Consider the following 230,686-nt stretch of genomic DNA (forward strand, 5'->3'; position numbering starts at 1 on the left):
GGTCACCACGGCCCGCTTTCCTTCCAACTCGTCGGCGAACTTCTCCGTCTTTTCGGTAAGGCGACCTCGGCTCACTCCGGGTTCCGCCCCCTTCCTGCCTCAACAGGCCTGTCCGCGCAACGGATCGGTAAGGAACATCAGCTCTCCGGATACTTCTCGGAACAGGAGCTTCACTCCGGCCGACCGCGGTGACGCGGAATCACGAGGACCACTATCAACGGCCTTCTCCCATACGGTCAAGCTGAAAATTTCGATGCACCGGATCGCATCATGCGATGCAATTCGGAATGACCTGTGCGAGCTGGACATCGCTATGGGCAAGGTCGATAATCATGCGCTACCGGTGTGCCGCAGCAACAATTTCCGCACAACCGGGGAATACCTCGTCAAGGGCGGACCCACGCTGCCCGATGGACCAGCGCGGGGCAGTGGGACGCGTGGGGGAATCAGGTGCACACGGGACGTCCGTGTAAGCAGTGCCGACACATCTGGAGGAACAATGGCCAGCCTGGACGAGCCGTTCACCGTGGGAGACCTCACGGTCCCCAACCGGATCGTGATGGCCCCGATGACCAGGATGCAGTCCCCCGGCGGCGTGCCGGGCCCGGACGTGGCGGAGTACTACGCCCGCCGGGCGGCCCACCAGGTCGGACTGATCATCACGGAGGGCACCTACATCAACCGGGCGGCCGCCGGCGCGTACGAGAACGTGCCCCACTTCTACGGCGAGCAGCCCCTGGCCGGCTGGGCCCATGTGGTGCGGCGGGTGCACCAGGCCGGTGGCAGGATCATTCCTCAGCTGTGGCACACGGGGGTCGTGCGCTTCGGGACAGAGCCATCCGCGGAAGGCCCGTCCGGGCTCGGACTGGACGGCGCCGCGGCCGGGCATGCCATGACCCAGCGGGACATCGACGACACGGTGGCCGCCTTCGCGGAGGCCGCCGCAGCCGCAGAGCGGCTCGGGTTCGACGGCGTGGAGCTGCACGGCGCGCACGGCTACCTGATCGACGACTTCCTGTGGAGCGCCACCAACCGGCGTACCGACCGCTACGGCGGAGACCCGGCCTCCCGCGCCCGTTTCGGTGCCGAGATCGTGCAGGCGATCCGCGCGGCCGTCAGCCCGGGGTTCCCGGTCCTCTTCCGGCTCTCCCAGTGGAAGGTCAACCAGTACGGGGCCCGCATCGCGGAGAGCCCGGACGAACTGGCGCAGTTGCTGGCGCCGCTGACCGAGGCCGGTGTCGACGCGTTCCACGCCTCCACCCGCCGCTACTGGCTGCCCGAGTTCGACGGCAGCCCGCTCAATCTGGCCGGCTGGGTGCGCAAGCTCAGTGGCAAGGCCACGGTGACGGTCGGCTCCGTCGGCCTGGACCAGCAGTACGGTGTGGGCGACTTCGCCCAGGGCTTCACCGAGCAGGCCGGCCTGACCGGCATCGAGGAGCTGGTGGCCCGCCTGAAGCGCGACGAGTTCGACCTCGTCGCCGTGGGCAGGACGCTGCTGGCCAACCCGGACTGGGCGGCGAAGGCGCTGCGCGGTGAGTTGGGCCGGACCGTCCCCTACGACCCGGCCGTGCTCAAGACCCTGGCCTGACGGCCACCCGTCCGCTCCCCCTGTGCGGGGGGTCGCCAGGAGGGAGCCGGCAGTTCATGAACTGCCGGCCGCATCCGCGGAACGCCCGTATCACGCAATCGAATGCACTTCGCCGCTGATCGAAACCGCGGAGCCCAGCACTTCCAGGAAAGCTCTGCCCCGGCTGCTGAGGTTCAGATCGGGCATCATCGCCACGCCGAGGGACGAAGGAGGCACTTCTCCCGCGATCTCGACCGGTCGGACTTTCCCGCCGTCCAAAGTCCTGGCATGGGCGGCGCGTTGATACATCAACGCGAACCCGGAACCCGCGGCCACCAGTCCGCGCATCGTCTCCGGACTCGTCGTCGTGATCACTTGTGGCATACGGACGCCCGCAGTGGCGAACATCGTCTCGAAATGGTGGAGAACAGCTGGAACGTTCAGGGTGACGAGCGGTCGAGCGGCCAGCTCGTCCAGACCGATCGAGCCGGTCATGCCGATCGGGTCGTCATCCGCCAGCAGGGCATGAACAGGGAGCTGGACCAGAGGGTGGAACCTGGCTCCGCCCGACAGGAAGTCGTACGTCACAGCCAATTCGCACCGGCCGTCCCGCAGCAGCTCCAACAGCCGTTCCGATGCCTCATGAACGTTCAACTGCAGGGCCGTGTACCGCTCGGCGGCGATCCGGCAGACCAGGGGCAGCAGGAAGGGGGCGATCGAGAAGAAGATGCCGACGTCCAGCCGGCCGGCCGTGTGGCCTGCCAGGGCGTCGCCCTGGGCCTTGAGGTTTCTGGCCTGCCCCAGCAGCGCGCGCGCCTCCCTCAGCAGGTGACGGCCGCTCGGGGTCAGGGTGACACCGCGGGCGTGATGACGGAGAAGCAGTTGCACACCGAGTTGGCGTTCCAGCCTCATCACAGCGGAGGAGACCGTCGACTGCGAGGCGCACAGCTTCTCTGCCGCCTCCGATATGTTGCCGAGCTCGGCGGATACCACGAAGTACCGCAATTGCGTCAGGCTGAAGCCCAGTCGATCGCTCATCGCGCCCACCCGGAGAGCTTCTGATGCGTGGCCCGTTCCGGCCGGGTACGCGATTTCGCCTGGGCGTCGGGACGCACGCACGGGCCGGCCGAATGATTCATGATGCCTCTTCTGCGTTTCGTGGTGGTCAGGGCGTGGGGAGCCGGATTCCTGCCGAGCGGGTCGCATCTCGTTCTCAGAACTGCTGCCGGGAGGCGCAGTGTTCGCGGAGCCACCCGTGAACGGCGAGTGCGGTCGGCTCCGCGTACTCCTCAAGCATGGAGAAGTGGTCCCCCGCCACCTCCGTCCGTCGGTGATCCAGCGGCCAGCCGGCGCGCGCGTCGTCGCCGAGCAGTTCGAGCAGGGTCTTGTCCTCCGCGGCGCTCACCAGGAGGGTCGGGGTGGTCACGGGCAGCGGGCGCCAGCCTTCGAGCAACTGCGCATACCACGCCATCGCCGTGAGCTGATCGTCGAGGACGGGCAGTTGGGGGAACCGGTCGATCAGCCGTCGCGTGAGCACCGACATTCCCTGGATCATGGCGGTTCCGGCCGACTGGAGGGTATCGAGCAGCACCAGAGCGGCGGGCGGAGCACCGGCCTTCTCCAGGTGTCGTACCAGCTCGTGGGCGGGCCACCCTCCGGAGGAGTAGGCGGCGAGCGCGAACGGCCGGCCATCGAACCGTCGGAGCAGCGTCCCGGCCAGCCGGTCCGCAGCCGCTTCCAGGCTCACCGGAAGCGGCTCACCGGCGCCGTAACCGGGGACGGAGACCGTCCACACCTCGCGGCGGCCACGGAGTGCGGCTGCGAACTTCACGTACTGGTGGGCCCCGGTGGGGGCGATGAGGGAAGGCAGGCAGACCAGGGCCGGTTCCTGATCGCCGTCCGACAACCGCAGGGTTTCCGGCTCCGGCCCCGCTCCGGTCGCGGAGGACGGCCGGAGCCGGGCGGCGATCGACAGCAGGTCACCGGCCTGCTCCGGGGTGCCCGTCCGCACCGCCGCGCGGAAGAGCGCGGCGATGGGCTGTGCCGGCGCCGTGGCGGGATGCGCGGACGACTCCGGCGGCCCGAACGCGGTGCCGGGGGCAGGTGTTTCCGCTGCCGCGGGGTTCAGGCGTGCCAGGAGGGCGTCCACCCGGGGGCCGCCGGCCGCCATGAAGTGGTCGGTGAGTTCCTCGACGGACTCGGCGTCGAAGAGCAGGGTGGACGGAACCTCTCCGAGGTCCTCACGCAGCGCGGTGGTGAGCTGGAGGACGAGGATGGAGTCCATCCCGTAGTCGCTGAGCGGCGCGGAGAGCGCGATCCTGTCCGGCGGAATACCGAGGGTCTGCGCGGCCTGGTCCCTGAGGTATCCGGCCATGGCGCCGGCCCGGTTCTCCGCGTCGGCGCCGGAGGCACCGGCTGTCCCGCCGCCGGCCGGGGGCCGTGCCGGGGCGGGGCGGGGGCGCGGGGGTGCGGTGGCCTCCGCCGGGGGCTCCGGGAGCGCTCGCGGAGCAGCGGTTTCGCGGTGCGACGGCGGGGCCACTGCCTGCCGGACGATCCCGTCGCTCTCCGCGGCGATGATCTGCTGCCCGAGCTCAAGTGTCCGGGGCAGCACGGGGACGACGGAGGAGAAGCCTTCGCTGACCAGCACCTCCCGCCAGTTCGCGGCCGACAGCGCGGGCGAACCGGGTACCCGCAGCGCGTGGTCCTCGAAGAGCCACCAGCCCTCCAGGAGTCCGAACGTGAGGTGGCTGGAGACGTCGAACGCCGCCAGTTCGTTCAGCAGGAGCCACCCCCCGTCGCGCAGCGCCGCCTTCGCGTTGCGGATGGTGTTCCGGGTGTCGCGCGTCGCGTGCAGCACGTTGGCGGCGATGACCAGGTCGTAGCTCCCGCTCTCCACCCCCTGCCCGGCGAGCGGCTGTTCCGCGTCGAAGCGGGCGTAGGCGAGGTACGGAACCTCCGGTCCGTACTCGGTCCTGGCGTGGTTCAGGAACGCCTTCGAGAGGTCGGTGTACGTGTAGGTCTCGATGTGGTCCTGGAACGGGCGCAGCGCGGCGAACATCCCGGCGCTCGTGCCGCCGGTACCCGCGCCGATCTCCAGGATGCGCAGGCGCGCGGACGGATCCAGGCGCAGCCGCTCCGCGACGATGGCGGCTGCGGTGTCCGTCATGGCGCGGTTGTACATGTCGGCCACGCGGTTGTTGCGGTACGTGCCTTCGACGAGCGCGACGGAACCGCGCGGGAACAGGATGTCGGTGGGCCTGGTCCTGCCGGTGAGGATGTCCGGCAGCTTCCTGAGTGTGGCATCGAGCAGAGCGAGTTCTGCTGCCTTGTCCGGATCCGTGGACCACTGGGCGCGGCGCTCGTCCCACTCTCTGTCGAGGACGTCCAGCGGCGGGGCCGACGGCGGCACGATGCGGAGCGCGTGGTCGAGCCAGATGTCGTACCGCTCCAGGATTCCGGCACGCCGGCGCAGCCGGGCGATGTCGCCGTGGGTCGGCGGAGTGCCGGGGTCGCGCAGGGCGCCGAGCGCTGCCAGGTGTCCGTGGACCATGCGCGCGAGGAGCGGATCGCGTTCGCTCCGGCGCCATGCTGCGATCGCGCGCATCGCCTCCCATGCGGACGGCTCCCTGGTGGCTGCCACGACGGCGGCGGGCGTGATGCGGGACCGCGCCCTTCCGTGGACCGTGAGCCGCGTCGCCACGTCGATGCCCGCGATGGCTTCGGGCTTCTGCACCTTGATGAAGCTCAGTTGAGGCTGCGGCCCGCTGAGCAGCGTGTCGAGTGCCTCCATCGCCTCGGGCGGCTCGATCGAGAGGAGGCCCCAGCGTGCCATGCGTTCCCGGTGGAGTGCGGTCGAGGCGCTGCCGACGCTCCCCCACCACCCCCAGTTCATCACCTTCACCGGGCAGTCCCGGTGCCGGGCGAGGAATGGGGCGTAGGCGTCGCTGAAGGTGCATCCGGCTGCGTAGTTGCTCTGCCCCGCAGCGGTCGTGAACGACTGGACGGACGAGAAGAAGAGGACGAAGTCCAGGGTCTCGTCCGCGAAGACCTCTGCCATGGCCACGCTGACGTCGATCTTGGCGGTCAGGCAGGAGCGCAGCGTCGCTTCGTCCATGCGCGCCAGGCTCTGGTCCCGCAGGACGAGCGCCGCCTGGACGACGCCGTGGATCCGCGGATGGTGCCGCCCGACCTCCTCGTAGGCGGCACGCAGCGACGCGGGGTCCGCAGCGTCGGCGGAGAGGTAGCGCACACTGCCGCGTCCGGTGCAGGTGCTGAGTTTCGCTTCGATCGACGCGTCCTGCGGGCGCCGCCCGATCCAGATCACGTGGGCGCCGTAGCGCTGGACGACATGCCGGGTCCATACGGTGCCGAGCCCGCCGGCACCTCCGATCACGACATAGACGCCGCCTTCCCGGTACGCGTCCCGCTGTACGGTCCCGGGCCGGCACGGAGCCCAGCGCCGGACCAGCCACTGGCCCGCGCGGCGCACCAGGGTGTCGCTCTCCGGGCGGTCCGGGAGTGCCGCCAGGTCCTCGGGCAGGTCGGCAGTGTCGAGGTCCGTGCGGCGGACCGACCAGTTCGCGTACTCCTGCCCGAGCGACCCGAAGAGGCCGTGCAGCCCGGCGTGGGCAGGTGCCGTCGGCTCGGTGTCGTAGGTGGCCAGGGCGCTGCGCGTCACCAGGGTCACGGTGAGCGGACGTGCGTCGTGTCCGGTGCGGACGAGGGCCTTGATCATGCGGAAGGCCGCGATGACGCCGTCCTCCTGGGCCGCGGTGAAGCCGGCGGCGTCGGTCGGCAGGAGCGCCCCCTGGTCCTCCGGCGCCGCACCGGGCGCGATCCAGAGAAGGTGGCCGACCGGCGTCAGGTCCCGGAGCCGGGACGTGATCTCGTCCGTCGACGCACCCGGCGCGAGGTCCCACATCGTGGCCCGCGGGTACTGGCGGGCGAGTGCGGACCGCTGCCCGCTGCTCCCTCCCACCACGAGGACCTGCTCCGTGGGCGGCAGGGCGGCGGCGCCGGAGGTGCGCTCGGACACGGGCTCCCAGACCGGTGCGAACAGTGCGGGTGCCGTTTCCTTCGCCCGGCGCGAGGTGTAGCCGGTCATCCGGACACAGACCTCCCCGTCGCCGTCGACGAGATCCACGTCGAGCCGGCTCAGCGCGGTCGCCGGCTCCGCGCCGTCCGCGACACGGACGACGGCCCACATCGAGGCCGTGCAGGGGGCGAAGAGTTCGAACCGGTCGAGCGCGAACGGCACCACGGTCTCCACGGAGGCCCCGCCGTCGGCGAGTTGCAGCGCGATCGAGGACTGGATGGCCGAATCCAGCAGCGCCGGGGGCAGGACGTACCCGGCCTCTGCGGGGTCGGTCTCCGCCGGCAGGTCGAGCCGTGCCAGGACGGTGCCGGTACCGACGTGTGCCTCGCGGACAGCGCGGAGAGAAGGCCCGTGGACGATGCCCATCGCCGCGAGCGCCGCACGGACGCGTTCCGCGGATACGGCTGTCACGCACCTCGCACGGAGCGACGCAAGGTCGACGCGGTCGGGACGGGTCGTGCCGGAGGGCGCGATGCGCCCGGTGGAGAACACGACCGGAGCGGTGTCCCGACCGGTCTTCGAGGCGATCTCGAAGGTGAGTTCTTCGCCCTCCGCCGGCCGTACCAGGACATCGACGCTCAGGGGCGCGCCGTCGAAGGCGACCGGCCGTACCCAGGTCATGTCGCGTATCAGCAGGGGCGTTTTCGCCCCGGTGCCCCACACGCGCGCCGCCGCCTCCCGTGCCATTTCGAGGTGGGCGGCGCCCGGCAGGACCCGCTGCCCGCGCACCGTGTGATCGCGGAGGACGGCTTCGTCGCCCTTGAACACCGTCGAGGCCCGCAGTGTGCCGGGAGCGCCCTCCACCACCGACGACCGGTGGATCAGCGGATGGTCCGGGACCGGCCGGCTCAGGGTGGTGACAGGCAGAGGTGACAAGGGCGGCGGCCCGGCCCAGTGGCTCTCTCCGGCGAACGGGTAGGTCGGCAGCGGGACCCGGAGATGGGCCTCTCCTGCGAACGCTGCCCCGTAGTCCAGGTCGACCCCCTGTGCGAAGTACCCGGCGAGGGCGGTGAGGTTCGCGCGGTACGTGGCGGTATCCGTGTCGGAACCCGTCGGGTGTGCGCAGCGGTGCAGGCATGCCTCGCCATGGCTCTTCTCCGTGCCCGCACCCGTGGCGCCCTTGCGCGCCGGCACCGCACGGCCGGTGAACGCCCTTGCTCCGTCGAGCCCTTCGCCGAGGATCCGGAGCAGCTCCGTGCGGTCCGCCGCCACGCAGGCGAACCTGTGGGCGAACCGGTCCCTGCCGACGGCGAGCGTGTAGGCGAGGTCGCCCAGGTCCGGGAGGTCCGCGCGACGGCAGTGCTCCGCCAGCCGGGCCATCTGCTGAACCAGCTGTTCACGTGAGTGCGCGGAGAGGACCACGAGATACGCGGGACGTGGTGTACGAGCGCGGGCACGGGCAGTGGGAGGCGCCTCCTCGATGACGAGGTGCGCGTTGGTGCCGCTCGCGCCGAAGGAGCTGACCGCGCCGCGGCGCGGTCCGCCGTCGGCCGGTGCCTCCCAACAGTGGCTGCGCGTACTCAGGTAGAAGGGGCTGTCTTCGAGACCGACGGCGGGGTTCGGCTTCTCGAAGTGGAGTGAGGCCGGGATCTGCTGGTGCCGCATCGAGAGGAGGATCTTGAACACCCCCGCGACTCCTGCTGCGAACTGGGTGTGCCCGAGGTTCGTCTTGACCGAACCCAGCGCGCAGTAGCCGGTCTTCTCCGTCCCGGCCCGGAACGCGCGGCTGAGCGCCGAGAATTCGATGGGATCGCCGAGCGGGGTGCCCGTGCCGTGCGCCTCCACGAGGCGGATGGACTCGACGTCGATGCCGAAGGACTCGTAGGTGTCGCGGAGCAGACGCTCCTGCGAGACGGAACTGGGCGCCGTGATGCCGTTGGTCGCCCCGTCGTGGTTACTGCCGGTGGCACGGATCACGCCGTGGATGTGGTCCCCGTCGGCGACGGCGTCGTCGAGCCGCTTGAGGACCAGGACACCGACGCCCTCGCCCGGTACGAAGCCGTCGGCGCGGTGGTCGAAGGTGTGGCAGCGTCCCGTGGCGGAGAGCATTCCGGCGCCGCCGGCCAACTCGTAGAGGCGGGGCGTCGACTGGACGAAGACACCGCCCGCCAGCGCCATCTCCGTCTCGCCCGACCAGAGTCCCCGGCACGCCAGGTCGATCGCGACGAGCGAGCTGGAGCAGGAGGTGTCGACCGCCAGCGCGGGACCCTTCAGATCGAGGAAGTAGGAGACGCGGGCCGGGATGAGGGACGCCATGTTCCCCCAGAACGCCTGGGCGGGCGCGTCGTCCCCGACGACCTCCTGGTAGTCGCCCTTGTAGCAGCCCACGTACACGCCACAGCGGGTCTCGCCCAGCTGCCGGCCGGCGTACCCCGCGTCCTCCAGCGCCTTCCACGCCTCCTCCAGGAGCAGGCGCTGCTGGGGATCCATGGCGGCGGCCTCGACACCCGAGATGCCGAAGAACAGCGGGTCGAACCGGTCGATCCCGTGGAGGAATCCGCCCTGTGTGCAGCGCGCGGAGCCGTCGGCGCCGGTGTCCGCGAGATCCCAGCGGGTCGCTTCCGTGATGAGGTCGTCGCCGTTCGCGAGATGCGTCCAGAGGTCGTCCAGGCTGTCGGATCCGGGGAACCGTCCGCTCATCCCGACGATGGCGATCGGCGCGTGGGCCGCGGGCCGGTCCGCGCGAAGGGTGTCGGGCGTGGTCCGCGGACGTGTCTCGGTGGCGGCCGGCTCCGGGGCGGCGGCGTCGATGTCGGCGTACTCCGCGAGCAGGTGCGCGACGAGACGGTCGGCGGAGCTGTGGTCGAAGACGACTCCGGTCGACAGGTCGAGCCGGAGGGTCTCGTTCAGCAGATGGACGAGACGGACCGCGAGGATGGAGTCGAGCCCGTAGTCGGCGAACGCGAGCCCGCCGTCGACCTCGTCCGGCGGCATGACCAGTACGTCCGCGATCGTCGCGCGTACGGTGCGGGCGACCCGTTCCTCACGTGTGACATCGAGTGCGGCGTCGGACGTGAAGTCGTGCGCGGGGTCCGACGCGGCGTCGGGCGTGACGTGCGGCCCGGCCTTTTCGGACTGCGGCGCGGCCTTTTCGGGCTGCGGTGCGGCGGTGGCCGGAGCCGCACCGGGCGCCGTCTCCCGGACCGGCTCCAGGTCCCCGATCCAGAAGCGGTCCCGCGCGAACGGGTACGTCGGCAGGGATATCCGGCGGGGCGACGCAGCTCGGTGCGTCCGCCGCCAGTCCAGCTCCACTCCGTCCACCCAGAGCGCGGCCAGCTTGTCGAGCTTCCCCTTCCGGACCCAGCGGTCGACCAGGAGTTCCCGGAGGTCGTCGTCGGCCGAGATCTCGGCGACGACGCCCAGGCCTTGCCCGGCGCTGCCCCGATGGAGACCAGGGGTACCCGCCCCGTCCCCGCTCTCCGCGTAACCGCGCAGTACCCGCAGGAGCTCGGGCAGTGAGGCGACGGTCACCGCCAGGCGCTCCTTCATCGCCTCACGTCCGACCTGGAGGGTGAAGGCGAGATCCGCCAGGCCGACCGCTCCCCGCGCCGTCTCCGCGCGTTCGAGGAACGCCACCAGACGCGCGGCGGAGTGCCGCAACCGCTCCGGTGTCCGCGCGGAGAGGACGACGAGCTGCTCGCCCTCACCGGACGCCGGCCGGTCCGGGACGGGGTCCGGCACGTACTCCTCAAGGATCACATGGGCGTTCGAGCCGCCTGCCCCGAAGGAGGAGACCGCCGCGATCCGTGGTGTCTGCGACTCCCACGGTGCGAGCGTCCGCTGGACGAAGAACGGCGTCTCCTCGAACCTGATGCCGGGGTTCAACTCCTCCGCGTGCAGGCTCGGTACGAGCGTGCGGTGCCGGAGCTGCAGTACGGCCTTGGTCACCCCGGCGATCCCCGCGGCGGCCTCCAGATGTCCGATCGCCGACTTCACGGAGCCGATCGCGCAGAACTGCCGCTCGTCCGTGGACCCTTCGAAGGCGAGCGAGAGACCCTGCACCTCGATCGGGTCGCCCAGTTCCGTGCCCGTGCCGTGCGCCTCGACGTAGCTCACCTCCCGCGCCGGAACCCCGGCCCGGGTCAGCGCGTCGCGGATCAGTTCCGCCTGGGCGGTCGGGCTCGGCACCGTATAGCCGTGGGACCGCCCGCCGTGGTTGATGCTCGTCCCGCGGACCACCGCGAGGACCTGGTCACCGTCCGCGAGAGCGCGCGCAAGGGGTTTCAGCAGTACGGCGCCCACACCCTCGCCGGGCACGAACCCGTCACCACCGCTGCCGAAGCTCCGCACCCGGGCCTGCGAGGACAGCATGGTGGAGCGGCACAACTCGACGTAGTCGGAAGGGTGCAGATACAGGTTCACCCCGCCCGCGACGGCCAGCTCGCAGGAGCCCCGGCGCAGGTGCTCGCAGGCTTCGTGGATCGCCGTGAGCGAGGAGGAGCACATCGTGTCGATCGTCAGGCTGGGGCCACGGAGGTCGAGGGCGTACGAGGTACGGGCGCTGAGCGAGGCGAAGGAGAGCGAGGGCACGACCGTTTCACCGGTCGGCAGCCGGGCCGCGCCGTGCCGTGCGTGGCCGGACTTGGTCACACCGGCGAAGACACCCACGCGCCGCTGATGGCGTCGGGCCAGCTCCTCGCGGGTGTAACCCGCGTCTTCGATCACCTCCCAGGAGGCCTGGAGGAAGAGGCGTTCCTGCGGGTCCATCGCGTAGGCGTCACGCGGTGCGATCCGGAAGAAGTGCGGATCGAACGCGTCGAAGTCCCGCAGGAATCCTCCCCACTTGCTGTAGCTGCGCCCGGTGGCGACGGCTGTGGCGCGGTCCGGCTCGTAGAAGCCGTCCAGCGGCCACCGGTCGGGCGGGATCTCCGTGATGGAGTCGCGTCCCGCGGTGAGGTTCGCCCAGAACTCGTCGGTGTTCTCGGCCTGCGGATAGCGCCCGCTCATCCCGATGATCGCGATGGCGTCGTCCGGCGGGGTCGGGCCGGGAGCAGCGGCGGTCCGGGGTGTGTGGCGCGCCGCCGGTACCTGGACCGCGGCGCGCTCGCCGGGAGTGGGTGGGGTGGGTGTCCCGGCGAGTTTTCCGGCGACGGCGCGCAGCGTGGGGAATTCGTAGAAGAGCGTCGTCGGGACCTCGCCGTACACGGAGGACAGCTCCCTGTTGAGTTGCACGACCATGACCGAGTCGAGGGCCAGGTCATCGAGCGGCCGGTCGGCGTCGATGTCGTGGAGGGGGACCTTCGTGACCCGGGCGAAGATTTCCACGACCGACCGGAGTGTCTCCCGGTCCGGCCGCCCGTCGGCCGTCTCCGATGCAGCCGTCTCCGATGCGGGTGGGGCAGCGGCGGGAGGGGCAGCGGCGGGCGGGGGCACGGATGCGGGCTCGGCCGTCTCGCCGTGGTGCACCCAGATCTGGTCCTCGCCGGCCTCGCCCGACCGCCAGGCGTTCAGGAGGGCTTCGAGTCCTTCGTCCGACTCCATCGGCACGAGACCGCGGGTGCGCCGGAGGTACGCGCGGGTCGCGTCGTCGACCGCCATTCCGCCGTCCTTCCAGAGCGGCCACGCGATGGCGACCGTACGCCCGGACCGCTCGCCCGCCGCGACGCGCGTGTTGCGGCGGGCGGCGTACTCGCCGAGAAAGCCGTTGGCCGTGGCGTAGTCGGACTGACCGGGATTTCCGGTGACTGCCGCTCCGGACGAGAAGACGAGGAAGGACTCGATGGGCATGTGCGCCGTGGCCCGGTCCAGGTGCACCACGCCGTCGACCTTCGGGGCGAGGACCTTGTCCCACTCCTCTGCCGTCTTGTTCGTGAGGTACGCGTCGTGGATCACGCCTGCGGCGTGCACGATCCCGTGGATCGGGCCGGACTCCTCACCGACGCGCGCGACGAGGTGGCGTACCTCCTCCCAGCGGGAGACGTCCGCGACGGCGTACCGGGCCACCGCACCGGCTTCCCGCAGCTCGGCGAGCAGTTGGGCGGTCCGGGCATCCGGTGCCGAGCGTCCGACGAGGACGAGCGTCGGGCGTACGGCGTCCCGTGCGATCCGGCGGGCGATGACGGCGCCGATGCCGCCGGCGCCTCCGGTGATCAGGTACACACCTCCCGAGCGCCAGGGCGTGCCCGTACTGTCGGCAGCCACGGGCACCCAGGTCCGCACCGCGCGCTCCGTGCCCCGGTGGAGAACGAGAGCGTCGTCCGCGTGTCCGGCGTTCTCCTGGACGATCGCCGCGATGCCGGCCGCGTCGCGCTCGCCGTCCAGAGCGAGGACCTGCCCGGCGATGTGCGGGGATTCGAGCGCCGTCGTGCGCAGAAGTCCCGCGAGCGCCGGCCCGGCCGCATCGTCACCGTCCGCCGGTGTCACGACCTGTACGAGGGTGGCGCCGTCGTGCGCCTGCCCGGCGAGCACCCGGACGATCTCGAAGACCTGACGTGAGAGGTCGGTGAAGCGGGTCTCCGGGCGCCGCTTGTCGGTCGTGACGGTGTGGCAGTGCACACCCGGCAGGCGGCGTTCCACGCTGTCCCGCACGGCCGCCGGCACCCCGCAGAGGATCACGACATGACGTGTGTACGGGGTCCGGCCGGCCAGGTCCCGCGACGCGGGCTTCGGCGTCCAGCGGGGCGCGAACAGCGTCGTACCGACCGAAGGGCGTTGCGCAGCAGCGCTGTTGGCCTTCTCAGCACTGCCGGGGAGCCAGTACCTGTCGCGTGCGAACGGGTACGTGGGCAGGTGCGCGCGCCTCGGCAGAGCCGAACCGGTAGCCCCGTACAGCCGCCGCCAGTCGACCTCCTCCCCTCCGCTCCAACGCGCGACCGCGTCGGCGAGGCCGTCCTGCGCCGGCCGGGCGCCGCGCTGCGGGCCGCTCGCCGGGCCGCTCGCCGGGCCGCTCGCCGGGCCGCTCGCCGGGCCGCTCGCCGGGCCGCTGATGAACTCCCTTAGTTTCTCGCCGAGTTCCCGGTGGGAGGAGACGACCCAGCCGACCCGTTCAGCCATGGCTTCGCGTCCGGTCTGGAGCGTCCACCCGATGGAACGGAGCGGGGCGGGACGGGGTGTGTCCTCCAGGTAGGCGAGCAGGTTCTGCGCCCGCTCGCGCAGTTGCTGCGCCGTACGCGCGGAGAGGGGTACGGCGACCGGGCTCCCGGGGTCGTCCGCGTCCTGTGCCGGACCCGTGTCCGCGCCCTGCTCCGGGTACTCCTCGATGACGACGTGGCAGTTGGCGCCGCCGAATCCGAAGCTGCTGACGCCCGCCCGCCGCGGCGCGAGGTCACCGTCACGGTCGCGGGGCCGCTCCCACGGTTCGTTGGCGCGCACGATGCGGAACGGGCTGCCATCGAGCTGGATGTAGGGGTTGATCCGGTCGCAGTGCAGGCTCTGCGGGAGGGTGCCGTGTTCCATCGCGAGGACCATCTTGAGCAGCCCGGCGATACCTGCGGCGGCTTCCAGATGACCGATGTTGGTCTTCACGGAGCCGAGACCGCAGGTGGCAGGGGTGTCGCTGCCCAACTTCCGGAACGCGGTCTGCAGCGCCCGCACCTCGACGGGGTCGCCCAGGGCCGTGCCGGTTCCGTGGGCCTCCACATAGCCGATCGTGCGGGGGTCGATGCCGCCCATCGCCCGCACCACGAGGTCCGCCTGCGCGGTACCGTTCGGCGCCGTGAGGGAGTTCGCCCGTCCGCCGTGGTTCTCCGCGGTCCCGACGATCACGGCGAGGATCGCGTCGCCGTCGCGCTCCGCGTCGGCGAGGGGCTTCAGTACGACGGCGCCGACGCCCTCGCCGCGTACGTATCCGTTCGCGTCGCTCGCGAAGGTCTTGCAGCGTCCGTCCGGACTCAGCATGCCGGCCCGCCCGGCGCTGACGAAGGTGTCGACACTGAGCAGGAGGTTCACCCCGCCCGCTACCGCGGCGTCGCACGCCCCGGAGCGGATGGCCTCCACGGCCCGGTGGACGGCGACGAGCGAGCTGGAGCAGGCCGTGTCGACGGGCTGGCTCGGGCCGTGGATGTCGAGTACGTACGAGATGCGGTTGGCGAGCATGGAGTGGGCGTTGCCCGTGGAGGTGAAAGCGTCCGGCGGGGCGCCGTGGGCGGCGAGCAGGGTCGCGTAGTCGGTCCCGGAGACACCGAAGAACAGCCCGGTGTCCGCCGGCAGGCCGGACGGGGCGTAGCCGCTGTGCTCGATCGCGTTCCAGACCGTCTGGAGCGCCAGCCGGTGCTGGGGGTCCATCAGCTCGGCCTCGCGCGGCAGGATGCGGAAGAAGGCGGCGTCGAACGCGTCGACGTCGTCGAGGACGCCCGCATGGTGCGGGAACTCGGCTGCTTCCGCGATTCGCGCGTAGGCCGCGTCGTAGCGGTCGAGGGGGAAGGCCGTGACGTTGTCGGTCCCGGCGGCCAGGTTCGCCCAGTACGCGTCCAGGTCGGGTGAGCCGGGGAATCGGCCCGCGGCTCCGATGACGGCCACCGGCAGGGGCGAGTCCGCCGGCGCCGGGCGGTGTGCGCCGGCCGGCACGGTGTCAGGAGCCCCGGTCGTCGCTCCAGCGTTTCCAGTCGTCTCTCCGGGGGACCGGTTCCCAGGAATCGGGGCGGGCTCCCCGGCGGGGTCCGGCGGGAGGGAGCGTTCGTACGCCGCGCGCAGCGGGCCTTCGTGCTCTGCGAACAGGTGCCTGCCCAGCGAGTCGAACGTATTGCGATCGAAGAAGACCGCAGGGGTCAGATCGATACCGAACCGCTCGCGCACCTGCTTCGAGAGGGCGACGAGCGAGATCGAGTCGAAGCCGAAGGCGTCGAAGCCGGTACGGGCGTCGAGTTCGCTCCGCTCGAACTTGAGAATGCCGCCCGCCATCTCACGCAGCTCGTCCACGGCGAAGGAGATGACGCCGTCGCTGTCCTCCCCCGGTGTCCCCCGGTCCGCTGCTTCGGCTCCGTCCACCGCTCGTGCGCTCACATCCGGGTCCTTTCGCGGTCCTTCGTCGTCGCCGCACCACATGTCGGAGAGCACACCGACCACCTGGCCGTGCCGGTCCAGCAGGCCGACGGACCCGCCGAGGCCTTCTCCGTCGGCAGTCACGTCGAGGACGACGTACGCGACCGGGAGGCCCCCACCGCTCCCGGCGGTGAAGAGCCGGATCTCGTCGATCCGGTGGGGCGCGGTCCGTGCCCAGTCCGGTGAGCCCTGCCGCTTCGCTTCGGACTGGAGGCCCTGAGCGATGGCGGCGAGGACGTGCGGAGCGAGGGTGACATGCGGCTTCACATGGTCCCGCTGGAGTTCGGGGGTGCCGACCTTGAGCACCAATCGCCCGTCGCGCAGCCGGAATGCGCTCTCTGTGCCGCTGAATTCCGGCACGTATCCGATTCCGCCCTCCGCGAGTCCCGCGAGGAATTCCGCCGGGGCGAGCAGCTCTGCCCGGTCGGGCGCCAGCACATCGGCCGCGATTCCCGCGAAGTCGGCCGAGCGGAGGTGGCCGGACAGCGGCGTACGGTCGTCCTCGCCAGCAGGCACGTCGAACGACGCTACGGGCGTCCGGGTCCCCGCCGCGTCCTGAGCGAACACGAGTCCGGAGGCCCGCTTCCCGTCGGAGGCGTCGAAGACCGTCACCAGGCGGGCGGCGGTCGTCCAGCTGACCGGGCCCAGGAGGCGGAGCCGGCGCACGACCGACCCGTCGGCGAATCCGGAGACCTTCGTGGCGGCGATCGCCAGGTCGATGGCGAACGTCGGGACCACACCGCGCTTCTTGTCCTGCCGCTCCCCCGAGGTGCAGCCGTAGTCGAGGAGATCGTCCAGGTGCACGTCGAGCACGTACCGCAGCCCGTCTGCGTCCGACTCGTTCCGGCCGAGGAACGGGTGGAGCTTGTCGCGCAGCGCGAGCGGCGCGATCACGGACGGCGCGCCCTCCTCCGGGGTGACCCAGCAGCGCACGCGCTCGAAGGGGTACGCGGGGAGAGGGACCCGCCGGGGCGTGCGTGCTCCCCCGTCGGCGCCGCGCCAGTCGACGCTCCGGCCGCCCACCCAGGTGGTCGCGAGCTTCCGTACGCCCTCGGTCCGCGGGCCACCGGGCGCGAGCGCCGCACCGAGGTCCCGGTCCCCCGCCAGATAGCGGTCGACGGCGGCGACGGCTTCCCCCGTGGTCCTGGCGAGGAACGCCCAGCGGTGCGGGAGTTCGTTCTTGCCGACGCGGAGTGTGAACGCGATCGCCGCGGGGTCCGGCTCTGCTCCGGCGGCCAGGTAGTCGCGGAATCGGGTGAGCCATGTTTCCAGGACCGATTCGTTCATCGCGGAGAACACGAAGAGTTCCTCGCGCCCGTCCTGTGCGCCGTACGGATCGCGGTCGGGTTGCGGGTACTCCTCCAGGATGATGTGCGAGTTCATCCCGCCCGCGCCGATCGAAGTGATTCCCGCCCGGCGGGGATGGGTGATCCGGCGTCCCTCCACCGTGGTCACCGCGGGTTCCCATGAGGCGAGCTGCCGCTGAAGCCGGAACGGTGTACGGGAGAAGTCGATGTCCGGATTGGTCACCGAACTGTGCAGCGAGGGTGCGAGTTTCCCCTTCTGGAACTGGAGGACGACCTTGGCGATACCGATCATTCCGGCAGCGTGCAGCAGGTGTCCCAGGTTCGACTTGACGGAGCCGATCGCGCAGAACTCGGTGTCCTGCGTGTACTTCTGAAAGGCCGTGGTCAGGGCCTTCACTTCGATCGGGTCGCCCAGCGACGTCCCGGAGCCGTGTGCTTCCACGTAGCTGATGGTCCGCGGATCGACTCCCGCGTCGTCGATCGCCTTCTCGATCGCCCGCGCCTGCATACGGGGGCTGGGGACGGTGAACCCGTTGCGCACCCCCGCGTTGGCGAGGGCCGTTCCCTTGATGACGGCGTACACGTGGTCGCCGTCGCGCTCGGCCTCGACGAGCGGCTTGAGGACGAGGGCGCCGACACCCTCCCCGAGAATGGTCCCGTCCGCGCCCAGGCCGAAGCTCCGGATCACATCGGAGGTCGCCGTCGTGAAGTGCTCCTGTGACGAGCTGATGAGGTTGTACGGGTGGAGGAGCAGGTTCACCCCGCCCGCGACCGCCATCCGGCATTCCCCGGCCCGGAGCATCTGCACGGCCTGGTGCACGCAGGTCGAGGAGCCGGAGCACATCGTGTCCACGAAGATCGAGGGACCGGTGAATCCGTAGAAGTACGAGAGCATGTTGGGCAGCGTCGCCGTGTAGCTGCCGCTTGCCGGGGAACCGCGCGTCAGACCGTTCTGGAATCCGTACAGGCCGTAGTGGTTGCTCATGGAACCGGCGAGTACGCCGACATCTCCGTCGTACTGCCGCTGGATCGTCTCGCGCGAGTATCCGGCGTCTTCGAGCGCCTCTACGCCCGTCTGCAGGAACAGGCGGACCTCGGGCGACATGTTCTCCGCATCGCGTTTGGAGATGCGGAAGTAGCGGGGGTCGAACGTCTCGATGTCCCGGAGGAAGGTTCCGGTGCGGATGGAGCTCTTGCCGAGGACGCTGCGGTCGCGGCTGTAGACCGCGTCGTGGTCCCAGCGCTCGCGGGGTACTTCACGGAACTCGTGACGGCCTTCGCCGAGCACGGCCCAGAGTTCGCCGAGGGTGTCGGCTCCGGGGTAGGTCCCGGAGATGCCGATGATCGCGATGTCGTGGTGGTCGTCGCGCGGCCCGGGTGCGGCGGACCGGTCATGGGCGGCGGGCGTGCTGCGGGTGTCAGGAGCCGACGGTGCGGGTGCGACGGGGGCAGGCGCGTCGTCCTTGCCGGCCGCGTCGTTCTTCCCGGCTGCGTCGTTCTTGCCGGCCGGAACGACTGCGGCCGGAACGGCTGCGGGCGGCGGGTCTCCGGCGCTGGTGATCGCGCGCAGCTTGTCACGGTGTTCCGCGACGAGGTGACCTGCGACACCCTCGATGGTCGTGTACTCGAAGAAGATCGTCTTGGACAGCGGGCCGAGGAACACTTCGAGCGACGCGGTCGTCTCCAGGATGGCGAGCGAGTCGATCCCGTAATCGACGAGGTTGACCGTCTCGTCCAGCGTCAGCGGGTCGCGGTGCAGCACCCCGCCCACGATGCGGCGCAGCAGAGCCGTCGTACGCTCCGTCAGGTCTTCCTCCGTGATGGAGGCGACGGGCTCCACGGGTGTGGTGTCCACGGGTACGGCACGGGGTGCTACCGGGGGCGGGGCGGCGGCCGTGAGCGTCGCGGCGGCGCCGTACGCCACCACGGTGTGGGCGGGGCCGTCGCGCAGTACGCCGCCGAGTACCCGGAGACCGTCCTCCGTCGGGAGGGGCTCCCAGCCCCGGTCCCGGAGCATCGCCTCCCGCGTCACGGCGTCCATGGACATCCCGCCGTCGGCCCACAGCGGCCAGCTGACGGCCGACGTCCTGCCGCTCCGCTCGCCGATGTCCACCAGCGCGCGGCGATGGTGGACGAAGGCGTCCAGGAAGGCGTTGGCCGCCGCGTAGTCGGACTGCCCGGAGCTGCCGAACACGCCCGCCACCGAGGAGAAGGCTACGAAGAAGTCGAGCGCGAGGCCTCGCGTGGCGGCGTCGAGGTTGAGTACGCCGTCGACCTTCGGCTCCAGCACCGCCAGGACGTCCGAGGGGTCCTTGGTGTAGAGGTACGCGTCGCGGAGGACGCCCGCCGCGTGGACGATGCCGTCGATCGCTCCGTGGTCCCGTGTGATGGTGCGTACCGCACGGTCCACGTCGTCCTTCGCACCCACGTCGACGGGGAGGTAGTGGGCCGCGACCCCCGCTTCCCGCAGCACGCGCAGGGCCGTCCCGCTCGCGGCTCCGGGCGCCGACCGGCCGCTCAGGACGACGACGACGCCCGCACACCGCCCGAAGTACCGTGCGACATGCAGCCCCAGGCCGCCGAGGCCGCCCGTGATCCAGTAGACCCCGCCCTCCTTCAGCGGCGGGATCTCCGCTCCTTCGCCCAGGCGCAATTCCACGGGCCGTGCCGCGTGACGGGTGCCGTCGGCCCCGTAACGGATCTCGCAGTCGGCCGACCGGTCGGCCGCCTCGGCCCGCAGGATGTCCGCGATCCGCTCCGGTGATGCGGTGTCGAGTTCCGCGACGCGTACGACACGGCCCGTGACGCGGGGGTTCTCCAGGACGACGGTCCTGAACAGACCGGTGAGCGGCGCGTGGTAGTGCCGTGGCAACCGGTCGTCCGCCAGGACGACGAACCGGTGCGGCCCCTGGGGCTTCGACCTCACCAGCTCCGCGGCGTGCCGGAAGGCCAGGTCCACCACGGCCTCGACACCGTCGGCGACACGACCGGGCGCGACATCGGGAAGGGGGGTGACGGTGAAGCCGGTCGTGTCTTCCACGACGGTGGCGTGTACGGCGGCTCGTCCGCCGAGGTACCCGCGCACGGACGGGAAGGCCGTTGCCCGGTCCTCCGGTACGTCGAGGGGCGTCCGCACCCAGGGAACGGCGGCGGTGACGATGTCCGCGCCGGTCCCGCGTCCGGACTTCGCCCCGTGCGTCCGCTGGACCAGCCCGCGCAGGCTGACACGCACCACGCCCGCGGAGTCGCAGAGATCGATGTCGAACACGTCGAGCGTGCTGTGTCCTTCGCGGCGCCGTACCCACGCCCATGTCTCCGACACACAGGCGCCGTAGACCGTGAGTTCCTCGAACGCGAAGGGCAGTGCCGGGCCGTCGGCCGGCTCACGCGATGTCTCCGCCAGGAGCACGAGCGAGGACTGGAGCGCGGCGTCGAGCACGCTCGGGGGCAGGACGTATCCGGCGTCCGCCGCCTCACCGGCAGCGGGCTTCCCGATACGGGCGATCAGCTCCCGTGTCCCCAGCCGGAGCTCCTCGATCCCGCGCATGGCCGGTCCGTACTCCAGCCCTCGGTCGCGGAACGCCGCGTACACGTCCACCGGGCTGCGCTCCCCGGGGCAGGCCGCCAGCAGCGCGGCGAGATCGACTCGGTCCGGCTCCCGCGACCCGTCGGCCTCGACAACTCCCGAGCTGTGGACGACGGCCGGGTCCGTGCCGGTGGAGACCTCGAAGGCGAGGGCGCCGCCGTCCTGCGGGGTGAGCCGGACACTGGCCTCGACCGGCGCGTCCCGTACGACGAGCGGACGCGGCCATGCGACGTTGCGGAGCCGGACGACCGCCGGCTCCGCCGCGTCGGGCCCCATCGCACGCACGGCCGCGGCACGGACCATCTCGACGTGAGCCGCCGCCGGCAGCACGCGGGCACCGCCCACCACGTGCGAGGCGAGAAACGGCTCCTCTCCGGTGAACGTCGAGCTGTACCGGTGACCGGCGGGACCAGAGGTATCAGAGTGAACGAGTGGGTGTGCGGCGGTAGTTGCGTGCACTACCGACGGCGTCGTGCCTGCCTCGACGCCCTGCTGCGGAACGCTGAACCAGTGCCGTTCGCGGGCGAAGGGATACCCGGGCAGCCGCACCCGCCGTGGGCGTGGCCGGGGTGCGCCGTGACCGGGCTGATCCGCCCAGTCCAGCGCCCCGCCCTGTACCCAGCGTGTCCCTGCCGCCCTCAGCGCCGCGATCTCCTCCGTTGCGCCCCGTGCTGTCCCGCCCAGGTGGAGTTCGCCCTCCGCGCGGGCGCCGTCCATGAACTCCCTTAGCAACAGTTCGAGTTCGGCTCGGTCCGCGACAGCGAACACGACCCGGACGGGCATGGGCTCACGGCCGACCCGCAGGGTGTACGCGATGTCGGCGAGCGCCTGCGAGGGGTGCTCGCGCAGGTGGGTGAGCAGGTTGCCCGCGACTGCGCGCAGCCGGTCCGGCGTCTTCGCGGAGAGCGGCAGGAACTGCGGGCCCCGGACCGGCGCGTCCTGCGCCCCTGCACCGGCTTCACCGGCTTCATCGGTGAGATGTTCCTCAAGCACGACATGCGCGTTCGTGCCACCGAATCCGAACGAACTCACCCCGGCCCGCCGTGGCCGGATCCTTCCGTCCGTTCCCGGGGTCGGCGCGGGCCAGGGCTGGGTGTCGCGGATGACGTGGAACGGGCTGTCCTCGAGCTTGATGAGCCTGTTCTGATTCTGGAAGTTGACGTTCGCGGGCAGCATCCGGAGTGCCAGCGAGCTGATCACCTTGGCGATGCCGGCAACCCCGGCGGCACCTTCGAGATGTCCGATATTGGTTTTGACGGAGCCGATTCCGCAGCTCGCCGGTTGGGCGACGGTGCCCTGTGCCGCGTGCAGGTTCCGGAAGGCTCCCTTCAGAGCCATGATCTCGATCGGGTCGCCGACGGGTGTTCCGGGGCCGTGCGCTTCGATATAGGTAACGGATTCCGGCCGGATTCCGGCGCGGGTGTAAAGTCCCTCGATCAGATTCGCCTGTGCTGTCGGATTGGTGACGGTGAGGGAATTCGTCCGGCCACCGTGGTTCGTGGCGGCTCCCTTGATGACCGCGTGAATGGGATCGCCGTCCGCGACGGCCCGTGCGAGGGGCTTCAGGAGGAGCACTGCTCCGCCTTCACCGCGGACGTAGCCGTCGGCACTCTGGTCGAAGGCGCTCGCACGACCGGTGCGGGACAACATGCTCGCCTGGCTGAACGCGACGAAGTGCTTCGGCGACCAGATCAGGTTGACTCCGCCGGCCAGGGCGACACCGCACTCGCCGTTGCACAGCGCGCGTACCGCTTCGTGCACCGACACGAGCGAACTCGAACATGCCGTGTCATTGGTGATACTCGGGCCCTGCAAGTCGAAATAGTAGGAGATCCGGTTCGCAATGATCGAGTAGGCCGTTCCGGTGGGGAAATAGACGTCCGTCCTTGCTCCTTCACGTTCCATCATTTCCGCGTAGTCCGCATGGCAGACGCCCATGAAGACACCCGTTTCCGTACCGGCGAGAGCGCTCGCCGCATAGCCGGCGTTCTCGATCGCCCGCCAGGCGAGTTCGAGTGCCATGCGCTGCTGGGGGTCCATGGTCTCGGCCTCGCGCGGCGATATGTTGAAGAACTCGGCATCGAAGCAGTCGGCATGTTCGACGAAGCCTCCCCAGATGCTGTTCGTCTTCTGGGCCCCGCGCCTCGGATCGCCGAAATAGCGGTCCTTCGACCAGCGTTCCGGCGGAACTTCCGAGATGAGCGACCGGCCCGCGACGAGATGTCCGCCGAGCTCTTCCAGTGTTTCCGCGCCGGGGAACCGCAGAGCGAGCCCGATGATCGCGACATCATCCGTCGCGGGCGCCGGTTCGAACGTACTCATCGGGTTCCTCCTGCAGAGGGGACGTCGTGACCGGGCTGCTTCGATCCCCGTGCTTTCCGCTGATCAATGATGGTGTCCACCTTGAAGTCAGCCTGCTCGGCCGAGTGCTCGGGCATTCCCTGTCCGAGCACGAACTGCTGGTTGAGGACCGCGGTCGAGAGCAGGTAGACGAAGGCCTGGTCCTCCTTCGTACTGATCTCACCGGTAGGCGTGGCCATGATCTTCTTGACGAGCTTCCGGGCGAACACCGGATCGACGCATCCGATCTTCTCCAACTCCGCTTCTGAGAGGAGGAGTTCCAGGTAGTCGGGCCGCTGTTCCTTGAAGACGGCCGCTCCCGGCGCACGGTACGGCTGCTTCCGCCGAGTGAGACTCGATTCAGGCAGCTCACCCCAGAACGCTTTCTTGAGGATGGCCTTCTCGTCGAAACCGTCGTCGAAGCGCAGATTGACGGACGCCGCCGTGCGAACGACCGCGGGGTCGAGGAACGGGCACCGGTTCTCGACCCCGTGGGCGAGGCTCATGCGCTCCCCCTGGGTGGAGAGGAGATAGCCGGGCAGCAGCGTCTTGAATTCGAGCCACTGTGCCTTACGGACCGGGCTCAGCGCCGCGTAGCCGGGCGTCGCGTCCGTCAAGGCTATGAGGTCCGCGAACGGTTCATCACGTCGCCTCAGCAGACGTGCGGCGAAACGGCCGTTCTGGTAGCGGAGTTCGTGGGAGAAGAGACCAGGCAGCCGTTCTACGGCGAACTGCTCGAAGAGGCCCTTCAGCCGCGCCCGGTTCGCGGGGCCGAAGTGGCTCAGCTCCGGGTGGAGGCTGCCGAGCCTGCCCATCCGCTCGTCGTCCGACAGTTCGCTCCATGAAGCGCGCAGTAGCGTCTCGCGGAAGAGTGAGTACCCGAGGAACGCCTCATCGGCACCCTCACCGCTGAGAATCACTTTGATTCCGGCGTCCCGCGCGTGGCGGGACAGGAGAAACATGGGGACGAACGCGGCGCGGAACGAGGGCACTTCCGCGTGATACACGGCAGACGGAAAGTTCGCGGCGATATCGGCACTCGACACGGCAATGGACGAGTGACGGGTCCCGAGGTGCGAGGCAACGATCTGCTGACTGCTCGACTCGTCGAATACCGCGTCGTCGAACTCCACGGAGAACGTGCGGACCTCGTGCGAGGAGAGGTCGGTCGTCAGCTTGGTCACGATGGAGGAGTCGAGGCCGCCGCTCAGATAGACACCGACCTCGACGTCACTCCTCAGCCGCATCTCGACGCTCTCACGGAGGGCGTCACGGACCAGTGCGGCGGCTTCCCGTTCAGAACCGGTGAACGGCGGTACGTCGAGTTCGAGCTCCGCGTAGTCGTTCAGGACCGCCCGCCCGCCTCGGACGGTCAGGTAACTCCCCATCGGGAGCTGGCGGATGTGCTGGAAGGGGGTCCGGTCGGGCAACGGCGTCCATACCGCGAAGGTGGAGGCGAGTTCGCGGGGGTCGAGCTCGAAACGGAACCCCGGGAACGCACGGAACGCCTTCATCTCGGAGGCGAAGAGGAATTCTCCGTTCCTGCCCCCCTGGGCTCCGCAGCCCTCACGGTCGACGTAGAAGAGCGGCCTCTTGCCGTATCTGTCACGTGCCAGGAACAGGTCTCCCGACCTCACGTCCCGGATCGCGACCGCGAACGCGCCGTTGAATCGGGGCAGACACGCGGGCCCCCATTGGGCCCATGCCTGCAGGAATACCTCTGTGTCGGAGCGAGTACGGAACCGGCGGCCGAGCCCTCGCAGTTCCTCGCGCAGTTCGATGTGGTTGTACAACTCGCCGTTGAAGCAGATCCAGTAGCGTTCCGTCGGGTCGGCCATCGGCTGGGCGCCCATGGCGAGGTCGACCACAGACAGCCGTGCTGTGCCCATGGCGATGCCGTCGTCCAGGTAGTAGCCCGCCTCGTCCGGCCCACGGTGACGGATGAGCGACAGCATCGAGGTCATGACCTCCGGCGTGGCCCCGGCGTGGAGCGAGGGCGCGACGAAGCCTGCGATTCCGCACATGCGGGGTCTCCTTGCTCAGTGATCGTCGCGGTCTCGGTGGCCGTCGTGCTCAGCGAGCTTCTTCGCCACGAAGGCATCGATGGCCTCCAGCGAAGAGAAGATGTTCTTCAGGAATTCCTCGTCCGTCAGCTGAAGCGAGAAATCCCTTTCAAGAGCGCTCAGGAGCTGAATGTATCCGAAAGAATCCATCACCCCCGCCTTGAAAAGATCGGTCTCAGCGGTCAGTTCACCGTCGAACTCCACGAGGAACTGGTCCTCGATGAGCCTCTGTATGTGCTGCTTCCTGTCCATGTCTCACACCCCGCTCTTACTGAGGGCGTTCCGGGCGCCGGCCTTCGCGATGCTGTTCACCATACGGAGAAGGGAGTTGCCACCTATCTCCTCGTACTCAAGACCGGGATCGAGGGCAAGGAGGTACCGGACACTGTCGACCCATCGCACCGGCTCCACGAGCTGTCTGCTCAGCATCTCCGGTATCGCACCCCGCTCGTAAGGCCGCCCCGTCACATTGGAGATCACGGTCGTTCTGGGCTCCGCGAACGTGAACTCCCGGAGGAAACTTTCGAATTCGGAGCGGACAGGCTGCATATGGCGGGAGTGGAAGGCGGCGCTGACCCGCAGCGAGGCGAAGCGGATGCCCCGCGCCTTCAGGGAGGCGTGGGCGGCACGCAGTGCGCTGTCGCTGCCGGCGATCACGACCTGGGCGTCGGTGTTGTAGGCCGCCACGTCCACCCCCTCGACGCCGTCCTCCCGCAACACGTCCAGCAGGCGCGGAGCGGGGGTGTTCATGACCGCGCTCATCCCGCCGCCCGACGCCGCCGCCATGAGTTCGCCGCGCTTCTTGACGAGCCGCAGACCTGTCTCGAAGTCGAAGACCCCGGCCGCCAGGAGCGCGTTGTACTCCCCCAGACTGTGCCCGAGGCAGTAGTCGGCAAGCGGGCCCTCGCGGCGCTCACGCTCGAAAGTGGACAACGCGTTGACGGTGAACAGGGCAGGCTGTGTGCACTCCGTCCGCGAGAGCACGTCGTCCTGATTGTCACGGCAGCGGGATACGAGGTCGTACCCCAGGAGGTCGCAGGCGAATCGCGTCATGCCCGGATAGCGGCCGAAAACATCTGCACCCATCCCCCGGAACTGCGCTCCTTGCCCAGGGAAGAAAATCGCGAACACCGTGATGCCTCCATGGTCTGCGCCGGTGGTTGGCCCACGCCACGCGGCGATGTCGGTTCCGCACATGCTGTGTCACCCCCCTTGCGGTCCACTGGCCGGAATACTGATGACCCGACTCGATCTCTTGTCCGGATCCTTGCCTGTCGGCTGCCGTTCGCTTGCCGGTTCCATCGGCATACAAAGAGAAGCGCATTGCCAATTCCGTGATCGTTTATTGGCCATTCATCAGCCGAATCACCTGACAGAACACCCATTGTTCTAGGATCAATTCGCCGGAGAAGTCTCCAGCGTGAGAACGAATGGGGCCGAAGATGTCTGCACGTCAGGCTCAGAGCGCACCACTGCCTCAACCGTCGGCCGTCCACTCCGGACCGGCGCTGCAGGTCCTGGGGCCCATGTCGGCCCAGTACGGAGGGCACGACGTCCCACTCGGCCCGCCACGTCGCAGGGCGCTGCTCGCCCTCCTGCTGATCAGGCTGGGCCGGGTCGTCCCCACCACCGTGCTCGTCGAGGAGTTGTGGCGGGAAGAACCGCCCCGGCGGGCCGTCGCCACCCTGCAGAGCCATATCTCCCACCTGCGCCGGGCACTGGCGCCCGCGGCCGGCCCCGACCGGTCGGCGGTCCTCCGCTACCGGGCCCCCGGGTACGTCCTCGATCTGCCTCCGGAGCAGGTGGACGTCCACCAGTTCGAGCAACTCTTCTCCGCAGGACGCCGTTTCCTCGCCCGCCAGGATCCCGTTGCCGCCCGCGACCGGCTCACCCGGGCGCTCGAACTGTGGCGCGGCTCCCCGTATGCGGAGTTTGTCACTCACCAGCCGCTCGCCGACGAGAGCACCCGGCTGGAACAGGTCCGGCTCACCGCACTGGAGGCCTCCGCGGAGGCCGGTCTCGTCCTGGGCAGGACCGCGGAGGTGGTCACGGAACTGGAACGCGAGGTGCGTCAACACCCCTCCCGGGAGCGCCTGGTGGGCCATCTGATGACCGCGCTGTTCCGGTCGGGCCGTCAGGCCGAGGCGCTGGAGGTGTACGAATGGACCCGCAGCTATCTGGTCGAGGAGTACGGCGTGGACACGACGGCCGAACTCCAGCGGCTGCACACCGCTCTGCTCCGTCAGGAACTCGGTGAGCAGCGGTCACACACCGTGCTGAGTGACGATTTGCTGACCAGGGCCACCGAATTCCCCAGGCCCGTCCGGACCGTGCTGTCCGGCGGAGCGGAGCGGGTGGCAGAGGCGTCTCCCGTGGCCGGGAAGACCGCCATGCGCAGTGTGGGGAAGCCGCAGGAGCCGGGCCGTACGGCACCGGCCACGTCCATGGCCCCCGGGCTCCCGCCCTTCGAACCCGTGCTGCCCCCGCCGTTGACAGGCCGGGAGCGGGAGTTGCGGCGCCTGGTCGCCGCAACGGCCGGTGCGGCGACGGGTCGTGGACGTCTTGCCTGCGTGTTCGGCTCGTCCGGGCTGGGCAAGTCCCATCTCATGATGGAGCTCGTCCAGCGCCTCCAGAGTATCGACGAGGGCATCGAGACGATCCGGAGCAGCTGCTTCTCCGGTGAGGGAGTCCCGCCGTACTGGCTGTGGACCCAGGTGCTGCGCCGGCTCTCGGCGGCGCGCCCCGACGCCTTCGAGGCCGCTGCAGCGCCGTTCGGCTCACTGCTCGCCTCTCTGCTGCCCGGACCGCAGGCCGGGACGGGTGCCAGGAGCGGCCTGGACCCCGACGGCTCGCAGAGCCCCTTCCGCACGCACGACGCGCTCTGCGAAGTACTGCTCGCGCTGGCCGCGCAGCGTCCGCTGGTGCTGCTGCTGGAGGACGTGCACTGGGCGGATGCCGTCTCCCTGGATCTGCTCCGGCTGCTGGCCGCCCGCCGCCAGGGGCATCCCCTCAGCATCGTGCTGACGGGCTGGGACCTGGAGGCCTGGCCCGATGCCTCGCGGTTCCGGGTGATGACCGAGATACTCAAGGGCCCGGACGCAGAGATCCTGCGGCTCGCCGGTCTGGCCCGCACGGACGTCGCCACGCTGGTCGACGCGCACGCGGGACCGGGCGTCGACGAGCGGGTCATCGACGCACTGCACCGCCAGAGCACGGGCAGTCCGTACTTCGTCCTGCAGATGCTCTCCCTTCTCTGCGACGCCAGGGACCTGCGCGAGCCCGGCGCCACGGACGAAATCCTCACCCTGATAGTGACGTGCACGCGCAAGGTACTGCGCCAGGAGTTCGCCATGCTGCCGGAACCGCTCCTGCGGCTCCTCCGGCTGTGCGCGGTCGTCGCACCCGATATCGACCTGGATACGGTCTGCCGTGCTACCGGCTGCAATTCGGCCATCGCCATCGTGGAGTCGGCCATCCGGTACGGCCTGCTCGCCCCTGACCGGCAGCGCGCCGGACGGCTCCGCCTCGTCCCTCTGCAGGCTCAGGAGGTACTCATCGGCGAGCTGAAGGACGAGGAGCGCCAACGACTGCACGCCCGGTACGCCGATGCCCTGTCCCCGCACGGCCAGGTCGGCAGCGATCCGGAGGACATCGATCGTGTCGCTCACCACGCCTGGCTCGCCAGGGACGTCATGCCCGCGGAGCGGGTGCTGCCCTGGCTTCTGCGCGCGGCCGAGAACGCGGAACTGCGCCTGGCCTCCGAGGACCGCGAGATGTGGCTGCGCCGCGCGGTCGGCACGGCCGGTTCACTGCCCGACGGCACGACCGCCCGCGATCTGGAGCAGCGGCTCCACCTGGAGCTGGGCCATGTGCTGGGCCAGGTACGCGGATTCGGTGACGTGGAGGCAGAGGAGGAGATCGCCCGGGGACACGCCCCGCGTACGACGCCTCATACGCCGGACGACCCGGCGGTCCTGTCGATGCTGGCCATGTCGCTTCTCGTCCGCGGCTGTTACGACGAGTCACGGCAGCTGTCCGGCCTGCTGAGGAACATCGCGGAGCGTACCGACGGCCCGACGGCCCGGCTCGGCGCGGCGTACGGCGAGGGTATGACGCTGTTCGTCCACGGGCACCTGCCCGATGCGCTCGAAGAACTGGAACGCGGCGCGGAACTGGCGGAGCGCCTCGCCTGTGAGGGCCGATTACCGGACGCGATCTACCGGTCCGACCCACGTGTCTACTTCCGCTGCTACTGCGTCTTCGCCCGCTGGTTGCTGAACGACCGCGCGGCGGCGGCGGAACAGCGCCGGCGCCTGCTGCGGCTGACGAGGTACGACAGCAGGCCGTGGGACCGGGCGCAGGCTCTCTACGTCGACGCGGTCGTGGCCGCTTGGGAAGGCGACGTGGAGACAGCGCTGACGTCCGGGACCGAGGGCGTCGGGCTGGCCGCCGAGCACGGGCTGTACTACTGGAAGGCGATGCTCCATCTGCCGCTGGGCTGGGCCCTCACGTACACCGGCCACCTGGAGGGGATCTCCGACATGCGCAACTCGCTGGCCGAACTGCGGCGGTCCAGAACGAACATACGTCTTCCGCTGCATCTGGGGCTGCTGGCCCAGGCCCAGCACCACGCCGGACAGCGGGAGGACGCCGTGGACACCCTGCGCACCATGGTCGCGGTGGTCGAGCACCGGCGCGAGTACGTGTACCTCAACTCCGCGCTGCCTGCCACGCACCTGCTGCACGAGCTTCTGGGCCCGGAGCCGGCAGAACCGGTACTGCCGGACTGAGCGGTGCTCCGCGCCACTGCCCGGTCCGGCTCGAAGAGGAGCCCGGCCGCGGGCCCGCTGCACCACTCGGAGAGGCAGCCGCCCGCTGCGGCCCGGCCAGTCGGCCACCCCGCCGGCCGGATCGAGTACGCGCGTCCCCACGGAGGCCCGAGCGCCGGCTACGCGTCGCGCCTCTGCAGCAGCAGGCCGCCGGCCAGCAGCGCGGCCGTGGCCCACGCGGCGAGCACGCCCAGGCCGTCCCACGGGCCGATGGGCATACCGGGCAGATCTACGGTGGCCTGGACCGCGAGTCCGGCGGTCATGGGCGCGATACACGGTCACGGTGACCATCAGCCGTCTGCGCCGCAAACTTGGCGACCCTCCGGTCATCGCCACCACACCCGGCGTGGGGTATCGGATCATCGACCCGGCTGCCCCACCCGGCTGAGCGGCTAACGGTCACTTGCCGAATCGCCGTTCACGGTTCGCGTACGAGCGAAGTGCGCGCAGGAAGTCCACATGGCGGAACGCCGGCCAGAAGCAGTCCACCCAGTGCATCTCGGCGTACGCGGACTGCCAGAGCAGGAAACCGGACAGCCGCTGTTCCCCGGAGGTTCGGATGATGAAGTCGGTGTGGTCGGCCGTTGGCGAGTACAGATGCCTGGAGATGTCCTCGATCTCGAACCGTTCGACCAGCTCGGCAGGGTCCCCACCGGCAGCGATGTGTTCCTCGAAGGCGCTCTTCACCGCATCGACGATCTCCCGTCGGCCGCCGTAACCGACCGCGACATCCACCTTGAGTCCGCCGCGCCCCACAGTCGCGGCGGTGGCCTCCTTGAGTACTCGGGCACTTTCACCAGGAAGCATGTCGAGCGAGCCGATCACCTGGACCTCCCAGGGACGACCTGCGGCCGTGATGTCCCGGACGGTCTCTTCGATGATCTCCAACAGCGGGCCGAGTTGTTCGGCAGGGCGCCCGAGGTTGTCGTCGGAAAGCATGAAGAGGGTCACGTGCTCGATTCCGTCGGCAGTGCACCACCCCAGGAACTCGGTCGTCTTGGCGCCGCCCGCCCGGTACCCCTCCCGCACGTCCGCGTGGCCCGCCTTCCGAGCCCAGCGCCGATTGCCGTCGAGCATGATTCCGACGTGCTGCGGGCGTGGCAGCCCAGCCAGAGTGGCGGCCAGTCGGCGCTCGTACACCGCCTCTATCGGCCGTCGGAGAAATAGCGGGAGCAGCCTCATGAACGATCTCCATCGCGTTGTGGTTACGCTCCGCGGACCTTACCAGGGGCTCTTCGGTGAGGTCCGCGAGCATCCTGAACAGCACTGCCACACGGGATACTTGGCCAGGAGAAAGCGCCGCGGTGGGCCTGTTCCGCAGGGAGATACATCAGTTCGGGGAAGAAGCCGACGACTCGGGGAAGTGCCGGACGCTCCGGGCCCGGGAGCACTCAGAATTGGCGAATCGTCAGGAAAGTGCCTCGGTCCGCGTGTTCGCACCCGCCCGCACGTTCTGCCGCGAATCCCTCGCCCCAGCTCCCGGCTTCGGCAGCGCGAGAGCGAGGAAGAGCGCAATCACCGAGGCTCCGCAGGCGATGAGGAAGGCGATCCGCATGCCCCCGTCGCTGTAGAAGTCGTAACCCCCCTCCACGGCCGCGATATGCCCGTTCAGTACGGCGAAGGCGACAGCCGGCAGAAGGGCGGCCAGGGTGCTCTGGAACACCTGGACCATGCTCGACATCGACGCCTGGAGCTCGGAGGGCACCGCATCGATGACGAGGTTCGGTGCGGCGGCGTACGAGACTCCGAGGCCGAGCCCCTCGATCAGTGCCCACACCATCAAGGGCCCCTGGGCGTCGTGCCGGAGAGCGGTGAGCGCGGTGCCCACGACCAGCAGGGCATGACCGGTGATCATCAGGTTGCGCGGAGCGGTCCTGCGCATGGCCCGCCCCACGAGATACCCGCCGACCACGGCTCCGGCCGCGACCGGCACCTGGAACAGGGCGTACCCCTTGGCATCGACACCGAAGCCGTACCCCAGGCCGAGGGCGAGCGGCGACATGCACATCGTCGGCAGCAAGGCATTGAACACACCGGTGTTCGCCGACGCCAGACCGGCGGTGAGCGCGGTGAGGACCATCGGCCGACGCTTGAAGAATCGGATATCGATGAGCGGGTTCCGGCTGCGGAGGGCGGAGACGATCCACACACCGATCAGCACCGCTCCACCCGCCAGGACCCAGACTGTCGGTGCCGCACCCCATCCCCATTCGGGGCCGAAGCTGACGCCGATCAGCAGACACGCCAGGCCCGCGCCGAGCTGCAACGCACCGCGGAGATCCAGCCGGGAGCGGTTGCGTACGGGACTCTCGTCCGTGGTCAGCGCCAGCGGCGCGAGCAGCACGGCGGGCACGAGGGCGAAGAACCAGAACACGCCGCGGAAACCCCAGTTGCCCATCAGCCAGCCGGTGATCCAGGGCGCGGGGATGTTGATGAGGCCCATCCCCGCCGTCATGAGTGAGACCGCCATCGGCAGGATCCTGGACGGATACACGTCACGCATCAGGGAGTACCCGAGGAAGGTGCAGGGCACGAGCAGCCCCTGCAGCGCCCGGCCGGCGATGACGACCCCGAAGTTCGGCGCCAGCGCCGTCAGCAACGCCCCGAGTGTGGCTCCGGCGACGGCGAGCACCAGCACCAGGCGCTTGCCGTACGTGTCGGCGAGCTTCCCGGCGATCGGACTGACCACCGCGCCGACCAGGAGGAACGCGGTGAGCAGCCAAGCGCTCTGGTGGGTCGCGTAGTGCGCGCTGATCTCTGACCGCGCCGTCGACGTCATCTGGTAGTTGGCGGCTATGAGCTCCTGGACGCCGACGATCGAGGCGAAGGAGAGAACGAGGCGGGGCGTCCAGCCACCACCGGTTGCTGGAGGACGTGCGGCGCCATTCTTCACCATGCGGACGGTTCCTCTCGAACGCACCAAACAATCGTTTGTTTGAGTCGAGGGTCAGCTAACATCCTCACGCCGGGCAGGGTCAACGGAAATGATCGTCAGTCGGACGAGGAGTTCGCGTCGTCCGTGCCTCACGAACCCGGCGACCGGCGGCGCTCACGCCGAAGACGGTGCCGCTCGGCGCACCGGGCGGCCCAACGGGCACATTCGGTGCCGAGTCCCAGCAGCAGAACGAGCAGGACTGCCGCGGCCATCACCATCCGGGTGGTCGCGGTCACCAGCAGATCCGCCCAGTAGAACCCGACACCGATTGCGCCGAAACCGGCAGTCGCGACAGCCAGGACCAGGCAGAAGCGGGCCGTTGGAGCGGCGGTGCGCTGCTCCGCGGCCCACTGTTTGAGGCTCTCCGCGAACCAGTACCCGGCAAGGAGCAGCACATCGAGCATCGTGATCCAGGCCGCCACGAAGATGTCCAGGACCCAAGAGAGCATGAGCGCATCGTCCTGCGGCGCCCTCTCCCCAGCTTGAGTACAACTACTCAGAAATGAAGGGCACTTGGTTCTTCCGTAGAACGGGGACGCGCGGGGAAGGCGATTCCGAGGGCGTCGAGGACGGCCAGCGGGTCGAGGTAGTCCCGCCAGTGCGTGATCCTGCGGTCCCGGATGGTGATCACGGAAACGAAGTGGTTGTCGTACGCCCGGCCCGTGCCGACAGCGCGACCGTGCACCACGTATTCGAGGACGACGACGGAGGTCTCGCGGTCATGATGGACGGCGAGCCCGTCGGCGCTCTCCGCGACCATGGTGTCCCCGTACCCGCGGTACAGCTCGGCCAGGGCGTCCCGGCCGTCGATCCTCCTCGGGTAGCCGGGCACGGTGACCACGTACTCGGTGACGGCGTCCTCGGTGAACCAGTCGAAGAAGTGGTCCCCGTCGACCAATCCGTCGAGCCCTTCCCCGACAACGCGGAAGAACGGATCCAGCGCTTTGAAGTCGTCCAGATCCTTGGCGGTCATGACGATCCCTCGATTCCTGAGGTGAGTGGGGGCACGGGGAAGCCCGGACCGGAACCGGCATCTTCCTCGTCAATCGACGTTACGACGGGATCAGGACAGCTCCGGTCCTGATGAGGCTCCGCCAGCACCTCGACACGCCTGCTCCGCGGTGACCCGCATCAGGCGGCGGCCCGGTGCCGGAGATATATGAGAGGGCGGTGTACGTGGCCTGATGTCCGGTTCGGTTTCGCCGTGTCGTGTGACTGTGGGAACTCTCAGCCGGTCGACGGGCTCGGCCGTGCTGGAGTGGCGGGGTGAGCGACCGCAAGCCCTGCAAGAGCGACCTATCCGAGGAACGCTGGGTGCTGATCGAGCCGGTGACCACTGCATGGAGGGCGAAGCACCCGTCCGTCAGCGGCCGTCAGGGCAGCTACGAGATGTGAGAAATCGTCAACGCGCTCCTGTACCCAGTCCGGACCGGCTACCAATGGGACTACCTGCCCCGCGACCTGCCACCGCCCGGCGCGGTGACGTACTACTTCTGCAAATGGCGCGACGACGGCACCGACGAGGTCATCCATGACCTGCTGCGCTGGCAGGTACGTGAGAGCCGGGGACGATTAGCCGACCCGAGCCTGGTGGCGCTCGACACCCAGAGTCTGCATGCCGCCGCGGGGGTACCCGCGCCCACGACCGGGCGGGACGCGGCCAAGAAGGTGCCGGGTCGCAAGCGGGGGCTGGCCGTTGACGTGCTGGGCCTGGTGGTCGCCGTGGTGGCGCTGGCCGCTTCCGTGCACGACAACGCCTTCGGTACCGCGTTGCTGGACAAGGTCGCCGCGGGGACCTCTGACCGCGCTGCTGGACGGACTCGCCCAGGCCGTCGAGCACATCACTATCACCCGCAAGACGCTCCTGGAACTGCCCGACGAAACGCCCTTGGCACCGGCCACACCGACTCCGGCCCTGCCGGACGGCCCCGCCTACCAGCAGATCATGGCCGTTTCGCCGAAGCCGACGCTCCGCTACGGGCGAGGAACATGTGCGAGGCGATGGACCTGAATCTCGTGCCGAACAACATCAACAACGTCCGCATCAAACTGAAGCGCCTGACCGGGGGCAGAATCCTCGATGCGACCGGGCCGGGACTGTTTACCAGCCCGCGACCGTAACCGCCCGGCAAACCCATCACCGGCCCCCTCATCGTTCTGCCAGCCCGCCGAGGAAGCCCGTTGCGAGTGAGCCGCATCGGATGTCTGATTGATCGGCCACCGATCACGGGATGGAACATGAATATGTCGCTGCCCGCCCCCTCGTTGCACACTGCTCGCCTGCGACTGCGTGCCTTCGAAGACGCGGACGCGAACGACCTGTTCGCGCTGCAGAGCAACGCCTACGTGTTGCGCTACTGGGACGATCCACCGTGGACCGAACGCGCGCGCGCCGAGAAATTCATCACCCGTTGCCGAGAGATGGAAAAGGAAGGCACCGGGGCGCGGCTGGCCGTGGATCGTGTCTCCGACGGGGCGTTCATCGGCTGGTGCACCCTGAACAGGTGGAATCCGGACTTCCGCAGTGCGTCGCTGGGCTACTGCTTCGACGATGCAGCGTGGGGCCACGGTTATGCGACCGAGGCCACGCACGCTTTGCTGCGGTGGGCATTCGACACGCTGGACCTGAATCGCGTCCAGGCTGAGGCCGATACGCGCAACGTGGCTTCTGCCCGCGTGCTGGAGAAGCTCGGCTTCGTGCGTGAGGGGACGTTGCGGGAAGACTGCGTTGTCAACGGCGAGGTCTCTGATTCGTGGGTCTACGGGCTGATCAGGCGGGAGTGGCGGCCGTCGTCCGAGTCGGCTCCCGCCCGCTGAGTCCCCTTGCCCGGTACCTGGTACCGACCACGCCCCGAACCACTGATCACTGCGCCTCATCCAAACTCAACCACGAACCGGGAAAAGGCTCCCATCTCGCCCCCTCAGAGGCCCTGAAGGCAATCACCGAAGACTTCGAGCAACCGCACGGCTATCCTCCGGGCGCCAACGAGGTCCGGCCGACCGGTCACGACGATCAGGCCGCGGTTCGCCTGCTTGCCCAAGTGAGTCTCGCTCCTGCCGACCCGGTCACCTTCTACGACAGCATCGGTGATGTCACCTGGGCGGACGTCGGCAACGGCTACTTCGTTGCCCCGGCAGAGGAGGTCCTTCTGCAGCTGGAGGAGTACGGCGCTGTCGATGGGCGCGGGCCAGAAGGCCCGCGGCCTGGTCATCGGCTCGAACGGAGGAGGCCAGTCGTACGTCGTCGTCCCTGGTGGGGCGATCTACCGGACGCGAACAGCATCGCTGGACGAGCCTGAGCTCGACCGCGTGGTCGATGACCTGCGGCAGTTTCTGGAGCTGCTGGAGCATGTCCTGACCCAGTTCGTCGACAGCGGCAAGCCGGGATACCTCTAGGGACGGACCTCAGCGCGTCAATGTGTTAGCCGTTGTTACTTGGCCGGGGAACTCATTGGTCAGACCCCGGTATCCCTCGTCCACCTCGGCTTTCACCGTCGGGTGCTGATGGAACTGCTCGGCGATGCCTTCGCTGCGCACGCACGTCTGGTCGTGTATCCGGCCCGGGCGGATGGCCCCGTAGAACAGCACACGGCCCTGGTGGTCGCTGAGCGTGGTGGACTTCATGGTGTTCTGCCTCTTCTTGCCGGAGACGAATGGCTTGCGGCCCGGGCGTCCCGCTTGCGGTCGGCGGACCTGGACTTCGGTGCCTTCGATGCACACCGTGACGTCCTCGGCCTCGGCGTAGGCGTAGGCGTAGGCGAACAGGTCTTCCAGGGTGCGGATGCGTACTCCCGGCCGGTCGGGGACGGCGAACCCGCGGTCCGCGAGCATGGCCCTGACCTGGCGGACGGCACTGGAGACGGTGGAGCGGTCGACGCGGTACAGGACGGCCAGCGCCTGGTGCGGCAGACCGAGCCGCAGATGGACCAAGGTGACCAGCAACCGGTCGATGAAGACCAGCTTCGGCTTGCGCCCGGCACCCTCAGCCCGCTTGCGCGGACCGCCCCGCAGGGCCTCCAGTGCGGACTCGCGCGCCAACTCCCTGCGTGGCGCAAGTTCTTCGAGCAACTCGGCGAAGTGTTGGCGCCGCACACCAGTAAGGGCAGGATGGGACATGGCCGTGCGGAGTACCTCGTGATTCACACCCTGAAAACCAGCGTGGCCACCGCCATGTCACGGCTCGTGGCCATCGGTCACAGAACCCACTTCGCAAGATCATGACCCCAGTTCGGGTGATCCGGTCAGACTGCGGGTCAGCTCCATGAGGCGCTGGCGGGCCTCGATGTCGTACGCCTGCTGGTGCGCGCGAGCGTCCGTGAACTGGTCGAAGTAGCGGCCGGTAGTGGATTCCAGTTCCGGGTCGGTGATCAACCGTACGGTCGGCCGTACACCCTCGTCGATGCTTGTCGCCGGGGTGAGGCCGTATTCGCGTACGCCGTCGGTATCCATCAGATGGGCCGGGTGGAGGGTGTTCACGGTGACGCCGGTGCCGTCGAGTTCGGCGGCCAGCTCGAAACTCGCCATGATCAGCGCGAGCTTGCTCCTGCAGTAGGCGCGCAGTCCCTCGTAGTCCTGCTCCAGCATGACGTCGTCGAAGTCGATGGCGTCCTGCCCGATCGAGGCCACATTCACCACGCGGGCGGGCGCGGATGCGGTGAGCAGCGGCAGCAGATCGCGGGTGAGGGCGTGCGGGGCGAGGTGATTCACTGCGAACCGCAGCTCGTACCCCTGCCTGCTCAACTCCCGCCGCAGGGGCTCAGAGCCGCCACCGGCAACCGCGTTGTTGACCAGCGCGTCGAGCCGGGGCTCCGCCGCACGTACTTGGGCGGCCATCGCGTGCACCTGATCGAGGTCGGCCAGATCCGCGAGGTAGGTGCGGACTGCGGCGGCAGGCGCGGTGGCGCGGACCTCAGCTGCAACTGCATCGAGGCGGGTGCTGTCGCGGCCGTGGAGTAGGACGGTGCCGCCGCGTGCGGCAAGGCCGAGTGCGATACCGCGGCCCAGCCCTTGGGTCGCACCAGTGATCAAGGTGGTGTGCCTGTTCATGGTCGCGATCCTGGCATGTCTGGTGCAGCGCTCGGGAGTGTGTGCTGATCCTGGTGTTGCCACCACCAGCCGGGGATTCCCCAACGTCGTTCGCGACAGGCACCCTGCCGAACTGCCCGCCGGACCACCCGCCAACGTCACAGCACCGAACTCGTGCTCGCCCGGCACACCCCAGCCCCAATTTCACCCAAGGTCGTTAGCGCGCTGCTGGGAGTCCAGAGCGTGTGAGGCCGAGGAGACAGAACACCCTGGCCACGGGAACAAGGAGTCAGCACGGCTCAGAGGAACTCACGGGATGTCGCACAGAAGGGCCGCACACGTGGGCCGGTGTTCGTCACCCACCGCCGCCCGGGGCCGGGCAAGGTCGTCAGCCCGCGTGACGTGTGCCCGGACACCGGGCTGGCCCGGCTGTCGTACGGGCAGGCCCGCGTCCTTCTCGACGAGTACCCAGCCCGTGCGCGGACCGGGCACGGGTGGGACGTGCACGAATATCGTCACCCCGGCCTCACCCACCTGGGCGAGGCCGGGGCCAGCCTGCTGATGCTGATGGCCAAGTCGAGACACAAGAAGCCGGAGAACGACCGCCGCTACTTCACGCCCTCGCCCGACGCCATTGCGGAGATCACCAGTCTCCTCGCGCCGGGCGACAGCAGGCGCTGATCGCGACGCCTGCTATGAGGCGGGGTCGGCCCACAGGTCGGTGCTGTGGGCCCCGATGAGAGCGCTGATGTGGGTGAGTGCATCACTGACCGGCTGCGGGTCGAGTCGGCGTCCATCACGCAAGCGCAGCGCGGCGTGATCGTCAGCGGCCTCCTTGGCACCGATGACGGCTTGGTAGGGAACCAGGCGGGCCTCTCGGATACGAGCGCCCAGGCTGCCGCGGTCCGGTCCCGCGATCTGGGCACGCAGTCCGAGACGAGTGCAGCGTTGGGCAAGGGCTGCGGCGTTCGGCAGTTCGGTGTCGGAGATCGGGAGGATCACCAGCTGAGTGGGGGCGAGCCAGGCAGGGAAAGCGCCGCCGTGCTGTTCGATGAGATGGGCGACGGCTCGCTCCACACTGCCGATGATGCTGCGGTGGACCATGACCGGGCGGTGCTTGGCGCCGTCCGCGCCGATGTAGTGCAGGTCGAACTGCTCGGGCTGGTGGAAGTCGACCTGGACGGTGGACAGGGTGGACTCCCGGCCGGCGGCATCGGTGACCTGGACGTCGATCTTGGGACCGTAGAACGCGGCCTCTCCCTCGGCCGCTTCGTAAGGCAGGCCGGAGCGGTCGAGGGCGTCGGTCAGCAGCGCGGTGGAACGTTGCCACTTCTCGGGTGCGGCAACGTACTTGCCGCCGGGGCCCGGGAGGGAGAGCCGGTAACGGGTCGGGGTGATGCCGAGCGCCTCGTACGCCCGGCGAATCATCTCCAGCGCCGCCTGCGCCTCCTCGGCGACCTGGTCCAGGGTGCAGAAGATGTGCGCGTCATTGAGCTGGATGGCCCGCACCCGGGTCAGTCCGCCGAGCACGCCCGAGTGCTCGGAGCGGTACATGCCGCCCAGTTCGGCCATCCGCAGGGGCAGTTCGCGGTAGCTGTGGGAGCGGGAGCGGTAGATCACCGCGTGATGGGGGCACAGGCTCGGCCGCAGGACGACCTGCTCCCCGCCGAGGTCCATCGGGGGGAACATGTCGTCGCTGTAGTGCGCCCAGTGCCCCGAGATTTCGTACAGCTCCCGCTTGCCGAGTACCGGTGAGTACACATGCTGGTAGCCCGACCGCCGCTCGGCGTCACGGATGTACTCCTCCAGGGTGTGCCTCACGGCCGCGCCGTCGGGCAGCCAGTACGGCAGGCCGGCGCCGATCAGCGGATCGGTGTCGAACAGGCCCAGTTCACGGCCCAGTTTGCGGTGGTCGTGCTTGGTGGTCATCGCGGTCTCCTTGCTGGTTGCGGAGCAAGTGACCGGGCCTACGACAAAGCCCCGGGGCACTTGCCCCGGGGCTTCGGATCAGATCGTCTGTCAGCGCGCCGGGACACTCTCCGGCGTCGTCGTCATAGCAGCGCGCTTCATGGCGCAGACGTTAGCAGGATGTAGCGATGTCCACACGGTCATTCCTCATCAGGAGTGCCCGGGTCACTCAGGGGTCGCAGGCCGCCGGGCAGGTCAGGCAGTTGGAAGGAGTACCGGCCGAGCATGTTGATGTGGTGCCGTACAAACGGTGAGAGGCGGGCCACGTCCTCGTCACGCCGTACGCCCCCGCACCCGGGGCTCCGGCCGGACTCCTCGCCCAGCGGCGCGCCGCGCAGTGGGTGCCGGACTTCGAGCGGGATGTGCGACATCCCGTCCGTTCGCGGGTCAGGCCGATCGCGTGTCTGAACAGGGTCAACTTCCATCCCGCCGTACGGGCCGCATGGAGCACAGCAGGAAGCTGGGAGTTGTGGCATCGTCATGCTGACGCGCGAGCGGAAGCAGTGGCTCACGGCCTTCCGTAGCGCCCAGTCTGTCCTTTGTCCGATCCTCGCGAGAAGGGACAGCTCTCTTGGCATCGGCCGGTCCCGGGCGTCAGCGCGTGACCTTGATGACCGCAGGGGGACGCCAGGTGCCGTCGAGGGCTGCCGGTTCGGGCCAGTAGGCACGCAGGTAGAGCGCGAACGGTCCGGTGGGGGCGGGCAGCCAATTGGGCAGGTCTTCGTCGGCGGGCGGGCGGGGGGGCCGAAGTGGAGTGCCAGGGAGCCGTCGGCGCCCGTGCGCAGGCCGGTGTTCTTGGTGCCGAGCGAGTAGCGGTGCAGCTCGTTGCGGTGGAAGAAGTGGTGCTCGTTGTAGAGCGTCACCGACCAGAAGCCCTTCACCGGAGGGAGAGCGCCGACGGGGAAGACCAGCGTATAGCTGTGCTCGCCGGTGAGCCGGTCTTCTTGAACCCCTGGTCCACCAGCGCCTCCGTCACCGTGGAGGTCCCCGCGGCGACCTTGTCCAGCAACGCGGTACCGAAGGCGTTGTCGTGCACGGAAGCGGCCAGCACCACCACGGCGACCACCAGGCCCAGCACGTCAACGGCCAGCCCCCGCTTGCGACCCGGCACCTTCTTGGCCGCGTCCCGCCCGGTCGTGGGCGCGGGTACCCCCGCTGCGGCATGCAGACTCTGGGTGTCTTGCAGGGCTTGCGGTCGCTCACCCCGCCACTCCAGCACGGCCGAGCCCGTCGACCGGCTGAGAGTTCCCACAGTCGCACGGCGAAACCGAACCGGACATCAGGTCACGTACCGCCCTCTGAGGCTTGACTCTCGCAATATGTGAGAGGAACCTCTCACATCATGGACTCTGGTAATCGTCTGGGCGATATCGAGATCACTGATCCGCAGGCGATGCGGGCGCTGGCGCACCCGGTGCGGCTGGCGATCCTCGAACGCCTTCAGCGGCACGGGCCGGCGACGGCGACGCAACTCGCGCCCGACGTGGGAGCGACCCCGTCAGTGACCAGCTGGCATCTGCGGCACCTGGCGGGCTTCGGCCTGGTCCGCGATGCCGAGCCCGCCCCGGACCGTCGCCAGCGGCGCTGGGAGGCGGTGGCGCGCGGCTTCCGGTTCGAGGTACCGGAGGACCCGGACGACGAGGAGGGCAGGTCGGCCGCGCGGGTGCTGTCCCGGGAGATGTTCCTGCGTTCCGGAGACCTGCCGAACCGGTGGGCTGCCGAGGTCGAGCCCGAGCTCGAACCGGCGTGGCAGCGGCTTGCGGGGCTGGCCAACACCCGCGTCGTCGTGTCCGCCGACGAACTCGCCGCCATCGAGGACGCGATCCAGTGCATTCTCGCGCCCTACGTGACACGCGACGAGGCCGCGCGTCCGGCCGACGGACGTGGCGTCCGGCTGCTGCGGTACGCCCTGCCCGAGGGTGCGGAGGATCGGACGGGCGGGACGTCATGAACGCTGCAGACCAGCCCGTAGTCATATCGCTCTGGCGCGATCAGCGGTTCCGCCGTTTCTGGGCCGGCCAGTCGATCTCGCAGTTCGGCGACCGGATCACCGAACTGGCCCTGCCACTGATCGCGGTGGGGGCGCTGCGCGCTTCGGCCAACCAGGTGGCGTGGCTGACCGCACTCATCTGGACTCCGAACCTGCTCGCGATCGTCCTCGGCGCCTGGGTCGACCACCGCGTCCACAAACGGCGCCTGATGGTTCTCGCCGACCTGGTGCGCGCCGCAGTACTGCTCTCCCTCCCCGCCGCCTATCTGCTGGGGGCGGTGAGCCTGAGCCAGCTGTACGCCGTGGCGTTGCTGACCGGCGCCGCAGGGGTGCTGTTCAACACCGCCTACCCGCCGTTCTTCACCCACCTGGTGCCCCGGTCGTCCTACGTCGACGCGAACAGCAAGCTCAGTGCCAGCCGTTCCGCGTCATACGTCGTCGGCCCGGCGATCGGTGGCGTGCTGGTCCAGGCGTTGACCGCTCCCGTCGCCGTCGTCGTCGACGCCCTGACGTTCCTGGCGTCCGCGATTCTGGTCGGCCGGGTTTCGACCCACGAATCGCCGGCCGCCCCCGCCCAGGCGACACCACCACTGCTGCGGCGTGCCAGGGAGGGACTGGTGTTCGTCGTCCGTCACCCGGTACTGCGGGCGAGCCTCGGGTGCGCGGCGACCGTCAACTTCTTCACCTTCATCGGGGGCAGCGGACTGATCGTGCTGTTCGCCAGCCGGAACCTCGGACTGACCGCGGGAGCCATCGGCACGGCATTCGGGATCGGCGCCACCGGCTCGCTCCTCGGCGCGGTGATCGCCCCGAGGATCTCGCGAACGCTCGGCTTGGGCCGCAGCATCGTCGTGGGCGCGGTGTTGTTCCCGGCGCCGATCGCCATCGCCGCTCTTGCCGGTGGCCCCCTCTGGACCCGCGCCGGAGCCCTTGCCGTGACCGAGTTCCTCTCCGGCGTCGGCGTCATGCTGTTCGACGTCAACCTCAACTCCCTTCAGGCGGACGTGATCCCCGACGGCATGCGCAGCCGTGTCGCCGGCGCGTACAGCACGATCAATTACGGCTCACGCCCGGCGGGCGCCGTCCTCGGCGGCCTCCTCGCCACCCTCGTCGGCCTCCGGGCGACCCTCCTCATCGCTGCCGTCGGCGGAGCACTGTCGCTGCTCTGGCTGCTGCCCTCGCCGATACCACGCATCCATTCCCTGACTCCCGACGATCCGGCAGCTCCGGACAGCGCGGCGGACTCGGACGCGCGACCATTGCCCTGCTGACCGCCGCGGAACTGTCCGGGTCCGACGGACCGTCAGGCTGAATTGGGAAGTACTGGGGGTTCTTCGCCCTCACCCACAGGGGCTTCGGAGTGCTCGGCGATCCAGGCCAGCGTCTCCGGCGAAATCACGCCATGCTCCTGCTCGTTGTTCCGCTTGGCCAGTCTCCGCAACAACTCGTCGTGATCAGCCTGGAAGTGGACGAGCCGCCACCTGGCGCCGTGCTCCGTGACCAACTGCTTGTAGTCGTCCCGGACCGCGCGGGTGCCCAGGCCGTGATCCAGCACTACCGAACGCCCCTCCCGCAGGAGTGCGACGAGTTGTCGCCGGACGTCCTCGATCACGGGAGCCTGAAGCGCGAGGTGTTCGCGCTCGGGGTGGTCCTTGCCGATCCGTCCGTGCCGGGCCGTCATCTGGTCATCCACCGACAGACGGACGACACCGCCTCGCGCCAACGCCTTCGCGAAGGTGGTCTTTCCCGAGCCGGGCATGCCGGTAAGTAGCCATACGACGGGCTGAAGATCACTCATCCGCCTGACCCTAATGGTCCCGACGTCCTGGCCCCCGGTCGGCGCCGTCCACCAGGATCGTCAGGAGGCCGGCCCGCTCAGGACGGCACGGCCGGGCAGCTGGTGCCGCGTGGTGGCACCGCCAGGTCGGTCAGGTAGTCGTCGACGGCGTGCTCCATGCAGGGGCCGCTGGTGACGCTGCCGTGCCCCTGGCCCTCGTAGGTGAGGAGGGCGCCGCTGCGGCCGAGTTGCCGGGCCACCGAGACCGCCCACGGGTAGCCGGTGGCAGGGTCGTGGAGTGCGTTGGACACCAGGATCGGCGGGGCGCCGTGGGCATCCAGCTGGTGCTGCGGGTTGGCGGTCGGTGCGCCCAGGCACGCCGCTGTCATCCGGATCGGCAGCAGGGAGGGCAGGTCGGGTGCGGTCCTGTTCATCACGCCGACGAGTGAGGAGTATTCCTGGTAGTCGTGCACCGGCAGGTGCCAGTCCGCGCAGAAGACGGGGGTCGCCGGCGGCAGCGGCGACATCGAGGGGTGCGAGGCGGGGAGCGGGCTGCTCGATGCCATTCCGGCGATGGTCCTTGCCAGGCCTGCGTAGTCGGCGTCGTAGAACTTCTTGAAGGCTTCCCTGTTGACCAGGTCCGCTGACGAGAGAGGGGTTCCCGGCTTGTCGGGGTTCTCCAGCTCACCGCGTCGGGCCCAGGTCAACAGCCCCTGCCAGACCGCGCGGACGTCGCGACCGTGCAGTGCGCAGGTGGACTCGCGGGTGCACCATTTCACGAACTCGTCGAAGGAGTCCTGGGCGGCGGTCGCCTCGGACCGCAGGAACTCACGGGTGGTGGAGACGCTGTGGTCCATCACGCTCTCCAGCACCATCGCCCGGACCCGGTGCGGATAGGTCTCGGCGTACTCCGCTCCGAGCAGTGTGCCGTACGAGCTGCCGTGGAAGGTCAGTGCGGCCTCGCCGAGGGCGGCCCGCAGGGCGTCCAGATCCTGGACCGTCTGGGCGGTGTCCAGGTGGTCGAACACCGGGCCGGTGCGTGCCCGGCAGTCGGCGCGGAGCTGCTTGTTGTAGACGAGGGTGGCGTCGAAGTCCGCTTGGCTCGCCCACTCTGATGACGGCCGTCGGGCGAGCAGGTCGCCGGAGCAGGTCACCGGGTTGCTGCGGCCCACGCCGCGCGGGTCGAAGCTGACGATGTCGAACCTGCGCCGGATCCCGGAACTGAAATGGCTGATGCCGGTCACCACCCGCTCCACGCCGGAGTCGCCCGGGCCCCCGGGACCGAACACCATCGAGCCGACGCGTGCACCGGGGTCGGTGGCCTGACGGCGGGCCACGGCCAGGCCGAACGTCGGCCCGTCCGGGCGGGCCCAGTCGATCGGCACCGTGAGGGTGGCGCACTCGGCGCCCGGGTGGTCCGGGTCGTCGCACGGAGCCCACTGCAGGGCCTTCGCGGTCACCGGGGCCGCGTTCACGAGGGGTGCGGCGGCGAAACCGGCGACGGCGGCAATGGCGGTTCCCGCAGCCATCGCCGTGCCGCGCACAGCGGCGCGCCGTAACACGGACCTGCCTTTGAACAGCATGAATCGTCCTCCTGACGAGACGGGGAGCGAGAGACGTGCTTCAAGAAATGCGCAGACCCGGCCGGGACTCCTTGAGCACCCTAGGTGCGCTGTCGGCCGCCCGGTGCCGTTGTCAGGGGCCGTTCCGGGGCGAGTCAGGGACGCACCAGGGGTGCCCCTGGTGCGTCCCTGCCGGACAGAACACCTGGCGCACCACGCGGTAGGCGGAGGTAGACGGCTCGCGAACTGAAGGTGCGGGTCTCGGCACGGCGACCCGAGGGCGGCCCCATGGGCACACTCAGTGGCGCTGACCTCGCATCGGCGCGCAACACGAGTCCGGGGCCGGGCCGTCCGTCACGCCGACTCCCTCGGCATCAAGCGGTGCGCCAGCACGATTTCCCTGGCCGTGCCGGGCGAGGTCTCGTCCAGCCGGTCAAGGAGCAGCCGGGCAGCCGAACTGCCGATCTCACGGGCCGGGTTGAGCACGGTGGTCAGCGCGGGTGAGACGAGTGACGCCGCCTCGATGTCGTCGTACCCGGTGATCGCCACATCGTCGGGCACCCGGTATCCCGCGGCCCGTGCGGTGTCGAGTGCGCCGATGGCGATCAGATCGTTGGCGCACACCACGGCGTCGGGGGGCGTGCGGGCGTTCAGGACGGTCCGTGCGCCGAGGCGCCCACCCTCGCGCGTGAAGCCGGTCCAGGCGACGAGTTCGTCGGCCACGGGCAGCCCCGCCGTCTCCAGCGCCTGCCGGTAGCCGAGGAAGCGTTCCTGACCCGGTTCCACCCCGGGAGCACCGCCGATGAAGGCGATACGGCCGTATCCGCGCCCCACCAGATGGTTCACCAGGTCGCACATGCCCTCGGTCTCGGCGGCCCGCACCACATCGCCGAGGCCCGGTTCGAGGTGGCCGCCAAGGCGTACGAGTTTCGATCCTGACGTCACGATGCGTTCGAGGTCGCTATGGGTGGCGCCGTATCGTCCGACCACGATGCCGTCGATGCGGCGTGCGACGAGTTGACGGATCACCGCGGGCAGATGCGGGCCGTCCATCGGCGCCTCGCAGACGACGGTGAGGTAGTCGTGGGCCAGTGCGATCTCCTGCATACCCGCGGCGATGGCCGTGTTGAACGGGTTCGTGATGTCGGGGACGACCAGGCCCAGGGTGTGCGTGCGCTGGGTGCGCAGTCCGCGTGCCGAAGGGTCCGCCTGGTAGCCCAGCCGTTCTATGACGTCCTCGACACGGGCACGGGTCGCGGCCGACACCGGGCGGCGACCGCTGAGCACATGGGAGACCGTCGTGACACTGACGCCCGCCGCGGACGCCACGTCGTTGATCTTGATCCGGCCGCCGCCGCTCACATCGACCTCCCGCTGTTCCCCTGGTGTTCGACGTCACTCTATCCATAATGCAAAACGTTTTGTATCGTGCTTCCTGTTGCGCCGCACCGGGGCGGAGCCAGGTTGTGCAAAACGATTTGGAGATCGCGTTGTCTATCGTACGCAAGAGGGCCGCATGACGCGCCCTCTCAGCCGCAGAAGCCTGCTCGGCGCGGCACTCGGAACGGTCTCGGCCGCCGCGCTGGCCGGGTGCTCGGGCGGCCGGCCGCCCGACGGCGCGACGACCGTACAGTTCCTCGGGCCGGAGGCCGCCGAGACCTTCGCACCGGTGATCCGCGGCTTCGAACTCGCCCGTCCCGGGCTGCGGATCGCGTACACCCCGGTCCCGCCCGACCAGCTCAACGATTCGCTCCAGCTGCGGCTCTCCGCGAAGGACAACGCGATCGACGTGTACTGCGTCGACCAGCCGCGGGTCCCCGCGCTGACCGCCCGCGGCTTCCTCACCGACCTCACGGACATCGCGGACCGCGCCAGGCCGCTCGTCACGCCGGAGCAGTACGACGTCAGCTCCTGGGAGGGCCGGCTGCGCTCACTGCCGGTCTGGACGTCCACGCAGTACCTCTTCTACAACGCGGACCTGCTGGACAAGGCCGGGATCGCCCGCCCCGGATCTGTGCCGAAGGACCGATGGAGCTGGGAGCAGACCAAGGCCGCGGGCCGCCGGGCGATGACGCGGGCGGGCGCCGACTACGCCCTGCTGCTGGAACAGACCGATCTCTATTACGGGTTGCAGCCGCTGGTGGAGTCGCTCCACGGCGGATCCGGCATCACCGGCGGCGACATGCTCACGCCCGCGGTCACCACCCAGGGCTGGATCGACGCCCTCACCTGGTACCGCACACTCTTCGCCGACGGTTCGTCCCCGCGTGGCATGCCGTCGACCCAGCTCTCCTCGCTCTTCACCTCGGGCCGGGTGCCGTTCTTCGTCGGCGGCCCCTGGAACCTCGGCGCGTTCGCCTCGCTCAAGGACTTCACCTGGGGCACCGCACCGCAGCCGATGTTCGCCCACGGCCGTGCCGTCACGCCGACCGACTCCTGGTCCTGGGGCGTGAGCCCGTACGCGCAACACCCTGACGCAGCACGGCAGTTCATCGAGTACGCCGCCCTGACCACCGAGGGCAGCCTCGCAACCGTCGCGGCGTCCCCCCTCATCCCGTCCAACCGCGCGGCCTTCGGACGCTATGCGGCGCAGCTGGCGGACGACTCCACCAGGAGCACCGAGGGAGTGGCCGAGATCATGCGGTACGAACTCGCGCACACGGCCGTCAGCAGGCCGCGCAGTATCGGCTACACCCAGTTCGAGTCCGTCATGGGCTCCGCGTTCTCCGACATCCGCAACGGTTCCGACGTGGAACCCCGGCTGGCGAAGGCCTCCGGTGAACTGGTGCGTACCTGGGAGCGCCTGCGATGACCACACCCACACCACCCCTGCGTACCAGGACCGCCTCGCGCAGGAACCGTTCCTCGCAGGGCAGGACCGCCTTCTGGTTCCTCGCGCCCGCGCTGCTCGCCCTGCTCGTGCTGCGTCTGCTGCCCGCCGCGATGGCGATCGTCAGCAGCCTGCGCCACCACAGCCTGCTCGACGGCCGCACCACCTTCGTCGGCCTCGGTAACTACGCCGATCTGTTCTCCGACACCCAGTTCTGGCACAGCGTCCGGGTGACGCTGCTGTTCAGCCTGATCATCAATCCGCTCCAGGTACTGGTGGCACTCGGCCTCGCGGTCCTGCTCAACCGCAAGTTCGCGGGCGTCCGGTTCTGGCGTTCGCTGGTCTTCGTACCGATCGCGGTGCCACCCGCGGTGTCCGCCGTCATCTGGGGCATCCTGTACCGCCCCGAGGGACCGGTCAACGCGATCCTGGGCACGATGGGAATCGGGCCGCAGCCCTTCCTCACCAGCTCGCAGCAGGCCCTCTTCGCCCTGATCGTGGTGATGTCCTGGGTCGGCGTCGGCTACTGGATGATGTTCCTCATCGCCGGTCTCCAGGACATCCCTCAGGAGTGCTACGACGCCGCGGCGGTCGACGGCGCCTCCTCCTGGCAACGCTTCGTCCACGTCACTCTGCCCCTGCTGCGCCGCCCGCTCGCGTTCGTCCTGGTCGCCGACACCGTCTCCAACTTCCTGGTGTTCGCGCCCGTGCAACTGCTCACCGGCGGCGGCCCCGAAGGCTCCACCAATCTCATGATGTACGACGTGTTCCGCCGCGCCTACAGCGTCGGCGACATCAACTACGCCCAGGCCGAGGTGGTGGTGCTGGTCGCCATCACGCTCGCGGTCGTCGCCGTCCAGTTCCGGATGATGCAGGGCAAGGGCGAGGAGTGACCCAGTGAAGACCACGAACTCGCCGTCCGGGGAAGCCCCGGCGCCACCCACCGCTCCCCCGCACCGCCTCTCACCGCTCCGGCACATGCCGCTGCTCACCGCTGTCGTCATCGGTGTGCTGTTCGCGCTGCCTCTGCTGTGGGTGCTCACCGGATCGCTGCGCCCCGGCGACAAGGTACTGGCCGGGCTCGACCAGGTCTCCTGGCGCACACTGATCCCGACCGATGCCACCCTGCACAACTACGTGGTGCTGTTCCAGGGCGACTTCGGGCGCTCCGTCCTCAACTCGGTCGGCGTCGCCGTGGCCACCGTGCTGCTCGGCCTGCTGCTCTCCGCGATGGCCGCCTTCGGCCTCTCGGTGTTCCAGTTCCGCGGGCGCGGTGTGGTCTTCGGCGTGATCCTGCTCAGCTTCATGATCCCGTTCGATGCCATCGCCATTCCGCTCTCGGACGTCTTCCGCGACTGGGGTCTGCAGAACACCTACACGGGGTTGATCCTGCCCGGCATCGGCAACGGTCTGGCCATCTTCCTGCTGCGCCAGTTCTTCCTGGCTGTCCCGCGTGAACTCGTGGAAGCCGCCAAGATGGACGGCCTCAGCTGGTGGGGGATCTTCTGGAAGATCTATCTGCCGCTGTCCAGGCCCGCTCTCATCGGCGCCGGACTGACCCTGTTCACCTTCCAGTGGCAGTCCTACATGTGGCCGCTGCTCGTCGGCACCGAACCCTCCAAGCAGCTCGGGCCGATCGCGCTGGGCACCCTCCAGGGCCAGATGGTCGTCGACTACGGCCAGGTCTTCGCCGCAGCCGTCGTACTGACCGCCATCCCGCTCGTCGTCCTGCTGCGCCTGCAGCGGTACTTCACGCAGTCCATCGCGGGCAGCGGTCTGAAGTGACCAGCCGGTGAGGGGCCCAGGCCTTCTCTCCCTATCCGCAACCACCCGAGGAACACCGTGAATCATCCCCTTGCCGCAGTACCCGAGGGCATCACCGCCGACGTCCTCCTCGACACCGACATCGGCAGCGACGTGGACGACGCACTGGCACTCGGCGTTCTCCTCGGCTCGCCCGAGGCCCGTATCACCGGTGTCACCACCGTCTACGGCGACACCCTGCTCAGGGCCAGGCTCACCCACCGGCTCGGCACCCTCGCCGGACGTGACCTCACCGTCGTACCCGGCGCGAAGGACACCCTGTCGGGCAAGGACGTGTGGTGGGCCGGGCACGAGGGCAAGGCCTTCACCGACCTGGAGCGCGAACCGGTGCGCGAGGACACCGCCGCCGACCGCTTCCTGGTCGACTCGGTACTCGCCAGGCCCGGCGAGATCGACGTCATCGGCATCGCGCCGCTCGCCAACATCGCCCGCGCGATCCGTCTCGACGACCGCTTCGCTGCAGGCGTACGCGGCCTCTACCTGATGGGCGGCAGCTTCGGCCCCGATGCCCGGCCCGAGCACAACATCGTCAGTGACATCACTGCGGCCCGCGTCGTCTTCGGCTCCGGGATCCGCACCGTGGTGACCGGCCTCGAGATCACCACTCGGCTGCGTATCGAGTCGGCAGGCATCGAAACGATCCGCGGAGCCGGCGCGTACGGCGAAGCGCTCGCCCGCGAGATCGACGGCTGGACGGGCTTCACCGGCGAGCCGTGGAGCGTTCCGCACGACCCGATCACCGCACTCTCCCTGCTGCGCCCGGACCTGTACACCACCGAGCGCGGCACGGTGGAGATCACCGACGACGGCCTGACCGTCTTCACCGCCGACCCGAACGGCAACGTCGACCTCGTGGTCGACGCCGACGTCGAGGCAATCGCCGAGGAGATCGTCGCCCGGATCGTCCGGGCCTCCGGTCCCCTCGACTGAGCACGGTGTTCGCGCACACCAGGTGCGCGAACACCGGTGCCCCGGACCCGAATCGACGGGTCCGGGGCACCGCCACGATCAGACGGAGAGGCTGCCGCCGCGCTCGAAGAGAGCGCTCTTGCCCGGCCGGAGGACCGGCAGCAAGCGACCTCGGTCAAAGTTACCTCCGTTCTTCTGCGGGACCTGGCGAGCGCTTCGTACGGTCGGCCCTCCCGGAGGGGCGCGCCGGGTGCGGCCTTCAGCGTTCTGCCGCTCACGGCTGCTGCGGATATACCCGGCTTCGGGCGTTCGGTCGACCGGTTCCATCGAGGGGTTCCGCGTGCTGGAGGCCATCGACGCCGCGACGGATCCGACTAGTGCAGCGATAATCGCTGGGGAACCGCTGACCGCTGAAGGCTGTCTGGCACGTGCTCGCGGTACTCGGTCTCATGCCGCGGTCCCGGCTGCAAGCTGCGGGGCCACACAGGTCGAGCCGTCTTCCAGGATCGAGGTACAGAAATGACGTACACCGCCCAGGATCACCCGCGCATCGGCTGGATCGGTACCGGTCGCATGGGCTTCCAGCTCGCCGCCCGTCTGCTGGACGCGGGGCACGACGTAGCCGTCTACAACAGGACCCGCACCAAGGCCGAACCGCTGGCTGAACGGGGAGCCGCGATCGTCGACCGGCCCGCCGATCTGGCCGACCGTGACGTCGTCTTCACCATGGTCTCGGCCTCGCCCGACCTGCAGGCGGTCACCACGAGCCCTGGCGGCGTGCTGACCTCACCGGACGCCGCGCCGAAGGCGCTGGTCGACAGCTCCACGGTATCCACCCAGACATCCGCGCTGATCCGCGCCGCAGCCGCCGAGCGTGGTACCGACTTCCTGGCCGCCCCGGTAAGTGGGAATCCGCAGGTGATCGCCGCAGGCAAGTTGACCATCGCGGTCTCCGGCTCGCACGAGGTATTCGACCAGGTCGAGCCGTTGCTGGCGCTACTGGGGCGTGGGGTGACCTACGTCGGCGAGGACGAAGTCGCCCGTCTCGTCAAGATCGCGCACAACGTCTTCCTCGGTGTCGTCACCCAGTCGCTCGCCGAGATCACCGTCCTCGCGGAGAAGGGCGGTGTCAGCCGTGCCGCTTTCCTGGAGTTCCTCAACGGCTCCGTGCTGGGCTCGACGTACACCCGCTACAAGTCGCCGGCGATGGTCAACCTGGACTTCACGCCGACATTCACCATGCCACTGCTGCGCAAGGACTTCGATCTGGGGCTGTCCGCAGCTCGCGACCTGGAGGTCCCGATGCCGCTCGCCGCCGCCACCGCTCAGCTCGTCGCGAGTGCCATCGGGGCAGGGCATGTGGAGGAGGACTTCGCGGCCCTGATCCTTGAGCAGGCCAGGAACTCCGGCATCACGCTGGAAGCCCAGAATGTCCCCGTGGACGACGGCCTGTCGCCGCACGCCTGACCGGCTACAGCTCGACCGGTTCGGATGAGACAGCAGGCGACGAACCGGAGCAGCAGACGGTGGCAGGGCGGGCCCGATCGGCCCCGGTTCGCTCCTGCCGGGCTGCACCGGTCAATGTCCGGTGCTCATCCCGGATGTCCGAATCGCCTCGGCCGGTGGCACGGGACGACGGGGCGCCCCCGCACGCGCGGTACGGGGGCGCCGATTGATCAGGCCGTGGTGACGTCCTGGGTGGTGATGGTGGCCGGGGCCTGGAGGTCCGGCAGCGCGGCGCGTATCGCAGCGATGGCGGCTTCGAGGACGGCCTGGCGCTCGGCCGGGCTCAGGTCGCCGTAGATCGGCTGCCCCTGCTCGATGACGACCGTGATCGCGGCCTTGTACTTGTCCGGGTCGGACCCGGAGTACGGACGGAGTTCAGCGCTGACAGGAGTGGACATACGGATCTCCTTCGGTGCACCTCGCCGGGGTGGCGAGGAAGTCTGAGTAACGCCCCGTGCGTCGATGCGACGGAGCGACCGGCGGGGAGCCCCTGTTCGAGGCATGGCAGGGCCGCGCAGGACCACGGGTGACATACGGTTCACGGCGTAGGCCGCCTCACGCAGGGCAGAGCGTCTTCCGCAGAACAGCGTTCAGCTTCTTACCCTGAGCGATCGTGACCGGGTGCGCGTCGGTCCCGAACCGGGCAGCGGCACATTCGTCCGGGCTCTTCCGGCCACCGCTGAGCGATGAGCACCGATTGCGACCCGCATCGATGACCGTCTCCTCGTCCGTGACGAGTGCCGGGTCAACGGCTCCTGTCGCCTTGAGACAGGCGTCCCGGTCGGCGCCGGTCGGCTTCGGCGGTATCCCGTCGTCAGCCGCGGGGGCGCTGCTGCTCGCTGCCGGTTCGGCGTCGCCCGTCGTGTCTTCGGACGAGCAGCCGGTCAACGACACCACGGCAACGGCGGCGAGGCAGGCGACGGCGGCAGACCTTCTTCAACAGGGACTCCGGAAGGGGTGGTTGTGTGTCTCTGATGTGACGATCCTGTGCGGTGAATGGTTGCAGGCGGAGCGGCGCCAAGTAGGTTTCCTCTGCTGAAGGTTGGCATCCGGCCAGACGGTGCGTTCCGCCGCGGAGTAGGCGGGGTGTCGGCGTACGCCCCCCGACTCCCCGCGGCCGAGGTCGAGGGATACATCAACGCTCAACTCACCCGCGCTGCTATCGGGAAGCTGGCCCCGTACGCGCAGGTGGACCGAGCATCGGGGCGAGCAGTCGGGGCCACGCCACGGCCTACTGGGACCCACGACTGTGGCCGACCCAAGACGGTCTGTGCGCGATCGAGATCGGTTTCACTGGCTCGCGGCGCCCGCCCAGCGCACGGGGACGAAAACCGAGGCCAAGTACTTGTTGTTCAAGCACGCGTTCGGCTGGCCGGCGGACTGCGGATGTGCGAGCGACGGACTGCGGATGTAACGCTTTCCCGCGCCGCGGACTAGTACGGGGTGTAAGGCATCGCACCTTTGACCTGTCCTGAGGAGACGTCCGTGCCAGCGGAGCATCCGACATCACCACCCGCGCGGGATCCAGCCGGGTTCGCCGCGTTCTACGAGCAACAGTTCGACACCGTGCTCGGCTTCGTCACCAGGCGCGTCGACAACGCGCACCTGGCCGCCGACCTGACCGCGGACATCTTCGTGGCCGCCCTGGAAGGCGCGCACACCTACGACGCCCGGCGCGGCGCACCCATCGCCTGGCTCTACGGCATATCCCGCAACGTCATCCACGCCCACTTCCACGGCACCGCACGTGAACAGCAGGCGGTCGCCCGGATCAGCGGGCGGCGGCTGCTGGACGACCAGGACGTCACCGCCATCGAGGCGCGGATCGACGCCGACCGTGCCGCCCGGCAACTCGCCTCCGCCCATGCCGCGCTCTCCGACCCGCTGCGTCAGGTGCTCGACCTGGTCGCCCTGGACGGACTCACGACCCGCGAGGCGGCACAGGCGCTGGGCATCAGCTCGACCACCGCCCGCGTACGGCTGCACCGCGCCCGCAAGGCCCTGCACACCGCCGGCCAGTCCCACGCCGCCACCTACGACACTCTTCTGGAGGCTGCCCAGTGAACGCCCCCACGCACTTCAAGCAGCAGCTCGCCGACGAGCTGAACGCCCGTGCCACTTCCCTGTCCGCCCCAGCGGGCCACCGGGCCCTGCTCCGGCTCCGCACGCCCCGCCGCCGGGTGGCTCTGACTGTGGGCGTAGCCGCAGCGACCGCCGCTGTGGCCGTCGCTCTGCCGCAGGTGTCCGGCTCGCACAGCGCGGAGCGCGCTGCGTCGGCTCCGCGCAGCACCGCGAGCCCCGGCCTCGGCGCGTCGGCCGCGCCGACCCCGCAGGACACCTTGCGCACTGACGGCCTGAACATCGTCAACGCCGACTACGCCGTGCAGTCCAAGCCGGGCGGCGTGGTCTCCGTGCACCTGTTCAACCTGCGGGGCGCCCCCGGCCTGCAGGCCGCGCTGGACAAGGCCGGCGTCCCCGCGAAGGTGATGACGCCCTCAGCCTCCTGCCCCGCCACCGGCCACACTGCCAACAGCCCGCACGGCAGCCTCCTGAAGGTGGCGCCGCTGTCGGGATTCCACCGCAACGGGGCCCGCGACATCAAGCCCCGTGCCATCGTCCCGGGAGACCACCTGCTGTTCATCCCGGACTCGAAGAGCGGCCCCGTGACATTGCTGGCCATCACACTGGTACGCCAACTGCCCAGCTGCATTCCGGCGAACTAGTAGGACCCGTCCGGCCGATCTTGGCCCCGCGAGCAGATCAGCCGTCACGCCGAGCTCCGGCGGGGGCGTCGAATCGCGGGGCCTGTCAGAGTGGGAACCGCTCCGGGCGGAAGTCCGCGAGCATCTCGTCCCTCTTCCCGCTGAGGATCTCCGAGGCAAGCAGCCGCCCGATCACCGGCCCGAGCGTGATGCCGCTGTGGGAAACGGCCTCGTAGTAGCCCGGCACGGAGGGCACTGCTCCCACCGAGGGGAATCCGTCGGCCGGGATGGGCCGGTCAGCTACCCGTGTCTGTGCGATGCGGGAGTTTCCGAGCTCGGGAACGACGTGTCGCGCAGATGCGTGGAGCAGCCGTGCGAGTTCCGCCGGGTCTTCGCCCGTGTCGATGAGTGCGTCGATCTCGCGGCTGTGAAGGACCACCGAAGCGTCTCCGTCAGGACGGATCTCGATGTGAGGAGCGTGCATGGCCCGGTGAACCGGGACCTGATCACAGCCGATCCGCGTGACGACGCCGGGTTCCCGGCGCATCGGCAGGTGCCGTCCGATGAGCCCGGCGACGTGGGAGGCGCTGGGGCCTGCCGCGTTCACGACGATGTCGACGTCGAGACAGCTCCCATCGGATAGAGCAACTGTCCGGATGCTCCCATCGGCATCGGTACCGATGCCGCGGACCTCGGTGCCGGACCGGAGGTCGGCGCCGGATGCAACGGCCTGGCCGACCAGGCGGCCGACGAGATGACGTCCGTGCACCCAGGCTTCGTCGGGGTAGAACACGACTGGCGCCTCGCCGGGCAACGTGAGAGCTGGTTCGAAGCGGCGGCGTACCTCGGCCCCCGTGTACTCCTCGACCCGGTAGTCCCAGTCAGCCAGCAGTTCAGCTGTTTCGAGGAGCTTCGCCTCCGCTGCGGGATCGTCCGCCCAGCGCAGGTGGCCGTGGGGATACCACCATGAGTCCGGCCCGATGGTCCGGGCAAGCTCACGGTACGCTGCCATGCTGGCGACGTTCAGGTCGAAGTAGGATTTGCGCGCGGTCTTGTTGCTGGCGTTGACCCATGAGAAAGACCAGTTGGTGACGCCTTCGCCTGGCCGGCCTGCGTCGATGAAGACCACCTTGGCACCGTGCCGGGACAGGTTCCAGCCCACGCCGGCTCCGAGGACGCCCGCTCCGATCACAGCAACACGTTCAGGCCGCTTCACGGATCCGATCCTCACGAACGCCCCCTTCCTCGGTCACGGGAGAGTCCCGTTTCCAGCATGCAAGCACGCGTTATCCGTTCAAGCCAGACACCGCCCGCGGAGGCCTCGGTGCCCAAAGCACCGCTGGAGTGGAGTCAGGGGCCGCAGCCACACGCGGGTGACCGGCCCCTGACTTCTCCCGTGAGTGAGTGTGTGAGCCAGTCAGTTCCAGTTGCACTTGGCGTTGGTGAGTGGGTCCATGGCCTTCAGAGGCGGCTTCTCCCCACCCATCTCCTGGTACTTCACCAGGATCGCGCCCTGAACGTGGTGTCCACAGATCACGGCGTCATCAGCGGCGGCACGCGGAACCTGGACGACCAGGGCGAGAAGCACACAGACGACGCCCGAGACCGGTGCCACGGACGTCGTCCCGCGTGGCGATCAGATGCACGTACCTTGTGCCGTCCGGGTGACGAACCCGAGGACGTACCCATGGATTCCGTCCTCGGCTCGGGCGACCAAGCAGGTCGGTCCAACTCCTGCACCAGTGCCAGAAGGTGCAGCGACCGGAGATCGCGTTCGCCCCGGTAACGGGCGTGATCCGTCAGGACCTGATGCAAATCGTCCACCGCGGCCGGTGCGGTGTGTATCCCCATGATGACGATCATGGCAGGCACTCTGGCCGCGGCAGAACGAAGGTCCGTACGAGTCGGGCAAGTTGTGACGCAAGCCTGGACCCGTGCGGCCGGTTCCCACGCTGCTCCGTCCAGGTCTCCCGCACACGTTCCGGCGAGCCGATCGAATTCCTCGCCTGTCAGGGGGAAGGCCGCCCGTGAGTTGGCCTTGCGTGAGCTGAGCCGGAAGGCTGCGCCGAAGGATTGGGCGCGTCGTCGTTCGACGGCACCGTGCCGACCGGGGCTGCTCAGGCATCGCCATTGGTTCGTTCAGGATCCAGGGGTGTTCCCGCTGCCGAACGCCCATGCCTCGATGTCGCGATAGTGGATCGGTCCGCGGCTACGGCCGAGGTTGCTGCCGACCAGGTGCAGACGTTCGGCAGACCATCGGCTGCCGGAGAATTCAGCAAACCCTTCCGCGATTTCCCCTGCTGACGATCGATCCCCTCGGCGGGCACGAGCCAGCGTCAGATGGGGCCGCAGCGGTCGGTCCTCAAAGCTGACTCCGCAGTTCTTGACAGCCGTGCGTACATCGGCGGCGAGCATGCGCAACTCATCGAGGTCTCCGTCGATTCCGCTCCACAGCACGCGGTCGTCAAAGCTTCCGCTGCCGTGCAGTGCCAAACGGAGTGGTCGGTGGTCGGCTGCGAGAGCGGCAAGGGGCGGTCGCAGAAGCGGAACCGTCTCGGCCGGCAGCTCGCCGAGGAACGCCAGGGTGATGTGCCAGTCTTCGATGCGGTTCCATCGCATGTGAGGGTGTGTGTCGTAAGCGGGGCGCAGCTCCCTGGCTAGTTCTTCCTTCGCGTGATCAGGCGGGGCGAGGGCGATGAACACGCGAACGGTCGGTCGGTCAGTCTGATTGTTCACACCGGACTTCCTACCGCACCGGATGGTGAGTGCAATGGCCAGGTACCGCAGCAGAACCGCTCAGGGATGATCCCGAAGAGGCGGACGAGATCGACCGGGCCGGCAAGATACCCGGTCTCGTCCAGGATGTGGTCGGCTCACACCTGTCACGACAGGAATTCCGATCCGGTCGGACTCGGCTCGCACGGCGCAGTTACTGATCACTGACAGGGTGATCGTCCTCCAGAGCAGATTCGCCATCTGGATCAAGGACCGGCTCCGGCGCCCGAGGCAATTCCAGTACACGTCCTGTGGGTGCGGCACGACGGCAACCGAGGGCGACCGCGGCGTAGACGCCCGACAACACGCAACGGGCCTTGGCTCAGGGCGAGTTCGACCAGTCCAGTCCAGTCCGGTCCGGTCCCGGTCGTGACCGTCGGCCGCACTCCCGGTATCGGCTGGTCTTCTCAACGCTCCACCCCCCGAAGCCCGCAACGAAGGGTCACGGATCGGCAATGTCAGCGCATGGTCTCCGTCACACTGGCACATTTGGTTGACCGACCAGTGAATGGGGCCTGAATGTCTCCGAATCCACCTCAGCCGCCTCGAGGTACTCCGATATCCCTCGACAGCAACGGAACCCTGACAGTCGGCCAGTGGCATACTCCCGCGAGCGGCGCAACAGTCCAGACCATCGACGGCACAGGTAAACGGATCACCGTGACGCGGCTGTTCGCGACCGGCCTGTTCGCCTTCGCGCTCAAGAAGAAGACCGGTGCACTGTCTGTCGTGATCTGCGGAAGGGACGGAGACAGCACAACGGTGAAGGTCTCAGCCAAGAAGGCGCAGGATGTCATGGCCTGGGCTGTCGCGTTCAACGGCTGGTCCGAAGCCAACAGCTGACAGGCGTCCGCCTTTTGGGCAGTGCGGATCATCGGGAACGGATGGTTGGGACGGTCGACGTGGTTGGTCGGCCCCGCACTCGCGTGGCGCGGCCACTCCGCGAGATGGCCGCGCGCTCGACGCTCGGGCCTTGCCCGACGAGGGACAGACCTTCTGATTCCACGGCTGTGTCCGTAGGCCGGTGGGACATCGCCCTGCGCCGGCGACGCGTACCCGTACGCGGCGCGCCGCCGCATCACGAGAAGATTGCCAGTTCCATCGGAACGGCGCTGTGCCGAGCGGCTGCCGTCCGGCCGACCCGTCTGCGGCAAACGTTGGACGACTCAAGGCAAAGGCAAGGAGAGCCCTCTCCTTGCCACTTTCAACTTATAGCGCACCGGGGGGCTTGCCACAAGACCCGGGTCACGGCGCAGAATCGTCTGCCGATGCCACAACCAGCAGAAATGAGAGCGCGGCGTGCGTGTGTTGTTGTCGACGTACAGGGGTCGCGGTGATGTCGAACCAGCGGTGGGACCAGCGGTGGGACCAGCCGTGCAGTTGCGGGTGATCGGCGAGGTGCAGGAGTGCGCGCCGCCCGGCTGGGCGGAGCAGTCGGCCGACTCGTCAGAGGGAAGGCAGCCAGGGATGAGGACGTGCTCGACATGAAGTTCGACAGAGTCGGAGGCGCCGGTGATTCGATCGGCCACCCCGGTACAACGGAGCACGGCTGCCTCGGAGGTAGCGCAATGATTGAGCAGTACGTGTGGGATCTTCAAGCGGTCGACGAGACGCAGGTCGCAGTCGTTGGCGGCAAGGGCGCGCACCTGGGCGGGCTGTCGCGGATCGAAGAGATCCGCGTGCCGAGTGGCTTCTGCGTTACGACGGACGCCTTCCGGCGGATCATGGCGGAAGCGCCGTCGATCGAGGAGCGGCTCGACCAGTTGTCGCGCTTGAACCCGGACGACCGGCAGGCGATCCGCACGCTCAGCGCGCAGATTCGTCGGACCATCGAAGACATTCCCGTCCCGGACGATGTCGCGGCGGCGATCACCGGCGCGCTCGCCCAGCTCGGCGAGCAAGCCACCTACGCCGTCCGATCCAGCGCGACGGCAGAGGACCTCCCGACGGCCTCCTTTGCCGGCCAGCAGGACACATACCTGAACGTCGTGGGGCCGACGGCGATCCTCCAGCACGTCAGCCGGTGCTGGGCCTCGCTGTTCACCGAGCGGGCCGTGACCTACCGCCAGCGGAACGGCATCGACCACCGTACGGTCCATATGGCCGTGGTCGTGCAGCAGATGATCTTCCCGCATGCGGCCGGCATCCTGTTCACGGCCGACCCCGTCACGGGCAACCGGAAGGTGGCCACCGTGGACGCCGGCTTCGGCCTCGGCGAGGCCCTGGTCTCCGGCCTGGTGAACCCGGACGTCTTCAAGGTGCGGCACGGCGAAGTCGTCGCCAAGACGATCACCGCCAAAAAGCGTGCCGTTCATGCCCTGCCGACCGGCGGTACCCAGGAAGTGGCGATCGACGCGCAGCAGCAGGAGCAGCCGGCGCTGACAGATGCCCAGGTCGTACGGCTCGTGCACCTCGGGCGTCGGATCGAAGCGCACTTCGGCCGCCCGCAGGACATCGAATGGTGTCTGGTCGACGATGACTTCCAGATCGTTCAGAGCCGGCCGATCACGACGCTGTTCCCCATCCCCGAGGTCGGCGACCAGGAGAATCACGTCTACGTCTCCGTCGGTCACCAGCAGATGATGACCGACCCCATGAAGCCCCTGGGGTTCTCCATGTGGCAGCTGACTGCCATGGTGCCGATGCACGAGGCCGGCGGGCGGCTGTTCGTCGACACCACCCGGCGCCTGGCCTCGCCCGCGAGCCGCGCCGCCCTCCTGGACGTCATGGGGAGAGGGGATCCGCTGGTCAGGGACGCGCTGGAGACCGTCCTCGACCACGACGATTTCGTCCCGTCGCTCCCGGACGCCCCGGACGCGCGTCCCGGCGGGCCGCCGGTCGGCGGTGCGCCCGCCCCGATCGAGGCCGATCCTGCCATCGTCACCGAGCTGATCGAGCGCAGCCAGGTGTCCATCGCCGCCCTGGAGCGGGACATCCGGACGAAGACCGGAGCGGCGCTGTTCGACTTCCTGCTGGAGGCCTTCGAAGAGCACAAGCGAGTCCTCGGTGATCGGCAGAACATGCAGGCGATCATGGCGGGGATGGACGCCACGTGGTGGCTCAACGACAAGCTCCAGGAGTGGCTGGGCGAGAAGAACGTGGCTGACACGCTCACGTTGTCCGCCCCCGACAACATCACGTCGGAGATGGGACTGGCGCTGCTCGACGTCGCGGACGTGATCCGCCCGCATCCGGAGGTGGTGACGTTCCTGCAGGGTGTCGAGGACGAGGGCTTCCTGGACGAGCTGGCGAAGGTCGCGGGTGGGAGCGCGGCGCGCGACGCCATCGAGGCCTACCTCGACCGGTACGGCATGCGCTGCGTCGGTGAGATCGACATCACGAGGCCACGCTGGCGCGAGCGCCCCACCACGCTCGTGCCCGTGATCCTCGACAACGTCAGGAACTTCGAGCCGGGCGCCGCCGAGCGGCGCTTCGAGCAAGGGCGCCAGAAGGCGCAGAAGAAGGAACAGGACGTGCTGTCACGCTTGCGGGCCCTGCCGGACGGGGACCGGAAAGCCGACGAGGCCAAGCGGATGATCGACCAGGTCAGAACTTTCATCGGGTACCGGGAGTACCCGAAGTACGGCATCGTCAGCCGCTACTTCGTCTACAAGCAGGCCCTGTTGGCGGAGGCCGAGCGGCTCGTACAGGCCGACGTGCTTACTGAGAAGGAGGACATCTTCTACCTCACGTTCCAGGAACTCCACGACGTCGTGCGCACGAACCAGGTGGATGACCGGCTCATCCAGCAGCGCAAGGATGCGTTCCGCTCGTACCACGCGCTCACACCGCCCCGGGTGCTCACATCGGATGGTGAGGCCGTCACCGGGGCGTACCGGCGCGACGACGTGCCGGCCGGCGCTCTGATCGGCCTGCCGGTTTCCACCGGAACCATCGAGGGACGGGCCCGCGTCGTCCTTGACATGGCGGAAGCCGACCTCGAAGCGGGCGACATCCTGGTCACCACTTTCACGGACCCCAGCTGGTCGCCGCTGTTCGTCGGAATCGCGGGCCTGGTGACGGAGGTGGGCGGCCTGATGACCCATGGCGCAGTGATCGCCAGGGAGTACGGCTTGCCGGCCGTCGTCGGCGTGGAGCAGGCCACCCGGCTGATCCGGGACGGGCAGCGGATCCGTGTGCACGGAACCGATGGGTACGTCGAGATCCTGCCTTGACCCATGGCCCTTGGCCCTTGACCCTGGCCCTTGACCTGGGCCGACCACGCCGAGAAGCCTCGTCCGGCGAGTGATGCCCGAACCCAACGGCACATGCTTTCGCTTGAGATCTGCGCAGGCCCGCAGCGGATCCTGAAGGCGCGATGGAGGCCGGCCGACAGGCAGGAGGCGAAGGCGGTCGGTGCCGCCTGTCGCGCGGGACGTCCCTCTGCTGCGGGTTGGGCTGGGGCTTGGGCTGCTCAGCAAACGTAAAACTAAAACTACACAAGTAACTTGGCAAAGTTACTTGTGTAGTTTTACGCTGGGGGCATGACCGAGAACCCTGGGCCGCAAGAATCCATCGCAACCGCGCAACGCCTCAATGACGCCATGAAGCGGCTTCGGGCGCGGATGCGCGCGGAATCAGGTCAGCATGCGACCGGGCTGAGTGCCACGCAGCTCGGCGTTCTGGCGAGCGTCGTTCGCGAGGGTCCGATCACTGCGGCCCGGCTGGCCGCCGTCGAACACGTCAGCGGCCAGGCCATCGCCCAGAGCCTGGCCGTACTGAAGGCCGCAGGGCTGGTGCACAGCGAGCCTGATCCGAAGGACGGCCGCAAGAAGCTGATGAGCGCAGACCCGTCCGCAACCGAGTTGATCGACAAACTACTCACGGGACGCGCCACCTTCTTGGCGCACGCCATCGCTCAGGTCATCGCTCCGCACGAACGCGCGGACATGGACAAGGCGGTCGAGCTGCTGGAGCGGCTCGCCGACGCCGACCTGAACGAGGCCGCCATATGACAACGGACGCCGTCGAGACCGAATCCGCACCTCACGGCCTCGCCCGCAAGCCCTTCGCCTGGACCTTCACCGCGCCGCTGTACGTGGGCTCCAGCCTCAACCCGATCAACAGCTCCATCATCGCGACCGCGCTGGTTCCCATCGCGACCGAACTGAACGTCACCGTGGGTGCCACCGCCGTCCTGGTCTCCTCCCTCTATCTCGCCAGCGCCATCGCCCAGCCGACGGCCGGCAAACTCGCCGAGGCCCTCGGCGCCCGCCGCACCTTCCTCGCAGGCATTGTGCTGGTGCTGCTCGGCGGTGTGGTCGGTGGCCTGGGCCAGAACCTCACGATGCTCACCGTCGCCCGGGTCCTGATCGGGCTCGGCACGTCGGCCGCGTTCCCCTGCGCGATGGTCATGATCCGACGCCGTGCCGAGCAGGCCGGACTGGACGAACCGCCAGGCGGAGTGCTCGGCGGACTCGCCATCGCAGGTATGGCCACTGCCGCGATCGGCCCGCCCATCGGAGGTCTTCTGGTGGGCGCGGCGGGCTGGCGCTGGTCCTTCTTCATCAACATCCCGGTCACCGCGATCGCGCTGCTGATGGCTCTGCGGCTGCCCAAGGACCCGCCACTCACGTCCACGGACAGCGGGTTCCGCCGCATCGCACAGCGGATCGACCTGCTCGGCATCCTGGGCTTCGCCACCTCGATGACCTCCCTGGTCGTCTTCCTCATGGCTCTGCCCCACATCCGGTGGACCGCCCTCGCCGTCTTCGTCGTGGCTTCGGTCCCGACCGTCTGGTGGGAGCTGCGACGGCCCGCGCCGTTCTTCGACCTCCGTGGCCTGGCCTCGAACGGCGCCCTGAGCCGCACCTACCTGCGCCAGGCGCTCACCCTGCTCGGCGTCTACTCGATGATGTACGGCTTGACCCAATGGATGGAGGCCGCCTACGGCCTGTCCACGGTCCAGACGGGCCTGATGCTCCTGCCGATGGGCGCCGTCTCCGCACTGCTCTCGCGGCCACTCGCACGGCGCAACCTGGTACGCGGGCCGTTGATCGCCTCCGCGCTGAGCATGCTGCTCGGTTCGATCGGCATCATGGTGCTCGATTCCGACAGCCCGGTGATCGCGCTCGTGCTCGTCTCGCTGGTCTTCGGCGTCACGACCGCCACGACCACCGTCGGCAATCAGACCGCCCTCTACAAGATGGCGCCCGCCGAGCAGATCGGCACGGCCTCCGGCCTGTTCCGGACCTTCGGCTACCTCGGCACCATCACCTCATCCGTGATCGGGGGCATTGTCTTCCGCGACGGCGCCAGCGACCACGGACTGCACAGTCTCGGCATCGTGCTCGTCGCGGCGGGGCTCCTGGTCCTGCTGCTGACCGTCCTGGACCGCAGCCTGATGCGCCACCGCGACGCAGCCGCCTGAACCGCGCCGCGTCACCATCCCCTCCCAAGGAGAGACACCGCATGGCCACCCCCGTCCCCACCGTTCCCGCCCTCGCTCCCGAGCGGACCGCACTGCTGGCGATGGACTTCCAGAACGGCATCCTCCCGCTCGCCCCCGAACCCGACTCGCTCCTCGTGCGGGTGAAGGATGCGATCGCCGGCGTCCGAGCCGCCGGCGGCACCATCGGTCACGTCCGCGTGGCCTTCACGCAGGACGACTGGGAGGCCGTCCCGGACCGCAACAAGTCCTTCAGCGCCATCGCGGCCGCGAAGGCCATGCACCACGAGCTCGATGCCACGCAGATACACGAGGAGATCGCCCCGCAGGACGGCGACATCATCGTCCGCAAGATCCGTTACGGCGCCATGTCGACCACAGACCTGCACGAACAGCTGGCCAACCGCGGCATCGACACCCTGATCCTCGCCGGAATCAGCACCAGCGGCGTCGTCCTGTCGACCCTCATGGAGGCCGCCGACCGCGACTACCGCGTCTACGTCCTGTCCGACTGCGTCGCAGACCGCGACCCCGAAATCCACCGGGTCCTGGTCGACAAGGTGTTCCCGACCCGGGCGCACGTCATCGACACCGCCGTGCTGCACGAACTGCTGCGCACGCCCTGACAACGGCCTGGCCTGCTACCGAGCCACGCACACCAGCCGCGGGGCAGGACCCGCACGCACGAACTGCCCGGTTGCTCCTCAAGAATCCGTCACGGATCAGTGACGCAGGGCAGCTGGCGGGCGCAGGACAACTACGTTCCGTCTCGCAAGGTGCCTCGATCCGGGCCGCCGGCTCCGGCCTTCGCCGGATGCCGAGGAGGCCTCTGTCCGGTCAGGTGCGCCGACCACGGTGCACCTGACCGGACGAACGCCGTGATGGCGCGTATCACGGGGCCCGACGGGACAGCTGATCAACGCTTCCCGGCTCGGTACGGGCCTGGGCAGGCCTTGACTCGGTGATGCAGAGCGGTGCGGCTCGGTGAACCGGCCGCTGCTCCGGTGTGCGTCACAGCGGCAGCCAAGGGCGAGGTGCCGCGCGCACAACCGATCGCCACCGGCACGGGGAACACCCCGATCACGCTCCAGCCGCTTCGCCACGACGGGCGGGCTTGTGGTCGAGACGGCCTCGGCGGCGGGCGGGAGCGGGGCGGGGTTTTGCTGTGTACGGACTGTGACGCCGAGTAGGAAATCGGGGCGCCGGGGCCGGTGGTCTGTGAGCTCGGGCATAGGGCGCCCGTCACATAGGACGCCGCCTAGTAGACCCGCGGCGGGGCTTCCCCCTCTATCACGGGCCCCCATCCACCCCTGTCCGTTTTGTCACTATTTGCGGTCGTAGGTCACATGATTGCCAACGGCCGGGGCTGTCTCGCAAGGTGTTTGACGTACCGGGGAGCCGAGCGCCGGACCGGGCAGAGCACACCGCCCGCCATCCAGACACCGGCCCCACGACACGAACCACGGCCTCCACGCCTGACCCGTGTCGCCGACCCCCCAGTCGGCCTCCCCACGACGTCCCCGAATGGAGAGGTACACCCATGACTGCCACCACCCGCCGCATCCTGAACTTCCGCAAGACCTCCGTGGTCGGCATCGCCGCCGTCGGCGCCGCCGCTTGCGCACTGACCCTGGCCCCGCACCCGGCCCAGGCCGCCGAGCCCGCCCAGGCCGCGCCCGCGTCGGTCTCCACCGTCATCGCCGCCCAGGTCGCCCAGCAGGCCGACCACGCCGAGAAGGCCGCCCAGCACACCGCCGCGGCGAAGAAGGCCCCGAGCGCCAAGCACGCCGACGCCGTCGCCGAGATCGTCAAGAGCACGAAGTACAGCAACAACCTCGACGGCTGGATCCGCGAGTCGCTGGCCATCATGAAGGTCAAGCACATCCCCGGCAGCTACGAGGGCCTGCACCGCAACATCATGCGCGAGTCCAGCGGCGACCCCCACGCCCAGAACAACTGGGACATCAACGCCCGCAACGGCATCCCCTCCAAGGGTCTGCTCCAGGTCATCCAGCCCACCTTCGACACCTACCACGTCAAGGGCACCAAGGACAGCCTCACCGACCCCGTCGCCAACATCGTCGCCGCGGCCAACTACGCCGCCGACAGGTACGGCTCGATGGACAACGTCAACTCCGCCTACTGATCAAGCGGATTGACCGCACACCCCCACGACCACCTGAGTCCGTGGGACGGCTGGCTCCTTCGGGAGCGGCAGGACTCAGGTCCTGACGAGGGCTGGAACAGGTTCACCCATGAACCCGTTCCAGCCCTCGCTGCGTACGGGGCCCGGCCTCCGTACAACTGAGACGCGCACTGCTGCCCCGGGCCGCGAACAACCCAGCGCTACCCAACAGCCCTACCACGGAGCCGAAGTGGGACGGCTGCCGGACCTCGGTGGCCCGCTACGCGGACCGCCGACCAGCGATCCGCTCCATGCACGTCACGGATATCGAAACCATTCCTTGGTATGCAGGTTGCGGTCGTCACGATTGCCCGAAAAAACCACATCCCGAATTTCGCGTCTCCCATAGAGATACCGTTGATAATGTCAGGATCATGACACCGGCAATGACGCAGTACTTCCGCACCCCGGACGACGTACGCCTCGCCTACCTCGACCTGGGCGGCGCAGGCCGCCCCGTCCTCGCACTGCGCTGTCGGCCATGGAGCGAATTCCGGCGCGTAGTCGCCAGCGGCTGATGAAGCTCGCCGCCGCTCGGGGGCCCGGTATCCCAGCACGACTACCCGGTGACACCTCACCGTTCCCCGCGAGAACTCAAGACCAGCACGGGTTCAACCACTCGGCGCCGAGCGCCCCATGAACCACGGCCGACGCCGCCACGGTGGCGTACGCGGCGGTGCACGCGGCGGACAGTCCCGCACCGGGCCGCACCGCTCCCTCCTTGACAGCGCGATGAAGAAATTTACTAAGGCAGGCTGATAAAGTAACCTTAGCATGTGAACAATGACCTGGACCCTGATGGAGTCGCCTCAGCCCTGCTGGCGAGTATCAGCGTGCTGGTGCGACAGGTACGCCAAGTACCGACCGAGGGCGGACTCACGATGCCCGAGCGGACCGCCCTGTCGCACCTGAACCGCTCGGGCCCCACCACCTCCTCGGCGCTGGCCCGGGAGGTACAGATCACCGCACAGGCCATGGGGGCAACTCTCAGCACGCTACGGGCCCGTGGCATGGTCGAACGCCGCCCGGATCCGAACGACGGCAGGCGCGTGGTACTGACGGTGACCGACGCCGGTCTGCAGGCACTGAAGGACAAGCGCAACGCGCGGACCGAACTCATCGCGCGGGCCCTGACCGGCGGCACGTTCACCCCGAGGGAGCTTGAGCAACTCGCAGCGGCCGCGCCGCTGCTGGAGCGGCTGGCCCAGAACATCTGACGCCGACAGAGCCACGAGGAAGCAAGGTGATGACGGATCCTCCCACGGCGCGTGCCTCACGCCGCTCAGCCGATGACGACCGGTACAAGTGGACGGCGCTGACGAACACCACCGCTGCGGTCTTCATGTCCGCACTGGACGGCTCCATCGTGCTGATCGCCCTGCCGGCGATCTTCCGTGGCGTGCACCTGGACCCCCTGGCTCCGGGCAACATCGCCTATCTGCTCTGGATGATCATGGGGTACCGGCTGGTCCAGGCCGTCCTGGTGGTCACGGTGGGCCGCCTGGGCGACATGTACGGCCGGGTCCGGATCTACAACTCCGGGTTCGCGGTCTTCACCTTCGCGTCGATCCTGCTGTCCTTCGACCCCTTCGACGGCGGCCACGGCGCGATGTGGCTGATCGCGTGGCGAGTGGTGCAGGCCGTCGGCGGATCGATGCTGACCGCGAACTCGGCTGCGATCCTGACCGATGCCTTTCCCGATGAGCAGCGCGGCTTCGCCCTGGGAATCAACCAGGTCGCAGGACTGGCCGGGATGTTCATCGGCCTGGTCGCCGGCGGTCTGCTGTCGGCCTGGGACTGGCGGGCGGTGTTCTGGGTGAGCGTGCCTGTCGGCGTGTTCTTCACGCTGTGGGCGTACCGCACCCTGCGCGAGACCGGTAAGCGGGGCGGCGGCCGGATCGACTGGTGGGGCAACATCACCTTCGCGGTGGGCCTCAGCGCGGTCCTGATCGCGGTCACCTTCGGCCTGCAGCCCTACGGCGGGCACACCATGGGCTGGACCAACCCACTGGTCGACGGACTGATTGCCGGCGGACTGGTCCTTCTGGCCGCATTCGTCGCCATCGAGAACCGCGTCTCCGCACCGATGATCCAACTGAGCCTCTTTCGCCTTCGGGCCTTCACCTTCGGCAACCTCGCAGGCCTGGCCATCTCGATCGGCCGCGGCGGGATGCAGTTCGTGCTGATCATCTGGCTGCAGGGCATCTGGCTTCCGTTGCACGGCTACGACTACAGCGCTACACCGCTGTGGGCGGGCATCTTCATGCTGCCACTGACCGCAGGTTTCCTCGCCGCGGGCCCGGTGTCCGGCTACCTGTCCGACCGGCTCGGCTCCCGCGGCCTGGCCACCGGCGGCGCGCTGCTCTTCGGCGCCAGCTTCCTGGGCCTGATGCTCCTGCCGATCAACTTCAGTTACTGGATCTTCGCGGTGCTCATCGCGCTCAACGGGATCGCCAGCGGCATGTTCGCCTCCCCCAACTCCTCCTCGATCATGGGCAGCGTGCCCGCGCAGTTGCGCGGCGTGGCCTCCGGCATGCGCGCCACCTTCCAGAACTCCGGGACCGCCGTCTCCATCGGTGTGTTCTTCTCCCTCATGATCGCCGGGCTGGCCGGCACCCTCCCGCACACCCTCACCAGCGGACTGCAACAGCAGGGTGTCCCGGCCCACATCGCCACCCAGCTCGGAAGCCTGCCCCCGGTCTCATCCCTGTTCGCCGCCCAACTCGGCGTCAATCCGGTCCAGCACCTGCTCCAACCCAGCGGCACCCTGACCCACCTGACGGCAGCGCAGCAACAGACACTGACCGGAAGCGAGTTCTTCCCGACGCTGATCGCCGGCCCCTTCCACTCCGGCCTGGTCATCGTGTTCGCCTTCGGCGCCACCCTCGCCTTCCTCGCCGCGATCGCCTCCCTCCTACGCGGTACCAGCGCCGCCGCCAAAGCCACAGGAACGCAAGAGACCACCGCCGGCGCCCCCGCGCTCGAACCGGACAGGCGCACCAGCCTGTGAGACCACCGCGCCCCTCCGAACCCGGCAACCAGCCCACCTGCACAGGAGAAACAACCACCATGGCATTGACAACGATCGACCCCGACGCCGACTCCCACCGCCACAGCATCGAGCGCGTCTTCCCCAAGCTCGGCGAAACAGCCACCACCGCCGAGGTCATCGACCGGGTCGGGGCAACACGATGACCCTGCTCGGCCGACTCCTGAAGAACCGCAGAGCAGGCGAGACCCACGTGGCGTGGAATCTGCCCAACCTGCAAGGCCCCGAGCTGCTGGCCCTCACCAGCCAGCACTTCGGCGACGGCGACACCATGCCACTGGAGCACTGCGCGAAGAACATCGGTGGCGACGACCTGTCCCCTCACCTGGCCTGGACCCCGCCGCCACCCGGCACCGCCCAACTCCTCCTGGTCGTCGAAGACATCGATGTGCCCCTGGCCAAGCCCGCCGTGCACTGTGCCGCACTGATCGACCCGGAAGTCGGTCACCTGGAACCCGGCGCCCTGGCCGGGCGGCGGCCCGCTGCCGGGGTGCGGATACTCCGTTCCACCATCGGACGGGGATACCACGGCCCTGCGCCCATCAAGGGCCACGGACCTCACCGGTACACCTTCCAGTTGTTCGCTCTCGCAACTCCGGTGGGCACCGACCCGAACGCAACGCCCCCGGACCGGGCACGGCCCCGCGCCCTCCTGCCCGCCATCACGGCACCCGTTCTCGGCCGCGCCCGACTGACCGGCGTCTTCGAACGCTGACCCGAGGCGCAGGCCCGGGGCACAGATAGCGTGCCGCAGCTGCCGCCGCACGCTCTGCCGAGGCCCGCGGTGAGGGAGTCCAGACCTTCTCCCTCTCTGGATGAGCGTGGAAGCGTTCCAGAACGCCCGCACCCCGAAGGAGCTCCACTGGATCGACGGCGCCGGCCACGTCGACCTCTACGACAAGGAGCAGCACGTGGGGCCCGCGGTCGAGAAGCTGACCGACTTCTTCCGGGCCCAGCTGGCCGACGCAGAGTAGACGCCATCGCGGCCCGCCGCTCGGCCCCCCTCTTCGCCTTCCACTTGGCGAATGGCACCATCGACGTCGGTTCGCCCGCCGGTGTCGACCACCGTCCGACTCTCTTGCCGTCCGGTTCGCCCTTGGTCGGGCAGGCCGGGCCACATCGCTATGACCCGGCCACATCAACCGTCGAGAGTTCCTGCACCCCCACCGACGAACGTCCGCGGAAAGACGTCGACCAGGCTGCTGCCTGAGCTTCCATAGCCACGAGCCGGTTTCAGGGCCGACCGGATCAGCAGGAAATGTTGCCGCCGCCCACGTCGGTACCGAGAACGCCGACGAAATTCGTGTACAGGTTGATCCGGTCCTGGCGCTCGTCCGGGTTCTGGCCGTTGCACTCCAGGGCACCGTTGATGCTACGGATGGTCTCCCCGAAGCCCTTGCCGTTGACCATCGCGTCGTGCGGGGTCATCGTCCCGGCGCCGCTCTGGGTGTCCCAGAACCACAGGCCGGTCTTCCACGAGACGGCGGAGTCCCGCTCGACCTGGTACGGGTCGTTCAGCAGGTCGATGTGCAGGGCGTCACCAGCCGCCTTGTAATTGAAGTTCCAGCTGAGCTGCAGCGGCCCACGCCCGTAGTAGGCACTCTGCCCGGCCGGACAGCCGTACGGCTGTGAGGCGTCGCAGTAGTGGCTGTAGTTGGCCGTGTTCTGCTCGACGACGTACTTCAGGCCGCCGGTCTCATGGCTCACGTTGGCCAGGAAGGCCGCCGCCTCCCGCTTCTGCGTCGCATCGTCGCCGGTAGTGGCGAAGCCCGGGTAGGCGCTCAGCGCGTTGACCAGACCGTCGTAGGTGTAGAAGGGATTCCGGTTCGGAAACATCTGATTGAACTGCGCCTCGCTGACCACGAACGACCCGGCGGCTGAGGCGGGCACTGCCGGAACGGCGGCGGCCAACCCGCTCGCGACTGCTGCGGCGCTCAGCACGGCCAGAACACGGGACCGGGTTCGGGGCATGACGGATACGGACATCTGTACTCCTTCGATGGTACGTACCGAGCCGCTTGAGTCTCCTGACCAGCGGACTCGGCTATCCAGAGATTCGAGGACGAAGTAACGGCCGCAGCGTTCCCCGGGTTCGGCTCCAACAAGCGGAAAGCGACGGGAGATCACCCGTTGGAAGAATCTTCCGATCTGTGAGTTGACGATCCGGCGGTCTTCGTCCCACGGCCCGGACGCCGAGCCCGGCCCAACTGATCGCGGCTGCGGTGACGTCGGCCGCGGAGACGCCCAATGCCCCGGACCACACGTGTGCCGAACCGTCGATTGTCCCTGCGGTATGACGGTTGTCACCGTCCGGTCACAGCCGACAGTTGATCGAAACCCCTACCTGTTGTCCGGTATCTCCCACGGTGTCAACCGACCTTCGTCACAGGGGAAGTTCATGAACCACCGTTACGTTTCCACCGCGGTCGTCCTCGGCTCCGCCGCCGCACTCCTCGCCACCATGTGCGGGTCCTCCAGCGCCAGCCCGCGCCCGGCAACGAGCGCTCCAGCCGTAACCTCCGGAAAGGCGGGCGGCAGCTGGCAGCCGTGCCACCTGCCCGCGGGGTACAAGCACTTCTTCAAGCTGGACTCCGCCAAGAACGTCAAGGGCAACACCGTCGTCCGCGTCACCCCGGAGACCTGCCGGGTGAACACGAAGAACGACGAGGACGTCATCTACACCCCGAGCGGAGCGGCCCAGTCACTCGTCTTCGCCTCAGGCGCCTCCGTCAAGGTCCTCAGCGACACCACAACCCGGAAGGTCACACCGAAGTGGTTGGTGAACCACAAGCTTGCCAACACCCCGTACTTCTACTACCGCGTCAACGGCCAGAGCCAGATCAGCGCCATGGAGGAGATCTACCACCCGTAGCGGTTGCGCCGTGCCGGTGCCGAAGGCTCCATCTCCCGAGCAGTCCAAGGCTACGGCCTGCGCAGATCCCGCTGTCGTGGTCTGCTGCGGCTTGCCGGGACCAGCTCACCGGCTCCTAGCCGCACCGGTCCCCCGGTAGTGCTTCGCCCCGCCGCACATCAGCGGGGCGAAGCGATCTGCCCGGATCAACCAGCAGGCATCCCCCGCCGGATTCCACGGCCCCGTGGGCGCCGACGGGCCCGACAGCCTGCGCCGCCTCCTCTCCGGGTTCACCGCCCAGGTCCACCTCGGCAACGCCGAGACCGACCTGACACCCGAGGCCCTCGGCGCGCTCGACCGGGCCCTGGACGCCTCGGGTGTCCGCTACACCTCCGAGATCTACCCCGGCACCGTCCACGGCTTCACGAAGTCCGACACCGACGCGTTCAACCCCTCGGCACTGCAGCTCCACTGGGACCGCCTGCTGCCCCTCCTCGACCGCACCCTGCCCAGCAGTTGAGGCTCCGGGCCCGATCGAGGTAGTCGTAGCGCGCTCCACTGATGCTCTGATGGGCTGATGCGGGCGGGCACGCTGGTTCAGGCTACGAGCAGGCGGAGGCCGAGCTCTGCCGCGTCGAGGGCGACGAGGTCGCGGTTGCGCTCGGCCCACCGGCCTGAGGAGAGGTCGTCGCGCAGCCTGTTCACTGCCCGTTGCTCGGCCTCCGGCCCGACTCTGGTCCATACCGATACCGCGCGGCGTACATGTTCGTCCAGGTATGCCTCGGGCCGGCGCCAGTGTGCCTCGAAGAAGCCGTCCGCGCAGTCCCACGGGATCAGCACCGGCTCCGCCCTGCCCCCGATCGCGTGGGTCAGGTCGGCCAGCGAAGGCCAGTCGACGAGAAGGTCAGCGAATTCAGGCAGGTAGTCGCGCGTGAGCCAGAACCGCTGAAGCCACCCGGTGCTACTGGCGTCGTATGTGAACACCACCACGCGGCGGGCCACGCGCCGCATCTCGCGCAGGCCCGCGATCGGGTCCTGCCAGTGATGCACCGTACTGAAGGCCATCGCGGCGTCGAAGGACCGGTCCTCGAACGGGAGACTCTCCGCAGCGGCGGCCACGCACGGCGCCGCGCCCGCAGGACGCTGTGCCCGCATGACCGCCGACGGCTCCACCGCGGTGACATCGCGGTCGGTGGGCTCGTAGGAGCCGGTTCCGGCTCCGACGTTCAACACCGTCCGTGCGTCCCCGAGCGCGTCCCAGACCCTTGCGGCGATCCGCGGCTCGGTACGCCGCGTCGCCGGGTAAGCGGACCCGATGGTGTCGTACAACTGCGTGCCCAGCACTTTCAATTGTTCCTCCGGCGTCGTCCTGATTCCCATGGCCCGTGTCTCCAGTTCTGTGTCGATGGCCGTCACCATGGCAGCAGCACGGTCGCGCTGTTCCAGCAGCAGACCGCGCAGTCGGCGCAGGTGCGCGACCGTATCGGTGGCCGGGTCGTCGACCAGATCCGCGATCTCGCGCAATCCGAAGCCCAGCCGGCGGTAGGTGAGCACCTCCCGCAGCCGCTCCACGTCGACCGCCGAGTAGGCCCGGTACCCGGCCGAGGTCCGCGCGGACGGCCGCATGAGGCCGATCTCGTCATAGTGATGCAGCGTGCGGACGCTCACTCCGGCCAGTTCGGCCACGCGCCCCACGGTCAGGTGTTCCTCCACACGACCGACAATGCGGTATGACGCGGCGTGAGGGTCAAGCGCCTCGCTCCTGGGCTCGCCCAGCGCGGGGGCGGAAGTCGCGAACCGCTGCTGGGGCAGCAGGTCGCACCGGCGAAGCCGACCTGGAGGCTTGAGACACCACCGAGCCGGCCTCCCACTCGGCCTGGCCATTGCGCCCGGGGGCACGCTCCGGCTGCCGGGGAGCCTGTCGGCTGTGCGTCAGTGCTCGGTGGTGCGTGCCTCCTCGCGCAGCCTGCGCCAGGTGCGAGTCACGGACGTCAGCCCGGCACGCCTGGCGCCGGGTCCACCGGTCTCCCAGTTCCGGGCCGTCTCGGCGAACGTCTCCGCCCGCGTCATCGTGACCGGCCGCCGCGCCTGCGCGGCCCGTGCGGCGAGCCGCAGGTCGTCTGGTTCGATCGTGTCGAGCTTCGCCCGGACGTGACTGAGCAGCGTGGCGCAGGCGTCGACGATCGCGGCCTCGCCCAGGGGGCGCGGCGGGAGGTCCAGCCCTTCGGACAGCCGCTGCTCCAGGGCCGTCCGCAGGTCCTGCAGGGAGATGTCGCGGATCGTCAGCGACAGGTGGGCGGACAGTCCGGTGGCGCCCACCGCACGGTGCGCGAAGCCGCGCGGAACGTAGAGCACGCTGCCGGGTTCGAGGACGCTGCGCAGGAGCCGCGGGGAGCGCTCGTCGTCCGGGAGTTCTCCCGGCGCCCAGTCCGCCACCGTCGGTGCGTCGTGGACGTACCAGGTCTTGCGTCCGGACACCTGGAGTACGAACACGTCGGCGTCGTCCCGGTGCACCGCGAGGCCCTGACCGCCGGCGGGCGTGACGAAGAAGAAGGCCTCCACACGCCGGTCGATCTCCTCGGACAGTCGCGCCACCAGTTCGCCGGTAGGGCGGTGCCACTGGTCGACGTGTCGCAGAAGGAGCGTCGCCCTGGCGCGCAGGAGAGCGAGGACTTTCGCGCGGTCGGCGAAGTCATGGTGCGTTGTGCCGTTGACCACCCGTGCCGTGGTGTAGGCATCGGACGGGATGACGACCTTGTTGGAGCGGACCATCTCCAGGTAGGGGGTACGCAGCAGCCCTCCGTCGAAGGCGGCGTCCAGCTCACCGAGGTCGAACGGTGGGGCGAGTGTCGCCGGCCTGAAGACCGCGGGTTCGCGCTGCCACTGGCGGTCGGAGAAGCTCTTGATGTCGCCGACCCAGTCGGCCAGCGTGGGCGATTCCATGGCGTCTTCCCGTGGTGTCAGGGTGTTCGGTGCTCGTGGTCGGCAGCGCCCACCCGGTACGAGGGTGTGTGCGGGCTCCGTGGCGGGAGGGGGGTGGTGGCCACACTGTCCTCGTCGGGAACTGCGGGTGGCACGAGGGAACGACGCCGTGTCATGCCCCGGCTTCCGCGTCGAACCGCACGGAGAGCAGGGAGCGCAGGGGGACGGGTGCCTCCTGCTGCGGGCTGCGAATGACGAGTCGGTTGTCGAAGGCGACGGTCAACAGGCGCTCGGCCAGGGGCACGACCAGGTGCTTGGCCCAGCAGCGGGCACCCTCGAACCCGAACGGCATGAATGCGGGCGTCTTCTCCGGGTCCGCCACCCCGGCCCACCGCTCGGGCCGGAACTCCAGCGGGTCGGGCCAGTAGTCCGGATGACGGTGCATCAGGAGCGGGAAGAGCGCGACCCTGTCCTCGGGCCGGATCTCAGGGTGCAGTCCGGTGTACGCGTCCCCGCCCTTGCGGAACAGCATCCACGCGGGCGGGAGCAGCCGCAGCGTCTCCCACAGGACCGCGGTGAGGTCGGCGCGGGCCGCCTCCGGTTCGCGCTCCTGCCCCATGAGCCACAGGGCGTTGCCGGCCAGTGCGGCCACGCCGTCGCAGAGGGTGGCCGTCGCTCTCCGGTACAGCGCGATGGCCTGCCTTCTCTCCTGGGTGCCGGAAGCATCACGGATCTGTTCGGCCAGCGCGGTGCCGCCCTCGGTGTCGGATCCCGGCCAGACGGTGACGGCGCGGTCGACGATCCGGGAGAGCGTGTCCGAGCGTGTGACACCGCGTTTCGACAACAGGGAGACCGGCAGGGGGTCGGACGAGAAGAGCCACCGGCGCAGGTAGGAGGTGGGCGCGTAGGGCCAGGAGCCGGACAGCCCGCGCGTCGGGGGCGGCGGGGTCCGGATGCCCTCCATGACGTCCTGCCCCAGCGCGCGGATCGTCCGTGTCGCGCTGTCGTGGGGGATGTCGGCTCCTGCGGCGGGCTTGTAGACCGAGCGCTCCATCGCCGACACAGGGCGTTCCGCGACGATTTCGGCGATCAGGTGGCAGTCGGAGACACCTACCGTGGTCGCGTCGATCCGGAATACTTTCTCGCCCCTGGCCAGCAGGTCCTGAATCCGCGGGGCGTACACGACGGAGTGGCCGCGCACCGCTGCCGACGCCATTTCTTCCACGAGAATCCCGCCTCCATTGGAATGGCAACGAAATGCGTTCCCCACGGCAGGCGGAGAACTCCGGGCATGGAACGGGCAGGACCGTCGCTCCGCGCCGCGCCGCGGCCCGGTCTGCGGCGGACTCCGGCCCGGTCGTGGCCGCCGCGGGCCGCGGCAGACAGGGGCGCCTTGCAACGTCGGCGGAGGCAGTGGCATGGCCGCGTCCTCCGCCGACGGGCGGTGCATGAGATCGGACGGCCCGTCAGACCAGACAGTGCGTCAGATCAGACATCGCGTCAGATCAGATGGTGCGTCAGATTACGTGCAGCACCCACGCGTGGCTGGCGAGGTCCTCATCCTTCTTGAACTTGCTCACAAGTGCCTTGATCATCTTCATGGCTACTCCGTTTCAAGGGATTGCGGGAGTCGATCACGCGGAGCCGCAGTACTGGCCGACCTGCGGCTGCCCAAGCCATTCTGGCCGCCTCCCCTTGCGTTCGACTAACGTTTCACTGACGTCCACCAGCTGTGCAGTTCGTGAGCGACAAGCCGAACTCCCTCTGTTCACAAGCGATTTGAAGCAGCAGCCAGGTGCGCGGGCGAAGCCGCCTCACCAGGCGGGTGAGGCGGCTTCGCACATCACCAGGGCACTACGCCGGCGTCTTCGAAGAACTTGCCGGTCGGGCCGCCGTCGGGGAGGGTCGCGAGTTTGATGGCGATCGCCGCGCCCTGTTCAGGGGTACGCACACCGCGGAAGCCGTTGAGATCGGTCGCGACGTAGCCGGGGCAGCCTGCGTTGATCAGGATGTTCGTGCCACTCAACTCCCGGGCGTACTGGAGGGTGACGGCGTTCAGGAACGTCTTCGACGGTGCGTACGCCACGGCCACCGGACCCGTCGACTGCTCAGCGGCGATTCCTGACTGCCGGGTGAGGGAGCCGACGCTGCTGGACATGTTCACGATCCGGGGTGACGCCGAGCGGCGCAGCAGCGGCATCATCGCGTTGGTGACGCGGATGACGCCGATCACGTTGGTCTCCACGACCGCCCGGATGACGGCGGGATCGACCCGGGTGGGCTCCTGCGGCATGCCGCCGGTGATCCCGGCGTTGTTGACGAGCACGTCGAGACGCCCGGACTGCTCCTCGATCAGCCGTGCAGCGGCTGTTGCGCTCGCGTCGTCGGTCACGTCCAGCGGTACGCCGAACGCATCGACGCCGGACGCGCGCAGTCTCTCCACCGCGTCCTTGCGGCGCCGGTCGTCGCGAGCGCCGATGCCGACGCTCCAGCCCAGGGCCCCCAGGCCTGCGGCGATCTCGTAGCCAATTCCCTTGTTCGCGCCGGTGACCAGCGCAATCGTCCGTTCGCTCATGGGTTCCATGCTGCCGCGGCCACCGGCGAAGGGTCCAACACCGATAGGGTGGGCGGCGATACCGTCCAGGTATGGATCTGGGGTGTGGCTGCGTGGAGACCCGGGAACTGCGCTATTTCGTCGCTGTCGCCGAAGAGTTGCACTTCGGGCGTGCCGCGCAGCGGCTCGGGATCGCACAACCGCCGTTGTCACGGGCGATCCAGCAGCTCGAACGCCGACTCGGGGCAGTGCTGCTGAATCGGACCAGTCGCGCTGTCACGCTGACCGAGGCCGGTTCTGTGCTGTTGACCGAGGGCCGGACGGCCCTCGCCGCGGTAGAGGCCGCCGAGCGCCGGACCCGCCGCGCCGCACATTCCACGACCGGCCGTCCCGGCCTGGTCCTGGTCACGAAAGCCAGCGCGTCCCGCGAACTGCTGGCGAAACTCCTCGACACATACGCCGCCGAACCCGGCGCGGTCCCCGTCGACGTCATCCTGTGCGGCCCGGCCGAGCAGGCACGATTCCTGCGCGAGGGCCGGGCCGACGTGGCGCTGCTGCACCTGCCGTTCGACTCGACCTCCGGGTTCCACACCGAAGAGCTGAGCACGGAGAGCCAGGTCGTGGTCCTACCGACCGGGCACCCGCTGACCTCCAGGGCCCATGTCCACATGGCCGACATCACGGGGCTGCCGGGCCTGCCCATGCCACGTTGGCCCGATCCTGACGGCACCTACCCGCCCGGCCCCGGTCCGCAGGTCCGCGACCACGCGCAGTTGTTGCAACTCGTCGCGCTCGGGCGGGCTTGCGCGGTCTCACCGGAGTCGTGCCGAGCCCAACTGCATGGTGACGTCGCCGCCGTGCCCGTGCTGGACGCGCCAAAGGTCACCACGGTGATCGCCTGGCCACCGCACAGCCGGTCCAGAGCCGTCGCTGACCTCGTACGGACTGCGACACGTCTCCAGGCCGTGTTCTGACCACGAACGTTGCCGGGATCGAACAGGCAACTGCGGGGCGCGAGCCGCCCCGATCGGCTGTCAATGACACCGGGGCTGTGGTCGGCGCCTTCGTGACGGCGGACGCGACCTCCAACCCATCGGATGAGCTCCAGCCCACCGGATGAGCTCTGGCCCACCGGGTGAGCTCTGGCTCCCTCGATCGGGATCGGCCCCAACTGCTGTCCAGGGAACCCTGGTTGAACCCGCCGAGGTGATGTCGCCCGGTCAGCAGGACCCCGTTCAGGTGCGCTACGACCTGGAGCGGCCGGCGAACCAGCTGGAGCCACATTTCAGGTACGAGGAGGCGGCGATCGTCACGGATCTCAACGCCACGGCCTCCGCTCCCCGACGTCGGCTGATCCCCCACCAGCGTCCCGGGTCCGGACCGGTCCCCGGTGCCGGAAGTCCGGCGGCGCCGGGGAGCGGCGATCGGCCCCGTGGTGTCAGTGCCAGTTCCAGTCGATGAGGGTGCGCAGCGTGTCCGAGTGGAAGTCCGGGAAGTCCAGCGGGACGACGCCGAGGTGCGTTCGGTCCGACAGTCTGCCGTTCAGGTAGCTCTGTACCCCGGGCATGATCGCGTCCGCGTTGGTCTTGGGCCAGCCGCCGCCCGCGTAGCTGGTGAAGTTGATGTACATCAGCGCCGAGTTCTGGTCCCCGGCGGCGTTGTCGAACTGCTGGGTGACCTTGGCGGTCTTCTGGGACGGCCAGGACAGTCCCTGGTAGATGTCCTGCAGCGAGAACCACTGGTTGGACAGGAAGCCGTTGTCGCCGCCCGGCCATTGCAGGACCGGCCAGTCGTTGTCGAACTGGGCGATCAGAACGATCCGTCCGCGCGCCTCGCCGAGCGACGGCACCTGGTCCGCGAGGAGGAACCAGGGGCGCCAGCCCTTGGTGTCGAGGTAGACGTTCAGGACGTCCTTGAAGCGCGCGCCGACGTCGTTGTTGGTGCCGTTCTCCTTCTTCAGCCGCATCACGATCGTCTCGTGCGGATGCTGCAGGAGGAAGTCGCGGCACTGCGCGAGCACCCCGTCGAAGGTGATGCCCTGGTAGTACCCGGCATGGTAGATCCCGAACGAGTCGTCGAGATGGTCCTGGAGGCCGTTGGCCCGGATGTCCAGGAACCGTACGCCGCGCTGGAGTTGTTCGGTGATCCCCCAATTCTGGGTGTGCGACCACTCGGTGCCGTTGGCGGGGTCGGTGCAGCCGGAATCGTGGGTGCCGGGGATTGTCATCCGGAGCAGGGACAGCGCGTCGGGCAGCGCGCCCATCCAGTCGGCTGGAAACTCGCTGCCGGTGGATGCGGCGGTGCGCGGGGCGGTCGCGGCGCGCGCGGGCGTCATGCCGCCGCCGACCACGAGGGCGGTGGTGGTAACGGCGGCGGAGCGTATGAGGGATCGACGGCTCATTGTCATGAAGCGGTTATTGCCCCACCGGAGGGTGTTCTCAACATCCTTTCCCGGCAAGACTGTGAGCGGGTGGACGGGTGGACGGATCCGAACGCCACCCCCGGGGGCCGCTCGGCGGGCCGCAACGCGTGGATCGCCGCGAGTTGAGGAGCGGGCACCTGGACCCGCGCCCGCCGTGGACGACACGCTCCGGCTCTACCGACGCGTTGCCGACGGCGAAGGTCAGCGGCGAGCCCACGGCCCGGGTCGCGCGTCACGCGTAGGTGCGCAGTTCGGGCCATATCTCGCCCCAGGGACGACGGGGACCGGTGCAGACGTAGACGTGGCCGCCCCATTCGATGTTGTGCACGCCCTGGGGATTGGAGAGGGTGGCGGCTACGCGGACATGCCGGAAGTACCGGCCCAGGTGGGCAGCGTACTCGGGGGCGTGGTCGGGGCCGGGGGCGACAGCCACCACGGTCGAGGCGTGCGGGTTGCCGGGGCCCCACCACCAGTCGGTGTTGTGGACGCTCACAGCGGTGGGCAGCCCGGTACCGCGGCCGAGTTCGTTGATGGCACCGGCCTCGCCGTAGTCCGCCGCAACGATCACCGCGTTCGCACGCTGCTCGGACGGGAGCCCGGTCCACACCTGCCGTACGGTGCCGACCAGTTGGGGCCAGCCCAGGGATTCCCCCGAATTCGAGCTGATGCCGTACGTCCAGCCCACGTCGGAGGGCGGCAGCACCGGCAGCACGATCACGGCGGACAGCGCGGCCGATACGGCGGTTCCGATCGTCAGGCTGCGCAGCCGGTCCGGGCGGGAGTACAGCCACCCGTCGAGCCCTACCGCCCCGGCCGCGAGCAGACACACGTACAACCCGCCCAGGTAGTACACCTGCGCTCCGGTCGTCACGGCGAACAGCACGAACAGCACGGCGTACGCGGTCACCAGGCACCGCCACAACGGCCGGCCGGATCGCCACAGGAACCGCAGTCCCGCCACCCAGAACACCGCCATCGCGAGGCAGGACATGCCGATCTGCCCCACGATCCAGGTGGGGATGTTCCCCGGGCCGCCGTGTTCCCCGTTCAGTGCCCGCGTCATCGCGAACATGGCCCAGCCGTGGTGCGCCTGCCACCACAGGTCGGGAAGCACGAGCAGCACGGCGATCGTGGCGCCCGCGAGCAGTCGACGGTCGGCCACGGTCCGGCGGGCCGGGCCGAGCAGCACCGCGGCCAGCAGGACGATCCCGAAAAAGGCCGCGAGGTGGTTGAATTCCGCGCCGATGCCGACCAGCGCTCCCACGGCGAGCCACCACCGCGTGTCGCCGGTGCGGCCCATCCGTACGACCACGAGCGCGATCGCCGCCCACGCCAGCGCTTCGTACGACGACGTGTTGGCTACGTGCGCGCCGCCCAACACCACGGGCATGGTGCCCGTCGCGATCGCCGCGAGCAGCTGTGCCCGCCGTGCTGCGCCGAACTCCCGCGCAGTCAGCGCGCCGACGACCACCGTGCCTGCGGCGGCGAGCGCGGGCCACAGCCGAAGGCCCGCCTCCGAGACCCCGAACAGCGACAGCGAGACCCGGGCCAACAGCGGTGCCAGCACCGGCTGGTCCACATAGCTCGCCTGAAGGTGCCGAGCGCAGTCGAGGAAATACAGCTCGTCGATGTGGAAGCCGTAGCGCGAGGACAGCGCCATCAGCACGGCGAAGACCACCCCCGCGACGGCGAACACCCGCCGGTCCAGCGGTGCTGTTCGTCCGCCGTCCTCCCCGGCCCGGCCCGCACGCCCCAAGTCCGCTAATTCTGCCGCGTCCGCCATCCCCGACACCCCCCGGTACCAGGCCCCTCCGTCGCTTCGTCCGCACGGCCGGGGCAGCCCGGCGCGCACAGCTCCCGGGCCGCTCGTACCTTACGCACGCCGGAGCTGGAGGGGCGAGGGGGTGGGAGCCGGTTCTCACACTCCGGGTCCCGCACCCCGCTTCCCGTCTCACCGCCTCACCGTCTCGGATGCTCGGCGGCTGATCCGGTGCTGTTGCCTTCCTGTCGACCCTCCCGGGGGCACCGGACCGGCGCCACTACTGGCATCCCGCAGCACCGGACAGCGCGTGACCGTGGACGAGCCGCATCCACACTGGACGCGCGAGTCACTGGAGCCCAAGAGCCCGATGTCGGCTCCGGGCCTGCGTGATCACGCCTGCGCTTCCATGCCCTCCAGCAGGTTGTCGTGCGGAGCGTCCGGGTCGGCGTCCGCGCCCGGTAGCGGCCGGTGGCCCTCCGACCAGTGGTTGGACCACCCGCACACCCCGCACGAGTACCGACCGTCCAGGCCTGCGATGGTCGCTTCGCAGATCCGGCATTCGGATTCGGTGATCTCAGGGGTGATCGCGATGTCGGGAGCGGGGAGCGGGTCGAGTTCCGGTTGCCACTGGGGTCGCTTCGCGGTCATGGGTGGGAGGGTACCCAGCGCCGGGGCAGTGAGAGCAGTGATACGTGCCGTCCGGGCCCTGAATCATGACGGCCCCGCATCTTGAGCAATTCATGCTTGCCCCCCTCCGTCGCCGTACGGACAGGGTGCTGCGCGGCGGATGCCCGTACAAGGCTCGGGCACCATCAGCCCTCCTGCGGTGGGGAGTCCTCGACGTAAGGTGGCCGGTCCGCCGGATCAACACCGCACACACCGACGGTCACGATCGGTGCGGTGGACAAGTCAGCCCGTCGCGGGCCTTCCAGCCGTCCGGAACATCTCGCCCGCCAGGGCCCGGAACGTCTCTTCGGGGTCCCGTCCGTCCAGCGGGCCGTCAAGGTTGTGGGAGAGCAGCAGCGTCGCGAAGCCGTGAGCCATGGACCAGGCCGCCATGAAGCCGATGGCCGGATCGTCACTGCGGCCTTCCACAGCCGTACCGAGACGACTCCGCGTCCGCTCGCGGGCCGCGAGGAGCTCCGGGTCGTCGGGGCGCAGGAGTTCCGGGCGGAACATGACCTGGAAGTGCGCCGGGTGCGCGGCGGCGAAGCGCACGTATCGGATACCCAGGTCGCGCAGGTCCTCCGCCTCCGCCAGGGCGGCGGACAGGAGGTCGTACCCCTCGATGGCGATGGCGGTGAGAAGGCCCGCACGGTCCTTGAAGTGGTGTGCTGGTGCGGCATGGGAGACCTGCGCGCGGCGGGCGAGGTCACGCAGGGACAGGGCCGACGGCCCTTCAGAGGCAATCACGTGAAGGGCTGCGGTGAGTACGGCCCGCCGCAAGTCACCGTGGTGGTACGCGCGTTCGGTGGTCATGACGAGCAGGCTAGCGCAATCTAGGCATTGACTAAATCCCCTGTCGGATGCAATCTGGTCAGCGTCAAGATGAAGGTGTCGCGGAGAGCGGAACGAGGAGCCGGTATGGGTGATGACGAAGGACGCGTGCGGCAGATGTGGCACCTCCTGGAGCCCCTGCACGCCGTCGTCTACTACGCGCCGCAGGTCTTCGAGGAGGCCGAGTCACTCGGTTACGACACCGGCGAGCGCTGGCCGAGCTACTTCGCCTTACGGGCGGCGCCACTCGGGGCCGTCGGCTCCCGCCAGGTGGCCTCCGCGTTCTACAGCTTCAGCCCGCGCATGGTCGCCGAGCACGCCCCGGCCGCCTGGGACATTGCCGCACCGCGCGAGGTGATCGCGGCCCGGACGCGCGGCGTCGACCGGGCGTACCGCGCACTCCTCGGCGAGCGGACGGACAGTCCCGATCTCGCCGAGGCCGCCGCGCTCGCCCGCCGGGCAGCGGAGGCCGCGCGCACCGAGGGCCGCCCGCTCGCCGCCGCCAACGCCGAACTGCCCTGGCCCGGGGAGCCGCACCTCGTGCTGTGGCAGGCCGCGACCATCCTGCGCGAACACCGCGGCGACGGCCATCTCGCCGCCCTCCTGACCGCAGGCCTCGATTCCGTGGAAGCGCTGGTGTCCTTCGCCTCGATCGGCGCCGCGCCGGTCGGCGTTTTCGCCAGCCGCGGCTGGAACGAGCACGAATGGGCTGCCGCCGGTGAGCGGCTCCTCGCCCGCGGTCTGCTGAACGCCGACGGCGCCGCGACCGACGCGGGCCGCGCCCTGCGCGCCGAGGTCGAGCGCCTTACCGACGAACTCGCCGCTCACCCCTGGCAGGAACTCGGCGCCGAGAACACCGCACGGCTCGCCGAACTCCTCGGCCCCCTCTGGCTGGAGGTCCTCGGCTCAGGACTGCTGCCCCGTGAGACCACGCTCGGTATCGGGAAGGTCTGAGATCTCCTGCCGTGCGGTGATCTCGTCGCGGCCGGCCGGCCCTCCGGAGGATTCGAAGCACCTGTGTGTCGGCCGCCCGGGCGGTTCACGAGCGCTACGGACGGACGGGTGAACACTCACGACCGCGAGCGTCCGGTCGCCACGCACGGCGGGTGGAATGCGCCGCCGGACCAAGCGGGCGACGCCGGGCGGGCCCCGCCAGGAGTAACGGGGCCCGCGGGAACGGCGCCTCAGCCGTCGTTCTGCATGGAGTCCTTCATGCCCTTGGCTCGGTCCCTGGCCTCGTCAACAGCGCCCTTGACCTTGCCCTTCGCCTGATCGGTCTTGCCCTCGGCCTCTTGACGGCGGTCGCCGGTGACCTTCCCGGTCATCTCCTTGGCTTTTCCTTTGGCCTTGTCCATCGGGCTGTCGCTCACTGGAGCTCCTCGGTGGGGCGAATAGAGACGACCCCAAACTAAGACATGTACGACATGCGCGCCTGGCGGGCGAACCGCCTCCGACGGGCAGCGATTCCTCCTCGCCCCTGCGGCAGGCAACGCCACGGCCGCGAGGCCGCCGCCCCATGTCTCTCCTTCGGCCGTACCTGCCCCGACGGCGGCGTGAGAGCGCTGGGGCGCGGTGGCCGAGGTTCACCCACTGGACATGGTCCTGCCGTGCGCCGGGGAACTCGCCGAGGACATGGCCGCGGCCGACCTCGCCTACCAGAGCTGAGCTCACCTCGCCCAGCGCCCCGTCGGCACCGATCCGCACACCCGAGGAGGTGCGTACGTCGGTGCCGGTGGGCGAAACAACGCGTACGTCGTACCGGGCGCCATAGGTGTTGGCGGTCGTGAACACCTCCGCGGGGCCGGTGACGTCCAGCAGTTGCACGCCGTCGAAAGCCACCACGACGACCACCACCCGGTCCGACGGTGAGCGGGTGGCTAGTCGGCCCACGGGGAGTCCAGGATGGTGCGTACGAAGTCACCACGCCGGAATCCGGGTACGTAGTGGGCGAGCACGTCGGCCTTGACGTTGCCGAACGTGGTCTGCGGCTTGGACCGGATCCCGTCGGTGAAGGCCTCCAGGATGCGTCCCTTGAAGCCTGGGCGCGGGTGCAGGGCGATGACCGCGGCGCGGTCCGTCTCGTCGAGGTCGTCGTAGCCGATCCCGAGGACGTCGTACTCCACACCCGCCGTCAACAGCGCCACCTCCGGCTCCATGAACTCGGGGATGCCCGGGGTGGTGTGCAGGGCAATGGCGGTCCATACCCGTCGGATGCTGGCCTCCGGCAACCGGTGGCCCTGCAGGAAGCGGCGGGCTTCATCGGCGCTGTCCACCTCGAAGCGTCGCCCGCTCTCGTGGAAGGGTTCGCTCAGGCCCAGGTCGTGGAACATGGCCACGATGTACAGGAGTTCCGGGTCGTGGCTGAGGTCCCGGTTGCGCCCCTGGAGGCTGCCGAAGAAGTAGACACGGCGTGAGTGGTGGTAGATCAGTTCGCTGGTGCTGTCCCGTACGAGTTCGGTCGCCTCCCGCGCGAGCTTCGTGTCCGGCACACGCACCCCTGCCAGTACGGACGAGTTGTCCATCACCGCAATCACCCGGTCCTTCGGTGTGCCGGTCCCTCCGGCAACAGCTCCAGTCTCGGATTCGCCGGATCGCCGCGCCATCGCTGTGAGGCCAGAGATCCCACAGATACGGACACTCCTGGGCGAGGCCGCAGATGCCCGTACGGGTTCCACCTGCGAGGGGGGCCAGCGGCCGTCACACCGCCCCCGGTGGGGCCGCCGCGGGCCGTCCACGGTCCGGCACCCGTCCAGCGCGGCGACGCTGCGGGCCGGGCCCGGACAGCCCCGGCCCGGCGGAATCGGCGCCACCGCACCCGCCGTCGCACAACGGCACCCGCACCGCGCCGAGAGCGTCCATGACATCGACAGCCCAACAGCCTTGAGACGACCGGCCTGTTGCCCCTGCCGCCCGACGGCCCGCCCGTGGCCGCCGCACCCGCTGGCGACGACCGGGCAGGCCTGGGCCGGTTCCTCGCGGCGGAGCCCGTCCGGGCAGGCCGGGCTCCGCGTGCGTCCATGCGGCTCTGCGCCAGGTGTCAGAGAGTGGTGGGGTGGGGCCACGGGATGTCGGTCTCGATCGGTGCGGTGTAGTCGATGCCGGGCACCGCGAAGCCGTACAGCTGATGGACCTGCTCGCGGAACCAGTCGAGGTCCGCGAGCCCGGCGATGTCCGTGGTGGTGGCTGCCTGCCAGCGTTCGGCGACCTCGGCCTGCACGTCGGGGGCCAGTTCCCAGGTGTCCAGACGTACGCGCCCCTCGTCGTCCAGGTCGAGGGCAGCGGCGCCCGTGAGCTGGTCCCACAGGGCGGTCAGCTGGCCGATCGGGGGCACCATGCGGTCTCCGAGAACACCGCGCAGCAGCCCGGCGTAGAGGGCGATTCCGGGGATCGCCGTGGACGACTGGGTGACGGCGGCCCCGTTCACGGATGTCACAGCGCGGCCCCCGCACTCCTCTGCCAGCAGTTCGTCGAGGTCGCGGGCGGTCTGTTCCAGATCGGCCTTGGCCGCGCCGATGGTGCCCTGCCGGTACAACCCGGCGGTGAGAGGCGAGCCGATGTACGACAGCGCGGCCGTGGTGAAGCCGTCGGCAAGGAGGCCGCGGCCGGTGAGGTGGTCGATCCACCGGCGCCAGTCGGCTCCGCCCATCACGGCGACCGTCTGCTCGATGTCGTCGCCGTCGGCGGCTGCGGTCTCGACGATCGCCACCTCGGCTGTCCCGTTGTCGTCGAACGACAGCGACTTGGTGCGGTACGCCTCACCTATCGGCTTGAGGACCGAGGCGTACTTCCTGCCGGTGTCGGGATCGGTCCGGCGCGGGGCAGCGACGGAGTAGATCAGGTAGTCGATCTTCCCACCGAACCGTTCGGTGACGAGGTCTGCGACGGTGTCCTTCATCCCGTCGGAGAAGGCATCACCGTTGAGGAACACGAAGTCGCGGTCGTGCTTCGCCGCCAGTTCGGCGGTGGCCGCGGTTCGGTACCAGCCCGCGGTACCCGTACGCCGGTCGGGGCCCTTCTCGAAACACACCCCGATACCCCGGACACCGGTATGCGCGAGCCCGGCGACAGTGGCCGCCAGCCCGTACCCGGCCGAGGACCCGATGACCAGCGCCACCGGCGCCACCGCGCCGAGACTCGGCACAGTGGCCGGCACGGCGTCCCACATGTCTCCGACGAGGCGCGCACAGCCCGACGGGTGGGAGTCGAGGAACAGGAATCCGCGGTTGCGAGGGGCGATGACTCGTTCACTCATGAGGCTTCCTTGCAGGCCGAAGTGTCCGCCGCGGAAGGCGACGGGAGACCACTGATTCCTGCAAGTCTCCGACGGTCCGTACCCGGGCAGTCAGCTCATCGGGGACAGTAATGCCCAGGCGCACTTGGAGGGTTTCCACGACTGCGGAGACCGAACCGGGCCGACTGGCCGCGAAGTTCCCGCTGGTCCACGGTGGTCGTCCAGCAGGCCGGGCGTACGCCCGTCGCGTCCCTCTTCGCGCTCCGCCGAATGCCGTAACGGTCGCTGGGAAGCGCTCGCCATGATCAATAACCTGACGCCCGGACCGACACGGGGACACGGCACATCTCCGACATCTCGGTGACCAACTCCGGCCGGATCCTTGCGAGTTCGGCAGCCGATGCCGGTGACGACGGCCCGTTCGACTCCGCGGTGAGCGATGCCGGGCGGGTGACCGTGTCGGCTGCCGGCCGGGTCCGGGTGACGCTCGCGGCGCACCCGACCGTGCTCGGGACTTTCCCGCAGTACAAGATCGAAGGAGTGGAGTGCCTGCCCGGGTCCACCGACGCCGTCCTGGGCACCGACGACGAGAACCTCGGCGGATTCCTGCGGACCATGCCGTTCTGCGAAGCCTGACCCGGGTCGCCGTAGGCAGCCCGCACCGAAACGGTGGAGGTCGGCCGGCTGATTCGGGGGCCGCGTGACGTGGCGTCGGTCTCCAAGGGCCCGATGGGGGTAGTGGAGACCGGCGTTGCGCGCCAGAACAGTGCCATGTCAGGCCCCCGCCGTCCGCTCGGCGGGCACGACCGGGGCCTGACGTGGCTGTCGCGGCTTGCCTTGTCCGTCCCCGGGATCGCGTCGAAGCATGGCATCCGGCGCACCGGAACAACCTGAAGCCGCCTGGGCGGACAGCGGTGGTGCCTGACCGGGCGGAGCGACACAATGCCGGGTCACCGCGGGGTACACCTGCCGGAACCTCACAGGTCCAGGCCGTCGGCGCCGGCGGAAACGGGCTGCTTGCTGATCCCGAAACGGGCGAGGCCGGATGCGGCCGCCATCGAAGCAGCCGCGACGACGAGCACCGTCCCTGAGCCGAACGCCCGGGAGACCAGGCCGGTGACCGCGGCGCCCACGGCTCCCCCGAGCGACATGAACGAACTGATCCAGGACTGCGTCTCAGCTGCCATGTTCGCCGGGGACAGATCGCCCGCGGTGGCGAAGAGGGCTACGAACGTCGGGCCGAGGGCGAGGCCCATGACCGCTGCTGCCGCCACGAGCAGACCCCCACCACCTTGACTGGCCGCGGCGACAAGGAGCGTCCCGAAGCACAGAGCGGTCAGGGTCACCGGCAGTCCGGCCCGGCCGGCCCAGACAGGCGGCAGCGCGCCCAGGACCAGGCCGCCTACGACGCTCCCGACCGCCATGCCGCTCAGCAGTACGCCGCTCATCATGGGCGAGCTGTGTTCCTGGGCCCAGGCCGGGAAGGCCAGTTCGACCGCTCGGACCGCGAGAAAGAACAGCACTGCCGCGGTCATCGTGTGCCTGAGCGGGACGCTGCGCAGCGGTCCCATCCAGTCACGCGCGGCGGGCTGCTGATTCCGTTGCTGAGGAACGTGGCGCGAGAGCAGCAGAAGCGTCGCACTCGTGCTCAGCAGGGCCGAGGCTGCCAGGCCCGCCCACGGGGCGACGGCGGTCACCAGGAACGCCGCGAGCGTAGGACCGGCGACGAAGCCGACGTCGGTCAGGACTGCATCGAGTGACAGGACGGTGGTCCGCAGATCACCTGTTGCCAGCGAGCGCCACATGAGCCGGGTGACGATCTGGACGGGCGGGGCCGAGATCCCTGCGACCGTGGCGCAGGCCGCCGTCGCGGAGAACGAACCGCGAGCTCCTTCGTTCAGCACGAGACCGGTCAGCGCCGTCAGATAGAGCAGCAGTGCGGGACACATGACCCGGGCGTAGCCGTACTTGTCCATGAGTCTGCCGCGCAACGGCAAGGTCGCACTGGCCAAGGCGGACATGGAGACGACGGCAGCTGCCCGCCCCATGCCGCGGTAGTGACTGACCTCCAGCAGGAGAGCGAGTGCAAAGATTCCGGGCTGGAGCTTTCCCGCGACCGCGGCGAACAGGGACGGGCCGAATCCCGGTAACGAGAACAGGCGCCGGTAAGCGGAAAGCAGTCTCATACGTCCCCCATGGGCCTTGCACGATTTCGTACGTCGGGCAGTCGGCTCTTTCATACCGCCCTGGATCAGTCGCCGTGAGCGAACCGGCCAGGAGGACAGCAGCAAGCCCGCAACCGTCGCAGGTCCGGAGCGCCCGTTCCGCCGTTGATCCCGGATGGGAATGAATCTTTCGCGCCGATGTCGAGACCGGCGCGCTGACGGAAGAGGAGCGCAACGCCGTGATGCAGGGGCACGGCGATCAGCGTGTACTTCACACCTGCGCTCCTGACCTCGCGGACGCCCTCCCGCAGACGTCACTCGCCTACAAGTCGGTTCCGGTGGACGGGATTCGACGTCGTTCCGCCGCCGCTCTCGTTGTCCGTGACGAGCTCCCGGGTACGGCGCAGCAATGCCTCCCGTACGTCGTCCGGGGACAGCACCCGTAGCGGGGTGGCCAGGCTGAGCAGGTATCCGGCGAGCCCTTCCGCATCGGGGCCACCGATCTCGACGACGGTGGCGTCGGGGCTCTCCGGGCGATGGGTGCCGACCGTCGGCGGGACCAGCCGCAGCGCCTCGTCCATGGGCAACGGGAACCGGACGGTCGCACAGAGCGTGTAGACGCCGCTCGCGATGGACCGGGAGACGAGCAGGACCGGATCGGGCGGGTCCCGGAGTTCCACCCGGTGCCCGGTCGGCCGTATCCGAGTCACCCGGTCGGCGCGGAACGTACGCCACTCGCACCGTGCCACGTCCTGGGCGACGAAGTACCAGCGGCGCCCTGTGTGTACGAGGCGGTACGGATCGACCTCACGGGTGGTGGCCTTCCCCTCCCGGTCGCGGTACGAGAGGGAGGCGCGCTCGCTCCGGCGGCACGCGGTGGCCAGTTCCAGCAGCATGCCGGGCGCGACCTGCGGCTCGTCGGGCCTTGGGGTGTGCACGAAGGCGGCGTCCATCTCACCCAGTCGGTCCGCGATCCGCGGTGGAAGGACCTGCCGCAGTTTCAGCAGCGCCGACAGCGCGGCCTGGTCACCACCGAGCACGCCGCTGAGCGCGGCCTCGCGCAGCCCGACTGCCACAGCGAGCGCCTCTTCATCATCGAGGATCAATGGCGGTACCCGGGCCCCGGCTCTGAGGCGGTAGCCACCCCACGGCCCGGGGTCGGACTCGACTCCGTAGCCGAGTTCCCGGAGTCTCGCGATGTCCCGCCGTACCGTGCGCTCGGTGACCGCCGTCCGGTCGGCCAGTTCGCCGCAGGTCCACGACGGCCGCGCGGACAGCAGGGAGACCAGTCGCAGCAGGCGGACGGAAGTGCTGTTCACACTCCGAAGTCTCCCGCATGACCAGGACCGGACCTGTCCTGGTCACGTCGTAGCTTCTCTTCCATGAGCACTGGAAACACATCCGCACCCGCGATCCGCTACTCGGCCGTCACCTTCGACTGCCCGGACCCCGCCGAACTGGCCCGCTTCTACGGCGAAGCCCTTGGCCTGCCCATCGCCTTATCCACCGACGACTTCGTCCTGCTCGGCCAGGAGGGATCAGCCGGACTGGGATTCAACCGGCTGGCCGACTACCGGCGTCCCACCTGGCCGGACCCTTCGCAGGAGAAGCAGGCTCACCTGGAGATGGGCGTCGACGACTTGGATGCCGCCCAGGCCCGGCTGCTCGCGCTGGGGGCCGTCGAACCTGCGGCCCAGCCGGAGCCCGACCGGTGGCGGGTCCTGCTGGACCCCGCAGGGCACCCGTTCTGCATCTCCACCCTGGTTTGAGGAATCCCCCACCTGTCCCGGCCGGTCGCCACTTCACCAAGCCGTCAGCTACTGCTCGTGGTTTCCGTGAGGTGGTTTCCGTACGGACGGGTGATGATCTCCATCCCGTGCCCGGCCGGGTCCATGAAGTACAGGCCGCGCCCGCCGTGGTGGTGGTTGATCTCTCCCGGCTGCTTCCGACGGGGATCGGCGTAGTACGTGATCCCGGCCTGCTCGATACGGGCGAAGGCCGCGTCGAACTCCTCGTCGGAGATGAGGAAGGCGTAGTGCTGCATGGTGATCGACTCCGCCGGGACGGTGGCGAAGTCCAGGGTGACGCCGTTACTGGTGGCGACGGGAATGAACGGGCCCCACTCGGCCCCGACCTCAAGTCCCAGTACATGCGCCAGGAACGCGGCCGACTCCCGGTTGTCCCGGGCATGGATGATGGTGTGATTCAGCTCGACTGACATGCGTGGAATGCCTCCGTAAGGCAGTCTCACGGGCACCTCCATGCCTCACCCGGTCGGTGACCGACACGCGATGCCGTGCCCGTGATCCTAGGCAACGCTGTCAAGGGTGTCGAGAGCGTAATTGAGTGCTCGCCGATGGCGACGGCACAAGGTCACCAACACGCCGGAGCGGAACGAGAAATGGTGACGGGCGGATACGAGCGAGGGGCGTTGGTGGAACCAGCGTGGCCGGGCTCGGCGAGAGGCCAGAACGTGCATGCCGCTCTGGCCGGTGCCATGTGCGGCTGAGCTGAGCCCGGACACGCGACCACCGACGGCGCGTGGCAGGCTCATGGCCCATGATCGATGAATTCGCGAAGGAATACCTGCACGGCGACCTGCGGGAAGCCCGCGAGGCGATACTGCGGAAGCTCGACGGGTTGCCCGAATATGACATCCGTCGCCCCCTGACCGTGACGGGAACGAACCTTCTCGGCCTGGTCAAGCACCTGTCGGTCTGGGAGTCCAGGTACTTCGGCGAGGTCTTCGGCCGCCCGTTCCCCGAGCCCCTGCCCCGATGGGACGACGTCGCCCAGCGCGGCGCCGACCTGTGGGCGACCAAGGACGAGACGCGCGAGGAGATCATCGGCCGTTACCGCCGCGTGTGGGAGCACTCGGACGTGACGATCACTGCGCTCGCCATCGACTCCCCCGGTCACGTGCCCTGGTGGCCACGCCCTGACGTGAAGCTGTTCAACATCCTGGTCCACGTGCTCACCGAGACCAGTCGGCACGCAGGACACGCCGACATCCTGCGCGAGCAGCTCGACGGCACCACGGAGGCAGCAGCGGAACACTCAGATCCGCAGCGTGAGGCGGCATTCCGGGAAGAACGGCGCGCGACGATCGAGCGGGCCGCCGAAGCGGCCTCCCAGGCCTGACCGGCCAACGACCCGGCCCGGCCGGTGCGTCACGAGAAGCAGTCGCTCATCGGCCCGCTGCGGGGCGATACCCCCTGGCAATGACCGTCTCGATCACGGCGTGTTGGGCACGGTGTTCACCCGGCCGCCACGGGCGCCCGTCCCCGTACCGGGCCGGCGTCCTCCGCCTGCCGTCCCTCTCTCACCAGGGAAGAAGTCCCGCGACGTCGAAGTAGCCACCGGTGGGACCGTCGGGGCGCACCTGCGCCATGCGGACGATGATCTCGGCGCCCTGACCGACGGTCTGCATGCCGGTGTTCCCGTTCAGGTCGGTCTTGGTGAAACCGGGCTCGATGCCTGCTGCGTTGTTGACCAGTACGTCCAGCCCTCCGTCGGCCGCCACGGCCTCGGCCGCCGCCTGCACGGAGGCGTCGTCGGTGACATCGAGCCGGACCACCCGCGCACCCAGCTGCTCGGCGGCCCGGCGCCCGCGTCCGGCATCCCGGCTTCCCGGCTTCCGATGTAGACGGTGTGGCCCGCGGCGACGAGCCGACGGGCGGTCTCGTAGCCGAGGCCCTTGTTCGCTCCGGTGATCAGTGTTGTTGTCATGCCTCCACGATGCGGCGCAGCCGCGCGGTCAGCCATCGGTGTGCGGCCGGGCTGCGCCGGGAGGAGCCGGCGCTGCCTGGCCGGCATCCCGGCCGGGGCGCAGCCCAAGACCATCGGCCATCCGCAGGTGGGCGCCTTGACGCTGGACGGCGACGTACTGGGTCGCGGGCAGCGGCCTGCGCGTCGTGGTCCACAGGGCCGAGCCCGGCACCGAGGACGCCGAGCGCCTCGCGCTCCTCGCCGGGCCCGGCGCCCAGGGTCTCGCCCGTTGTCGCTCCGCTCGGCGGCAAGTCGGGTCGCCGGTGGTGGAATGCCTCACTTGGGCAGCCGAGTCCCGAAATCGTTGCAGCCGCACCAGGCTCTCTCCAGCACGGCCCGAGACGATTGATCTCCACTGTCCGACGAACGTGCAGGACGCACTCAAGGCGGACGCGATTGCCATCGGCTTCAGTGGTGGCGCGGGTTTCACCTGGTCGTGCCCGGTTGTCCAGCGGGTCACCGACCGAGCGCGCGGAAATCGAGGGAGTGTCATGATGGACCGTCAACTCGTTGTACTGCTGGGGCCCGACTATGCCGGGAAGTCCTCCGTCATGGCGGAACTCTCGGCCGCCCTGCCTGGCTGGCAGACGCTGTCGACCGACAGTGAACGCGTCGGTGCCGAACACCAGTTGATCGCCCGGCTGCGCCGCAATGTGGTCGAGGACGTCCTGCCGGAACTCGGAAAGGCCTACTCGGCCGAGTTCCTCGCAAGTCTGCTGCAGACAGCGGTCGTGCACCTGCGGGACCAGGTGGAGCGCGCGGATCCCGGCACACCGCTGCTGGTGGACTCCTACTACTACAAGATCCTCGCGAAGTGCCGGCTGGCCGGCCTCAAGGACCACCCCCTGTACGGCTGGTGGCGTGCCTTCCCCCGACCGAGCGCCGTGATCTATCTGGACGTTTCCCCGGAGTCCGCCTGGCGCCGCTCGGACGGCGGACGGCGTCTCAACTCTCTGGAGCACTACGGCGAGAGCCCCGAGTGGTTCGCCTTCGAGAACTACCAGACGGACCTCCGCAAACTGATGCTGGAGGAGATACGGGGGCTACCGGTCACCATGATCGGGGAACAGCCGGACGCGGCCGGGACCGCCGACGCCGTGCGGGAGGTGCTTGCCGCATGAACGCCCTCCAGGGCTGGGCCTCCCCGGACCACGCCGACCGGTACCGCCGCCGGGTGTTCGCCGAGCGCAGCCGGCTCGCCGCGGAACACACCGACATGCGCGGCATGCAGCAGCGGGTCCTCGCCGATCTTCTCGAATTCAACGCGGACACCGAGTTCGGCAGGCAACACGGCTTCCGGAACATCCGCACGATCGACGACTACCGCAAGGCCGTCCCCGTGCAGGACTACGCCGCGCACGGCCCGCTGATCGAGCGCATGGCCGCCGGGGAGGAGAACCTGCTGAGCGCTGATGCTCCGGTCGTGTACTTCACCAGCAGCGGCACCACGGGCGCACACAAGAAGATCCCGGTCACCCGACGGTTCATGCAGACGACGTTCTTCCCCTTCTACTACGCGGCGTGGGCGCCGCTGATAGAGCACTACCCGGACGTGATGCGTCGGCCGGACGCCGTACTCAACCTCAAGCACGACCCGCTGAGCGCGCCGACCACCACCGTCAGCGGGCACCCGCACGTCGGCGCGAGCCAGGTAGATCTCGGCACCCGGTTCGGCGAACCGCTCTCGGCCGAGCTGGGCACGGCGGCGCCGTGGGCGACCCTGCCGGTGGACGTCGCTCCCGACGACCATGTGCAGAAGATGTATCTGCGCCTGCGGCTTGCGGTCCAGAGCGATCTGCGGGGTCTCATCGGTATCAACCCGGCGATGATCGCTGCTGTTCCGCACCAGTTGAACCTGTGGTGGCCGCGGATCGTGAAGGAGGTACGCGACGGCACCGTGGGCGGGGCGCCGCACGGCTCCCCGGATCCGGAGCGCGCCGCCGAACTCGAACGTCTCGCCGAGTACTTCGGTGTGGTCCGGCCGGCCCACGTGTGGCCCCGTGTGCGTGCGCTGTTCTGCTGGACCACCGGGGTGGCCTCGCTCTATCTGCCGGCTCTGCGCGAGCAGTTCGGTACCGGTGTTTCCGCGCTGCCCGCCCCGGTGGCCGCTTCCGAGGGTCCGGTCGGCGTGCCGTTGGACCGGAACGGCTCAGCGGGCAGCCTCGTCCTGTCCGCGTCCGTCTACGAGTTCGTGGATGCCGAGGCCGACCTCGGCCCCGACGCCGAGACACTGCTGCCGCACGAACTCCAGGAAGGCCGCGACTACCACGTGCTCTTCAGCCACGTCGGCGGGCTCTACCGCTACGCGGGCGGCGATGTCGTACGCGTCGTGGACCGTGTCCGCGGCGTCCCCCGTGTGGAGTACGCGGGGCGCGGGACGCGGTCCGACGCGGTGGGCGAGCGGCTGCGTGAGGCACAGGTGATCCGGGCCCTGCAGGCCGCGTCGTCGAGTACGGGGCTGCCCCTGCGGAATGCGGCATGCCGGGTGGAGCAGGATCCCCGCGACGCCGCCGCGGCCGTGCAGGCACGGCCGGGTACCGCGGCTGCGCGGTATGTGTTCGCCGTCGCTCCCGAGACTCCCTGGGACGCGGCCGAGACCGAGCGGTTCACCTCTCTGGTCGACTCCGCCCTGTCGGCGGAATCCGCCGGATACGCGCGGGCACGGTCGGACGCCGCACTCGCACCCGCACGGCTGCGGCTGCTGGACTCCGATTCCTTCGCCCGTGACTGGCACACCTCGGTCGGCCGGGGCATCCGTCCCACACAGGTCAAGGACCGCCTGTTCCGGCAGAGCGACGCCCAGTGGCAGCAGCTGACGGGCACCGACACCACGACACGGCCCGCCGGGCGGGGACACGACGAGCGAGGACAGCAGGCATGACGGACACTCTGAATCCGGTCGAGAAGACCGCCCTGCTCACCGCCGCACTGCGGGCCGCCGAGACGGCGCGGGACGACCGGCTCTACGACGACCCGTACGCCGCCCGGCTGGTGGGCGAGACGGGCCCCGAGCTGCTGGCGGAGGTACGCAGGGCGACCTTCCCGGCGGACCGGCCGGGGGATCTGCCCAGTACCCCCGACTACAACGCGATCAGGACCCGGTTCTTCGACGACTACCTCCAGCGGGCAGCCGCGGAACCGGGCATGACCCAGATCGTGCTGGCCCCCGCCGGTATGGACTCCCGGGCCCACCGGCTCGCGTGGCCCGGTCACATCCGCTACTTCGAGGTCGACCGTCCCGCCGTACTGGAGTTCAAGGCCGGCCGGCTGCGGGGCGCGGTCCCGCAGGTCACCCACACCACCGTCGCGGTCGACCTCACGGCGGACGACTGGGAGGATCAGCTTCTCGCGGCCGGTTACGACCCGGCTCTGCCGTCCACCTGGCTCCTCGAAGGCCTGCTCTACTACATCCCCGAACGCGACACACGGCGCCTCCTCCAGCGCGTCGCCGCGCTCATGGCCCCCGGGAGCCGCATCGCCGCGGATCTTGTCAACACCGCGGCCCTCACCCTTCCCGACATGCGCGGACTGCTGGACGTGTTCGACGGCTGGGGCTGTCCTTGGGTGTTCGGCAGCGACGAGCCGGAAGCGCTGTTCGACGGCTACGGATTCGACACCTGCGCCGTCCAGCCGGGCGAGCCCGGGGCCGACTTCGGACGCTGGCCCGACCCCGTCCCCGAACGGCAGGTCAAGGATGTGAGCAGGGTGTTCCTCGTGCACGGACAGCGGCGATGACCGCCGCCTCGGCCGTTGGGCGAACCAGCCCGACCGGGCCAGCCACGGCGTCGGCGCCCTCCGGGGCCGACGGGCCGCCCCCACCGGTCCGACGGGCGCTGCCGCACCCCACCGCCCCGGCTGCGGAGGCGTGAACCGTGCTCAGCCGTCACCGTGTCCTGCTCGCCCCCATCACCGTCACGCCCTCCAAGCCATTGACGCCCAGTCACCTCAAGGGGCTGCTGTGGACGGACGTGATGTTCCGGGCCACCGCACACCTGGCAGATGTGACCTACCGGTACAGCCACACCACCTACCATCCCACCGAACAGACCCTCGGATTCTGGGAGTACCTCGACCGGACCCGGGGTGACATCGACTACTCCGCACTCTCGGAGGAGGAGATCGGCGAGTTCTACGTGCAGTACCGGGGCGAGACGACCCGCCCCGGCGCCGATGCCCTGCGTCCGTACGCCGAAGCCGTCGAGATGAACGGCTGGGTGCACGCCGCCGGCGCCCGCGTACTGAGCCTCTGGGCAGACCATTACGCCCGGCTGGGCATGCACGACCCGGGCCTGACGAGGCATCAGCCTCCCGGGCTCGGAACGGAGGACATGCTGAAGCAACTGGCCTCCCTCGACATGGGGCTGGACCAGCGGGACAGCGGCGGGCCCGTGTATCTCGACGCGACCCGGTACGGCCTGCCGCTGCGCCAGATCATCGCCGCGGACGGGCGTCCGAACTATCTCGCCTGCGCCCTGCGGGAATTGCTGCCGCTCGCCGCCGACCACGACGAGGTGGTTCTCCTGTACGACCGGGAACTCGATCCGGACTACCAGTTGCTGGAACGCGTACTGGCCGCCACCGGGGCATCGGTGCACCGGATCCAGATCGGCCGGGTGCCCATCGACGGGCGCGTCACCTCCGCACGGCACGGTGGCTGGCACGACCACACCGTGGGCGCCCTCCTCCGCTCGACCGGTCCGGACTGCGACCCGTCGGTGCTCCGGCTCGGCATGCGACTGTACTTCGTCGCCGTGCTCGGACCGGGCCAACAGCAGTCGTTCCGGAAGGACTTGCTGATGAAAAGTCTCAGACGGGCCGAACAACTCCTCGACCGGGCCACCACCGGGGGCGACGCGGAGGACAACCGCGACACACTGCGGCGGCACCGGGGGGACCACACCTACGTCGACCCCTACCGGCTGACGTCGTCCCTCCTCGGCAAGGGGCGCCAGGCACCCGACCACACCCTGCTCTCCGGGGTGTTCGTATGACTCTCACACCCGAACTGCTCCTGTCCACAGCCGCTCGGCGGCTCCGGGACGTGCGCCCCGACCTGGCGGATCTGGACCTGTCGAGCCCGGAGTGTCTGCAGGCCGCGAAGAAGCAGATCGCGGACCGCAGCGCTGCCGAGCACCGCGACGAGGCGAGCGTCGTGGCGGTCATCAACCGATTCCGGCTCGACGACTGGGTACGCGAGACCTGCCGATTCGCCCTGTCCCTGCCGTCCGAGCAGGCAGAACGCTGGCGACGCTCCTTCACCCGAACCATCTACCTCGCGGGTCGCCCGGACAACCTTCAGGAGCGGTTCTCGTTCGCCCACATCGCCGCCGACGGATCAGCGGCCTGGACCGGCCCGGCCGTCGACGGGGACACGGCAGCACTGCGCAGACTGCTCAAGACGTTCAACGGGCCGCGCCCCCTGGCCATGTGGTCCCCGATGACCGTCGAGGTCCCCGGGCCGGACACGGTGGACGGCACGGATCCGACCCACGAGACGCAGAATCGCGGCCCGAAGCGCCCCGAGCGCCGTTCCGTGCACCGCGACCTCTACGTCGCCACGGCGGGGCTGACGGTCGCCGACGTGCTGGTCCAGCTGAACCACCACCTCGCCGAAGCGGTCCTGGACTCACTCGTCGCCCCGGGAGACCACCTGACCCTGCACTCCGTACCGCGCCTGCCGGGCCCTCCCACCGCCTACGCCGCACTGCGTGTCGACACCGACATACGCCGCCCACACGCACTCCAGGCGTACGCAGGGCTGACCGAGGAGACCTGACCTGGCGGGTTCTCCTGCCGGACGTCAGGGAGTTGTCGGGTCCTCCACCAGAGCAGGACGGACGCCGTGACCGTCACATACCGTCCGCTGAGCGCGCTGCTGGACTTGCGCCCGGCGGACGGCGAGTGGTGACGCCGGTCCCGTCGGGCGAACAGCGCTCCGAGACATACCAGCAGCGGCCCACACGGTTATGCCCGCGGACGACGAGGGTGATCGCGTAAGTGGCGCGCGAGTTGCAGCGGGTGTGGCGTGTGCACCTCCCGGGCAACCCACACCATGTCTGTTCGGACGATCCGAAGCTGCCGCAGCCGCCACGGTCGAAATACGACTCGAACTTGGTTGCTCCGGATTTCGAGGTGGCGTTCCCCGTCGTCACACGGACGGCGCCGCCCACCGGGACCAGCACCTGGAGCCGTACCCGCCGGGTCCCTGCCCGACCACCTGCAACCTCGTGGCACGGCAGGTAAGACTTTGAATACTCGTGCAACGTGATCGAACAGAAATGGTCCCGCCCGCATTCAATCGGGTACCGCTGAAGAATTGTCTTCGATGGTGTGAGTAGCATCCCCACCACACCCATTCGACACACAGCGAAAGACGAGGACCTCATGTCTACGGTCAACACTGCCTCCGGTGTGAAGGCTGAGTACACACAGAAGGTTGCCAGTGATCTGGCAGCCAATCAGAGCGAGCAGGACCGCGTCCGGGCGGAACTGTCCCGGCTTCAGGAGGAATTGGTTCAGCTGGAGGACAGCGGACAGGTTCTCGTGAAGATGCAGAACCTCCTTGAGACCTCTGCCGGGACGGTGACTGCCGCCGGCAAGAAGTCGGCCAAGGTGCCCGGAGCGCGCAGCCCCAAGAGCAAGGACGCGGGCAAGAAGGCGGGGCGCTCGTCGAAGACCGCAGCGGAACCCGCACGCCGCGGGGCGGCCCGCGCCAAGAAGGCTGCCCCCGCACAGGGTGCGAACCAGCCGACGTGGATCGAGCTGATCAACACGTACCTCGCCGGGCAGAACGAGCCCAAGTCCTCCACCGAGATCGCCGCCGGGGTGGCCGAGGCACACCCCCAGCGAGGTATTCAGGTGACCGTCGTGCGCAACACGCTGGAGCAGGGCGTCGCACGCGGTCTCATCGAGCGCTCCAAGCAGGGCCGGAACGTGTACTACCAGGCCGCACCCACCGGCGCCGGGACCGCGGACAGCGACAAGGCAGCCACGGCGTAGGGGGAGCCCGCGCCAGGCGCCGGGTGAATCGTTCCTGCCTGTGGGGTACGGACTCGGGCTGCCGCCCGGGTCAGCGTGCTCGATCCGGCAGGGCCCACCACTTCGGCGCACGGCGCGTCCCACCCACCGGGCCGACACCCCCCGGGCGTACCACCAGCCGCGCTGACAGACCGGTTCGGACCGATCGGCGCAGACGAGCGGTCAGCTGCGCCCGGCAGTGACTGCCGACACAGATCAAGAAACACGCCGCCGGTGCGGTGCGAACGGAAGCGTCCAGGACGCCGGCGGCACGAAGGCGCGCACAGCCTCCCGGACGCACCGGGAGGCGTCGGGGGGGGGCGTTACCGCTCCGAACGCTGAACCGCCCGTCGCAGCAAGCTCAGGAACTGGTCGCGTTCCTCGGCGGTGAACGGCGCCAGCAACTGCTCGTTCACCTCGGCGACCGCGGGAGCGAGACGGACGGCCAGCTCCCGGCCGGTTCCGGTGATGCGTACGAGCTTGCGCCTCCTGTCGCTCTCGTCCCTGCCGATCTCCACCAGACCCCGTCGGCGCAGTCGGTCAAGGAGCGGCGCCGCGGTCGACTTGTCCAGATGAGCCAGCGCGGCGAGCGTGCCCTGGTCCATGTCACCGCGGGTACGCAGCAGGCTCAGGACGGTGAACTGGGGCCCCGTCAGGTCCTGGTGCACCTGCTCGTACCAGAGCCTCGTATGCGCCTGGTTCAGCTGACGCGCCAGGGGGCCGAGCCCGGCAATCGCGGCAGTCAGAACTCCGGCCTCGGAGTCCGCTCTCTCCTGTGACATCACTCGCCGCCGTTCCCCCGAATTGATTAGGACGTACACGTACTATACCGTGCATCAAATAGGACGTGTACGTAATAACTGTTCGTGACGAAACCGAGAGGAAGGTGACGGCGTGAGACTCGTCGTCGCAATGACAGGGGCCACCGGCGCGCCCATCGGGGTGCGCCTGCTCGAAGCCCTGGGAGAACTCGACGTGGAGACCCACCTGATCGTCAGCCGCTGGGCGCGGGTCACGCTCGCGCAGGAGACCGGGCACTCGCTGCGGGACGTGGAAGCTCTGGCGTCGGTGCATCACAGCCCAGAAGACCAGGGAGCCTCGATTTCCAGCGGATCGTTCCGGACCGACGGCATGGTGGTCGTGCCGTGCAGCATGAAGACGCTGGCCTCCATTCGCACCGGTTACGGAGAGGGCCTGATCGGCCGGGCGGCGGACGTGATGCTCAAGGAGCGGCGTCAACTCGTCCTGGTGGCCCGGGAGACCCCGTTGTCGTCCGTGCACCTGGAGAACATGCTGGAACTCACGCGGATGGGCGCCACCGTGATGCCACCGGTCCCCGCGTTCTACAACCAGCCTTCCAGCATCGCCGATCTCATCGATCACACCGTCGCGCGCATCCTCGACCAGTTCGGCCTCGACCTGCCCACGGCCCGGCGGTGGCACGGCATCAAGGCGACCGCGCGCCGTGACCCGGTTCCGCCGGCGCGGACCTCAGACGCCCCCTGATCCCTTCCCCCGGCCGCACGCGGCGCCGCGTGCGTCGCACGGCCCCTTCACACCCCTTACCGAAAGAAAGGTCCTGTCATGACACAACGCGGCAGCGCGCTCAACTTCCGTGACTTCGTCGCGGAGTTGCTTGCCTCCGGCGACGCGGTCGCCGTCAGCGCTCCGGTCAGCCCCACACTCGAAGTCGGCGCTGTCACCCGGCGCGTCTACGAGACCCGAAGCCCCGCCCCGCTGTTCGGCAACCTCACCGAAGGCGCCGCCGGGTTCCGGATCCTCGGGGCGCCTGCCGGCCTCAGCGGTCCCGGTGGAGGGACGTACGGCCGGCTCGCGGCGCACTTCGGCCTGGAGCGTAAGGCCACACCGCGCGCACTGCTGGAGAAGCTCATCTCCGCCATGCACGCCGATCCCGTCGCCCCGCGGGTGGTGGAGACCGGTCCCTGCAAGGAGAACGTGCTGACCGGCGACGAGGTCGACCTGGAACGGTTCCCCGTGCCGTTGCTGCACGCCGAGGACGGCGGCCGGTACTTCGGGACGTACGGCTTCCATGTGGTGCGCTCCCCCGACGGGCAGTGGACGAGCTGGTCGGTGAGCCGCACCATGCTGCACGGGCGCACCACCCTGGTCGGCCCCGCGATGCCGCAGCAGCACCTCGGCAGGATTCACCGGATGTGGCGCGAGAGGGGTGAGCCCACGCCGTGGGCCATGGTGCTCGGCGCCCCGCCGGCAGCGCTGGCCGCGGCGGGGATGCCGCTGCCCGCCGAGGTGAACGAGGACGGCTATGTCGGCGCGCTGACCGGCACCCCCGTCGAGGTGGTCCGCACCGAGATGCACGACCTGTACGTTCCGGCCAACTCCGAGATCGTGCTGGAGGGATACATCAGCCCCGACGGGACCGCTCCCGAAGGTCCGATGGGCGAGTACCACGGATACTCCTTCGCGGAGAGCAAGCCACAGCCCGTCTTTCACGTCGAGACGGTGACTTACCGCGACGATCCCATCCTGCCGGTCTGCGTGGCGGGCCTCCCGCCGGAGGAGAACCACACCATCTGGGGCACGATGATCTCGGCTGCCAGTCTCGATCTGCTGCGCTCCAGCGGGCTGCCGGTCGACCTGGCCTGGTGTTCCTACGAAGCCGCGACCTGTTGGATCGTCGTGTCCGTCGACATCCGGCGGCTGGCGGCGATGCGCATGACCGAACGGGAACTGGCCGACGCCGTGGCCGATGTCCTCTTCAACTCGCACACCGGGTGGCTGGTGCCCAAGGTCCTTCTGGTGGCCGACGACATAGACATCACCGACATCGACCAGGTGGTGTGGGCCATGGCCACCCGGTACCACCCCGGCACCGGCGAGTACGTCTACCCGCAGGCACCGGGCATCCCCATGGTCCCGTACCTCACTCCCGACGAGGTGCACAGCGGACGGGGCGGCAAGTCCGTGCTGAGCTGCCTGCTCCCCGAACAGTTCGACGGTGTCACCAGGGGCGTCACCGCGTCGTTCCGGCATTCGTTCCCCGACGAGATGCAGAAGCGGGTCGTCGAGGGCTGGACCGATTACGGGTTCCCGGCGCCGGGGCTTCCGACCCGCTGAGCGTCGTCCATGACAACCCCTCCCCACCATCGGCCGATTGCACTCTGGCAGGATCGTGTGCTCAAGCACGGCGGCCGTGCGGGTTGCGCCGCCCGGCCGGGCAACGGAAACGTTTTTACGGGGACATGCGATATGGATATGCGCACATGGACGCGTGCTGTTCCGGCGGCGGCGGGTGCTCTGGCACTCGCGGTGGCGCTGACCGGCTGCAACAACTCGGATTCCGGGAAGGACAAGCGCAGTTCCGACTCGGCGGGCCACAAGAAGGCCTACCGGCTGGGCGAAGCCAGCCCGCCGCAGGAAAGCACCATGCAGAGCTCGAAGGGCAGCAAGTTCACGGTTACCCCCACGAAGGCGCAGACCGGGACCAAGGCCGACATGGACAAATCCGGTCTGGACACGAGCAAGGAAAAGAGGCCGGAAGTCCCGGTGTACGTATGGGCCACCCTCACCCACCAGAGCGGAAAGGCCATGGAAGTCGGCGACATGGACGAGGACCTGGTCGTCAGGACGGACATGGGCGTGCGCACCAGGGCACTCGTCGTCGTCATGGGTGAGGCCGAGTGGCCGAACTGTCCCGCCCCCGACACCGGGAAGAAGCTGAGCCCGGGGCAGTCGGAGAAGATCTGCACCGCGTTCCTCATCCCCGAGGGGCAGAAGGCCGCCGCGGTCGAACTCAGCCAGGGCTTCTCCAGCGACCCGCTGGAGTGGCCGGTCACCGGCTGAACGCCGATCGGGGCCTCGTGGACTCCCACAACGGGCCGGCATCCAGGCGCGATTGAGCACGGATGGCTCAATCACTCCGGGTGCCGGCCCGTTCGTGCGCGACGGGTCGGACGGACGGATCCCCTTGACGCGAACACGTCGGCCTGTATGGTCTAGTCCAAGGTGGTAGAGACCACTGAAGCTCCACTCCGCCCGGCCCGGGACACACCCAGGTTCAGGCGGAGTTCGCACCGCCGCCCTTCGCGTCTCTCGCCCACACGAGAGGCCAGCCTGCCGCAGTTGTGTCCCCCCACGGGCCTTGCGTGCAGGAAGACTTGATGTGAAGGAGTTCTCATGCATGCGAAAAGGAAGACAGCTGCTGCCATCGGCGCCGTTCTCGCGCCGGTACTCGCACTGAGCCTCCCCGCGAGTTCCGCGAGTGCTCACGGATATGTCTCATCGCCTCCCAGCAGGCAGGCACAGTGCGCGGCAGGCACGGTCAGTTGCGGCGCCATCACCTATGAGCCGCAGAGCGTCGAAGGACCCAAGGGCCTCCAGAGCTGCAGCGGTGGCAACGCGCGGTTCTCGGAGCTCGACAACGACGCCAAGGGCTGGAAGGTCACCCCCGTCGCCAGCACCACGCAGTTCAAGTGGACGCTGACCGCCCGGCACGCGACCAGCACGTGGCAGTACTTCGCCGGTGGGCGGAAGATCGCCGAATTCGACGACCACGGCGCGCAGCCCGGTGCGACCGTCACCCACTCGGTGAACTTCGGCGGCCTCAAGGGCAAGCAGAAGGTCCTGGCCGTGTGGAACATCGCGGACACGGCCAACGCGTTCTACACCTGCATCGACGTGAACGTCGGCTGACGCAGCACCTCACCACCGCACATCCGCTCCCACGCGCGAGGGGAGCCCCTGAACCACCCGTCCAGGGGCTCCCCTCGCAGGTACGCTCGCGCGAACTCCCTTCACCCCCTGGCCACTTCCTTCCTTTCGGCTCGCGCCCAAGGGGTGGCCCGGCGCGCACATCAGCGCTTCCTCGGGCTGCTCGCGTCCGGTCCGCCCGGGACCGGCCGGGCCCATCTGCCCGGGAACCCGCCTCACGAATCCACCAGTTGACGGAGGCTCGACGTCATGCAGGAGAAGCTCTGGCCACGCACCCTGTCCCTCTTCCGTGTCATCGTCGGGGCGCTGTTCGTGTGCCACGGCACGGCGACCGTCTTCGGCATTCTCGGCGGAACTCCGGGCACCGGCGCTGCCACCCCGGTGGGAACGTGGCCCGGATGGTGGGCCGCCCTCATCCAGCTCGCCGGCGGCGCCTTCGTCGTCCTGGGCCTGGCCACGCGCCCGGCGGCCCTGCTGTGCTCGGGCTCCATGGCCTATGCGTACTTCACCATCCATCAGCACAAGGCGCTCCTCCCGATCCAGAACGGGGGTGAGCCGTCCGTGATGTTCTGCTGGACCTTCCTGCTGATCGCCGTCGCCGGTCCCGGCGTCTGGGCCCTGGACACGCTGCTCCTGCGCAGCCGTCGAGCGTCCGCCCGCCCGGCTCGAAGTGCCGGGTCCGACGCCGGCAAGGTGGCGGTCTGACTGCTCTCGTGCGGCGCGCCGGTGGCGCCGCGCGGCCACGGGCGGCGCCCGCCACCCGCCAGGCGGACACGGGCCGTGATGCCATCCGTACGGTTCGAAGTCTTGTGCGTTGAGTGCTTCCGTCTGATGCTGGTGGTTCTTGTTGCCTTCCGTTCGGAGTCGCCGCATGAGCCCAAACCGTCCGAGCCGCCGATCCGTTCTGTCGACCGGTGCAGCCCTCGCGGGCTGGTCCGTCTTCGCGGCACAGAAGCAGGCCTTCGCCTCGACCAGTTCCACAGCGACCAGTTCCACAGTGGGCAGTTCCGCGACGGCCGGTACTGCGGACAGTGCCGTATGGGACGGGCAGCCGCGTGTCTTCCAGATCAACAGAGAGGCTGCGCGAGCCCGGCTCGTGCCGTACGCGAGTGCCTCCGACGCGCTGCGCGGAGACATGGAGAAGTCCCCCTACTTCCGCTCGCTGAACGGGAGTTGGCGCTTCCATTGGTCCAAGAACCCGGACGCCCGGCCGACCGGCTTCGAAGCGCCCGGCTACGACGACAGCAGTTGGGACCACATACCCGTACCGTCCAACTGGGAGATCGAGGGCTACCCGGAGCCGATCTACCTCAACATCCGCTATCCGTGGACCGGCTACGAAATCCCCGTACCCCCCAACGTCCCGCACGACTTCAACCCGGTGGGCTCCTACCGCCGTAGCTTCACCGTCCCCCGCGACTGGTCGGGGCGGCGCACCCTGATCTCGTTCCAAGGCGTGAAGTCGGCGTTCTTCCTCTGGGTCAACGGCGAGAAGGTCGGCTACAGCGAGGACAGCTACACCCCCGCCGAGTTCGACATCACCGACCATGTACGGCCGGGCGCCAACACCCTCGCCGTCGAGGTGTACCGCTGGTCCGACGGCAGTTGGCTGGAAGACCAGGACATGATCGACCTGTCCGGGATCTTCCGCGACGTGTACGTCTACGCGATCCCGACCGTCCATGTGCAGGACCTGTTCGTGAGGACCGCGCTGGACGATTCCTACCGTGACGCGGTCCTCACGGTCACCGCGACGGTGCGCAACCGGGGCACCGCCGAGGCCACCGGCCACCGGATCGAGGCGGTGCTCCACGACGGCCGGGGGCGCCGCGTGGGCCGGCCGCTCGCCGGGGACGTCCCGCTGGGATCCGGGGACGCGGAAGTGGTGCTGAAGGCCGACGTCGAGGCGCCCGCACTGTGGTCGGCCGAGGACCCGAACCTGTACACCCTGATCGTCACACTCACCGACGGTTCGGGAAAGGCTGTCGACATCCAGCGGGTCCGTACCGGCTTCCGCCAAGTCGACTTCGGACCGGGCACGTTCACCGTGAACGGCAAGCCGATCATGTTCCGTGGCACCGACCGCCACGAGAGCGACCCCGACCACGGCCAGGCGATCCGTGAGCCGCGGATGGTCGAGGACATCCGGCTGATGAAGCAGCACAACATCAACGCGGTGCGCACCTCGCACTACCCGAACCATCCGCGCTGGCTGGAGCTGTGCGACGAGTACGGCCTGTACGTCATCGGCGAGACGAACCTGGAATCGCACGGGGTGCGCGACATCGTGCCGACCTGGTTGCCCGAGTGGACCGACGCCTGTGTGGACCGGCTCCGCTCCATGGTCGAACGCGACAAGAACCACCCGAGCATCGTCGTCTGGTCGCTGGGCAACGAAGCCGGTCAGGGTTCCAACTTCCAGACCATGGCCGACTGGGCACACGCCAGGGACACCTCGCGGCCCGTGCACTACGAGGGCATGAACGCGGTCGCCGACCTGCACAGCGAGATGTACACGAAACCGGCGGACGTGGAAGCGTACGGCAAGTCGGGCAACCCGACGCCGTTCATGCTCTGCGAGTACGCGCACGCCATGGGCAACAGCAGTGGCAATCTCAAGGAGTACTGGGACGTCTTCGAGCGCTACCCGAATCTGCACGGGGCGTTCGTGTGGGACTGGGTGGACCAGGCCATCCGCCTCCCGGTGCCGGGCGACGCCAAGCACACCTACCTGTCGTACGGCGGGGACTGGCACGCCGGATACCCGACGGACGCCAACTTCTGCTGCAACGGTCTGGTCTCGGCGGACCGCATCCCGCACCCCGGTCTGCTGGAGCTCAAGAAGGTCTACCAACCGGTCGGGGTCGCCGCCGCGGATCTCTCGGCGGGCACGGTCACGGTGCGGAACAAGCACCTGTTCAGCACCCTGGGCGCGTACGAGCTGCGGTGGGACGTGACCTGCGACGGCCGGAGCGTGCAGCACGGCACACTCGCCGCGCCGGACGTGCGGCCGGGCAGCGAGGGGATCGTACACATCCCGTACCGGAAGCCGTCATCGCCCGAGCCAGGGGCCGAGTACTGGCTGAACGTGTCCTTCGTACTGAAGTCCTCGGCCAGTTGGGCCGAGGCCGGGCACACCGTGGCCGCCGAACAGCTCGCGCTGGACTGGCACACCCCGGCCCCCGCCGACCCGCCCCCGGACACGCTGCCCACCCTCACCGTCGACGAGACCGACGCGCGCGTGCTGATCAGCGGGCGCGACATGGAGGTGGTACTGGACAAGTCCACCGGAACGCTCGCGTCGTACCGGGTGAAGGGGCAACTGCTCCTGGCCGGCGGCCCCGTGCCGAACTTCTGGCGCGGTCCCACCGACAACGACATCGGCCGCGGCGCCCAGACCTCGCTGCGGACCTGGCGGTCCGCCGGTACCGACCGCAAGGTGACATCCGTGAAGACCGGCCGTCCGTCGCCGGGAGTGGTCACCGTCGAGGTGGGCTGCTCCCTGCCCACCTCCCCCGCGGCGTCCACCTGGACCACCGTGTTCACGGTGCGCGGCGACGGCGAGATCCGGGTCCGGCACACCTTGGACGCACCCGTCGGACTGCCCGATCTGCCCCTGGTGGGCGCCCTGCTGACGGTTCCCGAAGGCTTCGAGCAGATCGACTGGTACGGGCGCGGACCGCAGGAGAACTACTGGGACCGGCACACCGGCGCGTTCGTGGGGCGCTACCGCTCCACGGTCGATCAGCAGGTCGCGGCGTACGTCCGGCCCGAACAGACCGGCAACATGACCGACGTACGCCGGCTCACGGTGACGGACCGTGCGGGCACCGGGCTGCTGGTGCAGGCCGATCCGGGCGAGGGTGAGCCGATGCTGGAGACGAGCGTTCTGCACTACTCGCCGTTCGATCTGGAGGGGCCGAAGCATCCCTACGAACTGAAGCGGCGCGACGAGACGATCCTGGGGGTCAACCACCGGCAGATGGGAGTCGGCGGCAACGACTCGTGGGGAGCCCCACCGCTCGCGCAGTACCTGCTGCACGCGGGGCGCACCTACACGTACGCGTACCGGCTGCGGGCCGCCTGATCGGAGCCCCGGTCCGTCTGCTCCTCACGGCAGGCGGACCGGGGGGCCGGTCCCGGTGATCCGCCCTCCGGTCAGTGGGGCTTCGTCTTCTGCCGGGTGCATGCCTCCAGCCTCTCGCCCGGAGGGCGCCCGCGACAATTCAGTTGCGGGCACGGGGTCCCCGTTCGAAGCGGTGCACGCCCTGTACGACGTGCCCGGCCGTAGAGCCGTGGTGTCGACGTGCCACGGCCGTACAGCCGTGGTGCCATGGAGTGGACGCCCCCACGAAGGGACCCGTCCACATGACCGCCGAACTGGTGCCGATGCCGCGACTGCGGTCCCTGCGCGCCGTGGTCTTCGATACCGACGGAGTCATCACCGATACCGCCCGGCTGCACGCGGCGGCCTGGAAGCAGGCATTCGACAGCCTCCTTTCGGCACGGGCCGGGCAGCGCCCGTTCGACTCCGGTCAGGACTATCTCCGGTACGTCGACGGCCGGTCGCGGCTGGACGGGGCGGTGGCGTTCCTGGAGTCGAGGGGGCTGGAGCTGCCCCTGGGTGACCCTGACGATCCTCCGGGCGCCTCGTCGGTGTGGGCAGTGGCGGCGCACAAGGACGAACTCTTCACGAACGGTCTGCGTGCCCACCCGGTCAGGACCTATCAGGGCACGGTGCGTCTGCTGCACGCTCTTCAGGACGCCGGAACAGCGGTGGCGGCTGTTTCCGCGTCCCGGCACGCGACGGAGTTGCTGTCGAGGGCCGGCCTGCTGAGCCTCTTCGATGCCGTGGTGGACGGCAACGAGGCCCTCAGGCTGCGGCTGCCGGGAAAGCCGGACCCCGCGCTGTTCCTGGCGGCTGCCGACCGTCTGAGCTGTCCCCCGGACGCGGCAGCGGTGGTGGAGGACGCGCTGGCCGGGGTGGAGGCGGGCAGGCAGGGCGGCTTCGCCCTGGTGGTCGGGGTGGACCGTACCGGGGGTCCGGACAGCGCCGAGAACCTTCGTCGGCACGGGGCGGATCTGGTGGTGCCGGACCCCGGCGATCTGCTCGTGCCGGGGACCGGTGCGTCTGCGCCGCCGGGGGCCCGCCGATGACGGCGCCCGCCTGGGTCTGGTCGTACGAGGGCTACCGTCCCGAGGAGGAACGGCTGCGCGAGGCGCTGTGCACGCTCGGCAACGGGTACTTCGCCACCCGGGGAGCCGGGACGGAATCCGGCGCGTCCGGGGTGCACTACCCGGGGACGTACGCGGCGGGGTGCTACAACCGGCTGACGTCCACGGTGGACGGCCGTCAGGTCGGCAACGAGGACATGGTCAACCTGCCGAACTGGCTGCCACTGCGCTACCGCATCCGGCCCGCCGGCCGCGGAGCGGGTCCGTGGCTCACGCCTGATGACAGCCGGTTGGTGGAGCACGGGCAGGACCTGGATCTGCGTGGCGGCACGCTGACCCGCCGGTCGGTCTACGAGGACGGCGCGGGCAGACGGCTGACAGTGGAGGAGTGCCGCCTGGTTCACATGGGCGATCCGCATCTGGCCGCGCTGCGCGCCCGGTTCACGGTCGACGGGTGGACCGGCGAGGTGGAGGTGGAGACCGGGCTCGACGGAGATGTCCGGAACAGCGGTGTGGCACGGTACCGGGACCTGGCGAGCCACCATCTGACCGGCTGGACGACGGGCTCCGAGCGGGCGGACCTGCTGTGGCTGCAGTGCCGCACCAGGACCTCGGACATCGGCGTGGCGCTGGCCGCGCGGACTGCGGTGGCCTCTCCCGCCGGGGACCACGATGCCGCCCGCCCGACCCTCACGGCCCGGACCGCCGTGCAGCGGCTGGCCCTGCCGGTCGCACCCGGAGAGGACGCGGTCGTCGAGAAGACAGTGGCGCTCTACACCTCCCGCGATCCGGCGATCGGCAACCCCCTGGCCGCGGCCCGCGCAGCCGTGCGCGACGCCCCCGCCTTCGACAGGCTGCTGGCCGGCCACCACCGGGCCTGGGACGCCCTGTGGAGCCAGGTCCGGATCGAGGTACCGGGTGAGGCGGGCCGCATTCTCCGGCTGCATCTCTTCCATCTTCTGCAGACCCTGTCCCCGCACACGGTCGAGCTCGATGTGGGGGTACCGGCGCGGGGCCTGCACGGGGAGGCGTACCGGGGCCATGTCTTCTGGGACGAACTGTTCGTCCTGCCCTTCCTGAATCTGCATCTCCCGGAGGTGTCCAGGTCGTTGCTCGACTACCGCCACCGGCGGCTGCCCGCGGCGTGCCGGGCGGCGCGCGCTGTCGGCCGCCGGGGCGCGATGTACCCGTGGCAGAGTGCCGGCGACGGACGGGAGGAGACCCAGGAGCTGCACCTCAACCCGCGCTCGGGCCGGTGGCTTCCGGACCGTTCACGGCTGCAGCACCATGTGGGGTCGGCCGTGGCCTACAACGTGTGGCAGTACGCCCAGGCGACCGCCGATACCGAGTACTTGTACACCAAGGGTGCGGACATGCTCGTGGAGATCTCCCGGTTCTGGGCCGACACCGCGGCCTGGGACCCCTCGCTCTCCCGCTACCGGATCACGGGCGTGGTCGGCCCGGACGAGTACCACGACGCCTACCCGGGGGCCGGGGCGGGCGGGCTCGACGACAACACGTACACCAACGTGACCGCGGCCTGGGTGCTGGCACGGACGACGGAGCTGTGCCGCGCTCTTCCCGCCGTCCAGCAGGGGCAGTTGTTCGACCGCCTGCAGGTGAGTGCGGATGAAGTGACTCGCTGGGAGGATGTCTCCCGCCATCTGTACGTACCGCATCACGACGGCGTCATCAGCCAGTTCGCCGGTTACGGGGAGCTGGCCGAGCTGGACTGGGCGGACTACCGCCGCAGGTACGGGGACATCAGGCGCCTGGACCGGATCCTGGAGTCCGAGGGGGACAGCGTCAACCACTACCAGGCGTCCAAGCAGGCCGATGTGCTGATGCTGGGCTACCTCTTCTCCCCCGGCGAACTCGCCACCACGTTCCAGCAGCTCGGATACGACCTGGACGACGATCTGTGGCGCGGCACGGTCGACTACTACCTGGCGCGCACCAGCCACGGCTCCACGCTGAGTTCGCTGGTGCACGCGTGGGTCCTGGCGCGGTTCCGGCCCGCTGACGCCTGGGCGTTCTGCGAGGAGGCCCTCACCGGTGACGTGGCCGATGTCCAGGGCGGCACCACCGAGGAGGGCATCCATCTGGGGGCCATGGCCGGCACCCTGGATCTGGTGCAGCGGGGCATGACCGGGCTGGAGACCCGCGAGGACACCTTGTGGCTCGCTCCGGCCGCGCTGCCCCAGCTCTCGAAATTCGATGTCCGTATCCGCTTCCGCCGGCACTGGAACGTCGAGCTGCGCCTTCGCGCCCAGCGTCTGCGTATCGCCGTGCCGGACGAGGACGCGGCTCCCGTGCATGTCGCCCTGGACGGCAGCTCGTTCACGATCCCTCCGGGCGCGTCGCGGTGGCTGGACCTGCCCGAATCGTGAAGACCTGCACCCACTACGCTCCCCGAACGGATACGTTGACGGTTATTTTCGTACGTACGCCCGGGACTTGGAGCCCTCACGTCCACGGACTCCGGCCAACTCACCTGAAGGCGAAGGGCGCAGGAGGCGGATCACCGTGTCCGTCGGGGCGGACACCGGCAGGAATCGACAGACGGATCAGGCGGTAGAGGATGAACAACCAACAGGCCGAACGGGTCGGCAGCCGAGCCCACTCGGCGCGGGTGTACGACTGCATCCTGGGTGGCAAGGACCACTACGAAGTGGACCGCCTCGCGGCCGAGGCGTCGCTGGCGGCCTGGCCCGGCCTCCGGTCGAGCATGCTGGCGAACCGGGCAGCCATGCGGCGCATGGCGCACTGGCTGGCGGCGGAAGCCGGGATCCGGCAGTTCCTGGACATCGGCACCGGGATACCCACCGAACCGAATCTGCACCAGGTCGTGCAGCAGGTGGCCCCCGAGACCCGGATCGTCTACGTCGACAACGACCCGGTCGTCCTGGCCCACGCCGATGCTCTGATGCGCAGCACGCCCGAGGGCCGGACCGACTACATCCAGAGCGACATGAACGCGCCGGAAACCCTGCTGGCCGATCCCGCCCTCGGCCGGACCCTGGATCTGGCGGAGCCCGTCGCCCTGACGGTCATCGCCATGCTGCAGTTCGTCGCGGACGCGCAGAACCTGATCGAGACCCTGATGGAGCCGTTGGCGCCCGGCAGTTACCTCGCGGTGACCCTCGCCACGGCCGATCTCGCTCCGGGGTCGGAGGCCCTGGCCCGCGAGTACACGCAGCGGGGCATCCCCATGTATCTGCGTGACCGGGCCGAGGTGGAGGGGCTGTTCGCCGGGCTGGACCTGGTGGAGCCGGGCGTCGTACCGATGACCTCCTGGCGGCCCGCCCCCGGCGACGAAGTGCCCGACACCACGACCAACATGTATGCCGGAGTGGCACGGAAGCCCTGACGGTCTTCTCGGCGCCTCCTCGCAACTACCGTCGGCGGAGCACCGGTCCGGCCGCCCTCAGGGGTGTCCGGCCGGTGCTCGGCCGTTTTCCGTTCCTTCCCGCGGTCCCGGCGACACGTGCGAAATACCCGAAGCCGTAGACCCGGTTCGGTCAAATGACCGTCAAATGACAGGTACGAAAGGTTCAACCCCTGACCAAGGATTCCCCGAATCGGGTCTGAACTCCCCCATGGGGAACCGAAGGAACCCGCCCCCGAGCAGCGGTGATGCCCGATCGCGCCCACCTGATCACGCTGCGCGTCCGGCTTCCTGCGCCGCTGTCCCGCTTTCGCCGGGCGTACCGTCTCAACAGAATGTTGATCAAGATCCATAGCCCCCGAAAGCGGGAGTTCTGGTGAATTCGCCATGTCCTCGAAGGAGAAGACATGCCTGTAGCGGAACAGGTGGTGCAGGCAGAGAGCTGGGCCCCTGCCGACACCGGGCGGGCGGGGCTGCGCGGCGTCGCACAGGTCGCACTCAGCTCGAACGCGTGGTCCGGACTGCTGTTCACCGTCGCGCTGTTCGTCGACGGGTGGCAGCTCGGTCTGTACGGTCTGCTCGGCGCGGCGTCGTCCACCGTCGCCGCAGCGCTGCTCGGCGCCGACCGGAAGGGGCTGACCGAAGGGCTGCAGGGCTACTGCGGTTGCCTGACCGGGATCGCTCTCATGGTCCGGCTGGGAGGCTCGTGGCAGACCGCGGTACTGACCGTTCTCGCCGCAGCGGTGTGCTCGGTGCTGAGCGGCGCGGCAGGTCGCTTCCTCGGCCCCCGCGGGCTGCCCGTACTGACGGCCCCCTACTGCCTGGTCGCCGGAGCACTGGTGGTCGCGCTATCGAAGGCCCCGGTGACCGCCGGTGCGACCACTCGTATCTCCGGGTTCACGAACTTGACGGTCACGGAGACCGGGCGGGCGCTCTGCAACAACATCGGCCAGGTCTTCTACCTGGACAAGTGGTACGCGAGCCTGCTCGTGCTCGTGGGGCTCTTCGTCGCCTCGCGGATCGCCGGCCTCGCGGCGATCGGCGCGAGCGCCCTGACACTCCTGACCTCCTGTGTGGCGGGGCTGCCGGCCGACCGGATCGTCGAGGGGCTGTACGGCTACAACGGCGTGCTCTGCGCTGTCGCGCTGGCAGCCACCTTCCTGACTCTCACCCCGTGGACCGCCGGGTACGCGGCGCTCGCCGCCGTGGCCTCGGTCCCCTTCACCGCCGCCTGGGAGGTCTTTGCCCAGCCGTCCGGTGGATACCCCTTCACCTGGCCGTTCACCGTGACGACCTGGCTCTTCCTGGCGGCCGGTCCAGCTCTGGGCCGGCCCGGCATCTCGTTCGAGAAAGCAATGTGACGCCATGAACCTCGCACCGCGGGAAATCGACAAACTCCACGTCTACGTGGTGGCGGACCTGGCCCGCCGCCGCCGAGCCCGGGGAACCAAACTCAACTACAGCGAGGCCGCCGCGCTGATCACCGAGGCCGTACTGGAGGCCGCGCGCGACGGCCACACCGTCGCCGAGTGCATGGAACTGGGCCGCAAGGTCGTCTCGGGCGACGACGTGATGCCCGGCGTACGGGAGATGCTCACCGTCCTGCAGGTCGAGACGGCCTTCATCGACGGCACGAAACTCGTCACCTGCCACGACCCGATCAGCGCCTGAACACCCGAGGCAAGAGGAGACACAGATGTCGGGCGGAGCCCACTACCTCTACGGGGACGATCCCGTGGAGATCAACGCCAACCGGGCCAGGACCAGGCTCTCCGTCGCCAACACCGGCGACCGGGCCGTCCAGATCGGATCCCACTACCACTTCTTCGAGACCAACCGCGCGCTGCGCTTCGACCGTGAGGCCGCCTACGGCATGCGCCTCGACATCCCCTCCGGCACCGCTGTGCGCTTCGAGCCCGGCGACACCCGCGAGGTGGACCTGTGTGCCTTCGCGGGCACCGGGCGGCTCACCGGCTTCGCCGGACTCGTCAACGGGGGCCTGTCGGCCCCGGACACCAAGCGCACCGCGCTCCGCCGCGCCGAGGAGCTGGGTTTCATCCACCCCGACAGCGCGGACGACACCGACAACGAGGGGGACCGGAACTGATGGCCATCATCCCGCGCAAGCAGTACACGGACCTGTTCGGTCCCACCGTGGGCGACCGGTTCCACCTGGCGGACACCAACCTGGTCGTCGAGGTCGAGTACGACCACAACGCCGGTTCCTACGGGGAAGAGGCCGTATACGGCGGCGGCAAGGCCATCCGGGACGGAATGGCGCAGGACCCGTCCGCGCTGAACCGCGAGGGCGCCCTGGACCTCGTCATCACCAATGTCGTGGTCATGGACCCGGTCCTGGGCGTCGTCAAGGGCGACATCGGCGTCCGCGGCGGCCTGATCGTCGGCGTCGGCAAGGCGGGCAACCCGCACCTCCAGACCGGTGTGGACCCCAAGCTCGTCATCGGCCCCGGCACCGAAGTGATATCCGGTGAGCACCTCATCGCCACCGCCGGCGGCGTCGACACGCACATCCACTTCATCTCGCCGCAGCAGGCCCAGGAGGGCCTGTCCAACGGCATCACCACCTTCTTCGGCGGTGGCACCGGTCCGACCGACGGCAGCAACGGCACGACCTGTACGCCCGGTCCGTGGAACATCCACCGGATGCTGGAGGCCGTGGAGGATCTGCCGGTCAACGTGGGACTGCTCGGCAAGGGCAACGGCAGCCTGCCCGAGGCCCTGCGCGAGCAGGTCGAGGCAGGTGCGGCCGGGCTGAAGGTGCACGAGGACTGGGGCGCCACCCCCGCCACCATCGACACCGCGCTGCGGGTCGCCGACGAGTACGACGTCCAGATGGCCATTCACACCGACACCCTCAACGAGGGTGGCTTCTACGAGGACACCCTGTCGGCGATCGACGGCCGGACCATCCACACCTTCCACACCGAGGGCGCGGGCGGCGGGCACGCCCCGGACATCATCCGGGTGTCGGGCGAGGCCAACGTGCTCCCGGCCTCCACCAACCCCACGCTGCCGTACACGGTCAACGCGGTGGACGAGCTGCTGGACATGGTGATGGTCTGTCACCACCTGTCCCGCGACATCCCCGAGGATGTCTCGTTCGCCGACAGCCGGGTGCGTGCCGAGACGATCGCGGCCGAGACCGTGCTGCACGACCTCGGCGTGATCAGCATCTTCTCGTCGGACTCGCAGGCGATGGGGCGGGTCGGTGAGTCCTTCATCCGCGCCTTCCAGACCGCGCACCACTGCAAGGCGCTGCGCGGCCCGCTGGCGGAGGACAGCTCCCGCAACGACAACGCGCGTGTCCTGCGGTACCTGGCCAAGCTGACGATCAACCCCGCGACAGCGGTCGGCGCCGCGGACGTGATCGGTTCCCTGGAGCCCGGCAAACTCGCCGACATCGTGCTCTGGCCGATCCACTCCTTCGCGGCCAAGCCCAAGATGATCATCAAGGGCGGCATGGTCAACTGGGCCCTGATGGGCGACCCCAACGCTTCCCTGCCGACGCCCCAACCGGTGTACTACCGGCCGATGTTCGGCACCTACGGCCGCGCCAAGCAGCGTACGTCGGTGACGTTCATGTCGCAGGCGTCGATCGCCGCGGGCGTCCCCGGCGAGCTGGGGCTCCAGCGGCGGATCGAGCCGGTTCAGCGCTGCCGGACCATCGGCAAGGAGCACATGGTGCGCAACGACGCGCTACCGCGCATCGAGGTGGACCCGGAGACGTACAAGGTCACCGTCGACGGCGAGCCCGCCACCATCGAGCCTGCCGAGCGGCTCCCGCTCAACCACCTCTTCTACATCGTCTGACCGTCCCCTTCGACGGCCCGCAACGGCCGGACGACATCGGACGGCCAGCTGGCACGAACGGAAACCCCGGCGTGAACGACCCGATGCCGATCCCGGCGCTGCTGACCGGACTTCAGCTCACCGACTCGGCCTTCCCCAGCGGCTACTACACCCTCTCCCACGGTCTGGAGGGCTTCCAGCAGGCCCGCGCGGTCACCCCGCGCGGCCTGCCGGACCTCCTCCACGACCTGCTGCGTCACAGCGCGGGGCCGGCCGACGCGACCGCCCTCGCCCTCGCCCACCGTGCGGTCACCACCGACGCGTGGGACGAGGTGGTGGCCGTGGAACAGCGGCTGCACGCCACCAAGCTGGGCCGTGAGGCGAGGCAGGCCACCGTCCGCACCGGGCGGCAGTTGCTGGACCTGGCCGACGAGGTCTACGCCACTCCCCCGATCGAGCGGTACCGGGCCCTCTACCGGGACGGCGCCGTACGCGGCTGCCAGCCGGTCGTCGCCGCCGTCGTCCACGCGGGCAACGGAGTACCCGCCCGCCAGGCGGTCACCTGCGAACTGTTCGCCTTCGCGGCCAGCTTCGTGGGGGCCGCCCTGCGGCTCCGGCTGACCGACCACCGCCGGGCGCAGGTCGTCCTGCACGGGGCCGCCGCAGTGATCGAGGAGACCGTCGACGCCGCCCTGCGGCGAGAACTGGCCGACCTCGGAGGCTGCGTCCCGGTGGCGGACATCATGTCGGGCCGTCACGAGCGGGCCGAGGCCCGGCTGTTCGCCAGTTAGACCCGCGTCCCCGTCCCCTTCCGTGTCCCCTCCCCCGCGAAGACACCACACCAGACAGGATCACCATGCACGACCCCATGCAGGCCAGGCACCACCACAGCCACGACGAGCTCATCCGGCGGCCCAAGGACGGCGTGCTGCGCGTCGGCATCGCCGGACCGGTCGGCTCCGGCAAGACCGCCCTGATCGAGGCGCTCGTCCCGGTGCTGATCGAGCGCGGCCGGATCCCTGCCGTCATCACCAACGACATCTACACCACCGAGGACGCCGCCCATGTGCGCCGTACTCTGGCCGGGCTCCTGGACGCGGAGCGGATCGTCGGCGTGGAGACCGGGGCCTGTCCGCACACCGCCGTTCGGGACGACCCGACGATGAACCAGGCGGCGGCGGACGAACTCCTGGAACGTTTCCCCGAGGTGGACACCCTGCTCTTCGAGAGCGGCGGCGACAATCTGACGCTCACCTTCAGCCCGGCGCTGGTCGACCTCTTCCTGTTCGTGCTGGACACCGCCGAGGGCGACAAGATGCCGCGCAAGCGGGGCCCCGGCATCACCGAGTGCGAGCTCCTGGTGATCAACAAGGTCGACATCGCCCAGTACGTGCGGTGCGATCTGGGCGTCATGGAGTCGGACGCGCGCCGGGTCAGGGAAGGCCGGCCGGTGGTGCTGACCAACTCGCTCACCGGGGAGGGGCTCGGCACCATCGCCGACTTCCTCCTGTCCCACGAGGCCGCCGGGGCGGCGGCTTCCGCGTGACCGAGGCGCCCGCGCGGCTGGACCCCGCGCACTACGAACCCCGGCGGGTACCGGCCCGGATGCTCGACCTGGCCGGCCCACCGGACACCCTGGCCGCCGGGCGCCCCGGCAAGGTCGGGCTGCTCGAACTGCGCTACGCGCGGGTGGGCGACCGGACCGAACTCGTCGACCGCTACCAGAAGTCACCGCTGCAGATCATGCGCCCGCTGTACATCGACCCGCAGCGGCCCGACCTGCCGGTGACCTATCTGATGTCGACCGGGGGCGGCATCATCCAGGCCGACCGCAACCGGATGGACATCGACTGCGGCCCCGGCACCGCGGTTCACCTGACCACGCAGGCCGCCACCAAAGTGCACCGGATGGAATTCGACCACGCGACCCAGGTCGTCAACCTCACTGCGGGGGAGGGCAGTTACGTCGAGTACCTGCCGGACGCCCTGATCCCGTACCGGGACGCACGCTTCTACCAGCAGACCCGGGTGACCGTCGACCCGACCGCCACCGTGCTGCTGAGCGAGACGATCGCGGCCGGGCGGCTGGCCCGCGGTGAACGGCACGCCTACCGCCTGCTCTTCAGCGACCTGGAGATCCAGCGCCCGGACGGGACACTTCTGGCGCTGGACACGGTCCGCCTCGATCCGCACGGCTCGGGGCCGGTCACCGGGCCCGCCGTCTTCGCGGACCACGACCTGATGGCCACGCTGTACGCGGTCACTCCGCTCGCCCCCGCGGCCGAGGTGGCCGACATCCTCCACGAGGCCCTGCTGACCACCGGCCTGGCCTTCGGGGTGAGCACCCTGCCCGACGACTGCGGGGCGTGGGTACGCGTCGTCAGCAGTGACTCGCCGGCCCTGACGCGGGCGATGCGCGTCGCGTGGGACGCCCTGCGGCGGTTGCTCATCGGCGTCCCGGCCCCGGACCTGCGCAAGACCTGACAGCGGTTCACCACAGGGCTGTTGAGCCACCGGGCCGTCGAGCGGGCCCGCGCGCACAGTCACGATGCCGGGCGGGCTTGCGCGGGCCCCGAACTCACCCTCGCCCGGCACGGAACGTACACGCCTCCACACGTCGCGTCACGAACACCATTGAGGCCGACAGCCCTGCGGTGTAGGGTGATCATGCATGAAATGGTGGCTTATGGGGCCGGGGTGCAAGGGCTCGCGTCTCCGCGTCCGAGTGCCGACCACGACACCGAACTCCGCATCCCGGTGCGGTGGTTGAAGCGCGACAGGTCGTGCGGGGAGGGGCGGATGACCTTGACCGGGCTGACCGGCCGTGGCACCGAAATGGCGCGACTGCGTGCCGCGATCGACAAGGCCCGTACGGGGCGTCCGGTCACCCTGCTGGTGCGCGGCGAACCGGGGATCGGGAAGTCGGCGGTGCTGGAAGCACTCTCCGTGCTCGCCGCCGACACCGGCTTCGAGGTGGCCGTCGCCCGCACCCGGGCCTACCCCGACAGCCCGTTCGCGGCAGCTGATCACCTCCTCGGCCGTCTGCTGAGTGCGGGCGCCCCGGCCACGCCGTCCACGGACCGGCCGGCCCTCCTGGAACATCTGCGGCACCTCGTCGATCTGGTGCGGACACACGCACACCGTTCCCCGGTCGTCCTCTGCCTGGACGACGTGGCCGACGCGGACCCCTGGTCGTTGCGCTGGCTTCTCGCCCTGGCGGGCTCCGCGTATCCCACCCAGGTGGTCATCGCGTTGTCCGCCGACGACTTCGGCGTGGGCCACGAACCTCCGGGCGGAGCCCGGCTCACCGCCCTCGCCGAGCACATCGACCTCACCGGTCTGCCGGCGGCAGCACTCAGCGACTTCGCGGCGGCCCGTTGCGGGGTCGCACTCGACGAGAACTCCGCTTCCGTCTGTCACGAGTTGACCGGGGGCAACCCCAGCCTGGTAGTGGCTCTGCTGTCGGCCCACACCGGCCGCGCCCCGACCGCTGGAGAGCTGCGCGCCACGGTGGGTTCCGCGGTGCTCCCGGGGACCGAACGCTGGCTGGGAGAGCTGAGCCGACCCGCACTCGCACTGGCGAGGGCGGTCGCCGTGCTCGGCACCGACGCGGAGATCGCCCAGGCCGCCGACCTCGCCCGGCTGACCGTCAGCGACACGCTGTCCGCGCTGGACGAACTGTCCGACCGCTGCCTGTTGGCCAACCGCACGCCGCCGGCCTTCCGTCACCCGCTACTGGCCGCGATGGTCATCGGCAGGATCCCGGTCGGCACCCGCGCCGCCCTGCACCTGCGGGCGGCCGAGATTCTGCGCGACGGGCACTTCGGCGCGACCTCCGTCGCCCGGCAGTTGGTCGCGGCCGGGCCGCTCGGCCTGAGCTGGACCGTCCGGCCGCTGCGGACCGCGGCCCGCAGACTGGCGCAGGAGGGCCGGGCCGACGACGCCGCCCAGCACCTCCGCGGAGTGCTGCGGGACCGGTTACGGCCGCGTGTGCGGTCGGCCGTGCGGCGCGAGCTGGCCCGGCTGGACGCGTTCGTCGACCCGGACCTCACCGCACATCAGCTGGACGCGGCCCGTCAGGAGGCGGCTGATCCGGTGATCGCGACCGACTACGCCGTGGCCCTGGCCGGTCTGCTGACCGAGTGCGGGCGACCCGCGGACGCGGTGACGGTCCTCGACGACACCACGGTCCGGCTGGGCACAGCGGCACCGGAACAGTGCTGGCGGCTGCGGCTGCACAAGGCGTACATCTGTCTGGACGGTCCTGGCCGGCTGGTGGGGACCGCCGACCCGCTGGACGAACTGATCGCCCGGAGCCCGCAACACGCCGCCGCCCGCCGGGAACTGGCCGGGCTGCGGGCCGCCGACGCGGTCCGCACGGGCAAGGACCGCGCAGCGGCTGTGCGATTCGCCGGACAGGCGCTGGCCGAGAACCAGGACGGTCCGGGAAGGTCCTGGTGGCACGGGTGTATCGCCCTGATCCGGGCCGACGAGCTGACCGAGGCGTGGACACACTGCAGCCGGATCCGGCCGGCCGACGGGGCCCGGCCCGGACACTGGGACCATGTCACCGCGGAACTGCTGCGCGCCACGATCCACCGTGTCCGCGGCGACCTGACCCGTGCGGCGGACGCACTGGCGCCCATGACGGAGCTGTTGAGCGTGGCGGCGTCCACGTCCCGGCTGCCGGCGGCGCTCGCCGTGTCGGTCCTGGCCGAGGCGCGGGCCCTGATGGGCGACACGAGCACCGCTCTCGCGCTGCTCACCGGCTGCGGGCTGGACCAGGAGCTGCCGTTGCGGCAGGACACCCCGGCCGTACTGGCCGCGCGTGCGGTGGTGCGGGAGTGCACCGGAGAGCTGTCACGTGCGGTCGAGGACCACCTCGCCGTGGGCCGGCTGCTGTCCGGTCGCCGGGTGCGCAATCCGGCGGTGGTGCCATGGCGGTCGCGCGCCGCGCAGTTGCTCGCCGCGGCGGGTGAGCCCGCCGAGGCCGCCCATCTCGCTGTCGCCGAGTTGGAGGACGCGCGGCAGTGGGGCACCGCCCGTGCGATCGGGACCGCCCAGCACGCGGTCGCCATGGCCGCGACCGGCCCACAGCGCATCGGCCTGCTCGCAGCCGCCGTCGGCACCCTGGCACGCTCACCGGCCAGACTGGAGCTGGCCGCCGCCCGGTTCGACCTGGGTGCGGCACTGGGCGCGGCGGGCAGGCTGAGCGAAGCGCGGACCGAGCTGACCGCCGCCCTGTCGACCGCCACGTCGTGCGGCGCACAACCGCTGGTGCACCGGATCGAGACCGTACAGCAGGAGGTCTTCCCCGAGGGCCCGGACGAACCGCTGCATCCGACGCTGCGGAACCTCACCCCGCAGGAGCTGCGGATCCTGCGCCTCGCGCGGAACGGCCACACCAACCGGGCCATCGCCGGAAAGCTGTTCGTCACCGTACGCACCGTGGAGTTCCACCTGTCCGGCGCCTACCGCAAACTCGGCATCTCCGGACGCCGGCAGCTCGCCGAGATCATCCCGGCGACGCTGACGGCACAACCCGGAGGCCGCTGAGGCCCGTCCGCCCTCCCGGAAGGGGCGGACGGACCGTCGGACCGGGACGGCCGGTACGGCTCACGTCGTCCCCTCCGCCCCCTGTGTGCCTGTCCGCACCCACTCGGGTGTACCGGCCGCGGGCGTCCCGACCACGTACCGCTGGAAGTTGCCGACGGCGGAGACACCGTGCACCGTTTCGACGGTGTTCGCCGCCAGGTGGCAGAGCAGCCCACGGTCCACCGGCTTCAGCCCGAGGCGGTTGAGGTGGATGTACAGGTAGTTCACCACCAGCCGGAAGGACGCGAACCAGTGGTCGGCCCGGATGAAGTCCTCGTGTCCGTGGTCCGTCTGCAGCAACTGGTGGAACTCACTGACCTGTTGGGTCGGCATCCGGGGCGCGAGGGCGGCCCCGCCCATCGACACCTCGCCCGACGCCAGCAGCGGGTGCGCCGTCCGCTGATGGCGGCGGACCGCCTCGGCCCAGTCCACGACGAACGGTGGTTCCGTACCGTTGCCGGCCAGTGCCGACTCCACCGCGCGCAGCCGCTCGGACAACGCGTCCGCCTGCCGCAGGTAGCGCTCGTCGAACGCCGCCCGGTACCCGGCCGGGTCCTGGGTCCGGGACAGGAAGGCGTCCGCGTGGGAACGCAGCGACATGAATCCGCGCTCGATCGGCGCTCCGCCCGCGTCGAAGGGAATGGCCGCCACCGACACGGTGGTCCACATCAGGTCCAGGGCCAGCAGCGGCAGCGCTCCCCCGCGGTCGACGTGGTCGTACATCCGGAACGCCAGCTCGTTGGTGTCACTGAGGAATCCGGCCAGCAGGTCACTGGCCCGCATCGAACCCAGTACCGGAAGCCGGTGGTCATAGGGCTGTTCGAGAACGGTGTTGTCCGCCACCCAGGGGTGCCGCGGTCCGGTCTCCATCTCCAGCTCCGCCAGCCTCGCGTGCACCGGAGCCAGCGCGGACTCGTCCGACCGGGCAGTGGAGGGGTGGGCGTCCAGGTACTCGCCGATCACCGAGATGACCGTCGGTCGCACCCGGGCGGCCCACAGCTCCCCGGAGGTGAGGAAGTTGAGCCGCAGATGCGGGCCGCGCAGCCAGTGACGGCCGAACCAGGCGCCGTCGACCCAGGTGCGCACGGCGTCGAACGCCGGTCGGACGGCGTGCAGTACGAGGGCGGGCTCCGCGTTCTCGGCGTGGTGGTGGACGTGGATGCTGTGCCACTGGACGGGCGCTCCGTTCACGAGGCGGCCAACGCCTCGGGCAGCTCCGCGAGGACCCGTCCCACCAGGAAGCGCAGCTGGTTCTCCTGCCACAGGGTGAGTCCGAGCCGGTTGTTGACCAGGTGTGCGCAGCGCAGCAGCACCAGACTCGTGGCCGGGTGGTCGGTGGCTGCCAGGTCGAGGGGGCCGGCCAGCGGAGAGTCGGCCCACTCGGAGACGAAACCGCCGGCCTCCTCCAGGCTGTGCAGTTCGTCCCGGAGCCGGCGCACCGAAGCCAGCCAGTAGGCCCGCTGGTCCCCGACGGCCGTCGGCCGGGTGGCCAGGTGCCAGGTACGCAGGGCCCGTTCGCGGAGCTTCGCACGCTGGGCCCGGTATCGCGGCTCGACGTCGGCGGCCTCCGGGCCACTGCCGAACGGCAGGGGTGGGCCGCCGTGCCGGGCCCACCGGTCGCGCACCTCGTCGCACAGCGCGAACACCCCGATGACGAGGTCGAACGCCAGCAGCGCGCGTTGTTCCACGGTCGTACCGGCGGCCACCACGGACTGGGCCAGTTCGCTGGACTCGAAGAAGTGCTGCTCCACGGCGCCGATGGCCGCGCCGTATCCGTAGTCCGCGTGTTCCCGCTCGTAGGGCCGCAACTCCACTGTGTTGTTGGCCCGGACCACCTGGTCGTGGCCGGACCGACCCTCCAGACCGGCCAGTCCCTCGGCCACCTGGGCGAAGTGTGAGCGGTCCACCACGTCCGGGGCGGGACTGCGTGCCAGGAACGCCTCGATCCGTTCGACCGCCCGCCGCTCCACCTCGGCCCGGTCGGCGGTGCGGGCGGGCAGCAGCCGCAGCCGGACGTGCGGGCCGCCCTCCCAGTACCGCAGGTAGAAGTACCGCTGCACCAGGCCGTCGTCCGTCAGTGTCCCGACGAGCGGTCGGACGCAGTCGGTCAGCAGCAGGTCCTGGTCGGTGTCGTAGAAGATGTGTGCGCACACCCAGTCCGAGCCCTCGGCCGTACTGGGGTCCAGCCGGTCGCTAACGGTCAGCATCGCGTCCTCCGTTGATCTCGACGAGGTATTCGGTCACCCGGGATCCGTTGTCCCCGTAGCTCGGCGCGTCCGCCGGTCCCGGCAGAGCTTCCTGAAGGAACAGGAGGTGTCGCGGGTCGGTCAGCATCCGTTCGAAGACGCCGACCAGCAGCAGGCTGGCGAAGTCGACGTACAGCGGCTTGCGTGACTTGATCCGCCATACGCTGCCGCCGACCACCGAGTCCGGGTCGAGGCCGCGGACGAAACAGCGCTGCGGCATTCCGTGCGTGTGCAGCCATGCCGCCAGCCTCACCAGACGGGCCCGGTCGCTCTCGCCCTTCTGCCGCGAGGGCACGGCACTCACCGGGAACACCCACTGGCGGCGGCTGACCGTGGTCCTGCCGATGACCACCCTGGGCTGGGCCAGCACGCCGTCGACCCGGTCCAGCGAGGTGTCGCCGAACATCCGGCGGCCCGGGATGAGCAGGTTGGCTGTCGCACCGAACGCCTGCATCAGCAGCCGGATCGCGGGCGGAAGCCACAGCTCGGCGATGAGGTTGGGGTGCACCGGGCGCACCACGGCATCGCGGCTGCGCGACCGCAGGGTGAGCAGCTCCAGGTCCGGATCGTGTCGTACGACGAGGTCCCCGACCGGGATGCGCTCGGCGGCGCTCCGTCGGCTGAGTCCCCCCGGATAGTCGATCTCGCAGGCCAGGGCCGAGGTGCGCAGCCCGACGTTGCTCCCGTAGTGGCGGCAGGTGTCCGCGAGGATCTCGTCGGCGGGCGGCGGCGCCGTGGCCACCTCCGCGGCGGTCCCCGCCTGGGCCAGCAGACGCCGTACCCGGTCGCGTCCCCGGCCGTGTCCGGAGTTGACGGCGTTGATCACGAACTGTGGTTCGCCGGCGCCGCCGACGGGCTGTCCGTAGAAGGCCACCGAGTCCGGCGGGCGCATCCAGGCCGGCCACTGTCCGGCCGCCGCGGACAGCTGTTGCGGGTCCAGGCGCAGCACACCTCGCTCGTCCGCCTGCCCTTCGAGTACGGTGGCGCACAACTCCGCCCGGATCCGGGACAGTTCACGGATCCGGGGCAGGCGGTGGTGCGCCAGGGCCTGGTAGCCATGGGTGGCGATGGACAACACGCCCGGCAGATCGGGGTCCTCGCGCAGCCACTGCTGCACCGCCCGGTGGAACACCAGGAACGGCACGGTGGCGCCCGGTCCGATCCGTTCGGCGAACGCCTCGGTGAGTGCGACCCGGCCGGGCAGCGCCGGGTCGAGCACGGCGTAGCAGCGGCGTACGGCATCCAGGTCCCTCAGCACCGGCGTCCAGCGCTGCCGGTCGGGTCCGTCGGCGGGCGCGGTCAGCAGGGCGTTCTCGATGATGCTGTTCTTGGCCGGCAGGTCGATGCGGTCCGGTCCGGCCAGCGTTCTGATGCGGAGCAGCGCGGCATCGATCTCCCTGGAGCGCCGCAGCCGGTCCGAGGGGCGCGCGAGCACCGGGTAATCGGCGAGGTGACCGGCCAGTTCGGCCAGGGCACTGCTCAGCTCTTCCAGGGCCGGTCCCGCGCTCGCCACCCAGGTGCGGAGTTCGCCGAGTGGGTCGAGCGCCTGATCGGCGAAGGGGCGCTCGGCTTCCAGAAGTCCGAGCTCCACCAGCCTGCCCAGGTAGGCATCGGCTGCGGCGGGGGTGCTCCCGGTCCGGGCCGCCGTCTCGTCGACGGCGTCCTCACGGACCCGTCCCGCTCCCGTCACCGCGTCCACGCACGCCTGGACCGGTGCGGTGGCCGCCAGGCTGCGCAGCGGCTCGTCGGATCCGGGGCCGAGGAACTCCCAGCGGTCTCCGGCCAGCAGCGCGCTCGGGTTGAGCCGTAGCCGCAGGCGCCCCGCGAGGGCCGGATGCCCGCTGAGTTGCCTGACCAGTTGCTGCACCACCCAGACGTTGATCTCCACGACGCTCCGCACGGCCGGGCCGGTCGCGGGGGCAGCGGTGTTCCGTCCGTGCCAGTGGCCGATGCCGCTGATGGTGAAGGTGCTGAACGGGCTGGTCTTCGTGGTGATCCGGGCGAGGTACTTGGTCAGCCGGAGCGCCAGGCCGCGGTCCGGTGCGGTGTCGTCCGGCCGGGCCAGCCACTTGCGCAGTTGGCCGTAGCACACCGGGCTGCTCAGGATCAGTCCGTGCTGGAAGGCCGGATCGGCGACCGCCTTCCTCAGCAGGATGTGCTGGTTCCTGGTGTGGTGGCCGACCAGTTCGTCCAGGTGCGCCACGTCGTGCCGGTGTGCGGCCACCAGTTCCAGCCAGGCTCGTACGCCGTCGGCCACGTGGGCCGGCAGGAGCGCGCGAATCCCGTCGTTCCAGCAACGGGCCGCCAGTGGCCTCCCGTTGTGGATGGAACGACGCAGCGCGACCAGTTCCGGTTTTCCTGCCGGGCCTCGTCCGATCAGCTCGAACAGCGCGTCGGACAGCTCGTCCGCGGTGGCCGCCAGTCTTCGTTCACCGGCCAGCACCGTTTCGACCTGGTCCCACAGTTCCGGCGACCGCATGTCGTCCAGCATCGGTACGGGCAGCCCGCCGATCCGGATGCCGAACGTGTCCGGGGTCGAGAAGTCCTCTGTCATGACCGGCTCCAGTCACGGGAACGGGTGCGGATGCGGGTTGATGTCCGCCAGGGGCATGGGTCCGGCGCGGTAGCCGAGGTCGCCGGGCAGCTGGCTCAGCCGGGGCAGACCGTGGGTGCGGCGCATCCGGTGTCCGAACGTCATCGGCAGCAGTCCCGGGATGATCACCTTCGCGCAGGCGAGGCCGCCCGCGCGGTGCTCGTCCGTGGTCTGGTCCACCACGATGACGTCCTGGCCCCGGTCGGTGAACCGTGCCACCACCTCGGCCAGGTCGGCGCGGATGTCGTCGCCGCGCGGCCGACAGGTGGCCCGTCCGAACGCCTCGGCCACCGGCCGTCCCACGTCGTCCTCCAGCAGGAATCCGAACCGGTCGAACGCGGCGGGGTGGCAGTACAGCAGGGCGTGGTCGCGCATCTCCCGCACCAGGGACGGGTCGGCGACCATCGCCTCGATCCTGGCCAGTTCGTCGCGGTACGCGAACCGGTTCCAGCCCAGATTCGCCGCGAGCTCCAAGACCCCGTTGAGCAGGGCCTGTTCGGGATCGAAGTGCGCACCGGCAGCGCAGATCGCCGCGGGCTCCAGGCCGGGAGAAGGGTGCACCGCCATGACCCAGGCCGTGGGGATGCCGTGCTCCGGGGTGGTGGCGAAGGCCAGGACGTGGTGACCGCTGTCCTGGCGGATCCGTTCGGCCAGCATGCCGATGCGCGGGTCGGACACGGTGTTCAGGTCCACCCTGGGTGCGGGCAGCCGGGCGTACCAGGTCAGCAGGAAGGCGTCCCGTTCCGCCAGCTCCGCCACCCCGTGCAGTGCCGCCTCCTCCAGACAGCCGCCCAGAGCACACCCGTTGGACACCTCGTACGCCAGCGGCCGGGCGAGCGGGTTGTCGTGCCGGGTGCGGTAGTAGGCGTAGTCCTCGGGCACCAGTACCGGGGCGTCGCGGGCGAAGGAGTGGCCCCACACCCAGTTCAGTTCCAGATCCGGATCGAACGGCGGGTAGGGGAATCCGGGCTCGGCGTACCGGTCCGGTGGGTACAGTCCCAGCGTGGTCGGGCAGACGGCCCATTCGCCCAGATCCCCGTAGCCGGCCCGCACCGCCGTGCGGTGGCCTCCCGGCCGGGCGCCGCCGAGCCGCTCCAGCGCCTCCGCCAGTGCGGTGCGCCCGCAGCCGGCGTAGTCGAGGTCACGGCCGAAGCCCGCCTCCTGCTCCTGCCCGGGGAGGTGCACGGGGGCGGACACCATGGGATAGCGGTAGTCGGTCCGTACGTCGAGTTGGCGGACCACCCCGGTGTGACCGTCCACGTAGGTCTTCACCAGCGTGTCCCAGTCAGCCTTGAGATCGCGGACCCGGTAAGTGTCCCTGGAGAGCTTCGTGCGGGGCTTCGCCATGAGGGTGGGCGGCCGGTCGGCGGGCAGAGCGCCGCACCGGGGGCAGCACGGATCGGCGAGGAACGGGTGCGCGTCGACCGCCATGTCGGTCAGCGACAGGAGTACGACGGCGTTCGTCGTCCACCGGCCGGGTGGATCGTCGAATTCCGCCGCCACCAGGTCACCGACCGCATCGCACGCCCAGGAGGACAGCAACGGGGCCGGGCGTTCGGCCAGTTGACCGCTGAACCGGCGTACCAGTTCGGTCCTGGGGCTACCGGGGCCGAGCGCGCGGTCCCGCCGGGTCCGGGCGCACTGCGCGCAGCCGGCCCGGCCCGGGACGACGGAGGGCCCGATGACGACGTTGCCCAACTCGACCCGTACCGGCAGCCACCTGGTGTCGGTACGGTCCGGCGCGGTGCCGGTGCGCCAGCCGTCGTACGCGGTGACGATCCCGGCGCAGTCGGCGTCCGGACGGGCGACCAGCCGGTGCGTCCGGGAGACGGAGGTCCGGATCGCGGCGGCGAGTCTGCCCCGGCCGAGCACGGCGACACCGGGGGCTGGGGGCGCTCCTGCGGCCTCGGTCAACGTCTCATTCCTCGTCGGTCGGTACGGCGCCGTGCCCGGCGGACGGACTGTCCGCCAGGCACGGCCGTGCGGAACGCGTCAGCAGCAGCAACAGGAGCAGCAGCTCGCGGGTGTGCCGGTCGAGGTGCAGTTGGACGCGCCGATCTCGACCATGGCGTGGCCGACGTTGATCGACTCCAGGCTTGCGCCCGGCGAGGTCGGCAGGATGTCGAGCTCGTTCACGCTGAGGTCAGCGAGGTCCAGGACGAGGTCCGTTGGCATCGATGTCCCCTCTCTCAGTTGTCGGTTCTGGCTCGGACCAAGGGATGGTCCACTCCGATCGTGGGACGAGGGACGGGAGTTGGTCTTCACGGTGCGACCGAAGCCGGGCCGTAGGATCGGCGTGCCGCCGACCCGTGGTCCGGGTCACCAGGTCAGCGGTGGCTCGTACTGAGCGCTGTCCCGGCGGCGGCCCAGGACCAGGGTGAAGACGGGCACGTGGGCCTCGTCCGCGCCGATCAGGGACCGGACCATGCCCTCGTGGTACCCGTTGGTGACACGTGCGGACAGGCCGGTGGCAGCGGCGAGCACGCTGATCCGCTGGGCGACGATCCCGGCCTCGTGGTGCAGGATCCGGTACCCGCGGTCGCCGAACCAGCGGTCGCCCTCGGCCCGATTCACGCTCAGGAACACGATCGCGTGGGCCTTCGCGGAGTTGACCGCGGGGGTCCGGTCGCAGAGCATCGCCAGCACGGCGCGCCAGTCCCGCCCCGGCAGTGCGGTGAGTGCGGGCGTGGTGTCCAGCCGGTAGAGGCCGGCATCGGCACCGGCGGCGTTGAGTACCAGTACATGGCAGTCCGCCAGGGGGCGGCAGGGCGTCTCGGCGTGGTCGGACGGCACGGGCTCCAGCGCGTGCCTGAGCAGGGAGCCCAGTTGGGGAAGGGGCAGGGCAGCGGAGTCGGGCAGGAACATCCGGCCGCCCGAGTCCCGTGCGCGGATCGCCTCGGCCAGTTCCACCTGGCCGGGTGAGGGTTCCCCGAGAGGGACCGGCGTCGGACCGGGGCCGTCGGGCGGAAGGTGGAACGCGGCCTGGTCCACCGGTGTGTTCCAGCCGGTGCCGGTGAGCCGGGCGGCGCGGTTCAGCGCGGTCAGTCCGGACCATGCGGCCGGGTCCGCCGCGTCGGTACGGAGCTGATGCGGCCGGATGACCGGCTGCGGCTCCTCGGGCTCCGCACGGAGTGGCGCCTGCCCGGTCCCGGCCGGCTGCCAGGGAAACAGGTCGAGCACCGCGAAGGCGGTCTCCTCGTCCCCGTCCAGGCCCAGTACGCGGTTGACGACAGCATCGTCGAACCGGTGGTGCACCCGCCCGCGCAGGCCCAGCGCCCCCGCCACCAGCAGCATGTTCCCCACGGTCAGGCCGACTTCCTGCGCGCAGAGCCGGTAGGCGTAGTCCCGGTAGCGGAACGCCGTCTTACGGAAGCACACGGCCGCCACCATCAGGGCCAGCGTGCCGTCCCGGCCTGTTCCGGTGGCGGTCCGCAGCTCGTCGGGGACGCCCCCCGTACGCAGCCGGGTCAGCGCGTGGTGTGCCGGGTCGTAGTGGTAGCACCCGGCCGGCCGGTTCCCTGCCGGGCGGGCGAGCCACAGGTACAGCTCCACCGGGTAGAAGCACCGGGCGGATGCCACGGCCCGGTGGTAGGGCCAGGCGGCATGGGGTCCCAGCTCCATCCGTTCCAGACCGTAGCTGTGGTGGAGCAAAGCCGACAGGGCTGTCCCGTCCAGGACTTCGCGGTTAGGACCGTCTTCGGACCGGGTCCGGCGGAACCCCGCGAAGGACCAGCGCGCGTCACCGATCCGTCGGGAGGGCTCGCTCAGGACGTGCCGTGGCAGTCCCCGGTAGGTCTTGGTCGGCAGCGGGTCGTCCGGGCCGCCCTCCTCGCCGTGCCCCTCGGCGAACAGTTCCTGAACTCCTTCGAAGGTCCGCCACCAGAACCGGAGACCGACGGAGCCGGCGGCCCCGGACGCCGGCTCACCCATCGGCCAGCACGACGCGCAGTACGCCGGGCAGCACCTCGTGCACCGCCGGATCGTGGTCGAGCGGTACCACGACCGGACACAGCCGGCGGAGCCGCAGGGCGCGCATCATCTGTTGCCGGCCGGGTTCGCCGGGCCGTCGCGCACCGGAGGCCGGGTCCGGCACTCCGTGCAGTCCGGTGACCGGGGCAGGCGCGTAGTCGGGCTGGTCGGCCAGGACCGCCTGCCGGTCCAGGACGGCCCGCTCCAGACCTTCGGCCACCGCGTCCGGGCCGCAGGTCACCGCGACCGGCCGGCCGTCCTGCCACCAGGCCAGCACCGGCACCCCGAGCGCACCACCGATGTCGGCGACCCGGACGGAGCCCCGGGCCGAACGCAGCAGGCCGAGAAGGCGCGCCGCCCTCCCGGTCAGGGCCGCGCCCGCGAGATCCAGGGCCACCGGGTGCGAACGGCGGGCCCGTACGTCGGCCACGGCCAACCGGGCCAGCTGCTGCCCGATTCCATCGGTCACTGCGTCGTGCCAGCCCAGCCGCGCCGCCAGGCCCGCACCCGTACCGAAGGCCTCGGCCGCCGGTACCGCTCTGGCGCGCCGGGTCGCGAGGTCCCAGCCCCACACGGTGGAGCCGGGGCCGAACCTGCGCGGGTCGGGTGCGCCCGCCGCGTACACCGCGAGACCGCGCAGCGCGGCACGGTGTCGTGCCTCGGCGAAACTCGTTCCCGCGCCGAAGACGCGGCCCCCTCGGGCGGTACGGGTGACGGCCTCGGTGACGTGCAGCGGCAGCTGGGTGAAGTCCTGTTCGTCCAGCTTCCGCATGAGGCCCACGTGCGGGTCGAAGCAGCGGGCGGCCCGAGCGGAGAAGTCCTGCTCGGTGACCGGCTCGGCCGTGCCCAGCCGGTCGATCCGGTCGGTGAACTCCTGCTCGGTCTCCGGCCGGGCCGGCCGGGTGGCCGGGTGCGGCAGGAATCCGTGGACCGATGTCCGCAGGGTCTCCAGGTCGATCCTGGTGAGGTCGGTGCCGTCGGCAGGGGTGACGCCCGTCAGCAGCTGGAACGCGGCGAGCCCGAGATGTCCGGCCACCACCGCGGCGGCCGGACCGGTGAGGAACTCGCCGGGTCCGGCCGGACCGGGCGCCCCCAGGACGTGTCCCAGCCGAAGCCAGGCCGACTCCCAGGCCGGGCCGACGGGACCCAGCCACGCGACATCGTCGAGCACGAGGCCCTGCACCAATGGCGTGTCCGAGTCCCTGCACAGTCGGTCCAGGCGCAGCGCACGGTCCACCCCGGGCTCCGACGAGGCCACGTGCAGCACCAGGTCCGCGTGGGCCAGCCCGGCCTCCTCCTCGTCGGACAGCGGTACCTGGACGAGTGTCTGCTCCGGGTCCCGGCACGCGGCCTCGGCTGCCAGCTCGGCCAGCCGGTCCGTGTTCGTCGCGGTCTCGGCCGTCCGGACGGCGCGGAGCCGGCGGACCCCCGAGTGCAGCGCCGAGCAGACCAGCGCGGTGAACGCGGGGCCCGCGCCCACGACGACCACCGCGCTGTTGCGGTAGGACTCGAAGCGCCGGGCGGCCGAGTCGCGGTGGTACTCGACGAAGGCGATCTCCGCCGCGTAGGTGGCCAGTTCCCGTTCGGTGAGACCGTGCGGCCGGTCCTCGGCGGCGTCCCGCACGCAGCCGGCCGCGTGCAGCCGTCGTACCAACGCGTCCACCGCCGCGCGTTTGTCGTCCGGCAGGTTGCGCACGAGGTCGTCGAGTTCGGTCGAGCCGTCGAGGTGCGGAGCGAGCCGGTCGAGCCACTGGTAGGCGGTCCGGCCGCCCAGCGCGACGTCAGCTCCCGCACCGAACACGTGCACTCCGTCGGCGGTCGGCACGTACAGCACGTCGGACTTCAGTTTTGGTCGCATCGCCAGCCTTCGGATCGGTGATCAGCCGAGTATCACGGCCGTGCACCCCACCGTCTTGACGGCTGTACCGCAGGCCGACCGCAGGATTACCTTGGCGGCCCATCGGTACCTCAACTCGCTTGACGTCGCTGCAGATTGATCCTGGCGCCGACGGCGCGACCGGCACGGGTCGCACCGCCCGGACCGTCGCGGCGGAGTTCCCCGTCAGGCGTCGGACCCCGGGGCCAGGCGCTCCCTGATGCCGTCGAAGTGCGTGCGCATCGCAGCGGACGCACGGGGGCCGTCCGCCGCGGCGATCGCGTCGACGATCTCCCGGTGGTGGGCAAGGGTCACGGCCGTCTCCTGGTGACTGTCGCCGACTTCGCCGCGCACCTGGTCCATGGCGGCCCAGAAGGCGTCGAGCACCTCACTGAGCAGGTGGTTGCCGAAGGAACGGTAGAGCGCGAGGTGGAAGGCCCGGTCGGTGGAGCGGGCGATCCGCCCGCCCGCCGCCTCGCGTTCCATGACCGCCACGATCCCGCGCAGGTCCATGAGGTCCTCCTGCGGCACCGCCGCCGCCGCGACACTGTCGATCAGGCCCACTTCCAACGCCTCACGTACCCGCATGAGTTCGTACAGGCTCGCTTCCCCGCTGCGGTGACGTACGGCCGCCCGGAACGCGAGACCCTCCACCAGGGGTGCCAGGGACAGCGAGCCGACATAGGTGCCGGACCCGCGACGGATCTCCACGACCTGCAGTGCCTGCAGCGCCTTGAGCGCCTCACGGACCGACACCCGGCTCACACCGAAGAGCTCCGTCAGTTCACTCTCGGCGGGCAGGAGGCCGCCGGGCGACAGCTCACGGTCCAGGATCAGCTGCCGGATCCGGGCCTGGATGTCTTCGGACACCGTACTGCGGACCATTTCGGGGGCTCCTTCCGGGCGCTGGGCGGTGTGTGACCCAAGACGCTCTTGACGATTCGTGCCGGGCCGGGACTATTCTAGCTCCAGACATAGGACATCTGACGTCTCATGTTATGGATGGTTCCACGCCCTCGCAGTACCAGTTCCACGCCCTCGCAGTACCAGTTCCACGCCCTCGCAGCACCAGGAGTACCGAAATGCCGCTGACCGCCCCCCTCCGCGGGGTCGTACCGCCCGTCTGTACCCCGCTCGACGCCACCGGGGAGGTCGACACCGCGTCGCTCTCCCGTCTGGTCGAGCACCTGATCGGCGGAGGTGTGCACGGTCTGTTCGCCCTGGGATCGACCAGCGAGGTCGCCTACCTCACCGACACACAGCGCAGGACGGCCCTGGACACCGTGGTCCGCACGGCGGCCGGCCGCGTTCCGGTGCTCGCCGGTGTCATCGACACGACGACGCCGCGCGTGATCGACCACGCCCGCGTCGCCGCCGAGGCCGGCGCGGACGCGATCGTCGCCACCGCGCCCTTCTACACGCGCACCCACCCCAAGGAGATCGCCGGGCACTTCCGGCGCATCCGGTCGAGTGTCGACCTGCCGCTGTTCGCGTACGACCTTCCGGTGTCCGTGCACACCAAGCTCTCCGCATCCCTCGTCCACGCGCTCGCCGAGGACGGCACCCTGGCGGGTCTCAAGGACAGCAGCGGCGACGAGGGCGGCCTGCGCCGCCTCATCGTCGAATTCGGTGGCCGCGACGGGCGCGCCGAAGGACCCGCGCCCCGCTTCAGCATCCTCACCGGCTCCGAACTCACCGTGGACGCCGCGCTGCTGGCCGGTGCGGACGGTGTCGTGCCCGGCATCGGCAACGTCGACCCCGCCGCGTACGTGCGCCTGTACGAGGCCGCCCGCGCGGGTGACTGGGCGCTGGCCGCCAAGGAGCAGGAGCGCCTCGTCGAGCTGTTCGCCCTCGTCGACGCGGGTCCGGACGCGGACATGGGACGCAGTTCCTCGGCGCTCGGGGCGTTCAAGGGCGCTCTGAAGCTGCTCGGCGTCATCGACTGCGGCGACACCGCGTTCCCGCAGATCCAGCTCGACACCCGGTCCCTCGCACTCGTCGACCAGCGGCTGCGCGCCGCCGGGCTGACGCCGGTCCGATGAGTACCCGCCCACTGCCCCTGCCGGGCCCGGTGATCGGGCTCGACCTGGGCGGCACGAAGATCGCCGCGGCGCTGGTGGGCCCGGGTGGCACGGTGCTCGCCCGGCACACCCGGCCGACGCCCGCGACCGAGGGCGCCGAAGCCGTGCTCGACGCCTTGCGTGACGCCGCCCGCACCGTCGACGACGGTGCGACGGCGATCGGGGTCGCGGCGGCCGGTGTCATCGATCCGCGTTCGGGCATGGTCACCAGCGCGACGGACTCGATCCGCGGCTGGGCGGGCACCGCCCTGGGCACCGGCCTGGCGGACCGCACGGGCCTTCCGGTCGCCTGCGACAACGACGTCCGCGCCACCGCCGGACCGGAACTCGCGGCTGTCGACGGTGACCGTGCTTCCCTGCTGTTCGCCGCCATCGGCACCGGGGTCGGCGGAGCGCTCGCCTGTGACGGGCGCATGCTGCACGGAGCGGCGGGTATCGCCGGGCACATCGGGCATCTGCCGAGCCCGGAGGCCGCTGGCCTCGACTGCACCTGCGGCGGCGCGGGGCACCTGGAGGTCATCGCCTCCGGACCCGGCATCACCGCCCTGTACGAGCGTCTCGCGGGCCGCACCGCCGACCGGCTGCAGACCGTCGCCGAGCGGGCCGCACAAGGCGAGGACAGCGCGGTCCGCGCCGTCGTCACCGGCGCGCGGGCCGCGGGCCGCGCCCTCGGCGGGCTCGCCAACGCCTTCGGCCCGGACCGGGTCGTGGTCGGTGGTGGTGTCCCGCAGATCGGCCCGCTGTACTGGGACGCGCTGACGGACGCCTTCACGCACGAACTCATGCCGCCGCTGCGGCGGCTGCGCCCCACCGCACCGCTGTACGGCCACGACGCCGCCGTGATCGGCGCCGCTGTCCTCACCACCACCGTTCCTCTCCACCGACCGGGAGTACCGCAATGAGCACACCGTCCTCAGCACTGGTCCAGGCATTCGAAGGCCGGCTGATCGTGTCCTGCCAGGCCCCGCCCGGCGACCCGATGCGGGAGACCGCCACCCTCGCCCGCCTGGCGGAGGCCGCCGCAGCCGGCGGGGCAGCGGCGATCCGCGCCAATGAGCCCGAGGTCCTGGCCGCCATCCGGAAGTCCGTCGACCTCCCCCTGATCGGGCTGTGGAAGGACGGCGACACCGGCGTGTACATCACACCGACCGTCCGGCACGCCCTGGCCGTCGCCGAGGCGGGTGCCGACGTGGTCGCCGCCGACGCCACCGCTCGGCCGCGCCCCGACGGCAGTACCTTCGCCGAGCTGGTCGTGGCGGTCCACGCGGCGGGCGCACTGGTGATGGCCGACGTCGCGACCCTGGCCGAAGGCATCACCGCCGCCGCCGAGGGCGCCGACATCGTGTCCACCACCCTGTCCGGCTACGTCCCTGGTTCACCCCAGCAGGACGGACCGGACCTCGATCTCGTCGCCGAGCTCGCCGCGGTACTGGACGTGCCGGTGGTGGCCGAGGGCCGCATCCGTACTCCCCAGGAGGCTGCCGAAGCCCTGGCACGCGGCGCCCACAGTGTCGTCGTCGGCACGGCCATCACCGCTCCCACCGCACTGACCAGCAAGTTCGTTGCAGAGCTGGCTCAGCGCTGACGCCGGCCCGCCGGGTTCGTCGACGACCGGATCGGCACCAGGAAGGCGGGTACGGCATCGACTCCGAACGCGCCCTCAAATACGCCGTCCAGCAAACGCGTTCACGTTGCCGGCCTCGCTGGTCTTCGTGTTCCCGGTGAGCCCGGCGACAGGTACTCCCGCCGACACAGCGCCGTGTCGGCGGGAGTACCTGTCGCGGCTCCGGAACCTGACCGTCGTCGCAGGTCAGGGACGTACGGCCGAAGGCCGATCTCCATAGGCTTGAGCCATGCGCATCCCGCCCGCCCCTGCCATCGTCGCCACCGATCTGGACGGCACCCTGCTACGCCGCGGTGACACGGTGAGCCCCCGGTCCCGTGCCGCACTCGCAAGGGCCGTCTCGGCCGGAGCCAGACACCTGATCGTCACCGGCCGGCCCGTGCCGGGCGTGCGGGACGTGCTCGCCGGTATCGGTTACCGCGGCCCGGTCGTCTGCGGCCAGGGGACGCAGCTGTACGACTCCGACACGGCCCGGCTGCTGCGTTCGGTGACCCTGGACCGGGAGCTGGCCGACACCGCGCTCGGCAAGATCGAGGCGGAGGTCGGTCCGGTCTTCGCCGCCGTCGACCAGGACGGGACCGACGGCCGGACACTCATCGAGCCGGGCTACCGCATGGCCCACGTGGGACTTCCCGCCGTGCGCGTCAGGCTCCGCGCCGAGCTGTGGGCAGCGCCGGTCATCAAGGTCCTGGTGCGCCATCCGGAGCTCTCGGACGACGAACTGACCGCCGCCGCCCGTGCGGCGACCGGGGATCTGGCCACCGTCACGATGGCGGGTCCGGGCACGGTGGAACTGGCGCCGCACGGAGTGGACAAGGGCACCGGGCTCGCGCTGGCCGCCGACGTGTGGGGGCTGGACCCGATGCACACGATCGCGTTCGGCGACATGCCCAACGATCTGCCCATGTTCCAGCGTTCCGGACACGGGGTGGCCATGGCCAACGCCCACCCCGAGCTCAGGGCGGCTGCGGACGAGGTGACGCTGTCGAACGAGGAGGACGGCATAGCGGTGGTGCTGGAGCGGCTGTTCGCCTGAGCGGGAGCACGCGTTCCGGGCGCTCCCCCTGCGCAGCGGTCATTCCCGCTGGACAGGCATGGGCCGGGGGGCGCGCACCGGCTCGCCCGTGTCCTGCGGACCCGGCTCACCCCACCGTGCGTCGCGGGCCGCGGCGAGTGCGGTGCGGTAGGCGGCGTAGCCGTCCTCGTACACCGCACGTGAGCCCCGGCGCGGCTGCACGGCGCGGAACGCCTGGGGCGCCGTCCCGGCCGGTTCGCCGAGGAACCGGCGAGCCACCCGGACCGCGCCCAGCGCGCCCACCTCGTTCTCGACCGGTACCCGGATCTCGCGCCCCAGCACATCGGCGAAGAGCTGCACCCACGGGCCCGAGCGGGTGCCGCCCCCGCAGGCGGCGAGAGTCCCGGTGAGACCGGCGGCCTCCAGACAGTGGCGGGCGGCATAGCCGATGGCCTCGCACATGGCGCGTACCGCGTCGGCGCGGGTGTGCGCCAGGGTGAGCCCGTCGAGGCGACCGGTGGCGCGCGGGTCCACGAAGGGCGCGCGCTCCCCCGCGTCGGAGAGGAACGGCAGTGAGGTGACCCCGTTCGCGCCCGGCGGGCTGTCGGCGAGCAGACGGTCGAGGTCGGCCATGGCCGATCCGGTGAGGGCGAGCACCCACTCCAGGGCGGCCGTGCCGACCATGGCGGGCATGGAACGCAGCCAGCGGCCCGGATCCGGGGTGCACAGCCACATGCCGGCCGGCTCGGCGGAGCGGTCGGGACGGACCTGGTCGGTGAGGACCTGGCAGGCGAGGGTGGTGCCGACGATCAGCAGCCCGTCCCCGACGTCGCGCACGCCGCTGCCGATGGCGCAGGCAGGAAGGTCGTACGGGCCTGCGGTGAGCGGAGTTCCGGCGGGGAGGCCCAGCAGGTCGGCGCCGTGCGCGTCCAGGGTGAGGACGGTTCCCGGCTCGGCCGGAGCGGGCAGCAGACGGGCCTGGTCCTCGATTCCGCAGGCGGCCAGCGCCTCGTGGGAGTAGGTGCGGGTCACCGGGTCGAGGAAGGGCAGGGTGGCGTCGGAGGCGTCCACGCTGATCCGGCCGGTGAGGCGCTGGGCCACGGCGTCCACGCAGTAACCCGCGGTGGCCGCGCGCCGCAGGGTCTGCGGCTCGTGTTCCTGGAGGTGCGCGAGGAGCGGGGCGTGGCAGCCGGGAAACATGCCGGAGCCTGTCCTTCCGTACACCTGCTGGACGGTGCCGTCCGCCAGCCACCGCGCGACACGGTCGGAGGCGCGCCCGTCCATCCAGGAGATCGCCGGGCGGACCGCGCGGCCGTCGGCGTCGCGCAGCCACAACCCGTCGCCCTGACCGGTGAGGGCGAGCGCGGTCGGCGGCTCGGGCAGCGCGGCGGCGGTCTCCCGCACGACTTCGGCGACCGTACGGACCACGTCGTCGAGGTCCTGTTCGACGCGGCTGCCGGACAGCCGGTGCAGGTGGCTGCGGCGGTCCGCCGAGCCGAGCGGGGCCCCCGAACTGTCGAAGGCGACGGCTTTGGTGACGGAGGTGCCGATGTCGACGCCGATGATCACGCTCATGGCCGTGGGACCTCCTGGACCTCGGGGTTGGCGGGGTGGGCGAGCTTCTCGCCGCGTACGAAGCGGCCCGCCTCGGACGCGGTGATGGCGGCGGCCCGGTGCGCGGTCTGCCGGGTGGCACCGGCCAGATGCGGCGCGGCGACGACGTTCGGAGCATCGTGCAACGGCCAGTCGGCGGGCGGCGGTTCGATGTCGTACACGTCGAGGGCGAGGGCGCCGAGGCGACCGCTCCTCAGCAGTCCGGGCAGCGGGGCGTAGTCGAGGAGGCCGCCCCGGGCGGTGTTGACCAGTACCGCTCCCGGGGGGAGCAGTGCCAGTTTCCCGGCGTCGATGAGCAGGCGGGTCTCCGGGGTGAGCCGGGCGTGCAGGCTCACCACGCTGCTGCGGCGCAGGAGTTCGTCGAGCGCGACCGGTTCGACGCCGTCGGCGCGGGCGGCCGTGGGGTCGGTGTAGGGGTCCGCGACCAGGACGTGGGCGCCGAAGGCGCGCAGGACACGGGCGACGATGCGGCCGACCGCCCCGTATCCGACCAGTCCGACGGTCGCGCCGTCGAGTTCGATGCCGCCCTCGTCGTAGGCGTAGAAGTCGCCGCGCCACCTTCCGCGTTTGAGTTCGGCGTCGGCGGTGGTGATGCGCCGCATGGCGGTGAGCATCAGTCCGACGGCGAACTCGGCGGCGGCCGGGGCGTTGCGGCCCGGGGCGAACGACACGGCGACGCCGTACCGGGTGGCGGCGGCGAGGTCGACGTTGACCGGGCCCCCGCGGGAGACGGCGACCATGCGCAGGTCCGGGCTGGCCGCGAACACCTTCTCCGTGAAGGGAGCCATCTGGGTCACGCAGATCTCGGCGCCGGCCAGCGCCTCGATGATGTCGTCCTCCGTACCGCTGGCCTCGTGGACGTCGCCGACCGGGCCGAAGGGCTCGTGCGGCCAGGGCAGGGTGAGTTCGGTGATCTCATGAGCGGCGCCGAGTTCCCCGATCAGGGCGGCGCGGAGGAGGTCGGGGCGGACGAAGTGGTCACCGGCGGCAAGGATGCGCATGGAGCAGGGCCCTTCTTCGGGTCACGGCGTCGCTGTGATCGGTGCTGCCGCAGCATCACCATCATTGGCGCTGTTAGATCTAACAGCATTATGTTGAGGAATCAATGCGCTGACACGGTCGCCGGTCGGCGCGGACCGGCTGTGAGGGAGAACGTCCGATGGAGTCCCGGCTGTTGCTCGTACGGCACGGCGAGACCCGGTGGCATGCGGAGAACCGGTACGCCGGGGTCTCCGACGTACCCCTGACCGCGAAGGGCCTGCGACAGGCGGAGGAGCTGGGGAACTGGGCGCGGCAGCGCGGCGTCGACGTGGTGGCGTGCTCGCCGGTGAGCCGCGCCCTGCTCACCGCGCGGCCCGCCGCACGGGCGCTCGGCGGCGAACCGGAGGTCGTCGAGGCGCTGCGCGAGGTGGACTTCGGCTGGGGGGAGGGCCGCACCGTCGCGGAGATGGCGGCCGAGGACCCCGAAGCCGTACGGCGTTTCCGCGAGGACGCCGAGACGGGCGCCTTCCCGGGCTCCGAGCTGCCGTCCGCCGCCGCTGCCCGCGCCACGGCGGCGCTGCGCGGGTTGGCCGCGGAACACCCGGGAGGCACGGTGCTCGTGGTGGCGCACAACACACTGCTGCGCATGGCCCTGTGCGCGATGCTCGGCATCCCGGTGGGCCGTTACCGGCTGGTGTTCCCGCGGTTGGACAACGCGGCCGTGACGGAGATCGGGGTACGGGGCGCCCGCACCGCTCTTCGTTCGCTCAACGTCCCCACCTGGGCGCCCTCCCCCGGGGGTACGCGAGACTTGGACGCATGACGACGACCGGCGCGGAAGCCCGCAGGCAGATCATCACCGAGCATGTCCTCGAACACGGGACGGCGAGCGGGGCCGACCTCGCCGAGCTGACCGGGGTGAGCCTGATGACCGTCCACCGCGACCTGGACGAGCTGGCCAGGCGCGGGGTGCTGCGCCGCTTCCGAGGCGGGGTCTCCGCGCTGCCGTCCACCGTCTTCGAGTCCAACCTCGAATACCGGCTCGGCGTCAACACCGCCGAGAAGGAGGCCATCGCCGAAGCGGCGGCCGAGCTGATCGAGCCGGGCATATCAGTGATGCTGGACGACTCCACGACGGCGCTCGCACTGGCCCGGCTGCTGGTGGACCAGGGGCCACTGACCGTGGTGACCAACGCGCGACGGGTCATCGACCTGTTCGTGGGCCGGGACGACATCCGGCTCATCTCGCTGGGCGGGGAGTACTCGCAGCCCCACGACTCCTTTCTCGGCGTCCCCTGCCTGGAGGCCATCGAGGCCCTGTCGGTGGACATGGTGCTGGTCTCGACCTCCGCGATGGACGCCCGGATGACGTACCACCAGGAGCAGGACGTGGTCCTGGTGAAGCGGGCGATGCTGGCCTCCGGCACCCGCAAGGTGCTGCTGATGGACCGTACGAAGCTGGCCAGGACGGCGCTGCACCGGCTCGGCCCCGTCCGGGATTTCGATCACCTGGTGGTGGACGACCAGGTGGACGGCGAACTGCTCGCCGCGCTCAAGGAACACACGGACGTCCGGGTCGCGGCCACCGGCTGACAACGAGGCATCCTAAAGTCTTGCGTGTTAATTTCACAGAGGTCATGATGCGTTCTCGTTGCGGCGTAGGTCCGCAGGCCCATGGCACCTCACTGTGGAGGCACGAGCATGAGCAGCACCGCCGCGCGCACCGCGAGCACGGGAACGGTCTGGAACCGCGTCGGCATCCCCCGGCCGCTGCTGTTCGGCTTCATCGGTGTGCTGATCTTCATGATCGGAGACGGCGTCGAGTCCGGCTTCATCGCCCCGTTCATCGAGGGCCACGGGGCCGGCAGTGAGGTGCGGGCCAGCTATGTGATCACGGCGTACGGCGTCGCTGTCATGCTCGCCTCCTGGCTGTCGGGCGCACTGTCCGAACTCTGGGGCCCACGGCGGGTGATGCAGCTCGGGCTCACCGTGTGGATCGTCTTCGACGTCCTCTTCCTCTCGCTCGGCGCCGCCCAGCACAACTTCGCGCTGATGCTGGTCTTCTACGGCCTGCGCGGCTTCGGCTACCCGCTCTTCGCCTTCTCCTTCCTGGTGTGGATCACCGCCACCGCCCCGGTGGCCAGGCTCGGCGCGGCCGTCGGGTGGTTCTACTTCGCCTTCACCGGGGGCCTGCCCACCCTCGGCTCGCTCACGGCGTCCGTCACCAACCCGCTCCTCGGAAAGTTCGGCACGCTCTGGATCGCGCTCGCGGTGATCGCGATCGGCGGGGCCTTCTGTCTGCTCGGCGTGCGCGAACGCACCGGGTACGCACGGCTCGCACCGCCCGGGGTCAAGCCGGTCCAGTCCCTGGCCCGCAGCCTCTCCATCGCCTGGACGAACCCCAGGGTCGCCGTGGGCTGCGTCGTACGCATCATCAACACCGCCCCGCAGTTCGGCCTCTGGGTGATCCTCCCGGCGTTCTTCACCGACGAGATGGGCTTCACCGACGGCGACTGGCTGCGGTTGTTGTCGATCATGTTCGCCACCAACATCTTCTTCAACCTGCTCTTCGGTCTGGTCAGCGACCGGATCGGATGGCGAACCACCATCAGGTGGTTCGGCGCCGTCGGCTGTGCGCTGAGCGTCCTCGCCCTGTACTTCGTGCCCAAGTTGCTGACCGGCAACTACTGGATCGCGGTCGGTGTCGGCATGGTCTACGGTGCGACCCTTGCCGGGTTCGTTCCGATCTCCGCGCTGATGCCGTCGCTGGCGCCCGGGAACAAGGGCGGTGCGATGGCGCTGCTCAATCTCGGTGCGGGCGGCGCGGCCTTCGTGGGTCCCGCCATCGTCTCGGTCTTCCTCGGCCCGCTGGGCCGGGACGGCGTCGTACTGATCTTCGCCGGGCTGTACGTCGTCGCTGCCGGGCTCACGCTCTTCCTGAAGCTGCCCAAGGAGTCGGAGGAGGCCATCGCGCAGGGCAAGACCCTGCACGAGACGACCGAACCGCTCGCCGCCCCCGCCACCTGAACGCCGCCCGTCCGGGCATCCGTGCACGAAAGGACCCACCCCGCACATGAGCTCCACGGCCGACGCCCCGCGTGCTCCCGTCCCCGTCGTGGCCGGTATCGATGTGGCCACCGCCGCGGTGAGGGTGCTGTGTGCCGACGCCCGCGGACGGGTCGTCGCCGAGGGCCGGGCGGCGCTCCCCCAGCCGGTACGCGGCGCGGGCGGCAGCAGTGAGCAGGATGCCCGCAGCTGGTGGCCCGCCACGGCCGCAGCCCTGCGGGAGGCCACGGCGAAGCTGCCGGGCGGCGGCCGGGAGGTGATCGCGGTCGCCGTCTCCGCCACCTCCGGAACGCTGGTGCCGACAGGCCCGGACGGCGAACCGGTGGGCCCGGCCCTGATGTACGACGACCGGCGCGCCGCCGCTGTCAACGCGCGGGCACAAGAACTGGGCGAGCCCCGCTGGCGGGCGCTGGGACTGTCCGTCGGTCCGACAGCCGCCCTGGGGAGGCTCGTCCAGTGCGTCGAGCGGGCCCTTCCCGGGCAACTCGTCCTGCACACACCTGAGTTGATCGGCCGCAGACTGACCGGCCACCCGGTCGCCGTCGATTGGAGCCACGCGCTGAAGAGCGGCTACGACCCGCGCGCCGGCGAGTGGGCCACCGAGGTCCTGGACGCCCTCGGCGTGCCTTCCGACCTGCTCCCCGCGGTGCAGGCCCCGGCCACCCCGGCCGGTTCGGTCTCGGTTTCCGCCGCGGCGGAGACGGGGCTGCCTGCGGGCTGCCAGGTCCGGCTCGGCATGACGGACGGATGCGCGGGCCAGATCGCGACCGGCGCCGTGGAGCCGGGCCGTTTCGTGGGCGTGCTCGGGACGACGTACGTCCTCAAGGGGGTCACCCGGGAGCTGGTCACCGATCCGGCGGGGGCCCTCTACAGCCATCGCCACCCGGACGGTTACTGGCTGCCCGGCGGCGCGTCCAACACCGGTGGCGAGGCGCTGGCCGCGGTGGATCCGGCCCGGCTTCCAGGACTGGACGCCGCGGCGGACGCCCGTGGTCCCGCTTCGTGCCTGAGCTACCCGCTGCGCCGCGAGGGCGAGCGGTTCCCTTTCGTCTCCGGCGACGCGCGCGGCTTCTCCACCGGTACGCCGCTGGACGAGGCGGACGAGCACCGGGCAGCGCTGGAGGGCGTCGCCTTCCTGGAGCGCCTCGCACTGGAGCGCGTACAGGAACTGGGTGTCGAGGTGCTGGGTCCGCTGTACACGGCGGGCGGCGGCAGTCGCAGTGCCCTGTGGACCCGTGTCCGCGCCACGGTTCTCGGCCGGCCGCTGTGCGTGGCCGAGCGGGCCGAGACCGCGTTCGGCGCAGCGCTGCTGGCCGCCGCCGGCACACTGCACCCGGACCTCTCGGCGAGCGCGGCGGCCATGGCAGGAACGGGAATCCTGGTCGATCCGGTGGAGCGGGAGCAGGCCGCGCTGGAGGAGTCGTACCAGGGTTTCGTCACGGAACTGAGCACGCGTGGCTGGCTGAACACCGGCTGAAACGGCTCCGTTCCCGGGCGTCGCACGAGGGCGGGAATTCAATCAGCCCGTTCAGGAATTCAGCCGAACCGTTCGCCCGCCATTCGGCACGGCAGGACACCTCGCTCTGTTCATTGCCGGGATAATCGGTGCACGGACGCACGGTCCCGCCGTACACGTACGCGTCGATGTGACCGATCCTGCCGAAGCCGCCATGAACAGAGCCGGAGAACCGCATGTTCCCTCAGGAGAAAGACGCTTTCAGCGATACCGCTGGGGCGCCGGTGGAGGAGTCGGAAAAGACGACGCGTGAACACTGGAAGTGCTCCGCCCTCGCCGGTATGGCGGCATACATGGACGCGGGTTCGATCGTCGCGTTAGGTGCGGGACTCGTCCTGTTCCAGTCGTACCTGCACCTGAGCGACAGCGCGGTGGGACTTCTTGCCGCGCTGGGACCGAATGCCATCGGCTGCGCGATCGGCGCGTTCATCGGCGGTCGACTGGGCGACAAGCTGGGTCGCAAGCGCATTTTCAAGTACGACCTGCTGGTGTATGCGGCGGGAATCCTGTGCATCGCCCTGGCCGTCAATTCACCCATGCTTTTCGGAGGCACTTTCGTCGTCGGCCTCGCCGTGGGAGCCGACGTGCCGACCTCGCTGGCCCTGGTCGGCGAATTCGCGCCGGCCACGGCACGCGGCAAACTCCTCGGCTTCACCCAGGTGGCGTGGTGCCTGGGCCCGGTGATCGTCCTCCTGCTCGCCCTCGTCCTGACCCCGCTGGGCCTGCTCGGCATCCGGATCGTGTTCCTGCAGTTGTTCGTCGTGTCACTGGTGACCTGGGCCCTGCGAAGGGGATTGTCCGAATCAGTGCGCTGGCAATCGGCTGCCGCCTCCCCGGCCCTGGTCAAGCGCTCCCTCGGCGCACTGTTCCGGGGCGCCAATCGCAGAGCTCTGATCTGGACGGGGACGATCTACCTCTTCTGGGGGCTGGCCGCCGCGACCAACGGAATCTTCACCCCTTACATGATCAAGACACTTCATGCCGGAAGTCAGTCCGCCGGTGTGGGCCTCTCCTGTGCGGGATTCGCGGTGACCATCGGCTCGGCGTTCTTTTTCATGAGATACGCCGACCGAAGCCATCTGACCAGGAAATGGATGTGGGGCGTGGGCGGGGCGATGCAGGTGATCGCCTACCTGATCTATCTGGTCCTTCCCTTCACCATCCCGGTGATCATCCTCAATATTCTGCTCTTCTCCGTGGGTGGGACCTTCGCAGGAGAGCCGCTCTACAAAATCTTCAGCCAGGAACTGTTCCCGACGATGCTGCGGGGCACCGCGCAGGGCCTCACCTTCGGCCTCTCGCGCACGTTCGTCGGTATCTGGAGCCTCTTCGTCCCCACTCTCGCGAGCACCGGAATCCGGCCCGTAGCCGGATTGCTGACCGTTTTCCTGCTGATCAGCGCCGTTGTCGGATTCGCCTTCATGCCCGATACGGCGGGCAAGCCGCTGGAGGAGATCCAAGCGGAGCGCGCCTTCGCCTGAGTACTCAGCCCCTGGCCGACGGCGCCCGGACCGGCGCCGCACCTTCGTGGTGCCGACCGTGCCGGCCGTTCCGGTGGCGGGCACACCGCCCGATGCGGTGACAGGCCCGGGAAGCCGACCGCGTAGGAGGCGTGCGAACATTTCACATGCCTCCTACGCGTCCCGCTCGCCGTAACAGCGCTCTCCGCCGCACCGCCTTGTCCGGCGCAACTCTCTTGGCCTGCACGCTCGTTCTGTCGGCCTGTGATTCCGGGACCGGAGCGGGCAGTTCCAAGGACACCGGTCGGGTGACCGACGCCGACGGCATCGTCTCCGTCCGGAAGAGCGACCGCACGTCCGCACCCGAGCTCTCGGGCAAGGACCTCCGGGGCAGTGCGCTCGATGTGCGTGCCGCCTACCGCGGGAAGGTCGTGGTGGTGAATTTCTGGGGTTCGTGGTGTCCGCCCTGTCGCGAGGAAGCCAAGAACCTGGTGAGGGTATCCGGGCAACTGGCGCCCAAGGGCGTGGAGTTCGTCGGGATCAATACCCGTGACAGGCCAGGACCCGCCAGGGCCTTCGAGAAGGACCACGGCGTTCCGTACCGGAGCCTGGACGACCCGACCGGCAAGCTGCTCCTCCGCTTCCCTCCGGGCACCCTGAATCCGCAGACCCTCCCCTCCACCGTGGTCCTCGACCGGAACGGGAAGATCGCCGCGCGGAGGGCGGGTGCCATCAGCGAGGCGCAGCTGCACAAGATGATCGATCCGGTGATCGCGGAGAAGTAGTTCCGCGTGCGTGGGCCCCTCGACAGCCGGGCCGGCGCGAGGTCCGCACGGCCGGTGCGAGGTCCGCACGGCTGCAGGGTCCGCACGGCTGCAGGGTGCGCCGTATCGCCGACCTCACGTTCCGTAGCGAGTCCGTCCCCCACCATCGGGTTCCGGGCCGGGAGCCCCTCGGCGGCACGGATCCGGCCCGTACTCCCCTCTCTGTACAGGGGAGACCGGATCCTGAGAGGCACCCGCTCGCCCAGGGCCCTGGCGGCAACGGCCCGCCCCTCCACCGGCAGAGCGGCCGAACTGTGACGGCCGTCTCGCCCAACTGCGGTCCCCCCAGCCGGATTCCCCCACCCGCGCACCCGTATTTCCGTGTGACCCACACAACTTCGGAACGCCTTCGAGGCGCCCTGCCCGGTGACGCCAGACACAGGACCTAGGTCACGTACGAAGGCGGATAGTCGACCCTCTCCCCGGGCACACACGGAAAAAACGGCCACAATTTCGGGCATTTCACACGATCTCACGATGAGGGGTAGTACAAGGGGGCATTGCCTCCACTGATGGGGCGCGCTAACCATGGATCTCGGCAAGCACCGAGAACGAGCCAGCGACCAACGCCAACCGGCGAACGCGGCCAAGCCACTCGGTCCCGCCAGATACGCGCCGCCGAAGGCCACCCCCCGTTGCCCCCGTATGGAAGAGGCCCGCATGCCCCGCTTCACCCTGCCCCGCGTCACCCTGCCCCGCACCACCCGCAAGCACAAGATCGCCACCGCTGTCCTCGTCGCGGCAGGCGCCAGCACCGCTGTGGTGGCCACCGTCGTGCCGAGCAGCGCGCAGCCCCCGGCGTCGCACGCTTCCGCAGCGGTCAAGCCGGTCTCCACCAACGGTCTCCCGGCGAAGAGCACGACCAAGGACGCGGCCAAGGACACCAAGGCGGACGCGAAGAAGACGGACACGGCGAAGCAGGCTGCGAAGAGCAAGCCCTCCACTTCCGCCGCCGACCACGCCAAGGCCGCCGCTGCCGCGAAGAAGAAGCACGTCGCGAAGGAAGCCGCCAACCGCTCCACGGTGCGCAAGGCCCCCGTGGTCTACAAGAACAACCTCGACGGCTGGATCAAGCAGTCGCTCGCCATCATGAAGGCCAAGGGCATTCCCGGTACCTACGAGGGTCTGCACCGCAACATCATGCGTGAGTCGAGCGGCAACCCGAACGCCGTCAACAACTGGGACATCAACGCCCGGAACGGCATCCCCTCCAAGGGACTCCTCCAGGTGATCCAGCCCACGTTCGACAGGTACCACGTCAAGGGCACGGCCAACAAGCTGACCGACCCCGTCGCGAACCTGACCGCTGCGGCCAACTACGCGGCCCACCGCTACGGCTCGATCGACAACGTCAACTCCGCCTACTGAGACGGGTGAAGAGAGCCACGCCACTCGACGCGTCGGCACTTCACCGCCCCGGCAGCGCGGCTCGTCGGCCGGACCGACGAGCCGCCGGCACCACGGGCGACTTCGCTTCGCCCGGCCCCGGTCAACCGCACCCGTAAGAACCGGCTCACCCGGCCCGTCCGCCGGCTGACGCCCGCGGCCCCCGGCCCGCCCGCCAACGGGGGCCCGCCCCGCACACCCGAATTCCCGCTCAAGCGAACGGCCCGGCCACGCGCCGGGCTTTCCGCTGTCCCGGCCCGGCCTGCTCGGCACCGGACCGCTGCGGCGGTACGAGCGCCGAAAGGAACGAGGTCCGGCGACGGAGCCGGAACCCCAGCGATTCGTACAACCGGATCGCGTCGGTGTTGGCCGCCGACGCATGCAGGAACGGTGTCTCGTCCCGCTCCCTGATCTCATGGGCGACAGCCCGTACGAGCCTGCTGCCCAGTCCTTGTCCGCGCACGGCCTCATCGGTGCAGACGCCGCTGATCTCACTCCAGCCCGGCGGGTGCAGCCGCTCCCCGGCCATGGCGACGAGAACACCTTCGCGCCGGACACCCAGATACGTTCCGAGCTCGACCGTACGCGGCAGAAACGGTCCCGGCCGGGTGCGGGCCACCAGTTCGAGCATCTCCGGCACATCGTCGGCACCGAGCCGTACGGCTTCCGGGTCGGGGGCCGCCTCCACCCCGTCGTCGACGAGCTGGACGCCCTCGGCGTGGAAGGTGCGCTCCCAGCTGTCCGGTGGCGGCCGGCGGAACGCGGTGAGGGTGACAGCCCCACCGGGCCCGGCGAGCGCGGCCGCATCGGCCCAGTCCGACGCGTCCGGGGTGTCGGGCAGCGCGAACCAGGGCGACACCCCGGCCGGGTAGCGCAGTACGCGGCCCCTGCGCTCGGCGAACCGGGCGTGCGGGCCGGTCAGCGAGGCACGGACCGGATTGTCCAGCGGATGGGTCGCGTGAGCGGCCTGGTCCGGGATGGTCATCCGGCCACCCCGATCACGATCTTGCCCCGGGTGTGCCCGCCCTCCACGGCCCGCAACGCTTCGGCGGCCTCGGCCAGCGGGAAGGTCCGCGTGACATACGTGCGCAGGACGCCGCTGACGGCGAGGCGCGCCACTTCGTCGAGGACTGCGGCGTTACGGGCCCGTTCGACGGCAGCCCCGCCGAGTTCCACGGCCAGCGGCTTGCCTCCGGCGCTGATCAGCCGCGTACGGTCGGTGACCAGCCCGGCCACGGCCCGCAGCGCGTCACCGCCGACCAGGTCGAAGACCGCGTCGACGCCGTTCGGGGCTACCGTCCGTACCCGCTCGGTGACGCCGGGTCCGGAGGTGATGTGCACCGCGCCGAGCGATTCGACGAAGTTCTTCTTGTCCGCGCTCGCGGTGCCGACGACGCGTACACCGAGATGGCGGGCGATCTGGACGGCGGCCACGCCGACCCCGCCACCCGCGCCGTTGACCAGCAGGGTCGAGCCGGGCGCGGGACCGAGCTGGCGCACGCCGTCGTAGGCGGTGGCTGCCGCGACCGGCAGCACAGCGGCGTCGGTGAACGACAGAGCGTCCGGCTTGTGCGCGGTGACGGCGACGGGCATCAGCGTGTACTCGGCGTAACCGCCGGTCAGCGGGTTTCCGAAGACGGCCTGACCGGGTTCGAACCCTTCGACGCCCGGACCGGTCCGCTCCACGATTCCGGCGGCCTCGCTGCCGAAGACGACGGGAAACGTCGGTGGCTCGCTGCCGGGCCTGCGGTATCCGGTCCGCAGTTTCCAGTCGACCGGGTTCACCCCGGCCGCCCGGACGGCGACGAGCAGTTCACCGGGTCCGGGGACCGGTACCTCCTGCTCGACGAAGGCCTCTGCTTCCGGCCCGCCACTGCGGGTGAATACGTATGCCCTGGGCATGAGCTCCCTCACTCCGGTTCAGCACATCGGCCCCCTGCGCGGCCTCCGTCGGATCAGCAGCGAAAAGCCGGTTCCCCCTGCACGTATTCCCGGGGGCCGGAACGTTCACCGGGCTGCAACAAGCGGCGCCGCCGGATTCTCGTCGCGTCCGTACCGTCTACAGGCCCTGCTCCGGCGCGCCCTTGAGGACCTGCCGGAGCTCTTCGGTCTGCTGCTCCACGAGTTCCGGACGGCCGTGGTGGGCCGCCGGAGTGTTCTGGAACAGCGCCACCGACCAGGTTCCGTCCCGGAATTCGGCGACCAGGGTCTGTACGGCGTTCACCGCGGGCTCCAGATCCGTCTGCCCGGGTGGCACCATCCCGACGATCGCGTGGAGCACGACCGCGTCCCTGCCCAGCGGCCGTACGTCCCGCACCTTCGACACGAAGGTGGCCGTCGGATGGTTGGCGAAGATCGGCGTCAGGTGGTCCTCGACCTCCGAGCCGCGTACCTGGCTGCCGTCGAAGCCGACCAGGAGCCCGTCAGGGACGAACAGTGCCGCGAAGCCCCGCGCGTCCCGGCGGTTCCAGGCGCCCAGCACTTCCTCGTAGCGGCGGCGCGCCGCGTCCTGCGCGGAACCGCGCTCAGGTGTCCCGTCCATAACGGCATCCTGGCACAGAGGCCTGCTCGCGGCCTTCCGGTCGCGAGCAGGCCTCCTCGGAATGCTGGACGGGCTACTTCTTGAAGCCGTAGTCCATCAGCTTCTTCACGTCCGCGGTACGGGTCGTCTCCGAGGTGGAGGCGAGCACCGTGCCGATGACCGTCTTGCTGCCCCGGGTGGCGGCGAAGACCAGGCAGTACTTGGCCTCCGGGCCGGACCCGGTCTTGACCCCGATGGTCCCCGAGTAACTGCTGAGCAGTTTGTTGGTGTTGGTCCACGACATGTAGCGGTAGCCGCCACTCTTCGTCGTGACCTTCTGCTTCGTGGACTTCGTCTTCACGACCGTGCGGAACGTGGAGTACTTCATCGCGTTGCTGGCGAGCTTCGTCAGGTCGCGCGGCGTCGAGTAGTTCGAGCCGCCCCCTATGCCGTCGAACGAATCGAAGTGGGTGTTCTTCAATCCGAGGCTCTTGGCGGTGGAGTTCATCTGGCCGATGAACGACTTGACGCGTGCGGCGCGCGTGGAACCGCTGCCGTACTTGTCGGCCAGCGCGTACGCCGCGTCACAGCCGGACGGAAGCATCAGACCGTACAGCAGCTGCCGGACGGTGACCTTGTCGCCCACGATCAGGTGGGCGGACGAGGCGTTCTTCGACACGATGTAGTCGCTGTACGCCTTCTGGATCGTGACCTTCGAATCCAGATTGAGGTTCTTCTTGGCCAGCACCACCCGGATCGTCATGATCTTCGTGGTGGAGCCGGTGGAACGACGGGTGTCCGCGGCCTTGGTGAAGAGGGTCTTCCCCGAGCCGTTGTTCATCACGAAGCCGCCCTTGGCGACGATCGTGGGCGTCTTGGGCGTGGCCGCCTGCGCCGAGGCGCCGAACGCCCCAGCGGCCGTCACCGCACCAGCGGTGACAGCGACGACCGAAACGCGACGCATGCCCTTAATGCCAATTTTCAAGGTGGATGCTCCAAATGCCGCTACAGCGCGGCCCCATGGGAGGGCCGCTCGCACATGAGACGAACGAAAGGGCCCAATGGATGTGGGCTCCGGGAAGATTTCTCAGATTTCCGGACGCACCCACTTCGGACGGCTCCGCGGGTGGACGTGGCGCGCGGGCCCCGACGGCCCGCTCACACTCGCGCACGCCCCCCGACCACACCCGGTACACCCACCGGCCAGCCCATTCGCTTTTAATAATGCCCAGCATTAGAATTGCCGCATGGCGAGAACATCAGGGCCCGAGACCCGGGAGAAACTGATCCGCGCGGCCGAGGAGATCTTCGCGGCGCAGGGCGTCGACGGCGCTCAACTGCGCGACATCATCCGGCTGGCCGGGCAGAGCAACCCGTCAGCCGTGCAGTACCACTTCGGTTCGCGCAACGGCCTGCTGAACGCCGTGATGGCCGGGCGCCAGCAGCGTACGGAGCAGGTGCTGCGCACTCTGATCGGCGAGGACGATCACGACCTGCGCGGGCTGCTCACCGCACTCGTCACCGCCGAGGCGAGCGAGCTGCGTACCGAGCGCGGGCAGCGGTGCCTCCAGATCTCGGCGCAGCTCAGCCATGAGAGCGGGGTCCGCAGCCGCACCCCGCACCCCACCCTTGAGGGGACCGTCTACTGGCTGCTCATCGGACGGCTCGACGAGTGCCTGGACACCCTGCCCGAACCGGTCCGGCTGGAACGGCTGGACCTGGCGCTGACCCTGGTCGGCGCGGCGATGGCGGACCGCGCCCGCCAGTACCTCACCGGCGCGACGCCCCTCACCGGCGAGCCGCTCTTCGCCGCCGACCTGGTGGCGATGACAGCCGCCCTGCTGACGGCGCCCGTACCGGACGAATCCCCCGCACCTGAAGAACGAAGGAAAGAATCATGAACGACCTCACCGACAAGACCGTCATCATCACCGGCGGCGCACGCGGCCTGGGCGCAGAAGCCGCACGGCAGGCGGTCGCGGCCGGCGCCAACGTGGTGATCACGGACGTCCTGGACGAGGAGGGCAACGCGACCGCCGCCGAACTCGGCGCGCGCGCCCGCTTCCTGCGGCACGACGTCACGTCCGAGGAGGACTGGGCCCGGGTCACCGCGTTCGCGACCGCCGAGTTCGGCGGGATCCACGGGCTCGTCAACAATGCCGGTATCTCGACCGGCCAGCTCCTGGAGGCCGAGTCCGTCGAGCACTTCCGCAAGGTTCTCGACATCAACCTCACCGGCGTCTTCATCGGTATGAAGTCCGTCATCCCCGCGATGAAGGAGAACGGCAGCGGTTCCATCGTCAACATCTCCTCGGCCGCGGGCCTGATGGGTCTGGCGCTGACCGCCGGTTACGGCGCGTCCAAGTGGGGCGTGCGCGGCCTGACCAAGATCGGCGCCGTGGAGCTGGGTACCGCGCGGATCCGTGTCAACTCGGTCCACCCCGGCATGACGTACACGCCGATGACCGCCTCGGTCGGCATCCAGCAGGGCGAGGGGAACTACCCGAACACCCCCATGGGCCGGGTCGGCGAGCCGCACGAGATCGCGGGCGCCGTGGTGTTCCTGCTCTCCGACGCCGCGTCGTACGTCACCGGGGCCGAGCTCGCCGTCGACGGCGGCTGGACCACCGGACCGACGGTGAAGTACGTCATGGGTCAGTGAGGTGACGACGGCACGGGTGCTGGTTCCGGCGACCGAGCGTCAGCCACTCCCCCGCCGGGCAGCTCTCCCGGCTCCGCACCCGTACCGTTCCGCTGCGCCCGGTACGCGGGCACTCGTACACGCTCCGCCGCTCCGGCCGGGGCGCATGTTCCACTCTGTTCCGTGTGGATACCAACTAAGAACTGATGTCGCCACATAACGCCAACACGTGGCGCTTCTTGAACACTTGACATTCACTATCAGCCAATTCTGGCCGTTCCTCGCCGCGGGTATCGGCCTTCGATCGCGACGGGTCCAAGATGTACGCGTGGTGGGCAATCTTCCCGTCGTGACGACCAGTTTCGTCGGCCGAATCAGCGAACTGGGCGATGCGGCACGGGCACTTGAGAAACACCGGCTGGTCACGCTCACGGGCAGTGGCGGAGTCGGCAAGAGCAGGCTGGCTCTTCGCGCCGCCGACCGGGCGAGCGAGCGGTACGCCGACGGCGTGTGGTGGGCCGACCTGTCCCATCTCTACGACGACCGATTGCTCATCGGCACCGTCTCCGATGCCGTCGGGCTCCTGGACCACGACCTGGCGCGCCCCGTGGAGGCGCTCTGCGAGCGGCTCGCCGACAGGAATCTGCTGCTCGTCCTGGACTGCTGCGAGCGGATCATCGACTCGTGCAGCCACCTGGTGCGCGAACTCCTGGCTGCCGCACCGGGACTGGCCGTCCTCGCCACCAGCCGAAAGCCTCTCGGCGTGCGCGGCGAATACCGCCTGGACGTACCCCCGCTGGCTGCGGGCGGTGACGGCGAGGAGGCCATGCGGCTCTTCCGCGACCGCGCCGCTACCGCCGCGCCGCATGTCTCGCTCGACACCCCCGGCACCACCGCGGCAGCCGTCCGGATCTGCCGCCGGCTGGAGGGAATTCCGCTCGCCCTCGAACTGGCCTGCGCCCGGCTCGCGGAGAACAGCGTCGAGCAGATCGCCGACCGGCTCGGGTCCCGGCTCGATTTCCTCACCGACCGGACCGTATGGCCCGAGCGCCACCGGGCCCTGCGCACCGCCATCGGCTGGAGCCACGAGCTCTGCACCCCCACCGAGCGCCTGCTCTGGGCCAGGCTCTCCGTCTTTCCCGGCGCCATCGAGGAAGCGGACGCCCAGGCGGTCTGTTCCGGCGGCCCGCTCCGCGCCGACGCCATTCCCGCGCTCATGGCGAGGCTCGCCACCCAGTCCGTGCTGCAGCACAACGGCTCCCGGTACCGGATGCTCGACACCCTGCGCGAATACGGAGCCATGTGGCTCGACGAACTGGACGAGCGGAAACCCCTCGCGCAACGGCACGCCGAACACTTCGCCGATGTCGCACGCCAGGCACACACCTGCTGGCTCGGCCCGCAGCAGGTCGCCTGGTACCGCAGGATCGCCGAGACCGACGCGGATCTGTGCGCCGCCCTGGACCATCTCCTCGCGGAAGGTTCCGAGAAGGCCGTGGAGATGGCGGGCTGCACCGGGCTCTTCTGGAGCTGCTGCGGCCACCTTCAACGGGCCCGCGTCTATCTCGAACGGGCCCTGCGGCTCGACTCCGGCCGGAGCAAGCACCACACCCGCGCCCTGTGGGCACTGGGCATCACCCTCACGCTGCAGGGCGACCACGAGTCCGCACGGGAGTTCGGCGAGCGGTGCAGCGTCGCCGCATGGCACGACCACGACGCGGAATCCATGCTCTCCGCAGCCCATCTCGTCAGTTTCAACTACCTGATGATGGGCCGGCCGCAGACCGCTCACGACGTCAGCGACCACGCCCTGCGCAGCCTGCCCGGCGACCCGCTGGCCGCCCCCTCACAACTGCGGTGCCGGGTGATAAGAGTCTTCGCCCTGTCCGCTCTCGGCCGTCTCGACGACGCGTACGAGGACGCCACGAACCTCCAGCAACTCAGCCTGCGCTACGGCGAGTACTGGGCCCGCGCGTACGCCGACCACCAACTCGCCCTGATACACCTCCTGCAGGGTCGGCCCCGTGAGGCGGAGGACCACGCACGCTCGATGCTCGCGGGCAAGTACCAGCTGCGGGACAGCCTGGGCATCGCCCTCGGTCTCGATCTGCTGGCCGGTGCGATCGCGGCGCAGGGCGACGGCGTGGAGGCCGCCCGCACCTCAGGAACGGGCCATGTCTACTGGCGCATGATCGGCCACCCGCACCGCGGCACACCGGAACTCGGTGTGATCCGCGACGCGTGGGAGCGGCAGGCGCGTGAGGCGGCGGGAGATCCGGCGTACGACAGTGCCTACCACCGGAGTCTCACCGCCGATGCGGAAAGCGGGCTCGTGCGCGCCCTGCAGGGCCACCTGCCCTCGTAGCCCGTACCCGCCCGGCCGGGCGAACGGGCAGGCAGTCGGCCGGTGACCGGACGTCAGCACCGGTCACCGGCGACTGCTCACCGCTCGCGTACCGCGAACGCACTCACCCCGCGGTGACGCACGCGCCCGGTCGGCGCACCATGTGCACGTCGACCGGGTCCTCGTCCTCCACGGTGAATCCGTGCCGCTCGTAGAGCCGTCGGGCGGCGCTGCCCTGCAGCACGTGGAGACGGACAGGCACGCCTTCCGTATCGGTCCGCTCCAGCAGCGTGCGCAGGACAGCGGAGCCGAGCCCCCGCCCCTGGACCCCGGGGTCGAGGTAGAAGCTCTCCAGCCATTGCCCCTGCGGCGCCGGGCGGAGCGTGACGCAGCCTGCGAGAGATCCATCGACCACGATGACCGAGGTGTACTGCGCGGAGAAGGAATCGCGCAGCCGCTGCCGGACCCGGTGCTCGTCGAACCGGCCGAGCCGTTCCAGATCCGGCCGCATCACCGTCGCCCGCAGCTCCGCGATCGTCTCCACATCGGCGGAACTCGCGGAACGCAGTGACCAGGGGGGCGTCCGGACCGCGGCGAGTTCGGCCTCCCGGGTATTCGCTTCCATGATCGACATTGTCTCAGGAGCCGTGCGGGCCCGGGTCACTGGTGCTGGGGCGGCCGTTCTCCAGATGTCCCGACCAGCGGCGCCGGTACGGCGTGCCGCTCTCCCCGGCCCCGGATTCGGTGACCGTGATGTCGTACCAGCCGGAGTGGGCGCGCACCGACACCGTGACCTCCGTGGAGGCGCCGGCGTGCAGGCGGTGGGTCTTGCCGCTGCCCTTCGTTCCGTAGGCGTCAGCGACCAGCACCGTACGTGTGGTCCGCCCGTGGTTGGTGATCCGGATCCGGATCCGGTCACCCCCGTCGTGGCTGAACCGCGCCCGCAGCCCGTCCGCGGCGGAACCGGCGAACTCGCAGAGGGTGCCGTTGGGACCGTACGCGGCGAGCTGGTAGGCACCACCGGTCGCCGCGGTCTGCCAGTAGTCGCTCAGGGTGTCCCGGGCGGAGACGGTGTAGCGGCGCGGGGCCGACTGGGGGTGCTTGCGGTCGTAGACGTAGAAGGCGGCGCCGGCCCGACCCCGGTTGGCGAGGTCCAGCTGGAACCGCCCCTTGTGCTCGTCGCCCTCGTTGACCAGCACGTCGTACGGCAGGGCGCGGGCCCGCCGGACGCCCGGCTCCTGGGACGGCATGCTCTGGGGCAGCGGCACCTGGTACGGCTTGCCCTCGGAAGTGATCGGCGCGGGAACCTGGATGGAGACCGGAGCGGGGTTCGCCCCGGAGAAGTCGAGTGCCGAGGTGAGGTCACCGCAGACGGAACGGCGCCAGGCGCTGATGTTCGGCTCGTGGATACCGAACCTGGCCTCCAGGAACTGCAGCACCGAAGTGTGGTCGAAGGTCTCCGAGCACACCCAGCCACCGCGCGACCAGGGCGAGACGACCAACAGCGGGACCCGCGGCCCGAGTCCGATGGGCTGGAGGCCGCCCGGATCCGCGCCGGGAACCAGCGGGCTCATCTCGCCCGGGTACTTGCCGAGGTCGAGGATCTCGTCGCCGAGGCTCCTCACCAGATCGCGGGAGACCATGCCCTGGGCGTCGGGCCCGCTGGTGACCGGCGGCATGGGCGGTACGACATGGTCGAAGAGGCCGTCGTTCTCGTCGTAGTTGACGATGAAGACGGTACGGCCCCAGACCTCGGGGTTGGAGGTGAGCGCCTCCAGCACCAGGTTGATGTACGTGGCCCCGTCGGTCGGCGATGCGGACGGGTGCTCGGAGTACTTGTACGGCGGGACGATCCAGGAGACCTGCGGGAGCGTGCCGTGTTCGACGTCGGCGCGGAACTCCTTGAGGGTGTGGTCCGAAGCACCCTTCTCCACGAGCGGCCCGCTCGCCCCCTCGGCCACCTGGTACTTCTCGAAGAACATCAGGGAGTTGTCGGTGTAGTTGTCCGTGGGGCTGCCCGGTTCACCGGTGCCCCCCTGGTACAGCTTCCAGCTGACCTTCGCGGCCTCCAGCCGTTCCGGATACGTGGTCCAGGTGTACCCGTTGGTGTTGTTGCGCTCGCTCAGACCGGGGCCGTTGGGCCGCCGTCCGTACACATTGCGCGGGTCGCTGGTGCCGGTCCACAGATGGATCCGATTGGGCGCCGTGTCGGCGTGCACCGAGCAGAAATAGGAGTCGCAGATGGTGAACGCCTCGGCCAGGGCGTAGTGGTAGAGCAGGTCCTGGCGCTTGAGGTAGCCCATCGTGAGGGCGTCCTGCTTCTGGTTCACCCACTGGTCGTGGCGCCCCTGGTTCCAGGCCAGGTGGCCGCTGCTCCAGCCGTGGTCGGTGCCCGCCAGGTACTCGGAGGTGTTCTTGGGGTCGATGTACCACGGCAGCACCTCGGTCGCGCTGTCCGGCAGGCCGCGGGAGTTGTACCGTCCGGTGTGCGTCGCGGCGGCCGGCTGGTGCCAGACCGGTTTGCCGTCGGGCAGCAGTGCCGGACGCGGGTCGCCGAAGCCCCGTACCCCGCGGAGGCCACCGAAGTAGTGGTCGAAGGAACGGTTCTCCTGCATGAGGATCACCACGTGCTGGACGTCCTTGAGCGACCGGCTGCGGGAGAGCGCGGGCAGGGCCATGGCCTTGCCGATCGCCGGCGGGAACATGGAGAGGGCGGCGGCAGATGCGGCTGTCGCGCCGCCTGCCTGGAGGAAGCGCCGACGATCAAACGTGGCCATGTGTATGCAACTTTCTGCTGTTGACAAGGGAGTTCCGAGCACTCCCGATCATTCAGAGCAGCAGTGCTTTTCGAGTGGACCTCTGGCGGACACTGGGTGATCGACCGGACAATTTTGCGTTTCCGCAGCTCGGACCGGGTCGAGGAATCACCTGTGCGGGACGGGCACCCGATGGACCGGAGCGGTTCACGGTTCACCACTGCCGCCCGGGGGCGACGAGTCACCGGAGAAACGGGACGCGACCGGCTGATCGGCATCGTGGCGCGTTCTCGATCGTGAAGAAAAGCTGGTTTCACTAGGACTTTTTCGATATCGGTCCATCCGCCGTGAAACACCCGGTCCGTACCGTCGAATTTTGCCCAAGCTGTGTCTCAAAACATTCGTTCTGCTTGCTCAGGACCGTGAGGATCTCGACAACGGCACATCCGCGCCCATAACGTCGCGCCATGACAACCCCACCGGATGACCGGCGGTTCCGGCGCGAGATGGCCGTGGCGCACAGGTCTGGATGGCATCTCATCGACTTGCTCAGCGCATTGCCGGAGCCCGGCGATTCGCTGATGGTGACTGTCTTTGGTGAGCCCGTCGTAGTCAGCCGCAATGCTGTCGACGGTGAGCTGGAGGCATTTCGGTGCGTGCGACGGCCACGTGGCGCGCCACAGCCCGTCAGGTGTGTCATCCGCTACGGAATGATCTTTGTGAACCTGCAGCCCGACGATCACGAGCACATCTCGTCCGACACCCTACGAACAGCCACCCCCCGGAGCGCCTGAGGCGATTCCCCCCGTCACACCGGATCGCCCAGGCGCTCACCTCACACAGCGGCGCCACCGTGACCTGAACACGGTGGCGCCGCTGTGCTTTCTGCCCGCGCCTCGGCAGAGAGCCGGGCCGGAACGCCGATGCCGCTCAACAGTCGGCACAGCGCTGGGCAGGACGTCAGGAGACCATGAGCAAACGGCTTTCCACCCCGATGTATTCGCCATTAACTCCGTCGGCATCAGGCGACGCCAGCAGCTTGACGTTCTTGGCCGCCGCTGCCAGCAGCGCGGAATCGACGGACGGATGCCAGGCCGACGCCGTACGGGCGGCGCTGCGTGCGGACACGCGACGGCCCAGCGGCGAATTCAGGGTGACGACATTGCAGGTGATGCCGTGAAGTGCCTCGTCCCGGGACATCTGGCTGACGAAGCCCCGGAGCGCCGCCTCGGAGGTGCTGCCGAACTGCCTTGCGGAAAGGCCGTCCTGGCCGGAGGCGCGGAGAAAGATGATCCGCCCCTGTCCACTCGCCCGCAGGCCCGGCATGGCCCTGCGGATCAGACGGAAGGTACCGATGATCCCGTTGTCGGCGACCGAGACGAACCGGTCATCCCTGAGCATCAGATCGCAGGACAGGTCGATGGACGCGATAATGATGTCGACCGGGCCGTGACACTGTTCGACAAGTGCCAGCGCGCCGTCGATCTGGGATTCGTCCGTCACGTCGCACGGCACGGACAGATCGGGGCCCACGGGCGCATCCGGGCCGGAGTACGTCACGGCGACCCTGTCACCGCACTCTTGCAGCGCCTTCGTGATCCCCAGGCTTACCTCGCTGTGACCATCAACGATGAGCACGGACCGGTGGGATGGCATTGCAAGTCTCCTACCTTTCGCGACTGCAGCAGACACTCTGCACTGTTCACCTACGACACGGCAGAGTCTTGCGGCCGTCGCCTAGTCTTTCCACGCAAAAGACCTGCTGATAATTGCAGGCCCGCTACTCAGCGGGCAGTTACGGGGGAAATGTGACGCTCTCCGCCCAAGATGCGGCTGCGTTGAGATCCTTGCTGGAGAGCCGTCGGGCCGCCATCGCGCCCGAGACGGTGGGATACGCCGAGCGCAGCGGAGCGGGCCGCCCGGTGAACGGGCTCAGCCAGGAACAGATCGACACCCTGACCCAGCGGGCCCGGGGCACCTACGGACGGCTGATCAACGGACCCGAGCACCGGCCCAATCCGGCCTATCTCGCGAGTCTGGCGAGGCTGTTGAGGATGACGGAGCAGGAATGGACGGCGCTGTACTGGCTGACGCGCCGTGAAGTGCCCGCGCCCCTGCACAACACCTCCGGAATGGAGGTCCCCGGAGCCTGGGGGGCCGTGGAGCTGATTCACGGGGTGATCGCCTACCTGGTCGACTCGGCCTGGAATCTCATCACGTGCAATCAGGAGTACCGGGATCTCTTCCCCGGGGCCGTCCCGCCGGAGAACGCCCTGCTGTTCATGGCCGCGCATCCGGAGCGCCATACCCTGCTGCTGGACTGGGAACGCAGTTGGGCGCCCTTCGTGCTGGGCCAGTTGCGCCGGGCCGCCCAGGAGAGGCCGGACAACAAGGATCTCGCCCGGATCGAGGAGTACGTGCAGCGCGACCCGGTGGCCGGCCCTCTCTACGCGGACATCCCATTTCTGGCCCTGCCGTTCCCCGATGGGGCGCAACGCCCCTTGCGTCATCCCCAGTTGGGCGAGGGCATGGTGAGTGTCTGCGCGGCGGAACCGGTGAGTTCGACGGGGGCCAGGCTCATTCTGCTGGCCTTTCGGCCGGGCCCGCCGAGCGAACACCGCAGAGACCCCGATCTACGGGCCGACCGGTCCGCCTATGCCCGATCGCCTTTCTGGAAAGGAGAATTGACGGACCAGCAGGTGATTCACGACGGCGGGACCGACCGCGAAGGAAGCGCATCCCGGGCCTGACCACGGCAGACGGTTCCCCTTCGGGCGTAGCCGGAAGCACGACCGGCCGCAGCAACTCCCATGAACGAACGGTCGTACTGACGTACGTTGTTGGCACGGAATCTCGAATACATGTGTGGGAGCTGCCCAATGCCCGTCTACGTCAGCCGTCCTGCGATCGCCCTGCCTCGATTCAGGGTGGACACGCGTGCGATCATCGATGACATCGCACGCCATCATCCGGACGATCCGCGGCTGAAAGTGTACGAGCGGGTGATCGGCAATCTCCAGGTGGACAACCGCCATTTCGTGGCCCCCCTGGATTCCCCGGCCATCGCGGGGGACGCCGACATCACGGAACGGGTCCGGTCAGGTTTCGGGCACGCCGTCCGGATGGGCGAGGAAGCCGCGCGCGGGGCCCTGGAGCGCGCGGCCGTCCAGCCGTCGGAGATCGACGCGATCGTCACCTCGCACTCCACGACCTGGGGCATACCCGGTCTCGACGTTCAACTCGCCAATGCTCTGGGACTCCCGGTCCGGGCCCGGCGCATCGCGATGACCACGCTCGCCTGCGCAGGCGGCATCCAGGCGCTGGTACGTGCCGCGGAGTTCGCCGCCGCCCGGCCGGGTTCCAAGGTCCTGGTCGTGGTCTCGGAAGTCATCAGCTCCGTCTACAACCACCGCGACACGAACATCCAGAGCATGATCTACAAGGCACTCTTCGGGGACTCGGCCGGTGCCTGCGTCGTCTCCACGGAGCCGCCGCCCGAGCCCGGCCTGCGCATCGAGGACCCGGTGGCCGCGCACACCTTCGAACTGCTCCTGCACCACACGGAGGACTTCTACAGCGGAAGCCTGGACACCAGCGGGCTCCACTTCGACAGCACCAAGGCGGGACAGAAGGGGGCAGCGGAGTCGATGCCGTACGTTCTTGACTGGCTGGACCACAAGGTTCCCGACTGGGCCGTCATCCACCCGGGAAGCCCCGGCATCATCACCGATGTGGCCAAGAGCCTGGGACTCGGCGAGGAACACACCCGGCATTCCCGTGCCGTACTGGCCGAGACGGGAAGCCTGGGCGGCGTCAGCGTGCTGGCCATCCTGGACAAGCTGCACGGCACGCCGCCCTCCGCCGGTGAATCCGGTGTCGCTCTGGCCTTCGGCCCGGGGTTCGTCACCGCCGCCCTGCGCTGCTCCTGGGCGGGGCCGGACCCCAGCTGACACACGCCCCCGCCCGGAGCGTGCGCCGCCCCGGACGCCGTCGCGGGTCATTCCGGTTTGCGTGCCGTGACGCCCATGACCACGGGAGTGGGAGCGCCGTGCTCGGCGAAGCCTTCGAGTATCAGCCCGGCGTCCAGGAACGCGTTCAGCAGACCGGGCAGCGAAAGGTGTCCGGCCCCGACCTTGTCCCGTATCCCACGGTCCGTCCAGGACTCCTTCGTCCGCCGCCCGTCGAGATAGCCGGGCCGGACCACCACGGCGTCGGGGTCACCGCGGTCGACGAACCCTCCGCAGAAGCACGGGTGAACGCCGATGTGCACGAACACGCCGCCGGGGCGCAGCACTCTGGCAGCCTCGCGGAGCACGTCCGGATAACTGGGCATGTCCGTGTGCACCATGACCGCGAGGACCGCCGGAACGGAGGCGTCGCGGACGGGGAGACACGCGGCGTCGCCCCGCACGACCGCCATACGGTCACGGGCGTGCCGCAGCATCCCGCCGGATATGTCCACACCGACCGGCGTGCGGCCGAGGCGGCGCACCCGGTCGGCGTGGATGCCGGTACCGCAGCCGATCTCCAGGCAGGTCCCGGTTCCCGCGCCGAGGAGCTGACCGAGCAATCCGCCGAGGGCGCGGGGATTGCCGTCGGAGTTCTCGGCGTCCCGGCCGCCGAGAAACTCCTGTTCGTACCAGTCCGCGATCTCGTCGTAAGCCGCCGTCGATGTCATTCGCCCGCCCGTTCCGCCGTCGCCACCGCCCTGGTCCTCCCCAGGGCCCGACCGGCCGGCTGCTGCGGCCGGTCTTCCCTCAACTGCCCCCGGCCGAGCCGCTCCATCCGGCTTCCGCTCCGGGCAGAACCTCCGGACCGGACCCCGGGGCGCGATCTTGTTTCTCCGTACGCCCTCTTGACCGGGCGGGGCCGGTACCTGAGTGTGTGGTGGGCTCGACCCTCGACCCTCAGCAGGAGGCACACGTGAGACGTTGGAAGACTCGTGGCGCAGTCGCCGCAGTCGCGGCGCTGTTGTTCGCCGGAACGGCGACACCGGCTTCATTTGCTCTGACAACGTTGTCACACGGAACGCAGGCCGGTGCGCGCCTCGTGGACGACCCGTCCGACTACGTCGACCCGCTCATCGGTACCGGAAGCGGCGGCTCGACCGTCGGCGAGATCAACAACTTCCCCGGCCCCGCAGCCCCTTTCGGGATGATGCAGTTCTCGCCCGACACGGCCGGTTCGTACGCCGGGTACCAGTACCACAGCGACTCCATCCGGGGCTTCAGCATCGATCACGCCTCGGTCGGCTGCACCGCGTTCGGTGACGTACCGATCCTCCCGGTGACCGGCGATGTCGGTGCCGCTCCGTGGGACCGGACCGAGCACTTCTCGCACACCGGCGAGAAGGCGGAGCCCGGCTACTACGCGGTCACCCTCGACGACTCGAAGGTGCGCGCCGAGCTGACCGCCACGACCCGCACCGGGCTGGCCGCGTTCACCTTTCCCGAGGGCGGGGACGCGGCACAGGTCCTGGTCAAGGGCGGCGCCAGCCTCGCGGGGGACAAGCACGCCGATATGCACGTGGTAGGCGACCGGCAGGTCACCGGGTCCGCGACCACGGGGAACTTCTGCGGCAAGGGGAACGAGTACACGGTTCACTACGCGATCACCTTCGACCGCCCCTTCACCGCACACGGCACCTGGGACGGCAAGTCCGTGTCGAAGGGCAGCGACGCGGTGGACGCGCCCAAGGCAGGCGCGTATCTGACGTTCGACACCGCCGGGACGCGCACCGTGCGCGCCAAGATCGCCATGTCGTACGTCTCCGTGGACGGAGCCAGGGCCAACATGGCCTCCGAGGTGCCGGGTTGGAGCCTCGACAAGCTGCACCAGCAGACCCGGGACCAGTGGACGGCGGCGCTGCGCAAGGCCCGGGTCGCGGGCAGGGACACCGACCAGCTGAAGACGTTCTACACCGCGCTGTACCACTCGCTGATGCATCCGAACACGTTCAACGACACGGACGGGCGCTACATCGGGTTCGACAACAAGGTCCGCACACTGCCCGAGGGGCGTACGCAGTACGCCAACTTCTCGGACTGGGACACCTACCGCTCGCTCGCGCCGCTGCAGGCCATGCTGTGGCCGAAGGAGGCGAGCGACATGGCCCAGTCGCTGGTCAACGACGCGGTGCAGGGCGGGTGGTGGCCTCGCTGGCCTTTCGCCAACGGGTACACGGGGCAGATGACCGGCGACAACTCCGTCGCTCTCATCGCCAACCTGTACGCCTACGGCGCCCGGGACTTCGACCTCAAGACCGCCCTGAAGTACCTGGTCAAGGGCGCCACCACGGTTGACTCCACGCCGGGCGCGTACAAGGAGCGGCCCGACATCGCCAACTACGTCGAGCGCGGCTACGCGCCCAACAACGACGCCTCACGCGGTGACCACCAGCGCGTCGGCGCCTCGGTCACGCTGGAGTGGGCGATCGACGACTTCGCCATCGCCCGGCTCGCGACCGCCGCCGGGGACCACAGCACCGCACGTACCTTCACGCTCCGCAGCCAGAACTGGCAGAACATCCTCAATCCGGCCACGGACTATCTCCAGCCGCGCGGTGAGGACGGCCGCTTCCCCGACGGTCCGGGGTTCCAGCCGCCGCCGGAGGGCAAGTTCGGCCAGGACGGCTTCGACGAGGGCAACGCCGCCCAGTACAACTGGCTGGTCCCGCAGAACACCGCGGGGCTGATCACCGCCATGGGCGGCCGTGCCGCCGCGTCCCAGCGGCTCGACACCTTCTTCGGCCAGCTCAACGCCGGTCCCAACGAGCCCTACATGTGGGCCGGTAACGAGATCGACTTCGGGGTGCCGTGGGTGTACGACTACCTCGGTCAGCCGTGGAAGACGCAGAAGGCGGTACGGGACGTCGCCACCACGCTCTTCAGTCCCACCCCGGACGGCGAGCCCGGCAACGACGATCTGGGTGCCCAGTCCTCCTGGTACGTCTGGGCCGCCCTCGGTGTCTATCCCTCGACCCCCGGCACATCCGATCTGGCCGTGCACAGCCCGCTGTTCGAGCGCGCCGTGCTCGACCTGCCGGGCAAGGGCCACGACCTGGACATCCGGGCCCCGAAGGCTTCGACGGGCACTCCGTACGTCCACGAGCTGAAGCTCGACGGCCGCTCCTACGAACGCACCTACCTGCCGAAGTCCGCGGTCACGAAGGGCGGGCAGCTGGACTTCGCCCTGTCCGACAGCCCCGACACGCACTGGGCGACCTCTCCCGCGGCGGCTCCGCCGTCGTACCGCACGGGTGAGCGTTCCTTCCTGGCGAATGCGACGCCCAACCAGGTCACCGCCGCACCGGGCGGTGCCGGGGTGAAGGTCACGGTCGACGCGCAGCGGCTCGCCGGGCGGGACCGCGACCTGACGGTGAAGGCGACCGCGCCGAAGGGGCTGTCCGTGTCCGCGGGCAGGAAGCGGCTCGCGCTCGACTCCGCGACGGGTTCGGGAAGCGTCGAGCTGACGGTCGAGGCCGGTTCCGGAACGGCCGACGGCTACTACGAGGTCCCGCTCACCGTGAGCGGAGCCGCGCCGGGCGACTCCGTGCGGCTCTCCGCGATCGTTCTGGTCGCCGCGCACGGCAGCCTGGCCGCCGCCTACGACAACACGGGCCTGTCCGACGACGCCGACCACGGGCAGGGCGACTACGACCGTGCCGGGAACACCTACTCCCGGCAGGCTCTGGCCGCGGCCGGCCTGAAGGGAGGAGCGCGGGTGGAGGCGTCGGGCACGTCGTTCGTATGGCCCGCGGCCCCGCAGGGGCGTCCCGACAATCTGGTCGCGGGCGGCCAGACGCTGGCTCTGGACGCCGAGGACGCCCGGCGGTTGTTGTTCGTGGGGTCGGCCACCAACGGGGATCACCAGGACAGCGCGACGGTGACCTTCACGGACGGCACGACCGGAAAGGCGGATCTGTCGTTCGGTGACTGGTCCCTGCCGGGCGGCGGCACGGACCCGGTCCTCGGGAACACCCTGGTGGCGCGGGCCGCCCGGCGGAACCAGTCGGGTGGCACCGGTGGTGCGGTGAGCGTCTTCGCCACCACGCCCTTCCAGGTGCCCGGGGGGAAGCACATCAAGAGCGTGACCCTGCCGAAGAACCCGGAGCTGCATGTGTTCGCCGTCGGCCTCGGCTGACGGACGACGCGGTGCGGTGTGCGGGCCGGTGATCCCTTCCAGGGTCACCGGCCCGTACGGCTGCTGCTGCGCCGCAACGGCCCGCCCAGGAGGGCGGTTTCCCCCCGTCAGGGGGTGTCGCCCTCCCAGTCCCACAGCAGCGAGCCGGCTGTACGCGGGCCGTACAGTGCGTGCCCGCCGGGGCCGTGGGAGCCGATCTCGGTGGCCAGCGCGGCGGCCTCCGCCAGCCGCGGTCCGGGCCACCCGGTCACGTCCAGCAGCAGACCGTCGAGCGGTCCGCCCACCAGCTCCCGGTAGACGCGGCCCGGCCGCGGGCCCGGATCCGGGTCGTCGTGGTCGGCGCCGTACACCCGGCGCCAGGTCCGTTCATCCATGTCCGACAGCATCCCAGCCACCACTGACACTCCCCCGCTGAGCGGTCACGAACGGTCCGGTCGCGACGGATCCGCTTCCGTCGCGACCGGACCGGTGTCACCCTGCCGTGCGTGTCATGTGGTGCGGGGCGGTGCTGTGTTGTCACTCCACGGTCACTCCACGGTGAGATCCACGTACGCGGGTGTCAGCCGGGTGCCGTCGACCAGCCGGAACTCCAGCGTGATCCGGTGGTCGCCGGCCGCGGCGGACGCATCGGCGCGGGCGTCCACCCGGTGCGAGGCGCTCCTGGTACCGCGGACCCGCAGGCTGCCACGGGCCGGGGTCAGCGTGATGCCGTCCGGGCCGGACGCGGTCCAGTGCACGGTGTGCCCGGTGAAGTCCACGTCCTGCGCCACGACCGTCAGTGCCACCCCGGCTCCACCGCGCGCCAGTGTCAGCTCACCGGGATCGCCGAACCCGGCTGCCGGACAGGAGTAGTTGTCCACGGCTTCCTGCCGGACCGTCGTGTCGCTGTACGGCACCGCGTCGTCCTCGCTGTGCCCGCGCCACCAGGCCTGGGTGTTCGGCAGGGCGACGCCGTTGAACCGGTTGCTCATCAGCTGGGTCCGGTAGGCCGCACGGGCCGCGGCCAGTTCGGGGCTGCCGGCCGGCTGCAGCCCGATGCTCATGTCGGCGAGGTTGACCTCGATCCCTCTGCGCAGCCGGTCGATCACTGTTCGCGCGGAGTCGTCCCCGGCCTGTGCGGCTGCCGTCTTCAGCGCGGCGGAGGCCTGGCTGTAGTTGTCGTGCAGCTTGGTGACCGTGTGGGTGTCGGGGTCGAAGCGGGTGAGGTCGTAGTACTCCCCCATGGATCCCGCGGCCGAGGCGCCGAAGCGCGCCTGGAGGTAACCGTCCCGGTAGGCGTCGGCTTCCAGGCTGTTGTCCCAGGCCAGTGCGGCGACCAGGCTCTGGACGTGCTCGTACGTGATCCAGTCGCCCGGTTCGCTGTACATGCCGATGCCGTTGACACCGAGCTGCGACTCGAAGGCGACATCGGCCGCGATGGTGTCGACGGGCCGTACCGGCTGGCTGCGCCAGCGGTAGCGGCGGTAGTACTCGTACATCACGAGGGAGCCGCGGAAGCTGGTGCGCCAGGCCCCCAGGGCCTTGGCCAGCCCGGTGTTGGCACTCACGGCCGGATCGCCGAGGGATCCGTCGTAATTGCGGCCGTACGGCGCGAAGTCGACGACGACCTGGGGGTCGCACGCGTAGTCGGGGTCGGGCGGCTGGATGGTGGAGTTGTAGGCGATGCGCTCCACACGGACACCGGGCAGCTCGTCGCGGAGCACCTGGGCGAGCTTGTTGACGACCACCGACTCGGCGTTCGCGGCCTTGCCGTACCGGTCGAGGATCGCCTTCTGGAACTTGGGGACGTCGGGCGGCCAGCAGTCGAAGACCGTGATCTCCGGACGGGCCCGCAGGAACGCGACCACCTTGGCTATGTAGGCGTCCAGGGCCTCGGGGTTGTAGATGTCGAAGAGCGGCCCGCCGGATGCGTAGAACTGCGGGTAGTCCGCCGGGGGCAGGAAGCTGTCGTAGCCGTGGCCGCCGGTCTCGATCCTGATGCCGCGCTTGGCGGCCTCGCGGGCGAGCACGGTCCGTACGCCGTCGTACGTGGTGACGCCGAGGCCCAGGTAGTTCGTCGGGTAGACGAAGGTGTTGAGCCGGTTCTTGGCCATCCAGTCGAGCAGCGGGGGCAGGCTCTGCGCGGTGTGGCTGAAGCCCTCCTCGGCGTACTGACGGCGGAATTCCCAGTCGGGCCGGTCGGTGAGGTGCACGGCGGGCAGCGCGAGGGTGCGGACCCGGGGAACGTGCTCGCTGTGGCCTTCGTACGCGGGGAAGGCGGGGGCGAAGAAGCGGACGCCCAGCCGTTCGAGCAGGGCGTACACCGCGTAGAGCGGGGCCCGGTCGCCGAGGCCGGTCAGCAGGATGTCCTGGTCGTCGCCGAGCAGGGTGAAGGTGTCCTCGGGCGCGCCGGAGAGTTCCTGGCCGGCTTCGGTGAGCCGGTTCCCGGACACGGTGTTCCCGGTACCGGTGCCCGCGCGCAGCACGACCAGGCCGGTGACACCCGCGGGCACCGCGCCTTCGGTGCTGCCAGCGGCGGCGCGCAGCGGCAGCGTGGCTCCAGTGATCCGCTGTACATAGTCGCGGAGTTCGGTGGCGGCGAACCGGGCGCTGTCGCCGCCCCACCACAGAACGGTGGCCGCGGGGCGTCCTCCCGAGGCCACCGGCAGGGTGCGGGCGGCGCCTGCGGGAGCCGTGGTGGCGGTGGCAGCCGTCGCGGGGGCAGCCGCGGACAGCGGCAGTACCGTCGCGCCCGCGAGCCCGGCGGCTCCCACCAGGAACCCTCGCCGTCTCACCTCACTCGTGCCGTTCACCCGGTCCCCCTGGTTCCGGGGTGCCCCGGGGTCCGTACCTCTGCTGGTGCTCATGTGTGGTCCGCCTTTCCGGCCGATGCATACAGGTCACTGAGGTAGTAGTCCTTGGCCTTGCCTGCCTCGGGCAGCTTCTTCATCTGGACGAAGAGGTCCGAGAGATGGTCGAACCAGCCGCCGACCGTGCCGTCCTTGCTGAGCTTCGTCAGCTCCGCGGAGGGAAGGATCTTCACGTAGTCGGTGGAGCCCTTCAGCTGTCCGGCGGGCAGCTTGAGGAACTCGGCTGCCACGGTCTCCGACTCCTGCGGGTGCGCGGCGATCCAGTCGTCGGCCTGCTTGAGGACCCCGGTCACCTTCTTGACGAGTTCCGGGTTGCCCGAGGCGAGCTTGGGCTGGGTGACGAAGACATTCGGGAAGGTCGTCTTCGGGTAGTAGTCCTGGGTCCGGCTGATCTCCTTCAGACCGGGGACCTTCTTCTTCATGGTGTCGATGAGCGGGTACCAGGTGGCGGCGGCGTCGACCTTCCCGGACGAGAAGGCCGTGACGACGGTGGAGGCGTCCATGGTGACCTTCTTGACGTCGCTCTCCTTCAGCCCGGCGTCGCGGAGCGCCAGATTGAGGATCATGTCGCCCGATGTGCCCTCGGCCACGGCGATCTTCTTGCCCTTGAGGTCGGCGGGCTTCTCGATGCCTGAACCCGGCTGGGCGATGACGCGGTCGGCGAGACCCAGCATGTTGACCGAGATGATCGACGCGCGGCCGGACGCGGGCAGCCACAGGGCGCCGGGACCGAGGTAGCCGAAGTCCAGGCTGCCCGATCCGAGAGCCTGTACCTGGAGCGGACCGTTGGTGAAGACCTTCAGTTCGGGGGTGATTCCCGCCTTCTTCCACAGGCCCTGCTTCTGGGCGACCGCGAGCGCCGCGGAGCCGCTGTAGTCGGCGATGTAGCCGAAAGTCACCTTCTTCTTGCCACCGTCCGAGGCGGCGGAGGATCCGCTGGAGCAGCTGGTGGCCGCGGGGACGAGCAGCAGGGCGAGGAGCAGACCCATGGAGCGGCGGCCGATGGCGCGTTCTGTTTTCACGACGTGCTTCCTTCGAGGGGAGCTGGCTGGTGGTGGACGGCGTGCCACACCTGGGCGCGCAGTTCGGCGAATTCGGGTGACAGGCGCTGCTCCTCGGTACGGGGATAGGGCAGCGAGACGGGGATGACGGTGTGGATGCGGCCGGGGCGGGCGGCCATGACGACGACGCGGTTGCCGAGGAAGACCGCCTCGTCGACGTCGTGGGTGATGAACATGACGGTGCGCCGGTCCCGGCTCCAGGTGTCCAGCAGGGATTCCTGCATCCGGACGCGGGTCAGGGAGTCGAGGGCGCCGAAGGGCTCGTCCATGAGGAGGATCTTCGGGTCGACCGCGTAGGCGCGGGCGATGGCGCAGCGCTGTTTCATGCCGCCGGAGAGCGTTTTGGGCAGGGCGTCGGCGAAGTCGGTGAGCCCGACGAGTTCGATGACCTCGCGGGCCCGGCGCCTGCGTTCGGCCTTTTTCACCCCGGCCACCTTCAGGCCGTACTCGACGTTGCCGGTCACGGTCATCCAGGGGAAGAGCGCGTACTGCTGGAAGATGACACCGCGTTCGGGGGCGGGGCCGTGGACGGGGACGCCGTCGACGGTGACTTCGCCGTCGGAGGCGTCGAGGAGCCCGGCCGCGATGTTCATCAGGGTGGACTTGCCGCAGCCGGACGGGCCGACGACGGTGACGAACTCGCCGTCCTCGATGTCGAGGCTGACCCGGTCCAGGGCCAGGAAGTCGCCGTCCTTCACCGGGAAGTCCCGTGTGACGTCGGAGAAGTTGATGGTGGGCATGACTACCTCCGCTCCTGCCAGTGGGTCAGCCGGCGCTCGGCGAGGAGCAGCAGCCGGTCCATGACGAGTCCGATCGCTCCGATGGCGATCACCTGGACGAAAATGGTGGGCAGGTCGTAGTAGAGCTGCGCCTGCTGCATCCGGTGGCCCAGTCCGTCCTGGGCCGCGATGAGTTCGGCGGCGACCACGGTCGCCCAGGAGGCCCCGAGCCCGATCCGCATGCCGACCAGGATGAACGGGGTCGAAGCGGGGACGACGACGCCGATGAAGACCTGCGGGTCGCGGGCACCGAGTACCCGTGCGGCGTTGACGAGGGTGACGTCGACGGCGACGACGCCCTGGAAGGTGGAGACGACGGAGGAGAGGAACGACGCCAGGAAGATCACGAAGATCTTCGGGGTCTCGTCGATGCCCATCAGGACGATGGCCAGCGGGATGATCGCGAGCGGCGGCACCATCCGGAAGAACTGGAGCCAGGGCTCGATGAGCCTGCGGACGACCGGGTACCAGCCCATCAGGAAACCGACGGGGATCGCGAGGACGACACCGAGGACGTAGCCGATGAGGACCCGCTCAAGGCTGGCGCCCGCGTCGGAGAACAGGGTTCCGTCGGCGATGAGCTGCCCGGCGCGGCGGGCCACGGAGACGGGCCCGGGAAAACCGTCGATGCCGCTGTTGGCGAGGACGACCCAGGTGAGCAGTCCCAGCGCGGCGGAGGCGAAGCCGAGCAGTACGGCCGTGAGGCGGCCGGTGCCGCCCGCCTTCTTCTGCGCTTTCTTCTTCTGCGCGTTCTTCTGCGCGTTCTGCCTCTTCGCGGTCGCGGGGTCCGTGCTCACGGCGCCCGTGTTCTCCGTGCGCCGGTCGGCAGGCCCGGTGTCCGTGGCCGTGCGGTCGGACGCGGCGGGTCCGGACAGCAATTCGTCCTTCATGCCACTTCCTCCGCGACCCCGTCGACGTCCGGCGCGCGGTCGCCGCCGATGTCGGCCATGTAGCTCATCCAGGTGTATGCCGGGTCGCCACGGCGCAGGAGCTCCCGGTAGAGCCGGACGGTGAGGTCGCGCCGGATCTCCGCGTAGGCGGGCGCCTCGTACACGTTGTGCAGTTCGTGCGGGTCGGTCCGCAGGTCGTACAGCTCGTGCGTGCTCTCCGGGTTGTGGACCAGCTTGTGGCGCCGGTCGCGGATCATGCGCTGGGAGTACGGGAAGTGATGGCCGTGGAACTCGGCGAAGATCTCGTCCCGGCCGTCCCCGGCCGGTTCACCGTGCAGCAGGGGCAACAGGCTTTCCCCGTCGCACAGTTCGGGGACAGGTGCTCCGGCCAGTTCGAGGATGGTCGGGTTCAGATCGATGAGGTTGGCGAAGTCGTCGCGGACCTGGGCGGGTGCGCCCGGCACCCGGGCGAGGGCGGGGATCCGGTAGATGTCCTCGTACATCGCCGGGCCCTTGTCGTTGAGCCGGTGGGCGCCGGTGAACTCGCCGTGGTCAGCGGTGAAGAAGACGGCCGTCTCGTCCCACAGGCCATGCGCCTTGAGCGCTTCGAGGAGCCTGCCGACCTGCTGGTCGATCATGGTGACATAGCCCCAGTACACGGCGATGAGCTTGCGCCAGGCAGCCGCGTCGAAGCCGTCGGACGACCAGTAGGCGCTGTACTGGCGCTGCACTTCGGGCTTGCCCGCGAAGGTCTCCGCCATGGACGCGGGGAGCGGGACGTCCGCCGGGTCGTACATGTCGTAGTACTGGTCGGGGATCAGGTAGGGCAGATGCGGCCCGTACCAGTGGCAGGAGAGCATGAACGGCTTGCCGGTCGCCTTCCAGTCGGCGGCGTAGCGGTCCAGCAGGCCGAGGGTGCGGTCGGTGAGGAACGCTTCCATGGTGGCCTCGGCGGGCTGCTGGAGGCGGCCTGCGATGAGGTGGCCGCGGCCGGTGCCGTTGGCGGCGGCGCCGAAGACGGGTTCGCGTACGGCGAAGGGCGGGAAGCCGTTGTCCTCCAGCCACTTCTCGTACGAGGGGTGGTGTACGGGGTTCAGCGCACCGGGCAGGTGCTCACCGTCGAGGCCGTAGAACTCGGGGCCGCGCTCCCGGCCGATGTGCCATTTGCCCGCGTGGCCGACCTGGTAGCCGTGGTCCATCAACTGGCTCCACAGCATCGGGTTGTCGTCGTCCAGCTCGTCCTTGCTGCCGCCGTTGCGCTCGGGGTTGTTGAGCAGTCCGTGGCGGAAGGGGTGCAGGCCGGTGGCGAGCGAGGCACGCGCCGGGGTGCAGATCGCGGTCGGCGTGTAGAAGCGGTCGAAACGGGTTCCCTCCGCCGCCAGGGCGTCCAGGGCCGGGGTCTCCACCAGGGGGTTGCCGTAACACCCCAGGGTGTCGACCCGGTGTTGGTCGGTCATCAGGAACAGGACGTTGCGCGGAGCCATGGACTGGCCGCCCTTTCGGTGGGGTTGTGCCTGGTGCTGTGTGCCAAGTGCCGTGCTGGGTGCGTCCGTCGGTGCGCGCACCGAGCGCCTGCCGGTGCCATTTCAGGCAAGTGCCGGGAACTGTATGGACGTCGGTTTTTTACGTCAACCCTCGGGAATTAATTCGGTGTGAATTCGTCCGGGCGGTTGACATAAACCGCGGGCCCGGCAGACCATGCGTCCATGACCGAACCCACCGACGCCTTGCAACGCCTGCGCAGGGCCAATGAAGCCGCCGTTCTCGGCGAACTGCGCCGCTCCGGCGCGCTCAGCCGCGGCGAGCTGAAGGCGAGGATCGGGCTCTCCCGTACCACCCTGTTCGCGATCGTCTCCGACCTGCTGGAGCGCAAGGCGGTCGTGGAGCAGCCGGCCGCCGAATCCGAGCAGCCGCGCGGCCGGGGCAGGCCTGCCCTGGAGATCTCGCTGAACGCACGCGGCGCCGAGCTGATCGGCATCGATCTCCAGCGCAACCGGATCCATGTGATCGTCGCGAACTGCGCCCATCAGGTGATCGGCAGGTCCAGCGCCCCGGTACCGGCGGACAGCGGCCCGGCCGAACGTGCCGCACAGGCCGTCGAGGCGGTCGAGGAGCTGGTACGCCGCGAGGGCATCAGCCTCGCACCGGTCGAAGGCATCGGCCTCGGCCTGCCGGGCTTCGTACAGAACCCGGCTTCCGGGGACCCCCGCACCATGACGCCGTTCGCCACCCATGTCGCGGCGGAGCTCGGCGAGCACTTCGGTGTCCCGGTCCTCACCGACAACAACTCACGGCTGGCGGCGCTCGCCGAAGTCACCTGGGGCGCGGCCCGCGGCCACGACAACACCGTTTTCCTGGCGTGGTCGGAAGGCGTCGGCGGCGGACTCGTCGTGAACGGAACGCTGGTGCGCGGCGCCCACGGCGCGGCGGGCGAGATCGGCCACACCAGCGTCGATCCCCAGGGGCCGGTCTGCCATTGCGGGGGCCGCGGCTGTCTGGAGGGTGTCATCAGCCTTCCGGCACTGCTGGCTGCCTGCGCCGACCGCGGCGTCAGGGCCCATGACGCGGCCGAGTTCATCGCGCTGGCCGCCGACGGACAGCCGGACAGCGCTGACGTGCTGCGCGGGGCCGCTGTCACCGCGGGCCGTGTGCTGGCCGCACTCGCCGCCCATGTCGACCCCGAGTGCATCGTGGTCTACGGCGAGCCCGCCGCCCTGGACGAGCTGGTACTGACCCCCATCCGGGAGCAACTGGCGGCCCTGTCCCTGCCGTCCGCTCCTCGCACGATCACCGTCTGCGGCTCCGCCCTGGGCGCGGACGCGGCAGCGCTCGGGGGTGTCGCCCTGCTGCTGCACACCACCGGCCAGGACCTGGCGGAACTGCTCGACCGGCCGGTCCCCGGAGCCGGCGGACCGGGCGCGGACCAGGACTCCGGCGCTCCCGGCGGCGGATCCGGCCCCACACTCCGGGCGCTCACCACCGGCGCCGGACAGTGAACGCGTGCTGCGGGCCCGCGCGGGCGACGGCCACCGAGGCTCCCGCCGGACCGGAGACGCCGGCCGCTCCCCCGGCGGACTTCGCCGTCCCCGACCGGCGGCCGGCCGAACTGCTGCGCGGCATGGTGAGCGTGCCGGGTGGCCCCTTCCTGATGGGGGGTGACGACGAGGACGCGTTCCCCGCGGACGGCGAGGGGCCGGTACGGGAGGTGACCGTCGGCCCCTTCCACATCGACGCGGCCTGCGTGACGAACGCCCGGTTCGCCACCTTCGTCAAGGCGACCGGATACCGGACCGAGGCCGAACTCATCGGCTGGTCCTACGTGTTCGGGGCTTTCGTACCGCAGTCCGCGCGCGGGGCGGTGCTTCCGGGCGGCGTCCCGGGCGCGCCCTGGTGGCGGGCGGTGACCGGCGCGTACTGGCGTGCACCCGAGGGCCCCGGTTCCTCGGTGGGCGACCGCCGGGACCATCCGGTGGTGCACATGTCCTGGAACGACGCGAACGCCTACGCCCGCTGGGCGGGCAAGCGGCTGCCCACCGAGGCCGAGTGGGAGAAGGCGGCCCGCGGCGGGCTCGTCCGGGCCCGCTTCCCGTGGGGCGACGAGCTGACCCCGCGCGGCAGGCACCGCTGCAACATCTGGCAGGGCGACTTCCCCGTACGCAACACCCGTGAGGACGGCTTCCTCGGGACCGCCCCGGTCAAGGCGTTCTCCCCCAACGGCTACGGCCTGTACAACACTTCGGGCAATGTGTGGGAGTGGTGCGCCGACCGCTTCAGCCCCGACTGGCACCGGGACGAACGTACGGAGACCCGTATCGACCCGGTGGGCCCGCCGACCGGTGCGAACCGTGTCCTGCGCGGCGGCTCCCACCTCTGCCACAGCTCCTACTGCAACCGCTACCGGGTGGCCGCGCGTACCTCCAACACCCCCGACAGCACCACGGGGCACGGCGGGTTCCGCTGCGCGCTGTGACCAGACAGGTCCTACGCGGCCTTGCGCTCCTCGCGCCCGGTGACCGGTACGTCGAGGGTGCGCGCCAGGCCGACCACACCCTCGTCGAGGCGCTGGAGATGCCGCAGTACCCGGTAGGTGACCGACCCGGACCGGAGCGTCTCGGAGTTGCTGCCCTCCAGCATCGCGGCGATGCTGGCACCGGACTCGACCTCGTCGCCGGTGTCGGCGCTTTCGTCCCGCACGTGCGCGACGATCACATCGATGTTGTGCGCGATGCGTCGGCCGGACCGGGCCAGGCGGGGGTCGGCTGCGACGGTCCTGCTGTACGGCACCAGTTCGGCCGTCGCCGCCAGTGAACGGGCGTGGTAGGCGCTGGTCTCCAGCAGCGCCACCAGGTAGCGGGCGGTCTGCCGCCGCACCCGCAGCGGGGTGATCGGGTGGATCAGCGGCTGGGTGGAACGGCGCAGATCGTCCAGTGCGGTGTCCAGGTCGCGCGCCATGTCGAGGAGATCCACGGCGGGCCCGCCGCTGAGCTGGGTCACCGCGGCCGACGCGACGTCCCGCAGCCGGGCGAGCACCGTGGCCAGGTGCTCGTCGGTACGGCGGTCGGTGTGCACCGGAAGCACCAGCACGGCGGCGATGATCCCGCAGGCGGCGCCCAGCGCCGTCTCCTCGATCCGCAGCACCAGCACGGAGAGGCTGTAGGTGTTGAGCAGGGTGTAGAGCAGTCCCAGCATCGCCGTGACGAAGAAGGACATCAGGGCGTACGAGAGCGGCGCGGTGAAGAACATCCCGAAGATGAAGAGCAGGACCAGCGCGAAGGCGGTCCAGGTGTGGTTGCCGACGAGACCGGCAAGAGCGACACCGGCGACCACGCCCAGCACCGTGCCCAGTAGCCTGCGGTAGCCCTTGACCAGGATCTCGCCCGTGGACGCGGTGTTGAGGAAGACGACCCAGCAGGTGAGCACCGCCCAGTACCAGCGCTGGCTGGAGAGGAACTCACCGCCGATGATGGCCAGGGTCGAGCCGACCGCGACCTGGAAGGCGGCCCGGGTGGTGCGCCGTTGCAGCCCGGTGCGGTCCTCCTCCGTGTCCTCGGACCCGACGATCGCCACGTCCTCGGCCTCGAACTCCTCGCGTGAACGGGTCGTCTCCGGTGTGTCGTCCGACTCGTCCTGGGGTCCGTCCAGCGCGAGCCGCAGACCCAGCACGGAACGGGCGGCCTCACCGATTCCGCGGAACACGTCCTGCACGGCGTGCGAGGCGGGCGGCAGGTTCTCCTCGTCCCGGTAGCCGAGCAGCCTGTTGCGCAGATGTGCCAGCGTGGTGCCCCGCTGGTCGGGCGTCAGCCGCGACACCACCAGATGCAGGGTGTTCAGGTCCCGGCGCAGCGTCGCGGTCGTGGCGTCCTCGGCCCGCGTGCGGTTCGCCGCTGCCGGGACCGGAGCGTTCGGCAGATGCAGGGTGAGGGTGTCGGCCCGTTCCGCGCTGCGGGCGTTGAGCAGCAGGACGCCGAGCCGCTCCGCCGCGATCTCCGCGTCCGCGATCCTGCGCTGCACCAGCGCGGCCGTGGCCGCGTCACGCGTGCCCGACTCCAGCTGGCCCTGGATCATCAGCGCCGTCTCGTGAAGCCGGGCGGTGCCCTTGCGCAGATCGTCGAGGACCTTGTCCAACTGCTCGGGAGTGGCGTCCAGCAGCGCCGCCTGGGTGGCCACCAACTGCGCGAACCGGGCCCGGAATGCCTCCCGCAACCGGCCCAGGGTGCGCTCGGGAGTCTCCGGTACGACGGCGAACCGGACAACCGCGCTGCATGCGAAGGCGATCGCCAGCGTCAGATAGAGCCCCGGCAGGGCGGAGACGGTGGCGTGCACGAAGAGCGAGATGAAGTAGACCTGAAAGCCGATCAGGCCGAGTGCGGTACCGCGGTCGCCGAACCGGCGCGAGTAGACGGCGCCGAAGATCAGCAGGACGAAGAACGCGTCACCGGCGACGACCCGGCTGTTGAGGAGCGCCCCCAGGGACATCGCCGTGAGGGCGACGGGCAGCGCGAACCCGAGCGTGATCGCCTGGCCGCGTACGTCCTTCTCCCTGATGGCGAAGGTGAAGACCATCGCGGCCATGGCACCGGCGACCAGCTGGGTGACGGCGGTGTGGAACAGTGCCAGGACGAGCAGCGCGAGCCCGATCGCACCGACCGTCCGCAGCCCCGCCATCAGTCGCAGAAGCCCGGGATCGGATGCCGCGAAGCGGTCCCAGGTACTGGTCCGTGTCCGCCGTGTTGCTGCCATCGCGCTGCCGTACTCTCCTGACTCCGACCATGATCCGGGTACGCCCCAGCATCGCACGGGCGGGTTCAGCGGGACCCGAGCAGGTCGGTCCCGGTCTGCTCCGGGCGGCCGGACCCGTCGGACGCCCCCGGGGGCCGGCGTCACGACCGCACGTTCTCCGGCTGCCCCGTCGACCCCGGACACCGCCGCTGTCAGCCGGTACGGCCTTCCCGGCCGCCGGGCGCGAAATTCTGGACCGCGAACTCGACGACCGTGGCGATGTCTTCGTCGCTGGTGCCCCAGAAGGCCTGGGATGCGGCTCCCCAGGCGTGGCTGCTCCGGCTGAACAGCTCTCGCGCTTCGGGAGTGGTCCGCCACGACGCCATGTCCCGTCCCTCGCTTCCCCCCCTTCCCTCACCCTCGCGCCGGAGGAACAGGTCCAGGCTCAGCAGTGCGAGGTCCCAGCCCGCTCCGATTCCGACCGGGCCGACGGGTCCGTACGCCCGCACCAGCTCGTCGACGACCTCGGCGGGGGAAACGTGCTCCAGCTCCAGCACGGTATTGCCGTCCGCGTCCGCCGAGAGCCGGATCTCGACCTCGGTGGCCCTGTTCTCCCCAAGTGACCAGGTGAGCTTGAGCAGATGAGGCCCGTCGCAGCGCAGGATCTCACCGGCCGCGTTTCCTTCGAGCTGAAAGGTGCCGCCCGGACGGAGCTCGCCCGAGACCGGCGCCAGCCAGCGAGCGATCCTGGAGGGGTCGGTGCACGCATTCCAGACGTCCTCGGTCGAGGCAGCGTAGGCCCGGCGGAGCAGGAGCGAGCGCCCCTCCCCGCCGGTGACCGGCCGGTCCCGGATCTCCCGGTGGACGGCGTTGATCTGCTTGAGGACGTCGGTCACGGATCTCTCCCTTGTTCTCCTGGGCGGCTTCCCGGTTCCCGGGCCGTACCGGCCGGATCTCACTGGACCACGCCGCGCCGACGTTCGCACCGACCCCCGGCGCTGCCCCGTCACCTCGTGTCGCACCCGGTCCGGGCCGGGAGGCCGCGGCGCGGCTCGTCCGTCGGCGCATTCCCTGATCCACCCGGGGCCCACCGGACGGCCGACCGCGTGGCGGATCGGAGAGCCCGTCCCGCATCACCCCAGGTCCGAGCATCACCGCAGGTCACAGCAGGTGGCGTAACAAGGGCGCAATGTTCGGTACGTAGCTTGGGCGGTCGGTGGTGAGCGTCGCTGCCGGGCGCCGCGAGCCCGGCGTGATCCGAACGAAAGGCCCTCGGGAGGTCAGGAGTGGTGCAGAGCACGGGGTACTCCCCCGGCCCGTCCGACGGCAGCCCGGCCAGACGTGCCGACCGGGCCCGCAACGTCGCTGATGTGCTGCGCCAGCAGGCAGCGTCCGGTCTCTATCCGACCGGCTTCCTGCCGGACGAGCGCCTGTTGGCGGCGGACTTCGCCGTGTCCCGGAACACCGTCCGCCAGGCGCTGTTCATCCTTCGGGACGAGGGTCTCGTCGAACGTCGGCGTGGTGTGGGAACCGTCCTGCTCAACCGTAAGCACGCCCACCCGCTGGGGCGGCTCGCCGGGCTGGCCGAGACGCTGCACGCACACGGCACCGTGGACAACCAGGTCCGTGCGCGTGGCCCCGTCGTACCGCCCGTGCAGGTCGCCCGCCGGCTGTCGGTGCCCGAGGGCGAAGCGGTGGTCCGTCTCGAACGCCTGCGGCGGCTCGACGGCGTACCGCTGTCATTGGATCTGACCTATCTCCCCACGGACATCGGCCTGCCGTTGCTGGACCTCGATCTGGAGAACCAGGATGTCTTCGCGCTGATCGAGCAGTCCACCGGACAGCGGCTCGGCGCCGCGGAAGTGACGGTCCAGGCCGTGAACGCCGATCCGCACACCGCCGGCATCCTCGCAGCCCCCGCGGGGACGGCGCTCTTCGCGGTGGAACGTCTCAGCCGGCTCTCGGACGGCCGGCCCGTCGACCTGGAATTCCTGTCCATTCGCGGAGACCGGCTCACCCTCCGGGCGGACCTGGACCGCGCCGGACGCGGTTCCGGCTGAGCGCCTGCTTTCTCATCTGCCGTCTTCTCCGGTCCGAGCTGCCGGTGCGCTTCCGCGCGCCCGCCGACAAGGAGTTCTCCGTGTGCCCTCGCCCGTCCGTCGTCGACGGTCCGCTCGGCAAACGCCCCCGCCCGCCCCGGTCCCGGTCCGACCGGTCCGCCGTCCGCCGCCCGGCAGGCGCACGCGCGACGGTCGTCGTCATGTGCCTGTGCGTCACCCTGGTGGTCGGCATGGTGTCCGCCGTCAACCTCGCCATCCCTTCCCTCTCGGCCGGGTCCCTGCATCCGTCCGCCTCGGCGGTGCTCTGGGTGGTGGACGGCTATGTGGCCGTCTTCGCCTGCCTGGTCGTCCCGGCGGGTGCGGTGGCCGACCGCCTGGGCCGCAAAGGGGTGCTCCTCACCGGCCTGGGCGTGTTCACCCTGGGCTGCGCACTCGCCGCAGCCGCACCCGGTGTGGGCGTGCTGATCGCCGGAAGGATGCTCAGTGGTGTGGGCGCGGCAGCAGTCCTGCCGACCACTCTGGCCCTCATGGTCACCGGCGCCGCGCAGGAACAGCGGTCCCGGCTGATCGCGCTCTGGGCCTCCATGACCGGACTGGCCGCCGTACTGGGCAACGTCGGAGGCGGCGCGGCGATCGAGAGCGGATCCTGGCGCTCCCTCTTCGTCTACGCGGCGCCGCTGGGCCTCGTCGCGCTGGTCCTGGCTGCCGTAGTGGCCCCCACCTCGGCCCGTCTCGCCCGTCCGGTCGCCCCGCTCAGCGCGCTGCTGCTGACCACCGGCTTCCTTGGGCTGCTGTTCGGTGTCGTTTCCGGGCCGGAGCAGGGTTGGGGCAGCGCCACGGTGCTGGGCGCGTTCGGCTCCGCGGCCGTCCTGCTGGCGCTCTGGAGCAGGCGCGAACTGCGCCAGGAACGCCCGGTCCTCGACCCCCGTCTGCTGGCCGTCCCGGCCGTGCGGGCCGGGGCCCTCGGGATGGTGACGGTGTTCCTCGGCATGTTCGGCCTGTTCTACGTCAACGGCCAGTACCTCCAGTACGTGAAGGGCTACTCCGCTCTCGGCGCGGGTGTCAGGCTGCTCCCGATGGCTGCCGCCCTGCTGCTGGCCCCGCGTGGTGCGGTCCTCCTCCGGCGTCGACTGAGCGGCCGGACCGTCGTCGGCCTCGGTCTGCTCACGCTGGCCTGCGGACTGTGCACCGTCTCACGCGTCGCCACGCACACTCCGTACGCGGTGTACGCCCTCGGAGCGGGGCTGACCGCCACCGGGTGCGGGCTCGCCACGCCGTTGCTCTCCGAGACGTTGATGTCCGCTCTCCCGCCGAACCGCGCGGGTATCGGTTCAGGGCTGCAGAGCCTGACCAGAGAGCTGGGCAGCGCCCTCGGCGTGGCCCTGACCGGGACCCTGATCACCTCGGGCTTCACCTCCCGGCTGCCGGACGCGTTGCGCGGCCCCCACGCGCCGACCACGGTGGCCGGTGCGCAGAGTCCGACCGTCGGTCCAGCGCTGCACCGGGCCGTCATCACTGCCTTCACCGACGCGCTCAGCACCAGCATGCTGGTCCTGGCGGGCACGGTGCTGGCGGCCGGTGCCGTCGTCCTCGCCCAGCTCCCGGCGGAGCACCGTGGCCGGGTGTGACCAGCAGCCCGGAGGCGGCCCGGTTCCGCCTCAGGCACCTGCCTGGCTCCGCGCACCCGGGGTGACGGTCCGCCTCGGCAGGGCCTTCACACGGGCCAGGACGAGAGCCACCCGGGCGAGCACCATGGCCAGACCGTGGCGACCGGCATGACCACCGGGTGCAGGCCGGATCCCGCCTCCACCCACGGTGGCAGGCACGTCCCGGAGAGTGTTCCGGCCGCGCCCCGCCCGTTCCGCCTGCCCTCTCGCCCGTCCGGTGAGCCGGGCTTCCGATAGCGATGACTTTCATCCGGCGCGAGAGTCGGTAGAGGTACCGGGAGCCGGTACAGGTACAGAGGAAACGGAAGACGACAGCAGGAGAGTCCCATGCCCCGAATCACACCCAACCTCTGGTTCGACACGAACGGCGAGGAGGCCGCCAACTTCTACGTGTCGGTGTTCCCGAACTCGGAGATCAAGAGCATCACGCGCTACGGAGAGGCAGGTCCCCGTCCGGCCGGCACCGTGCTGACCGTTCAGTTCTCCCTTGACGGCCAGGAGTACATCGCGATCAACGGGGGCCCCGAGTTCACCTTCGACGAGGCGATCTCGTTCCTGGTCAACTGCGCCGACCAGGAAGAGGTCGACTACTACTGGGACAAGCTGTCCGAGGGCGGTGAGGAGGGCCCGTGCGGATGGCTGAAGGACAAGTACGGTCTGTCCTGGCAGATCGCCCCCGGTGGGATGGAAGAGCTGCTCAACGACCCGGACCCGGCGCGGGGCCAGCGGGCGATGAAGGCCATGCTCGGTATGAAGAAGATCGATCTGGCCGCGATCCGCGCTGCCGCCGACGGGGTGTAGACACCGACAGGCCGGTCACCGTACTCCGTGGACCAGGGGGCGCGGTCGCGTCGTGCACGTCCTACCGGAAGTGCCCCGCATACCGGAAGTGCCCCGCATACCGGAAGTGCCCCGCCCGGCGTCGTCGCCGGGCGGGGCACTCCTCGTTCACGTCAGGCCATGGGCACCCTGCGGGAGGGGCCGGGGCCGCGCGACAGTCGGTATCCGGCGACGGCCGCGAGCGCGCCGAGGACACCGCCGCCCACGGTCCAGAGCCAGCGGTCGGACCACCAGCCGGACGACCAGCCGTCCTCCGGCTCGATACGGGAAGCCACCGGAGTCTGAGCCGCGGTACCGGTGGAGTCCGTCGGCTGCGCCGCACTCGCGGACGACGCATCGGATGTCAACGGCACGGAGAGCGCGCCGTCCACGGCGTGGGACCCGCCGCTGTCCTTCGCGGTGGCCACGACGTCTGCCTGTACCGGCAGGCCCAGGTCCTCCTGCGGAAGGTCGAGGACCGTCAGCCGGATGTAGTAGCTCCCCGGCAGCGGATCGTTCGCCCAGGGTTCCGCCCAGGACCTGACCGTCCGCAGGTGACAGGTGAGCGTGACGGACTCGGCGTCCGCGGCGGCCACTCGGGTCTGGCTGCCGTACATGCAGGACTGGCGTCGGCGCAGCCCGTCGTAGACATCGACCTGCCAGGTGGACGCGCCGTGGCGGCTAGCCGCCTCCGGCAGCTTCACCGTGGCGGTCACCGTCGCGGCCTGGCCCGAGTCTGCGGGGAAGACCCAGTAGAGGTAGTCACCGGTGGAGGCGCTCGCGGTGGCGTGCTGCCCCTGTGCGACGACCGTCGCCGTACGGAACGCGGTGCCCGCCTCCGACGGCGCGCCGTTGCTGTCCGACGACGAGGAGGGACTCGGGGACGGGGTGTCGGCCGCGGCCGTCCCCGCCGTGGCGAAGAGCGCCAGACCGGCCAACGCGGCCTGAGGAAGTATCCGGGTGATCCGCATCAGTTGGTCCTCCCGGCGAGACGCCAGCGTGAAATCCAGCCGAACAGGACACCCGAGACCAGGCCGGTGAGTACCAGGACGCCGAGCAGCCACCAGCCGCGGCCGAGCCCGAAGGCTGCCACGTCGGACGCCGCGTCGGGTGCGTCCACCACGGCGATGTTCAGCTCGACCGGCAGACCGGGCGCGGTCTTGACCGAAGCCGGAGCCGAGAAGGAGTTGCTGACCTGGAGACAGACCGTCTCCGCCGGGGGCTGCGAATCGTCCGAGTCCGCCGGGGGTTTGGGGTAGCGCAGACCGGACGAGATCACATCGGTACGGCCGGTGCCGGATTCCTGCCCCCGTACGATCTCCCGTCCGTGGAGCGTCACCGCCCGCAGCAGAACGCCGTAGTCGTTGTTGACGGCCCGGTCGGCGGCGACGCTGACCGAGGCACGCAGTTCCTGGCCGGGCCGGACATCCACCCGGTACCAGCGGTGTTCGGCGAACTTCTCCCGGTCGCTGTACAGACCGGCCTTCAGCTGCGGAGCTCCGGTGCAGCTGTCCGCGCCTTCGGTGGCCACCGGGGTGGCCACCGGATCGGCCGCGCGGTCGACCAACTGCGTCACGCGTCCTGAGAGTTCATCGGTGTGCCGCACGGAGGTGTACGTACCTCCGGTGGCCTCCGCGATGCAGGTCAGTTGCTTGCGGGTCTTGGCGTCGGGCACCAGGCCCAGTGTGTCGACGACCAGATGGATCCCCTGGGCCGCGATGTCCCGGGCGACCTCGCACGGGTCGAGCGGCGCGCAGGTGTCCTCGCCGTCGGAGATGAGCACGATGCGGCGGGTCGCTTCACCGCCCTTGAGGTCTCCGGCGGCCTGCTGCAGGGCCGGCCCGATCGGTGTCCAGCCGGTGGGGGCGAGGGTGGCCACCGCCGTCTTCGCCTCGGTCCGGTCGAGTTGTCCCACCGGGTAGAGCTGGCGGGTGTCCTTGCACCCGGTCTTCCTGTCGTTGCCGGGGTAGTCGGCACCCAACGTGCGTATGCCCAGTTGCACTTGCTCGGGCACCGCGTCGAGTACTTCGTTGAACGCCTGCTTCGCCGCCGCCATCCGTGATCCGCCGTCGATGTCACGTGTGCGCATCGAGCCACTGACGTCGAGCACCAGCTCGACCTTCGGTGACGGCTTGTCGGACGGTTCGCCGGCGGCGGCGCCGGTGGGGAAGGCTCCGGCTGCCAGGGCCGCCAGGAGCAGACACGCCCCGGCTGCCAGCCGTTTTCTCATGATCATCACCGGATCGTACGGAGCTACCCCCCGGATCTCCAAAACGGTTCCGGGAAAGGGGAGTTCGCCCCGTCAGGACACGTCCGCCATTTCCACCGACGGGCCCGGAGGCAGCTCGGCGGGCCCGGCCGGACGAGACTCAACCGAGGGCGAACGCGGCAGCCGTGACCGCGCCGAGCGAGGCACCGGCAACCGTCTGCGCCACGGAATGGTAGACCAGTGCGACACGTGACCAGCACACGGCGAGCACCAGCGCGTACCCGCCGATCCACCACACCGAGTGGACGGCGCCGAGCATCGCGACCACCGCGGAGACCACCGCCGAGTCGACGCTGATCTTCCAGACGGTGTTGACGGCCAGCAGCACAACGGTCATGGCCCACAGGGCCAGCATCGCCACGAGGACACCCCGGGGTGCCCCACCGGCGAGCATCAACGCCGAGCCGGTGCCGATCGAACCGAGAATGACGAAGAAGATCGGAGCGCGCTGCCTGCGGTCGACCACGTGCCGGTCGCCCCACGTGCCGCGCCGGCGCTCCCACTCGATGAACGCGGCAGGGACGATACCCGCGCAGAGAGCCCCGAGAAGCCCCCAGGGGATGCCGGTCCAGTCGCCCGCGGCGGCGATGCCGATGCCGGGCATGCCCACGAGGAGGACGTTGCGGGGCTGGAGCACGTCGGTGACGGTGCGGGCCACAGTGCTGCTCATACGGCGGCCCGCGCCGGCTCCGCGAGGGGAAGGTCCCTGGGACCCCGAACGGTGTTGATCTTCATGACCCCGCAGGATACCGGCCCGTGGGCGGCGCCGGTCCGCCCGCTCCCCGGCACGGCTCGGTGGCCCTACCAGCGGTCGCGGTGGATCACCTGTCGCACCGGACGTCGGCGCACAGGGCCGAAGTTACCTATCGGCAGACCCACCGGGACAGCGGCGAAGGTGCGCATTCGAAGCCCCGCCCCGGTTACGTACTGCCGAGGCGGGGCGCATCTCAGCCGGGGCGGTGCGCGATGACGCCGAACATCGTCACGGACATGTGCAGAGCGCTGCGCTTGGCGGCTGCCGTGAGGTCGGCGTACAGACGGTCCCGCTGTCGCCCGGTGATCAGCTCTTCCTGCACGGCCTTCTCCGCGAGCGCCCGGATGAGCGGCCAGCTGACCTTCCGGGGGTCCTGGATGAGGGCTTGCGAGCCGAGGTCGTCGATCTCCAGTCCCGTCGCGGCGAGTTGGCCCATCAGCTTCCGCCCGGCGTGCGGATTCGCTGCCGCGGCGAGGGCGCCGCCCGTCAGGACGGCGACGACCTCGGCCTCGCCCGGGTAGAGGATCGTGGTCGCCCAGTCCGTGTCGAGAAGGGCAACACGTCCTCCCGGCCGCAGTACACGGGCGATCTCGGCCGCTGCCCTGTCGGGCTCCGAGAGGTGCTGGAACACCCGCTCGCACCAGACCACATCGACGGCGGCATCATCCACGGGGAGCGCCGACGCGTCGCCGTGCACGAATCGGGCCGTGCTGTCCGCCGCTGCCGCGCGCTGTCCGGCGACCGTCCGCAGGCCGGGGTTCGGCTCCACTCCGGTCGCCTCTCCGCTCCGGCCCACCGCCTCGGCGAGCGCCCTGGTCTCCGACCCGGTCCCTGACCCGATGTCGAGCGCCCGCTCGCCGGGCCGCACGGCGAGTCCGGCGTGTGCCCATTCACGCAACCGGCGCACGCCCGCGCTTGCCGCCTGGACGTCCAGTGCCCCGACCAGCCGGTCGGTCATGGAGTCGGTGATGTTGTCCGTGTGGAACGCCGATGTCGGCCGTGCGTTCCTGCTGTCCTCTGCCGCGGGGCCCGGCGCCGCGCCCCGGCCGCCGGAGTGTGTCCCGTGCTGGTGCTGGTCGTCCATCAGCCGAAACTCACCCGCTCCAGCCAGAAGTCGAGCAAGTGACCGTCGCCGAGCACGTCGACGCTGCCGCCCCGGGCCGGGCGTCGCCGGTAGACGGTCAGCAGCAGGTCGGTCAGCGGTCCGCGGACCGCGACGGCCGCCTTCTCATGAGCCCGGCGCCAGGTGACGGTGTCCCCGGTGAGGTCGACCACCCACTCGGCTTCGGCTTCCGGGGCGGTGTCGGTGGCGTGGAGGTGCAAGGTCCGCCCGGGGCCGAGGAGTTCGCGCTGTTCCGGGTGGATCTCGAAGAGCTGGGGCAGGGACCCGAGTTCCATCCACTCGTCGAGGGCGTCGACGGCCACGTCCGCCTCGACGGTGAACTCCGCGCCGAGGGCCAGTGCGGCGTCCGCCCGGTGGATCAGCGTCTCGTGGGCCATGCGGCGGGCGAAGAACGCGCTGCTTCCCCCGGGGCCGGACACCGGCGTCCACAACTGCGCGTCCGGGCCCGTTTCGCGCAGCGTCTCGACCAGCCGCTTCGCGCCCTCCACGAGCCAGGCGCCGAGGTCGGCGGGCTGCTCGTCGCCGGGACCGGCGGGCTCTTCCCGGAGCGCGGTGTCGGGGAGTGGCTGCTGCGCCCTGGTCCGTACGATCTCCTCGACCCAGCGGTGGGCCTCACCGAGATGCCGTACCAGTCGGCCGAGGTGCCAGCCGGGGCAGGACGGCACCGGAACCGTGAGGTCCGCCCCCTCGATACAGGCTCTCAGCAGATCGCTCTGCACGGTGATCTCGGCGCAGTGCCGCTCGTAACTCGGAGACGTCATGGCACCAACGTAGAGCCCCACGGACGACCCGCGCCGATCGACACGGGAGGGGCGGTCGGCCGCCGGTCCCGGAGCCGCGGCCCACGACAACGGTGCGGCGTGCCGCCTCTGAACTACTCCTGCGCCGAGGCCAGTTCGCGCACCGTGGCCATGTCGCTGAACGGGATCAGCTGTTCCCCGACGATCTGGTACGGCTCGCTGCCCTTCCCCGCGACCAGCACGATGTCGCCCTGTCCGGCCCCGGACAGGGCGAAGGCGATCGCCTTGCGGCGGTCGGCGATCCGCTCGAATCGGGTTCCGGTGGCCAGCAGACCGGGGGCGATCTGGTCCATGATCGCCTCGGGGTCCTCGTTCCGCGGGTTGTCCGAGGTGAGGACACACAGGTCGGAGCGGGTTCCGGCGATCGCCCCCATCTCCGCGCGCTTGGTGACGTCCCGGTCGCCACCGCAGCCGAAGACGGTGATCACGCGGCCCGTCGCGAAGTCCTGGATCGCGGAGAGCACCTTGTCCAGGGAGTCCGGCGAGTGCGCGTAGTCCACGATGACCGCCGCGCCACGGGCGGTCTCGAAGCGTTCCAGCCGCCCCGGCACCGGAGGCATCCGGTCGAGTGCGGCGATCAGCCCGGCCAGGTCATGGCCCAGCGCATGACAGGCAGCCACGGTCGCCAGGGCGTTGGACACCGAGAAGCGCCCCGGCACCGGGACACCCGCGGGGTACTTGCTGCCCGCGTGGTGGAGGGTGAACCGGGTGCCGAACGCGTCCATGCTCAGATCGGTGGCCCGGTAGTCGGCCTCGGTGTCCAGGGCGTACGTGGTGACCGCACCGGGCATCATCGCCAGGATCGAGGCACCCACCGGGTCGTCGGCGTTGACCACCGCCCGCCGGCACAGCCCCTGGAACAGCTTCAGTTTGGCGTCCCGGTAGTTCTCCATGGTGCCGTGGTCGTCCAGGTGGTCCTGCGTCAGGTTGGTGAAGATCCCCACGTCGATGAACGCCTGGTCCACCCGGTGCTGGAGCAGGCCCATCGAGGTCGCTTCCAGGACCACGGTCCCCACCTCGTGGTCACGCATGTGCCCCAGCAGGTACTGGAAGTCGGGCGACTCCGGTGTGGTCAGCACCGAGCGCGGCATCGGGATCAGTTCGTCCCCGATTCTGCTGCCCGCGGTCCCGATCACCCCGGCCCGTACGCCCTCGGCGCCCCGCAGCACGGACTCCACCATGGAGGAGACGGAGGTCTTCCCGTTGGTACCGGTGACGGCCACCATGTCCATGTCCCGACCCGGTTCGCCGTAATAGCGGGAGGTGACGACCGCCGCCGCCGTGCGGGTGTCCGCGACCCGTACGACACACGCGTCGCCGGCGGACGCCCAGGACACCGCGGGGAGATCCGGAGCCGCGTCCTCCACCAGTACCGCCACGGCTCCGCGTGCCAGTGCCGAGCCGACGGCCTCGGGGCCCCCTTCGCGGTGACCGGGCACCGCGATGTACAGCGAACCGGGTGAGGCGCGGTGGGCGTCGAAGCAGGCTCCCGCGGTGATGTCCGTCCCGGGATCGCCGAGAAGAACCTCGTGGTCGTGCCCGGCCAGCAACTCGCTCAACTTCACGGGGGGTCCTTTCGAGAGTGCGGCAGCCCGGCCCGGCGACCGTCGCCAGGAGCGATGCCGCCGATACGTCGAGTAGCCGCGTGAGTGGTGCGGGATGCTGCGGGTTGCTGCCGAGCGGGCAGCCTGGCGGTGCGGAAGCCCCCGTGCGCGGGGCGGAGGAGGAAGAGGAGAAAGGGCGAACGGCGGCGGAGAGCCGGCTAGCCGTGGCCGTGCAACGCGCGGCACCGCGCCCTGGGCGCGCTGGGGCCGAGCGGGCGGGGAGCCTGTCGCAGGCACTCCCTCACCGCACATGTGTGACCCATGTCTGGAGTGTACGTCCCACGGACAAGCCCGGATTCCGCTCCGGACGCGCCCGGCCACGGAACCCTTCCGCCGTGCCCAGCAGGCGGACTGCCGTCCGGCCCGCGAAGATGGGCTGTGCCAGGCAGCGGTTGAGGGGGCAGGCGGGGAGGGGACGACCGTGCAGACCTGAGAAGGGACGAACACCGTGGGACGACCCAGGATTCTCGTAGTGGGCGCAGGTTTCGCCGGAGTGGAGTGCGTACGCCGTCTGGAGCGCAGGCTCTCCGTGGGAGAGGCGCAGATCGCACTGGTGGCGCCCTTCTCGTACCAGCTGTACCTGCCGTTGCTCCCCCAGGTCGCGTCGGGTGTTCTCACTCCGCAGTCGGTCGCCGTGTCGCTGCGCCGCAGCCAGAAGCACCGCACCAGGATCATCCCCGGCGGCGCCATCGGGGTGGACACCGACGCGAAGGTCTGCGTGGTCCGCAAGATCACCGGCGAGATCGTCAACGAGCCGTACGACTACATCGTGCTGTCCCCCGGCAGCGTCACCCGCACCTTCGACATCCCCGGGCTGGCCGACAACGCCCGCGGGATGAAGACGCTCGCGGAAGCCGCGTACATCCGCGACCACGTGATCGCCCAGCTGGACCTGGCGGACGCCAGCCACGACGAGGCCGAGCGCGCCTCCCGGCTGCAGTTCGTGGTGGTCGGCGGCGGCTACGCCGGTACCGAGACGGCTGCTTGTCTGCAGCGGCTCACCACCAACGCCGTCAAGCACTATCCGCGCATCGATCCGAAGCTGATCAAGTGGCATCTGATCGACATCGCCCCGAAGCTGATGCCCGAACTGGGCGACAAACTGGGGCTCAGCGCGCTCGAAGTGTTGCGCGGGCGCGGCATCGAGGTCTCCCTCGGCGTGTCGGTCGCCGAGGCCCGGGAGGACCAGGTGACCTTCACCGACGGCCGGGTCCTGCCGTGCCGCACCCTGATCTGGACCGCGGGTGTCACCGCCAGCCCGCTGATCGCCACCCTCGGCGCGGAGACGGTACGCGGACGCCTCGCGGTCACGCCGGAGATGAACCTGCCGGGATTCGACGGTGTCTTCTCGCTCGGCGACGCGGCTGCGGTCCCGGACCTCACCAAGGGGGACGGGGCCATCTGCCCGCCCACCGCGCAGCACTCGATGCGCCAGGGCCGCAGGCTCGCGGAAAACCTCGTGGCCACCCTGCGGCACCAGCCGCTGCAGCCCTACGTCCACAAGGACATGGGGCTCGTCGTCGACCTGGGCGGCACGGACGCGGTGTCCAAGCCGCTCGGTATCGAACTGCACGGGCTGTCGGCGCAGGCCGTGGCCCGCGGCTACCACTGGACAGCGCTGCGGACGAACGTCGCCAAGACCCGGGTGATGACCAACTGGCTGATCAACGCCATCGCCGGGGACGACTTCGTACGCACCGGATTCCAGTCCCAGAAGCCCGCCACGCTGCGCGACTTCGAGTACACGGACTCGTATCTCACGCGGGAACAGATCCGCGAGCACACGGCGTCGCTCCACGCCCGCGGCTGACGGATCCCCCGGAGCGCACAGCCGCGGACCCCGGCCGGGGTCCGCGGCTGTGCGCTACTCCTCGTGGTGCTTGGCGCGGCTGGGCTGGACGCGTTTGGGCTCGCCCGGCATCTTCGGGTACTCCGGCGGATACGGCAGGTCGCCGAGCCCCCGGTCCTGTTCGTCCTTGTCGGCGAGTTCGAGCAGGGCGTCCAGCCGGAAGGCGTGGTCGTCCATGTCCGCGTGCACATCGCCGAGTTCGGCGTAACGCTCGGGCAGGGTGGCGATGTCGAAATCAGCGGGGCGCACATCGTCCACCTCCTCCCAGCGCAGCGGGGCCGAGACCTGCGCACGGGGGTGGGGGCGGACCGAGTAGGCGGAGGCGATCGTGCGGTCACGGGCCGTCTGGTTGAAGTCCACGAAGATGCGCTCGCCCCGTTCCTCCTTCCACCAGGCCGTGGTCACCCGCTCCGGCATGCGCCGCTCCAGTTCCCGGCCGCAGGCGATGACGGCCCGCCGCACCTCGGTGAAGGTCCACCGCGGCTCGATGGGCACGAACAGATGGAGCCCGCGCCCGCCGGACGTCTTGGGCCAGCCACGCAGTCCGCCGAATTCGTCGAGCACGGACCGGAGCTCGTGCGCCGCGCGCACGGCGTCGGTGAAGTCGGTGCCCGGTTGCGGGTCGAGGTCGATACGGAGTTCGTCGGGATGGTCCGGGTCCTGCCTGCGCACCGGCCAGGGGTGGAAGGTGAAGGTCGCGAACTGCGCGGCCCACAGCACGGCGGCCGGTTCGGTGGGGCAGATCTCGTCCGCCGTGCGTCCGCTGGGGAAGGTGACCGTGCCGGTCGGGATCCAGTCAGGAAGGTTCTTCGGCGCGCGCTTCTGGTAGAACGATTCGCCGGACAGCCCGTCCGGGTAGCGCTGGAGCGTGGTGGGGCGGTCCCGCAGGGCGCGGGTGATGCCCGCGCCGACGGTGAGGTAGTAGCGGGCGAGATCGAGCTTCGTGAAGCCCCGCTCAGGAAAGTAGATCTTGTCGGGGCTGGACAGACGTACGGTCCGCTCCCCCGCTTCGAGCTCCACTGCTGCACCCATGCGCGTCACGCTAGGCGCAGGACACCTGGTGCGCATATCGGGCGCGACGCCCGGTGCGACCGCAGAATCGACGTATGGATCTGCCGGTGATGCCGCCCGTCAAGCCGATGCTCGCCAAGTCCGTGAAGAAGATCCCACCCGGTATGCAGTACGAGGGGAAATGGGACGGCTTCCGGGCGATCGTCTTCCGGGACGGTCCGGAGATCGAGCTGGGCAGCCGCACGGGCAAACCGCTCACCAGGTACTTCCCCGAGCTGGCCGACGCGCTGCTGCGGAATCTTCCGCCGCGGTGCGTGCTGGACGGCGAGATCGTCATCGTCCGGGACGGGCAGCTGAACTTCGACGCCCTCACGGAACGGATCCACCCCGCGGAGTCCCGGGTGAAGCTCCTCGCAGAGCGGACCCCGGCCTCCTTCATGGCCTTCGACCTGCTGGCCCTGGGGGACGAGTCCCTGATGGGAACCGCCCAGGCCGACCGTCGGCGCCGGCTGGTGACGGCGCTCTCCCCGGCCGGGGCTCCGGTCCATGTCGCCCCGGCCACCACCGATGCCGCCGTGGCCGAGGAGTGGTTCCGCACCTTCGAGGGCGCCGGGCTCGACGGGGTGGTCGCCAAACCGCTGGATCTGCCGTACCGGCCGAACGAACGGCTGATGTACAAGATCAAGCACGAGCGCACGGCGGACGTCGTCGTGGCCGGATACCGCCTTCACAAGAGCGGCCCGGTCGTCGGTTCGCTGCTGCTCGGTCTGTACGACGCCGACGGCATTCTCCAGCACGTCGGTGTCTGCGCGGCCTTCTCGATGAAGCGCCGCGAGGAACTGGTCACCGAACTGGAGCCGTTGCGGATGGACTCCGCCGACGCCCACCCCTGGGCCGCCTGGGCCGAGGAGTCCGCACACGAGAGCGCCCGGCTGCCCGGGGCCCCGAGCCGCTGGAGCGGGAAGAAGGATCTCTCCTGGGTTCCGCTGCGCCCCGAGCGGGTGCTGGAGGTGGCCTACGACCACATGGAGAACGGGGTGCGGTTCCGGCACACCACCCAGTGGCGCCGGTGGCGGCCCGACCGGGCCCCGGAAAGCTGTACGTACACGCAGCTGGACGAGCCGGCCGGCTATCGCCTGCCGGACATCCTCACCGGGTGAACCCCTGCCCAACAGCGGCCGAATATCTATTTCTGCCGGTGCAGAATTTGAAGTGCTGTGTGTTGAGGTTTGGCCAGTCGGAGGCCGTGCCGAGAAAGCCCGCCCCACCTCACGACGCACAACGTGCTACTGTCGTTACCAGTTGCAGTTGTGGTTCCCAAAGACTTCAAGTGCTCTCACTGGCTTTCTGTGCCGGTGAGCGCACTTTTGTATTTCCGGATATTTCCGGACGTGGTAATCATCGCGGCGACGTGGGGTTCGCACAGTGCGGGCCTCCGGGCATTTTTGCCCCGAAGGAGAGTTTGACATGGCTACTGGCACCGTTAAGTGGTTCAACGCGGAAAAGGGTTTCGGTTTCATCGAGCAGGAGGGTGGCGGCGCTGACGTCTTCGCCCACTACTCGAACATCGCCGCCCAGGGCTTCCGCGAGCTCCAGGAAGGCCAGAAGGTGACCTTCGACGTCACGCAGGGCCAGAAGGGCCCCCAGGCCGAGAACATCGTTCCCGCCTGACGCACGACACGCAGCTGGGCCCGCACCTTGGGGTGCGGGCCCAGCTCGTTGCTTTGTCCAGGCCGCACCCGGTTCGCTGTTACGGTTCCGGAGTCGGCCCGGCACCAGGCGTGCACCGTGGTCCTGTACGGGCCCGGGTGCACCGCCCGTCGCTCCCACAGAACGGACGAAGGCCCGCCTGAGCCTTACGAGCCAGCATTCCAGCCGCCTGTTCGGCAGGTGCTGGCTATTTCGATCTCTCCGCCCCGGCTCTTCACCGAACCGGCCGGCTTGGATTTCGTTATTTTCTTCGGCTCGTTCTTGCGATTCTTCGGCCCTGTATTCTCCGCTGAGAATTCCTCGATACGTGCCACATCGAGGGAGGATCCCTATGGACCGCACAGCGCGCACGAACGACCGTTATTCCCGTACCCGCACCGGTGGTGGCTCCGGCCGGGGCGGCTTCCGCTCCCAGGCCCCGAGCCGCTCGGGGGGGTCCGGCCGGTCCGGTGCACCCAACCGTTCCGGTGGCCGGGGCCGTCGGCCCGCCGCTCAGCAGGGCGAGTTCGCCCTGCCTGTCACCCTCACCCCGGCGCTGCCGCCGGCCGCGTCGTTCGCCGACATGGAGATGCCGTCCGAGCTGCTGAAGACGCTCGCCGGTCTGGGGATGACCGAACCGTTCCCCATCCAGTCCGCCACGCTGCCGAACTCGCTGGCCGGCCGGGACGTCCTGGGCCGCGGGCGCACCGGATCGGGCAAGACCCTCGCCTTCGGCCTGGGCATGCTCGCCCGTACCGCCGGACAGCGGGCCCAGCCCCGCCAGCCGCTGGCCCTGGTCCTGGTACCCACCCGTGAGCTGGCTCAGCAGGTCACCGACGCTCTGACGCCCTACGCCCGCTCGCTGAGGCTGCGCCTCGCCACCGTGGTGGGCGGTATGTCGATCGGCAGGCAGGCGAGCGCCCTGCGCGGTGGGGCCGAGATCGTCGTCGCGACCCCCGGCCGGCTCAAGGACCTCATCGAGCGTGGGGACTGCCGCCTCGACCGGGTCGGCATCACCGTGCTGGACGAGGCCGACCAGATGGCCGACATGGGCTTCATGCCGCAGGTCACCGAACTGCTCGACCAGGTACGTCCCGAAGGCCAGCGGATGCTGTTCTCGGCCACCCTGGACCGCAACGTCGACCTTCTGGTCCGCCGCTACCTGCACGACCCGGTGGTGCACTCGGTCGACCCGTCGGCCGGCGCGGTGACCACGATGGAGCACCATGTGCTGCACATCCACGGCACCGACAAGTACGCGACCACTACCGAGATCGCTGCCCGGGACGGCCGGGTGCTGATGTTCCTCGACACCAAGCACGCCGTGGACCAGCTCACCAAGCACCTCCTGAACAGCGGCGTACGGGCCGCGGCGCTGCACGGCGGCAAGTCCCAGCCGCAGCGCACCCGTACCCTCGCCCAGTTCAAGACCGGCCATGTCACCGTGCTGGTGGCCACCAACGTCGCGGCCCGCGGCATCCACATCGACAATCTGGACCTGGTCGTCAACGTCGACCCGCCCAGCGACCACAAGGACTACCTGCACCGTGGCGGGCGTACCGCCCGTGCCGGGGAGTCCGGCAGTGTCGTCACTCTGGTGCTGCCCAACCAGCGCCGTGAGATGAGCCGTCTGATGGCGGACGCCGGGATCACCCCGCACATCGCGCAGGTGCGGTCCGGGGAGGCCGAGCTGAGCCGGATCACCGGCGCACAGGCTCCCTCGGGTGTGCCTGTCACCATCTCCTCGCCGGTCGCGGAACGCGCGAAGGGCGGCTCGTCGTCGGCCCGCGGACGGCGCAGTCGGCCCGCTCAGGCCCGGCGCTCGTCCGGCTCGCCCCGTGGTCGCTCGGGCAATCCGCCGCAGCCGTTCAAGAACGCCGCCTGAGCCAGAACCCGCGGTAGCCGAACAGCCACGTGTCGCCGCTCCGGATTCCACGGAGCGGCGACACAGCTGTCTGCGGACTACCCGCGGTGCGCCTCCAGTGGATCCGGAGCGGCGAAGGCACCCTCGTGGTGGACCAGCCCCGCCTCCTCGCTGCGGCTGCCGCCGGTCTCGACCTCTCCCACGACGAAGAGATGGTCACCGATGCGCTCCCGCAGCGTCACCCGTGCGGTGAGCCAGGCCGGAACGGTGTCGAGCAGCGGCAGCCCGTCGGGCTCCGCCGTCCATTCGGCGCCGGTGAAACGGTCGATGCCGCTGCGGGCGAACTGCCGCGCCAGCGTGGTGTTCTGCGGGCCGAGGACATGGACGGCGAAGCGCTCGGCACTCCGTACAGCGGCACTGGTGGATGCCGAGAGGCCCAGGCAGAAGGAGACCAGGGCCGGTTCCAGCGAGACCGAGGTGAAGGAGGTCGCGGTGAAACCGGCCGGGCCCGGCACCGTGATCACCGTGACTCCCGCCGCGTGCCTCCGGAGGGTGCGGCGGAGTATCTCGTCGGGGGCCGGGCTCCCGGCGGACTGTGCGGATCGTTCAGCGAAGACGGTCATACCGCGTCCCTCTCGGGGTGTCGATGGTGGGGGTGCTGTTCCACGGGCCGGATCCGGAGTTCGGTGCGGGCAGGCCGGCGCCGACGCAGGCACGGCACAGCGGCCACGCCGGGCAGCGGTCACGCCGGGCAGCGGGCGCTCGAAAAGCGGGAGTGACAGGAAGGCCGACGCCGGATGCGTACGGCTGCCGTCGGCGTCGGGTGACCCGCGTGGTGGGCTGACGCACTGCGGTGGACGTCAACGAGGGGGCCGGTGAACGGCCGCACGCCATCTCCGCGACGGCGGAGCGGGCCGGGGCGCCGTAGGGCCAAGAGGCCCGCTACGGCGGTGGGTTCAGCGACAGAGGGCGCTGGAGGTGCGCCGGTAGTCCACGTAGCGGCAGACCACGCCGGGGTGCATCACATGCATGCCCCGTATCCTGCTGGGCCCGCCTGCCCCTGTCAACGGACACCTTCAGGTGTCTCATCGTCCGAGTCCTGGGGCTGTACGTCCGGGCGGGCCGGATGCCTGAGCTCCGCCCCACCGGCACGGCCCGCTCGCGCGAACCCGGACGCGCGAACGGGCGGGGAGCCGACTCCGCCCCGCCCGTCCGGTCGCTGCACGCAGGTCAGCAGCTCAGGTTGGATCCCGCGGTGGTGCCCAGAATCCCGACGAACCGCTGGTAGGCGTCGATCCGGCTCTGCACCTGGGCCGGGTTGCCGCCATTGCACTCGATGCTGCCGTTGATGCTGCGGATGGTCTCACCGAATCCGGCGCCGTTGACCATCGCGTTGTGCGGGGTCATCGTGCCGGGGCCGGTCTGGGTGTTCCAGTACCAGAGGCCGGTCTGCCAGGCCACGGACGCGTCGGTCTGCACCAGGCCGGGATTGTCCAGCAGGTCGATCCCCAGAGCGTCGCCCGCCGCCTTGTAGTTGAAGTTCCAGCTGAGCTGGATCGGTCCGCGCCCGTAGTAGGCCGCCTGGCCCGCCGGGCAGCCGTAGGGCTGCGAAGTGTCGCAGTAGTGGGGGTAGTTGTCGGTGTTCTGCTCGACGACGTAGACGAGGCCGCCGGTCTCGTGGCTGACATTGGCGAGGAAGGCAGCCGCTTCCTGCTTCTTGACCGTGTCGCTGCCGGTGTTCGCGAAGGCCGGGTAGGAGCTGAGGGCGGCCGTCAGCCCGCTGTAGGTGTAGAAGGAATTCCGGTTCGGGAACATCTGGTTGAACTGGTCCTCGCTGACGACGAAGCCGGAGTTCGTGGGCGGCTCGGTACCGCCGTCACCGCAGACACCCTGGTCCGACCAGACGTCGGAGGTGCCCGGGGTCTCGTTCTGGGTCCACCATTTCGCCGACCAGTTGTGGCCGTTGTACGAGGCGACCAGTCCGCCGGTGTACACGGACGAGGAATTCCACGCCGTGGCACACGTCGCTGCCGACGCCGATGTCATCGGCAGGAAGACCGCGAATCCGATGGCCGCCACCAGGGCGGTGAGCAGAGCCGTGATGCGTCGTGACACGTGATCACTCCTTCGTGCGGCACATCGCGACAACGATGTCCGCTTGTGGGGGTGAGGGAACTCAAACGCCTTGGTCTGGACCTGTCAAGGGTCTAGACCAAGACTGGTGCACGACAGCAAGCCCGGTGGCGGCGGGAGTCTTCGGCGAGCCAGGCCTTAGGGTCGGACCCAGTCGTTCCGACACGGTATGGAGGGTCTGTTGCAAGCCGTAGCCCTGCCCCTGTTCGATCCCGGCGCAGGTCAGGGAGCTCGTCAGTTCGCCGAACTGGGCCTGGCTCTCCTGCTGTCGACGCTCATCGGCGCCGAACGAGCCACCAGACAGAAGAGCGCGGGACTGCGTACCCACACCCTGGTCGGAGTGGGAAGCGCCCTGTTCATGGAGGTGTCGCAGCACGGCTTCAACGCGGTTCTCGCCCTGAACAACGTCTCCTTCGACCCGTCACGGGTCGCGGCCCAGGTGGTCTCCGGGATCGGCTTCATCGGCGGCGGCCTGATCTTCGTACGCCGGGACGCCGTACGGGGGCTGACCACGGCTGCCACGGTCTGGCTCACCTGCGCCATCGGGATGGCCTGCGGCGGGGGGCTCGCCCTGCTGGCTGTCGGCGCGACCGTGGTCCACTTCCTCGTCGCCCAGGGCTACCCGTGGCTGACCCGGCGCATCCCCTCCATCGCGACCTCGGAGCAGACCCGGCTGCATCTGGCGTACACGATCGGCACCAGCGTGCTGACCCGAATCCTGGAACGCGCAACTGCCCAGGGATTCCAGGTCGTTCAGGTACGCGTGGACCGCAGCGACGAAAAAGCACCGCAGGACACGGAACTGCGGCACGACGAGGCCGGGACCGCGTTCGTGCACATGGACGTCGAGGGGACCGGCAGTGTGCACCAGCTGGTGGCGGAGCTGTCCGAGTTCGAAGGGGTGCTGAGCGTCTCGTCCGTCAAGGGCGAACTCGCCGAGTGAGCCCGGCGTACAGCGGCCCCGGGCGGCGGAACCCGGATGTACCGGATCCCACCGCCCGGGGCCGAGGTCGCCGTGGGCAGCGAACGAGGCGGGCGCGGAGCGGCGCGGTCAGGTCTTCGGCGGATCGCTCTGGTCACCCTTGGCGCCGAACTGGTTCTTGACCTGGTCCTGGGCCTTGTCGACCTGGCTGGTGTACTTGCCGTCGGTCTTCTTGTCGACGGCGTCTCCCGCCTTGTCGACCCCCTTCCCTGCCTGGTCCTCATGGCCCTTCATCATCTGCTTGAGCTTGTCCAACATGGACATGAGTTGTCCTCCTCGCTGCGTTTCCCCCGCCACTCCAGGGTGTGCGCACTTGGCCCAGGGCGCATCCGGACCGGGCGCGGGGAGCGGAAGTCCGCTCTCAACGGGTACGGAGCCCACCGGCTGCGGGGTTCCGGGGGCCGCGCCGGACCCAGCCGAGCACGATCACGGCGGACACCGCGGCGAAGGCACACCAGGTGGAGACGAATTCCAGCTTCCAGAGCAGGAAACAGACCGCTGCCCCGGCCGCGACGACAGCGCCGAACAACCGCAGCAGCGGATCACCCGCGAGCAGCAGAGATCCGACGGTGGCCAGCAGGTAGCCGACGACGATCAGCCACGGAAGCGGCAGATCGACGACGTATCCGAGGGTGTGGCCACGGACCTCGGCCGTGACGGGCCGGACCGCGACGCAGAACGCGAGGGTGATGCCGGTGGCGAGCCCGGCCGCGGCGGGCACCAGGAGACGGCGCCGCGCGGGTGGCGGTGCGGCGAGCAGTACGCCCGCCGGCACCCACAACGCGAGCAGTGGCAGCGCGATGACCGCCCAGGCCGCGGTGGCCGGGCCCGCGCCACCACCGGAGTTCCAGACGGCCGCCTCGATGATCTGGTGGATCCCCAACAGCAACGGCAGGGCCGCCAGTGGCAGATCCTGGATCCGGCGCACCTGTGTCAGACAGGCCACTCCGACCGCGGCGATACAGGAGCCCGCCACCACATCGGCCGTCGGACTCCAGCACATGGCGCCTCCCCGTGATCAGGAACGTGATCGGGAACGTGATCGGGAACGTGATCGGGAACGTGACCGGAATCCGGCACCGGAAGCCGGCACCGTCCGTCCCGTACCCCGGTCCGGCGGCCGGGCACCATCGGGGACCGTGACAGGTGGCGCCCCGCCGGACGGCCGCTCACAGCAGCCGTTCGTTCGGGCGGACCGGCAGTGCGAGCGACAGCGCCGCCACAGCCAGCAGGGGTGGCGGCAGCGCCGCCCAGGCCGGGGCCCAGGTACGGAGCGCTGCTGCGCACACCGCGCCGGCCACCAGAGCGGCGAGCCGGGCCCCGGCCCGGCCGCCGCCCGCCGGATGCGTCAGAAGGGAGCTGAGCGTGCCGGTGAAGTACGTGGTCGGAGCCCCCGCCGGACCTGCGGCGAGCATCGCGGCGGTCTGGAGGCCCATCGCCACGGACAGTACGGCGATCAGCGCACCACGTCCGGCACCGTCCGGGTGTCCGCCGACAGCCGCCCAGACAACGCCCACGGAGGCGAGCAGGACGACTTCGACGGCGAGGCAGGCATACACCCTGAGCGTCCAGCCGCTTCGCGCTGCTCCCGTGCCGGGGCCGAGGCCGGGGCCGGGACGAGAGGCAGGGCTCAGGCCGGGGGCGCCCTCGATCCGGCGGCCCCGGCGGCCTTCGCTCCGGCAGAACCAGCCGCCGCCCCTCACGGCCAGTGAGAAGCCCGCCAGCGCGGCCAGCGGAAAGGCCGCGTCCCCCGGAGAACCACTGCCGAAACCGATCGCCATCAGGATCAGATTTCCGGTCATCACTCCTGCGAAGACATGCCCCAGAGCGATGAAGGCCAGTGCGTCCACGGCTCCCGACGCCGCCGCGAGAAGGGGCAGCACCACGGCGTCCGACCGTCGGCCGGTACCTGACTTCTGCAAGATCGACCTCCGAGCCCATGCTCGCCGCTTTCGGCAGCGGGCACAACGCCAGACGTCCGGAGCGCCTTGGCACGACAGTGCAAACCAGAAACCCTCCGCGCTTCACTCGGATGGCCTAACGCGGCGCCATCTTCGCAAGAGGGGCCCGAGAGTGCGCCAACCGCGCCTCCCGCCCCCGGCGGCAGTCGTACAGGCCCGTTCGTGGTTGCCGGGAGGCGGAAATGAGGACCCGATGGAAGAACGCGTGCATCCGCGGGCGGGGCCGTCCGAGCCTCTGCCGGACCACGTACAAGGGAGTGATCACAGATGGCAGCCGACTTCCGCAGCCCCGATGAACTGACCGGCCTGATGGTCTACGACATCACCGGGGACAAGATCGGCGGCGTCGAGCAGGTCTACCTCGACGACCAGAGCGGTCGTCCCGAGTGGGCGACCGTGAAGACCGGCCTGTTCGGCACCAAGGAAACCTTCATCCCCCTCGAAGGTGCCCGGCGTGAGGAGAACGCCCTGCACATCCCCCACGCGAAGGAACTCGTCAAGGGCGCCCCGCGCCTGGACGCCGAGCAGCACCTCGATCTCGCCCAGGAGCAGGAGCTGTACGAGCACTACGGGCTCACCCATCCGGGAGTGGCCGGCGGCGTCGCGGGCGTGAGCAACAAGCGGGCCACCAGCCCCATGCACGGGGAGGCCGCGGACACCGCGGGCACTCGCGGGACGGCGAAGGCCACCGAGGGCACGGACACCCGTGCGGCGAAGCCGGCCCAGAGCGCCGGCGGCATGTACGGCGGGCTCAACTCCCCCACCAGCACCACCACCGGCGCGCGAGGCGGCCAGAGCAGCGCAGCCGCGATGAGCGCGCGCGCGGGCGCGGACGCGGACGCCGACATGGAGAAGGCCGGCGCCAACGAGGAGCTCATCCGCTCCGAGGAGCAGCTGCGGGTCGCCACCGAAGAGCATGTGTCGGGGCGGGCGCGGCTGCGCAAGGTGGTGGTCACGGAGAACGTGACGACCACCGTCCCGGTCAGCCACGAAGAGGTCCATGTGGTGCGTGAACCGATCAAGGAAAGCGACCGCACCGCCGCCGAACGGGCTCGCATCGGTGAGGCCGAATCCGAAGTGATCCTGCACGCGGAACGGCCGGTCATCCGCAAGGAGGCCGTGGCCGTCGAACGGGTCCGGATGGAGACGGAGAAGGTCACGGAGCAGAAGGAAGTCTCCGCGGAGGTCCGCAAGGAGCAGATCCAGTACGACGACGGTCAGGGCACGCAGGAACACGGCGACATGAAGGGCACCGGCCACTGAGCCGTCGGCCCGACGCGTTCCGGACCGGCCCCGGCGGCACGGTCGGCCCCGCACGACGGAGGGTGGTGCGGCTCCCCTGCGGAGCCGCACCACCCTCCGTCGTGCGGTTGGCTGTGACCCCGCCTCCTCACCCGGCAGTACACCTGGCGTGGGGCGGGCCCATCGAGCTCGAACGACCACGGAGTGACTGCGCCCATGCCCCAGTTCCGGCCCGCCCCGGGCCCGCGCGTGACCGGCTTCCGCATCGAACGGTTCAGTGCGCTGTCCCCGGACGAGGCCTGGCACAGGCTCACCCGGTGGGAGCTGCACGCGGCACATGTACCGCTGACCAGGATCAGAGTCGTCACCCCGGGTCCGGCCGGAACCGGGACCGGATTCGTGGCGCGTACCGGACTGGGCCGGGTCGGGTTCGACGATCCGATGGAGGTGGTGCGCTGGGAGCCGCCGGTCCCCGGCCGCGCGGGGGTCTGCCGTCTGGAGAAGCGCGGCAGGGTCGTGCTGGGCCGGGCCGAGATCGAGGTGATTCCCACGGATACCGGGTGCCGGGTCGTGTGGCGCGAGGAACTCCGTATCGCCGGGCTGCCGAGGATGTTCGACGGGCTCACCGCGTGGTCGGGCCGGTTGCTCTTCGGCCGTGCGGTGGCCGGGCTGCTCCGCGAACAGGACGCCGCCGAGGGGTGATCCACCCTCCAGGGCCGTCGTGAACGGGCCGCCCGGCACCACACGTGCCCTGCGCGGCTGAACTGCCTACGCAGGGCACGGTGGGAATCAGCACGGCCCCCGCGGTGCGGTGAGCACCACGGAGGCCGTCGACCGGCTAGGAGGTGGTGTCCACGAGCTCCGCGAACCGCACGTCCTCGACCCGCCGTTGCGGCAGCTCGGGGCTGTCGGCCGTCAGACTCTGGAGCGCCGCCGCGGAGACGGCCGGGGTGGGCGTACGGGGGCCACAGGGATGCCCGACGGCCGCTTCGGTACGGACCGTGAACCACACGACCTTGCCGTCCTCGGTGGCGTGCGTGCCCCAGCTGTCGCTGAGGGTGGCGACCATCGGCAGCCCCGTGCCGAGTGTGACCAGCGGGCTGGCGCAGCGCAGCTGCGGCAGCTGCGGGCTGGCGTCCAGCACGGCAGCGGTCAGGTTCCGGCCGGTCCAGCGCAGTTCCAGGGTGCAGTGCTTGTCCTCACCCGCGTGCCGATGGACGTTGGTGAGCAGTTCACACACGCCCAGACTGACCGGCTGGATCAGCTCTTCGAGCTGCCAGTGGCGAAGATGCGCTGCGACGATACGCCGGACCTGCGGCACCCGGGCGGGTGTTGCTTCCAGGTCCAGTACGTACTCGCGAGGTGCTTCAGTGATCACGACTGCGTCTCCTCATCAGGGTGAGCGGCGATGGGCCGACCTCACCTCGTCTGACATGACAGCCCCGAGGACACCGAAAGTAATGGGATGAACACACTCTGACTTCCACCAGGGTCACCCCATCCGGGTGAATTCGCAACGCGCAGCCACCACACCGCCCTGACCTGGGTCTTTCACCTCCCCCACGAGGACCGGATCAACCGGGAACAGCGCTGGAGCGCCATCTGTGGGCGGCCATTCGACCCGGCCGCCCACAGGTGCGGCTCAGGAGAGCGTCAGCTCCGGGTTGTACAGGTCGAGCCAGAGCGCGAGATCGAGAGTCCGCTCCAGACCTCGCCGGGACGCCTGGGTGATCTGCGGGACCTCGCGGCCCGCGGCGCGGCGTACCCGCTCCGCGTCGACGAGCTCGAAGACCCGGTGGGACGGGTTGGACAGCAGTTCCTTGGCATGCTCCTGGAGAGCGATGGCGTACTTGGGGTCCTGGGTGGAGGGGTACGGGCTCTTCACCCGGTCGTAGACCGACTTCGGCAGGACGTCCGCCGTCGCCTCCCGCAGCAGGCTCTTCTCCCTGCCGTCGAAGGACTTGAGGGACCAGGGGGCGTTGTACACGTACTCCACCAGGCGGTGGTCACAGAACGGAACCCGGACCTCCAGGCCGACCGCCATGCTCGCCCGGTCCTTGCGGTCGAGCAGGATCCGTACGAACCGGGTGAGGTGCAGATGGCAGATCTTGCGCATCCGGTACTCGAAGTCGCTCTCGCCGCCGAGCCGTTCGATGCCCGACACCGCACCCGCGTAGCTCTCACGGATGAACGACGGAAGGTCGAGCGCGGCTGTCACATCCGGGCGCAGCACACCGGCGTCGTCCCCGAAGTGCTGGGCGAAGCGCACCAGCCAGGGGAACATGTCGGCGTTCCTGGCCTCTTCGTCGAAGAACTGGAGGTAACCGCCGAAGACTTCGTCGGCCGACTCCCCCGAGAGTGCGACGGTCGACTGCTCCCGGATGGCGCGGAAGAGCAGGTACAGGGAGGCGTCCATGTCGCCGAAGCCCATAGGCATGTCGCGGGCCCGGATCATGTGGGAGCGCACATCCGGGTCGGCCAGCGCGTTCGAGTCGAGCACGATGTCGCTGTGGTCCGTACGGGAAGCACGTGCCACATCGTGGACGAAGGGGGTGTCGGGGGTGCCACGCAGTTCGTCGGCGACGAAGTTCTCCGCCTGTCCGACGAAGTCGACGGCGAAACTGCGGACCGTCTCGCCGGTCTCGGCGAGCTGGCGGGCCGCGATGGCGGTCATCGCGGAGGAGTCGAGACCGCCGGAGAGCAGCGTGCAGCGCGGCACGTCGGACACGAGCTGACGGCGGACGATGTCGTCGAGGAGTTCACGCACCTTGGCGATCGACGCGTCCTTGTCGTCGGTGTGCGGCCGGGTCTCCAGGGACCAGTACACATGGCGGCGCAGGCCGCCGTGGTCAACGGTCACCACGGTGCCCGGTTCGACCTCGTGCATGCCCTCCCAGAAGCCGTGACCAGGAGTCTTGACCATGGCGAAGAGCTCACGCATACCGTCGAGTCCGACCTTGGCCCGCGCCAGCGGGTTGGCGAGTATCGCCTTCGGCTCGGAGCCGAACAGCACTCCGTCCGGGGTCGGGTAGTAGTAGAACGGCTTGATGCCCATACGGTCGCGGATCATCACGAGCTTCTGGTGACGGCTGTCCCAGACGGCGAAGGCGTACATGCCGTTGAGCCGTTCCGCGACACCTTCGCCCCACTCCAGATAGCCGTGGAGTACGACCTCCGTGTCGGATTCGGTGGTGAACCGATGGCCGCGTCCGGTGAGTTCACGGCGCAGCTCGGTGAAGTTGTACGCCTCTCCCGAGTAGACGATCGCGACGTCGCCCTGCGGTGTCTCCACGGTCATCGGCTGACGTCCGCCCGGCAGGTCGATAATGGCCAGGCGGCGGTGTCCGAGGCCCGCCGGGCCGCTGATCCAGGTGCCGCGGTCGTCCGGGCCACGGCAGGACATCGTCTCCGTCATCGCGTCCAACGTCCCGGACTCGGCGCGCAGATCGCGGTCGAAGGAGACCCAGCCGGTGATGCCACACATGTGATTCCTCCTGCTTCCGATCCCGGGCCGGAGCACCGGACCCCCGCGATGAGCAGCGGATCCACGAGTGAGAGGTGCCCCGGACCGGGTCAGTTGTAATCAGCACCTATGTGACGAGCGTGTGTCACACGACTGCATGCAGTCAACGCGCCGTTAACACGGCTGCCGTCGGCTACCCGGGCATTTCAGCCGTCCGGGGCAACCGACGGCGGCACCGGCCGGAAGCGGAATCCGTGTTGTTCCCGGCGGGTGGCCGTACGTCCGCACGACGGAAGGGCATGTTCAAGCCACGGGCAAAGACTTCCTCAATCCCGCGGGATCAGGCCCCGACCGTCCCGTCGACCCCTTCGCGGAGGAAGTCGGCGTGACCGTTGTGCCGGGCGTACTCGTGAATCATGTGCAGCATGACCAGCCGCAGGGAGACGTCCTCGGCCCATCTGGCGTTGTGCGCCGTCACATCGAGCGACTCGGCGTCCCGCTCGATGCGCCGGGCGTGCTCCACCTCCGACTGCCAGGCGCCGAACGCCTCGGCACGGGTGGACCCGGTCGCGTCGTACGCCACCTGGAAGTCCTCGTCGTCCGACCACACGAGCGGAATGTCCTCGCCGTTCACCACCCGGCGGAACCAGGTGCGCTCCACCTCGGCCATGTGCCTCACGAGGCCGAGAAGTGAAAGCGCCGACGGCGGCATCGACTTGAGGCGCAGCTCGTCGTCGGTGAGACCGTCGCACTTCATCGCCAGAGTCGCGCGGTGGAAGTCGAGAAAAGCGCGCAGCATCTCCCGCTCCCCCGCGATGAGAGGCGGCCCTGTTCGTTCGGTCGTCACTTTCGGAATCCCTTCGGGGGGCAACACTTCAGGACTTCGGGAGGCGCCCCCCGAAGAAGACCTGTGTCTCGACGAGTTGCCCGTCCCGTACCGTGCTCAACTCCACGTTGCGATGGCGTTCGCCGGTCTTGAGCTCGTATTCGTACATGATGAAGACGCCGTCGCCACCGGCGGGTACGACCGTGCGGATCTCCTGCCACCGCAGACGGTCCGCCGTGGGGAAACAACGCTCGAAGAACGCCGCCCTGTCGATGCGGTCGTCCTGCGGGCTGGTGAAGACGAAACTCTCCGCGATCAGCTTCTCGGCCGCTGCGCGGTCCTGAGCGATATAGCTCTCCAGGCACTTGCGCACGACATCTGCATTCGGCTGCTGTGACATGGTGACTCCCTCGTCGCACGGATTCGGGTCATACCGATTCGGGGCGTACGGATTCTGGGCGTACGGATTCTGGGCGTACGGATTCGGGTCTTCTGGTTGTACGAAACCCGGCCCCGAGAAGGTACGTGTTCCCCCATGAGTCGGGCCCGCAGGTGTTTTCTACTTCTGCCGGGAGGCCCCGGTGCTGCGGATCTGCAGCTGCTCCAGACGGCTCTCCAGCAGCTGAAGGGCCCCACGCTGACGTCCGGGAACCCGGCGGCGCAGCTCGACGAGGTCCGCGGCGAGCTCATGGGCCCGCCCCGCCTCCGTTATCTGGCCCCATTCGTGGTGCGCCCGGTCCACGGCCGCCTCGACCTCGGGGTCGTTCTCGGCCTGTCCACCGGAGAGACGCGCGCCGGCGGCCATCATCCACAACTCGCAGCTGCGGGCGGCGTCCTGGGCGAGGTGGGCGAGGTCGGCCCGCACCTCCAGCCAGTGGAGTGCCTGCCCGGAGCCCGGTCCGTATGTGCGCAGCGCCTCGCTCTCCCAGGCGGCGGCTGCGGCGGCGGCCTCGGTGTGCCGCCCCGCGTGGGCCGCCGAGAGGATCGCCGGGTGCGGATCGGGCGTGGCAGCTGCGGCGGGGGGCGGTGGCGTCCCTGCGGCGGCGTCCCTGCTGGCCTGCGGCGGGACGGCCGCTCGTACGCTCGGCTGCTCCACAGCGAACGCTGGGGCCGACGGGGCGCCCGGTGCCGGGCCGAACAGCAGGGCGCCTTCGGATCCGCTCTGTGCCACGGCCAGTTCATGGAGTTGGTCCATCGGCGGTCTGGCCCCGCTGCGCCAGATCTCGGCCATGGCCTTCAGATAGCCGGGGGCGCCGGTCGTACGGCGTCCGGGCGGCGGCGCGACACGCCCGTACATCCGGACCCCGGGGCCCAGACCGATACCGCCACCGGTGAGCTGCTGCCAGGCTTCGGCGTCGGCCACCAGGTCCACGACCACCGTCGTGCTGCCTGGCGGCCGGATTCCGAGTTCGGTCGCCAGCCAGTGCCATGGCAGACCGGTGTAACGCACGGTCGTCGGCGTCGTACGGGCGAGCGCCAGGTGAATCAGGCGTTGTTTACGGTCGAGTTGCAGTTGTCCCGCGATGTACAGGAAAAGCGGGCCGGGGGTCGCCGCGACGGCGCGCACCCTGGTCAGCACGGTCTGCGGCTCCCTCGGATCCGCCAGTTCGACGACGGTCGCGACCTCGGTGCCGGTGAGCACGCTCGGGGGCACCACGGCGAGCGTCGCCAGCACCGATGTCGCGTCTGTCAGACGGCCTTTGCCCTCCGGAGCGGCTGCGAGCAGCAGCGCGGTTCCCGGTGTCCTGTCGTCCCCGTTGATCACCACACCAGAACCGTAGCCGGTGGGAGGCGACATCAGAACCGCAGGCTTTGGCTCCGGTTTACGGACGGGTGGTTCATAAACCCCGAGCGGCTCCGGGAACGGCTCATGGAACGGCTCGGGGAACAACAGCCGTCCGCAGCCGATCGGGGCGGCCCACCGGGCCGCTCGACGGCCCGACAGCCGGGCAGCCCGGCTTTCGCGCCGTGAGAGCACCGTGGGCACCGCTCGGACCGAGTGGTGCCCACATGCCGCTCTGACCCGGCACTCAGCCCGTCGGCGAAGAACGCCTGGCCCGATCATCACGAATGACGCCTGGTTCGGATGTCTTCATGCAGCACGCCGACCGTAGCGGCTGAGCGAGAGCCCACGCACTCGGGCGACTCGACCGAAACCGAGCCGACTCACTTCTTCTCGTGGGCGACCGCCAAGGACGCCAGCCAGCTGGCCACCTGAACCTCGGTGGCGGCCTTGTCGACACCCGTATCGGCGAGCACCCCGTTACCGTCCTCGAATTCGAGGAGCGCGAGCAGGACGTGCTCGGTACCGATGAAGTTGTGCCCGAGCCGCAAGGCTTCCCGGAAGGTCAGCTCCAGCACCTTCCGCGCGCCCGCGTCGTAAGGAACGAGATCGGGCACCTCGTCGACCGCAGGCGGCAAGGTGGCGGTCACGGCCTGGCGCAGGTCGTCCAACCGCACGCCCTGCGCCACGATCGCCTGGGCACCGAGGGCCTCCGGCTGGGTCAGGAGCCCCAGCACCAGATGCGCCGGACCGATTTCGGCGTGGCCGGCCGCTCGGGCCTCGTTCTGCGCCGCCATCACGACGTTCTTCGCCCGGTCCGTGAATCGGCCGAACCCCTGGCTGAGGTCGAGAGGTGGCGCCTCGCCGCCCGCCTTGGGGACGAACCGCTTCTGAGCCGCCTGCCTGGTCACACCCATGCTCTTGCCGATGTCCGTCCAGGAGGCGCCCGAGCGCCTCGCCTGATCCACGAAGTGGCCGATCAGGTGGTCGGCCACATCGCCCAGGTGGTCGGCGGCGATGACTGCGTCGGTCAGCTGTTCCAGTGCGTCGGAGTGAGCCTTCTTGATGGCCTCGATCAGGTCGTCGAGCCGGACCGGATTCGCCATGGGAGTTGGATTCACCATGTGTCAACCTCAGGTTGACAGTAGGCGGGTGTCAACCTGGGGTTGTCACTGATTCCGGTGTCGAAGCGGGAAGTGGTGACGGGAAGTGGTGATCATCCAACAGGGACGGACGCCGCCCGCCGCGGGCTTCGGGCCTGCCCGTCAGGCCACGGTGCGACGCACCGGGTCGGCGGCCGTTCCGGGGCCCGGGGCCACATCTCGCCGGGAGGCCCCTCGCCCGCCCTTCCTCGGCGGATCGAGGCATCGCCGCCGTTCCACGACCACTCCCCTCCGGACGGGGAGCCGGCCGGTCCGCGCGGGCTTCGTCCAGCGCGAGAATCAGGCTCCCGCGATGCCACAAGATCTCGTCCGGGTCGTCCGCCGACAGCAGCCGCTCCACCACCTCCCGCGCCACCGGAGAGTCCGGCAGCTCCCGAACGGGCTCCGGCGGCCGGAGCCTGCTCAGGTACGCGCGCTCGTACGGATCGTCCACCACCTCAGCGAGCTCCACCGGATCGAGGGCACCGGCCGCCACCGCCGCCCGAGCCCAAGGATCCTCGGCAAGTCGCAGCAACAGCCCCAGACGGCGCCCACGCCAGTTGCGCGCTCGCCAGTCCTCCCCAGCGGCAAGCCTTTCCCGCAGCACCTCCGGGGTACGGCCCGTGAGCAGTTCCGGCTCGCGGGCCGCGAACTCCCTTACTTCTTCGGCGAGATACATCCAGACCACCGCGCGGTAGCGGTTCAGCCAGAACCTGACCGGCGTGAAGCAGCCGGCCCTGGCCAGCCTGGTGAAGCGGGCCGGGCCGACACCGATGAGCCCGGCCGCATCGGCCGTACCCACCGTCCTCACCCGCTCCCGCAGCGCATCGGGGAAACCCTTGAGCGACTGGAGCCGGCCGATCTCGTCACGCGCGACGCGGCGCCGCCCCCCACCCACGCCCGGCGTGGACCGGATGTGCCCGAGATGCACGGCCAGATCGAACTCGCCTCGCCTCAGCCCGAGTTGCTGAGCCGCGTGCCCCAAAGACAATGACGCGGCCGACGTGGCGAGCGCCGCGGTCACGGCACCACGATCCGCTTCGGTTACCGACATGAAGCCCTCCCCCATGAGGTACGAATACTCTCTGTAATCACCGTAACTCAGGGGAGCCGCTGCCCGCCCGGCCTGTGGACAACTCTCCGGACCGGGCGAACAGCGCAGGTCAGCCGCTTCTCACCAACGCGCGGTGGGGGTGTCGTCGGGCTGCCGGGCAGCAACAGCGAGGTGCTCGCCGACCCGGTTGACGAGCAGAGTCATCTCGTATGCGATCTGTCCGATGTCCGCGTCGGCGGTGCCCAGAATGCAGAGGCAACTTCCTTCACCCGCCGCCGTGACGAAAAGGACTCCTTCGTCGAATTCGACCATCGTCTGCCGGACTCTGCCGGTCCGGAAATGCCGCCCCGACCCCTTGGCGAGGCTGTGCATGCCTGAAGCAACAGCTGCGAGATGTTCCGCGTCCTCCTGGGCGAGCTCCTTGCTCGCTCCGGTCACCAGCCCGTCGTTGGACAGCACCAGTGCGTACCGCACGTGATCGACCCGGTTCGTCAGGTCGTCCAGAAGCCAGTCAAGTCCCTTGCTCAGCGCCATGTCCCGCCCCTCCCCGTTCAATTCGTTCCCCGTGTCCATGTATGACGGCCAGCCTTCACCACTGCCGCGCTCCGGGCAAGAAGACACATTCCCGGAGCGTTCGGTTCGCGATGCCGTCCAGGACGGCCGATGATGTCGCCATGGCACAGCAGATGAGTGAAGACCAGTGGCGTGCGTTCGTCTCGGAGTCCACGCGCACGGCCAAGCTGTCGACCGTACGGGCGGACGGCAGCCCGCACATCGCGCCTGTCTGGTTCGTCCTCGACGGCGCGGATCTCGTGTTCAACACGGGCAGGGGAACAGTCAAGGGGCACAACCTCGCACGCGACGGACGCGTCGCGCTGTGTGTGGACGACGACCGGCCGCCGTTCGCGTTCGTGGTGATCCAGGGGCGCGCGACGCTGAGTGAGGACCTGGACGAGGTGGGTCTCTGGGCCGGTCGCATCGGAGCCCGGTACATGGGCGCGGAGCGCGCCGCGGAGTTCGCTGCCCGCAACGGCGTACCGGGCGAGCTCCTCGTACGCGTGACGATCGAGAAGGTCCTCGCCCAGGCCCGGGTAGCGGATTGAGGACCGGCCCGCCGGCCCCTCGTCGCTGAGCCGAATGCCCCTGGGATCACTCATCCGCGTGAGGAAACCAATCCGGCGGGCCATCGGTTCCGAAGACCAGAGCGTGACGAAAACACCCAGCAAGTGGATCCGCCTGCCACTGGCAGCGCTCTCCGGGCTGCTCGCCGGCTACGCGGCGCTCGCCGTCGCGGAACTGGTGTCGGCGGCGGTCCGCCCCGAGTCGGAGCCGATCGTCGCGGTGGGCGCCGCGGCCATCGACCGCACTCCCCCGGGGCTGAAGGACTGGGCGATCCGCCATTTCGGCACCAACGACAAGCTGGTGCTCCAGCTCGGCATCCTCGCCGTTCTTGCCGTCATCGCCGCGCTCCTCGGACTCCTGGCGCTGTACAACCGCCGGGTCGGCGCGAGCGGCGTGCTGGTGTTCGGTGTCGTCGGGGCCTCCGCGGCGACCACCCGCCCCGACTCGACCGGTCTGGTGGACGCGGTGCCCTCGGTGGTCGGCGCGGTGGCCGGGGCCCTGCTGCTGTACTGGCTCGCCGGACGGCTCACCTCGGCCTTCCCCTTCCGGAGGTCCGGGCACCCGGCGCCCTCGGAGGCCGGCTGGGACCGCCGGGGCTTCGTCGTCGCGGCGACCGCCGCAGCCGCCGCGTCCACCGGCGCCGGGATCCTGGGCAGGGCGCTCAACGACGCCAAGGGGAACAACGCCGTCGCGTCACGGAACGCCGTACGGCTGCCCAGGCCGACGTCCCCGGCGGCTCCCGTGCCGAAGGGAGCCCAGGTCCGGGTCCCGGGCGTCAGTTCCTTCATCACTCCCGACTCCACGTTCTACCGGGTCGACACCGCACTGGTCGTGCCCAAGGTCGATGCGAACAGCTGGAAGCTGCGCATTCACGGCAAGGGCGTCACCCGCCCGCTCACGCTCGACTTCAGGGACCTCCTGCACCGGGACCTGATCGAGCGGACGATCACTCTGACCTGCGTGTCGAACGAGGTCGGCGGGCCGTACGTGGGCAACGCCCGCTGGATCGGTGTCAGGCTGGCCGATGTCCTCAAGGAGGCGGGTGTGAAGCCGCCTTCCCGGGGCGGCCCGGCGAACCAGCTGGTGGCCCGCTCCGTGGACGGAATGACGATCGGGAGTCCGGTCGAGGACCTGATGGACGGCCGCGACGCGATGCTCGCCCTCGGCATGAACGGTGAGCCGCTCCCCTTCGCGCACGGCTTCCCGGTCCGGATGGTCGTCCCCGGCCTGTACGGATATGTCTCCGCGTGCAAGTGGATCCAGGACATCGAACTCACCACGTTCGACGCCTACGACCCGTACTGGGTGAACCACGGCTGGTCCAAGCAGGCACCCATCAAGACGGAGTCACGGATCGACACGCCCAAGTCCTTCGCCCGCCTCAAGGCGGGCACCACCGTCATGATCGCCGGAGTCGCCTGGGCACAGCACCGTGGCATCGAACGCGTCGAGGTACGCATCGACGACGGACCCTGGAGCAAGGCCCATCTGGCCGCTCAGGACACCACGGACACCTGGCGCCAGTGGTCCTTCCCCTGGAAGCCCACTTCGTCCGGAACCCACACACTGACCGTCCGCGCGACCGACCGTACGGGCGCGACCCAGACCGGCAAACGCGTCGGCACCATCCCGAACGGCGCGACCGGCTGGCACTCGGTGGTGGTGACAGTGGAATGACCGGGCGCGTCAGCGTTGCGCGTGCCGGGCGCGCCAGTACGGGTTGTCGTGAGGAAGGCCGCCGGACACCCGCCCGTACATGCCGAACGTCATCAGCAGAAGGCCGACGACAAAGCTGAACAGGACGTTCTGCATGTGGAAGGCCAGGAAGTTGAAACGGGTACCGATCAGGGCGAGGTTGACGAAGCCGCTGACGATGAAGGCCACGCCGATCACCATGTTCATCATCGATGCGACGTTCCCGCCGATGGCGGCGCCCACGAGCAGCAGTCCCCCGATCACGATCGACAGGACACTGAGCGCTCCGTTGGTGTTGAGGCCGGCCACCATGTCGCCGCCGGTGTTGAAGAAGCCGATCTTGTCGATCAGGCCCAGTATGCCGAAGGCCACCAGGACCAGACCCATGAGTCCGGCGCCGAAACGGTAGACACGGCTGAGTTTGTGGTCGACGGGCAGATGCTCGTCCAGCACGAAGTGGCGTCGGGGCGCGCGCACTGCATGGCTCGTAGCCATCTCGTTCCTCCTCCGCTCCGGAGGCATCCCACCCGATCGGCCGTTCAGGAAAAACGAAGGGCCAACATGCCCCATTTGCTGCTCTTTATGGTAAGCGAAACCACGTACTGAAGAGAGACTGAAGAGAGGGGACGCCCAGGCACCGGCTGCGGGATCATCGCTCCATGGCCGATGACCACCACACACATGTCCAGCAGTTCTTCGGCGTGCGGGCTGCCGGCTGGGACGCACGCTTCCCCGACGACGCGCCCGCCTTCGCCACTGCTGTCGCCGCACTGGGGCTGCGCCCCGGTGACGCCGTCCTCGACGCGGGCTGCGGTACCGGAAGGGCCCTGCCCGCACTGCGCGAGGCCGTGGGGCCGGCCGGTCTCGTCATCGGGGCCGACCTGACCCCCGAGATGCTGGCGTCCGCCGCACGTGCGGGACGGCAGCGCGAGGCACAGCTCCTGCTCGCGGACGTCGCACAACTTCCGCTGCTCACACAGTCGCTGGATGCCGTGTTCGCCGCCGGGCTGATCGCCCATCTGCCGCGGCCGGAAGCAAATCTGCGCGAGTTGGCGCGAGTTGTCCGACCGGGAGGCCTACTGGCGCTCTTCCACCCGATCGGCAGGGCCGCCCTCGCGGCCCGGCAGGGGCGGCAGCTCGGCGCGAACGACCTGCGCGCGGAGTCGATGCTGCGTCCGCAGCTCGCCTCCGCGGGCTGGCAGTTGACCTCGTACAGCGACGAACCCGGCCGGTTCCTCGCGGTGGCTGTGCACCAGGGCTGAACGCACCTGCCGGGCGGAGCCGGTTCGTCCGCTCCTCTCGACGGCGGGGTTACCCACTGGTTAAGGTGCGCCGACGACTGATCGACCAGGAGGCCGCCGTGACCGGGAAGGGCGCTGCCGAGGAGGACGCACTGTATGTGCTGACCGCGGTACTGCTGACACCAGCGCAGTTTCCGGGTGTGCTCGGCGACGACTTCCCGGCGGCGTGCGGGTCACTCGGTCTCGATCCGCATCCGGGCGGATACGGGCTGGTACTGGGGCAGGACGGACTCGGTGCACGCTGGACCGTGGTGATCGACGACGTGCCGCTGGTCGCGGTGGCCATCGCGTCCTGGGACTGCGGTATGGAGTACGGCCTCTCGCCGGAGGACCGGTCCATCGTCGTGTCCCTACCCGGCTGGCCCCTCGACGTCGCGGTCGCCGCGCCGGATGTGCCCGCGCCGCACGACCCCGCAGGACTGACGGAGGGCAGCCGCCCGCCGCTCGCCCCGCCCGGCGCCGACACCTGGGGGCCCGCCCAACGACGGCTCGGGGCCGACGAGATCGCCCTGCGGTGGGCGGACTGGCGGGCGCAGATCGGCGACGGGATCTCGTTCGTCGCCGCGGAGGGTTCCGGGGGCAGGCCGTCGGGCCCGGCCCGGCGGGTCATCGAGGAGTTGCACGGCTATGTGGACTCCCCGCCGCCGCTGGGACGTATCCGGTCGGCCTTCGCACCGGGCGGGGCGCGCACGCTGCGGGCCGACGGCCCCGGCTGGTCCCTGGTCGCCAGGACCGACGACATCGCCTTCGTTCTCCTCGACGACCGCCCCGGCGACGTGGTGCCGGTCGGGCGCGGGCCCGAGCTGCCCGGTCTGCTCGCGGCGCTGGACGAAATGGCGGCACGGCCCGCCTGACGGGGACCGTGCCGCTTCGACAGCCACGCGACCAGAAACTGTCTGTCCGGGCCGCACTCCGCCCTTCCGCGTCGGCTGCGCTTCCGGCATTCACCGACGCGGCCGACGCGGCCGGGCGAGCCGACCGGTCAGCGGCCTATCTCCTTGCGGGTGATCCTGCGCAGCCGCCTGCGCTGGCTCGGGTCGAGCAGCAGATACGCCGCCACAGGCACCCCGACCAGGACCAGCAGTGCAGGCAGGAATCCGATCAGTGGGATCAGAATGACGCCGAGGACCACACCACCGACAGCGATCATTGCGGGTTTGGACATCGCACGCCTCCTCAGCGGCCAATGCCGCTCTCTGTACATGAAACGCACAGGAGCTCCCAACAGTTCCGCTACGCGGAGCGCAACGGTGCGCCGACCTCGTACATGTGGGTCAGAGCCTGCCGGTACGAATCGGTCAGCGACGTCTGCGCGTACGGAATTCCCAGCGAGCGGCAGTGCTCGCTCACCAGCGACTGGGCGAGCCGGAGATGCGGTCGCGGCATGCTCGGGAAGAGATGGTGCTCGATCTGGTAGTTCAGCCCGCCGAGGAACCAGTCGGTGAGGACTCCCCCGCGTACGTTGCGCGAGGTCAGCACCTGACGCTGCAGGTGTCCCCAGCGGTCGCCGTCCGGGTCGGGCATCTCCATGCCCTTGTGGTTCGGTGCGAAGGTCATGCCGAGGTGCAGCCCGAACAGCGCGTGGTGCGCCAGGGCGAAGACGACCGCCTTGCCGGGTGACATCACCGTCAGTAGCAGCGCGGCGTACGCGGCGAGATGGGTGAGCAGCAGAAGTCCCTCGACGACCCGCTCGCGGGTGGGCTGGCGGCACTCGTCCTTCGAGAGCACGGTCTGGAATCCGTAGATCTTCAGAGCTATGCCTTCGAGCAGCAGCAGCGGGAAGAAGAGCTGTGCCTGGTTGCGGGTGAGCCAGCGGGAGAAGCCCTCGCGGTCCGCCGCCTGCTTCTGCGTCCACACCATGACACCGACACCGACGTCGGGATCCTTGTCCACGTGGTTGGGGTTGGCGTGATGGCGGTTGTGCTTGTCGTTCCACCAGCCGTAACTCATACCGAGCAGCAGATTGCTGTGGAAGAGCCCGACCGCCCGGCTCACCCGGCGGTCGCCGGAGATCTGCGCGTGTCCGGCGTCGTGCCCGAAGAAGGCGGTGCGCGACCAGAAGACCGCCAGCGGGAGCGCGAGCAGGAGCGTCCACCACGAGTCCCCGACGAGGACCATGCCGGCGACCGTCGCGGCGAGCGCCAGCAGATTGGTACTCATGCTGAGGACGTACCAGCCGGTACGGCGCGCCAGGAGTCCATGTGCCTTCACCGTCCTCAACAGGGGGGCGAAGTCACTGCCCGTCTTCTGCTCGGGCTCGGCGAGCATCGAGGCGGTCTCTGGCATGTCGGTCTCCGGTCTGTTGGCCCATGCGCTGACCTCATGAAACGTATGGTTTCGAGACTCCGGGGACCATGGCGTCACCACCCGGCACAGCAGGGGTGCCAGCCCCCCGTCGCAGGGGTGGGCTGCCTGCACCGTGAACCGGGGAGGGACGTGCCGCACGGTGGCGGCGTCACCGGCAGCACCTCTGGTGAGGTACCCTCGGCGATCCCGGCCCACAGTAGTCAAATTTGAGGAATGCGCTATCGCTGTGCACGGACTCCCCACGGCAACGCTCTCCGAGATCGCCCAACTGTCCCGCTGCTCCGCGGTCTTCCTGCCTGCGGACCCTGCCCGTACCGGACGGGTCGCCTTCTGGCACCCCGATAGCAACGAGCCGCCCACGAGCCCCGGCTCCATGGAGGAACTGCTCGTCGTCGGCGGCGACACACGCCCGTACTCCGTACGAACGATGGTGCTGACCGTACAGGAAGCCCTGCCCGTTCTCACCCGGGGTCGCGCTGCCGGACACTCCTCACCGGCTGTCGCCTTCTGGGGCTCGGCCGCCGTGCTCGCGCTCCAACTCGCCGCCCGTGGGCGGCTGCTGCCCGGACTGAGCGCCACCGGCCACGACGCATGGCGGGCCGGCCCCCTCGACGCCGATGACCTGCGGCGCGTCCGGGAACTCGCCGCCGCCATGCCGCCGACCGCCCACGCGGTGCCGCTGGACCCCGAGGAGGAGCCCGTACGCCTGCCCGCGCCCGAGGAGTTGGTACGCGCCTTCCTCGATGCCGTGGCCGACGCACTGCCACGCACACCCGCCGCTCCCTTCGCCGCGGGCGGCGCCGCCTTCGCCACCGCCGCACCGCAGTACCTGCCCGAACAGCAGGCCTGGGCGGCCGATGTCGCGGCAGGCCAGGACGCGGGCGTACGCATCTCCCTGCGGGTGGAGGTGTCGGGCCTCACCGCGTCAGGTGGCGAGGGGGCTGTGGGGCCCGCCTTCCGGGCGGTGTTGCAGATGCACAGCGTCAGCGACCCGTCCCTGATGGCCGATGCCGCGGACGTCTGGTCGGGTACCGCGACCGGATTCGCCCCACGGGCCCGGATGGACGCCCTGCTCGCACTGCGCCGGGCCGCGCGCGCCTGGACGCCCCTCGCCCCTCTGCTGTCGGCCGCCGTGCCCGACACGGTCGAACTCGCCGACGAGGAAGTCACCGAGCTGCTCGGTGAGGCAGCTCGGGCGCTCGCCGCCGGAGGCGTGCAGGTGCACTGGCCCAGGGAGCTGTCGCGCAAGCTCACCGCGCGCGCCGTCATCGGCCCGGCCGACAGTCCGCCGGGCGAGGACTCCGCCGCGCCCGACGCCGCACAGCGCTCCACGTCGGACCTGCCCCCTCTTCTGTCGGCCGACGCGCTGCTCGCCTTCAACTGGCGGTTCGCGCTGGGCGGTCAGCAGCTGAGCCGTGCCGAGCTGGACCTCGTCGCCGAGGCGAGCAGGCCCGTGGTGCGGCTGCGCGACCAGTGGGTGCTGATCGACCCCGAAGAGGCCCGGCGCGCTCGCGGTACCCAGGACCGCAAGGTCACTGCGATCGACGCGCTGGGGGCCGCGCTGACCGGTACGGCCGAGGTCGACGGCGCGCGGGTGGAGGTCACCGCGACGGGCTGGCTGGCCCGGTTGCGCGACCGGCTCGCCGACCCCGAGGGGCGGGAGGACACCGGACAGCTGACGATCCCTCAGCCCGCCGCGCTGGCCGCGGTCCTGCGCGACTACCAGGTGCGCGGGCTGAACTGGCTGCACCGGATGACGTCGCTCGGCCTCGGTGCCTGCCTCGCCGACGACATGGGCCTCGGCAAGACCGTCACCTTGATCGCACTGCATCTGCACCGCCAGAGCGACGAGGCTTCCGCGGGCCCCACCCTGGTGGTCTGCCCTGCCTCCCTGATGGGCAACTGGCAGCGCGAGATCGAGAAGTTCGCGCCGGGTACCGCCGTACGCCGCTTCCACGGTTCCGCACGGAGCCTGGAGGCCCTTGAGGACGGCGAGTTCGTCCTCACCACGTACGGCACCATGCGGCTGGACACCGCGAAGCTGGCCGACGTGGGGTGGGGGCTCGTCGTCGCCGACGAAGCGCAGCACGTCAAGAACCCGTACTCCGCCACGGCCCGGCAGCTGCGGACCATCGGCGCTCATGCACGCGTGGCGCTCACCGGCACTCCGGTGGAGAACAACCTCTCCGAGCTGTGGGCGATCCTGGACTGGACCACCCCGGGACTGCTGGGCAAGCTGGGCAGTTTCCGTACCCGGTACGCCCAGGCCGTCGAAGGCGGCAAGGACCCCGGGGCGGCCGAGCGGCTGTCCCGGCTGGTCGCCCCCTTCCTGCTGCGGCGGCGCAAGTCCGATCCGGGCATCGCGCCCGAGCTGCCGCCGAAGACCGAGACCGATCTGGCGGTCTCGCTCACCAGGGAACAGACCGGCCTGTACGAGGCGGTGGTACGGGAGACCCTCGCGGAGATCTCGGGCACCGACGGCTTCGCCCGCCGCGGCCTCGTGGTGAAACTGCTGACGGCGCTGAAGCAGATCTGCAACCATCCCGCGCAGTACCTCAAGGAGAACGAGCCCCGGATCGAGGGGCGTTCGGGCAAGCTGGAGCTGCTGGACGAGCTGCTCGACACGATCCTCGCCGAAGGCGCGGGCGTGCTGGTCTTCACGCAGTACGTGCAGATGGCGCGGCTGATCGAGCAGCATCTGGCGGCTCGTGGGGTGGCCACCCTGTTCCTGCACGGAGGCACGCCGATCCCGCGCCGTCAGGAGATGGTGGACCGCTTCCAGGACGGTGAAGTGCCGGTGTTCCTGCTGTCGTTGAAGGCTGCGGGTACCGGGCTCAACCTCACCCGTGCGGGGCACGTGGTGCACTTCGACCGCTGGTGGAACCCGGCCGTCGAAGCGCAGGCCACCGACCGGGCGTACCGGATCGGGCAGACCCAGCCGGTCCAGGTGCACCGGCTGATCGCCGAGGGCACCGTCGAGGACCGGATCGCCGCCATGCTCCATCGCAAACGCGAACTGGCGGATGCGGTGCTCGGCTCGGGCGAGGCCGCACTGACCGAACTGACCGACGCCGAACTGGCGGACCTGGTCGAGCTGCGAGGGAGCCGACGATGAGTACGGACACACCCGGGCGCACCTTCGCCGCCCTGGCGCCCGCAGGTGGCCGGGGGTTCGCACAGACCTGGTGGGGCCACGCCTGGCTGAAGGCCCTTGAGGAGACGGCGCTCGACGGCGCGCAGCTGAAGAAGGGCCGCAGATACGCGCGCGAGGGCGCGGTCGGAGCGGTGTCCGTACGGCCCGGCCGGATCACCGCTGTCGTACGGGGATCCGACTCCACTCCGTACCGCAGTGATGTGCTGTTGCAACAGCTGACGGAGCAGGAGTGGGACCGCTTCCTGGACATGGCGGTCGACAGCGCGGGCCACATCGCGGCGCTGCTGGACCGGGAGATGCCGCCCCATCTGGTGGAGGACGCGGCGGCGGCCGGGGTGGAACTTCTGCCCGGCATCGGCGATCTGGAGCCGGAGTGTTCCTGTGAGGCCTGGGACCACTGCTCGCACACGGCGGCGCTCTGCTATCAGCTGGCACGGCTTCTGGACCAGGATCCGTTCGTACTGCTGCTGATGCGCGGCAAGGACGAGCGCGAGCTGCTCGACGAGTTGCAGGTGCGGAGCGTCGCCCGTGCGGCGCAGCCGGCGGACGGCGGGGCGCACGAGGAGCCGCGCGCGCCCGAGGGCGTGCGGGCCGACGAGGCGTTCGCCGCCTGGGACACGCTGCCTCCGCTGCCCTCTCCGCCGCCGGTGCCCGACGAGCCCGGACAGCCACCGTCCCTCGACACGGAGTCGGGCCCGGCCCCGGGGATCGACCCCGACGCCCTGGAGTTCCTGGCGGCGGACGCAGCCGCACGCGCGGCGACCCTGCTGGCCGACGCCCTGGCACCGGAGCACGAACACCAGCCCGTCGAGGGCGAGTTGACTTCGCGGCAGGACGCTGTACGGATGGCTGCCGGCACGTCGGACATACGGATCACAGCCCGCCTCGCCACGGGCTCGGGGCGGGAGCGCGCCGAACTGGCTCTCGCCGTTCGGGCCTGGCGCTGCGGCGGTTCGACAGCGCTGTCGGTGCTGGAGGAGCGGTGGGCCCCCGGACCCACAGAGCTGACGCGGGCCCTCGCCCAGCTCGACCACGCCTGGGAGGGGGGTTCGCGCCCGAGGCTCCGGGCCGACGGCAACCGCTGGACGGTGGTGGGGACCGATGCGCAGCTCCGCTACGGGCAGGACGGCCGCTGGTGGCCGTACCGCAAGGAGCGCGGACGATGGACGCCCGCGGGACCGGCCGATCACGACCCGGCGGCGGCGCTGGCCGCGGTGGCCGACGCGTAGGGGTGGGACCGCGAAGGCCGGACGGGTGCGGCTCCGGTCCCCGGTGAACACGCCGGGGGCAGAGCGGCGGACGCCGGGGCGCGGGGGGCCGGTCCGCACGCGCCTCGAACACAGTTCCGCGCACCCACCCGCGCGGGCGATTGATCACACATCTGACCTGCGGCAACGTTATCCAAGCCGGTTCGGGGGGATCGACTCGAGGACAACGACAAAGAGCAACGTGCCCCACCACTGCTGACCATCCTCGATCTCCGTACAGGAGATGACGGCGGCGTCTCCCGTTCCTCCCGGGAGGCGCCGCCGTTCTGTTCGACGGCTCGGGGGCGTCGGCGTCGACGGGCTCCCACGACTGTTTCGTCACGGCTGTGAACAAATTAGTATCCAGAGGCATCACGATGCCCCCGTAGCAGCGCCCGCGCGAACGGCCCTCAGAGCGGAGAACGACCGATGGCAGCACCCGAAGGCCCCCTTGTCGTCGGCGTGGACTCCTCCACCCAGTCCACCAAGGTGCTGGTCGTCGACTCCGGGACCGGGCAGGTCGTCGCGAGCGGGCAGGCGCCGCACTCCGTCTCGGGGTCCGGCGGCGCGCGGGAGAGTGATCCCGAGCAGTGGTGGCAGGCGCTCATGTCCGCGCTCCAGCAGTGCGGACCCGCTGTCGGCCGGGCCGCCGCCGTCGCGATCGGCGGGCAGCAGCACGGACTCGTCACACTCGACGGACAAGGCCGTCCGGTCCGCCCCGCGCTGCTGTGGAACGACGTCCGCTCCGCGCCGCAGAGCGAGCGCCTCATCGAAGAGCTCGGCGGCCCGGACACCTGGGCCGAGCGGACCGGGGGGCTGCCGGGACCGGCCACGACCGTCACCAAGTGGGCCTGGCTGCTGGAGAACGAGCCGGAGGCGGCCCGCGCCGCCGCAGCGGTCCGCCTGCCGCACGACTACCTCACCGAACGGCTCACCGGGCACGGGACGACCGATCGCGGCGACGCGTCGGGCACCGGCTGGTGGGCCACGGCGACGGAGGCGTACGACGAGGAGATCCTCTCGCTGGCCCGCCTCTCCCCCGCCCTGCTACCGACCGTCGTACGCCCCACGGAACCCGCGGGCAGCGTACGCCGGCTGACCGGCCTCCCGCTCGCTCCGGGCACCCTGGTGGCCCCCGGGACCGGTGACAACGCAGCCGCGGCGCTCGGGCTGGGGCTGCGCCCCGGACAGCCGGTACTCAGCCTCGGCACCTCGGGCACGGTGTACGCGGTCTCCCGGCGACGGCCCGTCGACCCCTCGGGCACGGTGTCCGGCTTCGCCGACGCGCGCGGCGACTGGCTGCCGCTCGCCTGCACACTCAACTGCACCCTGGCCGTCGACCGGATCGCCGCACTGCTCCAGCTGGACCGGGAAGCGGTCGAGGCGGGCGGCAGCCCGGTGGTGCTGCCCTTCCTGGACGGCGAGCGCACGCCTCATCTGCCGCGTGCGGCAGGCCTGTTGTACGGGCTGCGCCACGACACCACGGGCGGTCAGCTGCTCCAGGCGGCCTACGACGGCGCGGTCTTCGCCCTGCTGGCCGCGCTGGACCAGGTACTCGACGCGGACGCCGACCCTGCCGCAGCGCTGCTGCTGATAGGCGGCGGCGCGCAGGGCACGGCGTGGCGGGAGACCGTACGGCGGCTGTCGGGCCGGTCCGTCCGGGTGCCCGACGCGAAGGAGCTGGTCGCGCTGGGCGCGGCGGCGCAGGCCGCCGGTGTGCTGCTCGGCGAGGATCCGGCCGAGGTCGCACGCCGGTGGGACACCGCGCGCGGGCCCGTGTTCGCCCCGCTCGCGGTGGACGAGGCAGCTCTGCACCGGATCGGGTCCACCCTCTCGGAGGCCGGCCCACTGCTACGTCAGGAATCACTCAACTCGCCCTCCTGACAAGGGAGATGGAGGATTCATTGCAACCTGGGGATCCGCCTCGTCACACGCCCTGGCCTCTTCCACCCCGCCTGGTTCTGCCCGTACGGTATGGCCCGCGGGACTCGTGCCGGCCGACGGACACAGGGAGTCGAAGAATGCCGGGGGAACCGAACCCAGGGCTACGGCGCGATGCCGTCGGGCTGCGTGAGGTCCTCTTCCAGAGCATCACGGCGATGGCCCCCGCCGCGGCCATCGCCGCCTCCATCCCGTCGGGTGCCGCTTTCGCGGGCGGGAGTCTGCCGCTGTCCGTACTGGTCGCGCTGGTCGCCTGTCTGTTCACGGCCTCCGGCGTCGCCGAGCTGGCACGGGAGTTACCCGCGGCGGGCTCGGTGGCGACCTACTCCGCGCGGGGACTGCACCCGGCGGTCGGGTTCCTGGTCGGATGGGGATACGTCTTCGTCGAGGCGCTGGTACCAGCCCTCCTGCTGCTCCAGCTCGGCTTCACCACGGCCGGCACCCTGCACCAGGAGTGGGCGTCCTTCCCGACGGACCTGTGGTGGCCGTGGTCGCTGGCAGGGGCCGTGATCATCGCGCTGGCGGGCTTCTTCGGCGTACGGGCGTCCGCCCGCCTCGGCACGGTCCTCGGCATTTTCGAGGTGCTCGTCTTCCTCGTCTTCGCCGTGCTGTTGATCGCGAAGGCCGGTGACGCCAACACCCTCTCGGTCTTCGGCAGTTCGCACACGGCGAGCGGATACAGCGGGATCAGCGGCGTCTTCGCCGGTTCGGTCTACACGGTGCTGGCCTTCTCCGGATTCGAGGCGGCGGCGCCCCTCGCCGAGGAGGCCAGGGACCCGCGACGGACCACGCGGCGGGCGGTGCTCGGAGCGGCGCTGGCGATCGGTCTGGTCTACGTCCTGACGACGTACGCCATGTCGGTGTACTTCGGCCCGGACCGTTTCGCCGGGTTCGGCGTGTCCGGGGCGGCCTCCTGGGAGGGGGTGGCCCGCGCGTCGTTCGGACTGTTCTGGGTGGTGCTCTTCCTCGCCGTGGTCAACTCGACCATCGCCAACGCCAACGCGTGCTCCAACGTCTCGACCCGGACCGCCTTCGCACTCGGCCGCATCGGGGTGTTCCCGCGCCCCTTCGCCCGCGTCCATCCGCGACACCGGTCCCCGGTGGTCGGTGTCGCCGTGCAGTTCGTCGTCGCGGTGGCCACGGTGCTGGGGCTCGGCCTCGCCTACGACCCGGTGACGGCGTTCGCCCTGCTCGCCACGGTCATCGTGACGGTGGTCATCGGGGTGTACATCGTGGTGAACCTGGCCTGCGCCGGGTACTTCCTGCGGCGCAGACGCGAGGCGTTCCGTCCGGTGCTGCATCTGCTCTTCCCGCTGCTGGGCATCGCCGCTTTCGTCCCGGCACTGCTGACGGCCGCCGGGATACCCGCCTTCGACTTCGTCTCGGAGCTGAAACCGCCCGTCTCGTACGCGGGTCCGGTCGTCGGTGGCTGGATGCTGATCGGCGTCGTGGTCCTCGCCGTACTGGCACGCAGGCATCCGGAACGGCTGGCGGAGACCGGACGGGTCCACCTGGACGAACCGCAGGACCCCGAGGAGATCACAGGAGAGGCAAACCGATGACCGATCCGCGCATCCTGAAGGTACGGCCCCAGGAGGGCGACTACGCCTGGACGTTCGGCGGGGCGGCCCCGGTGGCGCGCATCGCGCCCGGCACCGTCCTCGACCTGTTCACCGAGGACTGCTTCGCGGGACGGGTCCGCTCCACGAAGGACCTGGTGTCCGAGGTCTGCGAGTTCCCCTTCCTCAATCCGCAGACCGGCCCCTTCCACGTCGAGGGGGCGGAGCCCGGTGACACCGTGGCCGTGCACTTCGTGTCCGTCGAACCGGCCCGTGACTGGGCGGCGTCGACGACCGTCCCGCTCTTCGGGGCGCTGACCTCCACGCATACGACGGCCACCTTGCAGCCGCCGCTGCCCGAGGTCGTATGGATGTGGGAGCTCGACAGGGAGCGGCGTACCTGCCTCTTCCGGGCGCGGGACAGCGACATCGAGATCGCCCTGCCGATGGACCCGATGCACGGCACGGTCGGCGTGGCGCCCGCGAATCTGGAGGTACGGTCCGCGCTGGTGCCCGACGCGCACGGAGGGAACATGGACACCCCGGAGATGCGCGCGGGCGTCACGTGTTACCTCGGGGTGAATGTCGAGGGAGCGCTGCTCAGTCTCGGCGACGGTCATGCCCGTCAGGGGGAGGGCGAGACCTGCGGGGTAGCTGTGGAGTGCGCCATGAACACGGTCGTGGTGGTGGAACTGCTCAAGGGTGTGGCAACCCCCTGGCCCCGGCTGGAGTCCGACACCCATCTCCTCTCGACCGGCTCCGCGCGGCCCCTCGAAGACGCCTTCCGCATCTCGCAGTTGGACCTGGTGCAGTGGCTGTCCCGTGATTACGGACTGTCCGAACTGGACGCGTACCAACTGATCTCGCAGGCGGGCGAGGCCCCGCTCGCCAATGTCTGCGACACCAACTACACCTGCGTGGCCAAGATCCGCAAGGAGTGGCTGCCCGCGGGCGAACCCCACCGCGGCCTGCACCGGCACCTGAGGGAGGTCGCCGCCGTACTGCCCCGTCCGTGACCTGCGCGGACGTCGCAAACCCAGGTGCGCGCACCGGTCCTCCGGCCTCTGCGTTCCCCGACACAACGCGTTCCCCCCACACAAGGAGAGAGACACATGGCACGCAACGGATCAGGTCCCAGCCGCAGACGACTCCTCCAGAGCGCGGCGCTCGCGGTGACGGCCGGCGTGGTGCTGCCCGCCACCCACGCCGAAGCGGGTTCCACGGACGGCACCGACTACCCCCTCGCCCACTGGACACCCGCGTCGACCGCCAACTACACGGCCTCCAACCGCCCTTCGGCCTATGCCATCGACCGGGTGGTCATCCATGTCACGCAGGAGACCTTCGCCAATACACTGACGATCTTCCAGGACCCGGCGAAAGCGGTCACCGCCCACTACGTGGTGCGCTCCGCCGACGGATACGTCGCGCAGTGCGTCCGTGAGCACGACATCGCCTGGCACGCCGGGAACTGGGACTACAACACCCGCAGCGTCGGGATCGAGCACGAGGGCTGGGTCGACCAGCCCGCGTACTTCACCGACGCCCTGTACGCGAAGTCGGCGGCCCTGACCGCCTCCGTCTGCGACCGGTACGGCATTCCGAAGGACCGTACCCACATCATCGGGCACGTCGAGGTCCCCGGGACGGATCACACCGACCCCGGACCCCACTGGGACTGGGTCCGTTACATCCGACTGGTCAACCTCGCCTGACAGGAAGCTTGCCCGGCCCCGCCGCCGGGGTGACGATGGGCCGTGTCCGGAGCACCCGGGGGCCGGGGAGGCCGAGTTGACCGACACATGGGTGGCTCTCGAAGCGGGTGCCGACCCCGCACGCCGCCGCAGAGCGCTGCGCGGGGCGTACGAATCGTTCGCGGCGGCGGGACGGGTCGAGCACCCGGTACGGAAGGTGGTGGCCGACTCCTGGCAGCGCTCCGCCCGCGCGCACGTCAGCCGGGAGGGCACCGCGAGCGTCGAGCTGTCCGGTGACGGGCTCGCGGCCTACCGGGACGGGCATCCGCTGGCCCGTGTGATGCCGCTGTTCCGGGAGCTGATGGGCGCCTACGCCATGGACGGAGAACACCTGCTCGCGGTGTGCGACGCCCACGGCCGGCTGCTGTGGGTGGAGGGCCACGCCACGCCCCGGCGGCAGGCGGGCCGGATGAATTTCGTCCCGGGGGCCCGCTGGGCGGAGTCGGCAACCGGGACCAACGCACCCGGTACGGCGATCGCCGTGGACCGTCCCGTGCAGGTCTTCGCCGCCGAGCACTTCCAGCGCCCCGTCCACCCCTGGACCTGCGCGGCGGCACCGGTCCACGACCCGGTCACCGGCCGGCTGCTGGGGGCGGTGGACATCACGGGCGGCGACCGGCTCGCCCATCCGCACAGCCTGGCCTTCGTGGGAGCGGTGGCGCGGGCCGCGGAGTCGCAACTCGCGCTGCTGGCGCCGCCGCCCGCCACGGGCTCCGTACAGCTGTCCGTACTGGGACGGGACGAGGCACTGCTCGTGGCGGACGGCCGCAAGACCGCGCTCAGCCGCCGGCACAGCGAGATCCTCACCCTCCTCGCCCGGCGTCCGGAGGGCGTCACCGGTGACGAGCTGCTGGTGCAGCTGTACGAGGACGAGTCGGTGACCCCGGTCACCCTGCGCGCGGAGCTCTTCCGGCTGCGCGGGGTGCTCGGCCCCGAGCTGCTGCGCTCGCGCCCGTACCGGCTGACCGCGCCCGTCGACACGGACTTCGACGGTGTGGCACGCCGACTGGCCTCCGGCGCGGTCACCTCGGCGATGAGCGCCTACACCGGTCCGTTGTTACCCGGGTCCCGGGCACCCGGGGTGGTCCGGCTGCGCGAGCGGCTGGCGGCCGAGCTGCGTTCGGCACTGATCGCGCGGGGCGATCCGGGGCTGCTGGCGGACTGGGCGTACAGCCCGTGGGGCGAGGACGACCTGTCCGTCTGGCGCGCCCTCGCCGTCTCGCTGCCCGTGTCCCAGCGCTCGTCCGCGCTCGCCCGGGTGCACGAGCTCGACTCCTGGCAGCGTTCCTGACCGGGTGCCCCCGGCCTGGCCGCTCTCCCGAGCGCCGCCGCAACCAGGTTGCAACCTCGCGCTCCCTAACGTCGGCCCCGGGCGCCGTCCGACGGCGGGCGGCGCGGAATCCGGGAGGCCACTGAGATGACCCGTTACGCAGCGCCGGGTACCGAGGGCGCGATCGTCACGTACGAGTCGCGCTACGACCACTGGATCGGCGGGGAGTTCGTCCCGCCCGCCCGCGGCCAGTACTTCGAGAACCCGAGCCCGGTCAACGGCCGGCCCTTCACCGAGATCGCCCGAGGCACCGCCGAGGACGTCGAACGCGCCCTGGACGCCGCCCACGCCGCGGCCCCGGCCTGGGGCCGGACGTCGGCGGGTGACCGCGCGAACATCCTCAACAAGATCGCCGACCGGATGGAGGCGCATCTGGAGGAACTCGCGGTCGCCGAGAGCTGGGAGAACGGCAAGCCGGTACGCGAGACCCTCGCGGCCGACATCCCGCTCGCCGTCGACCACTTCCGTTACTTCGCGGGGGCGCTGCGGGCCCAGGAGGGAACGCTCAGCGAGGTCGACGACGACACCGTCGCATACCACTTCCACGAGCCGCTGGGCGTGGTCGGTCAGATCATCCCGTGGAACTTCCCGATCCTGATGGCCGTCTGGAAGCTGGCGCCCGCGCTGGCCGCCGGCAACGCGGTGGTGCTCAAGCCGGCCGAACAGACCCCGGCCTCCGTCCACTTCTGGATGAGCCTGGTCTCCGATCTGCTGCCGGCCGGGGTCGTCAACATCGTCAACGGTTTCGGCTCGGAGGCGGGCAAGCCTCTGGCGTCGAGCCCGCGCGTCGCGAAGATCGCGTTCACCGGCGAGACCACCACGGGGCGGCTGATCATGCAGTACGCCTCCGAGAACATCAAGCCGGTCACCCTCGAACTCGGTGGCAAGTCCCCGAACATCTTCTTCGACGACGTGTGGTCGGCGGACGACGACTTCCGGGACAAGGCGCTCGAAGGCTTCACGATGTTCGCGCTCAACCAGGGCGAGGTGTGCACCTGCCCTTCGCGTGCGCTGATCCAGCGTGGCCATTACAGCGAGTTCCTGGAGGCGGGCATCGCCCGCACCCAGCAGATCGTGCCCGGCCACCCGCTGGACACGGACACGATGATCGGCGCGCAGGCCTCCAACGACCAGTTGCAGAAGATCCTCTCGTACCTCGACATCGGCCAGCAGGAAGGCGCCAAGATCCTGACCGGCGGGCAGCGCATCGAGTACGACGGTGAGCTGGCGGGCGGTTACTACGTCCAGCCGACGATCTTCGAGGGCGACAACCGGATGCGGGTCTTCCAGGAGGAGATCTTCGGCCCGGTCGTCGCGGTGACGTCCTTCTCGGACTTCGACGACGCGATCAGCACGGCGAACGACACGCTGTACGGCCTCGGCGCGGGCGTCTGGACCCGGGACATGAACACCGCCTACCGGGCGGGCCGTGCCATCCAGGCGGGCCGGGTCTGGACGAACTGCTACCACGCGTATCCGGCGCACGCGGCGTTCGGCGGCTACAAGCAGTCGGGCATCGGCCGGGAGAACCACCGGATGATGCTCGACCACTACCAGCAGACGAAGAACATTCTGGTGTCGTACTCGCCGAAGAAGCTGGGCTTCTTCTAGACGCAGAAGAGGGGCGCCTGACCAGGGCAGATGCCCGGCAGGCGCTCTCCACGTCGTCATCGTCCGTGACCTCCCCCTAT

General features: G+C 69.9%; 184 protein-coding genes and 11 pseudogenes (1 of these 195 running past the window's edge). 102 read left to right on the plus strand and 93 right to left on the minus strand.

Going from position 1 to position 230,686, the window contains the following annotated elements:
• Window positions 1-75 carry the start of an SDR family oxidoreductase gene (locus NBY69_RS15005; protein ID WP_250301405.1) on the minus strand. It extends 711 nt beyond the left edge of the window, so 75 of the gene's 786 nt are visible here — the first part of the coding sequence; the start codon lies at window positions 73-75; the stop codon falls past the left edge of the window.
• 424 nt (window positions 76-499) lie between these two features.
• Here NBY69_RS15005 and NBY69_RS15010 point away from each other — a divergent pair, with 424 nt between their 5' ends.
• Window positions 500-1,588, plus strand: a complete 1,089-nt coding sequence (locus tag NBY69_RS15010) for an NADH:flavin oxidoreductase (protein ID WP_250301406.1) — start codon at window positions 500-502, stop codon at window positions 1,586-1,588.
• 90 nt (window positions 1,589-1,678) lie between these two features.
• Here the strand turns inward: NBY69_RS15010 and NBY69_RS15015 are convergent, their stop codons facing one another.
• The 5 genes from NBY69_RS15015 to NBY69_RS15035 all read right to left on the minus strand — a co-directional run bounded on the left by NBY69_RS15015 (window position 1,679) and on the right by NBY69_RS15035 (window position 26,068).
• Window positions 1,679-2,605 carry a LysR family transcriptional regulator gene (locus NBY69_RS15015; RefSeq protein WP_250301407.1) on the minus strand — a complete coding sequence of 309 codons (927 nt, stop codon included), beginning with the start codon at window positions 2,603-2,605 and terminating at the stop codon, window positions 1,679-1,681.
• A gap of 175 nt (window positions 2,606-2,780) precedes the next feature.
• Window positions 2,781-22,856 carry an SDR family NAD(P)-dependent oxidoreductase gene (locus tag NBY69_RS15020; RefSeq protein ID WP_250301408.1) on the minus strand — a complete coding sequence of 6,692 codons (20,076 nt, stop codon included), beginning with the start codon at window positions 22,854-22,856 and terminating at the stop codon, window positions 2,781-2,783.
• A complete protein-coding gene (gene asnB / locus NBY69_RS15025) occupies window positions 22,853-24,898 on the minus strand; it encodes an asparagine synthase (glutamine-hydrolyzing) (protein WP_250301409.1) in 2,046 nt (681 codons plus the stop codon). Before asnB (NBY69_RS15025) ends, NBY69_RS15020 begins: the two co-directional genes overlap by 4 nt.
• Before the next feature lie 15 nt (window positions 24,899-24,913).
• Window positions 24,914-25,189, minus strand: coding sequence for an acyl carrier protein (locus tag NBY69_RS15030; protein ID WP_250301410.1), 276 nt, complete (start codon window positions 25,187-25,189; stop codon window positions 24,914-24,916).
• A gap of 3 nt (window positions 25,190-25,192) precedes the next feature.
• Complete coding sequence (locus NBY69_RS15035; RefSeq protein ID WP_266645291.1) at window positions 25,193-26,068, minus strand: ACP S-malonyltransferase; 876 nt, start codon at window positions 26,066-26,068, stop codon at window positions 25,193-25,195.
• Between the two features lie 395 nt (window positions 26,069-26,463).
• Here NBY69_RS15035 and NBY69_RS15040 point away from each other — a divergent pair, with 395 nt between their 5' ends.
• A complete protein-coding gene (locus NBY69_RS15040) occupies window positions 26,464-29,727 on the plus strand; it encodes a BTAD domain-containing putative transcriptional regulator (RefSeq protein ID WP_250301412.1) in 3,264 nt (1,087 codons plus the stop codon).
• 158 nt (window positions 29,728-29,885) lie between these two features.
• On the opposite strand, the gene NBY69_RS15045 is transcribed toward NBY69_RS15040, so the two are convergent.
• Window positions 29,886-30,029, minus strand: a complete 144-nt coding sequence (locus tag NBY69_RS15045) for a hypothetical protein (RefSeq protein WP_266645295.1) — start codon at window positions 30,027-30,029, stop codon at window positions 29,886-29,888.
• A gap of 11 nt (window positions 30,030-30,040) precedes the next feature.
• Here NBY69_RS15045 and NBY69_RS15050 point away from each other — a divergent pair.
• Window positions 30,041-30,154, plus strand: a pseudogene (locus tag NBY69_RS15050) (winged helix-turn-helix domain-containing protein); the annotation flags it as partial.
• 11 nt (window positions 30,155-30,165) lie between these two features.
• On the opposite strand, the gene NBY69_RS15055 reads toward NBY69_RS15050, so the two are convergent.
• From NBY69_RS15055 to NBY69_RS15070, 4 genes are all read right to left on the minus strand, one after another.
• On the minus strand, window positions 30,166-30,948 hold the full coding sequence (locus tag NBY69_RS15055; protein ID WP_250301413.1) for an isoprenyl transferase: 783 nt from the start codon (window positions 30,946-30,948) through the stop codon (window positions 30,166-30,168).
• A gap of 226 nt (window positions 30,949-31,174) precedes the next feature.
• Window positions 31,175-32,662 carry an MFS transporter gene (locus NBY69_RS15060; RefSeq protein WP_250301415.1) on the minus strand — a complete coding sequence of 496 codons (1,488 nt, stop codon included), beginning with the start codon at window positions 32,660-32,662 and terminating at the stop codon, window positions 31,175-31,177.
• 128 nt (window positions 32,663-32,790) lie between these two features.
• Window positions 32,791-33,150, minus strand: a complete 360-nt coding sequence (locus tag NBY69_RS15065; protein ID WP_250301416.1) for a hypothetical protein — start codon at window positions 33,148-33,150, stop codon at window positions 32,791-32,793.
• A gap of 47 nt (window positions 33,151-33,197) precedes the next feature.
• Window positions 33,198-33,674 (minus strand): nuclear transport factor 2 family protein, encoded by a 477-nt coding sequence (locus NBY69_RS15070; RefSeq protein ID WP_250301417.1) that lies wholly within the window; start codon window positions 33,672-33,674, stop codon window positions 33,198-33,200.
• Between the two features lie 293 nt (window positions 33,675-33,967).
• Here NBY69_RS15070 and NBY69_RS37525 point away from each other — a divergent pair.
• The 3 genes and pseudogenes from NBY69_RS37525 to NBY69_RS15090 form a co-directional block, all read left to right on the plus strand.
• Window positions 33,968-34,513: pseudogene (locus NBY69_RS37525) on the plus strand (transposase); the annotation flags it as partial.
• A gap of 432 nt (window positions 34,514-34,945) precedes the next feature.
• Window positions 34,946-35,518 (plus strand): GNAT family N-acetyltransferase, encoded by a 573-nt coding sequence (locus NBY69_RS15085; protein WP_250301756.1) that lies wholly within the window; start codon window positions 34,946-34,948, stop codon window positions 35,516-35,518.
• A 360-nt stretch (window positions 35,519-35,878) separates the two neighbouring features.
• Window positions 35,879-36,097, plus strand: a complete 219-nt coding sequence (locus tag NBY69_RS15090; RefSeq protein ID WP_250301419.1) for a hypothetical protein — start codon at window positions 35,879-35,881, stop codon at window positions 36,095-36,097.
• Window positions 36,098-36,106: 9 nt separating this feature from the next.
• Here NBY69_RS15090 and NBY69_RS15095 read toward each other — a convergent pair whose 3' ends face one another.
• Window positions 36,107-36,793, minus strand: a complete 687-nt coding sequence (locus tag NBY69_RS15095) for a transposase (protein ID WP_250301420.1) — start codon at window positions 36,791-36,793, stop codon at window positions 36,107-36,109.
• A gap of 123 nt (window positions 36,794-36,916) precedes the next feature.
• On the minus strand, window positions 36,917-37,747 hold the full coding sequence (locus NBY69_RS15100; protein WP_250301421.1) for an SDR family NAD(P)-dependent oxidoreductase: 831 nt from the start codon (window positions 37,745-37,747) through the stop codon (window positions 36,917-36,919).
• 306 nt (window positions 37,748-38,053) lie between these two features.
• Here NBY69_RS15100 and NBY69_RS15105 point away from each other — a divergent pair.
• Window positions 38,054-38,407 (plus strand): annotated as a pseudogene (locus tag NBY69_RS15105) (site-specific integrase); the annotation flags it as partial.
• Window positions 38,408-38,419: 12 nt separating this feature from the next.
• Here NBY69_RS15105 and thrS read toward each other — a convergent pair.
• The 4 genes and pseudogenes from thrS to NBY69_RS37360 form a co-directional block, all read right to left on the minus strand.
• The gene (gene thrS / locus NBY69_RS15110) at window positions 38,420-39,655 is read right to left on the minus strand and encodes a threonine--tRNA ligase (RefSeq protein ID WP_250301422.1); all 1,236 of its coding nucleotides are present in this window, start codon (window positions 39,653-39,655) and stop codon (window positions 38,420-38,422) included.
• Between the two features lie 179 nt (window positions 39,656-39,834).
• Window positions 39,835-40,065: a transposase gene (locus NBY69_RS15115; protein WP_250301423.1), complete on the minus strand. Its 231-nt coding sequence runs from the start codon at window positions 40,063-40,065 to the stop codon at window positions 39,835-39,837.
• A gap of 417 nt (window positions 40,066-40,482) precedes the next feature.
• Window positions 40,483-40,605 (minus strand): annotated as a pseudogene (locus NBY69_RS15120) (DUF1214 domain-containing protein); the annotation flags it as partial.
• A gap of 32 nt (window positions 40,606-40,637) precedes the next feature.
• Window positions 40,638-40,874 (minus strand): annotated as a pseudogene (locus tag NBY69_RS37360) (transposase); the annotation flags it as partial.
• Window positions 40,875-41,036: 162 nt separating this feature from the next.
• Here NBY69_RS37360 and NBY69_RS15130 point away from each other — a divergent pair.
• Together NBY69_RS15130 and NBY69_RS15135 are read left to right on the plus strand one after the other, a co-directional pair.
• Entirely contained in the window at window positions 41,037-41,645 is a 609-nt protein-coding gene (locus NBY69_RS15130; protein ID WP_250301424.1) for a helix-turn-helix transcriptional regulator, read from the plus strand.
• Window positions 41,642-42,955: an MFS transporter gene (locus NBY69_RS15135; protein WP_250301425.1), complete on the plus strand. Its 1,314-nt coding sequence runs from the start codon at window positions 41,642-41,644 to the stop codon at window positions 42,953-42,955. Before NBY69_RS15130 ends, NBY69_RS15135 begins: the two co-directional genes overlap by 4 nt.
• Window positions 42,956-42,987: 32 nt before the next feature.
• On the opposite strand, the gene NBY69_RS15140 is transcribed toward NBY69_RS15135, so the two are convergent.
• The 3 genes from NBY69_RS15140 to NBY69_RS15150 form a co-directional block, all read right to left on the minus strand.
• Window positions 42,988-43,482 (minus strand): ATP-binding protein, encoded by a 495-nt coding sequence (locus tag NBY69_RS15140; RefSeq protein ID WP_250301426.1) that lies wholly within the window; start codon window positions 43,480-43,482, stop codon window positions 42,988-42,990.
• 77 nt (window positions 43,483-43,559) lie between these two features.
• On the minus strand, window positions 43,560-44,990 hold the full coding sequence (locus NBY69_RS15145) for an alpha/beta hydrolase (RefSeq protein WP_374211283.1): 1,431 nt from the start codon (window positions 44,988-44,990) through the stop codon (window positions 43,560-43,562).
• Between the two features lie 387 nt (window positions 44,991-45,377).
• Window positions 45,378-46,385 carry a LacI family DNA-binding transcriptional regulator gene (locus tag NBY69_RS15150; protein WP_250301428.1) on the minus strand — a complete coding sequence of 336 codons (1,008 nt, stop codon included), beginning with the start codon at window positions 46,383-46,385 and terminating at the stop codon, window positions 45,378-45,380.
• Window positions 46,386-46,539: 154 nt separating this feature from the next.
• Here NBY69_RS15150 and NBY69_RS15155 point away from each other — a divergent pair, with 154 nt between their 5' ends.
• From NBY69_RS15155 to NBY69_RS15175, 5 genes are all read left to right on the plus strand, one after another.
• Window positions 46,540-47,835, plus strand: coding sequence for an extracellular solute-binding protein (locus NBY69_RS15155; protein ID WP_250301429.1), 1,296 nt, complete (start codon window positions 46,540-46,542; stop codon window positions 47,833-47,835).
• Window positions 47,832-48,746 (plus strand): carbohydrate ABC transporter permease, encoded by a 915-nt coding sequence (locus tag NBY69_RS15160; protein WP_250301430.1) that lies wholly within the window; start codon window positions 47,832-47,834, stop codon window positions 48,744-48,746. Before NBY69_RS15155 ends, NBY69_RS15160 begins: the two co-directional genes overlap by 4 nt.
• 4 nt (window positions 48,747-48,750) lie before the next feature.
• The gene (locus tag NBY69_RS15165; RefSeq protein ID WP_250301431.1) at window positions 48,751-49,638 is read left to right on the plus strand and encodes a carbohydrate ABC transporter permease; all 888 of its coding nucleotides are present in this window, start codon (window positions 48,751-48,753) and stop codon (window positions 49,636-49,638) included.
• Window positions 49,639-49,695: 57 nt separating this feature from the next.
• The gene (locus NBY69_RS15170) at window positions 49,696-50,607 is read left to right on the plus strand and encodes a nucleoside hydrolase (RefSeq protein WP_250301432.1); all 912 of its coding nucleotides are present in this window, start codon (window positions 49,696-49,698) and stop codon (window positions 50,605-50,607) included.
• Window positions 50,608-51,105: 498 nt separating this feature from the next.
• On the plus strand, window positions 51,106-52,053 hold the full coding sequence (locus NBY69_RS15175; RefSeq protein WP_250301433.1) for an NAD(P)-dependent oxidoreductase: 948 nt from the start codon (window positions 51,106-51,108) through the stop codon (window positions 52,051-52,053).
• A gap of 209 nt (window positions 52,054-52,262) precedes the next feature.
• Here NBY69_RS15175 and NBY69_RS15180 read toward each other — a convergent pair whose 3' ends face one another.
• Window positions 52,263-52,490: a hypothetical protein gene (locus NBY69_RS15180; protein WP_250301434.1), complete on the minus strand. Its 228-nt coding sequence runs from the start codon at window positions 52,488-52,490 to the stop codon at window positions 52,263-52,265.
• 721 nt (window positions 52,491-53,211) lie between these two features.
• Here NBY69_RS15180 and NBY69_RS15185 point away from each other — a divergent pair.
• The 3 genes and pseudogenes from NBY69_RS15185 to NBY69_RS15195 form a co-directional block, all read left to right on the plus strand.
• Window positions 53,212-53,458: pseudogene (locus NBY69_RS15185) on the plus strand (GNAT family N-acetyltransferase); the annotation flags it as partial.
• A 119-nt stretch (window positions 53,459-53,577) separates the two neighbouring features.
• Entirely contained in the window at window positions 53,578-54,156 is a 579-nt protein-coding gene (locus NBY69_RS15190; RefSeq protein ID WP_250301435.1) for an RNA polymerase sigma factor, read from the plus strand.
• Window positions 54,153-54,815 (plus strand): hypothetical protein, encoded by a 663-nt coding sequence (locus NBY69_RS15195; RefSeq protein WP_250301436.1) that lies wholly within the window; start codon window positions 54,153-54,155, stop codon window positions 54,813-54,815. The genes NBY69_RS15190 and NBY69_RS15195 overlap by 4 nt, the downstream gene beginning before the upstream one ends.
• 85 nt (window positions 54,816-54,900) lie before the next feature.
• Here NBY69_RS15195 and NBY69_RS15200 read toward each other — a convergent pair whose 3' ends face one another.
• From NBY69_RS15200 to thpR, 4 genes and pseudogenes are all read right to left on the minus strand, one after another.
• Window positions 54,901-56,025, minus strand: coding sequence for an FAD-dependent oxidoreductase (locus tag NBY69_RS15200; protein WP_284348175.1), 1,125 nt, complete (start codon window positions 56,023-56,025; stop codon window positions 54,901-54,903).
• A gap of 186 nt (window positions 56,026-56,211) precedes the next feature.
• Window positions 56,212-56,409, minus strand: a complete 198-nt coding sequence (locus NBY69_RS15205; protein ID WP_250301773.1) for a hypothetical protein — start codon at window positions 56,407-56,409, stop codon at window positions 56,212-56,214.
• Window positions 56,384-56,657 (minus strand): annotated as a pseudogene (locus NBY69_RS15210) (GNAT family N-acetyltransferase); the annotation flags it as partial. The gene NBY69_RS15205 and the pseudogene NBY69_RS15210, both read right to left, overlap by 26 nt.
• A 276-nt stretch (window positions 56,658-56,933) precedes the next feature.
• Window positions 56,934-57,530 carry an RNA 2',3'-cyclic phosphodiesterase gene (gene thpR / locus NBY69_RS15215; RefSeq protein WP_250301438.1) on the minus strand — a complete coding sequence of 199 codons (597 nt, stop codon included), beginning with the start codon at window positions 57,528-57,530 and terminating at the stop codon, window positions 56,934-56,936.
• A 699-nt stretch (window positions 57,531-58,229) separates the two neighbouring features.
• Here thpR and NBY69_RS15220 point away from each other — a divergent pair.
• From NBY69_RS15220 to NBY69_RS15270, 12 genes are all read left to right on the plus strand, one after another.
• Window positions 58,230-58,412, plus strand: coding sequence for a hypothetical protein (locus NBY69_RS15220; RefSeq protein ID WP_250301439.1), 183 nt, complete (start codon window positions 58,230-58,232; stop codon window positions 58,410-58,412).
• Window positions 58,413-59,137: 725 nt separating this feature from the next.
• Window positions 59,138-61,744: a rifamycin-inactivating phosphotransferase gene (rph, locus tag NBY69_RS15225; protein ID WP_250301440.1), complete on the plus strand. Its 2,607-nt coding sequence runs from the start codon at window positions 59,138-59,140 to the stop codon at window positions 61,742-61,744.
• Between the two features lie 309 nt (window positions 61,745-62,053).
• Window positions 62,054-62,524 carry a MarR family winged helix-turn-helix transcriptional regulator gene (locus NBY69_RS15230; RefSeq protein WP_250301441.1) on the plus strand — a complete coding sequence of 157 codons (471 nt, stop codon included), beginning with the start codon at window positions 62,054-62,056 and terminating at the stop codon, window positions 62,522-62,524.
• A complete protein-coding gene (locus NBY69_RS15235) occupies window positions 62,521-63,939 on the plus strand; it encodes an MFS transporter (RefSeq protein WP_250301442.1) in 1,419 nt (472 codons plus the stop codon). Before NBY69_RS15230 ends, NBY69_RS15235 begins: the two co-directional genes overlap by 4 nt.
• A 41-nt stretch (window positions 63,940-63,980) precedes the next feature.
• Window positions 63,981-64,583, plus strand: coding sequence for a cysteine hydrolase family protein (locus NBY69_RS15240; RefSeq protein WP_250301443.1), 603 nt, complete (start codon window positions 63,981-63,983; stop codon window positions 64,581-64,583).
• A 914-nt stretch (window positions 64,584-65,497) separates the two neighbouring features.
• Window positions 65,498-66,103, plus strand: a complete 606-nt coding sequence (locus NBY69_RS15245) for a transglycosylase SLT domain-containing protein (protein WP_250301444.1) — start codon at window positions 65,498-65,500, stop codon at window positions 66,101-66,103.
• A 413-nt stretch (window positions 66,104-66,516) separates the two neighbouring features.
• Window positions 66,517-66,660 (plus strand): hypothetical protein, encoded by a 144-nt coding sequence (locus tag NBY69_RS15250; RefSeq protein WP_250301445.1) that lies wholly within the window; start codon window positions 66,517-66,519, stop codon window positions 66,658-66,660.
• Between the two features lie 258 nt (window positions 66,661-66,918).
• Entirely contained in the window at window positions 66,919-67,359 is a 441-nt protein-coding gene (locus NBY69_RS15255) for a MarR family winged helix-turn-helix transcriptional regulator (RefSeq protein WP_250301446.1), read from the plus strand.
• A 29-nt stretch (window positions 67,360-67,388) separates the two neighbouring features.
• Complete coding sequence (locus tag NBY69_RS15260) at window positions 67,389-69,152, plus strand: MFS transporter (RefSeq protein ID WP_250301447.1); 1,764 nt, start codon at window positions 67,389-67,391, stop codon at window positions 69,150-69,152.
• Between the two features lie 59 nt (window positions 69,153-69,211).
• Window positions 69,212-69,337, plus strand: coding sequence for a hypothetical protein (locus NBY69_RS37365; RefSeq protein ID WP_284348180.1), 126 nt, complete (start codon window positions 69,212-69,214; stop codon window positions 69,335-69,337).
• Window positions 69,334-69,906 carry a YbhB/YbcL family Raf kinase inhibitor-like protein gene (locus NBY69_RS15265; RefSeq protein ID WP_250301448.1) on the plus strand — a complete coding sequence of 191 codons (573 nt, stop codon included), beginning with the start codon at window positions 69,334-69,336 and terminating at the stop codon, window positions 69,904-69,906. The genes NBY69_RS37365 and NBY69_RS15265 overlap by 4 nt, the downstream gene beginning before the upstream one ends.
• A 100-nt stretch (window positions 69,907-70,006) precedes the next feature.
• A complete protein-coding gene (locus tag NBY69_RS15270; RefSeq protein ID WP_374211277.1) occupies window positions 70,007-70,165 on the plus strand; it encodes a hypothetical protein in 159 nt (52 codons plus the stop codon).
• A gap of 274 nt (window positions 70,166-70,439) precedes the next feature.
• Here NBY69_RS15270 and NBY69_RS15275 read toward each other — a convergent pair whose 3' ends face one another.
• Window positions 70,440-71,177 carry a chitinase gene (locus tag NBY69_RS15275; RefSeq protein WP_250301449.1) on the minus strand — a complete coding sequence of 246 codons (738 nt, stop codon included), beginning with the start codon at window positions 71,175-71,177 and terminating at the stop codon, window positions 70,440-70,442.
• Window positions 71,178-71,589: 412 nt separating this feature from the next.
• On the opposite strand from NBY69_RS15275, the gene NBY69_RS15280 reads away from it, so the two are divergent.
• Together NBY69_RS15280 and NBY69_RS15285 are read left to right on the plus strand one after the other, a co-directional pair.
• Window positions 71,590-72,063: a hypothetical protein gene (locus NBY69_RS15280; RefSeq protein WP_250301450.1), complete on the plus strand. Its 474-nt coding sequence runs from the start codon at window positions 71,590-71,592 to the stop codon at window positions 72,061-72,063.
• A 196-nt stretch (window positions 72,064-72,259) separates the two neighbouring features.
• A pseudogene (locus NBY69_RS15285) lies at window positions 72,260-72,562 on the plus strand (dienelactone hydrolase family protein); the annotation flags it as partial.
• A 77-nt stretch (window positions 72,563-72,639) separates the two neighbouring features.
• Here NBY69_RS15285 and NBY69_RS15290 read toward each other — a convergent pair.
• The 4 genes from NBY69_RS15290 to NBY69_RS15305 form a co-directional block, all read right to left on the minus strand.
• A complete protein-coding gene (locus NBY69_RS15290) occupies window positions 72,640-73,728 on the minus strand; it encodes a MerR family transcriptional regulator (RefSeq protein WP_250301757.1) in 1,089 nt (362 codons plus the stop codon).
• Between the two features lie 246 nt (window positions 73,729-73,974).
• Complete coding sequence (locus tag NBY69_RS15295) at window positions 73,975-74,985, minus strand: cupin domain-containing protein (protein WP_250301451.1); 1,011 nt, start codon at window positions 74,983-74,985, stop codon at window positions 73,975-73,977.
• Between the two features lie 151 nt (window positions 74,986-75,136).
• On the minus strand, window positions 75,137-76,180 hold the full coding sequence (locus NBY69_RS15300; RefSeq protein ID WP_250301758.1) for a cytochrome P450: 1,044 nt from the start codon (window positions 76,178-76,180) through the stop codon (window positions 75,137-75,139).
• 627 nt (window positions 76,181-76,807) lie between these two features.
• Window positions 76,808-77,539, minus strand: a complete 732-nt coding sequence (locus NBY69_RS15305; protein WP_250301452.1) for an SDR family NAD(P)-dependent oxidoreductase — start codon at window positions 77,537-77,539, stop codon at window positions 76,808-76,810.
• Between the two features lie 92 nt (window positions 77,540-77,631).
• Between NBY69_RS15305 and NBY69_RS15310 the strand changes: the two genes are divergently transcribed.
• Window positions 77,632-78,492, plus strand: a complete 861-nt coding sequence (locus NBY69_RS15310) for a LysR family transcriptional regulator (protein ID WP_250301759.1) — start codon at window positions 77,632-77,634, stop codon at window positions 78,490-78,492.
• Window positions 78,493-78,956: 464 nt separating this feature from the next.
• Here the strand turns inward: NBY69_RS15310 and NBY69_RS15315 are convergent, their stop codons facing one another.
• From NBY69_RS15315 to NBY69_RS15330, 4 genes are all read right to left on the minus strand, one after another.
• Complete coding sequence (locus NBY69_RS15315) at window positions 78,957-79,919, minus strand: phosphatidylinositol-specific phospholipase C (RefSeq protein WP_250301453.1); 963 nt, start codon at window positions 79,917-79,919, stop codon at window positions 78,957-78,959.
• A 253-nt stretch (window positions 79,920-80,172) separates the two neighbouring features.
• Window positions 80,173-81,723 (minus strand): glycosyltransferase family 39 protein, encoded by a 1,551-nt coding sequence (locus NBY69_RS15320; RefSeq protein WP_250301454.1) that lies wholly within the window; start codon window positions 81,721-81,723, stop codon window positions 80,173-80,175.
• 369 nt (window positions 81,724-82,092) lie between these two features.
• Complete coding sequence (locus NBY69_RS15325) at window positions 82,093-82,350, minus strand: hypothetical protein (RefSeq protein ID WP_250301455.1); 258 nt, start codon at window positions 82,348-82,350, stop codon at window positions 82,093-82,095.
• Window positions 82,351-82,611: 261 nt separating this feature from the next.
• Window positions 82,612-83,181 (minus strand): TetR/AcrR family transcriptional regulator, encoded by a 570-nt coding sequence (locus NBY69_RS15330; protein WP_250301456.1) that lies wholly within the window; start codon window positions 83,179-83,181, stop codon window positions 82,612-82,614.
• Window positions 83,182-83,286: 105 nt separating this feature from the next.
• Here NBY69_RS15330 and NBY69_RS15335 point away from each other — a divergent pair, with 105 nt between their 5' ends.
• Window positions 83,287-84,153, plus strand: a complete 867-nt coding sequence (locus NBY69_RS15335) for an SCO6745 family protein (RefSeq protein WP_250301457.1) — start codon at window positions 83,287-83,289, stop codon at window positions 84,151-84,153.
• Window positions 84,154-84,383: 230 nt separating this feature from the next.
• On the opposite strand, the gene NBY69_RS15340 is transcribed toward NBY69_RS15335, so the two are convergent.
• The 3 genes from NBY69_RS15340 to fabV all read right to left on the minus strand — a co-directional run bounded on the left by NBY69_RS15340 (window position 84,384) and on the right by fabV (window position 87,451).
• Entirely contained in the window at window positions 84,384-84,554 is a 171-nt protein-coding gene (locus NBY69_RS15340) for a CsbD family protein (protein WP_374211284.1), read from the minus strand.
• Window positions 84,555-85,076: 522 nt separating this feature from the next.
• Window positions 85,077-85,721, minus strand: coding sequence for an HD domain-containing protein (locus NBY69_RS15350; RefSeq protein ID WP_250301760.1), 645 nt, complete (start codon window positions 85,719-85,721; stop codon window positions 85,077-85,079).
• A gap of 515 nt (window positions 85,722-86,236) precedes the next feature.
• Window positions 86,237-87,451: an enoyl-[acyl-carrier-protein] reductase FabV gene (gene fabV / locus NBY69_RS15355; protein WP_250301459.1), complete on the minus strand. Its 1,215-nt coding sequence runs from the start codon at window positions 87,449-87,451 to the stop codon at window positions 86,237-86,239.
• A gap of 339 nt (window positions 87,452-87,790) precedes the next feature.
• Between fabV and NBY69_RS15360 the strand changes: the two genes are divergently transcribed.
• Window positions 87,791-88,066 carry a hypothetical protein gene (locus NBY69_RS15360; protein WP_250301460.1) on the plus strand — a complete coding sequence of 92 codons (276 nt, stop codon included), beginning with the start codon at window positions 87,791-87,793 and terminating at the stop codon, window positions 88,064-88,066.
• 341 nt (window positions 88,067-88,407) lie between these two features.
• Here the strand turns inward: NBY69_RS15360 and NBY69_RS15365 are convergent, their stop codons facing one another.
• The 3 genes from NBY69_RS15365 to NBY69_RS15375 form a co-directional block, all read right to left on the minus strand.
• On the minus strand, window positions 88,408-89,616 hold the full coding sequence (locus tag NBY69_RS15365) for an MFS transporter (RefSeq protein WP_250301461.1): 1,209 nt from the start codon (window positions 89,614-89,616) through the stop codon (window positions 88,408-88,410).
• Window positions 89,617-89,681: 65 nt separating this feature from the next.
• Complete coding sequence (locus tag NBY69_RS15370; protein WP_250301462.1) at window positions 89,682-89,870, minus strand: hypothetical protein; 189 nt, start codon at window positions 89,868-89,870, stop codon at window positions 89,682-89,684.
• A gap of 39 nt (window positions 89,871-89,909) precedes the next feature.
• Complete coding sequence (locus NBY69_RS15375; RefSeq protein ID WP_250301463.1) at window positions 89,910-90,914, minus strand: YafY family protein; 1,005 nt, start codon at window positions 90,912-90,914, stop codon at window positions 89,910-89,912.
• A 63-nt stretch (window positions 90,915-90,977) separates the two neighbouring features.
• Between NBY69_RS15375 and NBY69_RS15380 the strand changes: the two genes are divergently transcribed.
• Entirely contained in the window at window positions 90,978-91,364 is a 387-nt protein-coding gene (locus tag NBY69_RS15380) for a VOC family protein (protein WP_250301464.1), read from the plus strand.
• 44 nt (window positions 91,365-91,408) lie between these two features.
• On the opposite strand, the gene NBY69_RS15385 is transcribed toward NBY69_RS15380, so the two are convergent.
• Window positions 91,409-91,816: a VOC family protein gene (locus NBY69_RS15385; RefSeq protein WP_250301465.1), complete on the minus strand. Its 408-nt coding sequence runs from the start codon at window positions 91,814-91,816 to the stop codon at window positions 91,409-91,411.
• 338 nt (window positions 91,817-92,154) lie between these two features.
• On the opposite strand from NBY69_RS15385, the gene NBY69_RS15390 reads away from it, so the two are divergent.
• Window positions 92,155-92,736 carry a DinB family protein gene (locus NBY69_RS15390; protein ID WP_250301466.1) on the plus strand — a complete coding sequence of 194 codons (582 nt, stop codon included), beginning with the start codon at window positions 92,155-92,157 and terminating at the stop codon, window positions 92,734-92,736.
• A 181-nt stretch (window positions 92,737-92,917) separates the two neighbouring features.
• On the opposite strand, the pseudogene NBY69_RS15395 reads toward NBY69_RS15390, so the two are convergent.
• Window positions 92,918-93,324, minus strand: a pseudogene (locus NBY69_RS15395) (SDR family NAD(P)-dependent oxidoreductase).
• 97 nt (window positions 93,325-93,421) lie between these two features.
• Here NBY69_RS15395 and NBY69_RS15400 point away from each other — a divergent pair.
• The 7 genes and pseudogenes from NBY69_RS15400 to NBY69_RS15430 form a co-directional block, all read left to right on the plus strand.
• Window positions 93,422-93,587: pseudogene (locus NBY69_RS15400) on the plus strand (transcriptional regulator); the annotation flags it as partial.
• Between the two features lie 270 nt (window positions 93,588-93,857).
• Entirely contained in the window at window positions 93,858-94,484 is a 627-nt protein-coding gene (locus NBY69_RS15405; protein ID WP_308409486.1) for a hypothetical protein, read from the plus strand.
• Complete coding sequence (locus NBY69_RS15410) at window positions 94,481-96,244, plus strand: GH3 auxin-responsive promoter family protein (RefSeq protein WP_250301467.1); 1,764 nt, start codon at window positions 94,481-94,483, stop codon at window positions 96,242-96,244. Before NBY69_RS15405 ends, NBY69_RS15410 begins: the two co-directional genes overlap by 4 nt.
• Complete coding sequence (locus NBY69_RS15415; RefSeq protein ID WP_250301468.1) at window positions 96,241-97,098, plus strand: SAM-dependent methyltransferase; 858 nt, start codon at window positions 96,241-96,243, stop codon at window positions 97,096-97,098. Before NBY69_RS15410 ends, NBY69_RS15415 begins: the two co-directional genes overlap by 4 nt.
• A 137-nt stretch (window positions 97,099-97,235) precedes the next feature.
• Window positions 97,236-98,354, plus strand: coding sequence for a hypothetical protein (locus tag NBY69_RS15420; RefSeq protein WP_250301469.1), 1,119 nt, complete (start codon window positions 97,236-97,238; stop codon window positions 98,352-98,354).
• Complete coding sequence (locus NBY69_RS15425; protein WP_250301470.1) at window positions 98,351-99,139, plus strand: DUF6182 family protein; 789 nt, start codon at window positions 98,351-98,353, stop codon at window positions 99,137-99,139. Before NBY69_RS15420 ends, NBY69_RS15425 begins: the two co-directional genes overlap by 4 nt.
• 635 nt (window positions 99,140-99,774) lie before the next feature.
• Complete coding sequence (locus tag NBY69_RS15430) at window positions 99,775-100,362, plus strand: hypothetical protein (protein WP_250301471.1); 588 nt, start codon at window positions 99,775-99,777, stop codon at window positions 100,360-100,362.
• Between the two features lie 341 nt (window positions 100,363-100,703).
• On the opposite strand, the gene NBY69_RS15435 is transcribed toward NBY69_RS15430, so the two are convergent.
• Window positions 100,704-101,162, minus strand: a complete 459-nt coding sequence (locus NBY69_RS15435; RefSeq protein WP_250301472.1) for a MarR family winged helix-turn-helix transcriptional regulator — start codon at window positions 101,160-101,162, stop codon at window positions 100,704-100,706.
• Between the two features lie 112 nt (window positions 101,163-101,274).
• Here NBY69_RS15435 and NBY69_RS15440 point away from each other — a divergent pair, with 112 nt between their 5' ends.
• The 17 genes from NBY69_RS15440 to NBY69_RS15520 all read left to right on the plus strand — a co-directional run bounded on the left by NBY69_RS15440 (window position 101,275) and on the right by NBY69_RS15520 (window position 122,998).
• Window positions 101,275-101,886 (plus strand): UbiX family flavin prenyltransferase, encoded by a 612-nt coding sequence (locus tag NBY69_RS15440; RefSeq protein ID WP_266645354.1) that lies wholly within the window; start codon window positions 101,275-101,277, stop codon window positions 101,884-101,886.
• A gap of 78 nt (window positions 101,887-101,964) precedes the next feature.
• Complete coding sequence (locus tag NBY69_RS15445) at window positions 101,965-103,476, plus strand: UbiD family decarboxylase (protein ID WP_250301473.1); 1,512 nt, start codon at window positions 101,965-101,967, stop codon at window positions 103,474-103,476.
• Between the two features lie 138 nt (window positions 103,477-103,614).
• Entirely contained in the window at window positions 103,615-104,202 is a 588-nt protein-coding gene (locus NBY69_RS15450; RefSeq protein WP_250301474.1) for a hypothetical protein, read from the plus strand.
• 333 nt (window positions 104,203-104,535) lie between these two features.
• A complete protein-coding gene (locus NBY69_RS15455) occupies window positions 104,536-105,051 on the plus strand; it encodes a lytic polysaccharide monooxygenase auxiliary activity family 9 protein (protein ID WP_250301475.1) in 516 nt (171 codons plus the stop codon).
• Window positions 105,052-105,318: 267 nt separating this feature from the next.
• Window positions 105,319-105,774, plus strand: a complete 456-nt coding sequence (locus NBY69_RS15460) for a DoxX family protein (protein WP_250301476.1) — start codon at window positions 105,319-105,321, stop codon at window positions 105,772-105,774.
• A 166-nt stretch (window positions 105,775-105,940) separates the two neighbouring features.
• Entirely contained in the window at window positions 105,941-109,156 is a 3,216-nt protein-coding gene (locus tag NBY69_RS15465; protein WP_250301477.1) for a glycoside hydrolase family 2 TIM barrel-domain containing protein, read from the plus strand.
• Window positions 109,157-109,437: 281 nt separating this feature from the next.
• Entirely contained in the window at window positions 109,438-110,226 is a 789-nt protein-coding gene (locus tag NBY69_RS15470) for an HAD family phosphatase (RefSeq protein ID WP_250301478.1), read from the plus strand.
• Window positions 110,223-112,634, plus strand: a complete 2,412-nt coding sequence (locus NBY69_RS15475; protein ID WP_250301479.1) for a glycoside hydrolase family 65 protein — start codon at window positions 110,223-110,225, stop codon at window positions 112,632-112,634. The genes NBY69_RS15470 and NBY69_RS15475 overlap by 4 nt, the downstream gene beginning before the upstream one ends.
• Before the next feature lie 191 nt (window positions 112,635-112,825).
• Window positions 112,826-113,614, plus strand: coding sequence for an SAM-dependent methyltransferase (locus tag NBY69_RS15480; RefSeq protein ID WP_250301480.1), 789 nt, complete (start codon window positions 112,826-112,828; stop codon window positions 113,612-113,614).
• 425 nt (window positions 113,615-114,039) lie between these two features.
• The gene (locus tag NBY69_RS15485) at window positions 114,040-114,993 is read left to right on the plus strand and encodes an urea transporter (RefSeq protein ID WP_250301481.1); all 954 of its coding nucleotides are present in this window, start codon (window positions 114,040-114,042) and stop codon (window positions 114,991-114,993) included.
• A gap of 4 nt (window positions 114,994-114,997) precedes the next feature.
• Window positions 114,998-115,303 (plus strand): urease subunit gamma, encoded by a 306-nt coding sequence (locus NBY69_RS15490; RefSeq protein WP_250301482.1) that lies wholly within the window; start codon window positions 114,998-115,000, stop codon window positions 115,301-115,303.
• A gap of 25 nt (window positions 115,304-115,328) precedes the next feature.
• Window positions 115,329-115,739 (plus strand): urease subunit beta, encoded by a 411-nt coding sequence (locus tag NBY69_RS15495; protein ID WP_250301483.1) that lies wholly within the window; start codon window positions 115,329-115,331, stop codon window positions 115,737-115,739.
• Window positions 115,739-117,463 carry an urease subunit alpha gene (gene ureC / locus NBY69_RS15500; protein ID WP_250301484.1) on the plus strand — a complete coding sequence of 575 codons (1,725 nt, stop codon included), beginning with the start codon at window positions 115,739-115,741 and terminating at the stop codon, window positions 117,461-117,463. Before NBY69_RS15495 ends, ureC begins: the two co-directional genes overlap by 1 nt.
• Window positions 117,464-117,546: 83 nt before the next feature.
• Window positions 117,547-118,233: an urease accessory protein UreF gene (locus NBY69_RS15505; protein WP_250301763.1), complete on the plus strand. Its 687-nt coding sequence runs from the start codon at window positions 117,547-117,549 to the stop codon at window positions 118,231-118,233.
• Between the two features lie 77 nt (window positions 118,234-118,310).
• On the plus strand, window positions 118,311-118,988 hold the full coding sequence (gene ureG / locus NBY69_RS15510) for an urease accessory protein UreG (protein WP_250301764.1): 678 nt from the start codon (window positions 118,311-118,313) through the stop codon (window positions 118,986-118,988).
• Window positions 118,989-119,047: 59 nt separating this feature from the next.
• Complete coding sequence (locus NBY69_RS15515; protein ID WP_250301765.1) at window positions 119,048-119,926, plus strand: urease accessory protein UreD; 879 nt, start codon at window positions 119,048-119,050, stop codon at window positions 119,924-119,926.
• Window positions 119,927-120,241: 315 nt separating this feature from the next.
• Complete coding sequence (locus tag NBY69_RS15520) at window positions 120,242-122,998, plus strand: LuxR family transcriptional regulator (protein ID WP_250301485.1); 2,757 nt, start codon at window positions 120,242-120,244, stop codon at window positions 122,996-122,998.
• 60 nt (window positions 122,999-123,058) lie between these two features.
• Here NBY69_RS15520 and NBY69_RS15525 read toward each other — a convergent pair whose 3' ends face one another.
• The 8 genes from NBY69_RS15525 to NBY69_RS15560 all read right to left on the minus strand — a co-directional run bounded on the left by NBY69_RS15525 (window position 123,059) and on the right by NBY69_RS15560 (window position 134,606).
• Complete coding sequence (locus NBY69_RS15525; protein WP_250301486.1) at window positions 123,059-124,228, minus strand: thiopeptide maturation pyridine synthase; 1,170 nt, start codon at window positions 124,226-124,228, stop codon at window positions 123,059-123,061.
• A complete protein-coding gene (locus NBY69_RS15530; protein WP_250301487.1) occupies window positions 124,225-125,244 on the minus strand; it encodes a lantibiotic dehydratase C-terminal domain-containing protein in 1,020 nt (339 codons plus the stop codon). The genes NBY69_RS15525 and NBY69_RS15530 overlap by 4 nt, the downstream gene beginning before the upstream one ends.
• Window positions 125,231-127,837 (minus strand): lantibiotic dehydratase, encoded by a 2,607-nt coding sequence (locus NBY69_RS15535; RefSeq protein WP_250301488.1) that lies wholly within the window; start codon window positions 127,835-127,837, stop codon window positions 125,231-125,233. Before NBY69_RS15535 ends, NBY69_RS15530 begins: the two co-directional genes overlap by 14 nt.
• 12 nt (window positions 127,838-127,849) lie before the next feature.
• Window positions 127,850-129,790, minus strand: a complete 1,941-nt coding sequence (locus tag NBY69_RS15540) for a TOMM precursor leader peptide-binding protein (RefSeq protein ID WP_250301489.1) — start codon at window positions 129,788-129,790, stop codon at window positions 127,850-127,852.
• A 78-nt stretch (window positions 129,791-129,868) separates the two neighbouring features.
• Window positions 129,869-130,051, minus strand: coding sequence for a hypothetical protein (locus NBY69_RS15545; protein ID WP_250301490.1), 183 nt, complete (start codon window positions 130,049-130,051; stop codon window positions 129,869-129,871).
• 144 nt (window positions 130,052-130,195) lie between these two features.
• Window positions 130,196-131,806, minus strand: a complete 1,611-nt coding sequence (locus tag NBY69_RS15550) for a SagB family peptide dehydrogenase (RefSeq protein WP_250301491.1) — start codon at window positions 131,804-131,806, stop codon at window positions 130,196-130,198.
• Window positions 131,799-133,703 carry a YcaO-like family protein gene (locus NBY69_RS15555; RefSeq protein ID WP_250301492.1) on the minus strand — a complete coding sequence of 635 codons (1,905 nt, stop codon included), beginning with the start codon at window positions 133,701-133,703 and terminating at the stop codon, window positions 131,799-131,801. The genes NBY69_RS15550 and NBY69_RS15555 overlap by 8 nt, the downstream gene beginning before the upstream one ends.
• Window positions 133,704-133,907: 204 nt before the next feature.
• Window positions 133,908-134,606, minus strand: a complete 699-nt coding sequence (locus NBY69_RS15560; protein ID WP_250301493.1) for a FadR/GntR family transcriptional regulator — start codon at window positions 134,604-134,606, stop codon at window positions 133,908-133,910.
• A gap of 197 nt (window positions 134,607-134,803) precedes the next feature.
• On the opposite strand from NBY69_RS15560, the gene NBY69_RS15565 reads away from it, so the two are divergent.
• The 4 genes from NBY69_RS15565 to NBY69_RS15580 all read left to right on the plus strand — a co-directional run bounded on the left by NBY69_RS15565 (window position 134,804) and on the right by NBY69_RS15580 (window position 138,462).
• Entirely contained in the window at window positions 134,804-135,763 is a 960-nt protein-coding gene (locus NBY69_RS15565; protein WP_250301494.1) for a dihydrodipicolinate synthase family protein, read from the plus strand.
• Window positions 135,760-136,704: an ROK family protein gene (locus NBY69_RS15570; protein ID WP_250301495.1), complete on the plus strand. Its 945-nt coding sequence runs from the start codon at window positions 135,760-135,762 to the stop codon at window positions 136,702-136,704. Before NBY69_RS15565 ends, NBY69_RS15570 begins: the two co-directional genes overlap by 4 nt.
• A complete protein-coding gene (locus NBY69_RS15575; RefSeq protein ID WP_250301496.1) occupies window positions 136,701-137,387 on the plus strand; it encodes an N-acetylmannosamine-6-phosphate 2-epimerase in 687 nt (228 codons plus the stop codon). The genes NBY69_RS15570 and NBY69_RS15575 overlap by 4 nt, the downstream gene beginning before the upstream one ends.
• Before the next feature lie 268 nt (window positions 137,388-137,655).
• On the plus strand, window positions 137,656-138,462 hold the full coding sequence (locus tag NBY69_RS15580; protein ID WP_250301497.1) for an HAD family hydrolase: 807 nt from the start codon (window positions 137,656-137,658) through the stop codon (window positions 138,460-138,462).
• A 39-nt stretch (window positions 138,463-138,501) separates the two neighbouring features.
• Here NBY69_RS15580 and NBY69_RS15585 read toward each other — a convergent pair whose 3' ends face one another.
• Window positions 138,502-140,016 carry an FGGY-family carbohydrate kinase gene (locus NBY69_RS15585; RefSeq protein WP_250301498.1) on the minus strand — a complete coding sequence of 505 codons (1,515 nt, stop codon included), beginning with the start codon at window positions 140,014-140,016 and terminating at the stop codon, window positions 138,502-138,504.
• Window positions 140,013-141,056: a 2-hydroxyacid dehydrogenase gene (locus NBY69_RS15590; protein WP_250301499.1), complete on the minus strand. Its 1,044-nt coding sequence runs from the start codon at window positions 141,054-141,056 to the stop codon at window positions 140,013-140,015. Before NBY69_RS15590 ends, NBY69_RS15585 begins: the two co-directional genes overlap by 4 nt.
• Before the next feature lie 158 nt (window positions 141,057-141,214).
• Between NBY69_RS15590 and NBY69_RS15595 the strand changes: the two genes are divergently transcribed.
• The 7 genes from NBY69_RS15595 (at window position 141,215) to NBY69_RS15625 (ending at window position 149,270) form a co-directional block, all read left to right on the plus strand.
• Entirely contained in the window at window positions 141,215-141,859 is a 645-nt protein-coding gene (locus NBY69_RS15595; protein WP_250301500.1) for a histidine phosphatase family protein, read from the plus strand.
• Window positions 141,856-142,629: a DeoR/GlpR family DNA-binding transcription regulator gene (locus NBY69_RS15600; protein ID WP_250301501.1), complete on the plus strand. Its 774-nt coding sequence runs from the start codon at window positions 141,856-141,858 to the stop codon at window positions 142,627-142,629. The genes NBY69_RS15595 and NBY69_RS15600 overlap by 4 nt, the downstream gene beginning before the upstream one ends.
• Before the next feature lie 108 nt (window positions 142,630-142,737).
• Window positions 142,738-144,063 carry an MFS transporter gene (locus tag NBY69_RS15605; protein ID WP_250301502.1) on the plus strand — a complete coding sequence of 442 codons (1,326 nt, stop codon included), beginning with the start codon at window positions 142,738-142,740 and terminating at the stop codon, window positions 144,061-144,063.
• A gap of 46 nt (window positions 144,064-144,109) precedes the next feature.
• Complete coding sequence (locus NBY69_RS15610; RefSeq protein ID WP_250301503.1) at window positions 144,110-145,579, plus strand: FGGY-family carbohydrate kinase; 1,470 nt, start codon at window positions 144,110-144,112, stop codon at window positions 145,577-145,579.
• Between the two features lie 215 nt (window positions 145,580-145,794).
• A complete protein-coding gene (locus NBY69_RS15615) occupies window positions 145,795-147,099 on the plus strand; it encodes an MFS transporter (RefSeq protein ID WP_250301504.1) in 1,305 nt (434 codons plus the stop codon).
• 287 nt (window positions 147,100-147,386) lie between these two features.
• Complete coding sequence (locus NBY69_RS15620) at window positions 147,387-147,863, plus strand: TlpA disulfide reductase family protein (protein ID WP_308409483.1); 477 nt, start codon at window positions 147,387-147,389, stop codon at window positions 147,861-147,863.
• 699 nt (window positions 147,864-148,562) lie between these two features.
• Window positions 148,563-149,270, plus strand: a complete 708-nt coding sequence (locus NBY69_RS15625) for a transglycosylase SLT domain-containing protein (RefSeq protein ID WP_250301506.1) — start codon at window positions 148,563-148,565, stop codon at window positions 149,268-149,270.
• 229 nt (window positions 149,271-149,499) lie between these two features.
• Here NBY69_RS15625 and NBY69_RS15630 read toward each other — a convergent pair whose 3' ends face one another.
• The 4 genes from NBY69_RS15630 to NBY69_RS15645 all read right to left on the minus strand — a co-directional run bounded on the left by NBY69_RS15630 (window position 149,500) and on the right by NBY69_RS15645 (window position 152,773).
• Entirely contained in the window at window positions 149,500-150,273 is a 774-nt protein-coding gene (locus tag NBY69_RS15630; RefSeq protein ID WP_250301507.1) for a GNAT family N-acetyltransferase, read from the minus strand.
• Window positions 150,270-151,190: an NADP-dependent oxidoreductase gene (locus NBY69_RS15635; protein WP_250301508.1), complete on the minus strand. Its 921-nt coding sequence runs from the start codon at window positions 151,188-151,190 to the stop codon at window positions 150,270-150,272. Before NBY69_RS15635 ends, NBY69_RS15630 begins: the two co-directional genes overlap by 4 nt.
• Before the next feature lie 157 nt (window positions 151,191-151,347).
• A complete protein-coding gene (locus NBY69_RS15640) occupies window positions 151,348-151,830 on the minus strand; it encodes an SgcJ/EcaC family oxidoreductase (RefSeq protein ID WP_250301509.1) in 483 nt (160 codons plus the stop codon).
• A gap of 73 nt (window positions 151,831-151,903) precedes the next feature.
• Window positions 151,904-152,773: a D-alanyl-D-alanine carboxypeptidase family protein gene (locus tag NBY69_RS15645; protein WP_250301510.1), complete on the minus strand. Its 870-nt coding sequence runs from the start codon at window positions 152,771-152,773 to the stop codon at window positions 151,904-151,906.
• 283 nt (window positions 152,774-153,056) lie between these two features.
• Here NBY69_RS15645 and NBY69_RS15650 point away from each other — a divergent pair, with 283 nt between their 5' ends.
• The 3 genes from NBY69_RS15650 (at window position 153,057) to NBY69_RS15660 (ending at window position 156,815) form a co-directional block, all read left to right on the plus strand.
• On the plus strand, window positions 153,057-153,710 hold the full coding sequence (locus NBY69_RS15650; RefSeq protein ID WP_250301511.1) for a TetR family transcriptional regulator: 654 nt from the start codon (window positions 153,057-153,059) through the stop codon (window positions 153,708-153,710).
• Window positions 153,707-154,471 (plus strand): glucose 1-dehydrogenase, encoded by a 765-nt coding sequence (locus tag NBY69_RS15655; protein ID WP_250301512.1) that lies wholly within the window; start codon window positions 153,707-153,709, stop codon window positions 154,469-154,471. The genes NBY69_RS15650 and NBY69_RS15655 overlap by 4 nt, the downstream gene beginning before the upstream one ends.
• Window positions 154,472-154,781: 310 nt before the next feature.
• Window positions 154,782-156,815, plus strand: a complete 2,034-nt coding sequence (locus NBY69_RS15660) for an NB-ARC domain-containing protein (RefSeq protein WP_250301513.1) — start codon at window positions 154,782-154,784, stop codon at window positions 156,813-156,815.
• A 103-nt stretch (window positions 156,816-156,918) separates the two neighbouring features.
• Here the strand turns inward: NBY69_RS15660 and NBY69_RS15665 are convergent, their stop codons facing one another.
• Together NBY69_RS15665 and NBY69_RS15670 are read right to left on the minus strand one after the other, a co-directional pair.
• The gene (locus NBY69_RS15665) at window positions 156,919-157,419 is read right to left on the minus strand and encodes a GNAT family N-acetyltransferase (RefSeq protein WP_250301514.1); all 501 of its coding nucleotides are present in this window, start codon (window positions 157,417-157,419) and stop codon (window positions 156,919-156,921) included.
• 13 nt (window positions 157,420-157,432) lie between these two features.
• Window positions 157,433-159,571 carry a phosphocholine-specific phospholipase C gene (locus NBY69_RS15670; RefSeq protein ID WP_250301515.1) on the minus strand — a complete coding sequence of 713 codons (2,139 nt, stop codon included), beginning with the start codon at window positions 159,569-159,571 and terminating at the stop codon, window positions 157,433-157,435.
• A 446-nt stretch (window positions 159,572-160,017) separates the two neighbouring features.
• Here NBY69_RS15670 and NBY69_RS15675 point away from each other — a divergent pair, with 446 nt between their 5' ends.
• A complete protein-coding gene (locus NBY69_RS15675; protein WP_250301516.1) occupies window positions 160,018-160,344 on the plus strand; it encodes a (2Fe-2S)-binding protein in 327 nt (108 codons plus the stop codon).
• Window positions 160,345-160,510: 166 nt separating this feature from the next.
• Here the strand turns inward: NBY69_RS15675 and NBY69_RS15680 are convergent, their stop codons facing one another.
• Complete coding sequence (locus tag NBY69_RS15680) at window positions 160,511-161,188, minus strand: SDR family NAD(P)-dependent oxidoreductase (RefSeq protein WP_250301517.1); 678 nt, start codon at window positions 161,186-161,188, stop codon at window positions 160,511-160,513.
• 209 nt (window positions 161,189-161,397) lie between these two features.
• Here NBY69_RS15680 and NBY69_RS15685 point away from each other — a divergent pair, with 209 nt between their 5' ends.
• Both NBY69_RS15685 and NBY69_RS15690 read left to right on the plus strand, forming a co-directional pair.
• A complete protein-coding gene (locus NBY69_RS15685; RefSeq protein WP_250301518.1) occupies window positions 161,398-162,300 on the plus strand; it encodes a helix-turn-helix transcriptional regulator in 903 nt (300 codons plus the stop codon).
• 129 nt (window positions 162,301-162,429) lie between these two features.
• Window positions 162,430-163,500: a PhlD gene (locus NBY69_RS15690; protein WP_250301519.1), complete on the plus strand. Its 1,071-nt coding sequence runs from the start codon at window positions 162,430-162,432 to the stop codon at window positions 163,498-163,500.
• 47 nt (window positions 163,501-163,547) lie between these two features.
• Here NBY69_RS15690 and NBY69_RS15695 read toward each other — a convergent pair whose 3' ends face one another.
• Window positions 163,548-164,228, minus strand: coding sequence for a class I SAM-dependent methyltransferase (locus tag NBY69_RS15695; RefSeq protein WP_250301520.1), 681 nt, complete (start codon window positions 164,226-164,228; stop codon window positions 163,548-163,550).
• 338 nt (window positions 164,229-164,566) lie between these two features.
• On the opposite strand from NBY69_RS15695, the gene NBY69_RS15700 reads away from it, so the two are divergent.
• Window positions 164,567-167,692, plus strand: a complete 3,126-nt coding sequence (locus tag NBY69_RS15700; RefSeq protein WP_250301521.1) for a GH92 family glycosyl hydrolase — start codon at window positions 164,567-164,569, stop codon at window positions 167,690-167,692.
• 107 nt (window positions 167,693-167,799) lie between these two features.
• Here the strand turns inward: NBY69_RS15700 and NBY69_RS15705 are convergent, their stop codons facing one another.
• From NBY69_RS15705 to NBY69_RS15730, 6 genes are all read right to left on the minus strand, one after another.
• Window positions 167,800-168,066 carry a hypothetical protein gene (locus tag NBY69_RS15705; protein WP_250301522.1) on the minus strand — a complete coding sequence of 89 codons (267 nt, stop codon included), beginning with the start codon at window positions 168,064-168,066 and terminating at the stop codon, window positions 167,800-167,802.
• 153 nt (window positions 168,067-168,219) lie between these two features.
• Window positions 168,220-170,538 carry a DUF4838 domain-containing protein gene (locus NBY69_RS15710; protein ID WP_250301523.1) on the minus strand — a complete coding sequence of 773 codons (2,319 nt, stop codon included), beginning with the start codon at window positions 170,536-170,538 and terminating at the stop codon, window positions 168,220-168,222.
• Window positions 170,535-171,563 carry an aliphatic sulfonate ABC transporter substrate-binding protein gene (locus NBY69_RS15715; RefSeq protein WP_250301524.1) on the minus strand — a complete coding sequence of 343 codons (1,029 nt, stop codon included), beginning with the start codon at window positions 171,561-171,563 and terminating at the stop codon, window positions 170,535-170,537. Before NBY69_RS15715 ends, NBY69_RS15710 begins: the two co-directional genes overlap by 4 nt.
• The gene (locus NBY69_RS15720; RefSeq protein WP_250301525.1) at window positions 171,560-172,342 is read right to left on the minus strand and encodes an ABC transporter ATP-binding protein; all 783 of its coding nucleotides are present in this window, start codon (window positions 172,340-172,342) and stop codon (window positions 171,560-171,562) included. Before NBY69_RS15720 ends, NBY69_RS15715 begins: the two co-directional genes overlap by 4 nt.
• Window positions 172,343-172,344: 2 nt before the next feature.
• Window positions 172,345-173,271, minus strand: a complete 927-nt coding sequence (locus NBY69_RS15725; protein WP_250301526.1) for an ABC transporter permease — start codon at window positions 173,269-173,271, stop codon at window positions 172,345-172,347.
• Window positions 173,268-174,755: a sulfatase-like hydrolase/transferase gene (locus NBY69_RS15730; protein WP_250301527.1), complete on the minus strand. Its 1,488-nt coding sequence runs from the start codon at window positions 174,753-174,755 to the stop codon at window positions 173,268-173,270. Before NBY69_RS15730 ends, NBY69_RS15725 begins: the two co-directional genes overlap by 4 nt.
• A 222-nt stretch (window positions 174,756-174,977) precedes the next feature.
• Between NBY69_RS15730 and NBY69_RS15735 the strand changes: the two genes are divergently transcribed.
• Both NBY69_RS15735 and NBY69_RS15740 read left to right on the plus strand, forming a co-directional pair.
• Window positions 174,978-176,267: an ROK family transcriptional regulator gene (locus NBY69_RS15735; RefSeq protein ID WP_250301528.1), complete on the plus strand. Its 1,290-nt coding sequence runs from the start codon at window positions 174,978-174,980 to the stop codon at window positions 176,265-176,267.
• Window positions 176,264-177,241: a formylglycine-generating enzyme family protein gene (locus NBY69_RS15740; RefSeq protein WP_250301529.1), complete on the plus strand. Its 978-nt coding sequence runs from the start codon at window positions 176,264-176,266 to the stop codon at window positions 177,239-177,241. The genes NBY69_RS15735 and NBY69_RS15740 overlap by 4 nt, the downstream gene beginning before the upstream one ends.
• Window positions 177,242-177,252: 11 nt before the next feature.
• Here NBY69_RS15740 and NBY69_RS15745 read toward each other — a convergent pair whose 3' ends face one another.
• Together NBY69_RS15745 and NBY69_RS15750 are read right to left on the minus strand one after the other, a co-directional pair.
• Entirely contained in the window at window positions 177,253-179,511 is a 2,259-nt protein-coding gene (locus NBY69_RS15745) for an FUSC family protein (protein WP_250301530.1), read from the minus strand.
• A 191-nt stretch (window positions 179,512-179,702) separates the two neighbouring features.
• Window positions 179,703-180,386: an SRPBCC domain-containing protein gene (locus NBY69_RS15750; RefSeq protein ID WP_250301531.1), complete on the minus strand. Its 684-nt coding sequence runs from the start codon at window positions 180,384-180,386 to the stop codon at window positions 179,703-179,705.
• A gap of 390 nt (window positions 180,387-180,776) precedes the next feature.
• Here NBY69_RS15750 and NBY69_RS15755 point away from each other — a divergent pair, with 390 nt between their 5' ends.
• The 3 genes from NBY69_RS15755 (at window position 180,777) to NBY69_RS15765 (ending at window position 184,018) form a co-directional block, all read left to right on the plus strand.
• A complete protein-coding gene (locus tag NBY69_RS15755) occupies window positions 180,777-181,550 on the plus strand; it encodes a GntR family transcriptional regulator (RefSeq protein WP_250301532.1) in 774 nt (257 codons plus the stop codon).
• An 80-nt stretch (window positions 181,551-181,630) separates the two neighbouring features.
• Window positions 181,631-183,178, plus strand: a complete 1,548-nt coding sequence (locus tag NBY69_RS15760) for an MFS transporter (RefSeq protein WP_250301533.1) — start codon at window positions 181,631-181,633, stop codon at window positions 183,176-183,178.
• 366 nt (window positions 183,179-183,544) lie between these two features.
• Window positions 183,545-184,018 carry a VOC family protein gene (locus NBY69_RS15765; RefSeq protein ID WP_250301534.1) on the plus strand — a complete coding sequence of 158 codons (474 nt, stop codon included), beginning with the start codon at window positions 183,545-183,547 and terminating at the stop codon, window positions 184,016-184,018.
• Between the two features lie 152 nt (window positions 184,019-184,170).
• Here NBY69_RS15765 and NBY69_RS15770 read toward each other — a convergent pair whose 3' ends face one another.
• From NBY69_RS15770 to NBY69_RS15800, 7 genes and pseudogenes are all read right to left on the minus strand, one after another.
• The gene (locus NBY69_RS15770; RefSeq protein WP_250301535.1) at window positions 184,171-185,007 is read right to left on the minus strand and encodes a hypothetical protein; all 837 of its coding nucleotides are present in this window, start codon (window positions 185,005-185,007) and stop codon (window positions 184,171-184,173) included.
• Entirely contained in the window at window positions 185,007-186,272 is a 1,266-nt protein-coding gene (locus NBY69_RS15775; RefSeq protein WP_250301536.1) for a VWA domain-containing protein, read from the minus strand. The genes NBY69_RS15770 and NBY69_RS15775 overlap by 1 nt, the downstream gene beginning before the upstream one ends.
• A 133-nt stretch (window positions 186,273-186,405) precedes the next feature.
• On the minus strand, window positions 186,406-186,975 hold the full coding sequence (locus tag NBY69_RS15780; protein ID WP_250301537.1) for a hypothetical protein: 570 nt from the start codon (window positions 186,973-186,975) through the stop codon (window positions 186,406-186,408).
• 131 nt (window positions 186,976-187,106) lie between these two features.
• A pseudogene (locus tag NBY69_RS15785) lies at window positions 187,107-187,208 on the minus strand (nitroreductase); the annotation flags it as partial.
• A gap of 44 nt (window positions 187,209-187,252) precedes the next feature.
• On the minus strand, window positions 187,253-188,143 hold the full coding sequence (locus tag NBY69_RS15790; protein WP_250301538.1) for a methyltransferase domain-containing protein: 891 nt from the start codon (window positions 188,141-188,143) through the stop codon (window positions 187,253-187,255).
• Window positions 188,143-188,943 (minus strand): maleylpyruvate isomerase family mycothiol-dependent enzyme, encoded by an 801-nt coding sequence (locus NBY69_RS15795; RefSeq protein ID WP_250301539.1) that lies wholly within the window; start codon window positions 188,941-188,943, stop codon window positions 188,143-188,145. Before NBY69_RS15795 ends, NBY69_RS15790 begins: the two co-directional genes overlap by 1 nt.
• A gap of 113 nt (window positions 188,944-189,056) precedes the next feature.
• Window positions 189,057-190,547, minus strand: a complete 1,491-nt coding sequence (locus NBY69_RS15800; protein ID WP_250301540.1) for a UDP-N-acetylmuramoyl-L-alanyl-D-glutamate--2,6-diaminopimelate ligase — start codon at window positions 190,545-190,547, stop codon at window positions 189,057-189,059.
• 487 nt (window positions 190,548-191,034) lie between these two features.
• Here NBY69_RS15800 and NBY69_RS15805 point away from each other — a divergent pair, with 487 nt between their 5' ends.
• Window positions 191,035-192,396 (plus strand): NAD(P)/FAD-dependent oxidoreductase, encoded by a 1,362-nt coding sequence (locus NBY69_RS15805; RefSeq protein WP_250301541.1) that lies wholly within the window; start codon window positions 191,035-191,037, stop codon window positions 192,394-192,396.
• A 54-nt stretch (window positions 192,397-192,450) separates the two neighbouring features.
• Here the strand turns inward: NBY69_RS15805 and ligD are convergent, their stop codons facing one another.
• Window positions 192,451-193,467: a non-homologous end-joining DNA ligase gene (gene ligD, locus NBY69_RS15810; RefSeq protein WP_250301542.1), complete on the minus strand. Its 1,017-nt coding sequence runs from the start codon at window positions 193,465-193,467 to the stop codon at window positions 192,451-192,453.
• 74 nt (window positions 193,468-193,541) lie between these two features.
• Between ligD and NBY69_RS15815 the strand changes: the two genes are divergently transcribed.
• The 3 genes from NBY69_RS15815 to NBY69_RS15825 all read left to right on the plus strand — a co-directional run bounded on the left by NBY69_RS15815 (window position 193,542) and on the right by NBY69_RS15825 (window position 197,020).
• Window positions 193,542-194,606: an ATP-dependent DNA ligase gene (locus NBY69_RS15815; protein WP_250301543.1), complete on the plus strand. Its 1,065-nt coding sequence runs from the start codon at window positions 193,542-193,544 to the stop codon at window positions 194,604-194,606.
• A 307-nt stretch (window positions 194,607-194,913) separates the two neighbouring features.
• Window positions 194,914-195,117 (plus strand): cold-shock protein, encoded by a 204-nt coding sequence (locus NBY69_RS15820; RefSeq protein WP_030072012.1) that lies wholly within the window; start codon window positions 194,914-194,916, stop codon window positions 195,115-195,117.
• Window positions 195,118-195,487: 370 nt separating this feature from the next.
• A complete protein-coding gene (locus tag NBY69_RS15825; protein ID WP_250301544.1) occupies window positions 195,488-197,020 on the plus strand; it encodes a DEAD/DEAH box helicase in 1,533 nt (510 codons plus the stop codon).
• A 77-nt stretch (window positions 197,021-197,097) separates the two neighbouring features.
• On the opposite strand, the gene NBY69_RS15830 is transcribed toward NBY69_RS15825, so the two are convergent.
• Entirely contained in the window at window positions 197,098-197,622 is a 525-nt protein-coding gene (locus NBY69_RS15830; RefSeq protein ID WP_250301545.1) for a flavin reductase family protein, read from the minus strand.
• 607 nt (window positions 197,623-198,229) lie between these two features.
• Entirely contained in the window at window positions 198,230-199,114 is an 885-nt protein-coding gene (locus NBY69_RS15835) for a glycoside hydrolase family 19 protein (protein ID WP_250301546.1), read from the minus strand.
• 199 nt (window positions 199,115-199,313) lie between these two features.
• Here NBY69_RS15835 and NBY69_RS15840 point away from each other — a divergent pair, with 199 nt between their 5' ends.
• Entirely contained in the window at window positions 199,314-200,075 is a 762-nt protein-coding gene (locus tag NBY69_RS15840; RefSeq protein ID WP_250301547.1) for an MgtC/SapB family protein, read from the plus strand.
• 108 nt (window positions 200,076-200,183) lie between these two features.
• Here the strand turns inward: NBY69_RS15840 and NBY69_RS15845 are convergent, their stop codons facing one another.
• The 3 genes from NBY69_RS15845 to NBY69_RS15855 all read right to left on the minus strand — a co-directional run bounded on the left by NBY69_RS15845 (window position 200,184) and on the right by NBY69_RS15855 (window position 202,036).
• On the minus strand, window positions 200,184-200,378 hold the full coding sequence (locus NBY69_RS15845; RefSeq protein ID WP_250301548.1) for an antitoxin: 195 nt from the start codon (window positions 200,376-200,378) through the stop codon (window positions 200,184-200,186).
• A gap of 97 nt (window positions 200,379-200,475) precedes the next feature.
• Window positions 200,476-201,117 carry a DUF6629 family protein gene (locus NBY69_RS15850; RefSeq protein WP_250301549.1) on the minus strand — a complete coding sequence of 214 codons (642 nt, stop codon included), beginning with the start codon at window positions 201,115-201,117 and terminating at the stop codon, window positions 200,476-200,478.
• 166 nt (window positions 201,118-201,283) lie between these two features.
• Window positions 201,284-202,036, minus strand: a complete 753-nt coding sequence (locus NBY69_RS15855; protein ID WP_250301550.1) for a DUF1275 family protein — start codon at window positions 202,034-202,036, stop codon at window positions 201,284-201,286.
• A gap of 306 nt (window positions 202,037-202,342) precedes the next feature.
• On the opposite strand from NBY69_RS15855, the gene NBY69_RS15860 reads away from it, so the two are divergent.
• A complete protein-coding gene (locus NBY69_RS15860) occupies window positions 202,343-203,338 on the plus strand; it encodes a PRC and DUF2382 domain-containing protein (RefSeq protein WP_250301551.1) in 996 nt (331 codons plus the stop codon).
• Between the two features lie 228 nt (window positions 203,339-203,566).
• Window positions 203,567-204,019 (plus strand): SRPBCC family protein, encoded by a 453-nt coding sequence (locus tag NBY69_RS15865; protein WP_250301766.1) that lies wholly within the window; start codon window positions 203,567-203,569, stop codon window positions 204,017-204,019.
• 136 nt (window positions 204,020-204,155) lie between these two features.
• On the opposite strand, the gene NBY69_RS15870 is transcribed toward NBY69_RS15865, so the two are convergent.
• The 8 genes from NBY69_RS15870 to NBY69_RS15905 form a co-directional block, all read right to left on the minus strand.
• A complete protein-coding gene (locus NBY69_RS15870; protein ID WP_250301552.1) occupies window positions 204,156-204,695 on the minus strand; it encodes an ATP-binding protein in 540 nt (179 codons plus the stop codon).
• A gap of 264 nt (window positions 204,696-204,959) precedes the next feature.
• Complete coding sequence (gene asnB / locus NBY69_RS15875; protein WP_250301553.1) at window positions 204,960-206,801, minus strand: asparagine synthase (glutamine-hydrolyzing); 1,842 nt, start codon at window positions 206,799-206,801, stop codon at window positions 204,960-204,962.
• Between the two features lie 319 nt (window positions 206,802-207,120).
• On the minus strand, window positions 207,121-207,627 hold the full coding sequence (locus tag NBY69_RS15880) for a DinB family protein (RefSeq protein ID WP_250301554.1): 507 nt from the start codon (window positions 207,625-207,627) through the stop codon (window positions 207,121-207,123).
• A 28-nt stretch (window positions 207,628-207,655) separates the two neighbouring features.
• Entirely contained in the window at window positions 207,656-208,006 is a 351-nt protein-coding gene (locus NBY69_RS15885) for a nuclear transport factor 2 family protein (RefSeq protein WP_250301555.1), read from the minus strand.
• A gap of 159 nt (window positions 208,007-208,165) precedes the next feature.
• Window positions 208,166-209,374 carry a hypothetical protein gene (locus NBY69_RS15890; RefSeq protein ID WP_250301556.1) on the minus strand — a complete coding sequence of 403 codons (1,209 nt, stop codon included), beginning with the start codon at window positions 209,372-209,374 and terminating at the stop codon, window positions 208,166-208,168.
• 398 nt (window positions 209,375-209,772) lie between these two features.
• On the minus strand, window positions 209,773-210,513 hold the full coding sequence (locus NBY69_RS15895) for a Clp protease N-terminal domain-containing protein (protein WP_329168866.1): 741 nt from the start codon (window positions 210,511-210,513) through the stop codon (window positions 209,773-209,775).
• Window positions 210,514-210,544: 31 nt separating this feature from the next.
• On the minus strand, window positions 210,545-211,585 hold the full coding sequence (locus NBY69_RS15900; RefSeq protein ID WP_250301558.1) for a DUF6397 family protein: 1,041 nt from the start codon (window positions 211,583-211,585) through the stop codon (window positions 210,545-210,547).
• Between the two features lie 120 nt (window positions 211,586-211,705).
• The gene (locus NBY69_RS15905; protein ID WP_250301559.1) at window positions 211,706-212,119 is read right to left on the minus strand and encodes a roadblock/LC7 domain-containing protein; all 414 of its coding nucleotides are present in this window, start codon (window positions 212,117-212,119) and stop codon (window positions 211,706-211,708) included.
• A 140-nt stretch (window positions 212,120-212,259) separates the two neighbouring features.
• On the opposite strand from NBY69_RS15905, the gene NBY69_RS15910 reads away from it, so the two are divergent.
• Together NBY69_RS15910 and NBY69_RS15915 are read left to right on the plus strand one after the other, a co-directional pair.
• Window positions 212,260-212,688, plus strand: coding sequence for a PPOX class F420-dependent oxidoreductase (locus NBY69_RS15910; protein WP_250301560.1), 429 nt, complete (start codon window positions 212,260-212,262; stop codon window positions 212,686-212,688).
• A 34-nt stretch (window positions 212,689-212,722) separates the two neighbouring features.
• On the plus strand, window positions 212,723-214,384 hold the full coding sequence (locus NBY69_RS15915; protein WP_250301561.1) for a molybdopterin-dependent oxidoreductase: 1,662 nt from the start codon (window positions 212,723-212,725) through the stop codon (window positions 214,382-214,384).
• 9 nt (window positions 214,385-214,393) lie between these two features.
• On the opposite strand, the gene NBY69_RS15920 is transcribed toward NBY69_RS15915, so the two are convergent.
• Window positions 214,394-214,924, minus strand: coding sequence for a DUF4383 domain-containing protein (locus NBY69_RS15920; protein ID WP_374211278.1), 531 nt, complete (start codon window positions 214,922-214,924; stop codon window positions 214,394-214,396).
• Window positions 214,925-215,061: 137 nt separating this feature from the next.
• On the opposite strand from NBY69_RS15920, the gene NBY69_RS15925 reads away from it, so the two are divergent.
• Together NBY69_RS15925 and NBY69_RS15930 are read left to right on the plus strand one after the other, a co-directional pair.
• On the plus strand, window positions 215,062-215,664 hold the full coding sequence (locus NBY69_RS15925; RefSeq protein WP_250301563.1) for a class I SAM-dependent methyltransferase: 603 nt from the start codon (window positions 215,062-215,064) through the stop codon (window positions 215,662-215,664).
• Between the two features lie 65 nt (window positions 215,665-215,729).
• Window positions 215,730-216,557, plus strand: a complete 828-nt coding sequence (locus tag NBY69_RS15930) for a hypothetical protein (protein ID WP_250301564.1) — start codon at window positions 215,730-215,732, stop codon at window positions 216,555-216,557.
• Between the two features lie 128 nt (window positions 216,558-216,685).
• On the opposite strand, the gene NBY69_RS15935 is transcribed toward NBY69_RS15930, so the two are convergent.
• Both NBY69_RS15935 and NBY69_RS15940 read right to left on the minus strand, forming a co-directional pair.
• Window positions 216,686-216,868, minus strand: a complete 183-nt coding sequence (locus NBY69_RS15935; RefSeq protein ID WP_250301565.1) for a hypothetical protein — start codon at window positions 216,866-216,868, stop codon at window positions 216,686-216,688.
• Between the two features lie 68 nt (window positions 216,869-216,936).
• Window positions 216,937-217,989: an acyl-CoA desaturase gene (locus NBY69_RS15940; RefSeq protein WP_250301566.1), complete on the minus strand. Its 1,053-nt coding sequence runs from the start codon at window positions 217,987-217,989 to the stop codon at window positions 216,937-216,939.
• Window positions 217,990-218,236: 247 nt separating this feature from the next.
• On the opposite strand from NBY69_RS15940, the gene NBY69_RS15945 reads away from it, so the two are divergent.
• The 8 genes from NBY69_RS15945 (at window position 218,237) to NBY69_RS15980 (ending at window position 230,606) form a co-directional block, all read left to right on the plus strand.
• Complete coding sequence (locus NBY69_RS15945) at window positions 218,237-221,125, plus strand: DEAD/DEAH box helicase (RefSeq protein ID WP_250301567.1); 2,889 nt, start codon at window positions 218,237-218,239, stop codon at window positions 221,123-221,125.
• Complete coding sequence (locus tag NBY69_RS15950) at window positions 221,122-222,393, plus strand: SWF or SNF family helicase (RefSeq protein ID WP_250301568.1); 1,272 nt, start codon at window positions 221,122-221,124, stop codon at window positions 222,391-222,393. The genes NBY69_RS15945 and NBY69_RS15950 overlap by 4 nt, the downstream gene beginning before the upstream one ends.
• Before the next feature lie 447 nt (window positions 222,394-222,840).
• A complete protein-coding gene (xylB, locus tag NBY69_RS15955; RefSeq protein ID WP_250301569.1) occupies window positions 222,841-224,295 on the plus strand; it encodes a xylulokinase in 1,455 nt (484 codons plus the stop codon).
• Window positions 224,296-224,432: 137 nt separating this feature from the next.
• Entirely contained in the window at window positions 224,433-225,914 is a 1,482-nt protein-coding gene (locus NBY69_RS15960) for an APC family permease (RefSeq protein WP_250301570.1), read from the plus strand.
• The gene (locus tag NBY69_RS15965) at window positions 225,911-226,927 is read left to right on the plus strand and encodes an acetamidase/formamidase family protein (protein WP_250301571.1); all 1,017 of its coding nucleotides are present in this window, start codon (window positions 225,911-225,913) and stop codon (window positions 226,925-226,927) included. The genes NBY69_RS15960 and NBY69_RS15965 overlap by 4 nt, the downstream gene beginning before the upstream one ends.
• A gap of 96 nt (window positions 226,928-227,023) precedes the next feature.
• Window positions 227,024-227,626, plus strand: a complete 603-nt coding sequence (locus NBY69_RS15970) for an N-acetylmuramoyl-L-alanine amidase (protein WP_250301572.1) — start codon at window positions 227,024-227,026, stop codon at window positions 227,624-227,626.
• A gap of 76 nt (window positions 227,627-227,702) precedes the next feature.
• Window positions 227,703-228,956: a GAF domain-containing protein gene (locus tag NBY69_RS15975; RefSeq protein WP_250301573.1), complete on the plus strand. Its 1,254-nt coding sequence runs from the start codon at window positions 227,703-227,705 to the stop codon at window positions 228,954-228,956.
• Window positions 228,957-229,082: 126 nt separating this feature from the next.
• Window positions 229,083-230,606 carry an aldehyde dehydrogenase family protein gene (locus NBY69_RS15980; protein WP_250301574.1) on the plus strand — a complete coding sequence of 508 codons (1,524 nt, stop codon included), beginning with the start codon at window positions 229,083-229,085 and terminating at the stop codon, window positions 230,604-230,606.
• Window positions 230,607-230,686: the final 80 nt, after the last annotated feature.

It is taken from the genome of Streptomyces sp. A 4/2 (genome assembly GCF_940670765.1).
Classification (GTDB): Bacteria; Actinomycetota; Actinomycetes; order Streptomycetales; family Streptomycetaceae; genus Streptomyces.

Bases quoted from the DNA above. Each gene is read 5' to 3' on its own strand.
- NBY69_RS15010 (WP_250301406.1), top strand. From the start codon at position 500: ATGGCCAGCCTGGACGAGCCGTTCACCGTGGGAGACCTCACGGTCCCC.
- NBY69_RS15015 (WP_250301407.1), bottom strand. From the start codon at position 2,605: ATGAGCGATCGACTGGGCTTCAGCCTGACGCAATTGCGGTACTTCGTG.
- NBY69_RS15020 (WP_250301408.1), bottom strand. From the start codon at position 22,856: ATGAGTACGTTCGAACCGGCGCCCGCGACGGATGATGTCGCGATCATC.
- asnB (WP_250301409.1), bottom strand. From the start codon at position 24,898: ATGTGCGGAATCGCAGGCTTCGTCGCGCCCTCGCTCCACGCCGGGGCC.
- NBY69_RS15030 (WP_250301410.1), bottom strand. From the start codon at position 25,189: ATGGACAGGAAGCAGCACATACAGAGGCTCATCGAGGACCAGTTCCTC.
- NBY69_RS15040 (WP_250301412.1), top strand. From the start codon at position 26,464: ATGTCGGCCCAGTACGGAGGGCACGACGTCCCACTCGGCCCGCCACGT.
- NBY69_RS15045 (WP_266645295.1), bottom strand. From the start codon at position 30,029: ATGACCGCCGGACTCGCGGTCCAGGCCACCGTAGATCTGCCCGGTATG.
- NBY69_RS15055 (WP_250301413.1), bottom strand. From the start codon at position 30,948: ATGAGGCTGCTCCCGCTATTTCTCCGACGGCCGATAGAGGCGGTGTAC.
- NBY69_RS15060 (WP_250301415.1), bottom strand. From the start codon at position 32,662: ATGGTGAAGAATGGCGCCGCACGTCCTCCAGCAACCGGTGGTGGCTGG.
- NBY69_RS15065 (WP_250301416.1), bottom strand. From the start codon at position 33,150: ATGCTCTCTTGGGTCCTGGACATCTTCGTGGCGGCCTGGATCACGATG.
- NBY69_RS15070 (WP_250301417.1), bottom strand. From the start codon at position 33,674: ATGACCGCCAAGGATCTGGACGACTTCAAAGCGCTGGATCCGTTCTTC.
- NBY69_RS15085 (WP_250301756.1), top strand. From the start codon at position 34,946: ATGTCGCTGCCCGCCCCCTCGTTGCACACTGCTCGCCTGCGACTGCGT.
- NBY69_RS15090 (WP_250301419.1), top strand. From the start codon at position 35,879: ATGGGCGCGGGCCAGAAGGCCCGCGGCCTGGTCATCGGCTCGAACGGA.
- NBY69_RS15100 (WP_250301421.1), bottom strand. From the start codon at position 37,747: ATGAACAGGCACACCACCTTGATCACTGGTGCGACCCAAGGGCTGGGC.
- thrS (WP_250301422.1), bottom strand. From the start codon at position 39,655: ATGACCACCAAGCACGACCACCGCAAACTGGGCCGTGAACTGGGCCTG.
- NBY69_RS15115 (WP_250301423.1), bottom strand. From the start codon at position 40,065: ATGTCGCACATCCCGCTCGAAGTCCGGCACCCACTGCGCGGCGCGCCG.
- NBY69_RS15130 (WP_250301424.1), top strand. From the start codon at position 41,037: ATGGACTCTGGTAATCGTCTGGGCGATATCGAGATCACTGATCCGCAG.
- NBY69_RS15135 (WP_250301425.1), top strand. From the start codon at position 41,642: ATGAACGCTGCAGACCAGCCCGTAGTCATATCGCTCTGGCGCGATCAG.
- NBY69_RS15140 (WP_250301426.1), bottom strand. From the start codon at position 43,482: ATGAGTGATCTTCAGCCCGTCGTATGGCTACTTACCGGCATGCCCGGC.
- NBY69_RS15145 (WP_374211283.1), bottom strand. From the start codon at position 44,990: ATGGCTGCGGGAACCGCCATTGCCGCCGTCGCCGGTTTCGCCGCCGCA.
- NBY69_RS15155 (WP_250301429.1), top strand. From the start codon at position 46,540: ATGACGCGCCCTCTCAGCCGCAGAAGCCTGCTCGGCGCGGCACTCGGA.
- NBY69_RS15160 (WP_250301430.1), top strand. From the start codon at position 47,832: ATGACCACACCCACACCACCCCTGCGTACCAGGACCGCCTCGCGCAGG.
- NBY69_RS15175 (WP_250301433.1), top strand. From the start codon at position 51,106: ATGACGTACACCGCCCAGGATCACCCGCGCATCGGCTGGATCGGTACC.
- NBY69_RS15180 (WP_250301434.1), bottom strand. From the start codon at position 52,490: ATGTCCACTCCTGTCAGCGCTGAACTCCGTCCGTACTCCGGGTCCGAC.
- rph (WP_250301440.1), top strand. From the start codon at position 59,138: ATGATTGAGCAGTACGTGTGGGATCTTCAAGCGGTCGACGAGACGCAG.
- NBY69_RS15230 (WP_250301441.1), top strand. From the start codon at position 62,054: ATGACCGAGAACCCTGGGCCGCAAGAATCCATCGCAACCGCGCAACGC.
- NBY69_RS15235 (WP_250301442.1), top strand. From the start codon at position 62,521: ATGACAACGGACGCCGTCGAGACCGAATCCGCACCTCACGGCCTCGCC.
- NBY69_RS15240 (WP_250301443.1), top strand. From the start codon at position 63,981: ATGGCCACCCCCGTCCCCACCGTTCCCGCCCTCGCTCCCGAGCGGACC.
- NBY69_RS15245 (WP_250301444.1), top strand. From the start codon at position 65,498: ATGACTGCCACCACCCGCCGCATCCTGAACTTCCGCAAGACCTCCGTG.
- NBY69_RS15250 (WP_250301445.1), top strand. From the start codon at position 66,517: ATGACACCGGCAATGACGCAGTACTTCCGCACCCCGGACGACGTACGC.
- NBY69_RS15260 (WP_250301447.1), top strand. From the start codon at position 67,389: ATGACGGATCCTCCCACGGCGCGTGCCTCACGCCGCTCAGCCGATGAC.
- NBY69_RS37365 (WP_284348180.1), top strand. From the start codon at position 69,212: ATGGCATTGACAACGATCGACCCCGACGCCGACTCCCACCGCCACAGC.
- NBY69_RS15265 (WP_250301448.1), top strand. From the start codon at position 69,334: ATGACCCTGCTCGGCCGACTCCTGAAGAACCGCAGAGCAGGCGAGACC.
- NBY69_RS15270 (WP_374211277.1), top strand. From the start codon at position 70,007: ATGAGCGTGGAAGCGTTCCAGAACGCCCGCACCCCGAAGGAGCTCCAC.
- NBY69_RS15275 (WP_250301449.1), bottom strand. From the start codon at position 71,177: ATGTCCGTATCCGTCATGCCCCGAACCCGGTCCCGTGTTCTGGCCGTG.
- NBY69_RS15280 (WP_250301450.1), top strand. From the start codon at position 71,590: ATGAACCACCGTTACGTTTCCACCGCGGTCGTCCTCGGCTCCGCCGCC.
- NBY69_RS15295 (WP_250301451.1), bottom strand. From the start codon at position 74,985: ATGGAATCGCCCACGCTGGCCGACTGGGTCGGCGACATCAAGAGCTTC.
- NBY69_RS15300 (WP_250301758.1), bottom strand. From the start codon at position 76,180: ATGGCGTCGGCAGCGGTGCGCGGCCACTCCGTCGTGTACGCCCCGCGG.
- NBY69_RS15305 (WP_250301452.1), bottom strand. From the start codon at position 77,539: ATGAGCGAACGGACGATTGCGCTGGTCACCGGCGCGAACAAGGGAATT.
- NBY69_RS15315 (WP_250301453.1), bottom strand. From the start codon at position 79,919: ATGAGCCGTCGATCCCTCATACGCTCCGCCGCCGTTACCACCACCGCC.
- NBY69_RS15320 (WP_250301454.1), bottom strand. From the start codon at position 81,723: ATGGCGGACGCGGCAGAATTAGCGGACTTGGGGCGTGCGGGCCGGGCC.
- NBY69_RS15325 (WP_250301455.1), bottom strand. From the start codon at position 82,350: ATGACCGCGAAGCGACCCCAGTGGCAACCGGAACTCGACCCGCTCCCC.
- NBY69_RS15330 (WP_250301456.1), bottom strand. From the start codon at position 83,181: ATGACCACCGAACGCGCGTACCACCACGGTGACTTGCGGCGGGCCGTA.
- NBY69_RS15335 (WP_250301457.1), top strand. From the start codon at position 83,287: ATGGGTGATGACGAAGGACGCGTGCGGCAGATGTGGCACCTCCTGGAG.
- NBY69_RS15340 (WP_374211284.1), bottom strand. From the start codon at position 84,554: ATGGACAAGGCCAAAGGAAAAGCCAAGGAGATGACCGGGAAGGTCACC.
- NBY69_RS15350 (WP_250301760.1), bottom strand. From the start codon at position 85,721: ATGGACAACTCGTCCGTACTGGCAGGGGTGCGTGTGCCGGACACGAAG.
- fabV (WP_250301459.1), bottom strand. From the start codon at position 87,451: ATGAGTGAACGAGTCATCGCCCCTCGCAACCGCGGATTCCTGTTCCTC.
- NBY69_RS15365 (WP_250301461.1), bottom strand. From the start codon at position 89,616: ATGAGACTGCTTTCCGCTTACCGGCGCCTGTTCTCGTTACCGGGATTC.
- NBY69_RS15380 (WP_250301464.1), top strand. From the start codon at position 90,978: ATGAGCACTGGAAACACATCCGCACCCGCGATCCGCTACTCGGCCGTC.
- NBY69_RS15385 (WP_250301465.1), bottom strand. From the start codon at position 91,816: ATGTCAGTCGAGCTGAATCACACCATCATCCATGCCCGGGACAACCGG.
- NBY69_RS15390 (WP_250301466.1), top strand. From the start codon at position 92,155: ATGATCGATGAATTCGCGAAGGAATACCTGCACGGCGACCTGCGGGAA.
- NBY69_RS15405 (WP_308409486.1), top strand. From the start codon at position 93,858: ATGGACCGTCAACTCGTTGTACTGCTGGGGCCCGACTATGCCGGGAAG.
- NBY69_RS15410 (WP_250301467.1), top strand. From the start codon at position 94,481: ATGAACGCCCTCCAGGGCTGGGCCTCCCCGGACCACGCCGACCGGTAC.
- NBY69_RS15415 (WP_250301468.1), top strand. From the start codon at position 96,241: ATGACGGACACTCTGAATCCGGTCGAGAAGACCGCCCTGCTCACCGCC.
- NBY69_RS15425 (WP_250301470.1), top strand. From the start codon at position 98,351: ATGACTCTCACACCCGAACTGCTCCTGTCCACAGCCGCTCGGCGGCTC.
- NBY69_RS15435 (WP_250301472.1), bottom strand. From the start codon at position 101,162: ATGTCACAGGAGAGAGCGGACTCCGAGGCCGGAGTTCTGACTGCCGCG.
- NBY69_RS15445 (WP_250301473.1), top strand. From the start codon at position 101,965: ATGACACAACGCGGCAGCGCGCTCAACTTCCGTGACTTCGTCGCGGAG.
- NBY69_RS15450 (WP_250301474.1), top strand. From the start codon at position 103,615: ATGCGCACATGGACGCGTGCTGTTCCGGCGGCGGCGGGTGCTCTGGCA.
- NBY69_RS15455 (WP_250301475.1), top strand. From the start codon at position 104,536: ATGCATGCGAAAAGGAAGACAGCTGCTGCCATCGGCGCCGTTCTCGCG.
- NBY69_RS15460 (WP_250301476.1), top strand. From the start codon at position 105,319: ATGCAGGAGAAGCTCTGGCCACGCACCCTGTCCCTCTTCCGTGTCATC.
- NBY69_RS15465 (WP_250301477.1), top strand. From the start codon at position 105,941: ATGAGCCCAAACCGTCCGAGCCGCCGATCCGTTCTGTCGACCGGTGCA.
- NBY69_RS15470 (WP_250301478.1), top strand. From the start codon at position 109,438: ATGACCGCCGAACTGGTGCCGATGCCGCGACTGCGGTCCCTGCGCGCC.
- NBY69_RS15475 (WP_250301479.1), top strand. From the start codon at position 110,223: ATGACGGCGCCCGCCTGGGTCTGGTCGTACGAGGGCTACCGTCCCGAG.
- NBY69_RS15480 (WP_250301480.1), top strand. From the start codon at position 112,826: ATGAACAACCAACAGGCCGAACGGGTCGGCAGCCGAGCCCACTCGGCG.
- NBY69_RS15485 (WP_250301481.1), top strand. From the start codon at position 114,040: ATGCCTGTAGCGGAACAGGTGGTGCAGGCAGAGAGCTGGGCCCCTGCC.
- NBY69_RS15490 (WP_250301482.1), top strand. From the start codon at position 114,998: ATGAACCTCGCACCGCGGGAAATCGACAAACTCCACGTCTACGTGGTG.
- NBY69_RS15495 (WP_250301483.1), top strand. From the start codon at position 115,329: ATGTCGGGCGGAGCCCACTACCTCTACGGGGACGATCCCGTGGAGATC.
- ureC (WP_250301484.1), top strand. From the start codon at position 115,739: ATGGCCATCATCCCGCGCAAGCAGTACACGGACCTGTTCGGTCCCACC.
- NBY69_RS15505 (WP_250301763.1), top strand. From the start codon at position 117,547: ATGCCGATCCCGGCGCTGCTGACCGGACTTCAGCTCACCGACTCGGCC.
- ureG (WP_250301764.1), top strand. From the start codon at position 118,311: ATGCAGGCCAGGCACCACCACAGCCACGACGAGCTCATCCGGCGGCCC.
- NBY69_RS15515 (WP_250301765.1), top strand. From the start codon at position 119,048: ATGCTCGACCTGGCCGGCCCACCGGACACCCTGGCCGCCGGGCGCCCC.
- NBY69_RS15520 (WP_250301485.1), top strand. From the start codon at position 120,242: ATGACCTTGACCGGGCTGACCGGCCGTGGCACCGAAATGGCGCGACTG.
- NBY69_RS15530 (WP_250301487.1), bottom strand. From the start codon at position 125,244: ATGCTGACCGTTAGCGACCGGCTGGACCCCAGTACGGCCGAGGGCTCG.
- NBY69_RS15535 (WP_250301488.1), bottom strand. From the start codon at position 127,837: ATGACAGAGGACTTCTCGACCCCGGACACGTTCGGCATCCGGATCGGC.
- NBY69_RS15545 (WP_250301490.1), bottom strand. From the start codon at position 130,051: ATGCCAACGGACCTCGTCCTGGACCTCGCTGACCTCAGCGTGAACGAG.
- NBY69_RS15550 (WP_250301491.1), bottom strand. From the start codon at position 131,806: ATGGGTGAGCCGGCGTCCGGGGCCGCCGGCTCCGTCGGTCTCCGGTTC.
- NBY69_RS15555 (WP_250301492.1), bottom strand. From the start codon at position 133,703: ATGCGACCAAAACTGAAGTCCGACGTGCTGTACGTGCCGACCGCCGAC.
- NBY69_RS15560 (WP_250301493.1), bottom strand. From the start codon at position 134,606: ATGGTCCGCAGTACGGTGTCCGAAGACATCCAGGCCCGGATCCGGCAG.
- NBY69_RS15565 (WP_250301494.1), top strand. From the start codon at position 134,804: ATGCCGCTGACCGCCCCCCTCCGCGGGGTCGTACCGCCCGTCTGTACC.
- NBY69_RS15570 (WP_250301495.1), top strand. From the start codon at position 135,760: ATGAGTACCCGCCCACTGCCCCTGCCGGGCCCGGTGATCGGGCTCGAC.
- NBY69_RS15575 (WP_250301496.1), top strand. From the start codon at position 136,701: ATGAGCACACCGTCCTCAGCACTGGTCCAGGCATTCGAAGGCCGGCTG.
- NBY69_RS15580 (WP_250301497.1), top strand. From the start codon at position 137,656: ATGCGCATCCCGCCCGCCCCTGCCATCGTCGCCACCGATCTGGACGGC.
- NBY69_RS15585 (WP_250301498.1), bottom strand. From the start codon at position 140,016: ATGAGCGTGATCATCGGCGTCGACATCGGCACCTCCGTCACCAAAGCC.
- NBY69_RS15590 (WP_250301499.1), bottom strand. From the start codon at position 141,056: ATGCGCATCCTTGCCGCCGGTGACCACTTCGTCCGCCCCGACCTCCTC.
- NBY69_RS15595 (WP_250301500.1), top strand. From the start codon at position 141,215: ATGGAGTCCCGGCTGTTGCTCGTACGGCACGGCGAGACCCGGTGGCAT.
- NBY69_RS15600 (WP_250301501.1), top strand. From the start codon at position 141,856: ATGACGACGACCGGCGCGGAAGCCCGCAGGCAGATCATCACCGAGCAT.
- NBY69_RS15605 (WP_250301502.1), top strand. From the start codon at position 142,738: ATGAGCAGCACCGCCGCGCGCACCGCGAGCACGGGAACGGTCTGGAAC.
- NBY69_RS15610 (WP_250301503.1), top strand. From the start codon at position 144,110: ATGAGCTCCACGGCCGACGCCCCGCGTGCTCCCGTCCCCGTCGTGGCC.
- NBY69_RS15615 (WP_250301504.1), top strand. From the start codon at position 145,795: ATGTTCCCTCAGGAGAAAGACGCTTTCAGCGATACCGCTGGGGCGCCG.
- NBY69_RS15625 (WP_250301506.1), top strand. From the start codon at position 148,563: ATGCCCCGCTTCACCCTGCCCCGCGTCACCCTGCCCCGCACCACCCGC.
- NBY69_RS15630 (WP_250301507.1), bottom strand. From the start codon at position 150,273: ATGACCATCCCGGACCAGGCCGCTCACGCGACCCATCCGCTGGACAAT.
- NBY69_RS15635 (WP_250301508.1), bottom strand. From the start codon at position 151,190: ATGCCCAGGGCATACGTATTCACCCGCAGTGGCGGGCCGGAAGCAGAG.
- NBY69_RS15640 (WP_250301509.1), bottom strand. From the start codon at position 151,830: ATGGACGGGACACCTGAGCGCGGTTCCGCGCAGGACGCGGCGCGCCGC.
- NBY69_RS15645 (WP_250301510.1), bottom strand. From the start codon at position 152,773: ATGCGTCGCGTTTCGGTCGTCGCTGTCACCGCTGGTGCGGTGACGGCC.
- NBY69_RS15650 (WP_250301511.1), top strand. From the start codon at position 153,057: ATGGCGAGAACATCAGGGCCCGAGACCCGGGAGAAACTGATCCGCGCG.
- NBY69_RS15655 (WP_250301512.1), top strand. From the start codon at position 153,707: ATGAACGACCTCACCGACAAGACCGTCATCATCACCGGCGGCGCACGC.
- NBY69_RS15665 (WP_250301514.1), bottom strand. From the start codon at position 157,419: ATGGAAGCGAATACCCGGGAGGCCGAACTCGCCGCGGTCCGGACGCCC.
- NBY69_RS15670 (WP_250301515.1), bottom strand. From the start codon at position 159,571: ATGGCCACGTTTGATCGTCGGCGCTTCCTCCAGGCAGGCGGCGCGACA.
- NBY69_RS15675 (WP_250301516.1), top strand. From the start codon at position 160,018: ATGACAACCCCACCGGATGACCGGCGGTTCCGGCGCGAGATGGCCGTG.
- NBY69_RS15690 (WP_250301519.1), top strand. From the start codon at position 162,430: ATGCCCGTCTACGTCAGCCGTCCTGCGATCGCCCTGCCTCGATTCAGG.
- NBY69_RS15695 (WP_250301520.1), bottom strand. From the start codon at position 164,228: ATGACATCGACGGCGGCTTACGACGAGATCGCGGACTGGTACGAACAG.
- NBY69_RS15705 (WP_250301522.1), bottom strand. From the start codon at position 168,066: ATGGATGAACGGACCTGGCGCCGGGTGTACGGCGCCGACCACGACGAC.
- NBY69_RS15710 (WP_250301523.1), bottom strand. From the start codon at position 170,538: ATGAGCACCAGCAGAGGTACGGACCCCGGGGCACCCCGGAACCAGGGG.
- NBY69_RS15720 (WP_250301525.1), bottom strand. From the start codon at position 172,342: ATGCCCACCATCAACTTCTCCGACGTCACACGGGACTTCCCGGTGAAG.
- NBY69_RS15725 (WP_250301526.1), bottom strand. From the start codon at position 173,271: ATGAAGGACGAATTGCTGTCCGGACCCGCCGCGTCCGACCGCACGGCC.
- NBY69_RS15730 (WP_250301527.1), bottom strand. From the start codon at position 174,755: ATGGCTCCGCGCAACGTCCTGTTCCTGATGACCGACCAACACCGGGTC.
- NBY69_RS15735 (WP_250301528.1), top strand. From the start codon at position 174,978: ATGACCGAACCCACCGACGCCTTGCAACGCCTGCGCAGGGCCAATGAA.
- NBY69_RS15745 (WP_250301530.1), bottom strand. From the start codon at position 179,511: ATGGCAGCAACACGGCGGACACGGACCAGTACCTGGGACCGCTTCGCG.
- NBY69_RS15765 (WP_250301534.1), top strand. From the start codon at position 183,545: ATGCCCCGAATCACACCCAACCTCTGGTTCGACACGAACGGCGAGGAG.
- NBY69_RS15770 (WP_250301535.1), bottom strand. From the start codon at position 185,007: ATGCGGATCACCCGGATACTTCCTCAGGCCGCGTTGGCCGGTCTGGCG.
- NBY69_RS15775 (WP_250301536.1), bottom strand. From the start codon at position 186,272: ATGATCATGAGAAAACGGCTGGCAGCCGGGGCGTGTCTGCTCCTGGCG.
- NBY69_RS15780 (WP_250301537.1), bottom strand. From the start codon at position 186,975: ATGAGCAGCACTGTGGCCCGCACCGTCACCGACGTGCTCCAGCCCCGC.
- NBY69_RS15790 (WP_250301538.1), bottom strand. From the start codon at position 188,143: ATGGACGACCAGCACCAGCACGGGACACACTCCGGCGGCCGGGGCGCG.
- NBY69_RS15795 (WP_250301539.1), bottom strand. From the start codon at position 188,943: ATGACGTCTCCGAGTTACGAGCGGCACTGCGCCGAGATCACCGTGCAG.
- ligD (WP_250301542.1), bottom strand. From the start codon at position 193,467: ATGGGTGCAGCAGTGGAGCTCGAAGCGGGGGAGCGGACCGTACGTCTG.
- NBY69_RS15815 (WP_250301543.1), top strand. From the start codon at position 193,542: ATGGATCTGCCGGTGATGCCGCCCGTCAAGCCGATGCTCGCCAAGTCC.
- NBY69_RS15820 (WP_030072012.1), top strand. From the start codon at position 194,914: ATGGCTACTGGCACCGTTAAGTGGTTCAACGCGGAAAAGGGTTTCGGT.
- NBY69_RS15825 (WP_250301544.1), top strand. From the start codon at position 195,488: ATGGACCGCACAGCGCGCACGAACGACCGTTATTCCCGTACCCGCACC.
- NBY69_RS15830 (WP_250301545.1), bottom strand. From the start codon at position 197,622: ATGACCGTCTTCGCTGAACGATCCGCACAGTCCGCCGGGAGCCCGGCC.
- NBY69_RS15845 (WP_250301548.1), bottom strand. From the start codon at position 200,378: ATGTCCATGTTGGACAAGCTCAAGCAGATGATGAAGGGCCATGAGGAC.
- NBY69_RS15850 (WP_250301549.1), bottom strand. From the start codon at position 201,117: ATGTGCTGGAGTCCGACGGCCGATGTGGTGGCGGGCTCCTGTATCGCC.
- NBY69_RS15860 (WP_250301551.1), top strand. From the start codon at position 202,343: ATGGCAGCCGACTTCCGCAGCCCCGATGAACTGACCGGCCTGATGGTC.
- asnB (WP_250301553.1), bottom strand. From the start codon at position 206,801: ATGTGTGGCATCACCGGCTGGGTCTCCTTCGACCGCGATCTGCGCGCC.
- NBY69_RS15885 (WP_250301555.1), bottom strand. From the start codon at position 208,006: ATGTCACAGCAGCCGAATGCAGATGTCGTGCGCAAGTGCCTGGAGAGC.
- NBY69_RS15895 (WP_329168866.1), bottom strand. From the start codon at position 210,513: ATGGTGAATCCAACTCCCATGGCGAATCCGGTCCGGCTCGACGACCTG.
- NBY69_RS15900 (WP_250301558.1), bottom strand. From the start codon at position 211,585: ATGTCGGTAACCGAAGCGGATCGTGGTGCCGTGACCGCGGCGCTCGCC.
- NBY69_RS15905 (WP_250301559.1), bottom strand. From the start codon at position 212,119: ATGGCGCTGAGCAAGGGACTTGACTGGCTTCTGGACGACCTGACGAAC.
- NBY69_RS15910 (WP_250301560.1), top strand. From the start codon at position 212,260: ATGGCACAGCAGATGAGTGAAGACCAGTGGCGTGCGTTCGTCTCGGAG.
- NBY69_RS15915 (WP_250301561.1), top strand. From the start codon at position 212,723: ATGCCCCTGGGATCACTCATCCGCGTGAGGAAACCAATCCGGCGGGCC.
- NBY69_RS15920 (WP_374211278.1), bottom strand. From the start codon at position 214,924: ATGCCTCCGGAGCGGAGGAGGAACGAGATGGCTACGAGCCATGCAGTG.
- NBY69_RS15925 (WP_250301563.1), top strand. From the start codon at position 215,062: ATGGCCGATGACCACCACACACATGTCCAGCAGTTCTTCGGCGTGCGG.
- NBY69_RS15935 (WP_250301565.1), bottom strand. From the start codon at position 216,868: ATGTCCAAACCCGCAATGATCGCTGTCGGTGGTGTGGTCCTCGGCGTC.
- NBY69_RS15940 (WP_250301566.1), bottom strand. From the start codon at position 217,989: ATGCCAGAGACCGCCTCGATGCTCGCCGAGCCCGAGCAGAAGACGGGC.
- NBY69_RS15950 (WP_250301568.1), top strand. From the start codon at position 221,122: ATGAGTACGGACACACCCGGGCGCACCTTCGCCGCCCTGGCGCCCGCA.
- xylB (WP_250301569.1), top strand. From the start codon at position 222,841: ATGGCAGCACCCGAAGGCCCCCTTGTCGTCGGCGTGGACTCCTCCACC.
- NBY69_RS15960 (WP_250301570.1), top strand. From the start codon at position 224,433: ATGCCGGGGGAACCGAACCCAGGGCTACGGCGCGATGCCGTCGGGCTG.
- NBY69_RS15965 (WP_250301571.1), top strand. From the start codon at position 225,911: ATGACCGATCCGCGCATCCTGAAGGTACGGCCCCAGGAGGGCGACTAC.
- NBY69_RS15970 (WP_250301572.1), top strand. From the start codon at position 227,024: ATGGCACGCAACGGATCAGGTCCCAGCCGCAGACGACTCCTCCAGAGC.
- NBY69_RS15980 (WP_250301574.1), top strand. From the start codon at position 229,083: ATGACCCGTTACGCAGCGCCGGGTACCGAGGGCGCGATCGTCACGTAC.